Source organism: Bacterioplanoides sp. (genome assembly GCF_965219715.1).
GTDB lineage: Bacteria > Pseudomonadota > Gammaproteobacteria > Pseudomonadales > Oceanobacteraceae > Bacterioplanoides.
In genome coordinates this window covers 2161029-2391714 of the sequence record NZ_OZ244785.1, presented here as the reverse complement: position 1 = coordinate 2391714, position 230686 = coordinate 2161029, and the positions used below count along the sequence as shown (strand labels likewise).

Here is a 230686-nt window from a genome sequence, read left to right as displayed (position 1 = left end):
GGCTGGCCCGGCAATCAACACGAATGAGGTTGATACTCAGGTGCTTGTGGATAACGGTGAAACCGTTGTGTTAGGCGGCATCTTTCGTTCGGAGCAGGTTAATACCATCACCAAAACGCCATTCCTGGGTGACCTGCCGTTAATTGGAGCGCTGTTCCGTAATACCAATATCAGTGATACCAAAACAGAGTTGTTAGTCTTTATTACGCCTCGCCTGGTAAAGGATAGCCTGACAGCCCGCTAATTTATGAAACGTCATTCTGTCTTTCTTGTAGGGCCAATGGGAGCTGGTAAAAGCACCATTGGCCGTCTGCTTTCCTCTGAGCTACATACTGAATTCTTTGATTCCGATAAAGTGATTGAAGAGCGCTGCGGCGCTAATATTCCCTGGATCTTTGATATGGAAGGGGAAGCAGGATTTCGAGAGCGTGAAGAACATGCTATCGACGAACTGACTCAAATGGGTGGAATCGTGCTGGCAACCGGTGGTGGTGCTGTAATGCGCGATGTAAACCGACAGCACCTGGCAGCCAGAGGTACGGTGGTTTATCTATGTACTTCGGTTGAACAGCAGCTGGCACGCACGGCTAAAGATAAGAACCGGCCGCTATTACAACAGGAAAACCCTGAGCAGATTCTGCGAGATCTGTTTGCTGTGCGGGATCCTTTATATCGCGAAGTGGCTGATATCATCATCGAAACCGACCAACGCAACCCTAAATGGGTTGTCCATGAACTGAAGAAACGCCTGAAGTAATATGAATACATTGACTGTCGACCTGGGTGAGCGCAGCTACCCGATTTTTATTGGTACTGATCTGATTGCTGACGAGTCTTTGTATGCTCCTTATATCAAGGGTAGCCAGGTGCTCATCGTTACCAATGAAACGGTAGCGCCACTTTATCTGGATAAGGTTAAGAGTGCGTTAACTAACTTCAGGGTTGATGAGGTTATTCTGCCAGACGGTGAAGAGTACAAAAATCTTGAAATCCTGAATCGTATTTACGATGCACTGCTGGAAAAACAGCACAATCGCACTACCACGTTAATCGCTCTGGGTGGTGGAGTAATTGGTGATATGACGGGATTCGCCGCTGCGTCTTATCAGCGTGGTGTGAACTTTATTCAGGTGCCAACTACATTATTATCACAGGTTGATTCGTCGGTTGGTGGAAAAACCGCAGTAAATCATCCGTTGGGCAAAAACATGATTGGTGCATTTCACCAGCCGCAGTGTGTGATTGCCGATACCGCCACATTAAATACCTTGCCTGAGCGTGAGTTATCAGCTGGTATTGCAGAAGTAATCAAATATGGTCTGATTTGCGATTCCGAATTTTATAACTGGCTTGAACAAAATACCGCTGCTTTGATGGCGAAAGATGGTAACGCCTTGGCGTATGCGATCGAGCGGTCCTGTCAGGATAAAGCCGATGTTGTGGCTCAGGATGAAACTGAAGCCGGTATTCGGGCCATTCTCAATCTTGGACATACGTTCGGTCATGCGATTGAGGCTCACCAAGGATATGGCAATTGGTTGCACGGCGAAGCCGTTGGAACCGGCATGTTGATGGCCGCAGACCTGGGTTATCGCATGGGGGATATTTCCGCAGAACAAGTACGTGCTCTGAGGGAGTTGCTCATTGAAGCCGGCTTGCCAGTTGTTGGTCCAAAGGATATGTCAGTGGAAGATTACACCTCGCGTATGCAGGTGGATAAGAAAGTACTGGATGGTAGTATTCGTCTGGTATTGCTGAAGCGTATCGGAGAGGCTTATATTACTTCGGATATTGATAAAGGCCTGTTAACTGAAACGCTGGTTGCAGGAGAAAACTTAGGCTGCTGCTGAGTCAGCTTTGCTATTGGGGAAAGTTATGGAAACCGATCTGCATCTTGAGATGGATGAGGTAACCCTGAGTGGTTCAGCCTTAGGGCAAAACTTTTCCCAGCCTGTTGTGCAGTTATTACCAGAGCAGCAGGAAACACTGGAGTTATTATCCCATCTCGCTTCCTACAGTGAGCTATTGGTCGTTGTCTCCGGCTCTGCTGGTATTGGCAAAACCACACTTGCAACCGCATTGTCAGCGCAGCGTGAAGACCCGGAAGACACGCTTAGCCTGAATGCCGATCTGATGACAAGTCAGATGAGTATTCTCACTTCAATTGCAGCTCACTGGGACCTTCCCCAGCTGTCCGATAACCTTGCCGAGGCCAAAGATGCCATAAAGCAAGCGGCTGACCAACGTTACTCTGATGGTCGTTCCACTCTTGTCGTTATTGATCAGGCAGAGCAGCTCGATACAGAAACCCTGAATGATATTGCTCACCTGGCGCTGCTCTCTCCTCAGGCGTTATCGTTTGCCTTGTTTGGCACACGTGGTTTCGAGAATAACCTACGAGAATCACCAACTCTGGCACCGGTTCATGTCGTGAAGCCTGAGCCTCTCACCGAAGATGCCGCGAAACGTTTGTCTGCCCAGGTCTTTGGTGCGGATGCGCTTGCTGATGATCAGATCCGTTTTGCATTTCAGAATTCTGCTGGTCTGCCGCTGCTGTTTTTACGCGAGCTTGAGGATTTATTATTGGCCTCAGGTCAGGCTCAAGAGGTCGCGGCTGGCGACACTAAAACTCGCTTTCCGTTAACACATATTGTTGCCGTGTGTGGTGTTGCAGCAGCGTTACTGATGTCATTTCTTTATCAGGGTGATGTGGAGCCTGAGTTGTCACCGGAGGAAGCATTGCTGGCGACTCTTGAATCGCCAGAAGCTGAAGCGGAGCTTGTTTTCCCTGAGGAAGTCGTGGTTTCTGATGCGGCGGTTGCCGTGATTGATGGTGACGCCAGTAGGGAAAACGCACTGCCAGCAGTAGATCCCAATATCGCTGAAGTTGTCGTTGAGGATGAACCAGACTTTAATTATCAGCCGTCTCAGGATATTGCCACCGAGACAGCAGAGCCACAACCGTCTGACTCTGGTGCTGCGGAAGAGTCGCTAGCAGCGCAAGTACCTGCAAGTAAATCGGTAGAGTATTCTGCTAATGAGCAGGCACTGCTGAATGCCTCCGGTTTTGTGGCTCAGTTATCCGGTTTTTACAATATTGCCGGTGCCGAAAGCTTCATCGCTCGTTGGAGTGGGAAGACAGGATCTGATTTATTCCTGTATAAATCCCGGCACAAAGGCAAAGACTGGCATGTTGTTGTTGCCGGAATTTATCCGAATCGTGCTGCTGCTAAAAAAGCGGTTGCTGCGATGCCTGCCCAGTTACGCAGTCAAACACCCTGGATAAAAGATGTGCAGGCTGTTCAAAAACTACTGAAAGAGCGTAAGTAGTTCTACCTGATCAAACTCTGATCTATCCCCAGTCAAATTTGTGGCAAGGCGCTGAGATGTGTAGAATGAGCGTCCTTTTGTCTCGATGTTGCTCATTTTTTGAGCGCTTAGGCTTTGCAAGCCCTTGATTTAAATCGTTTTTTTACTGATGAGAGCTGTTCTATGAGAACTGGTCTGTATACTCCAGGCGACTTTAAGGACAACTGCGGATTCGGATTATTAGCCCATTTAGAAGGCCAACCGAGTCACGAGCTGCTAACCACAGCAATCGAATCCTTAACGTGCATGACACACCGTGGCGGCATCGCTGCTGACGGTAAAACCGGTGATGGTTGTGGCTTATTGCTGCAAAAACCGGATTCATTTCTGCGTGCTGTAACCCAGGAAGCGGGTATTACTCTGCCGCAACAATATGCCGTTGGTATGTTGTTTATGGACCTGGATCAGGCCATTTTTGAGAAACAGAAAGCAGCTGTAGAAGAAGCTATCAAAGGTCAGGGGCTGAATGTTCTGGGCTGGCGTACCGTGCCAACCAGCAATGATTGTCTGGGACCGATGGCGATCGACTGCCTGCCGCGTTTTGAGCAGATTTTTGTTGCTCCGGCAGAAGAGCTGAGCGAACAACAGCTGGCTGTTAAGCTGTTTTATGCGCGCCGCTTTGCTGAAAAAGCACTGGATGAATATCCTGATTTCTATATTGCCAGCCTGTCCGACAAAGTACTGTCGTACAAAGGTCTGACAATGCCGGTTGACCTGCCTAACTTCTATCTGGATTTAGGTGATAAGCGTCTGGAAACCGCAATTTGTGTATTCCACCAACGTTTCTCAACCAATACCATGCCACGCTGGCCTCTGGCTCAGCCATTCCGCATGCTGGCGCACAATGGTGAAATTAACACCATTAAAGGTAACCGCAACTGGGCTAACGCCCGTGCCAGCCAGTTCAACAGTGAGCTGCTGCCAAACCTGCAGGATCTGGCGCCGATCGTAAACACCACCGGTTCCGACTCGTCCTCAATGGATAACATGCTGGAGCTGTTGGCGACGGGTGGTATGAACCTGTTCCGTGCGGTTCGTATGATGATTCCACCTGCCTGGCAGAATGTGGAAACCATGGATGCTGATCTGCGTGCGTTCTACGAATACAACTCCATGCATATGGAGCCATGGGATGGTCCGGCCGGTCTGGTAATCACCGATGGCCGTTATGCGGTGTGTGGCCTGGACCGTAACGGTCTGCGTCCTTCGCGCTGGGTAATCACCAAGAACAACTTCATTACTGTTGCTTCTGAAATTGGTACCTACGACTACAAGCCGGAAGATGTGGTTGCTAAAGGCCGTGTTGGTCCCGGTCAGATGCTGGCCATCGACACCCAGGAAGGCAAGCTGCTGCATACCGATGATATCGATAATGCCCTGAAGCAGTCTCAGCCATACAAACAGTGGCTGAAAGAAAACGCTATTCGTATCGAAAGCCAGTTACAGCTGCAACACGCTGGCCTGGAAGATATGACCGGCGATGAGTTAAATACTCACCAGAAATTACACTTAATCACCAACGAAGAACGTGACCAGGTTCTGCGTCCAATGGCTGAAGGTGGCCAGGAAGCAACCGGTTCTATGGGTGATGACACGCCGATGGCGGTATTGTCGAGCCGTGTTCGCCACGTTGCTGATTATTTCCGTCAGCAATTTGCTCAGGTAACAAACCCGCCAATCGATCCGCTGCGTGAAGCGATCGTAATGTCGCTGGAAACCTGTATTGGTGGCGAGAAAAACGTATTCGACGAAACCGCTGAACACGCTAACCGTATCATCCTGACTTCGCCAGTGCTGTCGCCGCTGAAGTTTGTTGGTCTGATGAATACCGGCAAAGAAGCGTTCAAACACATCAAGCTGAGCATGGCGTTTGATCCGGCTGTTGGCCTGAAGCAAGCGATTGTTGACCTGGCTGATAAAGCGGAACAAGCGGTACGTGATGGCAGCGTTATTCTGATTCTGTCTGACCGCGAAGTAAGCGAAGATCAGATGCTGATCCCGGCGCCAATGGCGACTGGTGCGGTTCACCACCGCTTGGTACAAAAAGGTCTGCGTACCAACGGTAACATCGTGGTTGAAACCGGTGCTGCCCGTGATGCACATCACTTTGCTGTACTGCTGGGCTTCGGTGCAACGGCCGTATACCCATGGTTAGCTTACGACGTATTAACTGATCTGCACCGCACCAATGAGCTGCTGGGCGATCCGCTGAAGTCTCATCAGAACTTCCGTAAGGCAATCCGTAAGGGCCTGCTGAAGATCATGTCGAAGATGGGTATCTCCACCATTGCTTCTTACCGTGGCTCCCAGCTGTTTGAGGCGGTTGGTCTGAGCAAAGACGTAGTGGATCTGTGTTTCTGCGGTGTGACCAGCCGTATTGAAGGTGCTGACTTCTGTGACTTCGAAGACGATCTGGGCATCATCAAAAACGTTGCCTGGAAAAAGCGTAAGAAGCTGGAACAAGGTGGCCTGCTGAAATACGTACACGGTGGTGAATACCACGCGTACAACCCGGATGTGATCAAAAACATCCAGGAAGCGGTGCAAACTAACAGCCAAGCAGCGTATGACCGTTTTGCTGAGCTGGTTAATGAGCGTCCGACTGCAACCATTCGTGACCTGTTGTCTCTGCGTAAAGATGTGGATGCCATCGACATCTCTGAAGTTGAGCCGGCTGAGAAGATTTTCCCTCGTTTCGATACCGCCGCTATGTCGCTCGGTGCTCTGTCTCCGGAAGCACACGAAGCATTAGCCGAAGCGATGAACGAACTGGGTGGTCGCTCTAACTCCGGTGAAGGTGGTGAAGATCCGCTGCGTTACGGCACTTCCCGTAACTCTAAGATCAAGCAGATCGCCTCTGGCCGTTTTGGTGTAACTCCACATTATCTGTCCAGCGCTCAAGTGCTGCAGATTAAAGTGGCGCAGGGTGCCAAGCCAGGTGAAGGTGGTCAGCTGCCGGGTGGTAAGGTAAACGACCTGATCGCGACTCTGCGTTACTCGGTGCCGGGTGTGACTCTGATTTCACCACCACCGCACCACGATATTTATTCGATCGAAGATTTAGCCCAGCTGATCTACGATCTGAAGCAGGTAAACCCTCAGGCGCTGGTTTCTGTGAAACTGGTATCTGAGCCGGGTGTTGGCACCATCGCTGCTGGTGTTGCTAAAGCCTACGCTGACCTGATTACCATCTCTGGTTACGACGGTGGTACTGCGGCCTCTCCACTAACGTCTATTAAGTACGCTGGTTCTCCATGGGAACTGGGTCTGTCTGAAGCGCATCAGGCGCTGCGTGGTAATGATCTGCGTGGCAAGGTTCGTGTACAAACTGACGGTGGTCTGAAGTCTGGTCTGGACGTGGTTAAGGCTGCGATTCTGGGTGCTGAGTCCTTCGGTTTCGGAACCCTGCCAATGGTTGCGGTAGGTTGTAAATACCTGCGTATCTGCCACCTGAACAACTGTGCAACCGGTGTTGCAACTCAGAACGACAATCTGCGTGATAAGCACTATATCGGTACTGCCGATATGGTTAAGAACTATTTCCGTTTTGTTGCTGAAGAGATTCGTGGCTGGATGGCTTCTGTTGGTGTGCGCACTATGGAAGAGCTGGTTGGCCGTACCGACCTGCTAGAAATGCTGGAAGGTAACACGGCGAAGCAGCGTAACCTGGACCTGACGCCAATCATCAGCAACGATCTGATTCCGGCTGATAAGCCTCACACTTGTGAAGTTGAGCGCAACAAGCCATACGATGAAGGTCTGCTGGCTGAGCGTATGGTGGAAGAAACTCTGTCTGCGATTGAAAACAAAGCGGGCGGTGAATTCGAGTTCCATATCACCAACTGTGACCGTTCTGTTGGTGCTCGCCTGTCGGGTGAAATTGCTAAGCGCCACGGCAACCAGGGCATGGCTGACAAGCCTGTTCGCCTGAATCTGACCGGTATTGCTGGTCAGTCGTTTGGTGTTTGGAACGCCGGTGGTCTGGAAATGATCCTGGAAGGTGACGCCAACGACTACGTGGGTAAAGGCATGACTGGCGGTAAGCTGGTAATTCGTCCGCCACAGGGTTCTGAATTCAAGACCAACGATACTTCGATCGTAGGTAACACCTGTCTGTACGGTGCAACCGGCGGTAAGCTCCTGGCAGCTGGCCGTGCGGGTGAGCGTTTTGGTGTGCGTAACTCCGGTGCTCATGCGGTTGTTGAAGGTGCTGGTGACCACTGCTGTGAATACATGACCGGCGGTATGATCTGTGTGCTGGGTGATACCGGTTACAACTTCGGTGCGGGCATGACCGGTGGTTTTGCTTACGTGCTGGATCAGAACAACACCTTTGTTGATCAGTACAACCATGAACTGGTGGATATCCACCGTATCGCCAACGAAGAAATGGGTGGCCATCGCAACCATCTGCGCGGCGTGATTAAAGAGTTCGTGGCAGAGACCGGCAGCGCCTGGGGTCAGGAAATCCTTGATGATTTCGACGGCTTTATCGGCAAATTCTGGCTGGTTAAGCCAAAAGCCGCTGACTTACAACAATTACTGAACAGCACCCGTGCTCGTCCTGAGTAATTGGCTGGGACGAGAGAGAGAGGTTCAAGATGTCACAACGTCTGAATAATAATTTTCAGTTTGTAGAGGTGGGTCGCCAAGACCCATCTAAGAAATCCGTCACTACGCGTAAAGCAGAGTTTGTCGAGATTTACGAGCCGTTCCAGCAGGAGCAGGTAACCGATCAGGCGCACCGTTGTCTGGAATGTGGTAACCCATACTGCGAATGGAAATGCCCGGTTCACAACTTTATTCCTAACTGGCTGAAACTGGCCAGCGAAGGCAACATCATGGAAGCGGTTGAGCTGAGTCATCAGACCAACACGTTGCCAGAAGTCTGTGGTCGTGTTTGTCCACAGGATCGTCTGTGTGAAGGTTCATGTACCCTGAACGACGGTTTTGGCGCAGTAACCATTGGTAATGTTGAGAAATACATTACCGATACCGCTTTTGCTATGGGCTGGCGCCCGGATATGAGCAAGGTTGTGCCAACCGGTAAGCGTGTTGCCATTATTGGTGCAGGCCCAGCGGGTTTAGGTGCGGCGGATATTCTGGTGCGTAACGGCGTTACTCCAGTGGTATTTGATAAGTACCCGGAAATTGGTGGTCTGCTGACCTTCGGTATTCCTGAATTCAAGCTGGAGAAAAGCGTGATGGCTAACCGTCGCGAAGTTTTCGAAGGTATGGGTGTGGAATTCCGTCTGAACACCGAAGTGGGTAAAGACGTCGATTTCCAGAGCATTATCGATGAGTTCGATTCCGTGTTCCTGGGTATGGGTACCTACAACTATATGAAAGGTGGTTTCCCAGGCGAAGATTTGCCGGGTGTACACGATGCATTGGATTTCCTGATTGCTAATGTAAACCGGAATCTGGGCTTTGAAAAAGACGCTGCTGACTTTATCGATATGAAAGGTAAAAAAGTTGTGGTTCTGGGTGGTGGTGACACTGCGATGGACTGTAACCGTACCTCGATCCGTCAGGATGCCGATACTGTTACCTGTGCTTATCGTCGTGACGAAGCCAATATGCCGGGTTCTGTGCGTGAAGTTCAGAATGCCCGCGAAGAAGGTGTGCAGTTCCTGTTTAACCGCCAGCCGGTTGCTATTGTTGGCGAAAACAAGGTTGAAGGCGTTAAGGTTGTGACTACTGAAATGGGTGAACCGGACGAAAACGGCCGTCGTCGCCCACAAGTCGTAGAAGGTTCAGAAGAGATTCTGCCTGCGGATGCGGTACTGGTAGCCTTTGGTTTCCGCCCTAGCCCAGCGCCTTGGTTCAAGGATTTCGGCATTGAGCTGAATAGCTGGAATGGCGTGGTTGCACCAGAAGAGCAGGAATTTAAGTTCCAGACCACTAATCCGAAAGTTTTCGCCGGTGGTGACATGGTACGTGGTTCTGACCTGGTTGTTACGGCAATCTGGGAAGGCCGCCAAGCTGCAGAAGGCATTCTGGACTATTTAAATGTCTAATTAGCTGAGCTTTTAAGTACTAATACTTAAATAATCAGTAAATATGAAAAGCGCGTTGGTGTTTAGGCACTTACGCGCTTTTTTTGTTATGGCCTGTGAACTAGGTCCGATGCTATGCTTGCGGGTTATTAGATACTAGATGGGATAAACCTCAGATGGAGCGTACGTGTATGTTTAAGCCCACTGCTGTAGCGGTTCCGCTACTCACCTTATTTCTGGCCGCCTGTGGTGGTAGTGATGGCGGATCTTCTGTCACCGGTAATAGCAATACTGACAATAATACCGGAGGAACAGGTGGTAATACCGGTGGTAATACTGGTGGCACAGCAACACCTTCCCTGGCATTTGGTTCCGGTACCGGAGACAATTTCAAAAAAGGTGCGCTAGCTATTACTGAAGGCGGTAATGATGTCTCCAGTATTCTGGTAGGGAGCCCATTGGCTGTAAGTGTTAGTGTTGTCGATGAAAACAACTCTAATCAAGCATTGGCCAATCAGTATCAATATGCTTATACATCGACATGTACTGCTGCTGACCCCTCAACCGCTTCTTATTCTGCAAGCACTGTAAATAATGCCTCAGGTACAGCGCAGTCTACATATGTTGCGCAGTCTGGCTGTAATGGTAGTGATACTCTAAAAGTTAGTTTATTTGCCTTCGGTGCGGACACTGAAACTGCGACGCCTTTGGGCGAAGCTTCTACGACTCTTTCAGTATCTGTTCCTCAGATTGGTTTTGGGGATGGCGTAGATTATGTTGATGGCCTGATTGATGGCGACAAAACTCTGGTTGGTAAAACATCTACAGTTCTTACTGCAAATGTCGTTAACAGAGGTAGTCTGAACTCTAAAGTGACTTCATCAGAATATGTCGCTACCTGGGCAAGTAGTTGTGCAGATGGCCGTTTCAGTATTCAGAATCAGGGCTTGAACCTTGCCAGTGGCGATATTAAAACCCGGTATGACGGTAACTTTACCACTTGTTTAAATGATCAGACGATCACCCTGAATGTTGCTCTAAAGTCTAAACCTGCTGAAATCCTTGATAGTGTTACTACAATTGTAAATATTAAGCCGGGTAGCGGTGGTCAGGTTGTAATCACTCCTGCTCTTGGCGCCGGCACTGGTGCAGAGTTTGCTGAAAGCGATGTTCGCTTTTCCAAGCCTGCGACTGTTGTGGGTCTGCCGGTTGAATTGACGGTTAATGCGGTTGATAAAAATGATGGCAATGTAGCTTTAACAGAAGACTATCAATATAAATTCAGTTCACTATGTGCTGATGCTACGCCTGCAACCGCTGAGTTTTCTATTGGGTCAACAACCAGTGGAACAGGTCAGGTAACAGCTTCTTATACCAGTAATGGCTGCAGCGGTACCGATAGAATTACTGTTGGCTTGTACGATAAAGATGTTGATGTAAATGCTTCTGGGGTTACTCCTATAGCAACAGCAACTGCAACTCTGGAGATTGGAAACCCAAAGCTTGGTTTCGGTAGTGGGGCTGAGTATCGCGACAACTTTGTTGATGGTGATAAATCGCTGGTTGGAAAAGTCGAGACATTGTTAACAGCTAATGCTGTTAATCCGCTGGTATTGAATGAAAAAATTTCGTCAGCTAATTACCGAGTTACCTGGAGTTCTTCATGCGCAACTGGCTCGTTTAGCATTGAAAGTCAGGATTTATCAACGGGTGACATCAAAACACGTTACACCAGCGATGCTGCGAACTGCTCAGGAAATGGCAATAATGATATTACCCTCAGCCTTTACCGTCAGGGCGATTCTACCCCACTGGATACGTTGACGGTTGCTATCGATGTAAGTGCAGACGGCTCTAGCAGTGGCAATGAAGCGCCTCGTTTAGGTACCGGAACCGGACAGAACTTTGTTCAGAACGAGCTGAGTTTGAGTATTCCTGCAACAGTGGTTGGTCTTCCAGTCACCGTTTCTGTTAACGGGGTTGATGCACAGCGTGGCAACGCTCTTCTTGAAAATGAGTACCAATATGTCTTCAGCTCAGACTGTTCCGATTCGCCTTCTCCAACTGCTGCTTTCTCTACCAAAATTGTTTCAACTAGCAGTGGTGAAGCGGCTTCGACATATACGAGTACCGGCTGTTCAGGCACTGAAGAAATTACGGTTAAGTTATTCGACAAAGGGGCAAACACGACGGGCACACCTATTACTCAGGCCACTAAAAGTATCGAGATCGGCACACCAAAATTAGGTTTTGGTAGTGGGGCTGAGTATAGAGATAACGTGGTTGATGGTAGTAAGTCTCTTGTAGGTACTGCAGAAACCATTTTGACTACAAATGTAGTCAACCCTTTAGTTCTTAACCAAAAAATATCTTCTGATAACTATCGTGCGGAATGGAGCAGTTCCTGTGCTACCGGTGCTTTTAGTATTTCAGCACAGGATTTGTCATCAGGGGAAATTAAAACTCGTTATACGGCTGATTCGGATAACTGTGCTGGGCCTAATAATTTAACATTACGTCTGTTTCGACAAGGCAGTTCGACGGTGCTTGATACGTTAACCTTTGTGGTGACTGTTTCAGCTGGTGGAGTTGGTGCTGAGGGAGAGTCTCCAGTTCTGGGTAGCGGTATTGGAGCTAACTTCGTCTCTGGAGTAGTGTCGTTTGGAACAACTGCTGCTACAGTCGGTTTGCCTATTACGATTAATGTAAACGGTGTTGACAGTAAGGCTGGAAACGAGTTGCTGAAGAATAGCTATAAGTATGAATTCAGCTCTAGCTGTGCAACAGCTACTTTCTCTTCTAGCGTTATCACAACCAATAGTGGTACTGCTGGCACGAGTTACACCAGCATAGGTTGTTCAGGTAATGACACAATTACTGCCAAGTTGTTTGATAAGGATGCTAATGTAGCTTCTGATTCTGCAATAACTCAGATTACTGGTGTCATTCCTGTATCTATGCCAGCTCTTGGTTTTGGTGAGGGAGCGGAATACCGTGACGACTTCGTTGATGGCAATAAAAAACTTGTTGGAGAAGTGGAAACGATCCTGACTGCGAATATTGTCAACCCTCTACTGCTGAATGAAAAAATCAGCTCCTCATCATTCACAACTGTTTGGTCATCGTCTTGTAGCAACCATAGTTTCAGCGTAGCTAGCCAGAATGTGTCGGGTGGCGAGATTAAGACTCGTTACACAACTAACTTAAATGACTGTCCTGGAACTGCTAATAATAATTTGACATTGCGTTTGTATCGCTCGGCTGATTTAGGCACTGTTCTGGATACTATATCGTTCACCGTAGATGTTCTTCCTGGTAGCGGCGGGCAAACAGATAACACATCACCTGCTTTAGGCTCAGGTGTTGGTGCTGATTTTAATGATGGTGTTCTCGCTGTTAGCGTTGACCAGGTGCTTGTTGGTGGTGAAGTATTAATCACAGCTTCTGCTGTTGATGTGAATGCTTCTAATAGTGCACTCACTAAGACGTATCAATATACTTTTGAATCGACCTGCTCGGCTTCTTCTGATGCGAGTTTTTCTATAAGTAAGACTTTCGCTGCTGGTGAGGTTCAGAACACATATCGAAATATTGATTGTCGTTCTGGAGATACTATCACCGCTAAACTATTTGATGAAAATGCTGATACTACAACTGCGACTGCTATCGATACAGCTACCGTTTCTATCAGCACAGCTCTTCCTACTTTGGGTAACGGAAGCGGTGTTAATTACTCGGATGATAAAGTTGCAGGAACGCTTAATCTTCAGGGTGAAGTAGATACTGATTTGTCGGCTACTGCAGTCAATCCTCTGAAGGCTAATGAAAAAATTGTTGCTGATAATTATCGGGTGCGCTGGTCAAGCAGCTGCGCAGACGCATCATTTTCTGTGACAGAGCAAAGCCTTGCGGCTGATATTGCGACAAAATATCGAGCTAACGATACGACTTGCTTAGGTACGAATAATCTTATGTTGCAGTTGTTCGAGAAGAATAATCCGTCTGTGATACTCGACTCTATTAGTTTTGATATTGAAATAGCGCAGGGTATCGATGCAAAAATCGGGACTGGTAGCGAGGGAAGCTTTGTTAAAGGTGCTCTGAATATTTCAGACGCAACGATTTCTGCATTAGGCACAGCCTTGATTTCTATTAATATTGTTGACGGAAATTCTACTCCAACTGCAGATGCCATTGTTACCAACAGAAGTTACGGCCTGACTATTGAATCCAGTTGTGCAGCGCAAACCCCTCCTCAAGCTACTTTTAATAAGACTGAAATTATAACTGCCCAGGGCAATAACGTAGGTTTTACATACACCGCAGATGGTTGTGTGGGGGCAGATGCTCTGACTGTGGTCTTATACGAGGTTGATAATGGGAATATTAATCGTAACTCAGAGCTCGGCCGTGCTACAGGGTCAATCACAGTGGCATCGCCAGAAGTTGGTGCTATTTCCTATGAAGGTGCCGATCGCAATCTGATCGCGATAGACGGCGTTGGCTCAAGCAGTTTACCTACACAAGCTGCGGTCACGTTTAAGGTTGTTGATAAATCTCAAAATCCTATTGAAAGCCGTGTGGTTAATTTTGAATTGAGTAACACTACTGGCGGCGTTGAGCTTGCCTCAAGTTCGGATGTAACGGATGCAGATGGTCTCGTTAAAGCAATTATCAACTCGGGTTCAGCCCACACTCAGGTTGCCGTTAAAGCAACAGTTGTAAGGGTTGGTAGTGAGGCCGAAATATCGCCAACTAACTCGCAGCCAATTGCAGTCACAACGGGAATTGCAGATCAGGACAGTTTCCAAATCGTTGCTGATGTTCTGAATCCAAACTCGGCTAGCTTCTCTGGCACGAATGTTACGATTACTGCATTCGCTTCTGATCATTTCAATAACCGTGTACCTGATGGCACTGTTGTTAACTTTACTGCTGAATCAGGTCAAATCGAATCAAGTTGCCAGATTTCGGGGGGGCAGTGTTCTGTGAAGTGGACTGCATCAGGCGAGCGACCGGGATCAATTGGAGTTGGTGCTCTAGATCGGGTGAATGAAATTCGATCTGGTGAGGCTTCCTTCAATGGTTCTCATTATGGTATGACGACGATCATGGCATACATGGAAGGGGAAGCGGGTTTCACTGATGGGAATGCTAACGGATTGTTTGACGTAGGAGAGCCGAAGAGGGCATTACCTGAGCCTATTCGTAACGATGACTGGTGCAACAACTGTACTCAAATAACGGCTGCCCACGAAGCTCCAGATCAGGTGAGCAGCAATAATGTCGAGTTTTTCGCCGATTACAATAACAACAACAGTCATGACACTGCTCCTGCTTTATATCAGGGAGCGCTGTGCTCTACTGCTGCGAAAGGTGCTGGCAATTGTGGTGAGCTGGCATTTATCTCAAGTAGTCTGCGTTTGGTCCAAAGTGAAGGAACTGTACCGATGATCATCCGGGTTTATGCTATCGATGAAGTCGCGACAGCCAATAATATTGCAGCAACTGCAGTAATTAAAAAACTTTACGATACAACGGCCGCTGTCCAGAGAGTCAATGCTTTAGTTGATCCTGATAATGCTCATGCGAAATATAACGGCACTGGTAACTTGTATGTACTGGTTCAAGATGTAAACGGTAATATCCCTCCTGCGGGGACAACGCTGTCTATTTCTGGTGAAGGCTTTGAGATTGGTTCGGGCAGTACAACGGTGACTAACTCCATTAATGAGATTGATTCAACTAATAGTCCTCTAGTCATGGATGAGTATGATTTTGGCATGTTCCATCAAGCGACTTATACGTCTGATGGCCCAGAAGAATATATAACTATTTCGGTGACCTCTAATGGTATTACCAGGGAAATACGATTAACTAAATAAAGGTGTTAGCGTTTCCTTTACCAACCCCTGACTACAATTTAGTCAGGGGTTGAGTACAATAATGGAACAGTTAGTTATTGGAACTCAGTCTTGCTGCGTTTATTGGTTTGTTTAATTTTAGTTTGTGCATTTCCTGCTCTGGCTGAGCCGGGCGGTTCCCGTGCTGCCGAAATCATGCAGCAAATGCACAGGCAACAACCTCAAAACCATCCCGGCTGGCAACTTGAATGGAACAATCAGGCCCCGCAACAACGCCAGGCGCTTGATAATTTCTACCGCTCGTTACAAAACCTGCAAATGCAACAATCTATGGAGCGTTTGCAACGCGAGCAGAATATCGAGCAATTGCGGGATATGTCACCCCAGCAGCGATTACAGCGCTTTCAGGATTTTGTTCAACACCGTGGCATCGAGCCTTCCTACCGCTAATTTTCTCAGACAGTCCTTGTCAGTTCGGCCATAGACAACTTACTTACGCACGGTACAGTGCTCGTTTTGCTTGTTTAGATAGGCCATGCGATGAAAACCCGTATTACTGAATTATTAGGTATCAAGCACCCTCTGGTATTACCAGGTATGAGTTGGATATCTACGCCGGAGTTAGTTGCAGCAGTTTCTAATGCCGGAGGTTTGGGGATTCTCGCCAGTGGTCCTCTGACGCCAGATGAAACCCGCTCCTCGATTCGTAAAATTCGTGAGCTGACGGACAAGCCTTTTGGTATTGGTGTGACTCTGCTGATGCCTGGAGCTAAGGAAAACGCCGAAATCGCCTTGGAAGAGCAAGTGCCGGTGATTAATTTTTCCCTGGGCAAAGGGGACTGGTTAGTAAAGCGTGCTCATGAATATGGCGGTAAAGTTATTGCGACGGTTGTCAGTGAAAAACACGCACTGTCTGCCCAGTCTATTGGAGCTGATGCCCTGCTGGTTACCGGCCATGAAGCGGCAGCGCATGGTGGTGATGTCACCTCATTAGTCCTTGTTCCAGCGATTGCCTCAAAAGTTGATATCCCGGTGATTGCTACCGGCGGTTTTGCCGATGCTCGTGGATTGTTAGCGGCTCTTTCTCTGGGGGCTGATGCCATTGCGATGGGATCACGTTTTGCCACAACTCAGGACAGTCCGCTTAACCAGAAAACCAAAGATGCGGTTATTGCCAAATCAGAGCAGGAGACCATTTATAGTAAAAACTTCGATGGTATTCCTGCGCGAGTAATGCGTACACCTCGCTCGATAAAAGAAACCCGCCGTCCAATGAACTTTATTCTGGCTTCGATCGAAGCAATGAAAGCAGCAAAAATCGTCAAGCAGCCTATCTGGAAAATCATGATCGGTATGTTAGCAATGATGGATAAAGTAAAGTTGCTGGCTTACTTTGGCGCGAGCGTTCCTCGTCTGAAGGCTGCAACTATTGACGGCGACCTGGATAAAGGCGTTCAGTTTGTTGGTCAGACTCAGGGGTTGATTGAAGATATCCCTACAGTTCAGCAGGTTTTTGATCGTATTCTGCAGGAGGCTCAGGACATCCACCGCCAACAAGAAAATTTGTGGAATTAATTCGCAGATAATTTTCTGAACTCAGCTAGGCTTGGTACATGAGTATCAAAGCCTGCTGAGTTATGATCAAAAAACGTCTCAAGCGCTCACGCCTTAAAATCCTCTACGGACTACTCACCGCCATTACCTTATTAGGCCTGATGGCTGCTTTTGTTATGTCCTGGTTTTGGAACATCCAAAAGCTGGAAAGCCAATTTGTCGCGCAAAGTCATGTCATCAGCCAATATGTGCGCGAGAAGATGGCGCAAAATGAAACCTTATTAGTTGGTCTCTCTACCTACTTCAAAGGTAAAAAGCAGGTTGATCCTCAAGCGGTGCGAAATTACGCCACCATAATGAGTCAGCGATTTCCCCATATTTATATGTTTCAGGCCGCTAAATTTGTGCGCTCAGGTAACTGGGACAGATTTGCTGAATTGATGCAGAAGCAGAATAGTGAGGCATCTCTATTACGTTTTATTGGTGGCGAAGGTGTCATACAGCAGGGTATCAATGATGGTGATCATGCTTTGCCAGTCATTATGATTGAGCCTACCGTCGAAGCATCGAGGTTGGGGCTGGATTTACGTACCATCGACTTTATTAATAATCACATACCGCAGGAAATCAGTGAACGAATTGTATTAACCGAACCTTTTCAGATGCTGGATGAAGACAAGGTGATGGTTATGATGCAAACCGTGGTGAGTGACCAGTCACCGCAGTTTCTCAGTTTATTGGTAGTGAAGGTGAATGATTTACTACCGCCCACCATGGCGGGGCTGAACGCTATGGATGTTAGCCTCAATGTACAGAGTGTTGACGAAAAGTTTCAATTGGTTCGCACCGAATTCCGTGCAGAAGAAAAATCGAAGTGGAGTATTTTTCCAATATTCGAAGTCGTGAAGCCTGTTGATTTTATTGACTATCGGTTAGAGCTGACATTCAAACGACGTACTGGTTGGCAAGAAATTGAGTGGGGTTGGCTGGTTTTACTGACCATTGCTTTTGTCCTGTTGCCGACGCTCTACCGTCTGATGTTTGTGCTGCATAGCAGGCATGAAGCAGATGAGGAGTTGCAGCGGGAAGTACTGTATCGCCAGGCAAATTATGATTCTTTAAGTGGCTTACCAAATCGTTTTCACTTCGAAGAATATGCCCAACGGTTGCTGTCGACTGCGCAGCGCTCACACACTGATATGGCATTGTTTTATATCGATTTAAATGGCTTCAAAGCGGTTAACGATAATCTGGGCCACGAAGCCGGAGACGCGATATTGAGCCGTGTTGGTAACTCCCTCAGCAGTATGTTGCGACGTGGCGATATGGCTGCACGAATTGGTGGTGACGAGTTTGTTGTGATTGTTGATCCGGTGGCTGATATGGATCGTTTACTGCTGATTCTGGAAAAGCTACGTAATCTGATTCTGGCTGCCAATAGTGAAGACTTTTCACCTTATCATGTATCCGCCAGCCTGGGCTTTGCTTATACCCGTGTACACGGCTATGAGTTACAAGATCTTATGCGCATCGCTGATAGTGCTATGTATGAAGAGAAAAAAGCCCATCATCGCCAGAAAAATCACGCCAGCAATGACGGAAAACCGGCTCTGTTTGGCGTTAAATAGCCAGCAGGACTGACTCTGTCTGCGACCTTTCCAGAATATTACTCTCCTGGCGCTACACAACCTTTGACCTCTTACCTTATTGTCTAGACTGTCGACAAACCTGCAAAGACGGGTTGAACTGCCTTAAAAAAATAACAAACGAAGGATTCTGTATGTTGACGCGAGTATGCACTGCTTTTGCAGTATTAGTTTCATTAGTTGTATCTGGCCAGGTCATGGCCATGTCGAAGCCACCCAGCACGGGTTACACCGAAACCAAATACCCCATCGTACTGACGCATGGCCTGTACGGTTTTGATAGTTTATTAGGTGTTGATTACTGGCATAAGGTGCCTGAAACCTTACGCCAGGATGGTGCCGAAGTATTTCTGACAACGGTGTCTAATTCTAATTCGCCCGAAATTCGCGGTGAGCAGTTAATTCCGCAGGTTGAAAAAATCCTGGCGATGACCGGCGCAGAAAAAGTGAACCTGATAGGCCACAGTCATGGTGGTCCAACCACCCGCTACGTTGCCTCGGTTCGCCCTGATCTTATTGCTTCTGTAACAACGATTGCTGGTGTAAACCGCGGTACACCGGTTGCAGATACGTTGACGGAATGGAGTAATAATTCTTCTGCTTTTGAAGGTCTGCTTGCCACTTTCGGTAATCTGCTGGCAAAAGTTATTGATGGAATTTCCGGAGGCGGCCACCCGCAGGATATCATTGCATCGATGCGTTCTATGACCACGGCAGACACCATTGAGTTTAATAAAAAACACGGTGCTGGTATTCCAACAACTGAATGTGGCGAGGGTGCGTATGTGGAAAATGGCATTCGTTACTATTCCTGGAGTGGTGTGCAACCTGTTACGAATATTCTCGATCCACTGGATCTGTTAACAGGAACGACTCAGAACTTCTTCCCTGATGGTGTAGCCAACGACGGCTTAGTGGGTCGTTGTTCTTCCCACCTCGGTATGGTGATTCGTGATGATTTCAAAATGAATCATCTGGATGAAGTGAATATGCTGTTAGGCATTCATCATTTGACTGAGACGGATCCGCTGACGGTATTCCGTACTCATGCAAATCGTCTGAAACAGGCTGGCTTGTAATATGAAACCGCTGCATGGAGGTGTGTTATTCACCTTTCTAGGGCTTGGGATTTGGGGATATGGTTTCCTCAGTGACAATACGTCCTACGTCCAGGTCGAGACATTACCTCCCACTGCAGCGGGAATTGCTCCACCTCCCATTGTCGGGAATGCTGTTTCCGGCACAGACTTGCAAGGATTACGTACCTTCCGCGGAGCCAGCGTCGATGGCGCCTTGCGCGTTAATGCCGATGGTACATTGTTGGTCACTCTTGAATTGCGTCGCTGGATCGATTTTCACCTGGCTGCGCAGGGAGAATTGCCGCTGGCTGAGATCATTGAGTCGATGCAGCTGCAGATTGTTAAATTACCTGAACCTGCACGAAGCCAGGCAAATGAACTTTTGCAACACTATCTGGGTTATCTGGAAGCATTGCAGAGCTATGACCATGAACAGCAAAAGCGAGTCGCAGATGGTAGCTTTGATGAAGTGGTTGCTCGTACCCGCTGGCAGCAGCGATTAAGACAACAATGGTTTGCCCCGGCTGTTGTTGAAGCCTTCTTCCGTGGCGATGAACTGCTGGATAATCATACGATTGAGCGTATGACCGCCCAAAAGCGTGGTGCCAGCCAGCAGGAACTCGATCAGTTAGAGGCTGAATTACCTCCTGCGTTACAGGTGATGCGTCGTGAGACACGTAAGCTGATTGATCTCGAACAAAATGAACAGCAGCTGCGCCAGCAAGGGAGCAGTGATGCGGAAATTCAGCAATGGCGTGAGCAGCAATATGGGGTTGAAGCCGCACAACGGTTACAGCAGCTGGATGAACGTCAGTCTGCTTGGCGCCAGAAAGTTCAGGGCTACATCAATTATCAGAAGTCACCTAACCTGCAACGGCTTGATCGTGAAGATCAGGAAAAGCTGCTGTCGACCTATCGACAAAAACACTTTAGTGCAGCCGAACGTAAGCGCCTGAAAGCAGCTGTCCAGATTTATGCTGACAATTCCTGATCAGCATTCCTCAGTAACTGTTGTAATTCCGGGTATAAACCGCTGTTAGCGACCAGAATATTATTACCGTCAAGTTGTGGATTATCCGCTGGCGGATAGATATGTCCAAAGCTTGCGCCTGCTTCTGTGGCAATTAATTGTGCCGCTGCAAAATCCCAGGGCTTTACAGTTTCGTAATAGCCATCAAGACGTCCACATGCAACCCAGCAAATATCCAATGCCGCTGATCCGAGTCTGCGGATATCCGCACAGTGAGAGAGAATATGATGCAAGCGGTTGGTTAACTTGCTCAAATCATCCTTTTGGTAGGGAAAGCCAGTTGCGATGATTGCCCGGCGCAATTCATTTTTGCCGGCACACCGGATTGGCTTCGCATTCAGTTGTGCACCCTGGCCGCGAGTCGCGGAGAACATCTCATTATCAAAAGGGTTATAAACCGCAGCAGACTCAACTTGGCCCTGATAAAAATAGGCGATGGAAACCGCGACCTGACGGTGATCATGGGCATAATTTACCGTTCCGTCGATTGGATCGACTACCCATAAATGTTCAGCGTCAAATGACAGTTCCGGCGACAATTCTTCCGACAGAATCTGGTGATTCGGATAGTGCTGTAATATTTGCTCTGTGATGAACTGGTCTGCAGCGACATCGGCCTGAGTAACCAGTTCAGTAGCACCTTCTCCTTTAAACTGAATATCCAGTTGTTGGCGCTGAGACTGGATCAGGTCGCCGGCCTGCTGTGCGAGTTGAATCAAAAATGATGTAGCTGGTTTATCCATATCTTTTGGCTTTATTACTCAATTGATCGCCCTTTCGGGCATGGTCATACTTTTCTCTGGCTCGATATATTGAGTAAAAAAATCATCTTTGGGTAGAGGACGACTGAAATAAAACCCCTGGTAACTGTCACAATTGAGATCCTGCAGCAGTGACAACTGATCAATATTTTCAATTCCCTCAGCCACAATGCCCAGGTTCAGTGTCTTGGCCATAGCGATAATGGCACGGACTATAGCGGCATCGTCCTGATCATTATTGATTTCACGAATAAATTCCCGGTCGATTTTGAGTTTACTGATCGGGAATTGTTTAAGGTAGCTTAGCGAAGAATATCCGGTGCCAAAATCATCCATGGCGAAGTTGATTCCCTGGCGCTTGATACGCTCGAGCAGTTCGATATATCCCTTAACATTATTCATCAATAAGCTTTCGGTGATTTCCAGCTCCAGATTACTGGGATCAATTCGGGTTTTATTTAACGTGTCCTGAACCTGGGCAACGAACAAATCATCCAACTGCCTGACTGATACGTTCACCGCGATTTTTAAATCAAGCCCATAAGCTTTGTTCCAGCTTGAGAAGGTGCTACAGGCTTCCATTAACGCCCACTTACCGATTTCTTTTATCAGTCCGGTTTCTTCCGCAATAGGAACAAAATCCGCCGGGGATATTTGTCCCTGAGTTGGATGCCTCCAGCGAATCAGTGCTTCGGCTCCCAGCAACTGGTTGTCCCGGGTTGCGACCTGGGGCTGGTAATACAATTCGAATTCCTGATTCTGAATCGCTTTGCGTAAATCATTTTCCAGACTTAAACGGGCATTGGCCTGATGGTTCATTTCATCAGTAAAGAACTCGTAGCAGTTTCCCCCCTTGTCTTTAGCCTTATACATTGCAGTGTCGGCATGACGAATTAACTCATGTGGGTCACTGGAGTCCTGTGGAAACAAACTGATACCAATACTGCAGGAAGTATTCAGGCGGTTGTATTCCACCTGATATACCTGGTTGAGTGTTCTGATAATGTTGTCTGCTAATTCTGTAATTTCACGTTTGCTGTCCGGATCTTTCAGCATCACGATAAATTCATCACCGCCAAGCCGGGCGACCAGGTGGTTTTTGTCCTGAATTGTTTTAAGGCGATCTGCCGCTTGCTTCAGTAGTTTGTCACCTACCTGGTGGCCAAGTGAGTCGTTGATGGTTTTAAAGCGATCAAGATCAATAAATAACAGTGCAAAAGAGAGTTCCTGGACGTTATCGGAGTGAAGTTGCCTTATCAGTTCGTCGTTGAAGAAATAACGATTGGCCAATTCCGTTAACGGATCGCGGGTTGCCAGATATTCCACTTGTTGTTGGGACAGCTTGTGGTCAGTAACGTCGAGTAAAAGCCCTTCTATGGTTAACTGACGATCTTTCTCGACAACGATTTGTCCGCGGTTCATAACCCAGCGGAAGTCCTGATTATCGAGAACAATACGGTAAATCAGCTCAAAGCTGGTTTGTGATTGTACGTGGTATTCGATTTCTTTGAGGTACTTCTGACGCTCATCTGGATGAATATAGTCCAGCATGGTTTTCTTGTGATTAATTAACTCCTGGCTGTCTTCACCGAGAATATCTTTGCAACCGCTGGTCGTCAGCATAATCCGGTGATGAGGGTAGTTGATTTTATAGGCACAGCCGGGGATATTGTTCATCAGTAGGGCTGATCTTTGCTCAGCTTTGTTTAGAGCTTTTAAATACGTTTCCTCCCGGGTTTTGGTGCGGTGCAGGTGTTTTTTCATGTTGGCGAAGATCAAAACAACGGCAAGGGTTAGCAGTGCCCAGATAGCGATGTCGTACGCAGAACGCTGAATAAACGCGTTGGTGCGCAGTGTTTCCGGTAAAGAGACGACCATAAAGATGTTATCGCCCGGTAAGACTGAAACCCGCGCCAGTCGTGTCTGATCACTGGCGACATCCGGCAGTGCGATTACGGTTTTCGTGGATGCGTTGTTTTGAATCGGGCTTAACATTCTGAGGGGGATCTCTTCCCCTAATAAATGCTGTAGCCCGGGTTGTTCAGGATCAGCTCTGAGGAGCAGCCCGTCCGGGCTAACGAATAAAGCAATTGCGTCAGGCTCATTGGTCAGTGGCTGTTGTAACCAGGCTGCATTGTTGGCCGAATACAGAAAATGATCAAGGTACAGTTGGTGGGTGAAGTCCAGCCGTTGTTCGAACAGGCGCTGGTTGTTCTGCCATTGAAAGGCGAGGTTAGCAATTAATCCGAATGTCGCTATCAGCCACACAGCCAGCAAATAGCGTTGTGATGTTACTGATTGCTTCTTCTTTTTCGGCAAATCCTGAGAGTCAGGAGAAGAAGGAGATCTGGCGATCGCTGACATAGATACCCGGCACATAATTGCTGAAGCCAGGTATCAGTATAGGTAGCGATTTCAGGCTGGTGGAGTGTCCTTCAGCCAGCTTGTTACCGCAGGTAAAACAGATTGTAATAACAGCGGCTGAGCTTCGGCAGTTGGGTGAATTCCATCGGCCTGCATCAGCCCTTGTTTTTCCACAACTTTTTGCAGGATAAAGGGCACCAGCAGGGTGTTGTGTTGTTGTGCCAGTGTAGGAAATATCTCACGGAAAGACTGGGTATATTTGCGCCCGTAGTTGGGCGGAATCTGCATGCCAGCTAATAATATGTCGCTACCGGCCTCACGGGAAAGTTGTATTAAAGTCGTCAAATTGTGCTTAATCAGCTTAATTGGCGTACCGCGCAGGCCGTCGTTGCCACCCAGCTCAATGATCACCAGATCCGGTTGGTGTTTCGCTAACAGCCCTGGTAACCGGCTTACGCCCCCCTGAGTGGTGTCGCCACTGATGCTGGCGTTAATCACCTGAATTTTCGCGTCGTTTCGTTGCAATTCTTTACTGAGCAAAGCGACCCATCCCTGTTGCATCGGAATGCCAAATCCGGCACTAATGCTGTCTCCCAATACTAAGATAGTTTTAGCCTTGTTTTTTGCGGCCGGGTCAGCGCCGGAATCAGCGTCTTGAGCCATACTTTGCAAAGAAAAAAGACTGAACAGCACAGCCATTAATGGCAGCCAACACAGGTTACGAATCGATATGACAACAGCCACGGCAACAATCTCCAGCGATACAACAGTTTCGACAAATGCCGCCCTGAATATTCGCGCATTGGAAAAACGCGTACAGGCGGGCAGTCAGGAACTGGCCATCTTGCAGGGCGTCGATATTGAGATCAAGTCCGGCGAGAGTGTTGCCATTATTGGTGCTTCAGGAAGTGGTAAATCTACGTTACTGGGTTTGATGGCCGGACTGGATCAGCCAAGCTCGGGTGAAATCAGTTTATTAGGCCAGCGTATTGATCAATTAAACGAAGATCAGCGCGCTGCGGTACGTGCCAAAGGTGTGTCGTTTGTGTTTCAGAATTTCCAGTTATTACCTGGCCTGACCGCACTGGAAAATGTGATGTTGCCGCTGGAGATTCGTGGTGAAAAAAATGCCCGAAGTCAGGCGCAGGAGCTGATGGCTCAGGTGGGGCTGGCAGAGCGCGAAACGCATTACCCGGCGCAGCTCTCAGGTGGTGAGCAACAACGGGTGGCGATTGCCCGCGCCTTTGCTGGTTCTCCGGAGATTCTATTTGCCGATGAACCAACCGGTAACCTGGACCGTAATACTGGCCATCAGGTGGAAGAGCTGTTGTTTCAGATGAATAAGGACAAAGGCACCACTCTGGTTTTGGTGACCCATGATCCGGAACTGGCGGCCCGCTGTGGTCGTCAGGTGGAAATGATTGATGGCCAGTTACACACAAGGGGAGCTGGCCAATGAGTATCTTTCAGCAGTGGGCGTTATCGCTGCGGTTATTGATGCGCGAAGCCCGCAGTGGTGAATTGACCCTGATTCTGGTGGCGCTGTTGATTGCGGTAACGTCAACAACCGCCATTGCACTATTCAGCGCCCGTCTTGATCTGGCGATGCAGTCTCGCTCCAACGATTTGTTGGGTGCCGATCTGAGATTAAAGTCGACCAGCTTAATTAACGACGACTGGCGTCTTGAGGCGCAACAGGCCGGAATTGAAACCGCACGCACTTTAACCTTCCCCAGTGTGGTGCTAAAAGGCGATGAGATGTCGCTGGCGGCGATTAAAGCGGTGGATGATGGTTATCCGTTACGTGGCCGCTTATTGGTCTCTGATCAGGCCTATAACGACGAAGCGTCACAGCGACTGGTGCAGCGTGGACCACAACCGGGGGAGGTCTGGGTGGAGCCAAGGTTGCTGGCATTGCTGGGTGCAGAAGTGGGTGATCAGATTGAACTGGGAGATTCTGAATACCGCATTTCGGCTGTGATTCTGGAAGAAAGTGATCGCGGGGGGAATTTTTATACTCTGTCACCAAGGGTCATGATCCATTGGCAGGAAGTGGAAAACTCTTCTTTGTTAGGGCCGGGTAGCCGCCTGCAATATCGGTTGTTGCTAAAAGGTGATCAGCCAGCGTTGCAACAAATGCGCGATTCCTGGCAGCTGGAAGCCAATCAGAGTTTTGAATCCTTACAGGACAGCAATCAGGCGATGTCGAATGCGCTCGATCGCGCACGCCGTTACTTAGGCCTGGCGGCTTTACTGGCGGTGGTATTGGCCAGTATTGCTGTTGCCATTTGTGCCCAGCGTTATGCCCAACGTCATTTTGATATCAGTGCGCTGATGCGAACCTTTGGTTTGCAGCAATCTCAGGTGTATCGCATTTATGCATTTCAGCTGGTGATGCTGGCTGTGGTCGCCATCGTTATTGGTGGTGGTTTTGCGGCGTTATTGCAGCAAGCACTGATTGAATTATTGCAGGGTGTATTGCCTGAAAATTTACCTTCGGCGCCCATTTCTGCCTGGTTGTTAGGTGCCAGCAGCGGCGTATTAACCTTATTCGGTTTTGCCTTGCCGTATATTCTGCCGTTGTCCCGGGTGACGCCGTTACGAGTGTTGCGTCGTGATTTAACACCGGTGCCATTATCCGGTTGGTTAATCACCTTATTGGCACTGGCGGCATTAACTTTATTGTTATGGTTCTTCACTCAGGATCTGCCGTTAACGCTGGGTATGATGCTTGGTGGTGGTGCCGTAGTATTAATTCTGCTGAGTTTGTTACATCTGTTGATTGCCACGTTGCGTAAGCGATTGGGGCAGGTGGACTTACCATTAACCCTACGTTTTGCCTGGCAACATCTGAGTCGTAATAGTCGCCAGACCGCCGGACAAATTCTGGCATTTTCACTGACGCTGATGGTGATGGTTGTGATTGGTGTGGTACGTAACGATTTGCTGGCGGATTGGCAGGCGAGTTTGCCAGATGATGCGCCGAACGTATTTGCGATCAATATTCAGCCGTACGAAAAAGAAGAGTTTAATCAGCGTATTGAAGAGGCTGGTTATCGTGCAGAGCGGTTATACACCATGGTGCCGGGTCGGCTGTTAAAAATTAACGACCAGGATGTGCAGCAGCTGGATGTTGCTTCTGATCCGGCGATTAACCGTGATCTGGCGTTAACGTCGGATACCAAGCTGCCGGATTCTAACCGGATTATTGAAGGTGATTGGCAGGCGATATTAACCGAAAAAAATCAGGTTTCGATTGAACAGCGTCTGGCTGGTCGTTTGGGCGTTGGCTTGGGAGATACCTTATTCTTCCGTGCGGGGGGCGTGGATTTCCAGGCGACAATTTCCAGTATTCGTGAAGTGGACTGGGGCTCGTTATCGCCGAACTTCTATATGATGTTTTCGCCGGATGTTCTGGATCAGTTGCCGGGTAGTTTCTTAACCAGCTTTTATGTTCCGCCTGGCAAACAGGAGCAGCTAACCCAGTTAATTCGTGATTTTCCGAGTGTCACTCTGCTGGATATGCAGATTGTTCTTGGCCAGATTCAAACATTACTGGCACAGGTGAGCCTCGCGGTTGAGTTAATTCTGACCTTTGTACTGATTGCCGCAGCATTGGTAATGGTGGCCACGTTGATTGCCAGCTTAACGGAACGATTAAGGGAAGGGGCGATCTTACGGACACTGGGAGCGGGAAGTTCAGTGATTCGTCGCGCTCAGATAACTGAGTTCACCTTGTTAGGTTTGTTATCGGCGCTTTTAGCTCTGCTGGGCGGCGAAGCCATTGTGTTTGGTTTGTATCAGTTCCTGCTGAATATTCCTTATGACGGTGTATTTATGGGGCTGGGTTGGGCCTGGTTATGGCTGCCGCCATTAACGGCGGTTGTGTTAATTGTGTTAGGTTCTTATTTAATGCGGGCCGCGGTAAATGTTGCGCCATTAACCGTATTAAGAGAGCTGGACTGATTCAGCACCGATAAAGGTGGGAGGTATATTTTTTATAGCAGCGATAGGACATCGCGTTAGGATCGCCAGCACAGGGATGTGCTGTCCGATCCGGCGGACAAAAAAATATACCTTCCTCCTTTTCATCGGAGCGTACTTCATTACTTTTTCTCCTGCCGGATCAGTGGGCCATCCCTGGCCCTTGATCCTGCCGTAGCATCCTGCTACTCCATCGAAAAAGTAATAAAGCACCCTTCAATAAAAAGAGTATTTTCACATCTTGGAGAAAAGGCGAGTGATCCGAACCCATATTATTACCGGGTTTTTAGGGGTGGGAAAAACCACCGCCATCCTGAATTTATTAAAGCAAAAGCCAGAGTCCGAAAAGTGGGCTGTGCTGGTGAATGAATTTGGTGAAGTGGGAGTCGATGGTGCCATCCTCGAGTCACAAACCGGCGAATACGATAACGTCGTCACCAAAGAAATCCCGGGTGGCTGTTTGTGTTGTGTTTCCGGGCTGCCATTTCAAATGGGACTCAACCTGTTAATCGCCAAAGAAAAGCCGGACGTGTTGCTAATTGAACCAACCGGTTTAGGGCATCCTCGTAATATTCTGGAAACCCTGCGTAACGAGCACTATGACGGTGTATTAGAACTGGGCGCGAGTGTTTGCCTGATAGACCCTCGTCACCTGAAAGACAGACGTTACACCCAGCATGAAACCTTTGTTGATCAGATTCAGTTGGCCGACGTGCTGGTAGCGAATAAAACCGATCTGGCCAATGAAGACGATAAAACGAATTTCGAAAACCTGCTGAATAACTCGCAGCCGGTTAAAGCAGCCAATGCCTGGATCACTCAGGGTGAAGTTGATATCGCGTTATTGGCTTATTCGGCAGACAAACAGCGTTTGGCCGTTCATCCTCATGCGCACGACCATAACCATGGTAACGATAAAAAGGATTCAGGGTTAGATTCGCAAACGCCACTGCAGCAAGGCGAAGAAATTCGCACCCTGAGTAATCATGGCCAGGGACATTTCTCTCTGGGGTGGTTAATTGCGGGAGATAAAACCTTTTGTCTGGAAAAGCTACGTGACTGGTTGTCTGGATTAGATATTGAGCGTGCTAAAGGACTGATCAACACCCAGCAAGGCGCGTACGTATTTAATCTGCGTGAAGGTGTGTTATCCGAGATGCCAACCCGTTCGTTGGATGAAAGCCGTTTAGAGCTGATCAGTTCAGATTCACTGGATGAAGCTGAATTACAGCAGGCATTACTGGCGTGTTTAGCCGGATAACGTTTGTTTGGTTACTTCTGTCGCTGGTGGCTTCGGCTACTGCGATGGAATGTGGCGCTCCTTTTACTCCCATTTATAAGATTCAAAGTGATCAGCGCTTCAGTCCATTACAGGGGCAACAACTCGAAACCGAAGGTGTTGTTACTCGATTGGCAGACTTCGGTTTCTGGATTCAAACGCCGGACCATCAACAGGATAATAATCCAAAAACCTCGGAAGGCTTGTTTATTCACGCCTCTAAACTCCAGGCAAAACATTTGTCACCCGGAAAGCTGGTTCGTATTGCCGGTAGAGTAAAAGAAAAACGTCAGGTCACCCAGTTGAGTGATATCCACAACATCCTGAGCTGTGGTTCTGTAAAACTTCCCGCTCCTCAGAAAATTCAATTACCTCTGACTCCCAAAAAGAGCTGGGAAAAGTATGAAGGTATGCGGGTGGAGTTACTTGCTGGCAACTCTGATAATTTTGGGACGTCCGATAATTCTGTTGCTGTAGTGTCGGGTTTTAATGGTCGCGGCAAAGGTTATGTTCGGTATAGCGAGGTGGTGATTTCCAGTCAGCTGCATTACCAGCCAACACAAATTGCAGTGCCGGAATCTAACCAAGCCAAACGTTTGCACAGGAGCTGGTTACAGGATCAGTTGTTATTAGCAGGATTAGCGAACAATAAAGCCATGCGTATTGGTGATCAGTTTCAACGCTTAACCGGTGTGGTTCATGGTTATGCAAAAAAGGATAAAAAGGGGCGGGTCTGGCCAAGGTTATATATTGATGATCATCAGCTGATTGCATCCAAACGACCCACACCTTCGGTTTACGACGAGCAAACAGAGCTGGTGGTCGCCAGTTTTAATCTGAATAACTATTTTAATGGTGAACGCACATTATCAGGAACAAGCTTTAAAGGTTCCCGTGGTGCAAAAAATACAGCTGAGTTTGAACACCAAAGCCGCGGTATAGAGCAGGCCATTCTGGCGATAAACGCTGATATTCTGGTGTTGAACGAGATCGAAAACGATGGCTATGAAGCGGATAGTGCATTGCAGTTTCTTATCAGCCAGTTAAATCAACAACAAGACAAAAAGCTATTCTATCGTGCGGTTCACGCGGGCTATATGGGAACGGATTCAATTCGCAACGCCATAATCTATCGCTCCAATAAAGTGGCTACCGTCGGTAAAGCCAGTGTTCTGAATAAGAAAAACTCCGTCCTTGATGGCCAAGGTAAAGCTCTGTTTGACGATTATGGTAATCGCCCGGTTATTATTCAGAAGTTCCGTTATCAAAATACCAGTCTGGCTATTGCCACAGTGCACCTGAAATCTAAAGGGTCCAGCTGTAAAGAAACCAAAAAACAGCGCAATGGCAGTGGCAATTGCAATCTGAAGCGCAGCCGGGCTGCGATGGCAATTGCAGAAAAAATGCTCGATTTTCAGGGGAGTGATATTCAGTTGCTACTGGGAGATTTTAATGCCTATAAGCAGGAACAGCCGTTACAGGTCTTCCATCGTCAGGGCTGGCGAAATGCCGCAGATCTGAATACAGCTCCAGGCTTTTCATATCGCTTTCGGGGGCGCTTAGGCAGCCTGGATCATATTCTGTATCAAATAAGAGACCAGAGCAGTCAGGGACTTAAACCACGACAGTTCGTTAGCTGGCACATTAACTCTACAGAATCTGAAAAGACTGTTTCATTGGTTGAAGACAATAAAGCTGACACTGACCTTGCGCCGTATCTGAGATCATCTGATCATGATCCTCAGATTTTAACGCTTAGTTTTTAATCCTTAACCGTTAAACCTGAGCTTTTAACGTTTTATCTGACATTGAGGTTGATATGAAATTTTGCCCAAACTGCACCGCTGAGCTGGAAACAGCTGAACACGATGGCGAGCAGCGAATTCTCTGCAGTCAGCGTTGTGGTTTTGTTCATTGGGATAATCCGACTCCTGTGGTTGCTGTGGTGGTTGAAACCGACGAAGGCATTGTGCTGGCGCATAATAAAAACTGGCCTCCCAAAGCCTACAGCATTATCACGGGTTTTCTTGAGCGTGGTGAAACTCCGGAGCAATGTGCATTACGTGAAACCGAAGAAGAGCTGGGGCTGGTGGGTAAAACTGCTGAATTTATTGGCTTTGAGTTATTTAACGGTAAAGGCTATAGCGGTGAGGAGTTCAACCAGTTGATTATTGGTTTTTATGTACGTGCCTCGGGCACCATTGTGCTGGATGAAAAAGAGCTGGATGCAGCCAAAATCATCAGCCGCGATAAGCTGAAAGGCTGGGGCACTGCGACCGGTCAGATTGTGCAGCGCTGGTTGGATAACATCTCTGTCGAATAATCAGGTGCTATAACCTGTATGCATAATTCGCATGCTGTCTGGCCTGACTCTACCAGGCCAATCCCCCTGTGACTGGGTATACTCCGCCTATACCGGAGAGACCTGATGAAACAAGATCTTAACGCCTTACAAAGCCTGTTTTTATTGTATCGCGAGCGTAGTGTAACCCGCGCGGCAACCATTGCCGGAGTTACGCAGCCTTCCATGAGTCGTACGTTGCAGAAGCTGCGTGATCAGTATCAGGATCGTTTGTTCGTTCGCCAGAAAGATGAGTTGATCCCAACGCCAAAAACCGAGTTGCTGGTATCAAAACTGGCGCCGCTGTTCGAAGAAATTCACCAGACACTGGATGCGGTTGAACCGCTGGAGCCGCAACAGGCACGTGGCCGGTTTGCATTCTGTGCTCCCGATTTTGTTAGCAAGTTTGGAATGAGTAATTTACCCACTGGTATTTTGACCACGGCGCCAAATATGGAGTTCAGCTACAGCTATTGGTCTGATGATGTCGCAGCTAAGCTCAAAAGTGGCGATCTTGACCTGGCGTTTGGTTATCTGTCGGAATGTCCTAATCACGTAAAAGAATGTGTTCTGTCTGAAGACCAGTTGTATTTTTATTGTCGCCGCGGACATCCATTGGCAAGTAACTCTCTGGATGTCAGTGAATCTCAGCTACTGGAATTCCCCCATATTGTGATTAAAGGCTCCGGGCTTGACGATGATTGTGCTTATGACCGTCAGTTGGCTGCACGGGGTTTGCAGCGCAGCAGAATCGTCACCACACCGGATATTGATGCAGCATTCTCGCTGTTACAACGCAGCGATTATATTGTGTTAGCGCCAGCGCAGCTGGCCGGATATCTGGCCAACGATGTGGTACAGCTCAATACTTCCTGGTTCGACAGTCCGCTGAATTACAAACTGTACTGGGGAGCAATAAAAGACCAGGACAAATTGCACGGTTATATTCGTGAAATAATAACCCAAACGTTTCGCCAGCGATGGTTTTCACAACCGGCTCTGATTAATGATTAAAACATTCAGGGCATGGATAAATAACGATTAATAATATTCTGGTATTGCTGTTGATCGGAACGAATCTGATCAATGGCTTGTTGTAATGACTTCACACGTCGACGATCAATATCCTTACTGAATGTGTAGTAGAGTTCACTTTCTTTCAGCGTATAAACGGCTTTGAAATTGGCGTTATTCAGCCCTGCCGTTTTGATGTACCAGCGCGCCACATTCTCTTCATAGGCCCATAAATCAATCCGGCCTTTCGCCAGCATTTTGGCCAGAGAGGTCGCATTGGCAATATTTTTGATAGCTTCGGGTTTGACGCCCGCAGAGCGGATCAGCTGATCTCCGACATCGTCACGAATGGCGCCAATGGTATAACCGCGGATATCGGCAAGAGAGTTAATGGTTACCTGATCTGATGCTCGTGCCAGCAAGACAATACGGGTTGTAGTGATGGGTCCAACCCAATGGAACAGATCTTCGCGTTGCTGTGTGCGGGTGGTAGAGAACAAAACCGTATCAGGTCCTTCCAATGCCATTTTATACGCTCTGGGCCAGGGCAGCAGATGAATGTCGTTTGCCGTAACCGGCTTTTCGGTTTGGCGGCTGGCGCTGACTAACAAATCGACGGCAATACCTTGCAGTTTGCCGGATTCGACAAAGTTATAGGGCGGATAAGATTCGGTAACGAAGGTAAATGACTCGCTTTCGGCGGCTGTGTGAGCCGCAACCGGGCTTAATAGCACAAACAATAGCGTTTTAATCAGGTTCAGTGACTTGAAAAGCGGCCTCATATCAGCGCCTCATCAGCTCAGCAGATATCCCTTAGTCTAGCTGTCATCACAATCTCTGCTGATCCTTTGAATAGTCATTAATACTTCTGTTATTACCGGGCGTCTTTGCTGTAACACTGCTATTGCCCCGTTGAATACCTGTTTCGCATTTTGCAAATAACGGTTTGCTATTCGGTTTTGTTTTTCGCCACGGATAAGCTTGGAACCAACAATAAAAACGATGAGTAGCACCATGGGATTCTGGCTTGGTAAACAAACCGAACAGGGCTATCAGCCGCCCTGGATTTATCAGTTCCTGAAGCCGTCGGTTTCCGGCAACGAAATTAATGGTTTAGGAGAAGCGCAGTGGCGGCCACCCAGCCCGATATTGTGGCATCGGCTGAAATACATTCGTTATAAGTTTGTTCAGCTGTTGTTTCAGTCACGCTTCCGTCCACGGATGATTTTGCAGCACCGTGATATTGCCGGGCATTTTCTGCGTATGAAAAAACGTAAAAAACAGCTTAAGAAACGCCAACCCAATCCGGTGGTCACACCACTGACCGATAATCCGTTAGCTCAGGTTAAAGACAGGGCCATCACTCTGGGCGCGGACACTGTTGGTGTAACGCGCTTGCGTCCGGAATGGATTTTTGATGGCTACGAGTTACCAGCGTGGGCGCAGCAAGCGATGAATGACGATCGTTTAACCCTGATTGTGATGGCGGTACAACACGATAAAGAATGCTTTCAATCGGCTCCTGCCTGGGCTTTTTCTAAAGAGATCGCCAATCAATATAACCAGGGGTCGGATATCGCGGTACAGCTGGCGGAATGGATTCTCGATCAGGGTTATCACGCTTATGGTCATGGTGGGCCGGAAGCGGGTGAGTTTACGCTGACGCCCGCAGCAATCGAAGCGGGTATTGGTGAATTAGGCAAGCACGGATCGTTGATTAACCCTAAGCTGGGTGCCAACTTCCGTATCGCTTGTGTTTACACCACCTTGCAACTGGAGTGCGATGAGGCACCTGAATTTGGTGTGGATGATTTTTGTCTGAAGTGCCAGATATGCACGAAAGCTTGTCCGCCGGATGCTATTTCAGATGGCAAAAAAATGGTGCGCGGCAGTGAAAAATTCTACGTCGATTTCGACAAATGTATGCCTTATATGACGGATAATTATGGTTGTGGAATTTGTCTGAAAGTGTGTCCCTGGAGTAATGAAAAAATCGTCGAAAAATTATTCCGGAAACAGCAAAAGCGTATTTTTAAACGCGAGTTTGATACTGAAATCACGGCGATAGATCAGACGGTTTATAACGAGGGGGATGGTGGGAAAGCTCTGTTTTTCCAGCCTGGGAGTCAATAACCTATAAAAAAGGCCAGATTAAATCTGGCCTTTTTTATTTCTGATCATGAGGCAAGAGCAGAACTTACGCTGACAATGCCTGCAAGTTATCCAGTTCAACATGAATCTGTTTTAACCAGGTATCAATACGACCGTCAGATAACTCGAATTGCTGGTCTTCATCCAGGCCCAACCCAACAAAGTGCTCGCCGTCTTCAGTCAGTGCTTTCGACTCTTCAAAGTCGAAGCCTTCCGTTGAGAAGTGACCTATGATGGTTGCACCACGATCGCGTACCGCGTCATGCAGTAAGCCCATGGCATCCAGAAAATAGTTACCATAACCGAACTGATCTCCTAACCCGTATAGCGCTACGATTTTTCCTGCAAAGCTCATGTCTTCAAGAATCGGCCAGAAATCTTCCCAGTCAGCCTGAATACCGCCGAAGTCCCAGGTTGGAATACCCAGAATCAGTACCGGGTATTGCTGAATATCTTCCACGGCACAGGTAGCGATGTCATGCAGGTCAACAATTGCCCAGTCGATTTTTTCCTGCAGTTTATTAGCGACTTCTTCGGTGTTTCCGGTATCGGTACCAAAGATTAATCCGATTCTTTGCATGTCTTCCTCAAGAGTGCAAACGCACTGTATACGGTTGTTGTTTAGTTTGAGTAAATGGCATCCCTGCACCCCTCAATCCATCTGGTGTTGTTACGTTTTGGCGACTGATACGACTAAAAATCGCTAAACCACGTAACGTGTAATCATTGATAAATCTTTAAACAGCAAGCGGATTTTCAGCTTGCCGTTTGGTTGCTCCCGATAAAAATGCTGCAGTGCAAAAAATGGCTGGTATAAAAAATCCAGACACTGCTGCCGCCAGTTTTCATGGCAATCGAGATTAAATGCCGTATCGCGCAGGGTTCGGTAGATGCGCTTCAGCCAGCTTTCCTGCAACGGCTGAAAGTTACGTTGTCCTGCGTGTTCAGCCAGCTCCAGGCCAAGATCAATGTATTCATCAATCCATTCCGGATGCAGAATATCACCACCGTAGCGCTGTATACGGCTTTCCAGCATTTCCAGACGGCGGATGGCGTGATCCTGACCGCTCTGAAAGAGTTGTTGGCGGCTGACGCGTGTAGGTGGTGCAAACTTGCGAAAGCTGTGCAGAGCTACAACGTTGTTATCCTGAGCTGAAAGTGACATAGGCATCTCCTGCGATAATGTCACTTACTCTAATGATAATAATTCGCATTTGCAAGTTTCTGGAGTGAGGAATTCTGTAAATATCAGTCAGAAGCAGCAGACTACAGCCGCTTGGGGGAGCAGATTCCGTTATGTTAGATTAGTGTTTGATATATCAAGGATGATTGTTATGCGCTTTCTCATCATATGCTCGCTGTTTTTCTGCACTTCCACCTTTGCCGGAATTTATAAATGGACGGACGAAAAAGGTAAGGTTCATTTCTCGGATAAGCCACCCGCCAGCAAGCAGAAAAATCAGGTGAAGCAACTGAAAGCATCATCAGGTGCGGCGCGTAACAAGGTTGCTGCTGCAGCGAAACCACCGGTGACATCTCCCGGAACAGATTTCAACAGCACTAAGCTACAGTCAAAAAGCCAGATACTGCAGGTCAGAGCCATGTTGTATCGCGGTGATTATGTGCGCTTAAAGCAGCGCCTGACGTTGCTCAGCCAGTTGCGCCAGCAAAACCCGGAGGCAGAATCCGATGAAGTAAATGCGTATCGCAGTTTTGATGTTCCGACAGAGCAAATGGCCGAACATATTCGCCGCTGGCTGGCCTCGGCTCCGGCCAGTTATCAGCCTTATCTGGCGCGCGCTCAGTATCATTATGCCAAGGCCTGGCAGGCCCGTGGCAGTCGCTGGGCCAGCGAAACTGAGTATACACAGATAAAAGCCATGCAGAATTATCTGCAAAAAGCCCGTACCGATATCGACGTGGTGTTAAAACGCAGCACCAAAATTCCTTATGCATTTCGTCTGGCCTATTCCATTTATTTACTCAGTGACAACAAGCTGGTTGCACAACAAAAAATTGAGCAGGGTGTACGCCTACATCCGTACAGTTATTCACTCGGTAATATTCGGATGAACTTTGCCAAGCCGCGCTGGGGAGGTTCTTATCAGGATATGATTGCGATTGTTCAGGAATATGAACCGGCGATGCCAAAGCATCCGTCTCTGCTTTGCCTGGCTGCAATTCCGGTGGTAGACGTTGTCGATAGGGCCATACGTGAAAATCGTACATCGACGGCAATAAGCGTGGTGAATAAAGCACTGCAGGACCCACAACTGCAGGAGTGTCCGGAATTACATTACTCCCTGGGCAGGGCTTTGTATAAAAAGGAAAAATACCGCGAAGCCATTCCTTCGTTACTCAAAGCCATCAGCCTGAACGGCGAAGACGCGAAGTTTTACGACAAGCTGGCCTATAGCTATTTCAGGGTGAAGGATTATCCGAAGGCGGCAGATGCGATTGCGCTGGCGACAGCATTAAAGCCCGCTGATAAAACCATTACTCGACATAAGCAGGATATTGCCCAGCATCTGGCGTATGAAGCTGCTGGCGATAAAGACGCCAGCCAGCGTCAGAAAAATCTGCGTTTAATTGATCTGGCACGTGATATTGCCCCAGGCCATTACAACGTTTATTACCACCGTTCGGATTACTTTTTTAACCTTGGCGATTATGCCGCTGCCGAAAAAGAGTTACGTAAAGCGATTGAACTAAAGCCGAATGAATTTAAATTATATCAACGCATCGACTACGTCATTATTAAGAAAAATCAGGACTGGAATGCCATTACCAAACTATGGCTGCAATACCTTGAGCTGAAACCAAACGACAGTCAGGCGCTGCTGGAAATTGGCGGCTCATATTATCACTGGGGACGTATGAAAGATGCGCTGCGCTATCTGGATAAGTCAGCGCAGCTGGGTAATGTTGAGGCAAAAAATTTCGCGAACACACTGGCATCGTATCGGTAATATCAGGTGATCGTGCGGATATCAGTCGCCGGTGCGTTTATTCAGTAGCCATCTGTTCAGCAACCAGCCGGCGATTAAACCAATCGCAACACCGGCGCCATTGGCAGCCAGGTCCAGCCACTCACCATAGCGGTTAACATGGGGCTGGATTAATTCAATCGCACCGCTCCAGGCGAATACGGCCAAAGCAATCATCAACAAATACCTGGGTTTGGCCAGTGCCGCTGGGAATATCACTAAGGCGTAACTGATCAGGTGATGGGTTTTATCACTGCCCGGCACTTGTGGGAGCTGGTCGGCTGGATATAACGAAACTAAGGTGACCACTGCCAGCACCAAGGTGGTAAGCTGGGCCCAGTTGTTTTTAATCAGTTTCAGCATGGGTATCCGCGAATGATGCCTTTGTTCATATATGATGGCGGATCATAACACCCACAAACTTATTTATCGCGACGATAGCTCGCTTCCAGAGTGGTTGTTTTAATGCTGTGGGCACCAATCATATAACCAACCAGCGCGGCTGATGGGTTCTCCGGAAGTGGCAGCTTGTCGATAGATAAAGCGTGTAATGTGAAACGGTATCTGTGTGTACCGTGGCCCTGAGGAGGACAAGCGCCACCAAACCCGGCAATACCATAGTCATTGCGTATTTGTCGGCTACCTTCCGGGATGCCGCTATTATCTGCTGCGCCAGCGTTGGCTTTTAACCCGGTTTGCTCGGCCGGGATATCCACTAATTGCCAGTGCCACCAACCACTGCCGGTTGGAGCGTCCGGGTCATAAACCGTGAGCGCAAAGCTTTTGGTGTCCTGAGGGACATCTGACCAGCTGAGCTGCGGCGACCGATTGTCACCGTTACAGCCAAATCCCTGAAACTCCTGTTGCTTTGTCATCGGTTTGCCGTGCTGAATATCCTGACTGTTTAATGTTAATGCCGTAGCTGTTAAGGCATTAAATGTCAGACAGAAAAAAGTCGCGGCAGAAGCCAGTTTTATCGCCGAGAGTGATTGAATATTCACAATAATTCCTCAATTAAATTGGTTGAACCATGTTAATCAGAGGAAAAAAGCTCAGTCGCCGCAAAACGTCAGATTCTCGCTGGGAAACGTCAGTTTCAGGCGGACTGGGTTTTACGCAGTTGTGATGGTGTTAGCCGGAAACGTTGCTTAAAGCGCTCGGCAAAACGGCTGGCAGACAGATAGCCACAACGTTCCGCCACCAGGTTGATTGGTAGCTGAGTGGTTTGTAATAAATCCAGGCCAACACTCATACGAACACTTTCTAACAGTTCCCGAAAGCTGGTGTTTTCGGCTAACAAACGACGCCTCAGAGTCGCTTCACTGATAGCCAGTTGCTGACACAGATCGGCCTGGCTCCAGTTTTTCTGTGGTTGTTGCTGCAGCAGATGGGTGACCTTTGTGCTGAATAAATCATTACTGAATGCCTGTGATATCTGATGATAACCCTCGTCCAGTAATAGCTGCAGGATTTCCCGCCGGCGGATATACCATTGACTGTGATCGACCTGCACCGACCAGTCGGCCATTTGTTGCAGGCTGGTCAGTACGATATCCGGAATAACAGCAATAAAGTCATGACCAGACTGATCGGCTGAATAGCGGGTAACCGATTCCGTCACAAAGGTGGAGTTGATCTCTGATCGCGATGGTGGGGCGGCCAATTTATCCTGAGGCTGCAGTTCCAGTACCAGCGCCAGATATTGCTGTTGATCCGGAATATTACTCAGCATGACGTTTTTTCCGCCGTGCAGAAAAATAAAATCACCGGCATTGGCGGTCTGGCGATTATTCAGTTGTTTTTGGCCGCGCAGTACAAAAATAAATGTTGGTGACAGAATGGGAACCTGGTGCAGCTGCTGTGGTTGATAGCAGCGAAACACTGAAAACGGCAACGGTTGTTGTTGCTCAGTATAGTGACTGACACAATCAGCCAGTGATTGCAGAGTCGTCATAAATGTGACTGCTGATTGCGGCGGGATTTCCCCAGAATATACAACATCAGTGCAGCACCAACACCAGCCGCGCCAAGCACCATGGTCATAATCATAATCTGATAGCGCACGGCAATCAGCGGTGAAACTCCCGATAGAATCTGTCCTGTCATCATGCCGGGCAGGGCAACCAGACCAACAGCCAGCAGGCCATTAATTTGTGGAATCATCGCGGCATGAAATGCTGTCAGTCTGGCTTTTGGCTCTTCAACCTGAGCGTGTAATTCCGAGTGATAACGCTCGGCAGCGAGGCTGATGGAATTCATGCTGTTAGCGAAATACATCCCCGCTAATGGAATTAATAATCGTGGCTCAAACCAGCTGTCGGCCTTTAAAACCAGCGCCAGAGAAATTAACAAGTGGATACCAACCGACACCGATAACGCAATTAATGCCGGAATAAAATACCCTTTATGATGGCGTACCGGGCGAACAGAAATCCATGCAGCAACCACCATCATCAGGCTGACAATGCCCAGGCTGATCCAGGGGGATGGATTATTAAATATGCTGATTAATACATAACCGACGGCAATCAGTTGTACCGACATACGTGCAGCAGCAAACAGTATTTCGCTCGGTTTTCCTTGCCAGGAGATATAAATCGCACACACCAGCAACACCGGTATCAGACACCATGCCAGTTCGAACCAGGAAATGGTTGCCACGATGAATTCCTCCAATAATTACACGGCTGAGCGTGCTTGTGATTACTTCCAGATAAAGCTTTTTTCTTCGCCGCGAATCAGTTTTATCCAGCCCTGACCTGCCTGTTCATCGCCTTCCTCTTCTTCCCAGCCGGAATCGGAGCAACGCACTTCACAACCGAGAGCGGCATGTGCGGCACGGGCACAATCGAGGTCAGTTAACCAGGGAGTCTGATTTTGTTTAAACCATAAACTGGAGAAGTTTTTTTCCGCCTGCTCGGTAAAAAATACATCCATACCGGCAAATTGCCAGTGGCAGGTTGCACCGGATTTTATCTCGGTCAGTTCACCAAGAGCCGAATTAAGCCAGTTTTTTACTGCAGCGGCTTCTGCTTTCATCAGGTAAATTTCGATATCGGGAAAGCGTTCAGTCATGGTTTTTCTCATCTGTGCGAACTACACGAAAAATTCGCGAAAAGCTCAATAATATATATCCGGATAATGCCAGCAGGCCGCCCACAGCACTGAGGAACAAGCCACTACCGGCCAGTAATTCCTGGGTAATCGACGGCAGCAGGCGTTGATCGGCATACAACACGCCACCCAGACCAACAAAAAATGCGGCGGCGCCACTGACAAATAAACGTAAGTTGGCACGCTCGTTTTCGGCGCGCTGCTGCAGCCACAAACGCCAACCCGAAACCGCTGAGTCGGGCGTTAACGAAACGCTGTCCAGAGGTTCGTCTTTGTGAGGGGCGTTTGGGTGGAGGATATCGGCTTGATCTTTCGCCACTACGGCGGCTCCTGCTTGGCTTTGCAGCAGAATATCAGACCCGCAGAAGCAGTACAGCAGGTTTCTTAATTTTGTAAATCTAGTTGAGAATCATTTTTATCTATTGTATTTGTATAAATGCAAATGAATCTCGTTAAGTTTTAGATAAGATTATGAATAAGCATGTTGGTGTGCTGCAGATCGGGGGATTGCTCTCTCTGTTTGCCGCCTGGGATGTTTCGTTTGCTCAGGATGAGTCTGCAGATCTGCCGTTTAACCTGTCTGATGTTGTGGTTACAGCAGGGCGTATTGAACGTACATTGGCCGATACTCCGGTCAGAACACAATTGCTGGATAAAGCCACTATCGAAAAATTACACACGCGCGATCTGCGTGATGCATTACGCATCATGCCTGGTGTGCAATTGCGCGAGGTTCATGGCAAAACCGGTGAGCAGGTTTATTTACAAGGATTTGATGGAAACCGGGTTTTGATCCTGGTGGATGGCTTGCCGGTTACTGCAACAACGGGCTCAACGGTTGATGTGTCACAAGTGTCTTCACTTGATATCGAGCGCATCGAAATTGTCCCCGGCGCTGGCTCTTCACAGTATGGCAGTGCGGCCATGGGTGGGGTCATTAACGTGATTACCCGTAAAACCGACAATCGCTTCGGCGGGCGCGTGCGTGCCGATGTGGGCACCTTTGGCGAGCGTGAAGTTCAGGGTGACAATCACCCGGGTGAGCGACATCTAGCAGCCGATGTTTACAGCCAGTGGGCCGGGCTGAACTGGAAATTGGGCCTTGATCAGCGCCAGGCTGATGATTTTGACCTGAATAAAGACAATTACCGCAGCAACGGATTTGATGGCGAAAAAAGTAACTATCAGTTGGCGGTCAGTCACCAGGGGGAGTGGTCCGATCACCGGCTGACGTTAAAGCGTTTTGTTGAAGACACTGCTTATCGCACCGAAGCAAAAGGGAATTTTAACGCTAAAAAATTTGAACAATTAGATCGCGACCATATCAGCGTACACAATAACTGGTCGTTATCTGTAGCTCATACACTGGCGTTTTCCGGACTGTATGAAAGCCAGCGGGATAAATCCGATCAGTTGAAAAATGATCCGCAGATTACCTCGGGCAATCTGTATCGCGATGCCAAAACACACCAGAAAAAAGCCGCTTTGCAATGGAGTTGGTTGCCACAGCAATGGGGCGCAGGCTTGGCTTCTGTGGTCAGTGGTGTTGAATGGTATCAGGAAGACTTATCGCAGAATAAAGCCGAGGTAAAATTATCCGGGGTTCAGGAGCCTGGAGTAAAACGGGTTGATGATCTTGGTAATGGCACGTTTTTACATCACACCGAAGAAGTAAAACTGGAAACCCGCAGCACAACCGAAGCCTTTGTTCAGAGTACCGTGCCGCTGCTGGCTGACAGTGAGTTGTCTCTGGGGGCTCGTTGGCAAAACGACAGTCGTTTTGGAGATCACACGGCTCCCAGCCTGAACATTCGTCACGGCTTCTTGCTTGATGACTGGAGTATTCAGTTACGCGGTGGTGTGGCTGCTGGCTATCGGGCACCGAATCTGAAAGAAAGTTATTTCGAATTTGATCACAGCGTAAATGGATACAAAGTGCTGGGGTCGGAAGAACTGACGCCGGAGAAATCCCGCAGTGTTCAGGCATCGCTGAATATTACCGATAATAACGCCATCAATGTTGAGTTATCCGCCTTTCATAACCGCATCACAGATCTGATTGAAGCGGTGGATACCGGTCGTCGTGAAGACAATGGCAGAGTCGCCATTTATGAATCGACCAATTTCCCCAAGGCCATGACTCGCGGCTATGGCATGAGTGTTCAGCATTCACCTTTTTCCGGTTTCCAACAGCAGATTTCTTTTAATTATCTCGACGCCCGCGATCTGGAAAAACATCAGGCGCTGCCCAACCGTTCACGACGCAGCATCAAGTTATTGCTGCTTTGGGATATCAGCTATCGCTGGAATATAACGCTGTCGGGTGAATATCAGAGTGAGTTCTATACCGACGTGGCGAAACGAAATGTCAGTCCCGGATATCAGCGCTGGGATCTGAAGACGGATTTTAACCTGAATAAAACGCTCGGTTTTTACGGCGGTATTAACAACCTGAACGATGTTGTGCGGAATACCAGCGATGCATCTGACCGACGACCAAGTCGTGGACGATTCCCGTATATCGGCCTGTCTTATTCCTTTTAAAAAAATCTTAATTCAATTCATTAAATTAAATCAGTATTGGGGAGAATATTATGAAAAAAGTTCTGCTATCTACGGTTGTTCTGTCGGTGGTATTAACCGGCTGTGGTTCTGACTCCAGCAGCTCTTCTGGCAACTCTTCGGGTAATTCGGGCAACCAGGATAATGGCGAGAATGGCTCTCCTGCTGCCGATTTTTCCAGTTTAAAAGTTAACGCAGTCAGTCGTGAGAACTGGGCTTACGTCAATCTTGATCGCAAACAAACGGTGACTCTGACAGCAGAGCAGGCGGCTGATTCCAGCGATTGGCACCTGGCATTCCGCCGCAACACCGTTCGTTCAAATGGTGGTGCTTCCGGAAAAGGAAATGTACAGATCGCGGTGGCGGATGCTCAGGATGAATTCTATAGCAACGATAAGCCTGTTGATAACATCTTCCTGAATGCGGCTGCAGGACAATATGAGGCAGACCTGACAAAAGTTTATGATATTGCGGCATTAACCTTTGTTCAGGATGCCAATAAACCTGCAATTAAAGGCGCAGACTGGTACACCTATAATCGTGAGACCCATACCTTATCGGCCAACACCAATAATGCCTGGTTAGTACGCCATGCGGATGGCGCAACCTACTCAAAATTCTATTTCTCCAGTCTGACTCCTCAGCCAGATCGTACTTACAGTGTTGAATTAAAGTTAGAAACACAGGCTGCCAATACCAATCAGTTTGCCGGTGGCGAACAAACCCTGGCAGCAGCCATGAGTTCGGGTCAGTCGCTGTTATGTCTCGATCTGGATAGCAAAGCAAAAGTGGATTGTGACAGCGAATCGGCTAATTGGGATTTACGACTGGAGATTTCCCGTTCCGGAACTGGCCTGTGGACCAATGGCGGAGTGTTTGGTGATGGTAATGGTGCTGCATTTGGCCCACAAACCAAAGACGCTGCCAGCGCTCTGACCAGCGCCACAACCATTAATGGTCGTGATATTAAATCGCACTACAGTGCTGATCGTGCTGAAAGTGTGTTCGACAGCAGCAGCTGGTATGCCTATAACCTGTCGGGTCGCCATCAATTAAAACCGAATTACCGCACTTATCTGATTGATACCGATAAAACGTCAGATGCCTCGGAGAAATATACGCTGCAAATCATTAACTATTACGGTTTGGGTGAGTCCGGAACGCCGGAAATTCGTTTTAAAAAAGTTGCTGCACAATAAAAGGAAGTAGTTATGACGACTGAAAAACAACAAAGTCTGCTACAGCAGTGGCAGCAACTGCTTGCTAAAGAGCCTAAGTTACGCATTCGCAATGCTGCGGAAAAGCTTGGCGTAAGCGAAGCCGATTTATTGGCCCTGCAGCTGGGCGGTGAACAGGTAACTTTATTGGCGGGTGATTTCAAAAGGCTGCTGACCGAAGTAGAAGCGCTGGGCACCGTTATGGCGCTGACACGTAACGACGCCATGGTGCATGAAAAAACCGGCCAATATAAAGACTTGTCGATTCACGGCAATATGGGGCTGGCGTTAGGTGTGATTGATTTGCGATTGTTTTTCAGTCGGTTTGTACATGGCTTTTATGTTCAGGAAAAACTGGATCAGGGCATGCGCCGCAGCCTGCAGTTTTTTAATGCTCAGGGAGAAGCAGTTCATAAAATCTATGCCAAAGAGGGCACCGATATTCAAGAGTTTGAAGAACTGGTGGCGCGTTATCGGGCAGAACTTCAGCAAGCACCGGAGATAAAACCGGCTAGTGCCGCAGAGGATTTATTAACGGCGCCGGACGAACTTGATGCTGCTGCGTTACGCCAAGGCTGGGATGAACTGAAAGACGTCCATCACTTTCAGGCGTTACTGAAAAAACACAACCTATCGCGTGTTCCTGCGTACCAGACAATCGGAACGGATTACGCTTTACCGCTCGCACCTCTGGCGTTTGAAAAAGCACTGGAAAAAGCGGCTGAGCGACAGCAATCGATTATGGTCTTTGTTGGCAGTGATGGTGTGGTTCAGATTCACACGGGTGTGATTAATAAATTACTACGTACCGGCCCCTGGTTTAATATTCTTGATCCGGGATTTAACCTGCACGCTAATACCGAGATGATCAGCCAGTTGTGGCTGGTTCGTAAACCAACCTCTGACGGTATTATCACCTCGCTGGAAGCATTTGATGCGCATGGAAAGCAGTTAGTACTGTTATTCGGTGAACGTGAAAATGGCAAGCCGGAAATGGCAGGTTGGCGCGAGTTATTACAGGAGTTAATTGCACAATACCAACAGGAGTCTGGCCGTGTCAGCTGATCGTATTTTTTCTCGTGTAATTAAAGTCTGTACGGCTTTGACGGTTTTTTTCAGTGCGTTTATTTTTGCGAATACCGACGTTAGTACCAGTGTAAATACCATAGCCGAAAGCAGCAAACAGCCGCGCATTATCAGTATTGATGGTTCAATTACTGAAATAGTGTATGCGCTGGGTGCCGGTGATCAGCTGGTTGCTGTTGATACCACCAGTCGCTACCCAAAAGCTGCCAGTGAATTACCGGATGTAGGTTATATGCGACGCTTATCGACGGAAGGTATTTTATCCATGCAACCCGACGTGGTGATTGCCTCTCAGGATGCCGGGCCCGCCGATGTATTTACTCAACTGCAGCAGGCGGGAGTTAAAGTGGTACGTATTCAGAATGAATACAGCCTCGATGGAGTGTTGACTAAGGTTGGTCAGGTCGCACAGGCGTTAGGGAAGTCGCAACAAGGTGAACAATTACAGCAAAAAATTCGCCAGCAAACCGAACGGGCATTAGCCGAAATTCCGCAGGGTGTTGCCCCAAAATCCCTGTTTATTCTCGGAGCGGGTAATCGCGGTTTAATGGCTGCCGGAAAAAACACCCAGGCTCAGGCAATGCTGGATTTATTGTCGGCCAATAATGTGATGGATTATGAAGGTTATAAGCCGGTTTCTGCGGAAGGTGCATTACTGGCGAACCCGGAAGTTGTATTGGTGGCTTATACCGGTCCAGCTGACCCTGCTGCGTTGAAGACATCGCTGGCGATGACAGATGCCCAGAAAAATAACCGTATTCACGCGGTTAATACTTCGGTTGTACTGGGCTTTGGTCCACGTCTGGCTGAAGCGGTTGAACAGCTGGTTACTGTGTTGTATCCACAACCCGTTGCCGGTAGTAATTAATGCAGCTGGCCCGGAGGTTACTGACTTTTTCCGGCTCTGCTCCCGCTTATAGCTGGCAGGCCGGATTGCTGGTAATTACCTTTGTATTTTTGTTTTTACTGGCATTGTCGTCCGGACCAATTCCGATGGACTTTTCTCAGGTGCTGCAATCGCTGGTTAATGCCATCAGCGGCGCTGACATACAGGGGCAGGCCGATTGGGTGATTCGTGAATTACGATTGCCTCGTGCGGTGATGGCGATTCTTATCGGCGCTGGTTTGGCCGTAGCAGGGGTAATTACCCAGGGAATTTTCCGTAATCCACTGGCCGATCCCGGTTTAATTGGTGTGTCCAGTGGTGCCGCTTTGGCAGCGGTTGCGGTAATTGTACTGAGTAATAGCTTGCTGGCCTTCTGGGTGCAGCTGACCGGAGTTTTTGCACTCCCCCTGGCTGCTTTTATGGGAGCTATGCTGGTCAGCCTGATTATTTATCGGTTGGGTACCATTAATGGCCAGACACAAATTGCGATGTTATTACTCGCCGGGGTTGCCATTAATGTTATTACCGGGGCGTTAACCGGCATTCTGACGTATGTGGCTGATGATCAGCAATTACGTTCAATGACCTTTTGGTCGATGGGCAGTCTGGCATACGGTCGCTGGCCGGAGATTTCTGCGTTATTTCTGTGTGTATTGTTACCGTTATTGGTCTTGCCCGGATTTTCTCGTTTATTAAATGCGTTATTAATGGGCGAAGCCGTTGCGACTCATCTGGGGTTTCAGGTTCAGCGCGGTAAATTTATTTTATTAGCCGCAGCCGCCTTAATGGTGGGAGCTGGTGTCGCAGTCGCTGGCATGATTGGTTTTATTGGTCTGGTGGTGCCACATTTAATGCGGTTATTGCTCGGGCCTGATCATCGCCAGCTGGTGCCTGCCAGTATGATTTGTGGTGCCGCTTTATTATTGCTGGCAGATCTGATTGCCCGCACCTGGTTAGCCCCGGCAGATATTCCGGTGGGGCTGGTGATGGCGATTCTCGGTGGACCGGTATTTTTATTGCTGTTAACCCAACAAATTAAATCGGTTCGCAGCAGTTGATCAACCGGAAAACTCTATGATTGAAATAACCAATCTTGCTGTGAAACGCGGCGATAAAAATATTCTTGATGATATTCATTGCGTCATTTCTCCGGGAAAAAAGCTGGCGATACTAGGGCCAAATGGTGCGGGTAAATCGACTTTATTAAAATGCATCAGTCAGGAAATCGATGATTATCATGGCGAGATTGCGCTGGAAGGTCATGCTTTGCACCAGTGGCCGGCCTTACAACGGGCGCAGCATCTGGCGGTAATGCCACAGAAGGTTGAACTGACTTTTCCATTTCAGGCGTATCAGGTCGTGGCGATGGGAAGAACGCCTTATGGTGATGAAAATCAAAGCCACGAATTAATTCAGCAGGCGATGTCTTGTACCGATGTCTGGCATTTGCGGGATCGGTCTTATCCGTTGTTATCCGGTGGTGAGCAACAGCGGGTACAGCTGGCCCGGGTATTGTTACAAATCTGGCAGCCAAATCCGGATGCAAAGGAAGGAGAGCTTAAACAGCGTTATTTGTTGCTGGATGAATGCACCTCGGCGCTGGATCCAGCCCATCAGCATGCAATTATGGCGTTGGCCGATCAGTTTGCTCAACAGGGGGTGGCGGTGCTTGCGGTGATGCATGATGTGGCGTTAGCCGCCAGCTGGGCGGACGATATTCTGATTCTTAAAAATGGTGCTGAACTTGCGTCTGGTGGCCGACAGTTGCTGGGTGATGCGGATGTTTTGCAACAGGCGTACGATCTGGATCGCAATCTGGCGATGCAATATGCGCAACAGAATCAGCAATGGCTGGCGTTTCGTTAGCCGAGTATCCGAACTCAGATGCAGGGAGTCAGAAATACACTTCCTGAAAGTTTGGATTAGCAATTAACACCTCCAGCTTTGTCAGCTGATCGAGCACGATTTTGTGCAATCCACCGTCCGATTCTAGCTCAATACACTCCTGTTGCTGCTCATTACGACAGGTATCAATGGCGGTACCTTCAACGGTCTCGCCATTTTTCAAATGTAAGCGGGTCGGGTAACGATACATGCAGGCGATTTCAATGTAGTCGTATTGCTGGCAGGTGAGCATGGCTATCTCCATTTCAGGCTGATCGGCGATGGCTCGACGATAATGCCAGTATATCTTGTGGTCAGTTCAAACAAGGTAAACAAAGTCACAGTTCTCGTCGCTGCTTATCGGCCAGCGCTCTGGGATGTGTAAATACTATGCTGTATATTTGAACAGTGTTTCCTGATTGCTAATGGCATCTGATGGCTATCATCGATGATATTCTCAAACAGAGTGAGTGACTGTGCCAAGCCCTACTGAATGTTATGAACCCAACCAGGCCTGAATCTGCTATCAGCCGAAAAGTAATTCATATCGATTGCGACTGCTTTTTTGCGGCGGTGGAGATGCGTGAAAACCCGGCGTACCGCGATATTCCCATTGCGATTGGTGGTGACGCCAAACGTCGGGGAGTGATCTCAACCTGCAATTATCCCGCTCGTGAATTTGGTGTGCGTTCGGCCATGGCAACAGCCCATGCGTTGAAGCTGTGCCCACATTTAACCCTGGTCGGCGGACGGATGAACTTGTATCGCGATGTTTCTCGCCAGGTGATGGCTATTTTGCGGCAATATGCCTGGCGTCGGGATGGCGATTGTTTATTACAGCAGGTATCGGTAGACGAAGCGTATCTGGAAATAAATCCGGAATTAAATGCCAGTGATATTGCTGAACAGATTCGTCAGCGTGTGCGTGACGAAGTGGGTATTACTGTGTCGGCGGGGATTGCTCCGAATAAGTTTTTAGCAAAAGTAGCCAGCGACTGGAATAAGCCTGATGGTCAGTGTGTGGTGAAACCTCATCGGGTAGATGACTTTGTGCGTTTACTGGACGTTCGCAAGGTACCAGGCATTGGACCGGCGATGCAGAAAAAACTGGAACAGCAAGGAATCACCACCTGTGCGGATGCGCAAAGCTGGAGTCAGACGGATTTAGTTCGGCAATTTGGCCGTATGGGAGCGATGTTGTATCAACGCTGTCGTGGTGTTGATCGGCGCCAGCTGAGTATGGGCCGCGAACGTAAGTCGATTGGTGTTGAGCGGACGTTTGCTGAAGATTTATTGGGTGAGTCGGCCTGCCTGGAGCAACTCCCCAGATTGTGGCAGTTATGGCTTGAGCGTGTTGAGAAAACCGAATTTGAAGTTGAGCAGCTGGCGCCCTATGTGAAAGTGAAATTTGCCGATTTTACCCAGACCACATTGGCGGATGCTCATGAGGTAGCGAGTGAAGAAGGTTTTGCCCGACTGTTTAAACAAGCGATTAAACGTCAGGATCAGGGCGTCCGATTATTAGGCATCGGTGGGCGCTGCCCACAAATAAATGAGCAGCAGCTGAATTTATTCTGACCTGCTTTTTAAGCAAACATACCAGCCGGAAACAGTACTAATGAACTGACGCTGATCAGGCTACCCAGAGCGGCTCCGACCAGTACGTCGGTTGGATAGTGCATCCCCAGAATTACCCGCGACAGTGCAACCAGAATGGCAAAGGGAGCAACAATCCATAACAGCGCCGGGAAGAAAACGCTGAATAAAATCGCAAAATTAACCGCATTCATGGTGTGGCCCGACGGGAAACTGTACAGATCCAGTGGTGCTGTATGTGCGGTAATATCACGAAAAGAAATAAATGGTCGCTGACGTACCAGACGGTTTTTTAACTGGCTGTAAATCGCCACACACAACAGCGCGGTGAGTGTGATGTGGCCGAGCGCAAAAATGGCTTCGGCACCATAAAAAAACGGTAATGCCAGTGCCAGCGAATACCAGAACACACCATCGCCGAGACGGCTGATGGCTTTAAAAAATAACCGGATGGTACGGTAGTAGCCCATACGGTTCATTTGCTGACATAACGTCAGCTCAAGGCGATCTGCTTTATCAAACAGTAGCGCGGCTTTTGGTTGCATTGGTTTTGCTAAGGCCATGGTTATTTACCTCAGTTTGAGTACTGTTAAGGCGTGCAATAAATTCTTCCACGATACTGTTCCAGGAAATTTCCCGGGCAATATGACGTGCGTTATTCCGGATTTGATTCAACAGGTTCGGGCTGTCGAGCAAAGTGGCGGCTTGCTGAATAAAATTCTGATCATCGGCGAAATCGGCCAGCATGCCGTTATGGTTGTTGCGAATGTGTTCGTGGGCGGCGGCATAATCAAAACTGACAACGGCCAGGCCACTTGCCATGGCTTCGGTGACGACATTGCCGAAGGTGTCGGTTTTGCTCGGAAACAGAAAAATATCGCCGCTGGCGTAATGTTGCGCCAGGTCTTCTCCGCGTTGCATTCCGCAGCAGATGACCTGTGGATATTGTTCACGAATGGTCTCAAGTTCCGGACCATCACCCACAAGTACCAGCCGTACCCGCTCGTCAGCATTTAACAGTTGCTGATAGGTTTTCAGCGCCAGATCCATATTCTTTTCGCCCGCGATACGGCCAACATAAAGCAGCACCAGATCCTGGGGTTTTACTCCCCATTGACGGCGTAATGCGTCGCTGCGTTTGGCAGGTGAAAACAATTCACTGTCGACCCCACGGGATAATACCCGGACGTTATCAAAGCCGTGCTGTTCCAGTTCATCCCGCTGTTTACGGGTTGGCACCAATGTGCCCTGAGTCTGGTTATGAAAATAACGCAAATAGCGATACGCCAGACTTTCCAGCAGGCCGAGGTGATAGTGCTCGATGTATTGGTGGAAATTGGTGTGGAAACCGCTCAGTACTCCCAAACCAAGTTGCTGTGCGGCTTTAACCGCAGCCCAGCCCATTGGACCTTCTGTTGCAACATAAACCGCCTGGGGCTGGAACTGGCTGATGGCATCGAGGATCCGGCTTTTTATCGGTAAACCGAATTTCAGGTCGTTGTAACCGGGCAATGGCAGACCGGGTAAAGTGACCGTGGCTAAGCGGCCCTCCTGGCGGTTCTGGTCTTGCTTATTCTGACGTGGGCGAATCACCTGAACTTCAATGCCAGCGTCCAGCATACCGCGCACCAGATGGCCGAGCGTATTGGCCACACCGTTAATTTCCGGGGCAAAGGTTTCAGTAACCAGAGTGATGCGTGTCAGTGTCAGATCCATTCTCAGCCTTGCAGGGATATGCCATTTCAATCTTTTTTCTACTTTGCGATTGAAATGTGACACTTCTCTTGCAGTGCTGTGACAGTCCAGTGAAGCCGGGTAACAGATATTAAAAAGCCCCTGACTTTTTATTAGACAGAGGCTTTTTGCTGGTTCGCTAACTGAGTGTCAGACGTTTATTCGTTTTCTTCACGATAATAAGACGGCGCGTGGCTGGTCCAGCGACGGAACGCTTTGCGGAAGTTCGATGGATCGGAGTAACCCACTAAAGCGGCAATCTCTTCGATTGGCAGGGCTGAATTGCGCAGGTATTCGATCGCCATCTCTTTGCGCACTTCGTCAAGAATACGCTGATAGGAAGTGCCCACTTCCTGCAGGCTACGGCTCAGAGTTCGGGTGGATGTTGCCAGCTGGCTGGCAACCACATCCACCGGAGGAAACTGCCCCGGGTTGGATAACAGGATGCGGCGAACTTTTGCGGCAATACCTTCTTTTGGCCCCATACGGGCAAGAATTTCAGCACACTGGCTTTCTGCCATGGCGGCGGTTGCCTGGTCGGCCATAATCAGTGGCAAATCCAGATAGCCGGAATCAACAATCAACTCGGTACGCGGCTGATCAAACAGAATCGGGCAATCGAAATATTCTTTGTATACATCGATATAGTCCGGAGCCGGATGGTTCAGATGTACTTCCACCGGTTGCAGCGCATTGTTGCCGGTCAGGAAGCGGCCCAGCGTGGCAAAGTTCACCACAAATACATCACATAACATGCGATAGATATGATCGAGCGGGATGTGTGTTGTCAGGCGGATTGCGGTGGTTTGTTGTTGCTCCACCACTTCAAACGTGAAAGCCGGATCAATCAGCGAGTGATATTTCAGGCCCAGCTGTAACGCGCTGCGGATATCCGCACAGCTGAGAATGGCATAACCTAACATGCCATACTGATTAATGTTAACGGCAGCACCAAGGTCAATACCCAGAGTATTAGCAGGGTAATTGCGAATCAGGTTCTCTGTTAAGGACAGCAGCTGCTGATAGGTCAGGCGGGCAGTTGGATCTGCCAGCATCTCTTCTGTGATGCCGGTATTTTTTAACAAAATATCCTGTTGCAGGCCTTTCTCACGACCGACCCGAACCATTGTCGCCGGAACGTTCACTGGCACAAGTGGCTCAGTAAGACTCCAGGTACCTCTGATCATGCGCTTACCGTTTATTGTTTTATTTATAACGGCCTAAGCATGACAGGCTTTTCGGCTAAATCAAGCGCTAGAGGTCGTCTCGTGGCTGAAAATGTCGCATTGGATTATACAATCTGGCCGAAATTCACAGCCCTTACTGATTACGGAATGGATGGTGGTGGCGGTTCAGGTAACGCCCTAAATCGGTCACCTGTTGGCTGGAGCGATTGTTCTGCAGATTGAGCAATATGTTATTCAGCTTAGCCTGATTTTTTTCTGCACACAGCACCACCAGATCACTACGGCGCCATTCAAACTCGCACAGAATCACTTTAAACGGCGTTTGGTTGAGGAGCTCAAGCACGCGATAGGCATCGTCGCGGGTCATCAGCAGTAGCCAGAACTGGCTGCGTAACGCGTCGAGGGACGCCATATGCAGGCTTTCAACATTGATGTTGGCGGTGATGGTGGCATCACGCTGTTTTTGCTGAGCATGCAGCGAGGCGGCGGCAAAATGATCGGGCTCCTGTTTATTGACCCAGTAATAACGGCCATCCCATTCGCGATAGACCACCCGGAATGGCTTTTCGCTGTCGGGAAACGCGGCTTTTACATTGCGGTCAAAATCTTCTGCGGATTCCCACGGAAAGTCGCTGAGGTAGTGCTCGGCATAACTGGCGATGTTCGGCAGGTTGGCGTCGTGGCCAGAGTACTCGACTCCCTGAATCGCGCTGATCGACAGGGGGCGCTGATAATCCTGTTCAACAATCAGCTTTCCTAATAGTTGATGCAGCGTCTGCCATTCGCTGCCAGCATTTTCCAGCGAGCCCTGCATGGCTTGAACCACGCTGTGCAGGCTGAGCCAGCGATGGCATAAAAAATTGTTTGGGTTGAGAACTCCCATATCCGCCAGAGGCATTTCTTTTACTGCCTGGGCGGCATACCAGACCGGGAACATGCGTTGTACCAGAGAATTAAGGAAGGCTTCGATGTCAAAGGTTGATGGGCCCGTTGTCATAGGAATTTCCTGAGCGGAATTTTCTCAAAGTTAAGTTTGCTGTCTATGCTTAATTATCAGTAAAGCACTAATCATCTGATAAGCCTATGAGATGGTTATCGGCAGTAACAACTAATTACTTAGATGTGGTTATTTTTATGCCTCAGACTCCGAATATCCCAACGCCACTGGAGGTAATGGCGCAGATCGATTCTGCGTTGGCCGAATCAGGTTTAGGTCAGCCCAGTGTTGAGCGTGAGCCCGTTCCTTTGTTTGATACCCTGTTGGATGAATGGCTGGTATGCCAGGGGCTGGAACAGGGGACCTTATTACGTAATGAATGGCCGGTTGTTGTCGACGATTTGTTGCGCAGCATGTCTGCCTGCGAAGTGCGGGAATCGTTACGTATGATCGTCGAGGAAACGCTGCAGTTGTGTCGTGCCCATGGCAGCCTGACAATGTGGAATCAGCGTGAACTGGATAACAAAGTCCGCTTTATGAAAAAGTCTCTGGAAGCGGGCGATATGCAGCAACGAAAGACTTACTTGCCCTGAAATTTCTCCCTCTTACCATCTCTGTTGCGGTTATTTTCTCTGACGCGACGTCTTCCTATCTTCGGTGTTTGTAGTGTACCAGCGTTATTTTTTCCTGAATTATTTAAGCCGATCTTGGCTGCATCAGGCTGCGTGCTGACGCGAGGTTTTCAACCAGAGTGTGCATGCGATTAATCTGAACCCGTTGGCTGTAACCTACCTGGTCGGTATCGAAGCGCTGTTTGGCGATATTCAGTAACTGCAATGCATCGAGGTTTTCATCAGTTTGCAGCTGGCCACGGGCGTTATGTAGCAAGGCAAACCCACCCATATCATTGCCCTGTAGCAAGCCATATTGCTGTAATTTGAGCTGTAATTTTCCGACTTCATCGGTTTCCAGCTGCTGAACATCAAACTCACTGGCAACAGCACTGATCAGAATGGCCCGCTGAGATGGGTTATAAGCGCCTGCTTCGAGAGGCTGCTGATCTTCACCAACACCCGCCGCTGCCTGGCTTTCACTGGTGGCACCGGTTCCCAGTGGCTGATTCTGTAGATAATTGGAAAGTGCGCCTAACTGCATAATTTGTCTCCTGCTGAAGGTGCTTCAGCAGGAGTTATGCCAACCCCTCAGAGTACGTATTTCTGCGGCGCTGTGGGTATCAGAAGCGGTAGCTGGCGTGAAAAACCGGTCCAACAGCGGCAAACTGCCACCGCTGTGGCTCTGATATTGCCGTTAGTGAGTAATTCCCCTGGCGATATTGTTGCAGTGCTTTTTCTGCATTCTGAGGCGCAGTGTAAATTTTCAGTTCGCTGGCTACCACACCACTGATAAAGGTCGCGACACCTTTACCGGTGCGGTCACCTTCATTGGCAACAACTGCGCCGGCAATGCCGTTCACCAGACCGGACAACAGATGATTAACCCAGCTTTGTTCATACGCTTCACGCTTGGCAACCGCCTCCAGCCAACGTTCTGCCTGCTGGCGTTTGGCTGTTTGCTGAGCTTCGCTGTCGTCTGGCATCGCTGCCAGTTGCTCTGCGTATTTGTGAGTATTTAATGGGTTTAGCAGTAAATCCGCAGCGCCCAGAAAGCTGGTGGTAAAACCTACTGCCCGATCGGTCAGATTGGGCTCATTTTCAGTCTGGGTGTAGGCGATGCCCTGTAGGGTGGCGACGCCTGCAAACAAACCAAACCAGCCGTTTTGCCATAGCTCGGCGTGCTCTGATTCGCGGTCAAAATATTGCTGGATAAACTCAGTCTTTTGCTGATCCTGAGCAAATGCCATAGAAGGAATAAAGCAGCCGAGCAGGGCGGCTTTTTTAAGAGAATGAAGCATGTTTGTTGCCTGTATATTTATAATTATTAGTGCTCATCTAACCTTAAAACGGTACGTATGTACAGCTTTGTAAAGGGGCTGTGACGCCTCTGCGAAATTGGTGAGACTATCGTGCCTAAAAATTACATTTCAATATTTTGACCAGTTGGCATAATTGGACATCAAACTGAAGTATTCGGAGACACATATATGGCGCCAGATGGCACAGGTAATGGGAAGTCCTTAGCGTATCAGGGACGCAAAGCCAGCCGGGCAAAGAGTGAGCACCGGCGCCGTCTGATTCTTGAAGCCGCACTGAGAATTGTTGTGCGTGAAGGTGTGCGTGGTATCCGTCATCGTGCGGTAGCGAAAGAAGCGGATGTGCCGCTGGCTGCAACCACTTATTACTTCAAAGATATTCAGGAACTGATTGTTGATACCTTCACGCTTTACACTGAAAAAGCGTTGGGTGTGGTTAACCGTTTTGCTGATCAGTTTTATTTGCCGCTGAAAGAGATGTCGGTCAGTCACCTGAAGGCTCTGACTTCCGGTGAAAATGTCAGCGAAGAAGAGCTGGATAAAGTGCTCGATTATCTGGTTACCCAGCTGGCAAATTATGTCAAAGAACAGACCGGGAACGAGCGCGACATGCTGATTGCCGAGCAGGCGTTTCGTTATGAAGCGATTGTGAATGATCGTATTCGTGAGCTGGCGTTAATGCACCGCAAAGCGCTGTCAGACAAGATTGAAGAGTTTATGCAGTTGGTTTCATCGCCAACACCACGTGAAGATGCTGAGATGTTGATGGGGTTATTCCACTCAATAGAATATTCAGTATTGCTGGTGGGAAGCGACAATGCCGACTTCGATCATATTCGCCGTACGCTGAAACGCTACCTGGCACTGATCATTCCTGACTTATTACGTCAGCGTAAAAGCTGAGCAAGCGTATAACATGCGGTTGCTGGCCTCCAGATACCGGATCACGCAAAGTGAAATCCGGCATTCGCCAGCAACATACGGGTTAACTTTAATTCCGTATCGCTGAAGGTACGCACTTCATAGCAGTGCTCACATAAAATAGGGTGCTGCGCTTTCAGTTGTTGCAGGCTGACATCCGTCTCGCGGCGACAGTGGTCGCAGCAGATAGGCACCATCACCTGACCTGACAGGATAGTGCTGACGCCTGGATGTTCGTGCTGGTCTTTCGAGCGCAATGGCTGACTCATAACTCTCTCTTCGCTACATCAGAATGTTTAACAACTGTTCTTAGATTAGCAGCCCGGGATATCATGCTTGTGTCGTATCAGAGCCTTCTTGTGACTTTTTGTATAACAAGACGTGATGGTTCGTAGCCTGACAAATTACAGTGTAGTCGCATTGTAACTAATCTGTACAGACTCCCGGTTTCATTTAGAAAAATTGTTATAACCTACTGATTTTTATGCCTTCCTGATGCTTTTCCGGGCGTCATTTGTGGTTTAGTTGGAATCGGTCAGGTCGACGAAGTGGCCCATTGCGTGACCTTTTCAGCGATTGCCAGTGAGGCGGTTAGGCCGGGACTTTCGATGCCAAACAGGTGCATCATATGACGATTGTGACGGAACACGAAATCGGCTGTGCTTTGATGTTGTGAGTGCAGTTTCGGGCGAATACCAGCGTAGTCAGCGTGAAGTTTTTCACTGTCCATCTGTGGATAGTATTGGCGAATTGCGTTGCAGAATTTGTCCTTCAGGCGCTGTTCGTCAACGTCGTAGTTCAGAGGCGCATCTCCTAAGTATTCGGTATCCGGCCCGAATCGCAATTGATTCCCCAGATCAATGGTGGCGTGAATGCCTAGGCCAGTCAGGTTTGCTTCCGGCAGTGGGTATATCAGGTGATTAAAAGGGTTACTGCCGGAGTAGCTGAAATAATGTCCGCGACAGGGATACAGCTCAGGTGCGGGTTGATTGGAAACGGGCAGGTGTTTGCCAACCTGTTGCGCTGACAGACCCGCGCTGTTGATGAGCTTTTGAGTTGTGAATGAAAATGGCCCGTCCGCAGTCTGGATATCAACCGACCAGCCTTGCTGTTGTTGCTCCGCCCGGAGAAATTCACTCTGACACATAATCAAAGCGCCATGGCGTTGTGCCTGATGTGTAAGCGTTTGCATATACGCATGACTATCGATGATGCCAGTGGTGGGAGAAAACAACGCTGCCTGACCACGCACTTCGGGCTCTTTCTGTTGCAGCTGGGTTTGATTCAGGCGCTCAAGCGGAATATTCAGATGTCTGGCTTTGTGCTCAAGTTGCAGCAACTTAGCGTCATCAGAGTGCCGGGCCACAATCAATTTACCAATACGCTGGTGCGGAACCTGATACTGCTCACAGAACGCATACAGCAGATGTTTGCCGCGCAGGCAAAGCGATTCTTTCAGAGAGCCAGCAGGGTAATACAGTCCGGCGTGAATCACTTCGCTGTTCCGGCTGGATGTTTCTGAGCCTGTTATCGGGTGTCTTTCGAGCACAATCACGCTGCCATGCTGGCTCAGCTGGTAAGCGATAGCCAAACCAACAACGCCTGCTCCGATGACACAGAATTGAAAATCTGCCTGCATTTGGGTTTGTTCTGTCAGATGTTAAGGTGGAGAAAATTTTACCGGATTTTGAACCCTATGAATCAATCTGTTTTCTGGCAGCGGTTTTCAGCAGGCATCGAGCGTTGGGGAAATCGTTTGCCTGCGCCGGCGCTGCTGTTTGTTGTGTTATGGCTGTTGGTGGTCGTGTTGTCGTCACTGGCGAGCTGGACAGGCTGGCAAGCGCTGCACCCGGCAACTCAGGCCGAGGTGCTGCCCAATGCATTAATCAGTGAGCAAGGCATCGTCTGGATGTTGTCATCTGCAGTGAAGAACTTCACCGGTTTTGCGCCAGTGGGTCCGGTATTAGTGGTGATGTTGGGTCTGGGGCTGGCAGAGCGAAGTGGTTTGCTGGGGCAGTGGCTGCAGCAGCTGATGCGTCATCTGCCCGGAGTGGGTCTGACGCTGGGTGTGGTACTGGTGGGTATTTTATCCAGTCTGGCGTTTGATGCCGGGTACGTTGTGGTGATTCCACTCAGTGCGTTGTTGTTTCAGCTGGCTGGCAGGTCGCCACTGGCGGGAATTGCGGCCTCGTTTGCTGCGGTATCCGGTGGTTACAGCGCTAATTTAATGGTTGGCCCGGTGGATACTATCCTGTCGGGCATTTCGACAGAAAGTGCACGCCTGATTGATCCGGCGGCTTCGGTGTCGCTGGTGGCCAATTATTATTTTATGGCGGCGTCGACGATTTTTATGACGCTGGTGATTAGTTTTGTCTTACACCGCTGGGTTGAGCCTTTGCTGAGTAGCGAACAAACTCAGGAGCTCCCTGTCTTTGATGATCAGCATCGGGGAGCTGCACGAGTGTCGCTGTGGTTTTTTATAGCGCTGGCGGTGTTGCTGTTACTCGCCGGTACTGTGTCTGGTGCCTGGCTTGCCGGTGACGAGGGATTTCTGAAGTCTCCGTTTATGCGAAATCTGAGTGTCCTGATTGGTTTATTGTTTGGTCTTAGTGGTGCGTTATATGGACGAATGAGTGGGCGTTACGATAGCAGTCACAAGCTTGTTGCAGATCTGGAAGAGACGTTCCGGTTGTTGGCGCCGTATCTGGTATTGATGTTCTTTGCTGCCCAGTTTGTGGCGGCATTCAGCTGGAGCAATCTGGGGTTACTGGTGGCGATTCAGGGGGCCTCAGTATTACAGATGCTGGCGTTACCGGAAGCACTGACGCTGGTTGTTCTGATTATTCTGGTGGCTGTGATTAACCTGCTACTGGGCAGTGCGTCGGCGAAATGGACGCTGCTGGCACCAGTACTGGTACCTATGTTGATGTTGGTTGGGATCAATCCGGAGGTGACTCAGGTGGCGTACCGTATTGGTGATTCCAGTACCAATATCATTACCCCCTTGATGCCATATTTTCCCTTGGTGCTGGCGTTGGTGCAGAAGTATCGAAATGATGCAGGGGTTGGCACGGTACTGGCGATGATGATGCCATTTTCATTAATGATGTTGTTCAGCTGGAGTATTTTTCTGGCTCTGTGGCTGGCTCTGGCTATTCCTCTCGGGCCGCAATAATGATGTTTTACTGATACAAAAAAGCCTGCTGATGCAGGCTTTTTTGTATCTGACTTTTGTTCTGAAGAGTCTCGCTCAGCCTTCCTGACGCTCTGCACATTCATAATGTGAAGGGTTAGAACGACAACGCAGTTTGAACATCAGCTTCATCATGCGCTTGTCGTAAATCTTTTTGTTGCTCAGTTTCATACGAATCTGGCGCAACATTTCTTTGTAGTCCGTTTCTTTGTCGGCAGAAATATTCAGCCAGTATTTAGCAGGAATATCGGCTTCGGCTTTGCGAATATGTTCCAGCGCTTTATCGAAATGCTGATACGTGTATTCGCGGCTCTTCTGGCCAAAACCTTCCGGGAATTTATCGTGGCGGATAATCATCTGGAAATTCATTTGTGCCATGGAAAACTTATAGATACCACCTTTGTCACCCAGGCCTTTGTACATTTCAAATGGCTGATAAGCCACAGCCGGGGCATAAGCAATATCAACGTCACCGTTGTTAAATCGAGGCGCAAAGGTGGCGACAGTCGATGGCACCATGGTTGCGCCGACGTGTTCAACCACATTCACAGAGGCTTTGTCGTAATCCAGGGTTGCGATACGTTTACCGGCGGCGGCTTCAACTGAGTCGATTTGCTTGTCGCGTACAAAAATGTATACCGCACCACCTGGCAGAATGGCGGCTACTTCATAATCGCCCTGAACCATATAACGACTGGCCTTTGGCTTGGTCAGCATGCCCAGCAGTTGCTGCATTTCTTTGTAATCGTTAAGACCGCCCAGTGCTTCAATACTGGCGGTAAACGGGTTGTAAGGACGAACGCGGGTACCGGTAACGCCCATTGCATCACAGTGACCTGCCTGGAAATCAGCAACCACAACAGCCTCGTTGGTATAGGCTTTCAATTCCAGGTTGGCGCCCCATTCTAGGGCCTGAGTCTGATAATCGAGCATGGCGGAATATACCGGGCCACGGGCGCCAACGGGGTCGAAAATACAGAAAACCTGCTTGCCGGCTTCGTTAGCCAGAGTGGGAAGTGAGCTGATTAATGCCATGATGGCGATCAAGATGCGCATGCTGTCATCCTATTGGTGAGCTAAGGGTTATTATTTTGGCGCTATCATAACTGACACCTTATTGATTACCAAAGGTGAGGGAACGCCATCCTTGAGGTGTGTTATCATGCGCGCCGATTTAATCAGAGCAATACATCATGAATGCAGAGCAGTTTGAAACCTGGGCTTTACGCATCGGTCTGACCTTACTCATCGGCTTTATGGCTTTTATTATTTATGACCTGGGCAAGCGTTCGAATGCGGGTAAGTTCGGGCAGTTTGTATTGTTTCTCGGATTGTTTGTTGGCGTGCTTGGCTTTGTCATCAAGCTGGTGCTGGAAAACTTTATGAGCGACATGCTCTGATTCGGTAATTTACTGACTTTCTTAAAGTTTTTAGCGACTTTGTCGCTTTCGAAAGTCGCGTTGGTGAAAGTCTTTGACTATACCTTTAATGTCTGTCACGTTGGAGGTGCAAACATGAGTCAGAGTGCTGATTTGACGCCAGGTCAGGATCCGACCTGTATATGCTCTGCAGCTCCGGTGGTCAGGACGATCACTGATTTTGAAATACAACACAAGGAAAGGTTATGAGCGCTGTTAACCGGATACGAGCAGCTGAAGTATTTAACGCTTATGCGGTACCGGAGGCCCTGAGTGGCCGTCAATCACAGGTATTTCTCCATAATATTCCCGATAATCAGTCTGGCGCAGGTCTGATCGGTTATACCCCCCAACTCAGCGAACTGATTCAGGATGTTATGCTACTGGTCTGGCATCTGGCTGAGCGTCATGGTCTGGCGCAACGTTCGGTGCAACTGTTCTACGCCAATCCAAAAGAGAGTCTGGTCTACAACACCCAGCGCATGCTGAAGCTGATGCAGAGTCTGCGCAACACCAATCATATTCTGGTGCCAATCTCTTCAAGTCACAGCATGATCTTCCACACTTTGCGTCAGGTTGTTCCTTGCGCTCAGGAAATGCAGCTGGATGACGTCAGTCTGTTCTATATCGGTGATCTGGCAAATCGCAACTCGCTGCAGGCTATTAGTTCAACTTGTGATATGTCTTTCTATTTTCATGCCCAATACTGATTTAGGTTAGGAATCCACAGGCTGTAATTGCTAAGCTGAAGACTGACATCACAGGAGTATCAATATGCCTCAGGAAACGCTAAAGCAGCAGTTGCAGCAATTACACGACGCCTTACAACAGCACCCTCAGCTGGATGACGAGAGTCAGCAACTGCTGAAGACCATTGCTGACGACATTGCTGGACAGAGTGGTGCTGCTCAGCCTGATGAAGATCTTACTGAGCAGGTTCAGCAACAGGCGATCCGCTTTGAGCAGGAATATCCAACCTTATCCGGAATATTGCGCCAGATTGTTGATACCTTGGGACGCATTGGTGTTTAGTTAAGCGAACGGATTTTAAAATCAGAGCAGGAGACAGATATGCGTCATATGCCAACGGTCAGTGAGATCATGACGGCTTTCCCGGTTCATGTGGATGAAACCACATCGTTAGCTCAGGCTGCCGACCTGATGAAAGAACATGACTGCCACCACTTGCCGGTTATGGCAGGGCATAAAGTTATTGGTCTGTTGAACGCCGAAGACATCATGCTGGCGCGTCAGCCAGGGCACTCGGCTGCTGAAGTTACTGAATTGTGCGCTGGTGATATGTGCCAGCAGCAAATCAAGCAGGTGGATTTGCACACCCGTCTGGATGTGGTGCTCGATGGTATGGCGGAACAAAATGTGAATGCGGTGCTGGTGCTGAAACAGGATCGCCTTGCCGGAATTCTCACCAGCCAGGACGCCTGTCGTGGTTTCTCTAAATGGCTGAAAAAAGAATACCTGCCGGATGATGATCCCAGTATTGCCTGAATAAATTACCCGGCTGCACCGCCTTGGTTCATTGTTAAGGGCTGCATGCTTAAAAATGGCGCACGATCAGTGCGCCATTTTTTATGCCTGGGATTCAATGCTATTCGCCGCATTGTCAGTGTTGATGCGGCCCGCCACCGAATATTGCGGTACTTCCTGGTGTTGGTACGGAGTTTGCCAATTAGTACTTATGTCAGTTTAAGACCTAAGTCCGATTACCAAGGAGCAGTTTATGTACAAAGTTGCGGATATTCAGGATTATCGCCCTGTTAACCAAGTTGCGGTTTTTCAGCCGGATATGCTCGACTCCCTGACGTCTATTCTGCAGGAGCGTTATCAGGACGAAGACAGCATTCAGCGAATTCTGTCTTTAATCTGTGAAGTGTCAGGTCTGCAGAATGTTTCGGTTGCTGTGCCGGATTCCCCGAGCCGTTTTCGCGCTCAGTTCTGCTCTACGGGTGTGACCAATGGTGTTTACAGTTTTGCGGTACAGCATGCGCTGTGTCGTCAGTTTGAATCACGTGAGTGGCTGGTTATTAAAGAAGGCAGTGAATGTGCGGATGTATTTGTTCCGCAGCACAGTCAGCTAACAGGTCAGGATCGTTGTCTGCTAATGCCGTTGATGTTGCGTCAGTCGGTATTGGCTGTTCTGGTGCTGGATTTACGTAATGGCCCAGGTTCTGTTGAGCTGTCGACTGTGAGCTTCCTTGGGACTCAGATTGCTCAGATGCTTGCAACGCAGGTTGTTCCGAATTTCAAAACTCTGTACGCACGACCGTATCAGCGGGTACAGGCCGACGAGTTGTCTGATATTCATGCCGCTATCGAAAAATGTAATGGCAATAAAACCATGGCTGCAAAAGTGCTTGGTTTGACGCCGAGACAGCTGCGTTATCGCTTATCAAAATTGTCTGAAGAGTCTGCCTGAGGCCATACCGGTTTTTCTCAATAGCGGCTTTCATTAAATTGTCATCACTCAGGCGTCAAACTGATCAGATTATGGTCAGAGATCCTGAGTATGACACCCGTCCGAATCAGCATTGTTAGTGAAACCTACGTCCCCGATGTGAACGGTGTCGCTAATTCATTGCGCCATTTAATTCAGGCTTTCGATAATAATAAATACCGCATTCAGATCATTCGCACCCGGCCTAAATCGTCCTGGGTACCGGAGGTTGAAGAGGTCTGGGTGAAAGGCCTGACAATCCCTATGTACCCGGATCTGCAGATTGGTTTGCCTTCCACTAAACGTATAGCAGCCGTTTGGGATCAGTTTCAGCCTCAGCTGGTATTTATTGCCACCGAAGGTCCGCTAGGTAATTCTGCCTTAAAAGAAGCGCAGCGACGGGGACTTCCGGTTCTTAGTGCTTTTCACACTAATTTCCATCGATATTCCAGTTATTACGGTATGGGCTGGATTAAAACCCTGACGTTAAACTGGCTGCGTCGTTTTCATAATTCAACTCTGGGCACGTTGGTGCCCTCGGCAGAAAGCGCAGGATTTTTATGCAGCAACGGTTTTGAAAATGTGCATGTTTTACCGCACGGTGTGGACTGTGGATTATTTCATCCGCGACGACGGTCTGCCTATTTACGTAGTCAATGGCAGGTTAATGACAATCAGCCGGTTGCTTTGTATGTCGGTCGTGTTGCTGCTGAAAAAAATATTCCCCAAGTAGTGGCAAGTTATCGCAAGCTTTTACAAAACACACCTGACTTAAGGCTGGTGGTGGTGGGTGACGGACCACTGCGTTCGCAACTAGAGCAGCAACATCCGGATATTATTTTTGCTGGTGTACAAACCGGGGAAGCATTAGCAAGGTATTACGCTTCGGCGGATTTTTTTATGTTTGCCAGCCAGACAGAAACGTTTGGTTTGGTCACTCTGGAAGCCATGGCCAGCGGCTTACCAGTAGCCGCTTATGATTTGGCGGCAGCCGGGCAATTTATCCGCCAGGGAGTTGATGGGCAACTGGCTAAAGCGGATGACTCAGACGCATTCACCCAGGCGTGTCGGCAATTATTAAAAATGGATTTATCCATGGCTGGGAAACAAGCGCGCGAAAGTGCTGAACAAGCCAGCTGGGCAAAAGTGACTCTGCAATTTGATCAACACGTCGATGCCGCTATTCATCACTCACCTGAACAAAAGACAGAACAAATTCAAACCATGGTATGAGGTTTGCTCTTTGATTATTAGTTTAAAAATAATTGAGGGGCGAATGATGGAATTTAACCGTCAAAGCATTGCAACGCTGCAAAAAATTAAACGCCTGGCGAAAAATGAGCAAGGGTGTGTTATTCACTATGACTCGCCAACGCTGGAAAATGAGCTGCGAACGCTAGTGCAGAGTGGCGTAAGTCGTGAATTATTGCAGCTTATTGAGTCATTTTTGCCAACTCAGGAGCCAGTTCCTGCGTTTACCACTGAGCCTCGAGTATATCGTGGCGCGCAGCAGATTGTTGACGATGCTGAGCGCACGGCTAAACGCACACAACGGATTTATCGTGGACAGGTTGTGATGGCCTGATTACCGATTGCTATAAATGCGACACCTTGGTGCACCTGTGCTAGGGTTTGCCCAATCCAAGGACGTTTTTGAGGCAATACTATGCAGTGGAGTGGTATTCCACGTACACGGGTGTCCGCAATTCTCGGTGTGTTACTCACCGGCTATCTGATTTTAATGAGCCTGCAGCTGAATCAGAACTCTGGCCATTGGTTAAATCGACTGGACTATCTCTGGTACGACCTGCGATTTAACTGGTCATTACAATGGCAGCCTAAGCAGATTGGCGAACAACCTATCGCCATTATTGATATTGATGAACAGGCATTAGCAGAACAGGGGCGTTGGCCCTGGAGTCGCCATAAGCTGGCCGAACTGGTAACCACACTGAGTGAATATGGTGCGGTGGTTGTGGCATTTGATGTGGTGTTTTCTGAACCGGAGCGAAATCCGGTGGATGAAGTTCAACAGCGCATCGCCATTGATGGTGAAGTCTGGAAAGTGCCATCCGGTTGGTACCGTCAGGTAGATGGTGATAGCCAGCTGGCTCAGGAATTGCCGTCCACTGATGTGGTGCTTGGATTCTTCTTTCTTGATGAAGGTTCGGTCACGGTTGGTCAGCTGCCAGCACCGGCTTATCGTCTCAATAATTCGCAACGCCAAAGTCTGGTGATGATTACCAAACCGGGGTATGCCGCCAATTTACCCTTACTGCAACAGGCCGCACAAGGTGGCGGCTTTGTCACCACGTTTGCAGATGCTGATGGTGCGGTGCGTCGTTCACCACTCACCATTCGTTATGGCAATAATGTCTATCCATCGCTGTCGCTGGCAACGGTCATGACGTATTTATTCGATAATGAATTGATGCTGGAAACTGCCCGGGTGGGCCAGGTTGAAGTGCTACGCCGAATTGGCCTGGCAGAACAAATGGCTCGCACCGATGGTTCTGGTCGGGTGATTGTTCCTTACCGTGGTGGTAAAAAAACCTTCCCTTATTTTTCTGCGACGGATGTATTAAACGGCCGGATTGATAATGATGCACTGGAAGGTGCGATTGTGCTGATTGGAACTTCGGCCATTGGTTTGGCGGATTTAAGAACCACACCGGTAGGCACCCAATATCCGGGCGTTGAAGTGCATGCCAATATTATTGATGCCATGTTGAATGACGGCTTTCCTTATCGGCCAGAATGGGAAGCGGGAGCAACACTAACTCAACTGGTTTTAATCGGTGCTATTTTGTCGTTGTGGCTGCCGAGGCTAGGGCCCATTCTGGCAATTGTAGTCAGTGGCACCACCATGTTGTTAGCCGTTACCGGCAACTTTTATTTATGGAATAAATTGAATCTCGATCTGCCACTGGCTGCCATTATATTGCTGGTGGTGGTATTAACCATGTTGAACCTTGGTTATGGTTTTTTACGGGAAAATGCCAGTCGAAGGCTGTTAAAAGGCATGTTCGATCAATATGTGCCACCGGCACATATCGACCGAATGATGAGTGATCCCAGCGCCTACCAGTTTGAGGGCGAGCAAAAAGAACTCACAGTGCTGTTCAGCGATATCCGCAGCTTTACCAATATTTCAGAGACGTTATCTGCCGCAGAACTGAAAGCGTTTCTGAATAGCTATTTTACTCCTATTACTAAGATTATTTTTGATAATGAAGGCACCATCGACAAATATGTTGGTGATATGGTGATGGCATTTTGGGGGGCGCCGGTTGATGACGAGCGGCACGCATATCATGCCGTTTTAACCGCGTTAAAAATGCAGCAGATGACGCAGAAACTGCGTGATGAATTTTCTGAAAAAGGCTGGCCCGCGGTTGAAATCGGCGTTGGTCTGAATACCGGACCAATGAACGTCGGTGATATGGGATCTTCTTATCGTCGTGCTTATACCGTACTTGGCGACTCAGTAAATCTTGGCTCACGGCTGGAAAGTATTACTAAATTTTATGGCGCAAAAATATTAATTGGTGAGCATACCCAGGCTTTAGCGCCGGAATTTATTTATCGTTACATTGATCGTATTCAGGTGAAAGGGAAAAACGAGCCGGTACGGGTTTACGAGCCGCTATGTTTGCAAAAGGAGCTGACCGCAGAGCTTTCTGCTGAGCTGACTCAATATGAAGCGGCTCACCAGTTATATATGGAACAGCAGTGGGATGCTGCGGCCGCGGCGTTTGCTGAGTTAATTCATGGCTATCCACAGCAGAAGTTGTATCAGGTCTATAAAGACCGGATTGCGGACTTACGTCAGGAAAATTTACCGCAGGATTGGGACGGGGTTTTCCGCCATACGCAGAAATAAAAAAGCGCCGGCAGCAGATCTGCCGGCGCTTTTTTATTATTTATTCAGCCTGATTTACTGACCCAGGCCAGGCAATTAAGCCGGTTGCTGTATTGGGGCTTTCCGACATGTCTTTTAATTGGAAGCCGCCGGCCACACCGGGTGTACCGCCAGCTGAGGCCGGTGCTGTCAGGATACCGCCAATTTCGCTGTTATTTAGATCCAGGCTGATTTCACCGTGGTTACCACTGGTGATATCAAGGTCGAGAACCGGGGTGTTCTGAGTGGCGTTGTTCGGGCGAATATCCCCACTGAAGCTGGCATTCCATTGATCACCGTTAAAGTCTGCTTGCAGGTTACCATTGGTGACGGCACCGGAAGTCAGGTTCAGATCAAAGCTACCACTCACGGTGGTGTTTTCAACCAGAGCGCCGTTGAGTGTTCCCGGGGCTTGGCCGTTACCAGAGAATGAAATGGTACCGGACAGGCCGTTCAGATCCGTGCTGCGGATCGGTGTTGATTTTATCCACAGCGCCGGGCCCTGCAGATCGGTATGCTCCATACTTTGTGAATCGCGATACTGTTCGATGCTGCCTTCTGCGGCATCGTTCCAGACCCCCCAGCTGACATTAGCGATTGGCTGACTGCCATTACTGGTGCCGGTAAAGCGGGTAACATCCACCGCATTGGTGCCATCTTCTTTCAGCGAAACAAAGACAGTCTGGCCTTTGTCATCAACGAATGCGGTACCTGCGGTTGTTTTATTGGCCGTAATAAAGGCGCCGTAGTCATCGCTATCGAGGAATTTTGAGTATTCGCTGTTGCTCATACGCTTGTCCGGGGAGGTCAACGTTGGTGGCTCACCATTGCCATTATCCGGGTTGCCGTTGTCGCCGGAATCTCCGCCTTTATTTGTCGTATCATCGACAACTTGCTGAGTTAACTGTTCTTCACTGCCGGAGTCTTTTTCTTTATCCAGGCCGTTGGGTAATTCAGTTTGACGGATGCTTGGGTTTTCGGCGGATTGATCGGCTTCCGGAGCCTGTTCATCATCGATATCCGTTTCCGGAGTTTGCTGTTCGCTGTCTGAATCATCGGATTCAGATTCATCGTCGATGGGTTGTAGCGGTTGGTTCAGTTCGTCCGGTGGGGATAACAATCCCTGAATTCTCTGGTTATCGACCAGGGCAAAATCGAAGTCAGCCCCCATTCCCAGGTTCATTTGTCCCAGAGAGTTGTTGACTGTAATGCCTCCGGAAGAAACCCCCAGATACAATTGCTCAGGCGTAACCAGGGCTACGCGATAAACGGTGCCGCGAATACCAATACTGGCAACCGGCGTATCCACTTTGTAGGCTGCTTTATCGCCTTTACCAATACTGCCGGTCAGGGTGCGAAAGCCACCTTCAACCAGCTCCATTAACACTTCACCTTCATCACTGGCGTCAGCTGGCTGGCGATACGTTTTGATATTCAGCTTAGAGTTGGCTCGCAGAGCCAGCATGCCCTTATCAACAAAACGAATCTGTACCCGACTGTTGTCACCGGTGGAGATTACATCACTGGAATAAACCGTATCTCTGCGTTTCAGCTGGCGCACTTCGCCATCAATATTGGTTGCCTGGGCTTCACCCCGAACCATAATGACCCGTCCGGCAATATCTGCCGCCTGAGCCAGTGGCATCCAGATTGTCAGTGTGAAAACCAGCAAAAACTTCATTAAACCATTCATCGTTTTGCCTCCGTTAGAACGCCAAAGTCAGGCCGGCTTCGAGCAGCAGGCGATCGTATTGATACACATCGATATTGCTCGAGTTATCCATATAGCTGAGCTGGCCATAAGCCATCAGGTGAGCAATGATTTGTTGGTTGTAGCCGAGAATAAACTGAGTCAGGTTTTCACTGCGCTGCTTACCATTACTCAACAGGTCATTTGGGTTTTTCTTCTGAAATTCGTAATTACGCCAGGCGAGCATGCTGTATGCACTGGACTCATTGGATAACGCATATTGGGCAGCCAGATTAATGCCGAAGATATCTTTAGCCAGAGGACTGTTATCAGCAGAGTCGGTGCTGATCATGGCCGAGCTTTGCGCTGAAAATCTGCCGTTGGCGTATTCCGGCCCCGCGCTGATTTCCAGCTGCAGCGCATCAAGGTCATCGTTAATCTGGTTATCGTTATTGCGCAATTCGGCACGCGAATTAAAGCGCCAGGCTGGCGCCATGCGGTATTTCCAGTTCAGGTTGGCAGATAAAGTACTCTGCAGACTTTCATCCGACAGCCAGTATTGCTGATAGCCGCCGCCCACGCGCCAGTGATGGAAGCCGCGAATTAACTGCAGGCCGCCCTGAACAAATGCCGAGTTAAGGTCGTAGGTATCGGTTTTTGCGTTGGCTTTGCGCTGGCCGCCAATACGGATATCAAAGCCGCTGCGCTTGGTAATGGGAGCGCTGTAGCTGGCCTGGCCGCGTAATTTGTAGAAACCACTGGCGGTTTCTTTCTGGCTGTCGTTCAGCCGCACCCGTTGTTCCGTCCCTTCCAGAATCAGATCAATTTCATCGATATCGGTGGATGAATTGATATTGGAATCATAACCACCACCGTAGCTCGCTAACGCTGACCAGCTGGGGGTCAGTGCTTGACGTTGCTCTTCGATACGACGCAGGAATTTATCGATGGTCGCGCGAACTTTATTCGGTGGGTTCTGCGCCAGTACCAGACGGAATTCTGCTTCCGAGGCATCAAGCTGGCCCAGAAAATAATAGCTACGGGCTAATTCCAGGCGGTAACGCGGAACTTGTGGAAACTGATCACTGAGACGTTCAAATACGAACAGGGCTTCGTGATGGGCACCACTTTGGGCAGCGCTGAAGCCATAAAAAAAGTCGAACTGGCTGTCACCCTCAAAAGCATCGAGATGTTGCTCGGCTAACTCTTTCGCTTGCTGAAACTGTTGTTGGTCGATTAATTGTGTCAGTTGCTTGTTGATATCTTTAACACTTAAGGTCTGTGTTTCAGTCACGGTTTGAGGTACCGGTTCTGAGCCCTGAACGGTTTCAGCCTGACTCAGAGGAGTGAGCAGCAATCCCAGAATGGCAGGGGCTAAGCGCTTCATTGATTGTGGTCCCTGGAGCATAGTCATTCCATCCACTGTTTGTCGTGGGTTTGTGTTAAGTGTGCCTTGCTTGAGCAGAATTGCCAGTCTTAATGCTGATATTCATGAGTATGATTGAAAAGAATCTAGACTGGTTATAACAAGCTCACATTTTTCACGTCATTCGCGTCTTTCAGGTCACAAATATGCGTACAGCCAGTTCTCTCTCTCGCGCTCAGGTACAAATGGTATTGAGTAAGATTCCTTTTTTCCGGGAGTTTAACTGTGATGAGCGTGAACGGATTGCCGATGAGCAAAGCAGTTTTCATATTGCCCGGGAAGGCGAATTTATCATTCGTAAGGGCAGCCAGGAATATGCTTTTTATCTGTTGTTGTCAGGAAGTTGCGATGTATTGGAGGAAGAGCAGGGCGATGCTTTGTTGACGCTTGAGCCGGGAGCTGTTTTTGGTGAAATTGGTTTCTTATCAGAGCAGCCACGTACCACTCATGTTGTTGCGTGCCAGCCATCCATCCTGATGCGTATCGATCGTGCAACCATGAGCCGCTTTAAGCCGGAGATTCGTGAGAAGTTTAAAGATCAGTTAATTGCCAAGCTGGTTGAGCGGCTCATCCAGTCATAACAAAGTATAAGCGGCAAGTTATATACTATTTCCCTGTTAATATTATGGTTATTTGACCTGCGTCAACCTCTGATCAGCGCTGCTGATTCGCACGAATTTCTCTTGATATGCGTCAATTTGCCGCTGCCTGTCATTGCTAGAGTGAATCCATAGCAAACGAAATGGCCTGTTGGTCAGATTCTATTGATAACAAATGAGAGGTGAGCGCTATGTTTATGGATGAGGTGGTTTTTGCTGGTTTGGCAATTGTAGGCCTGACTTGTGCATTTTTTGTAGGTTTTTATCTCGCTGTTAAGAATGATATTAAGAAGCACGGCACAGGCGAATAAGCCGCCGGACTTCTGCCAGTTTCAACTTTGTTCGCGCAGTGACAAGGTTGTCAGATCGTTTCCGATTTCTGCGCTGAGTACCTTGCCTCCGGGCCTAACCCTAGTGGTTATGGCCCCTTTTTTATGCTTGCAGCATGATATCTACAGTTGGTGTTGTGCCAGTAACAGCGGCTGATCAAATTTCAGCTGCTTAAGCTGCAACAATAACTGATCCAGATCGTCACCTTCCTCGACCGGGCCAATCCGCACTTTATGCAGCGGCCGCTGACTGTCTTTAGCCGGTTTGTTGATGGCAACCGGCCATTTCCCCTGCAGTTTTTCGACCAGAGTTTGTTGTAGCCGCAAAGCGGCGCTAGGGTCTGATAAAGCACCAATCTGTACCCAACGCTCAGTCTTGGCCTTGGGAGGGTGGATGATATCAACCTTAACCTGTGCGGTACCTTGCTTATTGATGCCTAGCTTTACCGCTGCAGCATAAGACAGGTCAATAATCCGGCCTTCATGAAACGGTCCACGATCGTTTACCCGCACTACAACAGATTGCTGAGTATCCAGCCGTGTTACGCGCACATAGCTTGGTAGCGGTAAGGTTTTATGAGCTGCGGTGAATTGGTAAACATCATAAATCTCACCGTTTGAGGTGCGATGACCGTGGAATTTCATGCCATACCAGGAAGCGATGCCTTCTGCGCTGTAGTTGTCCGCATTTGGCATGACTTCATATTCTTTGCCTAATACGGTGTAACGAGGCGTATTGCCCATCACACTTTTGGCTTCGGCTTTGGCAACCGGTTCTTTTAAGGCCTGGATATCGGCAATCGGAGCGGGCGTGAAATCCTGGGAGTGTTTGTAGCGGGAGGGGGTACAGGCGCTGAGCGCGCCTGCTAATAACAAAAGGATGATCAGGTGCTGCATTACTTGGTCAGTTCTTCACTCAGTTGATGAACGGCCATGGCATACATACGGCTGTGGTTATAACGGGTAATCACGTAAAAGTTATATTCCCCCAGCCAGAATTCCGCGCCTTTTTCGCCTTGTAAGCGAATCAGAGCGGCGGGTTTGTCATCCTCGATTGGCTCGGTAGGCGTAACGCCTAATGCTTTTAACTCGGCAGCCGTCCATTTCGGTTTACGGCTGTCGTTCACCACATCCTGATACTTATCGCCAGCAACACGGACACGTTGTACCACCGGCTCACCATCGCGCCAGCCATGGCGTTTAAAGTAATTGGCAACACTGGCGATGGCATCGGCCGGGTTGGCCCATAAATCCCGCTTGCCGTCGCGATCGCCATCCACGGCGTAGCTCAGGTAGCTGGTCGGAATAAACTGACCATATCCCATCGCCCCGGCATAGGAACCTTTAATGGTTGCCGGATCCAGTTGTTCTTTTTCAGCCAGAGAGAAAAAGGCTTTTAATTCGCGCCAGAACAAAGGACGTTTAGGGTAATCAAAGGCCAGTGTCGCCAGTGAGTCTAGTACCCGGTAGCGACCCTGACGTTTGCCATAAAAAGTTTCGACACCAATGATGGCGGCGATCACTTCTTTGCGGACACCGTATTTTTTCTCTGCAGCCGCCAACAATTCCGCATGTTCTGCCATAAAGGCTTTACCGCCTTCAATACGTTTTTTGGTCAGAAAAATTTTACGGTAGTCGTACCACTCTTTGCTTTTTTCCGCTGGGCGGGCAATGGCTTCGAGAACTGAATTGAGTTTTTCGGCCTGAGACAACCAGGCTTTCGCTTCAGCAGGAGGGATTTTGTATTCTTTTTCCAGCTCTGCTGCGAACTGTTCGAAACGAGGATGTTGATCGTAGGCTGCCTGAGCCGGAGTGCTCAGAACCAGAGTTGTGCCGATTATTGCAGCAGTGCCAGCAATCAGGCCTTTGAAACGCATAATAGAATTCCTGTTTTCTGCGACGGCTTAAGTGAAAAAATAAATGAACCGTTCTATTTTTTGCTGTGAGTATTCATCGACATCAGAATGCCAAATGCAGCTAACAAACTCACAACCGAAGTACCACCATAACTCACTAACGGTAAGGGTACGCCGACCACAGGTAAGATGCCACTGACCATACCAATATTTACGAATACGTAGATAAAAAAGGTAACCGCTAAACTACCAGACAACAAACGCCCGAAAAGAGTTTCGCAACGAGCTGATAAATATAAGCAGCGCATAATAATCAGGAAGTATAGTGTTAACAGCGCCAGTACGCCGATTAATCCCAACTCTTCTGCCAGCACGGCAATAATAAAGTCGGTATGGCTCTCTGGCAGAAATTCCAGCTGCGACTGAGTGCCCTGCATAAAGCCTTTGCCTTCAATGCCACCGGAACCAATCGCGGTTTTTGACTGAATAATATTCCAGCCGGAACCAAGCGGATCACTTTCAGGATTGAGGAAGGTTAATACCCGCTGTTTCTGATATTCACGCATCACGAAAAACCACATCAGTGGTGCGCAGGCAGCGACCATGCCGATCATCGAGAAAATCAGCCACCAGGGCATACCGGCAAAAAATAAGACCAGCAGCCCAGAGGTACTGACCAGAATCGAGGTGCCCAGGTCTGGTTGTTTAAGAATCATCACGGTTGGAATGGCGATAATGGCCATCGCTTTCACCAGGTCAAAAAACTTTGGCGGCACCGGGCGTTTTGACATATACCAGGCAACCGTTAATGGCAGTGCCAGTTTAACCAGCTCGGAGGGCTGGAAGCGTGGTAGCCCGGGTAAATCAAGCCAACGTTGTGCGCCTTTAGCACCAACACCTGCCACCAGTACTCCGATTAATGCAATCAGACCGGCGCTATAGCCCCAGGGTGCCAGGCGTTGATAAATACGGGGCGGAATCTGAGCCGCAATAAATAACCCGGTAAAACCAATGGCATAGTGAATTGCCTGGCGCTTTACCATGCCCCAGTCCTGACCACTGGCACTGTAGAGCAACAGTAAACCGGCGCTGGTCAGGCCCAATAATAACAGCAGTAAAATCAGATCTACGTGAATACGGGCAAACCAGGCACGACTGCGATTGAAACCATGCTCTGAGCTGGCTTCGGACATGGTGCGGGAAAAATCAGTACCGGCCATTAACCCTCCGCGCCTCCGAGGTATTCGTTAATAATTGCCTGGGCAATTGGCCCGGCCGTTTTACCCGCTGACTCACCGTTTTCGACCACCACAGCAACTGCAATTGCCGGGTTCTCAATGGGGGCAAAGGCAATGAATAATGCGTGGTCACGCAGACGTTCTTTTAGCGCTTCGGAGTCGTACTCTTCATCCTGCTTGATACCCACCACCTGAGCGGTGCCGGTTTTTCCGGCAATCGGGTAATGCAGATTTTTCAGCAGTCGGCGTGCGGTGCCATGGGTTCCGGTGATGACCTTTTTCATGGCGGTAAACATCTTGTCCCAGTCAGCCGGATCTTTCAGTTCAATGTCTTCTATATCGGGGTGTGGAATAACATCCAGCTCGTCATTGTGTGCGTAGATCAGACGCGGTGTTACCCATTTTCCGCGATTAGCCAGCACTGCTGTGGCGGTCGCCAGCTGAATAGGGGTGGCCAGCATATAGCCCTGGCCAATACCCAGATTGACGGTATCACCGGCGTACCAGTGAGTTTTGGCTTTACGACGTTTCCAGTCGCGGCTGGGCAGTAGCCCGCGCAAGGCATTATTGATATCCAGCGTCATGTTGCGGCCAAAGCCGAATTGCCCCAGAAACGGCGAAATAGAATCTACGCCGGTACGCACGGCAACGTCATAAAAGTAGGTATCGCAGGATTCAACGATGGCATCTTCCATGTCCACCATGCCGTGACCAGTACGCTTCCAGTCACGATAAACCCGATCGTCGTTGGGCAGTTGATACCAGCCCTGGTCGTCTATTTCTTCTTCCCAGTTGGTTGTGCCGGCATTAATCATGGCCAGACCCAGAAATGGCTTCAGAGTTGACGCTGGTGGATATTGTCCACGACGGGTACGGTCGAATAACGGCAGATCCGGATTATCCCGCAATGCCGAATAATCTTTATGGGAAATACCGGTAACAAATAAATTGGGATCGTAACTGGGGTTGCTGTAGAGGCTGAGAATGCCGCCGCTGGCGACTTCAATTGCAACCAGGGCACCACGACGACCTTTTAATTGTTGTTCTGCCAGTTTCTGCAGGCGTGTGTCCAGGTGCAGGGTAATGTCGTCGCCCGGAACCGGGTCGGTTTGCTCAATCACCTGCAAAATACGGCCGCGGGCATTGGTCTCAACTTTTTGATAACCCACCTGGCCATGCAAGTCGGCTTCGTATTGTTTCTCGACCCCTAATTTACCGATAAAGCGTGTGGCGCTGTACTGACGTTTTTTATCCGGGTCTTGATCCAGTCGGTTTTGCTCTTTTTGGTTAATACGGGCGACGTAGCCCAGTACGTGGGCAAACGATTCGCCCTGTGGATAATGCCGCACCAGTTGCGCTTCAACATCGACACCGGGCAGGTAGGTGCGGTTTACCATCACCTTAGCGATTTCTTCTTCGCTGAGTTTATGGCGCAAGACAACAGGCTCAAACGGACGGCGACGATATTTGCGGCGTTTTTCGAACTGCTCTTTATTGCGCTCCGAGATACCAATCAGCTTGTCTAGATAGCTGATGGTCTGCTCCATGTCGTTAACCCGTTCCGGAACCAGTGTCAGGCTGTAAGAGGGCACGTTCTCCGCCAGCAGAACTCCGTTACGGTCATAGATCAGACCGCGGTTAGGTGCAATCGGTTTTAGCTGAATACGGTTGTTTTCGGACAGGTCACGGTACTTTTCGTGCAGATCGATCTGCAGATGCACCATGCGCCAGCCAAGGATGCACAACATCAGGAAGATGATGATTGCCAGTACAATCGCGCGGGAACGAAACAGCAGTTTTTCGGCTGATTTGTCCCTGAACGAGTGCTCCCACATGGCTGTTCCCTGACTTATTTGTGGTAGGGGTGACCCTGGAGAATACTCCAGGCACGGTACAGTTGTTCGGCCATCAGCACCCGTACCAGAGGATGGGGGAGAGTCAGGTTTGATAACGACCAGCGCTGTTTGGCCAGGGCCAGAACATCCGCCGTCATACCATCCGGGCCACCAATCAGCAGTGCCACATCACCGCCCTGCATGCGCCAGTCGCTGAGGTTGGTTGCCAGTTGTTCGGTGCTCCAGGGTTTACCTTTTACATCCAGTGCAACCACATGATCCTGAGGACGAATGGCTTTTTTCAGCGCTTCCGCCTCCTGTTGCATGGCTTTTTCTTTACTGGTGTTTTTGGCGCGATGTCCCGGGTTGATTTCGACCAGCTCCAGAGCGCAGTCGTTAGGCAGGCGTTTGGCGTACTCCTGATACCCTTGTTCAACCCAGGCTGGCATTTTAGTGCCAACCGCCAGCAAGCGAAGCTTCATAGAAAATCAGTCTTCGCTGTCTTCTGGTTCACCCCAGAGGCGCTCCAGATCGTAGAAGTGGCGCGACTGATCGGTCATTACGTGAACCACAACATCACCCAGATCGATTAACACCCAGTCGGCGGCCGCACGGCCTTCAGTGCCATTCGGGCGCAGGCCAGCATGTTTGGCCTTTTCCTCTACGTTGCCAGCAACGGCTGTGACGTGGCGGTTAGAGGTACCGGTGGCGATGATCATCCAGTCGGTAACCGAAGTACGGCCACGGACATCCAGTTCAGTGATATTTTGCGCTTTCATGTCGTCCAGCGCGTCGACCACCAGAGATTTAATTTGCTCAGTTTGCATTAAGTTCTATCGATAGAGTTGATGTTGGTTTAAGTATTCCAGTACCGCGTCCGGCACCAGAAAGCGGATATTGTCGCCTTGCTTGATAGCCTGACGCAAGTAAGAAGCCGAGATATCCAGTTCAGGCAGCGCTTTCAGGCAAATTCTGCCATTTTCAGCGGCCAGAAGTTGCGTTATGTCGCTTTGGCGCTGCGACAATTGCTGCTGTTGCCAGTCACTGGCATTGGATTGCTGGGCGGAATCCACCTCAGGACGACTAACAACCAGCAAATTGGCCAGCTGCAGCAATTCCAGCGGTTGATGCCAGAATTCGAAACCCTGCCAGGCATCGTCACCAATCACCCAGGTGAATTGCACCTCAGGGTGTTGCTGCTTCAGCGCACCGACGGTAACGGCGCTGTAGCTTAAGTCGTCACGTTGCAGCTCGATTGCACAGGGTTCAACGCCGGTTAACGATTCACAACCCAGGCTAACCATCTGCAGGCGTTGCTTGCCGCTTGCCTGGGGCTGTGGCCGATGTGGCGGTATACGATTGGGGATCAGCAATACTTTGCTGAAACCAAGATCGCGCAGCTGCGCAGCAATGCGTAAATGACCTATGTGGATAGGGTCAAAAGTCCCGCCGAGCAATGCCCAGCGGTTTTGTGGTTGTGACATAGCTCTGTTATTGACGGATTTCGCCATTGCCCAGCACCACGTATTTCTGTGATGTCAGACCTTCCAGACCTACCGGGCCACGGGCGTGGATTTTATCGGTTGAAATACCAATCTCGGCACCCAGGCCGTATTCAAAGCCATCAGCAAAGCGGGTTGATGCGTTGATCATCACAGAGCTGGAGTCGACTTCGGTCAGGAAGCGACGCGCCAGTGTGTAGTTTTCACTGATGATGCTGTCGGTGTGATGGGAGCCGTAGTGATTGATGTGTTCAATCGCCTGGTCCATATCGTCGACCAGTTTGATCGACAGAATCGGCGCCAGATATTCGGTATGCCAGTCCTCCTCGGTTGCCGGTATGGCATCGGCAAGGATTTCACGGGTGGCATCACAACCACGTAGTTCAACACCAATCTCACCATAGGCTTCGGCCAGTTCCGGCAGTACTTCAGCAGCAATGGCTTTGTGTACCAGCAGCGTTTCCATGGTGTTACAGGTGCCGTAGCGATGCGTTTTGGCATTAATCGCAATGTTCACGGCTTTGGTCTTATCAGCGAACTGGTCGATATAAACGTGACAGATGCCGTCCAGATGCTTAATAACGGTGACCTTGGCATCGCGGCTGATGCGTTCGATCAGGCCTTTGCCACCACGAGGAACAATCACGTCAACGTACTCTGGCATGGTGATCAGTTCACCTACTGCTGCACGGTCTGTGGTTTCAACGACTTGAACCGTTTCAGCCGGTAAACCGGCTTCAGCCAGACCTTTGGCGATGCATTCGGACAGCGCCTGGTTGGCCTCAATGGCTTCTGATCCACCACGCAGAATGGCTGCGTTACCGGATTTCAGACACAGGCTGGCAGCTTCGATGGTTACGTTTGGACGGCTCTCGTAGATAATGCCGATAACACCCAGAGGCACGCGCATTTTACCGATCTGAATACCGGTAGGACGGTATTTCAGGTCGGTGATTTCACCTACTGGATCAGGCAGCGCAGCAACCTGCTGCAGGCCTTCGATCATGGTGTCGATGGTGGAGTCGGTCAGCTGCAGGCGATCCAGCAGGGCAGCATCCAAACCATTTTCTTCACCGCGCTTCATATCGCGCTGGTTTGCCACTTTCAGTTGTTCGCGTTGTTCGCTGATGGCATCAGCAATTGCCAGTAATGCGGCATTTTTTTCCTGGCTGGAAGCGCGGGCAATAGCACGTGAGGCTTTGCGGGCATTCGCACCCAGGGTTTTCATATATTCGATAACGTCCATCGATTACACCGGTCTGTACGGGGTTGACGAGAAAGGGCGCTAGTATATACCAACTACGCCTTGTACTACACTTAGGCGAGTTGCGGCGGATAACAACAGCAAAGCCGGTCGTAGCCTTCATTCATCCCAATGACTGGATTGTTTCTACATGGAAAAAGCACAGTTCCACAGTTTGGTGGTTATTCAGGTAAAAGTGATTTATTGCCTGTTAGCGGCCGCCGGACTGAGTGTGATTGCCGTTCTCGACTTATTGGAAGATAAGAAAATGTTCGCCGCCGTTGCGGCCGGGTTTTCTCTGATGCTGGTGTTATACGCCGGTTACCTGTTACTACGCCGCAAAAAACGCTCTTCGCCTTACCCGGAATGGATACTGGTGGGTTTGTTATCCATCTTTACGCTGTTTGGTATGAATCAGAGTTCTCAGGTGGTGCACTGGGTGTATTTTGTGCCGATTTATACCTACTTCCTGTTCCCGTTTCGGGTGGCCAGTTACATCACCCTGGTATACAGCGTTGCGCTGGTATTGCTGGTGCTGAACAACTACGACAGCTACATGCGTCTGCAGCTGCTGTTCACTTATGCCGCTTGTTACACCTTTTCTGTGATGTACGCTCTGGTCAACGAACGCAACAATCAGGGGCTGACGGAAATTGTGAATACCGACCCGTTAACCCAGGTGTATAACCAGCATCAATTGGGTCTGGATCTGAATAAAGAGATGACCCGGGCGGATCGTCAACGCAGCCAGCTGGTGCTGCTGGCTGTTGCGACACCGGCCGCCTGGCATCAGCTTAAAGTTGAAGATTATGAACAACGTCTCAGCTATCTGGGCAAGAAGTTACGCAAAAGCCTGCGCAATTACGATGCCTGTTACCGGTTAAACACCGATGACTTTGTGATTCTGATGCCACACAGCGAACTGGCCGAAGCCGAAGAGTTAAAACAACAGATCCATCAGGCCATGCAAAGCAGCCGCTATCGTGAGTTGCAACAGCTGGCGATGCATGCCGAGGGCTATCGTCCGGATGATGATAGTGACAGCCTCACTGATCGGGTAATGGAGGCGTTACATGCTGCGTGATATCTCACAGGAACAATTACAACCACGTCTGCAGATTGTGGTGTATACCCTGGCGGCGGTAGCCGTCAGCATTCTGATGTACGATCAGTATCGCCAGGGGCTTTATCCTCTGGTTCTGAGTAATGCGATTGCAATTCCGGCATTTTTATTCAGTGCCATTTTTATTTTTATTAACCGTAATCGTGAGATCTTCACCTGGGTGAATTACCCATTGATTCTGTTACTGGTGGCGCTGGCGCTTTATCAGTTGCCGCATTACCCGCAGCTGATGATTCATTATTTATACGCGGTGCCACTGTTCAGCTATTTCTGTCTGCCGATTATGCAGGCAACGGTGTTTAATTTTCTGGTGGCCATCGCTGTGATTGCTATTGTCTGGTCGGAATCGGGAACCGCTTATGGTTTACGCACCGGTACCAACTATTTGTTATTGCTGGGTTCCGCCTGGTGTTTTGCGTATCTGACGTTGCTGAAGTCAGAATCGCTGAAACGACTGGCACTGACCGATGCCGAGAGTGGTGCTTATAACAGCCGTCATTTCTCGCATACACTGGAGCGGGAAATCGCCCGCAGTGAAAGCACCCGCCAATCGGTGTCTTTAATTGGCTTAGTGATCGAAGATTACAAGCAGCTGATGGATATCCATGGCAACCGTGTGGTGCAGCAACTGCTGCCGGCATTTGTGCGTCGTGCGCAGGATCAGATCCGGGCAGCAGATGAAGTATTCCGTCTGGATGAAGATAAGTTTGTACTGGTTCTGCCACACTGTCCGGAAGACGGTGCCATCGTGTTGATGGAGCGGGTGAAGCGTAATCTGCAGCAGCAAACCTGGAAGCCGGTAGCGGAGATGACGTTAGAAACTGCCGCGGTGACCTGGTTGCCAGGAGAAGACAGCAAAGACGTGGAAAAACGTCTGGAAATGAAGCTGAAGAAACAAAAACGCGCCAGCCTGCAACTGGCGGCATTTTCCGACGGCTGATGCCGCCGTTTGGTAATAAAAAGAACTCAGATGCTGGTGCGGATAATACGTACCAGTGTCTGGGTCTTCACTTCCGGCAGATTCAGCTTGCCATAGAATTCAGCGGGATCATGAACCGCCACTTCCTTAAATCCATCCTGTTGGAAACCGGCTTTAATCGCTTCGTCGCTGCGGTAATGTAAAGGCCACTGACCGCGGGTAAAAAAGCCCACCAGTTTTTGTGCAAACTGAACGTATTTATACGATGGGTGGTGAACAAAATCCGGGTATAAATCGGTTACATAATAACCTTCCGGGAATTGCTTCAGTCCTTCCGCCATTTGCGCCCAGACGGTTTTGATGGTTTCCAGATCGAAATAATTCACCAGGCCTTCGGTGACAATGACGGTTTTTTTGTTGGGATCGAGTTGTGACAACAAGGCTTTAATTGACTGGTCACCGCTTTTTTCCAGGATATTGCAGGGCAGTACGCTGTGGTTTGGCTGGCTGCCAATTTCATCCAGCAGGGCTTTTTTACGGGCTGCCATACCAGGCAAATCACCTTCGATGTAGTTCAGCTTTGGGTATTTTTGTTTCAACCGGTAGCCGCGAGGTGATAACCCTGAAGCCAGCTCCAGTACCTGCTCGACTCCCTGTTCCTGAATCAGGGCTTCAACCTGATGATCAATCACGGAATGGCGTTGCAGCAGAAAAATATCGATATCAGCACCTGCAACCAGGCGCAAAAATGCATTAATCGGAGTTAATGCCGCATTGGCAATCCGACCCATGCCGGTGGCAAAGCCAGGTGCTGACAAACCATGTTTGTACCAGACGTAGCCGGTGTAATGAGCGGAAATACTGATGCGTGAAGTGTCGGTGCTGGCAGTGCTGCTGGAATTGATCGCGGACGTCATGGAAAACCCGGGAGAATTGTCATTGTTATTAGTGGATCTGAGCATAACCGGAAAGCAGGCTCAGGGCCATGCCTTCCGCTGCCGGGAGTTGTACCAGAATGGCATTGCTCCGGAGGATATAAAAACGCGTTACTGGTTCTGATTACGGTAATAATTCAGATCTTTCTGCGCACTGCCTAACTGGTATTCCAGATCGGCTACTTTTTGTTGCAGTTCTTTGGTTTGTTCCACTTCACGCTGGTGCTGTTCAAGCACCTGTTGCATATCTTGTTTGGCGGTTTCGACTTCATTTTTCCAGCGCCGGCTGAGCTGAAAACCCACTACGCCGCCACCAATTACCATGCCTGCAATAATCGCAAATACCAGAGCCATCGCTTTTGTCCGTTATTTATCTGAATAACAACCGAGTTTAACAAAGCTAGCGGCGCCTGACTCTGGTAAAATATCGCGCTTTCAGATTCAGACATAAGGTAACCCCTGTGACTATTAGCCAGCTGGTTGAAGAAAGTGGTGCGCAAATGCGCATTTTTGATCTTGGCCGCCGTATCACCAAGATCTCAAAAAAAGACTTTGCTGATTTTGAGCAGCTTGGCAAAGCGTATCCAACACCTTATCTGAAACATGCCTGGGTTGCGGTATTGAGCTGGAACCCGAAAAAGGCGGGACAGCACAATATCTGGTTCCTGAAATTACCTCTGGATGAACAGAATATCCTGCAGCCAGGCCCGCGTGACGCCTTTCTGCAGCATTGGTTGCGTGTTGTCGCTGATCCTGACAAAGAGCACGGAGAGGCGCCATGCAGCTTTAAGCCCGACCAGAATCGTATGGCCTATTTCCACGCAGTTTCGCTGATGACGCTGGGCCAGCCAACCACTCAGTACTATGCAACAGCGCGCGCTTACTTGAGTGGCGATCTGGGCTGGGAAAACTGGCAGCAATTGGGATTGCAAGGGCTGGCCGAAGTGGTTGCCCGTATTTCTGAAGACAATAACGAAAAACTGCTGGCTCAGGCGATTGGTCAAATGCCGGCGGTGCCACGTAATGTGCTGCTGGGATATCTGGAAAACAGCCAACCGGGTCACGAGCTGACGGTCGCTATTAACGATTGTCTGTCGACTGTGGTGGCTGCTGGTCCACAAGCGGCTGATCTGGCGGCGTTTGCCCGGGCGTTATCCAACAGCGTTAACGAGCAGCAGCGCCAGTTGTTATTACAGGCGATTCTGGCGCATCCGGTGAGCAAGTCGGTGGAAGTTCTGGCGGCCATTGGCAGCCGTTGCTGGCACGATCTGGAAGGTGAGCTGTTAAAAGCTTATCTGGAATGTCTGGCAGTTAATGAACAGGGTGATAATGCCTTTATGGCGCTGGTGGCGGACCTGATGACGCTGGCAGGAATGCGCGAGCGCATTCTGACAGTATTCCGCAGCCCTGAACGCAGTGAAGCCTTATCCAGTGCAATCGGCAAGTTGATGAATCTGGTGTCCGCTAGCACCGGCTCGGTGCAATAGGAGCTAACGATGGAGCTGTCGTCCAGCTGTCCGTGTTGTTCAGGTCAATCCTATGGTGAATGCTGTTACAACTTTCATCGTGGCCAGGCAGCACCCACTCCGGAGGCGTTAATGCGTTCACGCTACAGCGCCTTTGCGGTTGAAGATGCTGATTATCTGTCTGCCACCTGGCACAGTCAGACCCGTCCACAAAATCTGACGCTGGAGCCGGATACTCACTGGCTTAAGCTGGAAATTGTCGACAGTTCGGAAAAGGGTGATGAAGGTAAGGTCAGTTTTGTCGCGACCTTTCGTGAGAAGCAGGAATGGTTGCGTCTCAATGAAACATCCAGCTTCATCCGTGAAAGTGGCTGTTGGTACTACCTTGATGGCAACGCCAGCTTTGAGACGTTTAAACCCGGACGTAATGACGCCTGCCCATGTGGCAGCGGTCAGAAATTCAAGAAGTGTTGCGGCTGAACACAAGTTTCAGCCGTCGGTTCATCAGTCCTGCTGTGAGCGGCTCATGCCCTTCAGCAACATTCCCCAGGTCATGGCTAAGGCGCCAATCGTCGATGCCAGCAGCATCAGATTCACGAATAAGGTGTTGCGCGCGTAATACGTCGACAACGGCGCTTCAACATCGGTGCATTCGCCATTGTCGAAGTTGTAGAAGCCACCTTGTTGAGTACATTCCGTCACCGCTGACAGCTCCAGGCCATACAACACGACCAGTAACAGGCCTGGTAAGGCAAAAAGCAGCGATCCATAACGCAGCAACATGGCGATTTCTCCGAAATTTTAATAGTAAAAGTGCGATCTAACTTGACATAAAGGGGCTAATGTTTTCAGCTTAGCGGTTAGACTACGCCTGAAAAATGATAATAACTGATGCCGCCTATTATGTTACGAGCTATGAAACGAGCGTTTATTGTACCAGCCTTGCTGCTGGCCTTCCAAAGCCAGGCTGCTACTGAAGACCTGGACTCCCTGTTAACTTCGATCAAATCTGATATTCAGAATCAGCGTCTTTCCAGCCCATCTGGCAACAATGCGCTGGAGCGAATCACAGCATTTCGTGAGCAAGCCCCGTTTGATTTCCGTGTTGTACCGCTGACGTATCAGTGGGGTGAGGCTTATGTGGCGCTGGCGAATAAAGCCATTGCCAAAGGGCAAGTGGATAAGGCTCAGGGCTACCTCGATAAAGTCTGGTACGTTGCATCACTGACTCCGGGTCTGGAGGAAGCACAGGCCAAGATTGATGCAGCGGGTAAGGGCAAGAAAACAGCGGCTAAAGCGGCACCTAAACAGGTTGCTAAGGCTGAGCCTAAAGCCAAAGCAAAACCAAAAGGTCCAAGCAAGGCAGAGCTGGCGCGTCAGAAGAAAGTTGCTGAAGCTGCAGCAAAAGAAAAAGCCCGTCTCGAAGCGGAACGTAAGCGCAAACTGGAGCAGGCCAAGCGCGAAGCTCTGGAAGAGAAGAAACGTTTACAGGCTGAGCTGAAGCGTAAGCAGGAACAGGAACGTCAGCGTCGTTTGGCTGCTGCTAAAGCAGAAAAAGAAGCGGCTGCAAAACGTGCGGCAGCGGCAAAAGCCCAGAAAGCCGGTAAGAAGGTAGTGGCTAAAGCAGCTCCGGCCCCGGTTGTTAAGAAAGCGACCGCATCTGAGCTGAAAGGTGCTCGCACCTTGTGGCAATCGGCTAAAGAAAACACCGCACCATTGGCCAGCTACCCGGTTGCTTCGGAGATGATTGCTAATCGTGATCGTTCGATTGCTGAAAATCTGGAGCCGGTGTGTAAAGCCATTCTGGATAACGATGCATCGGTGGTATTACACACTGCCGATAAAGCGGATTATCGCTGGCTGACGGTACGTCTGACTTTGTGTCTGCGTCGTCTTGATCGTTCTTTCCGTCTGCGTCACAGCCATCAGCTGGCATCCGGTGACGAGCCTTTCGTAACCCTGCACCCATCGCGTGGTGTGTCGCTGGTGCGTCAGGTTGAGCGTTAAGCTGGCTTTGAAGAACTGATAAAAAAACCGGCGTCAGCCGGTTTTTTTTATGTCTGTGATTAATCACGATCTTCCGAACCGGCGTTGTCTGAAGTGAGTGCATGGTGCATCACATGATAAACCCAGTGCTGCTCCATGGTGCCGCCAAACAGATGTGCCCATGGGCCTGCTGCATACAGAGCGACGTCTTCACCGCCGTGGGTTTCGCTTTCTAACGGTACCAATGCCTGCTGCAGATAATCCGCTTGCTGAGCACGTTCAGGGTCTACCGATGTGCGATCTCCCTGCTGCCAGTCGACGGCGCCAGGCCCATTGCGATAGTTGATCGAGGTGTAATAACCACCATCGTCCAGTTGTTTCGCTGAGGTTTTAGGTCTTCCCTGATCATCATTACCTTTCACCACCCCCAGCATGGGATTGCCGCGGGTGGCATAACCCGCCAGTGTCAGCGTATGGCTGTGGTCAGCCGTAACAACCAGTAAGGTATCTTTAAGGTCGATGTTATTGAGCAACCATTGCACTGTCTGATGCAATTCCTGCGTTTCATTCAGAGCTTTATAGCCACTGCCGGCGTGATGGCCATGATCGATTCGTCCAGCCTCAATCATCAGGGCGTAACCTTTGCCGTTGTTGTGCTTCAGTCGTGTCAGCGCAGCTTTGGTCATATCCAGCAGTCCTGGAGTGCTAGTGTCGCGCTGGTCGATGTACGGCAGGTGTGAGCTGGAGAACAGCCCCAACCAGCGGCCTGAGGTGAGGTCGGCTTGCTGCAGTTGTTGCAGGTTCGTAAGGACTTGTTGCTGCGGATTCTGTTGTTGCCAGCTGGTGAGCAGGTTTTGCTGGTCCTGACGTTTGCCACCTTCCTGTTCTGGCAGGAAGTGACGTTTACCGCCACCAAATACCACTTCCAGTGCCTGATCACTGTTGTTCTGATCAATCAGCTGTTGGGCGATGTCACGGCAGTTATCGGCTTTGGCTGCGGCACTGAGTTTGTTATCGCTTTCCCAGTTGCGCTCGACGCTATGGGCGTACAAGGCTGCTGGGGTCGCGTGGGTAAGCCGTGCTGTGGTGACGATGCCGGTGGTTTTTCCCTGCTGCTCTGCCAGATCAAACAAGGTTGCCAATTTATGCTGTTGGCCGGAAGCGCAATCACTGCGTTGTGCCTGATCCGATACCGACAGAATACCTGCCTTGGTTTTGTGTCCGGTAACCAGCGCCGTCATGGTGCCGGCGGAATCCGGGGTCTGCTGATCAGTATTGTAGGTCTTAATCAGAGCGGAGTAGGGCAGGGTTTCAAAGCTCAAACTGAACTCTTCTCCCAGCAGTCCTTGCTGCTGTCCGCTGTAAATACGCGCGGCGGTGTGGGTAGTGATGCCCATACCGTCACCAACAACCAGAATAATGTTTTTGGCTTTGCTGGTATTGGCTTGTGGCGCAGCGTTGTTGGCTGCCTGTTGGCCGGAAGCAAACCATTGTGGCGAGCTGGTGGAATCTTTTACCGGTAAAGCCGGTTCACAGCCTGCCAGCAGTAAAGATGCGGAGGTTAAAGCAATGGCTAACGCAGTGGGTTTCAGCAGCATATTATTTCTCCTCTGCATTATGGGTTGGAGCCGATGCTTTTAGGGCCGGTTTTGTTTGAGCTGAGGCTGTCTGAGCTGAGGCTGTCTGAGCTGAGGTTGGCAAACCCAACGCCCTGCGAATCAGATGATAAATGCTGTGTTGTTCCAGCAAGCCGTGAAACAGCTGGGCACCAGGCCCCTGGGCATGTAATGCCACATCGTCGCTGCCGTGGGTCTCATAAGACTTTTCCCCAAGTGCCGCCTGATAAAAATCCGGGTCCATCGGATTGATCGCTTTGGGTGGGTCATTGTGCTGGGCGTTGTGTCGAGAGCCGTGCCAATAGATGCGTCCTGCCTGACGGTGTGTATGATCAGCCGAGCTGCTGCCACCGGCGCCATTGGCGTAGCCCAGCGTTGTATAGGGTTGATTGTCCGCTGCCAGTGTCAGCCCGTGATTATGAGTGAAGCCCAGGATCGGATTGCCACGTTCCGGGTAGCCCGCCATCGACAGGGTATGGCTGTGATCGGCGGTGACGACCAACAGCGTATCGTCACCGGCCTGTTGTTCGGCGGCAGCAATGGCGGCAGAGAACTCAACCGTTTCATCCAGCGCACGATAGGCGTTGCCCAGATGGTGACCGTGATCGATACGAGCGCCTTCGACAATCAGGATATAGCCGCGCAGTTTTTCAGTTTTTACTTTGTGTTTCAGATACGCGACCGCCACCTCAGTCATCTGCTGCAGGCGAGGCTGGCTGTCAGGCGCGTCCTGGTGGTAGGCCAGATGGCTGTTGGCAAACAGGCCCAGAACCGGTGATGAATGGCTGGTGTCCAGATTTTTATGGAGAGCTGCCAGCTGTTGTTGGGTTTCAATATATTGGCCGTCAGGAAACTGTGTCTGCCAGTCAGCAATCAGGTTACCGTCATCGCGTTTACCTTTTTTGTGCTGCTCCGGGGTGATGAAATTCCGCTTGCCACCACCCATTGCCAGATCTAACCCTGCCGGAAAAGCCTGATGAATCAGCTGCCAGGCAATATCTTTGCAACCATGTTGCTCGGCTTCCGAGGTGATGTCACTGTCGGCTTCCCAGCCGCGTTCGGGTGAATGAGCGTAGGTGGCTGCCGGGGTCGCGTGGGTCAGGCGCGCCGTAGTAACAATACCGGTGGCAAAGTTATGTTGCTGGGCCCACTGCAATAAGGTTTGTTGTTTATGGTTTTGCCATCCAGCACAGATCGCCCGGTCTTGTTCCGGACCCAGCGCAATAACTCCGGCCCGGGTTTTTACACCGGTGGTGATAGCACTCATGGTGCCAGCGGAATCCGGTGTTTGCTGGTTGGTGTTATAGGTTTTAATTAATGCGCTGTAGGGAAAAGACTCAAAACTCAGATTGTTTTCTTCACCACTGTTGCCCTGACGCTGGCCTTGAAAAATTCGTGCTGCGGTTAAAGTGGTAATACTCATGCCATCGCCAAGAAACAGCATCAGGTTGTTGGCTTTGGAAGGGAATTGAGATTGCTGCTGACGCTGTTGCAATCGTTGCTGTAACCACTGTTGCCCCTGATGAAAATCCGGTGTGCCCGATAACGGTTCAGAAGCATTACTCAATGGCGTCAAAACAGCCCCAAAAAGCAGCAGAGAAGAGATAAAATGGCGGCGCATATGCAAAGTCCTGTAAACATCACGGGGGGCAGTCTATATCCGACATCAGGTTGACTGCAAAACGTGATCAGCGTGTTACAATGCGTGCACTTTTCTATTTGATTTTTATTGTTTAATTTTTATGCGTTTGTTTAATCGTCTGTTCAGCATTTTTGCTGTCTCTCTTTCTTTTTCTGTCAGCGCTGCTGTTATCGTGCCATCGGCACCACAACTGGATGCCACGGCTTATGTTCTGATGGATGCCGACAGCGGCAAAATTCTGGTGGAAAAAAATGCTGATAAGCAAATTCCACCGGCCAGCCTGACCAAAATGATGACCAGTTATGTAGCTGTGCACGAGCTGGAACTGGGTAATGTTGAAGAACAAACGGAAGTACCGATCAGTGTCAAAGCCTGGCGTAAAAAAGGCTCCCGTATGTTTGTCCGCGAAGGGACTCAGGTGCCGCTGATTGATTTATTACGCGGCATTATTGTGCAGTCTGGCAATGATGCATCGGTTGCTGTGGCGGAATACTTCTCCGGTTCTGAAGATGCTTATGCGGAATGGATGAATCAATACGCTGAGCGTTTTGGCATGACCAATACTCAGTTTAAAAACGCTACTGGCTGGCCGGCGAAGGGTCATTATTCTTCGGCTGGTGATATGGCCCGTCTGGCATTACGCATCATTAAAGACCACCCGAAATATTATCCGTTGTATGCCGAAAAGTATTTTGAGTACAACAATATTCGTCAGCCAAACCGCAATAAACTGTTGTGGCGTGACCCGAGTGTTGATGGCTTAAAAACCGGACACACCGACGAAGCCGGCTTTTGTTTAGCGGCTTCGGCCGTGAAAGACGGTACTCGTTTTATTGCCGTGGTGATGGGTACTCGCAGTGAAGAAGCACGTGCGCGTGAGACGCAGAAATTACTGGCTTATGGCTTCCGCTATTTTGAAACTCATAAGTTATACGACGCCGGACAAGAGCTGCAGACCAAGCCGGTCTGGCTGGGTGAAAAAGATCAGATTAAGTTAGGTGTGGCCGAAGAGCTGTACCTGACTCTGCCTCGCGGCGCTAAGGGCGAGCTGCAGATTGATATCTTATCCGACGAGTTTATTGAAGCACCGATTAAGCAAGGTCAGGCGATTGGTACGGTAACCGTACGTATGGGTGATGAGATCCAGGCAGAATTGCCACTGGTAGCACTGGAAGAAGTCGAAGAAGCCGGTTTCTTTGGTCGTCTGATTGGCAAAATCAAACTGTTCTTTGCCAAGCTGTTTGCCTGATCCGGGCGCTTAGTGATTGTCCGAATGGCTGCCATTGTGCAGCCATTTTTTGTTTTGAATCCCCCTGAATGTCAGCCGTTGATCAGCCCGGCAGTACAGGAATGCTATCCTGCATTTTGTAGTTCACGGCTAATGTCCAATAGCGCTTGAAATTGTTTCAGGTTACAACCATATAGGTCTGAGTTCAGAATATGAGTGATGACCAAGAGAGGCGAACTGTGAGTCAGCCAGAAGCTCCAAAGATTGAATTCCCCTGTGCTAATTACCCAATCAAGGTGGTTGGTAAAGGCGAAGATGATTACGACCGGGTAATTTTTGACATTATTGCGGTACATGCACCGGATTGTGATTTTGCCAGACTGACGGCGCGCGACAGCAAAAATGGCCGTTTCCGCGCAGTGACGGTTTATATTACGGCCACTGGCATCGATCAGCTGCAGCAGATTCACACCGACCTCAGCGCTCACGATTACGTACATATGGTGATTTAATGACTTCAGTGCGGGTACGAAAACTCGGCCTTCAGGATTACGAAACCGTTTATCAGCGCATGACGGAGTTTACCGCCACGCGCGACGAGCAGACTGAAGATGAGTTGTGGTTCCTGCAGCACCCTAAGGTTTTCACTCAGGGACAGGCAGGAAAGGCTGAGCATGTATTAATGCCCGGCGATATTCCGGTAGTTCAGAGTGACCGTGGTGGTCAGGTGACGTATCACGGACCCGGACAACTGGTGGTGTACCTGATGGTGGACATCAAACGTAAAAGCTTTGGCCCCCGCCAGCTGGTGTCGGCGATTGAAGATGCCATTGTGGCAACGCTGAAGCAGTGGCAAATTGAATCGGCACCAAAAGCAGATGCACCCGGGGTATACACTGGCGAGCGTAAAATTGCCTCCCTCGGTTTACGTATTAAACAAGGTCGTTCTTTTCATGGCCTGGCATTGAATATCGATATGGATCTGGAGCCGTTCCTGCGAATTAACCCTTGTGGTTACGCCGGTATGCAAATGACTCAGGTGGTGAATGAAACCGATTTGCCGGTAACCTTCGATGATATTGCCGCGGAACTGCAGCAACAGCTGGTGGCGTTACTGGATTATCAGCAAGCCGAGTTTATCGACGAAACTGTCTGACCATTAGTAATGGATGAATCGGTGCAGAAAGGGACAAGACAGCACCAATAAAATAAGACATATAAAAAAGCCGGTGTCGCTGTCAGCAACACCGGCTTTTTTGTTCTGGCTGGGCAGTGGGGTGTTAAACCGACTTCAGCGGAATCAGGTTCTCTGCGGAGTTGTCGCCCGGGATGGCGGGCAATTCGATGCCGAGATTGTTTTTCTCGAATACCTGATCGGCACGATAGCTGGAGCGCACCATCGGCCCGGAAGCCACTTCCATAAAGCCTTTCTCCAAACCAACGTCACGGAAGTGATTAAACTGCTCCGGAGTCACGTAGCGATCAACCGGCAGGTGGTTTTTAGTAGGGCGCAGGTACTGACCCAGGGTCAGGATATCAACACCAATGGCACGCAGTTCGTCCATGGTCTGGTAAATTTCTTCGTCGGTTTCACCAATACCAACCATCAGACTGGTTTTTACCAGTACATCCGGGTTGTGGCGTTTGGCGAATGCCAGTACGTCCAGCGTTTGTTTGTAGCCGGCGCGCGGGTCTCTGACTACGTGGGTCAGACGTTCAACGGTTTCAACGTTCTGGGCGAACACATCCAGGCCGGAATCGACCACCAGGGCGACATGTTCTTCTACGCCGTTGAAGTCAGGTGTCAGCGCTTCGACTTTCACTTCTGGTGTCCGTGCCTTGATGGAACTGACACAGGCGGCGTAGTGCGCAGCACCGCCGTCGTCGAGATCATCGCGGTCAACCGAGGTTAATACGATGTAGCGCAGCCCCATCAGTTCTACTGATTCAGCGGTGTTGGCCGGTTCGTCTTTATCCAGCCAGCCTTTCGGGTTGCCGGTATCAACCGCACAGAAACGGCAGGCGCGGGTACAAACTGAGCCCATCACCATGATGGTGGCGGTACCATTCGACCAGCACTCGCCCATGTTCGGACAATGAGATTCTTCACAAACGGTACTCAGCTTATGGCTGCGGACATTGGCTTTCACCGCTTCAAAACGCTGACCACCGGGAATCTGAGCACGCAGCCATTTGGGCTTGCGTTGAATCGGCGCATTTTCTGCGTGTCCGGAAGTCGCTTTGATGCCGTCTTTGATGGCAGCAATACCATGTTCACTGCGGAACTTCTCACCACTGCGTGTGGCTTTGGTTTTGACTTCGGAAGGGTTTGATTGGGACTCGTGGCTCATGTGATTCCTCTGGCAGGGCGATCGGCCCGGAATTACGGACTGCAAAGCAAAAGTGTAACACAGGAGAGCGACTTAGAGAGTTAGCAATAGGGCGTAGGGGGAATTTCCCATGGGTAGTTTTACCCGGTGAAAGCGTGGCAATGTGGTCGTTGTGAACAATTGAAGCCCTGAGCTGAGCAGTCGCACGACCACTCAGCTTCAGGCAAACGATCAGCCGGAATCAGGGATTCATGACGCCCTGCCAGCTTTCACTGGTGACTTTGGCCGGATAGCCGCTGTCAGCCTTATCGGCACTCAGGTCGTAGCGAATATAACGCTGGCCGCTGAGGAAGATGTAAGCGCGGTCATTATTCCATTTTACTGCGGCCTGAATGTCGTTGGCGTATTCGCCCAGACCTGGCCAGGTGTCGTTATTAATGGCTTTGGGATAGCCGCTGTCGACCTGGTCATCGTCCAGATCAAACCGTAAGTAGCGACCATCATTCAGGAAGAAATACACCTTATCGCCATTGCCACGTAATGCCGCCGTAATTTTATCGGCGTAATCACCTAAGCCAGGCCAGCTGCTGTTATTAACGGCTTTTGGGTAACCGCTATCTGCTTTATCCAATACATTGTTATAGCGAACGTATTGACCATTGGCGAAGAAGTAATAACTGCTGCCGAGTTGTTTTTCGAAGGCTGCAATGACGCTACCACCCTGATCGTTAAATCCGGGCCAGCTGCTGTTGCTGGTGGTTTTCGGATAGCCGGCATCGGTTTTATCCAGCACTTTGGCGAAACGAATATAGCGGCTGTCGTCACGGAAAAAATACGCACGTGTGGCGTCCCAGCTGAGTGCTGCGGTGATATTGGCTTTATTAAGACGTAACGCAGCCGGTGTATTATTTTTTATCAGGCTGTAATCAGCCAGACCGCTTAACTCAGCCGTGTCAGACCAGCCTGAGGTATTGGCGGCAACCTGGGTGACAAATTGCTGATTACGATAAATATCAATATTGCCGTTGCTCTCGGGTAACCAGGTTATGTCGTAATTACTGTTGCTGGCTGGCATGACTTTACGAACGCCACTGTCGCCCAGCAGCGGGATACCATCCAGTAACCAGTCTTTTTCAATACTAATGCCCAGATACCGTAGTGCGGTTGGTACCAGGCTGGTTTGTGCGGCATAACCGTAAATATTATCGAAATCCTGATTTTCCAGACCATTAGCAACGTTGCTGTGTTCCTGATTCAGGGTTTTATTACTGGCGATAAAAATCGTTTTTTCTTCTTTGGTCTGATTGCCGTGGTTGCGGCCGCTGACGGGTTGGCGCCCGTGGTCTGTGGTTACCAGTACCAGCCAGTCGTGTGGGCTCTGATCAACGGCATTTAACAGCTGACCGACCTGATGATCTGCAGTTTTAACTGATGCCGAGTACTGGCTGCCAAATCCGTGGCTGTGGCCGGCACCGTCTGGATCATCAATGTGGAGAAAAATAAAGTCGTATCCACTCTGAATTAATTCCACACCTTTATTGGTTACAGCGTCATCGCTTAAGCCGCTCAGTGTCAGATCGTTTGTTACAACATCGTTCGGGAAGTAACGGGTATTGGGTTGCGACCAGTTCACCACGCTGGCGATTTTTGCATCGGGTAATTCGAGGCGCAGACGTTTAAAAATGCTCGGAAACTGAGGGTTGGCCAAGCCTGACCCATTGGATGTTACGCCATGTTTGTTAGCCCAAACTCCGGTCAGAATGGTCGACCAGCCGGGGCCACTGGAAGTCCCTTGTTCGCTGGCTGTTCCCGTTATGCCACCGGTGTAGGCTTTTTTAACAATCAGACGATCCATATTGGGCGTGGCAATTTGCTGCATCTGTTCCAGTTGCACGCCGTCCAGGCCGATTAACAGGACTTTTTTCTCTCCGTTTTTTTCAACCGGAACGACGACATCTTTACCGATATCATCGGCGGGTGGCTTTGAAGCCGCGAGGCTGGTGAGAGGAATGATCAGTGCTGCTAAGCACGCACCTATGTTCAGCGAGGTTTTCATTATTTTCTCCTTATGGTCTAGTCCAGAAATCAATCTAAAAGAGAATCAATGAAAAAGGTATGACAGTGTGGTTCAACGTGCCAGATTGGCCCGATTCGCAGGATGGTATTAACGGATAAAAAAAGGGCGCCGCCCTGGCGCCCAAAAGGAAGAAACTTATTTCCAGAATTCGAGGCTGGTAAAGTTCTGGTACTCAGTGACCGCTCTGTCGTACTGAATTTTCATTGCATCGTAAGCCTGTTGGGTAATTTCAATCTTGCTGTTAGCAGTATCGGAACTGGCCTCAACCACTTCAATCAGATTGGCTGCACTGTTTACTAACTCGCTGTTCGTTGTGGCAATTTTCTGATTGTTGTCGCTGGTTAATTCACTCAGCGTTTCCTTTTCGTAACCTTCCGGTTCGGTATTACAGTCGCTCAGGCTACGGTTGTAGCCCTTAAAGCGAACAACCGGTTCGTTATTACGAATGCTGTAGATCATACATTCGTCCGGGCTCAGGCCATTAAGGTTGTTGGCATTATTAAAGTTATAAGCCAGCCAATCGGAACGACTTGCCGCACTGTAATTGTCTTTAACAAAGTTGTTTGCATCCTGAGTACTGACCTGGCGGCGCTCAACGTGTTGTGACAGATAAACCTGTTTGCCGGAACGCAGTGTGTGCCCGGTTACTGACTCTTTAATCGCCCAGTAATATGGCGTTGCCTTGTTATTTAATGACAACTGATCGCCGTAAAGGTAGGCAAAAGAATTAATAATTGCAGCAGAGTTTTCGCGAATGGGAGCTGGTGTCCACTGGAAAGAGCGGTAACCAATTTTGTCGCCTGCCGGTTTTCCGTAATCAGCGTAGTTTTCGATCAGGTATGAACCGGAGTTGTTGCGATCAACACGGGTAACGTCGCCAATCAGCTCATTGTTCTGACGTAATAAAAACGTGCTTTGAATAGCCAGGCTGCCATCGCTGTCTTTTTCCAGTTTCTCAATATAGTACTGGCTGCCTTCAGACTGGGCTTCACCGTACGCGCGGAAGAAGCTTAATACTTCATAGCGTGAAGAGCGACCAGGGCCCAGTGACATTGCTTTAAAAGACTGTTGCGGTAATGCGTCACAATTGCTGGCTTCATCATCGGCCAGATAAATAATTTTGGCTGAATCTTTTTCGACGATACAGGCTTTGCTTGCCTGCTCTGGATTCAGAGAATTATAAAGAGCAGTCATTTGCTGCTTTTGTTCATCGCTCACCGTCAGGCTTGCCAGCACGGTTTCAAGTGACGGCAAAGTAACTGGCGTATTGCTGGCTGCGGAATTCTTTAATGCATAATCCAGTACCACAAAATCAATTTTGTTTTGTTCCACTTTTTGCTGAGTGTACTTAATACTGGCTTTGCTTTTGTAATAACCCTGCAAGCTGCTGATGTCGTTCGCTGAAGCCTGCGCAGAAACGAGTAAACCTGCGGTAACCACCGCGGCGGATAATAATGATTGATTCATGGCAGTCACCTTAGTCAAACGTTTTAATGGCTGGAATAGAGCTGGAGTCCAGTGACTGGAACGTTACTTGTTGCAGATCGGACACCGGGAATTTATCCAGTGCTAAAGCATTCTTCTGCGGAATGGCATTGGTGCTGCTATTGCCAGAGGTTTGCGGTTTGCTGTCCGGCTTTGATGATGAGGATGAACCTGAACCGCCACAGGCAGCCAGGGACAGGGTGAGTACAACTAAAAAGATTCTCATTAAACACTCCTGATAACAAAAAACGAAAACTATCAGGGCGAAAGGCGACAATCATTGCCATACTGGCTCAATTGCTGACCGACTGGTCTATATTTATCCGGCTGGCATGATAGGTTGGCAGAAATGTGCGCTGGTGCTCAGTTACCGGTAATCAGTCGCTGGCGCTTTTTTGTTGGCGAAACTGCTTTGGCGTGCAACCTGTCCATCCCTTGAAGGCACGATGAAATGACGTACTGTCTTTGTATTGCAGCAGTTCGGCAATCTGCTCGATAGACAATTTATTCTGATAAATCAGACGCTTGGCTGTGGTTAATTTCACGCGTTTATCAATTTCACTGAAGCTGCTGTTCTCTTCCTGAATCTTACGTTTCAGCGTTGAAGCACTCATTTTCAGTTTGGCGGCAATATCCGGCAGTTTCAGAACCAATGATTGCTGCTGAGCTTGTTGCAGCATCTCTTCGACCTGTGAAGAAATACTGACATGTACCGTTTTCTGAATCAGCTCGTTGATGTTATCAAGCAGCATGTTTTTTACGCTGGGGTCTGGCGAATGAACTTTCAGTTCCAGAACATGTTTATCAACCAGCATTTCGTTACGGCTGGCATTAAAACTCACCGGACATTGAAACAGCTGCTGATACAAGGCTTCGTCAGCGTTAGGTGCATGAGTGAAGTAGACGTGTTTGACCCGCACTTTATCTGTGTTTTCAGGCGACACCAGCTGTTGTCCAACCCGCAGTACCGATAAGAAATCCAGCTCAACCAGTGCTGCGGTTAACCAACGGTTTGAGGCACGGGTATGGTTGCTGTATTGGTAGGTATCTTCACCACATAGCTTCAGTGTGCCGATCATTCCGGTGTGCATCAGCTTTTCATGAAAACGACTGCCATCAAAAGCTTCCAGCAGGTTTTCACAATTCATCCAGTAGTGCGCCATGATGCCGTAGTCCGGCAACACAATCGGGTCGGCACACAATAATCCCAATGCTTCCTGCTGGGTCAGCTCGCGGGCTTTTTGCCAGATGTATTCAATCTGAGAGACCGGCAAACGCATCACGTTGCCTTTCATAAACTCCAGCGGAATGTCGAGGCTTTTCAGAAACTCGGAGCGGCGGAAGCCACTGCGCTTGAGATGCTGCAGTACAACGTGGACATAGCGGACGGTGGCGGTTTGTTGTTCGTTCATGTGCTGGGACTTGCGTACTGCTTTTCGTTAGATAATGCTCGTTTCACGATTATTTATCAAACAAACTGGCTTGTTAAGTCGTAATTTGGCACTAAGTGTCATTTGATGGCGCTTTAAGGAAATTTGTACTTATGTTCCGAAACAGGCCAGTATTTTGGTCTAGGCCAAATTGTTATTCTTTGGACTTGATTGCTAGTTACCTCAGAAAAAAGGAGTGTTTGAATCCATTTTTTAAACAGTGCTTCCGGATAAATAACAATGAAAAGCAAGCTTTCTCGCCTGAACAGTCGGCTACTGGCTGCTGCTGTACTCGCTGGCTCATGTGGTTCTGCTGTTGCAGGCTGGAGTCAGGATGCTCTTAATCTGCAATACCAACTGCAGAAGCATACGCCAATCACCCAAAGCAACATTATTGGTACTCATAATTCCTACAGCTCAAACGCCTATGATATGGAGCTGTATGAGAATCAGAACCTGAGTATTACTCAACAACTGGAGCAAGGGTCTCGTTTTCTCGAACTGGATTTATGGCGCAATACCAAGGTTGAGTACGTTTCTGTCATTCTCTGCCACAACGGCGGTCGCTGTGATATTGAATCCAGTTTAATTACCGGTCTGCTGCCTGACGATTATATTTATCTCGACTCTGCGCTGGTGGAGATTGCCGATTGGGCCAAGAAGAATCGTGATCAGATTATCGTCATCAAACTCGAAGATCAGATGGCTGATGACGAATACCATTATTTCGAAGAAGCAATACAGCGTACGATTGGTGATATCGTTTATCGGCCGCAGCGCACTTCCGCTGACGAGGGCTGTAAATCTTTTCCTGCCGATCTGACTCCGGCCGAGATGCTCGACCAGGGCAAGCAAATTATTTTCAAAGGGTATTCCGGTGCTTCCTGCAATCCGATCGGCCGCTCCTGGGTGTTCCAGAGCACCAACCCGGAACGCGATAGCGAGGCTTATAAAAACTACGGCCATGAATATCGTGCCTGCAGTGTTCACGGTGGTGGCCGTTATGCGTTGTTTTACGATGATGCCGCAGAAGGCGATCCGGCAGCTGACGGCGTTATGCCGGATAGCGCGGTACGACCATTGATGAAGTGTGGTGGTACTGTCTTCGGTTTTGACTGGTTAAAAACAGATGACAACCGTATTGCCGAAGCGGTCTGGAGCTGGGCTCCGGATCAACCGGATAACAAAGCCGGTAACGGTTCAGCTGCTGCGGTAGATTGTGCAGTCAGTTACAACGGTCGTTTTTATGACGATAGCTGTGGATTAAATTTCGCTTACAGCTGCAGCGATGGTAATCGTTGGAAAATAACCTCGGCAGAAGGTGCATGGCAAAATGGCCAGGCAGTTTGTCGGGCAGAGTTTGGTAATGCGTTTGACTTTGATGTGCCACGGACATCTAAGCAAAACCAGGCACTGGAAAGTGCAAAAATTGCAGCGCAGAAAACCGCGGCCTGGCTGAATTACAGTGAGCAAAGTAATGGTGCTTGGTTAAGCGGAGCAGATCTGCAACACGCGGCTAACCTGAATGAAAACACGGGTTTAAAAGTACAAAGCTGGAATGACTACAAATGGGTTTATTCCGATGCTGGTACTGGCGGCGATAATAATCTTTCGGTATGGCGCGCCCAGAATCTTACCGATGGCTGGTATAGCCTCGGCGATGTTGCCGGTCTTGCGACCAGCGGTCCACGTGCTTATACCTACTCCCGTAAACCGGGTAGCTCACTGGTCGCTTTTGATGATGGCAGTGGGAAATTAGCCAAGCCTGTTAGTTACGATTGGCGCTGGAATGACTGGAAAACCGGTGGTGATACCGACGTGACTTTCTGGCAACCGGTAGCGCCGGTAGGCTACACCTGTTTAGGTTCTATTGCGGTTGCGTCGCAAAGTCGCACTCAGCCTGATACTAATCTGATGCGTTGTGTTCGTGATGATCAACTGATTGAGTCCAGCTCTTTGTGGGAATGGAGCGATGCCGGTTCCGGTGGCGCTTATGACGCAACGGCGTATCTGAATTCTTATTTTAATGGTGCTTCTGTGCCTGCCGGGGCGACAGCCAATACCGGTTTAAGCCCGAATACTTTTATTGTTAATCCAAAAAACTTTGATCGTTTCCGTGTTCTGGATTCACGCGTTGTTAATTGGCTTAACGGCCCTCTGAGTCTGCCTTCACAACGTGCGTCACACTTGTGTAATCAGAACAGCGACTGCGTTAGTAAAAATGAATATCGCGAGTTACGCGTTAATGGTAAATGCCTGGACTTTGAAGGTTCGGTTCCTGCCAACGGTAAAAAAGCAGTGATCTGGGATTGCAGTGGTGTTGCCTGGCAGAAATGGAAATACGATAGCCTGACAGGTTTATTACACAATAAAGCTGATCCTTCTTATTGTCTTGATCACGCTGGTTGGTCGAATAATGGCGCTCGTCCGCATATGTGGCAATGCGCTTCCTGGAGCAATAATCAGAAATGGAATTTCACCGGAAAACTGATTGCACCAAAACCAAATTCCAATCTGACTCTCGATGCTTTTGGCACTGAAAATGGCGCTGCTGTTGGTTTGTGGCAACGTCATGGCGGCGCGAATCAGCAATGGAGCTGGAATTAGTTTGATGCCCTTAAGTGAACGATAAAAAAATAATTATTTAATAAAAATAACAAATGCTTTTGTTCTCAGTAAATTAAACGAGGATCGATCATGAAAAAAAGAATAATAGCGACGGCCGTTGCTGGAGTGCTCGCTGCATTTCAGCCTGCCTTTGCACATAATGACGAGGCTTATAGCCACGACTATAAAGCGGTAGGAAATCAGCCGCAGTGGATGGCACGGGTTCCGGGGGAAAAGCGCGTCAGTGAGCTATCACTTCCAGGCACCCACGATACAATGTCAATTAAAGCCGGTGATATCTGGCAAAACCAAACGATGACACTGATGCAGCAGCTGAACTCAGGTCTTCGTGTATTTGACATGCGCGTGCGTCATGTAAACAACCGCTACCGCATGCACCACGGAATTATCGATCAGGATACCTATTTCGACGATGTGCTGCGTGATATCAATGAGTTTTTAACCGCTAACCCTTCTGAAACGGTTTTATTCCGTCTGAAGCGCACCGATGGTTCCGGTAATAGCCGCAGCTACAACGACACTCTGGATGAGTACCTGTTAAATCTCGGCGAGCGTCATTACACCGGTCACAGCGACAACCCAACGCTGGATGAAATTCGTGGCAAGTTTGTGATTATGCAGGAGTTCGGTGGTGCCGATTATGGTATTCCGTACAGTAACCTGGATATTCAGGACGACTATTCACTGACGACTAACTGGGATTTATACGATAAGTGGACCTCGGTTAAAAATCACATTAATAAAGCGACTAATGGAAATCGCGACACCATTTATATGAACTATTTAAGTGGTGCTAATGGCTCTTTCCCTTACTTTGTAGTGAGTGGTCATTCAAGTCCTGGTACTTCTGCACCGCGTCTGGCAACCGGCTTAACCACTCCGGGCTGGAAAAACTCGTATCCGGATTTTCCTCGCACAACCTGTTTTATTGGTATTTGTACCATTTCTTTTGAAGGTACCAACACTTTGACCGCCGATTATATTGAAAAAGGTGGTTTTACCGGGATGGTTATGACCGACTTCCCGGGCGAGCGTCTGATTAACAATATTATTAACCTGAATGACCTCTCCGATTACCATTTCGAAGAGTTCAGTTGGGGTCAGGCGACCGATGAAAGCGTTAACTTATGCGCCAGCGGTAAATGCCTGGTTGAAGGTGATAAGTTCGCAATCGATGAACCTGCACCGAAGAGCTCTTTATCGGTTGTGAGCTATAACGTCTTGCGACCTTCAGCTGAGCGTATTCAGAACCAGGTTAATTACCTGAAGCAAAAATTCGGTGAGCAAGGTCCGGACGTTATTCTGTTAAGCGAAACGGTGCGTGGTGATGGCTGTGGCAGCGGCCGCAATACTGCCCGTGAATATGCGAAGGCGTTTAATGGCTACTATGTAAACGCCAATGAAGACGGTGCCAGCTCAAGCTGTCAGACCGGTAATGCCATTGTTTCCCGTTACCCGATGGGCAATGTTTCAAAAGTACGGTTTAAGGCTCAGCACTCCAGTTTCCCAGGTACCGCTGAAACGGATACCGGCCGTTCTTTTGTTGTGGCTGATTTAAAAGTGGGCGACGATATTGTTCACGTTTACTCAACTCATTCTGCTTCTCCGTTTGGTATTCCCGGTGATAAAGCCCGTAAAGGCCAGCACGCTGAAATGGTTTACCATGCGAAAGGGAAGCCATTTACCCGGATTCTGGGTGGTGATTTAAATGCTGTGGGTCATATTTTTGCGGATCCGTTAGGTCTGCATGATATTTCGCTCAATCCGATTTTTGATGATAACTACACCGATGCGCATGATGGTCTGGCGACTCATAAGCGTATTACTTCAGAAGCTGGTCTGGTTGCCAATGACTGGACTTTGTTACTCGACTTTATTTTCGTTAAAGGCGGTAAAGTTTTAAGTGCCGATCTGTGTGGCTCTGAGTGTCGTGACAGCAGCGTATTATCCGATCATGTGCCTATCTGGGCGGATATTCAGTTTGAAGAAAGCAATCTGGCTTCCCTGAGCGGAGGTATCGATATTCCGGAAGATTATCGTCTGCAGGTTGAACATGCTTTAGGTTTCGACCGGGTATGGACTGATGCCGGTTCCGGTGCTGATGATGATGTTTCCATCTGGCGTCCAAACGGTGCTGATGGGTTCTATCGCCTGGGTGATTACGCTGTGGGTAGCCATAGCAAGCCAAGTAATCCATCTGCGCTGGTGGCAAAAGATGATGGCAGTGGTGCTTTGGCTAAACCTGCCGGTTATTCCCGCGTATGGAGCGATGCCGGCTCGGGTGCTGACCAGGATGTTTCGCTATGGAAACCAACCGCTCCAGCAGGCTATCAGTGCCTAGGTTTATTGGCGACCAGTGGTGCCAAGCCAAGTACCAATGATATGCGTTGCGTATGGCGTGGATTCCTGACGCAAGGCGGTAGTTTTGAAGTTTGGGATGATTCCGGCTCCGGTGCTGATGCTGATGTCGGTATTTATCAGGCATATTCCTACAGCAATGATAATGCTGTCGCAGCGGGTACTTTTAATGCGACGGGAAGCCATAGCAATGCCGGAGACTTCAAGCAATACCAGACGCTGAGTATGAATAAAATCCAGTTTACTGATTTCCGTGAATTGAAAGTGATGGGTAAATGTATGGACGTACCTGCTGGAAAATTAGCCAGCAGCGAAGTTCATGCAAATGCTTATGTTTGGGATTGCTGGAATCCGGCGGCATGGCAGAAATGGGGCTATGAAGAAGCGACGGGTTTTATTCGCAGCAAACATAACCGCAACATGTGCTTAGACAGTACTCACGGTAACTCTGCTGGTACGAATGTGGTGATGCATCCATGTGTCGACCATATTAATCTGAAGTGGGATTTTGTTGGCGATACCATTCGCCCGCGTAAAAATCACAACCTGGCACTGGACCTGTCACACTCAGATACCAGTAACGGCGCTAACTTGTTGTTATGGTACCCAACCGGTAACCCAAATCAGGATTTCACCTGGGGTAGTCGTTAAGACCATACGCAGGAAAACTGCTGTAAATACAAAGGGTGCCAAAAGGCACCCTTTTTTTGGTTACAGCAACAATGAAACAAGGATGAATAAACCGGGCGAATAATGGTTTATGCACAGGATGAGTTTGCAGGGCCGATACATCAGTCGGTTTAATAATGTTATTGAGCAATAAAAGAGTCATGTTATGTATCGCATAAGAGTAGAGAGAACAGTTTCACAGCCTGTTAGTGTGGTGTTTGAGGCGTTGTCTGATCATCAGAACTATGCAAAATTCCCAATGATTAACGAGTCGGTCTTATTGCAACCGGGAGAGCCGCAGGCAAATGGTAACGGTGCACTGCGTCTGATTCGCAGCGGAAACTTTGTTGTAAAAGAACGGATTTACGACGTATTGACGGATAGCCAGATCTGTTACCAGATTGAATACTCAAAGCCTATTCCTATGGGGCATCAGCTTGGCAAGATAAGCATGGAAGCGATTGATGCCACGCACACACGGGTTGTATGGATCTCTGAGGGGCACGTTTCCTGGCCAGTGATCGGCTGGTTGATGGATAAACAAATTGAAAAGAATGGTGTACGTGTATTTCATCGTATGTTGAAGCATATCGAGGAAAACGGAGGGCTTTAGTTTGACGTCAAAACTTGCAACGCAATGCTCATGTGGTGAATGTCAGATTCAGGTTCATGAGCCTTTGTTAGCGCGTTTCTATTGTCACTGCTCAATCTGTCAGGCGGTATATAAGGAAAAGTACTCTGATGTGACTGTTCAGTTGGCGGGGAAAGTTTCAATGGTTAAACGTTCCGAGATTACCTTTCGTCGTTACAAACGCTGGTTGTCGTTGAATCGTGGTGTTTGTAGTAACTGCGGTGATCCGGTAATAGCAACGTTATTCAGTATCTTTGCTTTTATCCCGTCTCGGAATTATATCGAGGGCGGTCGGCTTCCCGAATCACAAGCGAGAATATTCTGCCAGGACCCAGAAATCAAAAATACAAACCTGAGCGTTGCATCGGGATACTGGAAAAGCCAGTTATTAGTCTCACTTTTAATCATTAAGCGATTACTCCGCTTCGGCCGTTAATATTAGGCATTGTGAGATTCGGCCAGGTTTTGGTGTTTTAAGACCGGATAATATGTGCCAAATAATCGCTTTGGTCTTAAGCGAAAGGTATTGGGCTGTACTGGTATTAACGTGTATTTTTTTATCGGTATATTCGGCGGGTTTTAATTGGTTTAAGCGTTTTCCAGTTGAAAATAATCCGGGTTTTAAAAGTGGCGAAATAAAAATGCCATGAATAAAACCTAGAATTAAAAAATAACAAACAAAACACAAGGCTGAAATATGATTAAAAAAATAACCCAGGCTGTTACGACAGTCGCTCTCACCGCTGTTGTTAGTGCTCAGGCACTGGCAATTGATATTCTGGCTCACCGGGGTGCTTCTGGCGAATATCCTCAAAGTACCTGGTTGGCATTCCACATGGCACTGGAGCAAGGTGCTGATGTGTTGGAAATGGATGTTCATATCTCAAAAGATAAACGCATTATCGTTAACCATGATGAGGATCTGGTGCGCAATGTTGGTATCGAAGATGAGATCAAAGACCTGACGCTGGAACAGATTAAGCAGTTAGACGCAGGTCATGAATTTACGCTGGATGACGGTGCAACCTACCCATTCCGTGGTCAGGGTATCACGCTGTTGAGCTTACGTGAGTTATTCGACTACTTCCCTGGTCTGCGTTACAACATCGAAATGAAAGCCAATGACAAAGAACTGGCCGAAGAACTGTGGAATGTGATTTCAGAGTATGGTTACCAGGATCGTGTGGTTGTTGCTACTCAGAAATCCAAAGCGATGAAACACTTCCGTAAAGTAAGTGATGGTGAAGTAAAAACCAGCGCTACTATTGCCGAGCTGATTGGTGCAAGCCTGGCCTGGAGTTCTGGCTGGGGCTGGGCGTACAAGCCGAAGTTTGATGTTGCTCAGCTACCTTATGCGATCACGACCAAGCCTTACGTACGTTTTTTCCAGAAGAAAGGTGTAACGGTTGACCTGTGGACAGTAAACAAAGAAAGCCACATTGAACGCTCTATTGAAATGGGTGTTGATGGCATTATTGGTGACTATCCAGCACGTATCTATCAGGCACTTGAAGCAGCGGGCGACCGTTAATCTTCACCTGATATCAACTGCAGTAAGAAAGAAAAGCGACTGGCCTTCGGGTCAGGCGCTTTTTTTGTCTTCTTAATAAGCGAAGTCTGTTAAACCAGACTCTTTCGTTCTGCTTTGCTTAAGCCGGTGTTTGGCCAGGACTCTATTAATACGACTTATCAGAGTCAGGATTGTCCGTACCAAGGCTTGGTGATTAAGCATTGCAGCATCGACATAAGTATTCCTTGGTTTGCTGCCAAATTAATGGGGTATGTAAGCGGATGACTCTGGTGGTTAACGATGTAAAAAGGTTAATAGCAGCCAGCGATTTACTGCGAGCCTGGTCGGTTATAAGAGGAATTAATTGGGCTGTGTTTGGAGGAGGGGGAGAAGATGGAAATAGAGAATCAAATGATAAAAATAATATGCGGCTAAGCGCCGCATATTATCAGAACTTAAGAATTACTTAAGACGACCAACAAATTCGATCTGACCTGGAATCTTGTTAGTGATTAAGGTCCAGGTTTCCGTATTGGTTGCATTATAAACAGAGCTTGTCAGCTGGCTATCTATCTGAGCCATCCAGGTAATTTTACCAGCTTCATGGTGCTTGAAAGAGCCTGTCAGAATACGGCCCATGGTAGCACCTGCAACGGATGGAATACCTTTAGGTAACTGAGCATTTGGTGTCGCTTGAAGACCAGCAACTTTTGTTGCAACAGCGTTATCGTCTGTCAGATCCAGGCTGTGGAATTCCCATACAGGAGCGCTGCGTGCAGCTTTACCGGTTGCTTCATCGGTTACCATACCCTGGCCTAAGTCGCTCATGATCAGGTTATAGCCAATGTTGCCACCGTTGCCACTTACTGCACCCATTGCCATACGGCCGTTATTGGTTAAGTTCTGCATGTTCATTAAATATGAATCATCAAACTCATCAGTGCCCGTCAGAACACGAATCATACATGGAGTGTAAGCTCCTGGGACGCCCAGCTTGTGTCGGATAGCAGCGGTTGTATAAGAGGCAAAGTACATGTTGCCATTAGCATCTTTCGCTGCGCCAGATACTGCGCCACAGTTGTTTACGGAGTCTGTGGCCAGGCTGTTGTCTTTACTATCGACGATAACCAGCTTTGTCAGACCAGGGTCTGACTTGTCAGCCGGGTAAAAACCAACGGTACCAACAAAACGGTCGCCATCAGTTGTCGGGAAAACAGCCCAGCGCGTGCCATCATCACCTTCTTTTAATGCTTCCAAAGAAATGGTATCAACCTTATCGGTGCTAGGATCGATATCGATCAGAGTCATGGTCGTAGGGTTAAAGGCAATTACCTGCAGGCCTGCTGCATCCAAAGCGTAAGCTTTAGTTGCTGACATAAACTGAGTGGCTCGTAGCAGGTCACGGCCGATGGTGCCTGTAATACCAGATAAATCGAGCTCTTTATCCAGGGCAGGAGCTCCTTCATTATTAACTGTATAGCGCTTCAGGACACCTGAAGTTTTCATGCCAACATAGAAAGCGTTATCAGGGTTATCGCCGGAAGGCAGTGCAATGCCGGTGTACTCGTTAATAGCCAGCGCTTTTTTAGGATCGAATACTGTATTTTCATCAAGAGTGTCTGTGATGAAGTGCAGTGAGATACCTGCTTCTGTCGTCCATGCAGTACTTTTTACCAAGTATAGAGGTTTGGCCAATGGGTCGACTGGGTCCTTAGAATCTACCGGGTCTTTAGGATCGGTAGCCGGTGTTTCTGCAGGCTTGTCGGTAACCTTGTTATTGTTGTCATCGTCTGAGCCGCAGCCAACCAGTGAAAGGCCTGCTGCCATACAAAAAATAAGATTATTTAGTTTCATTGATCCATTCCAAAAATAAAAACTCCCCTCAACGAATTGATGCCCACGGCATTCGGATAGGGGAACGTATGAGTAAACTAACGTCCTGCAAGGCGAATTGAGATTGAATCTCAATCAAAAAAACGGCGCAAATGATAACCATTCCCAAAAAGTACAGCAAGTAAAGTCCACCGCTTTTACGTTTTTTACACTCGTGATCGGGATATCAGGAAGCGCTGTTTTTTACTTGCAGATGGCCTTTATCAGAACGTAAGATTACTCATTCTCATTATCAGCTAAGTCTGCTGCTGCCTCGTTAATATGAGGCTTTTTGACTTAAGTTGTTGATATCACTTGTTTATTTAATCGGCCTTACCGCTCTGGATAATGACGTTATGCTCCTGCGCCGCGCACCTCAGAAAACATGTCACTTCGCTAAATTGTTTGGTTTCCCCGGAAAACTGACTGCTACGGCAGCTTTAGTTTCTTTTCAGTCATTCGTGTGGGCCGCAACTGAGTCGGTCAATAATAAAGAGACCGCAGAGCTGGACGATGTTGTGTTAGTCGCAGAGGAAGCTGAGGAAGTTGTTCTCGAACAGTCGGCTGCAGCAGTTGATGTGATCAATCTTGTTACTGATCAGAAGCTGACAGCAGATTTGAGTGAAGTGCTTTCAAGAGAGCCGGGAATCAGTATTCGTCGAATGGGTGGGTTGGGGTCACGAGAACGTTTCTCTTTGAATGGTTTGCGGGATGAGCAAATTCGCTTTTTTATTGACGGTATTCCATTGGAAATGTCGGGTTACACATTTGGTGTTGGCACCATCCCGGTCAACCTGATTAGACGCGCTGATATCTATCACGGTGTCGTGCCTATCAAATTTGGCGCGGATGCGTTAGGTGGGGCGGTTAATCTGATTACGGAGAAAGGCCGTGATGGAACCGGTGGCTCAATCTCTCATTTGATGGGTGATTTTGGCACTAGCCGATCAACTGTCAATCTGAAGTATGTTGATGGTGATAGTGGTTTCTTTAGCCGTTTAAACGGCTTTTATGATTACAGTGATAACAATTACACAGTTGATGTAACAATCCCGAATCGTTTAGGGCAAATCGTGCCGTATAAAGCAAAGCGTTTTCACAATGCTTTTGAAGGTCAAGGTGCTAATGTCGATTTGGGGTACACAGGAAAAAAATGGGCAGACTTAATCCAATTAAGTCTATACACCAGCAAATACTATTCTGAGATTCAGCACAATGCCACCATGAGTAAAGTTTATGGTGAACCCACTATCGAACGTAATACTTACGGTGCTAACCTGCGCTATGAACAACAGTTTCTGGACGAGTTATCACTGGAAATCACCAGTGGCGTATCTGAGCTGAAGTCGGAATTTATTGATGTCGCAGATTATTCCTATTTATGGGATGGCAGAGAAGTTGTTACTGCTGCCCCGCACCCTGGTGAAATAGGTGACCCTTGTGACTGTACTACCTGGAAAACTAGCCAATTCAGTATCGTGCACGTGCAGTGGGATTTTGCGCGGGATCAATTACTGGAGTTCTCAACTGCACCTACATGGAACCAACAAACCGGAAGAAATCATCATATTAAGGATGCTGATGCTGACCCGATTAATTCGGATCGCGATATGTTCAGCTTGGTCTCTGGTGTAAATTACACACTGAATTCTTTTTCGGGAAAACTTCAGAACCAGATCTTCGTTAAACACTACAGCCAGGAGCGTGAAAGTGATCAGCAGGGAGCAAGCAACAAACTGAAGTCCAGTGTTGATCGTACCGGTTGGGGAAGTGCTATCAGATACAGAATTTATGACTGGTTATTTGCGAAAGCTTCGTATGAGCAAGCGACACGTTTACCTGGCTTTAATGAAGTATTTGGTGACTCAGAAACTATTATCCCGAATCTCGATCTGAACGAGGAATACACGAATAACTACAACCTTTCTCTAAAGGCTTCAGACCTGGTTACCGATTATGGTTCATGGAATGGTGAAGTTAATTTCTTCCTTCGTGATATTGAGGAAGCCATTATGTTGATGACTGTGAATGATGTTTCTCAATACGAGAATATTGGTGCTGTAGAGTCTGAAGGTGTTCAAACGTCAGTTTCCTGGTCGTCCCCGGAAGACTTTGTTAACGTGACTGCCAACTATACAAATTTTGAATTTATTAATACTGCTGATACAGGCTTGTTTGCTCGATTTAAAAACCAGCAAGTTCCCAATCGTCCTCATACCTTCTTTAATACAAAGATTAGCCTCAAGTGGTTAGGGGTCTTCTCAGGGTATGATGAATTTTCTCTAAGATGGAACTACAGATATGTTGATAAGTTCGAACTTATCTGGAAAGGCCAGGGGTTGGAAGAATTTAAACCATCAGTGGCTGCACAGGAAAGCCACACATTAGGTGCTACTTACAGCAAAGATTTTTTCCCATATGTGGCAAGCCTTACTGCCGAGGTTCAGAATCTTACCGACGAAAAACTGTTCGACTACTACGGTGTACAGCGTCCGGGACGGGCGTTCTTCGTGAAGGCGGTTTTAGAATTCTGACTTGATGGGTTGTGGCAATATACCTGCCTACACTTCTTATATTTGTGTTCGGATAAAATACCGGGGTTTGGATTAATCCAGAACCCGGAATTTTTTATTGTGAAGCGTGTTTTACTTACGTTTCTTACAATTAATCTTCTTCCGGACGAATACTTAATGAGCTTGCAACGGTTGCGATTGCATACGCGTCCATATCAGCACCGTCAGACTGTAGAGTAATTCGGCCATTTACCTGAATGGCTGCAACCGTTTTTCCACCGACGCTCAGGTAATAACCCAGAGGGTGATCGACCGGGATGAAGCTGCCTTCCATGTTATGTATGGATTCGATTTTTAGCTTTTTATTTCCGAGGGTCATGTCGCCTGCGACTTTTCCACTTGGACCAAAGTCTACTAACCCGGCACTTTTTTCAATGGTGATGCTACCAACTGTCTTATTTTCTGGTGTTTTAATGCTGCATTTGTAGGGAGAGTTTCCACCGAAGGAAAAGTTACCGACATTGACACTCGAGCCACCACCATAACAATTAAGCAGCCAGCGTTTTTGCGTCTTGTTGTTGGTGATCTCTGCGGCCATTGAACCTTCTGCGCTGGTGACAAAGTCACCGAAATAAGATGATTGTGAGGCATCCCGATCGTATTTCCCCTGATACAGACCACCCAGATCAAACGTGCCATCCATGCCGAGCCCCCAGAACTTTCCATCGGTGGTCAGTTTCACCGGAGGCTGAGATGTCAGATTTTCCGGAACTTTAATACTGGCTAATTTGGCAGAACAACCTGTCAGGGTCATTAAAACGGCAGGGATAATTATTGCTTGGTTCATAATCATTAATTCTCGTATTCAATCTCTTATGTTGCGATCGCGTTAAGTGTAGGTGATGAATGTTTTGAGGATGGTTTATTTCAGTAAATTATCTACAGATGTTGCTTTAAGTCGCAAAATGGCGAACTGACACAGTTCACAAAACAGCCGATTTGACCTTTAATGTTAGAGTTTTGGCTGTTTTGTTAGTTTTAGCGCTGGGGTTGTGTGAGATATTTCAGAAAAGAGTCGTATAAATAGGAAGGTTCCTGATGAAATATTTATTACCGGTTGTGGTGTTGTTAGCGGCAGGTTGCGGTGGGGCTTCGTCTGATTCCTCAGAGTCACCTGTGGCAAATAAATCCGGAACGGAAAATCCAAAGGTAGGTGAAAATAAGCAATCGGGAGATGTTGTACCATCGTCTGATGTTGTCGGTAGTATCGCGTCAATGACTCATATGTTGGCGAAGCATGAAGCGGTATCGGAGCAGAGTGTTACCGGTACCTGGGTTGCTTCCTGGACGATTCGCAGTGAGCGCAGTGATATCGTCGCGGCACCAAGAATTTCTCAGTACCCTGATCTGTTGGTTAAGCGTACCGAGTTTGTTGTTATTCGTCCGGCAAGTAACGGCAGTGGCGTTGAGATGGCCAGCTGTAATGGCAATGGCATTGAGACGGCTACTTTATCTGGCGAGACCTTGTCGACAAATAGCCGTAAGCTGGCCTTAGTTTCGAATAAAGAGATGGCAATTTCTGAAGTTGTGAAGCGCGATAAAGTTGTCGTGCCAAGGCTGAATAAAAACTTTGATTACGAACCGTCGTTTGCTGAAACCAAAACGTTGAATGCAAAGTATATTAAGGTCAGTGATTCTTACGGCTCGTTGGGTAGTTTTGTTCAGGATTGGCGACCAACGACGTTACAGCCAACGGATAAATCTCACGCAGAAATAGAAAAAGATATTTACTGTGTACAGCTTGACAATGTCACGAATGCCGGGCTTTATACCTTACGCTTGGGCAGTGATGATAAGATGAAATTGCACGTTACTGGTTCCGACTATAACCCTCTTGAGCCAATGGCTTATGTATCTGAGCCTACTTACAATGGTCCATTATCAGGTTTGATTGATACTGGTGTCGAAGCTTGTAAAGCCAATCTTGATCTGAACCACAGTGGTGAAGATGGACGTATTTCCGGCCGCTTCCTGATTCAGAAAAACGGTGGTGATCAAAACGCTGTGAGCGATCAGAGCCTGGATATTAATCTACGCTGATTCAGTAACGTTTTAATTTGGATTATATGTGAAGAAATTGCTGCTGGTTTTTGTTGCCATTTCAATGGTGATTTATCTGGGGGTAAAAGATGTGCTGAACCCTTACTTTCGTGAGGATATTCAGCACACTGTTTATACCATTGGTGATTCGGCTTACCAGCGATCTCTTTCTGAAGACAAGCGGGTTGTAAAATTTGGCCCTGCTTTCTGGGGTTTATATCCAGGGGGCTTGGCCTTTCCTACGAGCGAGAAGGCTGAAGCTTATTATCTACAAAATCGGGAGCAATTTGGTGCCGTTGGTAGTCGCTGGGTTGTTGCGGAATTATCCGGTGATCTGGAGTTGGATACTTACGCTGAAGAGCATCAGCGTTATCTGAATAAGTCTTTGTTTGTGACTCGTATCGTTAAGTCACTGTAACGGCATATTGGTGGAGTGCTAACAAAAAGCCCCGGATAACCGGGTTATCCAGGGCCAGATGCGGGGTGCTGTTTTATTATCGTATCAGGCTTCTGCGGTGGCCTGTTTTAACATGCCATACAACTCATCCTTCAGGTGCAGGCGACGTAATTTCAATTCTTCCAGGCGCTCGTCAGATGCTGCTTCGACTTGCTCCTCAATTTTGCGTACTTCGCGATCGATATCATGATACTCATCGAACAGGCGCGCAAAGTGGCGGTCTTTCATTTTCAGTTCACGGATTTGTTCGCCCATCTCTGGGAATTCGTGGTGAAGATCGTGGTGTTCAATCATTGTTTGCCTCCTCTAAGAACAACTTCAGAGTAACGCGACCGCTGGGTGTTATCTTGATACATGTCAGTTAGGCAGGTGCGTTACCGAATCTCTCTGCTATATTTGATGCAAGTCAAACACAAGCCCTATTAACAGGGAGGTTTCTGGGATGATCCGGGAAAATTGGTCTAAAGCGCAGGTTGCCTGCCTTGATGACGAAGATCATGCACTGCAGTTGGTTTCCCATGCCCTGAAGCAGTTTGATCTGCGCACCTTCAGTTGTTCCCAGAGCTTCCTCGATGGGGTGGGGCAGCAGACTGAGTGCATATTGCTTGATATACACATGCCAGCCTCAAAGCACTCGGGTTATGAGGTGTGTCGTCTGTTGCGACAAAACCCGGCCACGACTCATACCCCGATCATAATGGTGTCGGGCAATCATCAGTTAGATCAACGGCTGGAAGCGTACTCGGCCGGTGCTGATGACTTTATTTCTAAGCCATTTGATTTGCAGGAGTTGCAAGCCAAAGTCGAGCGGGCAGTGTTGCACCGCGCACATCATGTTGATTTGGAATGCCAGGCGGATGAGGCTCGTCAGACGGCTTTTGAAGCCATGACTCACTCCGCTGAACAGGGTGAAATTACCCGCTTCATCGAGCAGGCTGGTGCCAGCACCAGCCCAAAGCAGTTATTTGATCTCTTGATTGGGACGCTGAAGAACTTTGGACTTAATTCGGTTGTTGCAGGCTGGCAAAACAAAAAACACTTATTTGTGTCCCACCTGGCATCCGCTAAGCCATTAGAAACTGAGCTGTTAAAAAGCTGTCGTGGTGGTCGGCGGATCATTGAGCTCGATCGACGCATGATTATTAATTACGATCAGGTGTCCCTGTTAGTGAAGAACTCTCCCTGGCAGGAGGCTGCACGTTACGGGCGGATAAAAGATCATTTATGTGTCCTGATGAGTGCGATCAACGAGCGCCTGATCGCTTTAAAAACCGAGCAGCGGCTGCAGCATCAAACTCTGCTGCTTCAGGCGGTTGGCGACTTACGTGATACGCTGGAGAAAATTCAGCAGGAACGCGAAACCCGATTTGATGAGGCACAGCTGAAAGTTGCCGACCTCGAATTAGAACTGAAGGAAGAGGTATTGCTGCTCAATCTTGATCATGACCAGGAGGAACATCTGATTCAGCTGGTGCGTCAGCATGTGCAGCAGCTGGATAGCTGTTATCGCCGCAGCAGTGAATGCCAGCAAGAGTTACAGCCGATTCTGGAAGGCCTGGAGCAGGTTGTCCAGGCAACACAAACCTAGTTGTTAGCGAATCACTTTTAGCAGTGCCTGCTGAATCCATTGTTTCAGTTGTGGTGCAGGTAATGCACCAGCGAGGCGGTCTATTTCTTTGCCCTGATGAAATAAAATCAGAGTTGGAATGGAGCGAATACCATACTGACTGCTTACCTGTTGCGCCTGTTCTGTGTTCACTTTGGCGAAGCGGGCATTAAATCTCATGTCGCCAGCCACCTCTTTAAAGATGGGTGCCATCATCTGGCAAGGGCCACACCAGCTAGCCCAGAAATCAACCACCACTGGTAAATCATTTTTCTGCAAAAAGCGGGCAAAATCTGCATCGGTTACATCGACCGGATGACCATTAAATAAATCGTGTTTGCAGCGTCCACACTGGCCCTGCTCATTGGCGCGCTCAGGTGGAATGCGGTTAACCGCAGCACAGGAAGGGCAGGTGTAGTGCATTATTCACTCTCATTTATCACTCTTACTGTGTTCTATATAAGGCATCAGGAATAAACTTCAAGCCTTTTAATGCAATGAAGGCGTTTCTTCAGTGCTACTTTGGTTCAGCGTTTGGCGTAACCATTTAATAAACGTCTCTGGCGGTATTTGTGGTTGTTGTGCTTGATACAGAGCGGCGACGCGTTGAGTGTGCTGCAGTGAGCGTATGTGCTGCAGCACTTCCGGAAATTCCTTTGACGTTTTAATGGCGCTGGAAAACACCGTTTTTTTACGACTGATGCGGTTCAGGCTAAAGGCCGGTTTAACCCGTTTGTGGCAGCGGCAGGGATTTATTGATTCGATCAGGCCACAATTACTTTGCATAAAATCATTAACTGATTCACGCGCTCGTGACAGGCGCTTGCGGAAACTGGCGCTGGAAATGTGTTGCACCTGTGCTGCTTGTTGATGATCCAGTTCGAGAATTTCTCCGAGGATATAGCTCAGGCGTAACTCGGGTGTCAGACATTGCAGTAACGCCTGGGTGCAGCCGATACGTACTTCACTGATGAGTTGTTCTTCATAGGCGCTGGTATTTGCGTCCAGTTCCAGACCGTTTGCCAGATCTTCTGAGAATTCATCAAAAGTCATCATAACGACGTTGTTTGATTTCAGACTGTCCAGTAAATGATTGCTCGCCAGCCGATAGACCCAGGTTGAAAACTGACTGTCTCCATTAAACTGATTTAGCCGCGTGGTGACTTTCAGCAGAATTTCCTGTGTGCGATCTTCAGCATCCTGAGGATGCATCAGAAAGCGGAAAGCCAAAGCGTACACATTGGGCTGAATCGCCCGGATCAGAGATTCAAGCGCTAACTGTTGGCCCGCCCGGGCCTGGCTGATGAGTTGCTGAAGCTGATCCGGGCGAATCTTCATGGCTATTTCTCCAGAATTTTTTTCAGTTCTTTTAATTCTGACGCAAGAATTGCTGACTGTTGCTTCAGAGCGCCTTCGAGTTGTTCTAACGGTGCTGGCGGCGGTGTTAGTACAAAGCAGTAAACACTGTTGTTGTCGGGCAGAGGCGTGATCCTGGAATTGGCAATACCTTCGCTGCCATCCGGAAATGTCATCAGCCAGTCGACGGTGCCGGATTGCGCATCGCTGATTACCTTCAGACCAATTTCAACTTTGCCCTGAGGGGTCATTAGTACCGCCTTACCGTCATCAGAAACAGTAGCAAAGGCGTTGGTCCAGGCGGGTAGGTTTTTCGCTTCAGCAATGTATTGAAATGCCTTGTCAGCGCTAAGATTGAGGCCGATATGTTGGATGTCGTACAGCATGGAATAGTTCCTTAATGATTGGGTTGTAATAATTAGACGACCCGAAGCAAGAAGGTGTGACAAAAAAACAGAAATTTATTTTTAGCGAGGTTAAAAATGCATAAAAAAACCTCCGGTGTATAAACACGGGAGGTTTTTATTAAGCGGGTGCTGAAGTTTCGCCGAAATCAGGATTTCGGAAAATGACTACCAACTTTATCGATAAAAGGAGCTTTTTTAATTTCACCGATAATACGGGCGTCGACAACTTCTCTGCCGTCTTCAAAAAACAACAGTGAAGGTGGGCCAAATACCGCATGATCCTGCATAAAGGCAACGTGCTCTTCGCTGTTATCGGTTACATCCAGTTTTATCCAAGTCATATGACTGAACTGCTTTTGTACGTCGGCGTGAGAGAAGATCTCTGCATCCATCACTTTGCAGCTGATGCACCAGTCAGCGTACAAATCCAGCATGATAGGGCGCTGGCTGCTGCTGATCATTTCCTTCACTTTAGCGACGGAGTCGGTTTTAAAAAACGGACTGGTTTGTTTCGCTGCCGTTGGCGCTGAGGCCGTTGTCACCGATTGCACTGCTAATGGTTTTAACGGATCAGACTGGCCTTGCAAAACACCCACAAAGGCAACTGCGCCATACAGGAAGAATACCCAGGCGATGCCTTTGACGATGCTTTGTTTGCCAGAAGCAGCAGGTTCGAAAGCACCCAATACCACGCCGTATACCAGTGCCAGTAACGCCCATAACAACAGCGACACCTGAGCCGGCAGGAAGCGTGATAATAACCAGATGGCAACACCTAACAGCAGGATGCCGAAGAAGGCTTTGATCTGATCCATCCAGCCGCCAGCTTTTGGCAGTATCGATGCACCTGTGGTGCCCAGCACAATTAATGGTGCGCCCATACCCAAGCCAAGAGCCAATAGTGCGCTACCGCCCAACCAGGCGTCACCTGTGGTACTGAGGTAAACCAGAGCACCGGCCAATGGCGCCGATACGCAAGGAGAAACCACCAGTGCGGACAATACACCCATAATAAATACGCTGAACCACTGACCACCTTGTTGTTTCTGGTTCAGGTCGTTCAGGCGGTTACGTAAACCGGATGGCAATTGCAGTTCGTATAAACCAAACATCGCCAGTGCCAGCGCGACAAATAAGATCGAGAAAACAATTAGTACCCATGGGGTTTGCATCCAGGCCTGAATATTGGCCCCGGCGCCTAATAAACCCACGGTTAAACCGGCGGCGGCATAGGTCAGTGCCATACCCAGAACATAAATGGTCGACAGGGCAAAGCCTTTTGCCGGGGAGGTATTGTTCTGACCAAGAACAACAGAAGTCAGAATCGGCACCATAGGCAATACGCAAGGCGTAAATGTCAGGCCTAGCCCCAACAGGAAGAACAGGCCAACAACAGCGCCCCATGAGCGGTTGGCAAACCAGTCATCTTCGCTGGTGGCTGCCGCAGCAGTGCTTTCAGTTAAAGCTGGCGCAGGTGTCGCTGCATTGTCTGCGGCTGGCTGGGAGTTGGCTGAAGCGGGTTGATAGTCCAGTTTCAGCCGTTGTGGTGGATAACATAAACCTGCATCCGCACAACCCTGGTGGTTCAGTTTATAAGGGCCTGGTTGTAGCTTGGTTAAATCAAAACTGACGCTTAACTCGTGATAAAACGCGGTAACTAAACCAAACGCTTCGTCTTGTTTTTCTTTGCCCTGTTGGGAATAAAAATCCGGATAGTACTTTTCTTTACCCTGCTTCAGATACAAGCGGCTTTTATACAGGTAGTAGCCGTCGCTGGTATCAAAGCGCACATTCAGGCGATTGCCATCGACTTCCGTGGTAAACGGAAAAGCCTGGTCTACCGGCAGAAATTTGGGTTCGTCATTACCGACCACTTCATCCAGCAAGCTGGCGTGAGCAGACTGCCAGCTCAGAGCCAGCAGCAGTGAGAATAACAAAGAGAACAACAGGGGGCCGAAACCAGATCGTGGGCTATGGCTAGCTGCAGGTGAGCTGTACCAGCCTCGAATCACAGAGATCAAAATAAAACTTCCTCATGGTCATGTACTCGCGCCAGCGGATTTGCTGGCGATGTGGCTCATCAGGTGTTGCGTTTCACGGCTAACAGGGCGAGCGCTTTGAGCGCTTCTTTGGCATCTGAATCCGGTAAAAGTTCCAGTGCTTGCTGTGCTCTTGCGGCACAGTCATCGGCTTTCTGGCGCGTATAGTCCAGAGAACCATTGTCACGAACGATGCGTAATACGTCGTCCATATTGTCCAGGCCACCCTTACGGATTGCCTGGCGAATCAGTTTAGCGTCATCTTCCGGCGCATTGGCCATGGCGTGAATCAGCGGCAGTGTTGGCTTGCCTTCAGCCAGGTCGTCACCGACGTTTTTACCTAAGGCTTCTGCATCACCTTCGTAATCCAGCACGTCATCAACCAGCTGGAATGCCAGGCCTAATTCACGGCCATAAATCTTCAGGGCGTCCGATACATCCTGATCCAGTTCCATCAGGCGTGCCGCCCCGTAAGTTGATGCTTCGAACAACATAGCGGTTTTGCCATGGATCACATCCATATACTGCTGTTCGGTAGCATTCGGGTTTTTAACGTTGGTCAGCTGCAACACTTCGCCTTCGGCAATAACGCTGGTAGCATGGGATAAAATATCCATCACTTCCAGTGACTTCAGGTCAACCAGCATCTGAAATGAGCGGCTATATAAGAAGTCGCCCACCAGTACACTTGGCGCGTTACCCCACTTGGCATTGGCGGTTGGATTGCCGCGGCGCATATCCGAGGTATCCACCACATCATCGTGCAGCAGAGTGGCGGTGTGCAGGAATTCGATCACAGTCGCCAGTTTTACAATGTCGGCATCACAGCGATTAAATGCCTTACCTGTCATAAGTACCAGCAACGGACGGATACGTTTACCACCGCTGGAAACGATGTAATCTGCGATCTTTTCTACCAGAGGAACGCGTGACTCCAGCTGCTCGTGGATCAGGGAATCTACGGCCTGGAATTCGTCTTTGATTACGGCAAGGATGTCTTGAATCTGCATGATGAAAAGTCGGCGCGCGCTCTGATTAAATTAGGGAAAGGTAAAGCAGGCGCAAATGCTAGGGAGCATGGGCGAAACTGTCAAGAATTACGACACTGATTGGCTTGCTTTCGATTCCTGCCTGGGGTATAGTCTCGCGCCCCGAAATTCTGCTCTCTGCTGATATGGAAACCAGAGTGTTGCCAATAGATGTAGAAACTGACTGACAGGCAGTCTAAGTAAGAAGCGGTGTTTAAGCCGGGTATTTAAATAGCGCAAATTAGCGGAGATCGTACAATGTACGCAGTAGTGGTAACTGGCGGTAAGCAATACCGTGTTGAAGAAGGCCAGACTCTGAAAGTAGAGAAACTGGAAGTTGAAACTGGTTCAGCAGTTGAGCTGGAAAAAGTATTACTGATCGGCAACGGCGACGACGTAAAAATCGGTCAGCCAGTTGTTGAAGGCGCAAAAGTAACTGCAGAAGTAGTTGCTCACGGTCGTCACAAGAAAGTGAAGATCATGAAGTTCAAGCGTCGTAAGCACCACATGAAGCAGATGGGCCACCGTCAGTGGTTCACTGAACTGAAAATCACCAGCATCGCTGGCTAATATTTTTTTAAAATTTATTTCCGAGGCCCGGTGTCGGTGTGCCACATCGACCACTTCCGCAGAGTTGCAGCGGCTTCATTGAAGGAGAGATATTATGGCTCACAAAAAGGCTGGTGGTAGTACCCGTAACGGTCGCGATTCCGAAAGTAAACGCTTAGGCGTAAAACTGTTCGGTGGTCAGGCCGCTAAAGCAGGTAACATCTTAGTTCGTCAGCGTGGCACTAAATTCCACGCAGGTGAAAACGTTCGTATCGGTCGTGACCACACTCTGTTCGCAACTGCTGAAGGTTCAGTTAAGTTCGAAGTTAAAGGTCCTAAGAACCGTAAAACTGTTAGCGTTATTCCAGCTGCTTAATTAAGCACTCAACGCAAACAGAAAATTGCCCTGGCAACAGAATCTGGTGTCGGGGCATTTTTGTTTTTATCTTCACATTAGAGTTATTGGTTTGCAGGTGCATTATTTCTGCAGACGCGCGATAGAAAAAGGGTTGCCGATATGAAATTCGTCGATGAAGCACCGATTGTTGTCGAGGCAGGCAAAGGCGGTAATGGCTGTATGAGCTTTCGCCGGGAAAAGTACATCCCGAAAGGCGGCCCGGATGGCGGTGATGGTGGTGATGGTGGTTCCATCATTCTGGAAGCCGATGATGCGGTAAATACCCTCATCGATTACCGTTACACCCGTCGTTATCGTGCGCCGAATGGCGGTAACGGTACCAGTCGTAACTGTACCGGTGCTAAAGGTGAAGATCTGATTCTGAAAGTACCTGTAGGTACTACGGCAATCGATGTCGATACTGGCGAGACGCTGGGTGACTTAACCGAAGATGGCGAGCGCCTGATGGTAGCGCGTGGTGGTTACCACGGCTTAGGCAATACCCGTTATAAGTCGTCGACTAATCAGGCTCCACGCCAGACTAAACCGGGTCAGCCGGGTGAATCCCGTAACCTTAAGTTAGAGCTGAAAGTTCTGGCGGATGTTGGTTTGTTAGGTTTGCCAAATGCTGGTAAGTCTACCTTTATTCGTGCAGTGTCTGCGGCCAAGCCAAAAGTAGCCGACTATCCGTTCACTACTCTGGTGCCGAACCTGGGTGTGGTGAAAATTGAAGATCACCGTTCTTTTGTTGTTGCCGATGTTCCGGGCCTGATTGAAGGTGCATCAGAAGGTGCTGGTTTGGGTACGCGTTTCCTTAAGCATCTGGTGCGTACTCAGCTGTTATTACACATTGTTGATATGGCGCCGTTTGATGAGTCTGATCCGGCTGAGCGTGTAATGGCGATCAGTCAGGAGCTGGAGCAGTTCTCTCCGGGTCTGGCGCACCGTGATCGCTGGCTGGTGCTGAACAAGCTGGATATGGTTGATGCCGATGAGCGTCAGGCGCGTGTTGATGCCGTGCTGGAGAAACTGGATTGGCAAGGGCCGGTATTTGAAATTTCTGCGCTGCAGCGCGAAGGCACCTTTAAGCTCAGTTGCGCCATTATGGATTATATGGAAGAGCGTCGTCAGCGTGCTTTGGATGATGAAGAGTTTGCTGAGCAATTGCTGGCAGAGCGTGAGATGGTTGAGCAGGAAGCACGCGAGCATGTTGAAATGCTGGAAGAGCGTCGTCGTTTAGAGCGCATGGCCCGTAAGGCGGCTAAAGAAGACGACGATGATGACGACGATTACGATGTAGAAGTCGTCTATACCACGGAATAGGCTGGCTCACTGGCCCAGAACAAAGTAAGCCTCGACCCATAAAATAAGTCCGAAACAGATGAGTAACGAACTGATCGAACAACTTACCAATCACAGGAAAAAGTTAGCCCGGCAAAAGCGTTGGGTGATTAAAATTGGTAGTGCCTTGCTGACCAACGATGGTCAGGGCCTTAATCGTGACGGTATGGCCAGTTGGGTGGATCAGATTGCCCGCTTGCTGGAGCTGGGGCATGAGGTGGTTCTGGTTTCTTCCGGTTCGGTCGCCGAAGGCATGACGCGTCTGGGCTGGAAATCCCGCCCGGATAATGTTCATCAGTTGCAGGCAGCGGCGGCTGTGGGTCAGATGGGATTGGTTCAGGCGTATGAGTCATCCTTTGCGCGTTACCAGAAATCCACCGCACAAATCCTTCTTACTCATGATGATCTCAGCGATCGCACCCGTTACCTGAATGCTCGCAGCACGTTAAAAACGCTGCTTGAGCTCGGTGTGGTGCCGATTGTTAATGAGAACGACACGGTTGTTACCGACGAAATCTGTTTTGGTGATAACGACACCTTAGGTGCCTTGGTAGCCAATCTGGTTGAAGCGGATGTGTTAGTGATTCTGACCGATCAGGATGGCTTGTTCACTGCCGATCCGCGTTCTAATCCGGATGCTGAAATCATTCATCAGGGTCAGGCATCGGATGAGCGTTTTGCTGCGATGGCTGGCGGCGGCGGTGCGCTAGGTCGTGGCGGTATGGTGACTAAGGTACGGGCGGCAACATTAGCGGCGCGTTCAGGAGCTGATACTGTGATTGTGGGTGGTCGTATCGACAATGTGATTTCCCGTCTATACGATGGCGAGCTGCTGGGCACCTTGCTGCTGGCCGATAAAGAGCCGGTGGCGGCCCGTAAGCAGTGGATTGCCGGCCATTTGCAAACCCATGGTGAGCTGGTGTTGGATGCCGGTGCTATTAAGGCGTTACGCGATGGTGGCCGCAGTTTATTGCCGATTGGTGTGATTGCCGCAAACGGACGATTTGAGCGCGGTCAGGTGGTTGCCTGCAAAGATGAGCAGGGCAGGCTGGTTGCGAAAGGGCTGGTCAATTACAGTCGCTCAGAAGCATTAAAGATTTTAAGAACTCCGAGCTCAAAATTAGAAGAAGCTCTGGGGTTTGTGACAGAACCAGAAATGATTCACCGCGATAATCTGGTTGTTATTTAAGAATATTATTTCTCGGGAGAGTGGGATGATCGAGCAAGTAAACGTTGCTGGTATTGAAGTAAACAACGACAAGCCATTCGTACTGTTTGGCGGTATGAATGTGCTGGAAAGCCGCGATCTGGCCATGGCTATCTGTGAGCACTATGTAAAAGTGACCGAGAAGCTGAGCATTCCTTATGTATTTAAGGCGTCGTTCGACAAGGCGAACCGCTCCTCGATCAACTCCTACCGTGGCCCGGGTATGGAAGAAGGTTTGAAGATCTTTGAAGAGATCAAATCGACCTTTAACGTACCAATCATTACCGATGTTCACGAGCCATTCCAGGCCGCTCCGGTTGCTGAAGTGGTTGATGTGATTCAGCTGCCGGCTTTCCTGGCGCGTCAGACCGATCTGGTGGTTGCCATGGCTGAAACCGGTGCAGCGATTAACGTGAAGAAGCCTCAGTTCCTTGCGCCGCATGAAATGCGTCATATCATCAAAAAGTTCGCGGAAGCGGGCAATGAAAGAGTGATGTTGTGTGAGCGTGGTTCCAGCTTCGGTTATAACAACCTGGTGGTTGATATGCTGGGTATGGACGATATGAAGAAGCAGGCGCCGGTTATCTTTGATGCCACTCATGCGTTGCAGCGTCCGGGTGGTCGTGCCGATTCGGCTGATGGCCGTCGTGCTCAGGCATTTGAGCTGGCGCGTTCCGGTATGGCTTTGGGTATCGCAGGCTTGTTCCTGGAAGTGCATCCAAATCCGGCTGAAGCTAAGTGTGACGGTCCATGTGCGTTGCCGCTGGATAAACTGGAACCATATCTGGCACAGATGAAGGCGGTTGATGAGCTGGTTAAGTCATTTGAGCCAGTGATCATCGACTAATAAATTGTCATTAACTCTTAGTTGAGTATTAGATGCTCACTAAGAGTTGACACCCGAGGGTGATATCAGGATAATTCCGGCCCTCTTATATGGGGCACCTTGATAGCCCTTTGACTTGAACAACCAATTTTGAGGAGCCGACTGTGGCAAATTCCGCTGGTTCTCGTAAACGCGCCCGTCAGGCTATCAAACGTCGCGCGCGCACTGTTGCACTGCGTTCTATGGTTCGCACTTACATCAAAAAAGTTAACGCTGCTGTTGCTTCTGGCGACTACGAGCAGGCACAAGCTGCTTTCGTTAGCTCTCAGCCATACATCGACAAGATGGTTAACAAAGGTATCATGCACAAGAACACTGCTGCACGTACCAAGAGCCGTCTGAACGCTCGAGTATTCGCACTGAAAGGCTAATCGCTAATCAGTTCGACAAAAAACCCGCAGTTGCGGGTTTTTTTATGCCTGTTTGAAATTCATGGATGCTGCTCCTGATTCCGGTTATTTTTCAGTCGCCGGATCTGTGGGCCATCCCTGGCCCTAGATCCTATCGCAGAGTCCCTCTGCTGCTTTGAAAAACAACAGCAATCTGCATCAGTCGATCTGAGAAATTAAATACAGCGAACATAGAATGGAAAAAGAAGCGCCAAAACAAGGAACCGAAGAGAAAAGCAGCGGCAGTAGTTTGCTGAGGTCCTCCTCCATCGTCAGTGTAATGACGCTGCTCAGCCGTGTGCTGGGTTTAGTGCGCGATGTAATGGTGGCTCAATACTTTGGTGCCCGCGCAGATGCCTTCTTTGTTGCGTTTAAGATTCCTAACTTTTTCCGTCGCCTGTTTGCCGAAGGTGCCTTTTCCGTCGCCTTTGTACCGGTTCTGAGTGAATACAAAACCCAGCGTGGTTTGGTTGAAGTTAAGTTGCTGATTGCCCGGGTTTCCGGTGTGCTGGGGCTGGCGTTGTTGGGTGTAACAGCGTTAGCGCTGCTTGGAGCTGACTATTTGCCCTGGATATTCGCTCCGGGCTTCCGTGATGATCCGGAGAAGTTTGCTCTGACGGCTGAGCTGCTGCGTATCACCTTTCCGTATCTTGCCTTTATTTCCCTGACCGCATTCGCCAGTAGTGTACTGAATGCTTATGGTCGTTTTGCCGTGCCAGCCTTTACTCCGGTGTTGCTGAATCTATGCCTGATCTTCTCAGTTGTGGTGATGACCGACTGGTTCGTCGAGCCCTTGTTTGCGCTGGCCTGGGGTGTGTTTATGGCCGGTGCGGTGCAGTTGCTATTCCAGCTGCCGTTTATTGCCCAGCTTGGTTTGCTGGTTCGGCCTCAATATCAGCCGAAGGATGAAGGCGTTCGCCGTATTGGCAAGCTGATGATTCCGGCCCTGTTTGGTGTGTCTGTGAGTCAGATTAACCTATTGTTGGATACCTTGCTGGCGTCTTTCCTAGAGAGTGGCAGTGTCAGTTGGCTGTATTACTCAGACCGCTTAAATAACTTGCCATTGGGTATTTTTGCCATCGCCATTGGTGTGGTGATTCTGCCGGCTCTTTCTCAAAAGCATGCGTCGGAACAAGGTGAGGGTTTTGCCAAAACTCTGGATTGGGCGATTCGTATGGTGTTCCTGCTGGCTTTACCTGCGGCTCTGGCGCTGGTGACGTTAGCAACACCGCTGATGGCAACCATCTTCTACCACGGTGAAATCACCGCCTACGACGTGGGCAAAATGACCATGAGCTTGCAGGCGTATGGCTCGGGTCTGTTGGCCTTTATGATGATTAAGGTGTTGGCACCGGGTTATTACGCCCGCCAGGACACCAAGACGCCGGTGAAAATCGGTATTCAGGCGATGGTGGTGAATATGGTGCTGAATCTGGCGCTGGTATTCCCGCTGCAACACGTTGGCCTGGCGTTGGCGACCTCTCTGTCGGCTTATTTTAACGCTTATATGTTGTATCGCGGTTTGCGTAAGCAGGGCGTTTATACCGCTCAGCCGGGCTGGTTATCGTTTGTGCTTAAAGCTGTGATTGCCAATATGGCGCTGTTTGCTGTGATGTTCTGGCTGATGGGTAATCCACAGCAATGGCTGGAATGGAGCATGTTGGAACGCAGTGGCTGGATGGCGCTGATTGTGGCTGCTGGTGTGTTTGTTTATTTCACTATTTTGATTGCTGCAGGCCTTCGCCCTCGCCATCTGAAAGGTCAGTTATTCTAAAGCCAGGTAAGCGGTCGAATTGTATTTCATAGCAGCAACAGGATGTTGCGTTAGGATCGCCGGCACATGGATGTGCCGTCCGATCCGGCGGCTGAAATACTATCTGATTGCTTACCATGGTGTTATTTGTGATGGCGCTGGCCGTTAACCGTTCTTTTCCGCACTTCTTGACCAAAATCTGGCCATAAAACTGCTGTCACCCAAGCGGCTGGTTGGCTATAATCCGGCCTTTTCGTTTTTTCGCGGGTTTGCTCTGATGCGTGTTTTACGCGGCCTCCATACCATTACTGCTGATTTCCCCGGTTGTGTTGCCACAATCGGGAACTTTGATGGTGTGCATCTGGGTCATCAGGGCATCCTCAAGTCGTTAAAAGAAGTGGCTGCGCTGAAAGGTGTGCCGGCTCTGGTGATGATGTTTGAGCCGCAACCCAAAGAGTTTTTTGCTCCGGATGCCGCCCCCGCACGTTTAGCTAATGTGCGTGAGAAGTTTCAGGACCTGAGAGACCACGGCGTTGACTACGTGTTATGTCTGCCGTTTAACCAGAACCTGCGCTCTATGTCGGCGGATGCCTTCATCCAGCAAATTCTGGTCGATGCGCTGAAGGTTCAGCATCTGATTGTTGGCGATGATTTCCGCTTTGGTTGTGATCGCAGTGGCGATTATCAGCTGTTGCAAAAAGCAGGAGTCGAATCGGGCTTCAGTGTTCAGGATACTCCGACGCTGGAACTGGATGGCGAACGTGTCAGCAGTACCCGCGTGCGTTCTGAGCTGTCCAGCAACAACCTGTCTCGTGTCGCGCGATTGTTGGGTAAAAGTTATCGCATGAGTGGCCGCGTCGCTTTTGGCCGCCAGCTTGGCCGTACCATCGATACACCTACTGCGAACGTGATGGTTAAACGTCAGAAGCTGCCGTTAAACGGTGTCTACGCTGTGCGTGTTCTGCTGGATGATCAACAGGCCGAACGCGGTGCCAACGAATATTTTGCTGTGGCTAATGTGGGTGTGAAACCGACCATTTCCGGTACCCCTGAGCCATCGCTGGAAGTTCATCTGTTTGGTTTTAAAGGTGATTTGTATCATCAGCACCTGACTGTGGAGTTCCTGCATAAGATCCGCGATGAGCAAAAGTTTGATGGCCTGGATGCTTTGAAAGATGCCATCGAAAACGACAAACGCTCCGCTAAACAATATTTTGCTGCATTGCCGAACTCGTTCCGCAGTGCCTGAAACTTTAAAAGATTTTAAAAGTCCGCCTTATTCGGCGCATTAATTAAGTGACCTAGCTATGAACGACCGCTCCAAGAAAGATACGGTAGAAAGCCAATACAAGTCGACTCTGAACCTGCCTGACACGGATTTTCCGATGCGTGGCAACCTGGCGAAGCGTGAGCCTGAAATGCTGGCGCGTTGGGAAGAGATTGGCCTGTATCAGAAAATTCGTGAAGCACGTGCGGGTCGCGATAAGTTTATTCTGCATGATGGCCCTCCGTACGCGAACGGCAAGATTCATATTGGTCACGCGGTAAACAAGGTTCTGAAAGACGTCATCATCAAGTCTCAGACCTTAAGCGGTAAAGACGCGCCATACATCCCGGGCTGGGATTGCCATGGTTTGCCGATTGAACTGAAGGTGGAAGAGAAAGTCGGTAAGGTTGGCTCTGAGAACAGTGACGGACAGGTCGTAACCGCCAGCGAATTCCGTACTCATTGTCGTGAATATGCCGCAGAGCAGGTTGACGGTCAGCGTCAGGACTTCAAACGCCTGATGGTATTAGGTGATTGGGAAAACCCATACCTGACCATGGACTTCAAATTTGAAGCCAACATCATCCGTACTCTGGGCAAAATCATCGATAAAGGTCACCTGCACAAAGGCTTTAAGCCGGTTAACTGGTGTAGCGACTGTGGCTCTGCTTTGGCCGAAGCGGAAGTGGAATACGAAGATAAGCAATCCATCGCTATCGATGTGAAGTTCGCCTTCGCCGATAGTGCGGCGATTCTGTCTGCCTTTGGTGCTGATGTCGCTCATGTGGACAAAACCGTAAGCATCGTTATCTGGACCACCACACCATGGACCATTCCGGCAAACGAAGCTGTATCGGTTCACCCGACACTGGAATACTCGCTGGTTCTGCTGAAAGAAGCGAATGAGATTCTGGTGCTGGCTGCCGATCTGGTTGAAGACGCGATGCAGCGTTATGGCATTGAAGAATTTGAAGTACTGGCGACTGCTAAGGGTGCTGCTTTTGGTCAGTTACCTGAGCAAGGTGCTGCGCCATTCAGCGTTAAGCATCCATTCATGCCGGCCAAAGATGGTTCGGCCGACAAGTTTGTGCCAATCATCACCGGTGATCATGTAACCGCTGACTCTGGCACCGGTTCTGTTCACACCGCACCAATGCACGGTGTTGACGATTACAACGTATCCAATGTTTATGGTGTTGCCGCTGAGCAAATGCTGGTCGACAACAACGGTAACTTTATCGCCACACCAAGCCTGGAAGCGCTGGAGCTGACGGGTTTAAGCACGGCCGATAAAGGCAACTTCCGTGTATTAGGTTTGCTGGCGGAAAAAGGCGCGCTGCTGAAAAAAGCCAAGATCAAACACAGTTATCCACACTGCTGGCGTCACAAGTCGCCGATCATCTTCCGTGCGACTCCTCAGTGGTTTATCAGCATGAAACAAGCGGGTCTGCTGGATACCGCCATGCATGAAGTGGAAAACACGGTTGAATGGCGTCCAGGCTGGGGTAAAGCCCGTATTGAGGGCATGATGACCGATCGTCCGGACTGGTGTATTTCCCGTCAGCGTACCTGGGGTGTGCCAATTGCTTTGTTCGTGCATAAAGACACCAGCGAGTTACACCCGAACAGTGCTGAGCTGATCGAAAAAGTGGCGCTGAAGGTTGAAGAGAAGGGCATTGACGCCTGGTTTGACCTGGAAGCTGACGAGCTGTTAGGTGCTGATGCTGCAGACTACGTGAAAGTGACCGATACACTGGACGTTTGGTTCGACTCTGGTGTCACTCACACGGCTGTGTGTAAAGAACGCGATCAACTGCAATTCCCGGCAGATCTGTATCTGGAAGGTTCCGACCAACACCGTGGCTGGTTCCAGAGCTCGTTGCTGACCTCGGTTGCGGCTCATGGTCAGGCGCCATATAAAACGGTTCTGACTCATGGTTTCACCGTTGATGCTAATGGCCGCAAGATGTCCAAGTCTCTGGGCAACACCGTTGAGCCACAAGCGGTGATGAATAAGCTGGGCGGCGACATTCTGCGCTGGTGGGTAGCGGATACCGACTACAGCGGTGAGATGACGGTTTCTGATGAAATCCTGAAGCGTAACGCTGATGCTTACCGTCGTGTCCGTAACACCTGTCGTTTCCTGCTGGCGAACATCAACGGCTTTAACGCCTCGACCGATATGGTGGATGGCAAAGACCTGTTGCCGCTGGATGCCTGGATGGTGAACTACACCAAGGCGCTGCAGGAAAAAGTGATTGCTTACTATCACGATTACGACCTGAAAGGCCTGACTAAAGCACTGATGAACTTCTGTGTGACTGAGCTGGGTGGTTTCTATCTGGATGTGATCAAGGACCGTCAGTACACCTGTAAAGCGGATGGTCTGGCACGCCGTAGTGCTCAGACTGCTCTGTTTCACGTACTGGAAGCGATGGCTCGCTGGATTGCGCCAATTTTGTCGTTCACAGCAGAAGAAATCTGGGAATGCCTGGCGGCTGCCGGTTCTGAACGTGAAGAGTCTGTGATGCTGAGTGAGTGGTACACCAATTTCCCTAACATCACCACTGGCGAATTTGATGACGCGTTCTGGAAAGATATTCTGGCTGCCAAGGCAGCAGTGAACGGCGTACTGGAAAAAGCCCGAGGCGAGAAAGCGATCGGCGCTAGCTTAAGTGCTGAAGTTGAATTGTTCGCTTCCGAAAGCATCAAAGCACAACTGGATAAGCTGGGTAACGAGTTGCGCTTTGTGCTGATTACTTCGGGTGCCGTGGTTTCTGACTTTGCTGCTGACTCTGGCGAGGAAACTGAGCTTGAAGGCCTGCGAGTTGCTGTAAAAGCTTCAGAAAAAGAGAAGTGTGAGCGCTGCTGGCACCATAGCGATGATGTCGGCAACAACGAACAGCATCCAACGTTGTGCGGCCGTTGTGTTGAAAACGTAGAAGGTGACGGCGAAGTTCGTCACTACGCGTAATAGAGGCTACTGATGATGTCTAAACAAGGTTCAGCAATCATCTGGTTATGGTTGGCGGCTCTGGTATTTGTACTGGATATCGCCACCAAGCAAATTGCCGAGGCTTTCCTGAATTACGGTGAGCCTGTGTATTTGTTACCGGTTCTGGATTTCACCCTGTTGTATAACAAGGGTGCGGCATTCAGCTTCCTGGCGAATGAAGGTGGTTGGCAACGCTGGTTCTTCACCGCAATTTCACTGGTGGTCAGCATTGTGCTGATCGTTTGGTTGAAGAAGTTACCGCGTACTCAGTTGTGGCTGCCGATTGCTCTGGCACTGATTCTTGGCGGTGCGCTTGGTAATCTGTTTGATCGCGTTATGTTTGGCCATGTGATCGACTTTATTTCAGTACACTGGGATAAATCCTATTTTCCAGCCTTTAACATTGCCGATTCGGCTATCACGGTTGGTGCCATTATGATGGCCATCGATGTTGTATTAGAAGGTAAAAGGGAAGCTCAGCAAAAGGCTTCCTGAGATTTAAATTCAGAGAAGTGCATCATCGGTGTTTTTCAAAGCAGCAACAGGATGTTGCGTTAGGATCGCCGGCACATGGATGTGCCGTCCGATCCAGCGGCTGAAAAGTACCGTTGGTGTACGAATCGATATTTCTTAAGCAGTAACTCCACTGCTAATACTCAAAGGTACTAAAAACTATGTCTGTAGCGATTATTCAAAACGGCAGCAAAATCACCATGCACTTCGCGCTGAAACTGGCGGAAGATCAGGTGGTGGATTCCACCTTTGAGAATGAGCCTGCCACCTTTGAACTGGGTGATGGTAATCTGTTACCAGGCTTTGAAGAGTTCCTGATTGGGTTAGTAACCGGCGACCACAAAACTTTTGAAGTTCCGCCAGAGAAAGCCTTTGGTCAGCCAAATCCGCAGAATGTACAGGAAATCAAACGCAAGGACTTCCCGGTGGATATGCCGGTAGCTCCAGGTTTAATGGTGTCGTTCGCTGATGCTCAGGGGCAGGAACTGCCTGGTGTAATTGAAAAAGCAGAAGGTGATTGGGTAACGGTTGATTTTAACCACCCATTGGCGGGCAAAACCCTGATCTTCGAAGTACAGATTCTGGAGGTTTCGAATGCAGATTAAACTCGCTAACCCGCGTGGTTTTTGCGCCGGTGTTGATCGTGCGATTGATATCGTAAATCGCGCGTTGGATTTGTTCGAACCACCGATCTACGTACGCCATGAAGTGGTTCATAACAAGTTTGTGGTAAACGGCCTGCGTGATCGTGGCGCCATTTTTGTCGACGAGCTGGACGAAGTTCCTGACGACAATATCGTGATTTTTTCGGCACATGGTGTGTCCCAGGCTGTACGTCAAAACGCAGCTGACCGTGGTCTGAAGGTGTTTGATGCGACCTGTCCTCTTGTAACCAAAGTCCATCTTGAAGTTGCCCGTTATAGCGCTGATGGCAGTGAATGCATTCTGATTGGTCATAAAGGTCACCCAGAAGTCGAAGGCACCATGGGTCAGTATGACTACTCCAATGGCGGCAATATCTATCTGGTCGAAGACGAAGGTGATGTTGCAGCGTTAGAAGTCCAGAACCCGGAAAAACTCTACTTCGTTACTCAGACCACGTTGTCGATGGACGATACGGCAGTGGTCATTGATGCTTTGCGCGCTAAGTTCGAGCACATTCAAGGGCCGCGTAAAGATGATATCTGTTATGCGACTCAAAACCGTCAGGACGCAGTAAAACAGTTGGCTAACGATTGTGACTTGCTGCTGGTGGTTGGCTCCCCAAATAGCTCTAATTCCAACCGGTTACGCGAACTCGGTGAGCGTATGGGGGCTAAGGCCTACCTGATTGATAATGCCGATGAAATTCAGCCGGAATGGCTCGAAGGTGCAAAAGCAATTGGTATCACTGCTGGTGCATCTGCTCCAGAAGTTCTGGTTAAGCAGGTTGTGGATAAGTTGGTTCGCCTGGGCGGCGAAGCCCCACAAGAACTGCAAGGCAGGGAGGAGAACGTCGTGTTCTCATTGCCAAAGGAACTGAAGTTAGCAGCCATCGACTGATGGCTACTAACTTCATATATCAGAACCCCTCGTGAACAACAGTATTACCGTCAATGGTTTGAGTCCGGGTTTTTAAACCAAGCGTATTCACTCTGAGAATGCCATCAAAAGCCTGAACACTGCTTGGCATTGCAGTCGCTTCAACGCATTGAGCTATGGTCAGGTTATTCCCCGGATTTGCCGGATTGTCACAAAGTCCTAAAGTAATCGAATAGCGATCCTCTCTGGTATTAAAGCTTGCTCCTCCAGGAAAGCCCAGGCCGCCACTACCTATCGTTGTTGTGTAGGTGCGGTTCTCAGTATAAAACTGTGTTGAGGCTGACATCACCTTTTCTAGATCTGCAATCGCGTCCGCCCTGAAACCACGCTGTACGTAGTTCTGGTAGGATGGAATCGCGATTACAGCGAGGATACCGATGATGGCGATAACCATCATCAGCTCAACAAGAGTAAAACCTTTGCTATTACTTTTCTGAGTTTTCATCATCATCGTCATCTTCAGAGCCGTCAGTTTGTTTAGGTGCATTTGGCATTTCTCTCCAGTATCGCTTGATAACTACATCACACTTAGGAGCTTTGTCACTTTCGATTGAGACAAGGCCAACCAATGTCATAGTCCCAGACTTGGCACAAAAACCTTTAGGGTCGTGGCCATTGTCTCCTGGGTCGCTACCACTAGGCGGATCTATTTGATCCAGATCACCAATGAATGGTGGCGGAATACCAGGAATCTCCGGGTCTTCAATATTTGCTTCTCCCAAGCCATCAGTGTGCACGTCCAAAGAGTACAATTTTGAACTACCTACATCTGGCTGGCAACCAACAGCGTTTCCTACGCCTATAGCGTTTGTAGGTTTGTAGGCAGTAAATATGACTTTACCATTAACTGTAACAGAGTTGGTCAGAACTTTTTCAGCTGTTCGCGGTAGTTTATATCTCCAGCCTGAGTTCGATCGAGACCCCCAATCTTTTAGCTGATCAAACTCTGTTGTCTGATATTCAGCTGGTGTTGCCAGCGCGGAATGGTCTTTAATCAAGAAGAAATAGTCTTCATTCGTTCTGCTAAGAGGATGTGCACGATACCCGGAGCCGATACTGATCAAGATAAAATCATCTCCCTTATTCTGAAAGTATGAAATATCTGGTTGGTTATAGAAGCGTCTGTTTCCAGCACCGCTGCCATTATTTATGTCGGCGATTATGCCTCCTTTTGCGAATTCATAGGCAGTAGTACCGGAATTGCTAGGGTTGATATCAAATCTCCATAGGCGACCACCAATATCTGCTGCATAGAACATATCTACAAAGCCATCTGCGTCCCTGTCGATTAAAGAGAGATCTGCAGTAAATGCACTACGCATATTATGCCCGCTTTCCAGCGTTGCGTGCTTCTCTGCATCCCATAACAGATCACCCGTTTCTGCATCAATCATGTATATAGTCGTGCCAACAGAGTGGTTTAACCTGTTGTTTGGTCCTGCAAGTGTTGACCCATCTTCATCCGTGTCATAGCCAGCACCTGCGAATAGCACGACTTTGCGTTTTCCTTGCCATTTGATTTCGGCAGGAATCAGTTTTGACCATGATTGGCCGAGTTTATTAAAACCGCTTGTTATTGACGGTTTATTCTTCGCAGAATCTGAATATTTGCCATGAATTTTCCACAGCAGTTTTGGGGAGTTGGTTTTAGTCACATCCAGTGCATAATAGCTATTGCCACCTCGTCTCATGCCAACATACAAGATAACTTTATCTGATCCATCTACTTTGCCATTTAAGTTATGATCGTCATGCCAGTATGAAATAGGGCCATCCAAACCGTAAACTTTTGGTGAGCCTGCTGGTCTTGGTGACAGGTAGTGATCAGGGTTATGCAATAACTCTTTTGGTATAAATGCGAATAATTCTTTAGGCTCAGTTTTATCGATATCAAAGGCATGCAGATAACCGCTATTTGTACCAATAAAAGCGACAGATTCACCACCTGAATAGTTGATAATGGTTGGTTGGCTATGAAGTGGATCTTCTAATTCACGTCGAACTGTACCATCTGGATTTTTGCCAGCTATCCAGTTTTTCAACTTTTCAACATAAGAGCTCTGCGTACTGGATGGGTGTAGTAATGCCTGATTCAGGCTCTGGTCCACGCGAGTAAGCGAATTGCCAGAAAGGTTTGTATAAACGAAGCGTTCCAGCTCCAGTCTATTTGCCATGCCTCCGAGCTTAATATCATCACCGTCTGCCTCGGAAGACCAGATACTTCTTGCAGAGTATTTAAAGCGGCCAGTAGCCTGATCAACTGCAGGATTACCATCAGCATCCTCAATACCCTTCGATGACAAGGAATATCTCTTAAGGTTACCTAACCAATTGGATTCAGCAGAAGGCTGAAATAACGAGAGGTATACCTGATCACTTTTTTCCAGGCGATTGAATGAGTTAACCGCAATGCTCGGTGCATTGAATGACGTTGAAGTCTCTGAGACCGTCGTTAGTGCATTTACGATCGCGTCTTTGATTGTTTCGTAGTCGTCTGCCTTTGTGTAGGTTCCTGAACCAGCCTCTGCAATTTTAGTCATAAACCGATCGGCATCACTTAGGTTTTCACCTTGTACCGAAGTATCAAGGTAACCACCAATTACATGTGTAGTAATTGTTTGCTTACCATCAATATCGTTAAACTGATCGTTATTCGCAAGGTAGTAGGCTAGTTCGTCGATACATTGACCACTGCCACTGCAATTCTTGTTCATTCCTGATGGCAGATTTTTGTCTGCAATGATGTCGCGGATATCTCTATTACTCCCTGTATCTCCAGAAGGATATCCGTCGGTAAATAAAATGATACTCGATTTAGTACATTCTGAAACTTGAGGGCGTTCGTAGTTGTTACTGTTGCCAACATAGGATTCTGATACCGATGGTGTTGATATGTTATCCCCACCTAAATCAGAGAGAATGTAGCCAGGGTCAATGATTTTTGATCGGTCAGGAAGGCCGCCGCTTCTGCGTGAACGTGTCGATTTACCGTATTTGGATGTATTGCCGGTTAAATAAAGATAAGCTTCATGATAAGTTTCTTCGAGTGGCGTACCTCCCCAGGGAAAATAATTATTAACCTTATTTTCGAATATGGAATGTGCATTTTCTACAGGAGTCATATCCATATCAACAAAGCCACCGTTTCCGGTTGAATCAAAGCGCATCAAAGCAACATTCACTCCTGGCGCTTCTTTTAATGCATCCTTTGCTGCACGGCGAGCAATAACCATTCGAGAATAGTAGAATTTGTCAGTCAGGCTGTTTTTAGCTAGTTGGTAGTTTAAATAGTTACCTTTGAAAACTCGTGAGTAAGCATTTGTTGGAATTCCATAAAAACGTCGAAATATACTGTTGCTGTTCGTGAATGGCTCTGAGTAGCCTAAGCGGTAGTTATTATAAGTTGTTCCTTTATAAAGGTAGCGATCCTGATTCCTACATACAATAACATGGTCTGAGTTGTAGCCTGGTGTTAGTAGCAGAGGGACCCAGCCGTGCGGAAAGCCTGGCTTCCAATAATAAAGTCCACCAGAGTATACACCGGCGGTATTAAGAGCATTCCAAGCTTCTGGACAAATTAGTGAGTCAGGATGAATGCGCTGGCTACGAATTAATGCAATTTCCGTATCTGACAGGCCTAAACCCCGGGAAATTCGAGACACATAATAGCTCCCCGGATCATACCCATTGATTGGTTTTTCATACGTAATTGCAGGGTTGTAGGCACCAAGGTTGTCTTCTTCATATCGCGACATGCTACGAGAGGTATCCATTACCATCACGACGTTTGGTCGTGTCGATGCTTGGGCTCCCTGATAGATTTCTATATCGTCAGCAAAAGACGATGACGTTAAAAATAAAACCAGTAAAAATAGGAATCTCATCGTTTCAGCCTCCTATCCGAACGTTGTAAGTAATGCCTAATTCTTGCGCTGATTTTATTCCTGATGCAGGGTGTTCAACTTCCGAATTCAACTGGAAGCGATATTTCAGGGTTTTTCCTTTACTATTATCTCCTGCAAGAGAATGGTTTGTTGTTCCTGGGACGCTAACAAGTTTGATGCTCGTGCTAACATCCAAGTCAGGTTTGCCATAGTCGCTTTGAGGGCCAATCAGAACAGGTAGTGGTTGAGGTTGTCCATCATCGTTACGGACAACGACGCCATCCTTAAGGAGAACGCTGTTAATTGCGTCTAAAATAAGTTGATTATCAGAGTCTTTATTTGCTATTCCCTGAAAGTTCGCTTCGACTTCACTATACGAAATATCCTTTATCGTTTGCTCAAGCTGCAGATTGCTAACCATTCTTATTTGCATGGTTGAGCGCTGTAAGCCGACTAAAGCAAGCAAAGTCAGCGACGTAAGCAGCACAAGGCTAAATGCCAAGGCTGCACCTCTGGAGTTGGTGAGATTCATGTTTGCCCCTGTTATTGGTTATGTGGTGAGCAATTTATATTTATTATTTAACGTTATTTTTTATTAATTTGGCTCTAGGTTCGAGAAGTTCGCCCTCGTTACTGTTGTCGTAAATACTTCTCTGGAAAATTTATCTTTTAATATATATGGATCGGCATCGAGTAAAATAAATTTACGCTCTCTTTCTGAAATTGCACTATCTTCAAACGACTGCACAAGCGCTGCTATTTTTACGGCAAAAACTCTGTCCCAATCTGCCGTGGGGACTTCTTGTGCCGCGACGTATCGAGTCACATTGCGATTGCCTGTCCCTGAATATGCTGTGCTTAAACCATATAGTGCATGAATAGCAAGAACCCCTGATGCTATTGGTTGCTTTGTCCTATTGTCGTATGGTCTTTTGGTATCGAAGTCATAGGTCAGGCAATATAAATCTCCGGAATTATTGCCATCCTCTTCAACCCAAAAAGCGTCAACAACTGTAGCTTCTACACCAGCACCAAGATTAAAACTACTTCCTGCGCAATCGCGGTCATTATCTTCGGATATTTTACGCATGACAGTTATGCGATCACCAACACCATCGTCACGGTTAATTGTGCATGCATCCGGTGTATTTGGGTCTGCGCAAACTGTTGAATGTGGTGGGATACGGTCCATTATATTATCGCCGGAGTATCCAGCCACTGAAATCGCATCTGACAAAAAGCTTGCGACAAATCGCCCTGTCTCTTGCGCTTGAGATAAGCCATCAGATTGGGATGCAGTGCGGTTGGTAACGGTGAATATGTTGATGATCGCCATGGTAAGCAGAACGCCTAAAAAAGAGGCGATCATTAATTCAATCAGCGACATACCTTGTTGCTTATTTACCCTCATGGACGAAGCCTCTCAATTACATAGCTACCACGAGTCGATGAGACCGAAGTATCCTCTGTTGAATAGCGTGTTTGTCCAGAGTTATCTTCTCCGTAGGTCTGAACGTTCCAGCTTATTGTTAGGGATTTATCAAAGGCGTTTACATTAGAAATTTGCAACCTTGGCTCGGACAGAGAGAACGAGGAGCCAGTTCTGAATTGCACAACCCCATTTCCATCGACAATAGCGCCACACATGACTTCAAACATATCAAAGTTTGCCATATCCTGAGCGGAGCAATTTGTATCGGCTGCAACTCTTGCATTGCCATCATGGTATGCGCTGCACCTTTTTACGCCGGCCCTGAGTTGCGAGCAGTTTTCAGCACCATTTGTAACGTAGGAAGCCAGCCCATCTTCATTCGCTCTCATGCGATTGACTAGTTCATTTGCCATCCAAATTGCCTGAGAGCGACTGCCTGTGTCCTGAGTTGCGCGCATCGATTGCAACTGTAATGAGCTTAGTCCTAATAAGCCAATGGCAGAAATTGCTATTGTGATAGCAACTTCTATCAGACTGAATCCCTTTGAGTATTTTATTCTTTTCATAAGTCTATCCTAATAGAAACTCCCAAACTGAACCTCAATTTGTACAGGCTGAGGTAGTTGTTCGGGTTTGTCCCATTACATTTATTGCAATATCACGGTTACGATCTCCTGTACAGCCAGCAGTCCTTATTTGGAAGCTGCCAACAGCGCTTGCTCTACCTCTCTCGTCGAAAGTTAATCTTGAGCCATCCTGATTATTGTAACTATTGGATGTAATTACAGCCTGCTCCACTGGGCCGTGAATGCGCAGTGGCGCTCCCCCGACTTCATTTACGATCCAGCCCTGACTCCAGTCACCGCTTTGTGGAAATATCTCAACGTTCGTGCCTATGTCCCTGGCCGTATTACGCCCATATCGAATATCTTGTAACAAGGCCTTGTGAGCGCTGTCTGCCATTGTATTAACGTTATAAGTTCGAAGGTTTGGTGTAGCTACTGCCATCATGATGCCAATAATTGCTATGACAATCATTAACTCAACCAATGTAAAGGCCTTCAGGTTGCTAACTTGTATCATCAGCTTTATATCCTAATTCGATGCTGCTTGTTTCTGAGGAACTTTAACAATGGGCTTTGAATGTGTCCTTCTCACTGAAGCACAGATATCATTCAATACAGCGCCCGATTCATGAGCAACAAAAATATTGACCTTGTAATCCTTGCATGCTTCGTTGCTGGGAGGAGGGTCATCACCGCCATTACCGCCATTACCGCCATCACCATCACCGCTGGACCCATCAGGGTTAGCACCACTGGTATTTTTCAGCGGCTTACTTACCAAAATAATTGGCTCTGGTGGGATTCCCGGTAGCGCCAGATCTTTTTGTTGAAGCTGGCGATCTGGTGTAATGGTATACAATCGAGAGCTGCCAATATCGGCTTCGCAGCCCGACCTTGCGGTGCCATCGGTCGGGCGGAATGTTGTGAATAAGGTTGAATTATTCAACGTCACCGCACGAGCCATCACTTTTTCGCCATTTCCTGGCAAACGATAATACAAACCCCTTTTGATTTTATTGACCGGTTCGCTTCTAAATTTGGAATAATCGGCTAATTCAGATTCAGTAACTGCAATGTAGTCAGTCGGTGGGGCCTTAATGTCATAGTCATTAATGATGTAAAATGTGTCTGCTACCCTGGTGTTTAATGGGTGGGCCCGGAAGCCAGACCCAACGGATAGTTGAAGTCGAGAGCCTCCAACCGTAATGGTTTCTCCAGGATTAGAAGGATCGTCTACCTTGATGGCACTGCTTGTGGTGTAGGTTGCATCAATCTGATTGTAAAAACGGATATTGTCCGTTTCGTGACCGCCATTCAAATCGGCAATCATACCGCCCTGCGCAAACGAACTCGTGCTTGTAGCTTCATTGTTAAAATCGACGCGCCATATGCGGCCACCAGTATCTGCGACATATAAAATATCTGCCAGTTGATCTCCGTCCCAGTCCAGTAGCGTTAAGTCACCGGGAATACTGCTGCGCATATCTGACAAAGATAGGTCTTCGCCAGAGCGGCCAGCTGACCAAAGCAGCTTGCCACTCTTAGCATCCACCATAAATATGGCATTGCCCTGAGAGTGATTCGTCCTTGTTACGTTATTGTCTTCAGCCGGGTCATAGCCTCCTGCAAAGAAAATGACATCTTTTACTTCCCCACCGAACCTAACTTTGCTTTTGATTGGTCGTGACCATGATTGACCCAATTTAGCAAAATCGCCACTACCGCCGTTAATCTGCCACAAGAACTTAGGGCTCTGCAGGTTGGTTACATCCAGTGCATAGTAATTTTTGCCGCCACGACGCATTCCGACATAGAGGTATACTGTATCACTGCCATTGACTCTTCCATCATGGTTTAGATCGTTATGCCATGCGGTGATGCTGCCATCCAAGCCGTATACCTTCGATAATGGTGAGGCGCCTTTATAGTACTGGTACAGGTTGCCTAGAAGCTCTTTGGGGATAAAGGCAAAATGTTCGACCGGGTTTGCTTCATCTGTGCTAAACGCATGTAATAAGCCAGAGTTAGTTGCAACAAAGATGGTGCTTTGCTGATTACCACCATTTGAGTCAAAGTCATAAGTTACAAGAGCAGGGCGGCTATGAAGAGGGTCTTCCATATAGTGGCGAGCATCTGTTGTACTGCCGTCACCATCTTCATCTTTTACATCAACGCCTCTTGCCCATTTTAATACTGAAGTATATTCGCTGGCATCAACGCCGTAAGGCAATTGTAAAAGAGTACGATCAAGGGATGAGTTGGATTCGGTAATGCTGTTTTCGCTAGCCATTAGGCTTTTGCTACCAAGGTAGCTGACTATTTTTCTATCCAAAGTCAGGCGGCTTGCAGCTCCTCCTTTGATGATATTGTCACCATCAGGAGCTTCATCATCCAGAGTCCAGAAACTTCGCGCATTATTTGCAAAAAAACCTGTGCTTGGATCGACTGCAGGATCATCTTTTGCGTCTATGACTTGGTTGTCAGCAATGCGATAGCGCTTGATATTGCCGTACCATGTTGCACGATCACTTGGCTTGAATACAGAGTAATAAAGCTGGTCAAGATTTTCTAAGTTGTTATATGCGTTTACCGATACTGCCGGAGCGGTAAAGGATGCTGCTGATTTACTGATTTCATCAAAGATCTTTGTGAGTTCGACTTTCAGTGTGTCTGAATTTTCACCATAAGAGGCAATACCACCGCCGTGAGTCGCGATACTATTTAGCTTATCTCGAGTTCTGCTATCGAAGCCTCCAATCGTGTGTACATAAATGCGTTGATCTCCAGGAAGGTTTCTATTGGCATCCTTGTTGTGGGTATAAAATGCCAGCTCTTCTGCACAGCCACCATTGCCAGTACAATTATTTTGCATGATGGCCGGTTTATCCGGATCTGTGTAGCTTGAGATTAAATTCTGAATATAGTTGTTACTTGAAGTGTCTACAGACGCTTCACCATCAGTAAATAGAACAATATGATTTTTTTGGCACTCATCAACAATTGGTGAAATATAGTTGCCACTTCCGTCAACAATACTACGATCACCCAACTCAACATTGCCGCATTCCCAAACAGTCTGCCAATATCCATATCTACTGTTATACCTCTGAACTCTTTCACACCCGTTGGCATAATCTACCGGTTCACCCTTAAGATAACGGATTGCCTCATCCAGCGTCTCGGTAATCGGAGTACCACCACTGGTTGGGTAAGCGTCGATTTGAGAGTTGAATTCATCGCGGGCCGTGTCAATGTTTTGAAGCGGTAACGTGACATATCCGCCCTCGTTATTCCTGTCACTACCGGCAAAGCGCATCAAACCGATATTTATACCATTTGAATCTGCTACCACTTCTTTTGCAACCTTGCGGACCTGAGCCATACGGCTATCAGGATGATTGCCACCAAGGCTTCTGTTTCCAGCTGCATTCCATCCCATACTCCCTGATGTATCCATAATAAATATGACATTCGGGTTGATTCGATCGGCGGTGCCACGATAAATCTCGATATCATCTGCCCAGACAAGAGAAGGAATCAATAGGAAAAGTAGTTTTAAAATTCGCATCATAAAGCTCCTTCAATTGCTTCGGAATCAGAAACAGGCACTTCGCTTGGGTGTCCATAAAGAGTGGTGTAGATCAATTCTTTTGTATTTTTATTGATAAAAAAGAAATGCTCTGAGTCGGCTGGTGACTTCAAGTACTGTTCGAAATACGTTGCAAAAGGAACTTCATTACCTTGAACGGCCCAAATATTGTGCCTGTTTTTCAGTGTTACCCATTTGCAGCCTGGTTGTGAGCAATGGCGCAACTCTGTTGTCTGGCGGCTAACAGATCGGATGTCCGATTTTTTGATGTAATAACCGAACTCATTTGGTTCGTTCTCCGCCGAAGCACAGAAAGGAAAAATCAATGAGAAGGCCAAAATGGTTTTCATATAAGTCATATTGATGATCCTTAATTAGCTGCCAGTAAAAGCTCGATAAAAGAAACCAAGTACACGTTGGTCGGTCATGTTGCTATTACGCTGCGTAACTGTTGCGTCAATTTCAAAAAAAAACTCTTTTACCAAGCCGCCAGAGCTACCATTTGCTAGTGCTATCCCTTCTCCGTTTTTGTGCCCTTTCGAGGTGAAGGCGCATGTCATATTGAGGTAGCTAGGGGTTGATATTGCTTCAGATTCACTTGGATAAACAGGGATGGCTTGTTTGATTGGTTGGCCGTCGCTATCGAGTATCGGATCCCCGCTACTATTCAGTTGATTCGTTCTGGTCGCCTCGCCCAAGCGTTCAATACTGTTACGAAGAAACTTTAAACCACCTTCATTACAGCTTTGCGCGTAGCCAATCATGGTGTGTCTGTGTTCCATGTTGGCCACCATCTTCAGCTGGGTCGCTGATTGCTGCATAGCGTAGACCGCCGCTAGGGTTACGGATGTAAGAATCACCAGACTGATGGCTAATGTAGAACCGCGATTACTTTTCATCGTCACTAGACCTATTTTATACCTGTACTCATGGTATAGCAGCTGAATCCAGCTCTGTAGTGACGACGGATTAAAGGGCTGTTTCAGCTTCTTAGCGGTTCACACTGAATATCCCGGCCATTTCCCGTCTCTTCTATGCCATTTTTGTTTTTGTCTGTGCCAGGTCTTATCCGGCCAGAAGCGGCTATAACCCAGGCTTTGCTGTGGGGAACGGCGCTTTTGAAACAGTAGGTCAGAGATCCAGCAGAAGATGGCGAGCGGCCGCTGGGGCGGTAGGTCAAATGTGTGCGGTTGAACCTGAGTTCTTTAAAATCATTACCCATGTCTGGTAAGCGCTGAATCACAATATCGTTGGGGTCGATAATACGATTCTGATTGCTGTCCTCGAACAGCGTCAGGTTTTTGCCCCAGTTCTTAGAGCAGCGGCCAGCTTCAACGCCACACAATGTCGTGAATTTGCTCTTGTTGATGGCGTGAGAGCGCGCCACCTGTAAGGTCAGGTAGATTTTACTGATATCAGCTCTGGCTTCGATTTTGGCATTGAAGTTTCTGAAAGCCGGAACTCCAACGGCCGTAATCAATGCAAAAATGACGACGGTAATCATCAATTCGATCAGGTTGAAGCCAGACTGAGAGCGGAGTTGTAGTGTCATAACGAACCATCCTTGGTTGTGTCTGGCTACTTTATCCCAGCCAAACTGGCTGTCACTCGGATGTAGGTGTGAATTTTCCGTGTGTTAATCTATGGCAAGCTTCTTACACCGATAGCGTAATGCCCGAAAACTGATGCCTAACTTTTCCGCGGCAGCTGTTTTATTCCAGCGCGTGGCTTCCAGTGCCTGGGTTATCGCGGTGCGCTCGATGTTTTCCAGATAGGCCTCAAGATTGTTGGTTTCAATAATGTCTTCCTGGTTCTGGCTGTTGATAACTTCAGCAGCTGGTAAGCTCAGGTCTTCCAGGCTGATGTTGTCTCCTTCTGCCATGGTGAAGGCACGTTGCAGAATATTTTCCAGTTCCCGCACATTGCCGGGGAAGGCGTATTGCTCCAGAGCGTTAGCTGCTTTCGAGTCAAGGCGGACTTCCGGCATGCCCCATTCCTGCGCGTATTTCCGGATAAAGTGACCCGACAATAGCGGTATATCTTCCGGGCGCTCGGCCAGTCGAGGAACGGATACCTGAATAACATTGAGGCGGAAATACAAATCCTGGCGGAAAAGTTCCTGATCAACCAGTTGCTGCAGGTTTTTGTGGCTGGCTGAGACGATACGAACGTCGATGTTCTCTTCATGTTCTGAGCCGACGGCCCGAACAGCCTTTTCCTGAATTACCCTGAGCAGCTTGGCCTGCATATCCAGCGGCAGCTCAGCGACTTCATCGAGAAACAGGGTACCGCCATGTGCGGCTTTAAAGAATCCGGGTTTATCACTGCTGGCACCCGTAAACGAGCCTTTCAGATGGCCGAAGAACTCGCTTTCCATCAGGTCTTTAGGAATCGCACCGCAGTTAACGGCAATAAAGGGTTGTTCTGCGCGCACACTTTGGTGATGGATTAATTTGGCGACCAGCTCTTTACCGGTGCCGGATTCACCGTGAATAAATACTGGCGCCTGGGTGCGTGCAACTTTGCGGATCTTCTCTTTCAGATCCTGCATCGCCGCAGAATTACCCAGCAAGCCTTCACTTGATGGAATGGCGTCGATATTGGTTGGTACCTTTGTGAGCTTTAGTGCCGCCCGGGCCAGCTCGCGCAGACGCTCGATATCGATCGGTTTCGGTACCAGATCAAAAGCACCGGCTTTCAGAGCATTGACCGCTAATTCCATACTGCCGAAGGCGGTAATCATCGCGATTGGCATGTCTTTGTATTGAGCATTACACAGCTCAATGATTTCCAGGCCATTGCCGTCCGGCAGCTTCATGTCGGTGATGCAGAAATGGTAAGGGCGTTGTTTCAATAAGCTGAGTGCTTCGCTGACACTGCCCGCCTGATCACAGTGCAGGTCCATGCGCTCCAGGGTCAGAGCGATTAACTCACGGATATCCGGTTCGTCGTCAATAATCAGGGCCGCTAACTGGCTCATGCGTTATGCACCTTCTGCTGGTTTTTTGGTTGGATCGGATCACTTTCAATGATGAAACAGGTTTGCCGTTGCATGCGAATATACTGGATTGTCGCCTGGTTGGCTTCACACAGCTCACGGGAAAGATAGAGTCCGAGGCCAGTGCCATCATGTTCTGTGGTGTAAAACGGCTCAAATAAATGCTCTTGCTGATCATCGCTAACCCCAGGGCCATTATCCATGATGCGCAGTTGCAAGCGGTTGTTTGTATGGATTGCCTGGAGCTGTAAAGCGGTATCCGGCCCTTGTTGTTGCCACGCATGACGTAAGCCGTTTGAACACAGATTGTGAAGAATCTGTTGCAGGTGATCCGGGTCAAAATGAATCAGCAGCTCTTCGTCACATGCCAGTTCTAAGCGAAAGCTTTTATCCTGATGCAGGCTGGTGAAGTGTTCTTTGAAATGCTGTAACCAAGGCTTGAGCTTCAGTGTTTCACGACAAGCCTGGGTGCGGCGTGACAGCTGCAGAATGTCCTCAATCGTGCGATTAATCCGCATACAGTGCTGTTCAATAATATGGGTCAGTTTTTGCTCTGGCGCTTTCAGGTAATCCGTTTCTGCCAGCAATTGCGAGGCCTGGCGTAAGGCGCTGAGTGGATTGCGGATTTCGTGTGCAATGCTGGCCGTCAGGCGTCCAAGGGAAGCCAGCTTCAGCTGCTGTGCTTCGGCGTCAATACGAGCACTGTCTTCCAGGTAGAGTAAGTAGTCGCCGGGTTCGGATTGCTCAATTGGAACCCGGTTAAGAATCAGACGTGTCTGGCCAATGGTCAGCTTTGAGCCGGTTTTGGCTTGCTGGAGCAAACCGGGCAGGGGGGCCAACTCGAATAGCGTAAACCACTTCGCTGCCTGATGGTTATACAACAGTACCTGATGGTTCTTATCGCAGGCAATCACGCCGCTGGGCAAACCTTGTAAGGTCTTTTTGCTGAAATGCTGCAGGCGCCGGATTCGTGTTGCTTGCTGATCCGCGAGTGACAGGGTGCTTTGCAGGCGTTTCGATAGCCCCTGGGTAATGGTTGCCAGGGTGAAAAACAACAAACCTTTCAGTCCTGCATTGACGATTTCCGGTGTGGTGAACTTTCCAAGCCAAAACAGCTGAATATAAAACACCGCGATGCTGGTCCATGCCGCAACGCCCAGCCCCAGCACGCCGGGTGCCAGTAAGTTAGAGATCACCACAGGAATCAGAATCAGGCTGGAGAATCCCGAATCTGTGCCGCCGCTGGCGTACATCAGGGTGGCGAGAATGGCTATTTCGATAAAGACATAGCTGATGGCGGTTTGTGGATTCGGATTTCTGCTGGCAAATGTCACAAAGCCGGCTGCCACAATCACGTATAGGGAAACACATACCAGAAATATATTGGGAGCGGTGCCACCAATAATGATGTTGCTGCTGTCGAGGCTATCGACAATGGTCAGAAACAGGGCAAGGAATAATGAGTAATAACTGTAAAACCGCAGCAGTCGCTGGCCTTTAACCAGAAATTCGCTGGAAACTATGCGCATAAATTCTTCTTCTGTTTGCGTCGCTGGCGTAATTTCCAGACAATACGCGGCCTGTTTGTTTTTGGCTACCGGCTACACTGCCTTATCGATTTGATATCTGCGATAAAGCAGCCGGAATTTGTTAGCTGAATGTGTTTGCTGAATTTGTTGAAGGTACCTATGTCCGATTCCCTTCGTATTACTCTGAGCCAGCTGAATTATGTCGTCGGCGATATCGCTGGTAATGCTGCCAAAATGATCGCTGCTGCAAAAGAGGCTGCCGGGCAGGGCAGCGAATTAATTGTGTTCAGCGAACTGTCACTGACGGGCTATCCACCGGAAGATCTGTTGCTGCGCCCGAGTTTGCAATTGCGGGTGGAGGCGGAACTGGAAAAAATTGCTGAAGCCTCTCATCAGATCGCTATAGCGCTGGGTTTTCCTTGGCGTGAACAAGGCGAATTATTCAACTGCGCTGCGGTATATGCTGGCGGTAAAAGCCTCGGGCGCTATGCCAAGCAGTGTTTACCGAACTATCAGGTATTCGACGAGAAACGCTACTTCTCCGCTGGCGAAGCAGCTTGCATTGTCGAGTTAAACGGCCGCAAGCTGGGTTTAACCGTTTGTGAAGATATCTGGCACAAGGGGCCAGCAGAACAGGCCGTTGCCGCTGGGGCAGAAATGATACTCAACCTGAATGCTTCGCCGTATCACATGGGGAAACAGCAGCAGCGCGTAGAGTTAATCCAGCAACATGTGAAGGCGCTGAAGGTTCCTTTGTTGTACGTCAATCAGGTCGGTGGTCAGGACGAACTGGTGTTCGACGGTCGTTCGTTTGCGGTTGCTGCGGATGGTCAATTGGTGGCGCAATTGTCTGCTTACCAGGAACAATCTCAGCAGCTTTACTGGCAGCAAGAGTTAACGACTGAAGTCGCACTGCAATCCACAGAAACTGGTTTGGCTTCCTTGTACAAAGCCCTGGTTCAAGGGGTTCGGGACTACGTTGATAAAAACGGTTTTAAAGGCATTGTGCTGGGGTTATCTGGTGGTATTGATTCTGCTCTGACTCTGGCGATTGCCGCAGACGCTATTGGTGCTGATCGTGTGAAAGCGATCATGATGCCATTTACCTATACCTCAGGTATGAGTAAAGAAGATGCTGCTGAACAGGCTGAACGCATGGGTGTGCCTTACGAGTCGGTTTCTATCGAGCCTATGTACAACGCTTTTATGACGGCGTTAGCGCCCCAGTTTGAAGGCCTGGCACGTGATACCACGGAAGAAAATTTACAGGCGCGCTGTCGTGGTGTGCTGCTGATGGCTGTCTCTAATAAAACCGGCTATATGGTTCTTACCACCGGCAACAAGAGCGAAATGGCGGTGGGTTATGCAACGTTATATGGCGATATGGTTGGTGGCTACAGCGCCTTGAAAGACGTGTATAAAACCAAGGTATTTCAGTTAGCAGAGTATCGTAATGCTCTGGGGTATGTGATCCCGCAGCGGGTGGTTGATCGACCACCGTCGGCTGAGCTGGCACCGGATCAGAAAGACGAAGACAGCTTGCCGCCTTACGATGTTCTGGATGCGATTCTTGAACGTTACATTGAGCAGGATATGAGTGCCGACGCAATCATTGCTGATGGCTTTGCTCGCGAAGATGTAATGCGGGTACTAAGGCTGGTGGATGTGAATGAATATAAGCGCCGTCAGGCACCAATTGGTGTACGTATTACTCAACGTGGTTTTGGTCGTGATCGTCGTTATCCAGTGACTAACGGCTGGAAAGCGGGAATCTGATTTGAGTCGTCATTCACGGTAGTATTTTCAGCCACTCTCATTGCAATCGCTCCGTGGTTAATAAGAGGTGCTCCGGCGATGAGTCCGCAACATCCTGTTGCTGCTTGTGAAAACACTATCGTGAAAGACTTTACCTGATATCTGATGGTTTGATTACTACTTACCAGTCAGCCAGGTAGCCAGCTTCATTACCTTATCTTTCAGAGAAAACAGGGACACAAAAGCCACCGGCCAGGCAATTACATAGCTGGAGAGCCAGCGGCTGATAACGGCAGCATCGATTCCGGTATTAATCACAACAACAACGGCCGAGACAATTGCCGCCATGGTGCCAGACATCAGAAAAGCAAACAGAACAGGTGTGTGGTGTGGCTTCAGCATACATTCTCCAATATAGCCCTCCCAGGTAGATACCTGTGAGTTATATTCAGCGCTCGGCCACACAAGTTTAGCCGTGAAGGAATTTTTTGCGGGCGTTATTCTTTGTTATCCAGCAAGCCGAAGGAGATCACGTTTAACAGGGAGCGTCGATCAACCCAAATCAGGCCACTGCGTTTAAATTCACCGCTTTCGAGTTGTTTGTGCTCTGGAAAGTTCAGTTCTAATAACGCCAATGCCTGTTGTGATTCGGTTTCCAGTTCTAACAATTGGTATGCCTCAACCTGCAGCGCCAGAGCATCAGCAACCGATGAAGTTTTCTGGTAATTCAGCACAATTTTCTGAGCGCGATTGGCGGCAGCAACATAGGCGTGACGCTTCATGTAGTACTGAGCAACGCCAAGTTCATAAGACGCCATTCGATCATTCAGATACACCATACGAGCACGAGCATCGGCGTTATACGGGCTGTCCGGGAAGCGGGTCAGCAATTCAGAAAAGTAGTTGAAGGCATCCTGCAGCGGGCGCTGGTCACGACGTGACAATTCGTGCGGCAGGTAACGCTCTACAAATGAAAAGCCCAGATCGTAGGTCGCCAGGCCACGCATATAGTAAGCGTAATCAACCTGTGCGTGTAACGGATGTAAGCGGATAAAACGCTCACTGGAAGCCAGTACCGCGTCCATATCGCCGGTCTGATACTGAGCATAAATCAGCTCAAGTTGTGCTTGCTCGGCATACTGACCAAATGGGTAGCGGGATTCCAGCTCTCGCAAGCGCTCAACTGCTACCAGGTAGTTATTATTTTCCAGCGCTTCGCTGGCTTGCTCGTAGTACTCTTTCTCGGTCAGTTCCTGAGGTTTGGTTGGGTTATCGGAACAACCGGCCAACAACAGTGCAGCAAATAATGTGGGCAGGAGACAGCCGCGAAACCGGTTGCTGAAAAGAGACTTCATGGAGAGTGTTCCTAAATATCGATATACTGACGGCAAAATTAGCCCCGTATTAAACCACAGTCACTACACAGCCCCAATAAGTGCTTCCGCTTCCTGAGCGTAAAGAAGTGCGGCTGCAACGAAATAAGTGTTATGTCCGATCAGATCAATCAAGTTGTCGAAGTCCCCCACGAACTGGGTAATAAACGTCTCGATCAGGTGGCAGCTCAGCTGTTTCCGGATTTTTCCCGTTCGCGGTTACAGCAGTGGATTAAAGAGGGGCAGCTGACGGTTGATGGCGATACCTGGCGCGGTCGTGACAAGCTGGTGGGTGGCGAAACGTTAGCGCTGGTGACGACGCTGCAGGCTGAAGGTGACTGGCAGGCAGAAGATATCCCGCTGGATATTCTCTATGAAGATGAGCACATCATTGTTCTGAACAAGCAAGCTGGTTTGGTGGTGCATCCCGCCGCTGGTAACCACACCGGAACGCTGTTAAATGGTTTGTTGCATCATGCTCCGGAGCTGAAAAACATTCCCCGCGCCGGCATTGTGCATCGTCTGGATAAAGACACTACCGGGCTGATGGTTGTTGCTAAAACTCTGCAGGCTCAGGGCCACCTGGTTGCTCAACTGCAGGATCGCAGCATGGGGCGCGAGTACGAAGCTGTAGTTCAGGGAGTGATGACCGGTGGTGGCACAGTTGAAGAGCCGATCAGTCGTCACGGCACTCAGCGCACTAAGATGGCAGTGAACCCGCTAGGTAAAGACGCGGTGACTCATTATCGCGTGCTGCACAAATTCCCGACTCATACCTACATCCGTTGTAAGTTAGAAACCGGTCGGACTCACCAGATTCGTGTGCATATGTCACACATTGCTCACCCTCTGGTCGGTGATGCGACTTACGCGGGTCGTACCCGTCTGACTAAAGGCGTGACACCAGAGCTGCGCGAAGCACTGCAGAACTTCCCCCGTCAGGCATTACATGCCCGCCAGCTGGGGTTGATTCATCCGGCTACCGACGAGTACTGCGAGTGGCAGGTTGAGCTACCAGATGATTTTGAGCAGTTGTTGGAGGTGCTGGCATTTGATGAAGACGAGCGTGAGTCGTTCGAATGATCACGCCCCGCTGGGATTTGCCGCAAGGTGTAAGGGCGCTGATCACTACTTGTGACGGTGGCATTTCAGAAGCGCCTTATCAGTTCAATAACCTGGCACTTCATGTTGGCGATCAGCGCTCGGCTGTTCTTCAGAACCGGGCACAGTTGTTACGACGTCAGTCCGGAATCCGGGCCATTCAATGGTTAAACCAGACCCATTCTGATCGGGTTGTCCCTGCTTATTCCGGATCTGTTGTGCCTGACGCGGATGGCTGCTTTTCCTCAGAGCCTGGGTTAGCGTGTGCAGTATTAACCGCGGACTGTCTGCCGGTGTTGATTGCGGCTAAAGATGGTTCGCAAGTCGCTGCGGTTCATGCCGGTTGGCGTGGCCTGGCTGCGGGGATTATCGCCAATGCAATACGTCATTTTGATTCTGACGTTTCTGTTTTTCTGGGGCCTGCGATTGGTCCTGAGCATTTCGAAGTTGGACCAGAAGTACGCCAGGCTTTCTCCTGGGCATCCGACCAATGTTTTCGGGCAGGCAATGGCGATCGGTTGATGGCGAATATCTATCAGTTGGCTCGTGAGCAGCTGATAGCGTTGGGAGTGACAGACATTGCTGGTGGAGGGTTCTGTACCGTCGCAGATTCAGATCGGTTTTATTCTTACCGTCGTCAGCCTGTGACTGGCCGCATGGCCAGTCTGATCTGGATCGATAAGTAGCTAATTGTCCTGAGTAGCTACTTGCAGTAAGCGGCGATGGATTCGTTTGCTTGTTTCATCATATCGGCACGCTCTTTGTCCGTCAGAGGGCGTACTGAGCCATCTTTTTGCTTATAGCGACGATTAAAGTTTTCTGACAGCTTAACCTTGGCATCACGAGCCTGCTGGCAGTATTTCTTCGCTTCCTTCGGGTCGATTTCCGGCTGTTGTTCTGCTGCTTTGGCCTTTATTGCTGTTTTGTTGGTTTCAGCGCTGACATCAACGGGTTTAGGCGGAGGCGCATCTGCCGCTTTGTCGACACGAAATTTATACACATCTTCATTCAGGCCGCGCGGTGGCTGTGAACTGAAATGTACCTGGCCGTTTTCATCGGTCCAGCGATAGACTTTTTCGGCCTGTACCCATGCGGAAACGCCCAGTAAGGAAAAGATCAGTGGGATCAGCATCAGTCGCATGTTGGCCTCGGTGGAATCTGCTCAGAATTATCGTTTTTATGGCTCAGATGTATACCTTGGTATCAACGCTGAGTATTCACGCAACGTTATTAAAACCGTATGATTTGTCAAGGTTTTTTGCGGTTTTTACGGTGGACAAAACTGGCGGTAATGCTAGAATTACCGCGCTTTTGCCAGAGCCACGTTTACCAACACCCCGGAGAACGTGACGGGCAATGACAGCCTCTGGTGCGGTTATCCTCCGACCCAGTTCAGCCTCGACGTCCTCGACCAGGCAGCGAGACACTGATAAACAGTTAAAAGTTGTTTATCCAGCCTGAGCGAGCCTCAGTTGTTAAAGGCTCAATATCGCATAAATAATTTTTTTACCCATGCTCTGTTAAAGAGCTTGTGAATGAGGATAAGTACGGTGGAATTACTTTCCGGCGGAGATATGTTGGTTCGTGCATTGCACGAGTCAGGCGTTGAATATATTTATGGTTACCCGGGTGGCTCGCTGCTACACGTGTACGATGCAGTCTATAAGCAAAGCGCCGTCAAACATGTACTGGTCCGTCACGAGCAAGCCGCTGCTCATATGGCTGATGGTTATGCCCGTGCGACTGGCAAACCAGGTGTGGTGATGGTGACCTCTGGTCCCGGGGCTACCAACACAATTACCGGTATTGCGACAGCATTTACCGACTCGATCCCTATGGTTGTTATCTCTGGTCAGGTAATGAGCCATCTGGTCGGCGACGATGCCTTCCAGGAAACTGACATGTTGGGTATTTCCCGCCCGGTTGTTAAGCACAGCTTCGCCGTGCGTCGTCCGGAAGATATTCCGGATATGGTGGCTAAGGCATTCCATATTGCCAGCACAGGTCGTCCTGGTCCGGTTCTGATCGACATCCCGAAAGACATGACCATGCCGAATGAGCGTTATGAATACGTTTATCCGAAGAAAGTGAAGCTGCGTTCTTACACGCCACCACAGCGTGGTCATGCGGGTCAGATCAAAAAAGCGGTTGAGCTGCTGGTTAAAGCCAAACGTCCGGTTGTTTACTCCGGCGGTGGTGTGATCATCGATGGCAGCTCCGACAAATTACGCGCTCTGGTTGATCGTCTGAACTTCCCTTGTACCAATACGCTGATGGGCCTGGGTGCTTATCCGGGTACTGGTGAGCGTTTCCTGGGTATGTTGGGCATGCACGGTACTTACGAAGCCAATATGGCAATGCACCACGCAGATGTGATTCTGGCGATTGGCGCACGCTTCGACGACCGTGTAACGAACGCAACCAATAAGTTCTGCCCGGATGCGAAGATCATCCATATTGATATCGATCCATCTTCGATTTCAAAAACCATCAATGCTGATGTGCCGATTGTTGGTCCGGTAGGTACGGTTCTGGATGAAATGACTGCACTTCTTGATGAAAGCAGTGAAGCGCCTGATGAAGCGGCGATTGAGTCCTGGTGGAAACAGATTAACGACTGGCGTCCACGTCACGCGATGCGTTATGAGAAAAACGAAAGCGGTCTGATGAAGCCTCAGGAAGTTGTTGAAGCCATGTGGGAAGCCACTAAGGGTGATGCATACGTTACTTCCGACGTAGGTCAGCACCAGATGTTTGCTGCTCAGTACTACAAGTTTGATAAGCCGAATCGCTGGATCAACTCTGGTGGTCTGGGCACCATGGGCTTTGGTTTCCCGGCGGCGATGGGCATTAAACTGAACTTCCCGAAAGAAACCGTGGTTTGTGTTACCGGTGAAGGTTCGATCCAGATGAACATTCAGGAACTGTCGACCTGTTTGCAGTACGGCATTCCGGTGAAAATCCTGTGTCTGAACAATGGCTCTCTGGGCATGGTTCGCCAGTGGCAGGATATGAACTACGAAGGTCGTCACTCTCACTCTTACATGGAGTCGCTGCCTGACTTCGTGAAGCTGGTAGAAGCGTACGGTCACGTAGGTATTCAGGTAAAAGAGCGTGATGAGTTACCTCAGGCGCTGGAAGATACCTTTGGCAAATACAAAAACCGTCTTGTGTTCCTTGACGTTGCAGTAGACGAAACTGAACACGTGTATCCAATGCAGGTTCCGACCGGTTCCATGCGCGATATGTGGCTGAGCAAGACGGAGCGTACCTGATATGAGACACATTATTTCTATTTTGCTGGAAAATGAGCCAGGTGCTTTGGCGCGTGTGGTTGGTTTGTTTGCTCAGCGTGGTTACAACATCGAAACCTTAACCGTGGCACCAACGGAAGACGAAACTCTGTCTCGTCTGACCATGACCACAGTAGGGGATGACAGCAAGATCGAACAAATCACCAAGCAGCTGAACAAGCTGATTGAAGTGGTGAAACTGGTTGATCTGTCGGAAGGTGCTCATATCGAGCGTGAGCTGATGTTGATTAAGGTAAAAGCGGTAGGTGCTCAGCGTGCGGAAATTAAACGTACTGCGGACATCTTCCGTGGTCAGATTGTGGATGTAACAGCTAACGTTTATACCATCCAGCTGACAGGTACCAGCGATAAGCTGGAAGCCTTTATTGAAACCATGGGATCGGCTTCAGTACTTGAAACGGTACGTACCGGTGTATCCGGTATTTCCCGCGGTGAGAAGGTGTTAAGCCTCTAAGCTCGAAAACGATAACACAAAAGCCCGGTTACTTTTCAGCCGCCGCGTCGAAGCCACGTCCCTGTGATCGCGACGCTAACACAACATCCTGTTGTTGCTATGAAAAGTAACCGGGCTTTTTGTTTTCAAAACTGCGGAATGTAATTTGGAGTCAGCTACGCTCTAAAAACGCCAGTGATAAAAATCCACTAAAAGCACCAATCACAATCACAGCACTGGTGCTGCCACTGGCCAGCATCAAAAGTCCTGCCACTATCCAGCCACTTTTTACCTGCTCAAGACGTCTTTGGTAGGTTGTTGAACGTGTCCAGATAAACTCCGGATTGTTCTCCGGCAATTTATAGAAGCGGCGAATACGGTTAATAAGATCCAGTTTAATCACGGTATTACCTCCGTTGTTTCATCCATAAGCAGAAAACTGCCTGAATAAGCATAAGAAGTAATAAAACAGTTTGCTGCCTAAACGCTGAATTGGTCTATTCAACCTCTGGCTTATAGATGGGCGATCTGAACTGCTTTGGTGCAGTGTAGGGTGGGCAACGCCCACCACATCACTATACGCGGTACGTGGTCTTGGTCATCACCTTAGCCAAGCCACTCATGGCCAGTTTAACCGGGAATGGAAATTTATGACCGCCTGCATCAATAGCAGCGGTTGCATGTTTGGCTTCGTCTTCCAGCATTTGCAGCAAAACTGCTTTACTCTTTTCGTCCTGGACCGGCAGCTTGGTCATGTGTTCAGTCAGGTGTTTACACACCTGCTCTTCGGTTGCAGCAACAAAGCCTAAGCTGACTTTATCGCTGACTTTGCCAGCCGCAGCGCCAATGCCAAATGACAAACCATAGAATAATGGGTTCAGATAGCTGGTATGGCTGCCAAGGTCTTTGATGCGTTGCTCACACCAGACGAGGTGATCAACTTCTTCACGTGCCGCTTCTTCCATCGACTCGCGCACTTCCGGCAGCTTTGCGGTTAATGCCTGGCCCTGATACAGCGCTTGTGCACAAACCTCACCGGTATGGTTAATACGCATTAAACCTGCGGCGTGTTTTTTCTCTTCTTCGGTCATTTCAGCGAAGTCGCGCGTTTGTGCTGGCGAAGTGCGTTCCTCCTGAGCTGCTCCTGGCACCAGAGTGCGCAATGCCTGGTCGGCGTTGTGAATCAGCTTATCGAACAGAGAGTAGTGACGAGTGCTCATAGTGATAACTTCAGAAGAATAATTTCGGTTATTTTACGAAATTACTTTTTTTAATGCATTGGCTAATTCGCCTGCCCATGAAGGGAGGTGGATGTAGTGTGTTGCGAAAGGGCTGATCAGAGGATGTGGTCAACTCGCGTACAGGGATGTATTTACAGCGCCCTGAGAGCAGCACACTGCTTCTATCGGACTGAATTTCGCGTGATATAGTGTCAGACATCAAAATAAAAACCGGAAATCATAATGCAGGATTTACGAGATCTCGGGCTGATGCTCGACCGGCATGCCCCTTTGTTACTGGTTGAATCATATGAAGAAGCTCGCGTGCTGGAGCTGTTAACCCGGGTAGCGATTAAGCGTGGCTTAGCCTTGCAGCAGTGGACAGTGTCCGATGGTTTGCGTCGCCTTGGATTTGGGGAAGATGTGGCCAAGGAATCGGACAGTTCGCAGCCAGTTGAAGCTCTCAAACAGATCAAGGCTCGGGAGCAGGGTGGTTTGTTTGTATTCTGTGATTTACACCCTTATCTCGATGATCCTTTAGTTGTTCGACTGGTGAAAGACATTGCCCTGCAGCATGAACGTTTCGGTAAAACCCTGGTGCTGTTAAGTCATCGCATCGATGCTCCCGCAGAGTTACAGCGTTTGGCTATGAGCTTTGATTTACAACTGCCGGATGAAGGTCAGTTGATGTCGCTGGTGAAAGAGGAAGCCCAGCGTTACGCAAAAAACAGCGGCCGTAAGGTAAAAACCGACTCCGCAACCCTGCAGCAAATCGTCGCTAATTTGCGTGGTTTAACCTTCTCTGATGCCCGCCGTTTAGTCCGTGGTGTGATTGTCGATGATGGCGCGATTACTCAGGATGATGTGCCGGAAGTGAGCAAAGCTAAAATGGAATTGCTCGATATGGAAGGCGCCATGAGCTTCGAATATGACACCGCCCGCTTTGCTGATGTGGCCGGGCTGGAGAATATGAAAAGCTGGCTGGAACAACGTCGTCATGCCTTCCTCAAAGCCGGTGATGATTTGCGCCCACGGGGCATGATGCTGTTTGGTGTGCAGGGCAGTGGTAAAAGTCTGGCGGCTAAAGCGGTAGCCGGTTCGTGGGGCGTGCCGTTGTTACGGCTGGACTTTGGTTCTCTGTACAACAAATTTTTCGGTGAAACGGAGCGTAATTTACGTGAGTCGCTTAAGCTTGCCGAAACCATGTCGCCTTGTGTGGTGTGGATGGACGAAGTGGAGAAAGGCCTTGGCCAGGACAGTAACGATCAGGGCGTAAGTCAGCGCTTACTGGGGACATTGCTAACCTGGATGGCCGAACATGAATCTAAGGTGTTTGTTGTTGCAACAGCGAACAATATTCATGCGCTGCCACCTGAGCTGATGCGAAAGGGCAGGCTGGATGAGCTGTTCTTTGTTGATCTGCCAAAGCCAGACGTACGGGAAGCCATTATCAGGCTACATATGGAGAAACGTGGCTTGGCGGTAGAGCGATTTGATATTACTTTACTGGCCCAGGCCAGTGCCGGGTTCTCAGGTGCAGAGCTGGAGCAGGCCGTGGTTTCTGCCTGGCACTCGGTTCATAGCCTTGATAAGGACGGTGAGGGGATCACTACCGAAACTTTGCTGCGGGAAATTCAGCGTACTCAGCCACTGTCGGTGACCATGGCTGAGCAGCTACAAGGATTACGCGACTGGGCCGATGGTCGTGCTGTGACGGCCGACTAAGAGCGCTCTTTGGCGCGCGCAGCCAACAAACCTGAGATGGTCCGGCGTAACTGATCCGGATCAGCCGGTTTGGCTAATAACTGTTGAATTCCTGCATCCAGTGCTTCTTCACGAACATTGCTGATGTTCATGCCGGTTAACATCAGGCGTGCGGGTTTGTTGCTGATGTCGGGGTCGGACAATACCCGTTCCGACAACTGCAGTCCGTCCATCAGCGGCATGTCGTGGTCAATAATCAGGACTTCATAAGGCTCGCTGATTGAATTCTGATGGCGCATCATCGCCAGCGCTTCTTTACCACTGTAAGTGCTTTCGGCACGCATTCCCTGACGTCTTAATTGTTTTTCGATCACGTTTCGTACGGATGCGTTGTCATCCACGATCAACACCCGTAAACCAATCAGGCTGTCGTCATGAGACTGAAGCACCGGTTGCTGATCGCTTTCCAGCGGCAGGTAGAGTGTCAGAGACGCACCATGGAGATTGAAGTCTTCGATCTCTAATGTGGCTTTCATACGCTTCATCACTTTGCGCAGTACCAGCATGTTCCACTGTTTACTGAAATCGCCGATACGCTGCTGTGGCTTATGGTGTTGCAGAATCTGTAAAGCACTGCGCAGTTCATCCGGGCGTGCCAACTGGCTGTTTACCCGCAGTTGTAACATCAGTCCTGACGTCATCTGGCTGTTATAGGGCTGAGCTGCCAGAGTTAATACGCCGTGCTCACCGTAGGCCAGCAATTTCGCCAGAATCGAATGGATCAGTGACTGTAGGTGAGTACGGTCCACAATCACGCGATTGGCCACCTGATCATCAATATCGATCACCAGTTCCATTTGTTTACGTACACCACCTTGCTGGAAGTGTTGTACGGTCTGATTCAGCAGCTTGCGAATCTCAACAGGTTCGGGCTCCAGTTCCAGCTGATTGCTCTGCACTTTACCGAGGTCTGATACCTGATTAACAACATGCAGCAGGTCATGCCCGGCTTCGCTGATGGTGTTGAGGAAATCGCGTTGGTTGTTTCCTAATGGAGTGTCGTTAAGCAGCTGACTCATGCCAAGTACGCCATTAATCGGCGAGCGCAGTTCATGGCTGATGTGAGATAACATTGCTGCATTAATCTGCAGCTCATTGCCGGCGGCATTGTGTTTGCTGGTGCGTTTATCGGTAATTGCTGCGACAGTGGCAACCATGCTGAGAATCAGCGATGACGGCAGAATCAGAATGGCCCAGTCGTGCAGGAACTCGAGAGTCAGCAAGTTCTGGGTAGTCAGCAAGGTCAGAATCAGGCCGATGGTCAGCGCCAGTGCTCCATAAGTCAGCCAGCGTTGTGCAGGCAACTCTTTGCTTGGAACCAACATCAGGAAAATACTGGTCGCCAGGCCATACAGCAGTAAGCTCAAGGCGATAAAGAACTGCATCCCCGACTCAACCACAGCAACAATGATCAGGTTGGTGACTAAATATATAGCGCCAGCAATCATCAGTTTTTGTTCGATGTGGCGCTGGCGCCAGCCGAGGCTGTAAACCACAAAACCATGTGCGGAAGCTGACAGGCTGATCATGATATAGCCGAAGTAAGCCAGAGTTTCACCACTGATGGTGAACAGCATGCTGAGTAAACCCGTCCAGCTGGGCAGAAACATTAAGGCGCAGAGGCAGTAACTGGCGGCGGCGGCTGCGACCAATAAGCGCTGCTGTCGATAGAGGTTTAAGAAATACAGCAAGGTACCCAACACCCAGCCTAGTACCAACCCCTGGATAATAAAGTCCCACTGCTCGTTAAACAGGAAGTAATCCAGGCTGGCGAGACGAAGCTCGGTGTTAAGAATGGAATCTGAGGCAATACGAATCAGGAAACTTTCGGTGCTCTCAGCCGGAATATCAATCAGAAACGGGTAGGCCTGAATGTAGCCTCCAATGCGGCCACGGCTTTTACGGCTGTAGGTTTGTGGCTCCGGATTATTGATATTGTAGAGCGATACTTGTTTCAGATCCGGATTCGACAGGCTCAATACTGCCTGCTTTGGATCTTTATAAGGATTCGAGATGCTGATGCGTAACCAGTAGGCTGAAGTTGTTAAACCGAATTTCAGCTTTTCACTGTGGCTGGGGGTAAATCGCAGTTGCTGCTCTGGAGAGAGCATCTCACGAATGGTCAGCTGCTTTTGCTTGTCTTCATAAACCGACGCGTAGGGCGTCACGCCGTAATCAAACGATTGGTTGGGAATCAGAACCGGGTTAGTTGCCTGGCTGCTACTGCTGAAACACAGTAACGCCAGAACAACCAGTAACAATAGATAAAACTTGCCGGTAACCATGCGACTATCCTCATAGTTACTGAGCAAGTGTGTCATCCCTGAATCTCCGCGATTATCTGTTGTTATATTGAACCGTTAGCTTTGCTCGCGGGCTACAGCACGGTAACCAATGTCTTTACGGTAGAAGACATCTTTCCAGTCGATTTGTGCAGCCAGCTCGTAGGCTTGTTGCTGAGCTTCGCTCACGCTGTTACCTAAAGCCGTTGCACATAATACACGACCACCGGCGGTGACAACATCATCGCCATCCAGCTTAGTGCCTGCGTGGAATACTTTGCGGTCAGCGCCATCGTTATCCGGTAAGCTGATTGCGTCGCCTTTGTTGTAGGCTGCCGGGTAACCGCCTGCTGCCAGAACAACCCCCATGGAAGCACGAGGGTCCCACTGAGTGGTTTCCTGATCCAGCTTGCCTTCCAGCGCTGCTAAGCAGTGAGCCACCATATCCGACTGCATACGCATCATGATTGGCTGAGTTTCCGGATCACCGAAACGGCAATTGTATTCGATTACTTTTGGCGCGCCGGATTCGTTGATCATCAGACCCGCATACAGGAAACCTGTGTAGTCATTGCCTTCAGCCGCCATGCCTTCAACAGTTGGGCGAATCACTTCAGCCATAATGCGGTCGTGGATTTCAGGGGTCACAACCGGAGCTGGAGAGTAAGCACCCATACCGCCGGTGTTTGGACCAGTGTCACCATCGCCGACACGTTTGTGATCCTGGCTGGTGGCCATTGGCAGGATGTTTTTACCGTCAACCATTACGATGAAAGAGGCTTCTTCACCGGTCAGGAACTCTTCGATCACGACGCGACAACCGGCATCACCAAAAGCGTTACCAGACAGCATGTCTTTTACCGCTTCTTCAGCTTGCTCCAGAGTTTCGGCAACAATAACACCTTTACCCGCCGCCAGACCGTCAGCCTTAACAACGATTGGAGCACCTTTTTCACGCAGATAAGCCAGTGCTGGCTCAACTTCGGTGAAGTTCTGGTAGTCCGCGGTTGGGATGTTCTGGCGTGCCAGGAAGTCTTTAGTGAATGCTTTAGAACCTTCCAGTTGCGCCGCGCCTTTGCTTGGGCCAAAAGCTTTCAGGCCAGCAGCAGCGAATTGATCAACCAGACCGTCTACCAGTGGTGCTTCCGGACCAACAATGGTCAGGTCAACTTCGTTTTCTTTGGCGAAGGCTTCCAGCTCATCGAAAGCCATTACGTCGATGGCGACGTTTTCCATGTTTTCTTCGCGTGCGGTACCCGCGTTGCCTGGTGCTACGAATACTTTTTCAACCAGTGGAGATTGCAGTGCTTTCCACGCTAAGGCGTGTTCGCGACCGCCGGAGCCGATTACTAGAACTTTCATAATTTTCCTTACGTGGGTCTGAAATGCTCCTGAGCGGTGTTAAAAGCTTCATCAAAATGCTCACTTAGCGCACTAAGCTCCGCTTTTTCTTTAGCTTTTGCCTTGCTCAGAACCCTTTCATCTCCCACTCAAATCTGAGTGAAATTACGGTTTTAAGGTGGGAGAGGTTAGCATCAGAGTTATTCATAGCAACCTTGGGCAGCAGGGATGCTGCGCGAGAGCTTACAAGGATGTACTTGCAGCGTGTTGCGAGAATAACTGTGGTACTGACCTCTCAAATTACTTATAAAAAATCAGTGACGGAAGTGGCGCATCCCGGTAAACACCATAGCGATGCCAGCTTCGTCGGCTGCAGCAATCACTTCTTCATCACGAATCGAACCACCCGGCTGGATAATTGCTTTAATGCCAACCTTCGCGGCGTTATCAATACCGTCGCGGAATGGGAAGAAAGCGTCGGATGCCATTACTGCACCTTCAACCTGCAGACCAGCGTGTTCCGCTTTGATCGCTGCGATACGGGCTGAGTTTACGCGGCTCATCTGGCCAGCACCAACACCAACAGTTTGACGGTTCTTACCGTAAACAATGGCGTTAGATTTAACGAACTTAGCCACTTTCCAGCTGAAGATCAGATCGTGTAATTCGGCTTCGGTTGGCGCACGTTTAGTCACCACTTTCAGATCGTCAGTGTTGATCATGCCGTTGTCGCGGTCCTGAACCAGCAGGCCGCCATTAACGCGCTTGTAGTCGAACGCTTGTGGGCGCTCTGCCGGCCACTCGCCACATTCCAGCAGGCGTACATTCTTCTTCGCAGCAACAATCTCGATGGCTTCAGCACTTACTTTCGGTGCGATGATCACTTCAACAAACTGACGCTCAACAATCGCGCTGGCGGTTTCTGCATCCAGTTCACGGTTGAAAGCGATGATGCCACCAAAGGCAGATTCGGTATCGGTTTCGAAAGCCATATCGTAAGCCTTACGAATGCCACCTTCGTCTTCTGGTACAACCGCAACACCACATGGGTTAGCGTGCTTAACAATCACACAGGCTGGCTTAACGAATGACTTAACACATTCCAGAGCAGCGTCTGTGTCAGCCACGTTGTTGTAAGACAGCTCTTTACCCTGCAGCTGCTTTGCAGTCGCGATGGATGCTTCAGCTGGCTCGGCTTCAACATAAAAAGCAGCTTTCTGGTGCGGGTTTTCACCGTAACGCATGTCCTGCGCTTTGATGAACTGGCTGTTATAAGTCTGAGGGAAATCTTTGCGGTTATCAGTGCTTAAGGTTTCCGCGTCCTGATCGATGGTACCCAGGTAATTAGCAATCATGCCGTCGTAGCTGGAAGTATGCTCGAACGCTTTTAACGCCAGGTTAAAACGGGTTTTGTACTGCAGGCCGTTGTGAGTGCTCAGATCTTCCAGCACTTTGCTGTAGTCGGAGGTGTTAACCACGATACCAACGTAAGCATGGTTCTTAGCTGCAGAACGAACCATAGTCGGGCCGCCGATATCGATGTTTTCGATCGCCAGTGGCAGGTGGCAGTCGTCTTTTGCAACCGTTGCTGCAAACGGGTACAGGTTAACCACAACCAGATCGATCGGGTTAATGCCATGTTCTGTCATGACTTCATCATCCTGACCACGACGACCTAAAACACCGCCATGAATTTTCGGGTGCAGGGTTTTAACACGGCCATCCATCATTTCCGGGAAACCGGTGTAATCGGATACTTCTACTGCCGGGATCTGGTTGTCCAGCAGCAGTTTGTAGGTGCCACCGGTAGACAGAATTTCCACGCCCGCCGCATGCAGGGCCTGGGCAAATTCTACGATGCCGGTTTTGTCCGATACGCTGATCAGGGCGCGACGAACAGGAGTGATATCCGCAGGGATGTCGTTTGCAGGGATGAAGTTGCTCATATGGTCAGGTTTTCTAAGCTATTAAAAAAAGAAAAAGCGGCCTAGGCCGCTTAAGAAAGTAAAAATCGGATTACAGCATTCCGTACTGCTTTAACTTTTTACGCAAAGTACCGCGATTTAACCCCAGTACGATGGACGCTTTGGTCTGGTTGTCGCGGGTATATTTCATTACCGTTTCCAGTAATGGCGCTTCAACCTCGGACAGCACCATGTCGTATAAGTCGACGATTGGCTGACCATCGAGGTGATCAAAATAATTCTGCAGGGCCTTTTCTACACTGTCGCGCAGGGTTTGCGATGATTCTGATGGTGCGCTTAAGTTGTTTTGTAGATCAGATGAGTCGGTCACTGTTTCAACCTTCCTTAATAATGCTTCGGTGTTCATGCGGCTTGTCCCTCTCTGTCGTATTCCTTAAAAAACGTTTCAATCGCCTGGCGCTGTTCTGGAGCTGTTTCCAGGCGATTAAAAATTCGACGGAAATCGCTGCCATTGGCCTGGTGTTGCAGGTACCAGCCAACGTGTTTGCGAGCGATCCGTACTCCCAGATAGTCGCCATAAAACTCATGTAGGGCGTCTAAATGAGATAATAAAATCTGTTCAACTTCGTCAATTTCGGCTGTAGGCAGATGTTCGCCGGTTGCCAGGTAGTGACTTACCTCTCTGAAAATCCAGGGTTTGCCCTGCGCCGCGCGGCCAATTAATACGCCATCGGCACCGGTGTAGTTCATCACCTCGGCAGCTTTTTCGGCGCTGGTGATGTCGCCATTAGCAAACACCGGAATGTCGATGCTGCTTTTGATGTTACGGATGGTGTCGTATTCCACCGTATTCTTGTAGCCACAGGCGCGGGTGCGGCCATGAACGGCTAAAGACACAATGCCTGCATCCTGGGCAATCTGGGCGATGTTCACACCGTTACGCTGATCCGGGCTCCAGCCTGTACGTATTTTCAGGCTAACCGGCACATCAACGGCAGCCACTACCGCCTGTAATATCTCTTTCACCAGGCCTTCATCTTTCAGTAACGCGGAACCGGCAGCCTTGTTACAGACTTTTTTGGCCGGGCAGCCCATATTGATGTCGATGATCTGGGCGCCATTGGCGGCATTAAATTGCGCGCTGTCTGCCAGAATTTCCGGATCGCCACCAACGATCTGCACGGCAATGGGCTCCGGTTCGCCAGTGTGGTCCAGGCGCAACTGAGATTTGCGTGTATGACGCATATCCGGGTTGGCTGCCACCATCTCGCCCACAACCAGGCCGGCGCCAAGCTGGCGACAGAGCTGGCGAAACGGACGGTCGGTGACTCCCGCCATTGGTGCCAGAATCACTGGATTAGGTAGCGTATATGGGCCAATTGCAGGCATGAATAACCGATTAAAACTGATCAAAAAGTGTGCGACGAAAAAGTCGCGGTATGATACTCATAACCCCCTCGTGAATAAAGGGGGAAATGGTTGTCAGTGGGCAAAATTTTGTTAATTGAGTGTTTTCTTACTGGTTGCTTTGCAGGCGGATGGCATAACTGACCGCTTCCGGGCCCGGATCAGCAATTTCCAGGGCGATATGAACCGGTGTTCTGCTTGGAATCAGAGTCTGGCCAGCAAGCTCGCCGGACAAGTACTCTGATGGCAAAAACTGGCGGCTGGCAACCACATTATTGTTCAGATCGCTGAACACCAGTTCCAGATCGGGGAAGGGTTGCGGGTAATTGGCCAGGTTTTGCATCAAGGTGTCGACCATCAATGCTTTCTGCAATTTCGGGTGGCTTCGAACAACCAGGTGTTGGGTGCTCAGCTGTTTCATGTTTTGTACATTCGGCAATGTGCAACCGGCCAGATTACAGACCTGGGTATACAGCGGGCGCCATTGTGGCGTACGTGACCACTGATCAAATTTAAAGAACAGTGTCTGGCCACCGGCGATCAACAACATTAACAGCGACGCCAGGCTCCAGCCCCATGGGAAAGAAGAACCACTTTTGCGTTTTTGCAGCTCCAGCGGATCTTCCTGCAATCCGGCAACACTGTCGGCTGGCACCATAATTTCGGTGGCTTCGCTGTCCAGATCATCACTGCCCAGGTGCATATTGTCGTCGTCATCAACAAAGCCCTGGAAGTCATCGGCTTCAGCGCCGGCTTTGAACTGACTGAATTCCTCGTCATTACCCGAGTCATCGAAGTTGTACTGACTGGTTTCTGAAATTTCCAGACCACCCAGAGTGATTTCTTCTACGCCATCATCATCGTCGAGCAAGGCATCTGCCCAGGCTTCGTCCGGGTCTTTATCGCTGGTGAAATCGTGAACGGCGGAGTCCGGATCCATCAGATCCAGGGTATCGGTACTGGCGTTTTTCAGATCGAAGATTGAAGCGTCAATTTCCAGGTCGTTGCGTGGAGCCGGGCGATCTTCTTTCTCCGGAGCACGAATACCAAGGTCGACCATCGGGTCGTCACTGATACTCTCATGGGTATCCGGCTCATCGTCATCCATCATGTCGTCATGAATAAGGCCATCGTCGCCAATCAACACATCGTCGTCGATGTCATCATCCATATCATCATGAATCAGCAGCTCTTCTTCAGCTGGCTTCGACTCTGATGGCTTAGCAGCAGGCTGGTTGACCGGTTTTTCTTCGGCCTGTTTTTCAGCTTGCAGTTGTTCTTCATCAACAAAATGTTCGGCGGCTTTAAACACCTGCAGGCAGGAGCCACAGCGCACAGCACCGTTAGCTACTTTCAGGTGTTCATCGCGCACCCGGAATGTGGTGCGGCAATGTGGACATCGAGTCACGTGAGCTGCCATTGAGTATCCTTTACTCCATTTCCGATTGATGTTGAGTGTTAGTCTTCACGGCGGGTTCCGGTAAGCAGTACCCAGTCACCGAGCTGTTTTGCAGGGTTCATGTTATACCACTGACTGTAGCATTGAGACACTTCTTCCGCCTGCTCAGCCAGCAATCCGGATAGCGCCAGCTTGCCGCCACTGCGTGTCAGGCGAGCAATATCGGGTGCCAGTGCCTGTAATGGTCCGGCGAGAATATTCGCCACCATAATATCGGCTTTTACGTCAGGTGTTTTATCCGGCAGGAAGACATCGTACAAATCATCACTGATGTTGTTGCGGCCAGCGTTGTCACGTGTTGCTGTCAGTGCCTGCGGATCAATATCGACCCCTACCATTTTTTCTGAACCCAGCAACAGTGCCGCAATGCCCAGAATACCGCTACCACAGCCGTAGTCGACCACCAGTTCTTCGCCTTCAACTTCCTGATCGAGGAATTGCAGGCAAAGGTCGGTTGTTGGGTGGGTACCTGTACCAAACGCCAAGCCCGGATCGAGCATCAGGTTGACGGCATCCGGTTGTGGTGGCGTTTGCCAGCTTGGACAAACCCATAAACGCTGACCAAATTGCATCGGGTGGTAATCTTCCATCCAGGCGCGAATCCAGTCTTTGTCTTCGAGAATTTCGAGTTTGTGTTTTGGCAGCGACTGACCACTTAAGTTCTGGTAGAAGCCGTTGAGGTTTTTCAGTAACAGTTCGCTGTTCTGGTTCGCTTCAAACAGTCCGATAATCTGGGTTTCATCCCAGATTGGATTGGTACCCAGTTCCGGTTCAAGAATGGGCTGGTCGGCATCGTCCTGCAATGTCACGGACAACGCGCCCTGTGCCATCAGTGCATCTTCAATGGAATTAACTTGCGCACGTTGTGCGTGAATACGAATCTGAATCCAGGACATCTCAGGCCTTGTGGTTTTTCAATGAAGTGTTTTCCAGCTTTGCGATGGCTGCTTGCAATGCCAGGTCATAGCCCTGAACACCCAGGCCGCAAATAACGCCCACTGCAATATCCGACAGATAAGAATGATGACGGAAGGTTTCGCGGGCGTGTACGTTGGAAATATGAATTTCGATAAACGGAATGGCGACACCAGCTAAGGCATCGCGGATAGCAACGCTGGTGTGGGTAAATGCCGCCGGGTTGATGATAATAAATTCGGTACCATCAGTGTGTGCCTGATGAATCCGATCAATCAACACGTGTTCGGCATTGCTTTGCAGGTGATCAAGCTGATGGCCAGCGTGTTGTGCACTTGCTTGCAATTGCTGTTCGATATCTGCCAGTGTTGTAGCACCGTAAATTTCCGGTTCACGAGTGCCCAGCAGATTGAGATTTGGGCCTTGTAGTACCAGTATTTTTGCCATGGCTACGCTCGTTTTCCGGGGACAGTAATTTATGCGCGAGTTTGCCGCAAACTGCCCGTAGCGTCCAGTTTTAAGCGTCTGGTTTCAAGTGTCCGGTTTTAAACCTCATTGTCGGCAGCAAATACCTGATTACGGCCGTTGTGTTTGGCGCGGTAGAGTGCCTGATCGGCACGCTCAACCAATTCACTTAATGACTCGCCTCGCCATTGTGCCAGGCCACAAGAGAAAGTGACTTGCAGCGATTTATCGCTGGTATGAATCAGGTTGGCGAAGTTGGTACGCAGCTTTTCCATTACCATGGCGGCTTGTCCACTATTGGCGTCGCGCAGTATCACAGCAAACTCTTCTCCACCATAACGGCCAATCGGATCGGATTTCCTCAGACTTTGCTTTAAAAACAGAGACAGGTTTTTAATCACAATATCGCCAACCGGATGGCCATGCTGATCGTTGATGTTTTTGAAGTGGTCGATATCAATCATCACAAAGCTGACTGGCATATCGTTGTCTTGATTGAGGTTGTCCTGCAGAGATTCAAGAATATGGGTGTGGTTGAGCAGGCCGGTTAGACTGTCGCGAGCGATCAGGTGTTGCAATTGTCGGGCACGATGAACCCGGGTTTTTACGGTGGATAATAAATGTCGGGCACCAACGGGTTTGGTCAGAAAATCATCGCCGCCTTCGGCCATAGCATCCAGTTGGCGCTGTTTATCCTCTTCGCCCGATAAATAGATAATCGGCAGGTTAATATATTCCTTGTGTTGGCGAATCACCTTCGCCAGTTCCATGCCGTTGCAGTCTGGCATGTACATGTCCATCAGCACCAGATCTGGGTTGTATTTGCTGAGTACATCCAGCACCTGCAGCGGTTCATTAACGATTTCAGTCAGCATCCCGGCTTTATTCAGTACCTTGGCGCTGTACATAGCCTGTGATTTGGAGTCGTCCACAATCAGAATCCTAAACGGATCTTCCGGCGTGGTGTCCAGTAAGTCTTCCAGTGTGCCAATTAACGAATGGATTTCATCGCTGTTGTACAGGCCAATACCACCACTACGCATGGCACTCAGCTTTTGCTCAATGGTTGGCTGCTGTTGTTGGTAGGTAAATAAAATCGGCAGAGGTTGTTCACGTTCGGCCTGAATCTTTTCGGCCAGTACTAAACCGTGGCCGTCAGCAACAAAATTAATGTCGAGTACCAGCGCTGCCGGATGGCGCTCCTGCAGGGCCGTGAGAAATTCCTGCTCGTTTTGCTGGATAGCTCCACGCAAACCAAAGTATTCCATTTGTTGCGACAGGGTAGCGGCGGTTTCCTGATGATCAACCGCAATATAAATTGGTTTTTTACTGGGAATCAGATTGTCTGCACCGGCTTTGTCGCTATGCCGCAGTGCGGTTTCGCTTAGTTGGCGAACCTGTTTGTTTAATTGTTCCAGCTGCTCACTGGCCGGTGGTTGGCCGTGTTTTATCTCGGCGAGAATAGTTAACAGCTCCCGTGCCAGGGCAACGTGTTTTTCCGCCTCAAAACGGGTCGCAGAGCTTTCAAGCTTCTCCAGAGCGTTGGCAAAGTCCGACATTGCGGTAATCGACCAGTTGGTATCAGGCAGGCAGCGCCAGAGATCTAACACCTGACGAACCTGATTAATCACCCGGTTGGAAAATAATTGCCTGAGCTTTTCGGCTTTTGTTTGTGGTTGAGTCATTAACTTCACTACCCATCTGAGACTCTACAAGCGTAGCAGCTTCAGAAAGAGCCGTTGGCAATCACACAAGCGGCAATTGCTGGCTATAGTTAATGGCAGTTACCGTTTTGTTGATATCTCCCGTTCTATGGATCTGACCGTTCAATTGTCTGCAAGGATGTTGAAATCCTTATCCCGGCTGTTGCTGCTGTTGTTCTGCTCATCTTTGCCTGTGTGGCTGGTGGCGGACTGGGAGCGCTGGGTGCCATCGGACCTGATTGATAAAGCAAGGCAGCAGTATGGCGAGTCAGCCGCCGAACGTATTCAGGACTGGCAAACCGAATTACGTGATATCGCCAATGAATCCGAAGACGAAAAACTGCGTCGGGTAAACGACTTTTTTAATCGCTATATCCGCTTTGTGAACGACGATAAGCATTGGGGAAAAGTTGATTATTGGGCAACGCCCTACGAAGCGCTCGGGACTAACGGCGCCGACTGCGAAGATTATGTGATCGCAAAATATTACTCCCTGCGCAAACTAGGTGTTGATACCAAAAAACTGCGCATTACCTATGTGAAAGCCTTGCGTTATAACCAGGCGCATATGGTGTTAACCTATTTCCCCACACCGGATGCGGTGCCTTTTGTACTCGATAACCTGATTAAAAGTATTCGCCCGGCATCCGAACGTCGAGATCTGGCGCCGGTTTACAGTTTTAACGCCGAGGGTATGTGGCTGGAGCGAATGAAAGGTGAGGGGATTCGTATGGGCAATCCCAACAAACTCGATTTATGGACCGATCTTCGGATTCGTATGAATGAACTCGGCATGGATTTATAAGGAAGTCTGGCCATGACACTGAAGCAACAATTTTCAATTCTGACCGGCTTACTGGTTGTGACTCTGCTTGCCGGCAATTTGCTGGTGACTGTGATGAACGGTCGTGATTATTTTCAACAGCAGCTTAATGGTCGTGCTTATGATGCGGCGACGTCTCTGGCGTTGTCGATGACTCAGGTTGACGCCGGTGACGACGTACAGTTATCACGTTTAATTGACGTTTTATTTGATCGTGGTTTTTTTGCCGAAATTGAATTTACCCGGGTGGATGGTCAGCCTTTACATCGCCGTGCTCGCCAGGCTCTTGAACAGGCTCCCGCGCCTGGTTGGTTTATTAACTGGGTGGACCTCAATCTGATTGCGGCCGAGGCTGACGTAACCAGTGGCTGGCAGCGCCTTGGCAGCGTCAAGGTAACCAGTCACAGCGATTTTGCTTATCGTGATTTATGGGCCATGGTGCGGGCGGAACTGGTTTGGTTTGCCTGGGTGTTGGTTGTTAGCCTGGTGGCTTTGCAATTATTACTGGGTTGGTTATTCCGTCCCTTAAAACGGGTTGAGCAGCAGGCTCTGGCGATCTGTGAAAAAGACTGGCAAGAACAGCAGGATATTCCGCGTGCCAGAGAATTGCGCCGAATGGTACTGGCGATGAATAAGATGGTGCGTAAGTTGCGCAGCATTTTTGAAGAGCAGTCGGCAATGGCTGAACAGCTGCGGGAAGAATCTTTTCAGGATGCGGTTACCGGGCTGCCTAACCGCAGTGGTTTTGATCGCCGTATCGCTCACGTTCTGGAAGGTGAAGGTGAGCACTCCGGAATCCTGATGTTATTACAATTGCACAACTTTGCTGAATTTAACCAGAAGTACGGTCGCCAGGAAGGTGATGACCGTTTATGCACATTGGCGACGGCACTGTCTGAATGGCTAGAGCAACATCAGAATGCATTGATTGGGCGTCGCTCTGGTGCTGACTTTGCTCTGTATGTTCCCTGCAGTGATCGGCTGCAGGCGGAAGATATGTTGCAGCAGACCTTCTCCGAGTTGGCAGCGGGTGCGCTGTCACAACGCCAGGAAGCGTCCGGCGAACATCTGGTTTTTCATATTGGCGCGGTATTTTTGCAAGCTCAGCACGAAGAAATTCAACCCGCATTGATGAAAGCAGATGCCGCTTTGCGTCAGGCTCAGCGTCATCCGGAAGCCCGGGCGCAATTGTATGGTGAACAGGCTGGTAATCAGCAAGAATGGGCGGCTCACGAATGGCAATCGCTACTGGAAGCGGTGCTGGAGGAAAAAGCAATTGAGCTGCAGTTTATGCCGGTTGTCAGTAATCGCAGTGATGAGTTATTGCAGTTTGAAGTATTCAGCCGTATTCAGTGGCAGCAGCAAACATTGTCCGCCGCACGATTCTGGCCAATGGTTGAACAGCATCAAATGGCATCGGCATACGATTTATGTATTGTTGAAAAGGTGCTGACTGCCTTAGTTCAGACTGATCAGAATCTGCTGGAAAGTGGCAAATCTAAGCCCCGCTATTGTATTAACATCTCACCGGCATCGGTGATGGATGAGCACTTCCACCAAAAATTAACCGAGCTGTTGAGCCAATATCGTGATGTTGCTGCGATGATTGCTCTGGAAATTCCGGAGTTTGCGCTTGCGAATATGGAGTCTGCCCTGGCACGGCTCGCACTGTTGGTTAATGCGCATGGTGTAACCGTTGGTATTGATCAGGTGGGTACCGGCAGTATGGCTTTTGCCTATTTGCAGCGTTTACCTTTGGATTATGTGCGCATTGATGGCAGCTTTAATCGCGGTTTACACAAGGCTCAGGATCATAAGTTTTTTATTCAGTCGATGGTTCAGATTGCACACAACCTGGATTTGTTAGTGCTTGGTGAAGGCCTGGAAGAAAACTCGGATGTGGAAACGCTGCGTTCAACCGGTGTTGATGGTATGAGCGGCTATTTCTTTAGTAAGCCAATGGCTGATCTGGCGCAAGCGCAGAGTTGGAAGATGTCATAGAATTGAGCGCCTGTTGGAACGGTGATGGATGCGGCATTTCGTCACTGGTGCTCAGCGTTTAATTGGCGCTAATGTGTCTGAATAACCGTAGACCGTCGTATGCCTGATCCATATGGAGAATTAAAGATGAAATTTTTACGCACAGTTTTTGCTATTACACTGATGTTGTCGCCTGTGTTTGCCGTGGCTGATTCTCTGGAAATTGAAGATGCTTATGTCCGTGAACCCATTCCGGGCCGTTACATGAGTGCGGCTTTCCTTAAAATAGAAAATGAATCTGAAAAAAGCCGTACTTTGGTGAGTGCCAATGCAGATTGGGCGGGATTAATTGAAATCCACACGCACATTCACGATAACGGTGTCATGCGTATGCGACAGCTGCAGGAGTTAGAAATTCCAGCGGGTGAGATCGTCAAGCTGCAGCCAGGTGGCTTACACCTGATGTTGTTTAAGCTGAAGTTGCCATTGGCAAAAGAGTTAGCATTAGATTTGTGTTTTAAAAATGGCGAGTGCGAAACCGTTACCGCCAAATTACGTTCAATTAAATAAATTGATCCAGCTAAGAAACGCTGGCTCCACTACCAACACAAGTGAAAGCACAAATAAAAAAGGTGGCTGTTTATTAGCCACCTTTTTTCTTTTCGTTATGTCACTGTTAGTGCGTTATTTATAGAACCCTGGGCGAAAAAATCAGGCGCCTTCGGGAACTGCTGCAGAAACAGGTTCCTGATATTCTTTTAACAGCTTTAATACCTCATTGGCTTTGCGGCCCTGCATTGCACAAGTAGTCATTAATCCAGCCATAAGTGCGCCACCGACACCAGCAGTCATGACGTCTGCTCCGGTCATATACAGATTCTTAACCGGTGTTACCGGATGCAGGAATGGCTTCTTAAAGCGATCAACAAAATGGTCCAGACCATAAATTTCACCTTTACTGGCTTTCTGGAACCAATCGGTGGAAAGAGGCGTTGATAATTCGTAATAATCCAGCGCATCACGCAGTTGTGGCATTCGCTTGAACAGAACTTCCAGCAAACGTTGGCTGAATTTTTCTTTGATGGCTTCGTATTCCTCGCCCCGCTGGCCCCAGGTTTCATCTTTCCACTGTTCAAACCATTCATGCTTGGCCATGGTGACAATTTCTACCGTAGACTTGCCGGGATAGCGGTTGTTCCAATCAGGGTCTTTCGCTGACGGGAATGAAATGTACACAATTGGGAAATCCTGCTCTGGATCATCATGGAAGCGTTGCAGGTTTTCTTCGTGTTTACCGTCCGGGTAAATCCAGAGGTTGGTGGTATTGATACCCAGTTCCTCGGCGGTACCTTTAAAACCTGCATAGATACCAAAGTGAGAGCTGGATAACTGGACTTGTTCGTTCCATTTTTCCACGCCCAGCTTCTGTTTAACGTCGTTGGGTAATAGCCGTTGGGTAGTGTTATAGAAACCAGCGTTACTGACGATGCGGTCGGCATAAAGCTCGTGACCACCTGTCAGGCGCACTCCATAAGCTTTATTGCCTTTTACCAGAATTTCTTCCACGTCGGCATAAGTGAATACTTCTCCGCCGCTTTTTTGGATGGTTGGAATAATAGAGCGGGCGATGTCTGAAGATCCACCAACCGGATAAGCACCACCCGCGAGGTAGTGTTTTGCAATCAGAGCATGCATCAGGAAGGCAGCATCCGCGGGCGCCTGGCCATAGTCTCCCCACTGTCCGGTTAGTACGGAAATCAGCTGCTGATTATTGGTCATTCCCTCAAGAACTTCACGTGTGCTCTGGAAGAACTCCTTGGGAACCAACATAGGACGCACCAGGTTGTAGACTCTGGCTAACCAGGGTGGCATCGCCTGTCCGGCAAAAAACTTCGGCGTTTTACGGCTGATTTCTCGGATAAGCTCGATGTAATCATCGATGGCTTTTTCTTCACCGGGAAAGCGCTGTTTAAGCATATTGGCAAAGTTATCCCGGCCTGCAACAAAGCCATATTCTTCTTCGCCGAGGATAATACGATCGTATTCCGGCTCCATTTCGGCCCATTTCAGGCGGCTCTCGCTGATGACATCAAAGACTCTGCGCAATGTTGATGGTTTATGAACCTCGCCGATGTAGTGAACACCCACGTCCCATTCGTAGCCATTACGGTGATAAGCGTGGGTGAAACCCCCAGCGGTGTAGTGCTGCTCCAGCACTGCAACTTTATAGCCCAGCAGTGACAATAAGGCGGCATTCGCCAGGCCGCCCATGCCTGAGCCAACCACAATCACGTCGAATTGATTATCTTCTTTCTCCGGGCGTAAGCGTTTACCGGTGCGAACTTTGACCCTAGCCATCTGCTATCTCCTTATTATTCTTATGCAATAAGTTGCATATTGATTTTGTCAGGCTAACCCGAATTGAAATCTTATGCAATAAATTGCATAGGGTTGGCCTGGTTAAGGTAGAATTCTTCAGATTCGACTTAAAGTAAGAAATGAGAGATTCGTGTGTCGTTAAAACATGCCATTCTGGTGCTGCTTGATCAGCAGGCAGCCTCGGGTTATGACCTGCATAAACGCTTTCAGCAGCATATGGGCTTTTTCTGGCAGGCCAGTCACCAGCAAATTTATCAGCAGTTAAAAGGGCTGCTTAAGGATGACATGATTCGGGTTGAAGATGTCAGTCAGCAGGGAAAGCCAGATCGTAAGGAGTATCGGATTACTGATACCGGTCGTGAGGCGTTAATTGCCTGGATGCAGCAAAGCTGTAAGCCAATGAAGGTAAATGACAGTCTGCTATTGAAGTTGTACGGTGGCCACCTGGTCGATAAAGCGTATCTGTTGAAAGACCTGCAGCAGCAAAAAGAAACCCATGAAAAGACGTTATCGGTACTGCTGCAGATTGAGCAACAGTATCAGGCTCTCACTGAGCAGGAACGGCAACCTTACCAGTTGCCATATCTGGCCCTGCGCCGCGGTATTCACCATGTACGTGCCTGGTTGGCATGGGCTGAGGAAGCGCAACAGGTTATTGGTCAGCAATAACCACCTTACTGATCATGTCAGAGTTTGAAATCGTTCAGTTGCTCTGACATCAGCACTTCGTCCGCTGGTTTACCCGGGATTGCATGGCGCTCACTGGCCCATTCCCCGAGATCAATCAGTTTGCAGCGTTCACTGCAAAAAGGGCGGTATTTGCTTTCTGGTTGCCACACCACATCTTTCTGGCAGGTAGGGCATTGAACTTTCATACTCTTTTCTCGATCAGGCCTGAGCCAGTTTCAGATAAGTTTGATGCAGCGAATCCAGCTGTTGGTACAGATGGGGTAAATCGTTACTGTTATCGGCAATGTCGTTTGCTTTAGCGCGTTTTTCGTCGCGGCTCATTTGAGCAGCAATGATATTGCGGATCTGCTCTTCATTGTTACTGTCGCGCTTACAGGCGCGTTGTACCTGAAGTTCAACGGGGACGTCAATCAGCAAGGTATGCTGAGTCAGCTGGAACTGACCACTTTCAAACAATAGCGGTGATACCAGTACCGCGTAGGGGGATTCAGCTTGTCGTAGTTGATTGATGATGGAGTCTCGAATACGCGGATGAGTTTGTGACTCCAGCCACTGACGCTCCTTTGGCTCAGAAAAGACTTTCTGGCGAAGCCAGGGGCGATTTAGAGATTGGTCTGAAAGCAAGACGTCTTTACCATAACGATCTGCAATAGCCTGCCAGGCTGGTTGCTGAGGTTCTACAACCTCGCGGGCAACCACATCAGCATCGACAACTGCAATGCCTTTTTCAGCCAGATAATCGCTGGCAGCGGTTTTACCACTGCCAATGCCACCGGTTAAACCTAACACCCACATAACGACACCCTAAAAAATAACACTTTCAGCATAACAACAGGCTCAGGGAGCGATTATAAGGTGCCTAAGTACCAGTTAACGATCTGCTCACCCCATAATGCGGCGATCCAGCCAGCCATGGCCAGATAAGGGCCAAACGGAATTGGCAAATTCTTATCCCGGCCCATAATCAGGATTCCGGCAATGCCAACAACAGCACCGACAATTGACGATAACAGGATGATTAACGGCAGTGCTGTCATACCCAGCCATGCGCCAAGTGCTGCCAATAATTTAAAGTCACCATAGCCCATGCCGTCTTTACCGGTAGCCAGCTTAAACAGCCAAAATACCGACCAAAGTGAGCCATAACCAAAGGCAGCGCCTAACACGGCACTTTCCAGGTCAACAAATAATCCCTGGGTATTCACAAGTAAACCCAGCCACATCAAACCGAGAGTCATACCATCAGGCAGAATCTGATGATCGATGTCGATAACTGACATGCTGACTAACAACCAGGTAAACACCAGCATCGCCGCCAATTGCCATCCCCACGGGAATACAAGCAGTAACATGGCACTCATAATGGCTGTTACAAGCTCAACCGCAGGGTAGCGTAAGCCGATTTTGGTACCACAGCCAGCGCATTGGCCTTTAAGTAATAAATAACTGATTACTGGAACATTCTGCCAGGCTTTAACAGGTGCGTGGCACTTAGGGCAATGCGAATCGGGTTTAACCAGATTGTACGGCTTAGATAAATCGTCCAGTGCCGGATGCTTTGGAATATTTTCACTGAACTCGTCGCATTCCTGCTTCCAGCCACGAAACAGCATGATTGGGAAACGCAGAATAACAACGTTGAGGAAGCTGCCCACTAACAAAGAAAAGATAAAAACAAAAACCACCAGGGCAGCCAGGTGGTTTTGCAGATACATCAATAGGGTTTCCATTACATCGCGGATCCCATTTGGAAGATTGGCAAGTACATCGCCAGGATCAGGCCACCAATGACCACACCAAGGAAGGACATAATAAATGGCTCCATCAGAGCGGTCATACCTTCTACGGCGTCATCAACTTCCTGTTCGAAGTAGGTTGCGGCTTTATCAAGCATGGTATCCAGGGCACCAGATTCTTCGCCGATACTGGTCATCTGGATCACCATATTCGGGAATACGCCGGTGGCACGCATCGCAAAGTGCATCTGCTGGCCGGTGGCTACTTCATCACGGATACTGAGTACCGCATTACGGTAAACCACGTTGCCAACTGCACCGGAAACGGAATCCAGAGCTTCTACCAAGGGCACGCCTGCAGCAAAGGTCGTGGATAAAACTCGTGCATATCGAGCAACAGCGGCTTTTCGAATCATATCGCCAAAGATCGGAAACTTTAACGTCGCCCGTTCAAAGCTATCTTTAAAAGCCTGAGAGGTTTTCATCATATAGCTGAAGCCAAATATTGTTCCCGCTAATATGGCGAGAACAGGTATATAGTAGGCTTGAGCCATTTCCGACAACATCACAACAAACTGGGTAGGTGCTGGCAGCTCGGCACCAAAACTACTGAACATGTCTTCAAAAGTAGGAACCACTTTAATCAGCAATAACGCGGTAACGGCAAACGCAATAGTTAATGTCGCGATTGGGTAGGTCAGACCTTTTTTAATCTTGGCTTTTAGCTCTTCAGTCTTTTCTTTGTAGTTCGCGACTTTATCCAGCATGGTTTCCAGTGCACCGGCTTGTTCGCCAGCTTCAACCAGGTTGCAGGTCAGGTCATCAAATAGATCCGGACGTTGCTTCAGAGCCGAGGCAAAGTCGTTACCTGCTGAGACTGTATCACGCAGCTCAAAAATCAGCGCTTTCATGGTGGGGTTATCAACACCGTCGGCGACGATATCAAATGACTGAACCAGAGGAACACCCGCCTTAATCATGGTTGCCATTTGGCGCACAAAGAAGGTGATATCGGCAGATTTAACCTTTTTGCCCTTAGCGCCACCGCCACCCAAGCCAAATAAAGGCTGAGGGGCTTTCTTAACTTTCTGTGGGTTAACCCCCTGCTTACGCAGTTGGGCTTTAACCATGGCTGCATTCTGGCCAACGATTTCGCCTTTGACTGGCATACCTTTGCGGTTCGTGCCTTCCCAAACGAAATTGGCTGATTTTATTTTCTTCGCCATATCAAACTGAACCGTCTGTCTTTTTACATTAGTCCGTGGTTACACGGCTTGCCTCTTCCAGGCTGGTAACACCTGCAGCCACCTTCATCAGAGCTGAAGTACGTAAATCGTTAAAGCCTTCCGCCCGTGCCGCATCAGAAATCTGGATCGCGTTACCACCTTCCATAATGATACGGGAAATCGGATCGGTAATCTTAACAACTTCGTAAATACCGACCCGGCCTTTATAGCCTTCTTTACAGCTATCACAGCCTACTGCCTGGAAAAACTCACCCTCGGCTATCTGTTGTTCTGTCAGGCCTGCCTCCTTGAGTGTTTCTGCTGGTATATCCGCAGGTTTCTTGCAGGCTGAGCACAGTCGGCGGGCCAGACGCTGAGCAATAATCAGGCTGACTGAAGTAGCAATACTGAAGTTAGGTACCCCCATATTCGCTAAACGAGTCAGGGTTTCTGGCGCGCTGTTGGTGTGTAATGTTGACATTACCATATGGCCAGTTTGCGCCGCTTTAATCGCAATTGACGCAGTTTCGAGATCACGGATCTCACCAACCATCACAACATCCGGATCCTGTCGCAGGAATGAACGCAGTGCAGATGCGAAATCCAGCCCCACTTTAGCATTTACATTAACCTGGTTAATGCCTTCCAGGTTAATTTCAACCGGGTCTTCTGCGGTTGAAATATTGGTGCCTTCAACGTTGAGAATATTGAGTCCGGTATAAAGTGATACCGTTTTTCCTGAACCGGTTGGACCCGTCACCAGAATCATCCCCTGGGGTTTTCCCAGTGCCTCCATGTACAGCTCTTTTTGATCTGGCTCATAACCCAGCATGTCGATGCCTAGCTGAGCAGAAGAGGGGTCAAGAATTCGTAATACAATTTTTTCACCGAATAGGGTGGGTAATGTATTCACCCGGAAATCAATGGCCTTAGTCTTGGATATTTTCATTTTAATCCGGCCATCCTGAGGGATTCGGCGCTCGGAAATATCCATCTGTGACATCACTTTCAGACGGGCGGCAATTTTGCCGGTCAGGTTAACCGGAGGGCTGGCCACTTCGTGCAATACGCCATCGGTTCGATAGCGAATGCGGTAGCGTTTCTCGTAGGGCTCGAAATGTAGATCCGATGACCCCATCTTAATAGCATCGAGCAGCATTTTATTGATAAATTTTACGATGGGGGCGTCATCAGCGTTTTCTTGCTCAGCTTCGCGCTTCTTTTGCTCTTCTTCCGGGTCTTCAAGATCAACATCATCTAACTCACCATCAAGATCGCCAAATGAGTTGTCATTGTCGCTTAGAAATTTGTCGACTGCGCTTGCAAGCTTATCTTCCTCGACTAACACCGATTCAACATTCATACCGGTATTAAATTTAATCTCGTCGATCGCGAGCATTGCTGATGGGTCGCTTTGGGCGACAAACAGGCGTGTGCCACGGGAGAACAGAGGAAGGACACGATGCTTTTCTATCAGGTCTTTACTGACGAGATCTTGAGGTGCGAGCTCAAAGTCAAATGCAGAAAGATCTAACACTGGTAAGCCAAATTCTTCTGAAGCCAAGACTGCGATTGGCTTAGCTTTAATCTGTCCAGACTTAACAGCAGCGCTTACAAAGCTGACTTGCTCTTTCTTGGAATTCTCTAAAATTTGAATAGCTTGGTTGGAGTCGATTAAATTTTGTTCAACTAAGCGTTTGGGTAAACCAGAAATACCACTCATTATGTAAGCCTGATACTAATTGCAATTCCAAAAGAACATACCAGACAAAAGTTTGCGTAGCTAGATGCCTTTTAGTCAGGTTCCAAATGACAGAAGACATATACAAAAAAACCCAGTGCTACTAAGTAGTACTGGGTTTTCTATTCAAACCTTTAGGTTCAAATTAATTAATCAGTAATGTTTGGTTGGAACTGAGCAGGTACTGTTCCACCTACAACCCAAGATACGCTTTCTTTACCAGCTGTACCGTTAAATGGAACTACGGTTGGAGTTAAAGTGTAGGTGTCTGCGCCAGTTTGGTTAAGTGCACTCGCCGCGCCAGCCTGGAATGTTACGGTAACTACCCATGTAGTTTCGTCAGCCGCTACAGTCCACTTTGGATTTGTAGACATATCAGCTACAGGTGCAAAACCTGTGTAGCCAGTTAAAGCTGCAGTATTAGCAGCAAGTCTGCCGTAACGTCCAGCGTAATCTTCTACAGCCAGTACGATGCCGCGAGAATCGCCTAAGCTGGTTTGTACTTCAGAACGAGCAATATAGTTCTGGTACTGAGGGATAGCTACAGAAGCCAGAATACCGATAATCGCAATTACGATCATCAGTTCGATTAAGGTAAAACCTTTTTGCATAGTTTTCATACTATTCTCCACTCTCATTGTGAGATGTTGTTATTACGGGGCTGATCTTTTTCAATTAAGAGTCAAGCCAGCTCCCTGATAAGTTATTACGTTGAATAACATAGCCAAGAGTGTGCCAATGTTCTTTTTTTTCTGCAAGCCTGTGCAGGCCCCTGAATTAAGGGTTTTTACAATTGCTGATGATTCAGGGGGGAAGGAGTTTTAATGCAGTAGGTGACAAATTTTGTCACTTACTGTCGGCGGGTGTCTACGTTGATGTTTTTATGGTTGATTTCCAGCCGATTAATTCCCCGGTTGTTGATAAATTAACCTGATATGAGTGATTAAAACCCAGAGGTAAGGTATAGATATCTTCTGTTAGAAAATCTGCGCCATTTTTCTTTTGCATCCAATTGGCAAAGGTGTCCGATGGCAGCTCAGTTAGGTCTTCAGGTGTTAGCTTGGTGATATCGACACCAAATGGTGCTTTACCGGTATAGATATACAGTTTTGTGCCTGCAGCTTTTTGGCTTAGCGGGTTTTGCTGAATAAAGTCGGCCAGCTCTGGTGTGACTTTATCGTGGTAGAGAATTTCAAAACCTGCAGCAGGAAAAGATAAAGACAGTGCCAGCGGCCGGGTGTTATGCACGGTGTAAGAGCCATAAGCCAAAGCCGCAATCTGAAGAGCTGCAATAATGGATAAATCCATCTTTAAGCTTTTTTTCTCTGGGTTGAAGACAATCAATGTCAGGGCGGGGCCGAGCACCAGGTCAACGCCAGCAATCACTATCAGGATTTGTTGCCAGCTTGGATCTGCGACCCGCAAGATGCCGGGGAACCAGTAAAAAAAGATCAGCGCCGTCAGAATGGCAAAGACCACCAGGCTCGCCAGAAAGTGAATTCCGAATGCCTGATAGCGATTTAAATGTGTTAATCCCAACATAGCTGGCTCTCTTATTTCTTCTTATGACTTGTTGTTATTTAAAAGTTGGTAGGCTTTTAATCAGACCAAATCAGATCAGTCGCATCGACAGGTCAACTGCTTTGCAATCTTTAGTCAGTGCACCAATTGAAATGTAATCGACACCGGTTTCAGCGTAACTGCGCAGACTGGCGTTAGTGATACCACCGGAAGCTTCGAGTTTGACCCGGCCGTTGGTTTTATTGCGGGTATGCTCAACAGCTTGTGTCATTGCCATTGGTGAGAAGTTATCCAGCATAATAATGTCCGCACCGGCATCAATGGCCTGATCCAGTTGCTCAAACGTTTCGACTTCCACTTCTACCGGTTTACCCGGTGCGATGATATGTGCCTGGGCAACGGCTTGTTGAATGCCGCCACAGGCCATAATGTGGTTTTCTTTAATCAGGAAAGCATCATACAAGCCAATGCGATGGTTGAAGCATCCACCCACGGATACTGCGTATTTTTGTGCAATGCGCAGGCCCGGAATGGTTTTGCGGGTATCCAGCAACTTCACCTGGGTGCCTGCAACCATATCTGCGTAGAAACGGCACAATGTTGCTGTTCCTGACAGGCTTTGCAGGAAGTTTAATGCACAGCGCTCACCGGTCAGTAACGAACGGGCGGAACCTTTCAGTTCAAATAAGGTTTGATTCGGGCGTACCCATTGGCCTTCTGATACACGCCAGATAACAGCCACGGATGGATCAAGCTGACGAAACACTTCATTAACCCAGTCAATGCCGGCGATGATCGCGCGCTCGCGACAAATAATACGTGCATGAGCCAGATTTTCTGCCGGAATCAGTTGTGCAGTAATATCGCCAGTGCCAATGTCTTCGGATAAGGCGGTGGCCACGGCTTGGTGAATATCAGACGTGTGCAGGCTCAGGTCCATGTTGGAAACTCTTTCTTGAAACTAAAAATTGCGCGCATTCTAACCCGAAAGTCGGGCTACTGCATCGCACAGGAGAGGAAGATCGGAGAAAAGCAGGCAGAAGAGTTCTGCCTGCTGAAGAGGTCAGTCGTTCTTAGCGAAATGCTCGCGGGTTACTTTAAACACCATAGGTGCCAGTAACAGCAGACCAACCAGGTTCGGAATAGCCATCAGACCATTCAGGGTGTCTGAGAGGTTCCAGACGAAGTCGACTTTTACATTGGCAAACGCCAGGATCGCCAGTACAAAGATTGCACGATAGATGATCAGGGTTTTCTCGCTGAACAGGTACTGCCAGCAACGCTCACCGTAGTAAGACCAGCCAAGAATGGTCGTGAAAGCAAAGACCGCCAGAGCCACTGTTACCACATAATTGCCGCCGGCAATTGTGCTGGAGAAGGCTTCGGAAGTTAATACCGCCCCCGTCAGGCCTGCACCATCAGCACCTGTCGCCATCCAGGCTCCTGAAGTCAGAATTACCAGAGCAGTCATGGTGCAAACAATGATGGTATCAATAAAGGTACCCAGCATCGCGATGACACCTTGCTGTACCGGGTTATTGGTTTTTGCTGCTGCGTGTGCGATAGCGGCAGAACCCAGACCGGCTTCGTTAGAGAAAACACCACGAGCCACACCAAAACGGATGGCGGCTGCAACGGCTGCGCCGGCAAATCCACCTGCGGCTGCCACTGGTTCAAACGCGTATTTAAAGATCATGGCAAAGGCATTTGGAATTTCGCTGGCATTCATCAGCAGAATCACAATCGATGCACCAACGTACAGTACGATCATTGCCGGAACCAGTTTACCGGCCACATCACCAATACGCTTGATGCCGCCCAGTACAACAACACCAACCAGCACGGCAACGATGACACCGGTTACCCAGGTTGGAATACTGAAGCTGTCGTCCAATACCGCGGCCATGGAATTCACCTGAACCGCGTTGCCGATACCAAAGGCAGCAACCGCACCGAAGATCGCGAACAGCACCCCCAGCGTTTTACCCATTTCCGGAGCGAACTCGCCAACACCATTGCGCAGGTAATACATCGGACCACCAACGTGTTTGCCATTGGCATCCACTTCACGGTAGGTCACGGCACACACCGCTTCGGCGTATTTGGTTGCCATACCGAATAATGCAATCACCCACATATAGAAGATGGCACCCGGGCCACCCAGAGCAATTGCCGTGGCAACACCGGCGATGTTACCGGTACCGACAGTCGCTGACATGGCAGTCATTAATGCGTTAAATGGTTTAACGTCACCACGTTCGCTGTCATTCTGATCGGAGAATAACTGACGGAAGCCGTAACCCACTTTGCGCCAGGGCATAAACACCATACCAACGGTCAGCAGTACACCGGTTACGCCCAGCATCCCCAACATTGGGGGCCCCCAAACAAAAGCATTGATCTGACTGATCAGATTGTTGAGTGCTTCCATCCACAGCTCCTTTTTCATTTATTTTTAGTGATTCCACACTATATCCCTGCAATTCCGCTAAGCCAATGCGGGAAACTACTTTTTTGACCGTGCGGATAGATTCCTTTGCAGTGATGTAGAAAGCCTTGCTGTTGCTGTTTATGTCGGAGAAATTGACTTAGAGTATGGCCAGATAAAACTGGCTGAGTGTTATGAAAATTGAAAATGGATTGTTGCAGCAGGCTCAATGGCTGCCTTCACCCAATTATGGCGTCAGGCCTGAAAATGAAGTGTCTTTATTAGTTATTCATAACATCAGTTTGCCACCCGGTCAGTTTGGTGGTGGTTATGTTCAGCAGTTTTTTCAGAATCGCCTGACAGCCGATGATCACCCTTATTTCAGAGAAATTGCTGAACTGCAGGTATCCAGTCATTTATTGATTGAGCGCACCGGACATATTGTTCAGTTTGTTAATTTTGATGACAGAGCCTGGCATGCCGGAGTTTCGCGCTTTGCCGGACGTGATAACTGCAACGACTATTCTATTGGTATAGAGCTGGAGGGTTGTGATGATAAACCCTATAGTGCCGAGCAATATCTGGTACTTGCCGAAGTGACCCGCGCGTTGATGGCTTGTTACCCGGGCATTACCGCTGAGCGGATTACCGGGCATGAGCATATTGCTCCGGGACGAAAAACAGATCCGGGCCCGGCGTTTGACTGGCCAGCCTACCGGCGCAGTATCAGCGCTCCAGCCATTAACCGATAACCAGCAGACAGAGATCAAGAAGGAAGCCTGATGAAGTTTTTGATTGTGTTTATTGCCTTGTTTTTGCAGAACAACCTGACCCTGCCTCGGCGCAGTTCGCAAAGCCGCAGCTTTCGTGGCTGGTTGTCTTTCTGGTTAAAGCGCGGATTTTTTGGTCGCTTGCCCCGTCATCTGAAATACTTCTGGCTGGTTATTGTGCCAACGGTGGCTGGTGCTGCAGCGTTTTTCTTTCTTGAACAATTCAGCTGGGGTTTGTGGGCGGCGATTCTGGAAGTTGCGCTGTTACTGTATGTGTTATCCCACATCAGCTTTGAGCGTCACTTTGAGGCTTATGTAAAAGATCTGGAACGTGGAGATACGCAGGGCGCTTATCGTTGCGCCGAGCAATATCTGGCGGTGCCGGAAATTGATATCACAGACGACGTCAGCACGTTAAACGTTCAGGTCATTAAAGTGTTATTGCACCGCTGGTTCGAATATTTCTTTCTGATGGTGTTCTGGTACATGGTAGCTGACGTGGCTGGAGTGTTGCTAGCCTGGTTCAGTGTGCAATACGCTCGTGCCAGTGATTGTGATGCCAAAGCCTGGCGTTATTTGCATTTTCTCGAATGGATTCCGGCGCGGTTATTAGGACTGACGTTTGGCCTGGCCGGAAACTTTATGCGTGCGTTGCCAGTATGGCAGCGTTTCCTGTGGCAAACCCAGGCCAGCAGTGCCGAAGTGTTGTATCAGGTTGCCTGCAGCTCTTTAACCCACAACGGTGAAGAAAAAGAATGGCACCGGGTTGATGAAGATGCTGAATCCGCCGTGGCCGAGTTAAAGGAATGGCATTATCTGCATCTGCGCAGTATGTCGATCTGGATGGTGGTGATTGCGTTTGCCACTATCGGTGGCTGGCTGCTTTGACGATGATCTATTTCCCTCTGAACTGTGTTGCAGTGTGTTCATGAGAAAATATATTCATTATCCGCGTTATTTTACCGCAGCCCCCAGCCAGGCGGCGCCACGGACACCACTGGAGTCGCCGTATCTGGCTTTTAACAGTGGTGTTGTTACTGTGTCTGAGAAGACAAACTCCCCCCAGATCTTTGGTACCTGCTGATAAATCGAGTCGATATTCGACACCCCGCCACCCAGTACAATAGCGTGTGGATCGAGCGTATTGATTACGCCCGACAGCGCTTTTGCCAGGCGGCGATGGTAATTGTTCATCACTTGTTGTGCCTGGGAATCGCCTTGCTGTGCCTGTGTATACCATGCTTCAGCAGTTTGCAGGATGCCGGTTTCTTTCTCCGCTTGCTGACGCAATCCGGGGCCGGACAATAATGTTTCGATGCAGCCCGATTGGCCGCAATAACAGGCAATTTCTGAATCCTGCTCCTCTCGCCATAACAGTGGGTTGTGACCCCACTCACCGCTGATGGCATTCGGGCCACTGACCAGACCACCGTTGATGACCCAGCCTCCGCCACAGCCAGTGCCAATAATCACGGCAAATACGGAAGTTAAACCAGCGGCGGCTCCGTCGGTGGCTTCTGACAAGGCAAAACAATCCGCATCGTTGGCGATGATAACGGCATGTCCCAGCGCCCGTTCCAGATCTCCCTGTAAATCCTGGCCAATCAGACACACGGTGTTGGCGTTTTTTACCAAACCTGTTGCCGGACTGATGGCTCCGGGAATGCCAATTCCCAGAGTGTATTCGGCATTCACCTCTGTTGCTGCCTGGCGCACCATAGCGGCGATATTGCTGACGATTTTCTGGTAGCTATCGGCGGGTGTCGCCGTGCGGCGTCGCAGTAATGTATTTCCCTGTTGATCAAGGGCGATGATTTCAGTTTTGGTGCCTCCAAGATCAACACCAAACTGCAGTGGTGTGTGTTTAGTGGCGCTTATGCCGGAGGCGTGGGCGGAAGGTGTTGCGGGTGTCATTGAAAGGCCTGCTGCTGAATTCAACAGGCGCAGTGTAAGGCAGATTCAATCAGGCGGAAACGGTGTGATAGCCGATCAGCTGTGGCTGTAACTTTTCATCATGGTTTTCAGCATGTCGGTCGCGCCGCTGATGGTGCAGCCGTTGCCGTACAGGCTGGGAGTCAGCTTGTCGCTCCATACCACTTCGGCAACACAGTTACCGGTGCGGCGACCGTCAATATTGGGCGGAATATCAACCAGATCGAGCTCGAAGGTAGTGCCGGGAGGCAACGGCTCATAACTGGAAATCATAATGCCGGTTTCGGAGCAGTCGACCAGTAATCCCAGATATTCTTTACTGCCATGTTCGAACACACTGACCGTGCTTTTCAGCGTCCAGCGAGGATGCATGCGTTGCTCTTTGGTCGAAGGGGTTCGCTCTGTAGTCATCAATCCGCTCTCTTTTGTGGTTAAATCCATGTTTTAACTATAGATCAGTTATTTGCACATGAACGCGATTGAGTTGGTTTTGGGCGGCGCCCGTTCTGGCAAAAGCCGCTATGGCGAACAGCAGACAAGTCGTGCCGAGCAATTGGGCCATTCCCCTGTGGTCTATGTTGCAACGGCATTTGCCGGTGATGGTGAGATGTCCGATCGTATCAAGCGCCATCGTGATGATCGTCCGGCTCACTGGTTTACCCGGGAAGAGAGTATCGATCTGGCACAATGCCTGGCGGATATTCAGAGCAGTCATCCGGATGCTGTGGTTCTGGTGGACTGCCTGACCCTGTGGGTTACCAATTGTTTGCTGGCGGATGATGATCAATGCTGGCCGCAACAAAAACAGCAGTTATTGCAGCAGCTGAGCAGCATGAAACAACGGGTTATTCTGGTGAGTAACGAGGTGGGACAGGGAGTTGTCCCTATGGGCGAGTTGAGCCGTCGGTTTGTCGATGAATCCGGTTGGTTGCACCAGGATATCGCTGCTCTGGCTAATGATGTCACCCTGGTGGTTGCCGGATTACCCATGGCGCTGAAGCGTAATGGCAAGGCGCAGTCGAGTGCCGCCAGTCCACCATTACATCTGTTGTCTGATTAATGGCTGCCTGATAGTACGGCCGGCAAATTATTGCTGATAAAAACAACCGATAGAAAAGCCACATAAAAGAATTATTTATAAAAGACGTATCGCTATGACTACACAATCCTGGTGGCAGGCTGCCGCTGCTGATATCGACGAAACCAGTCTGGCACAGGCCTGGGAGCATCAGAATCAACTGACGAAACCACCCGGTGCATTGGGCCAGCTGGAACAACTGGCTACCCGTATGGCCGCTTACCAGCGTCAGCTTAATCCTGAAATCCGCAATCCACATTGTGTGGTGTTTGCCGCTGATCATGGTGTGGTGGCTCAGGGCGTCTCTGCGTTTCCACAAGCGGTAACAGTCGAAATGCTGAAAAACTTCGTTGCTGGTGGTGCCGCCATTTCGGTGTTATCGCGGGTCAATCAGTTTGAACTGTCGGTGGTTAATTGCGGTACAGCGACTCCCTGTGATCAGTTAGAAGGTGTGATTCACTCGCCGGTGGCGGCGGGCACTGCCGATTTTTCTCAGCAGCCTGCGATGTCACAACAACAGGCAGAGCAGGCACTAGCCATCGGCTCAGATCAGGTTGATCGGTTAAAACAATCTGGCTGCGATTTATTTATTGCCGGTGAAATGGGGATTGGTAACACCTCAGCCGCCAGTTGTGTTTCGGCATTGTTATTGTCGCAGAACGTTGCCGAGCTGGTGGGGCCGGGAACCGGTGTTCAGGGACAGGCGCTGGATCACAAAAGTGAAGTTCTGGTCGCCAGTGTTGCCCGAGCGCAGCAACAATACGCTGAACCACTCGATGCGCTGGTGCAACTCGGTGGCTTTGAGATTGGTGCGATCGCGGGTGCCTATATCCGCGCCGCACAATGTGGCATTCCGGTGTTGGTTGATGGCTTTATTGCCAGCAGTGCAGCGCTGCTGGCGGTGAAGTTAAACCCATCGGTGCGTGAATGGATGTTGTTCAGTCATGGTTCGGCAGAACCGGGCCATAAATCCTTGCTGGCTGGCCTGGGGGCCACGCCGTTACTGGATCTGGGGATGCGTTTGGGCGAAGGTTCCGGCGCCGGGGTGGCAATCAGCCTGATTCGCCAGGCGCTGGCATTACACAATCAAATGGCAACGTTTGCCCAGGCCAATGTCTCAGGGGCTGACAACTGATATGTCTGATGTAAAGGCAGTAGCAAGCAGCGATGTATCAACGACTTATATTGATCTGATTCGCCATGGCGAACCGGACGGCGGCAACGTATTTCGCGGTCGGGTGAATTTGCCGTTAACCGAAACCGGCAAACGTCAGTTTCAGGCGCGCGTAAAAAAACATCGGCACAACTGGCAACACATCATCACATCGCCATTACAGCGTTGTAGCGAAAGTGCGCATTGGCTGGCGAACGATCGGGCGTTGCCTTGTACTGAAGTGACTGACTGGCAGGAAATTGATTACGGCGACTGGGAAAATAAACCAGTCGATGAAGTGTTTAAACAGCACTCCCATCAGGCACAGAAAATGTGGCAACAGCCTCTGGAATTCTGTGCTCCGAATGGCGAACCTGTGCCGGAATTTCAGCAGCGGATTGTTGCTGCCTGGAAGCAGTTGCTGGAGGAGTATCAGGGACAACATGTGCTGCTGGTCAATCACGGTGGTGTGATGCGGGTGCTGACGCAATACCTGCTCAAGCTCGATCCCCAGGCAATGAACCGCCTAGCCATTCCCTATGCCGGGCTGATTCGTTTTAAAGTGGACCACACCAACGAGAATGGTAAAACCCGACACTGGGTATCGCTGCTGGCGATGGACGGTGAAGAGCTGAATGATGATCGTGTTCACGCCATTCTGGGGGATGCATAAGAATGGCAAGCTGGTATTGGGCTTTCTGGTATGCGCTGGTATTTCTTACCCGTATTCCGGCGCCTTATTTAAAACGTGTCGATGACGAAGTTGCGCAACGCTCGCTGGTGTTTTATCCGCTGGTGGGTGTGATTGTGGGTGTGTTATCAGCCGTGTTTGTGATCAGCTGCTGGTGGTACAACCCGGCCGTTTCTCCGCTCTTACTGGCTGCATTAACTGTAGCAATCTGGACATTAATAACCGGTGGTTTACACCTCGACGGTCTGGCCGATAGTGCCGATGCCTGGGTTGGTGGATTGGGAGATAAAGAAAAAACTCTGGAGATTATGAAAGATCCCCGGGTTGGCCCGATTGGCGCTTTAAGCATTGGCTTGTTATTGCTGATTCAATTCGCGGCGTTACAGATTCTGTTTTCGCCAGGGCTGCCGTCCTGGCAGGTTTTAACCACGTTATTACTGATTCCGGCGATGGCACGTGCCAGTGTGGTTGGCATGTTAGCCACCACACCCTATGTCAGAGCAAAAGGACTGGCCAGTTCGCTGGTAAAAGGCGCGACGCGGTTGAGAGTTTTTTCAATGCTGGGTTTGATCGCAATTGCTGCAGTGATTGTGTTTCAGCAAAAAGCGGTTTTATTACTGCTTTTGTGGCTGGTACTGAATGCGTTTTTCCGCCATGCGATGATAAAACGTATTGGTGGTTGTACCGGAGATACCATAGGCGCTTCGATTGCGTTGCAGGAAGCTTTGTTATTGGCTGCTTTTACCTTGTGAGTGTGGCAGCCAATATCCGATTGCAGGAAATAAAATAAGCTGATCAATAAGAAGTTTCAGAACGATGGTGCATTTTTGTGCGCGTGTTCTGAATCTTATTTATCGTACATGTCCTGAATCATTTCGATACTTGGACGCAGGGTATTGCGCCAGGTCAGTTCCAGCTCGGGGCTGAATTCCGGATCGTAACGGGAAATGGTTTCCAGTAACGCATCCAGCCACATACCGTAATACATCGGGTTGATGTTCATATTTTTCTTGCTGTGGCTTTCACCTAGTGCGCGGATTTTGGCATCAGACATTCCGCGTGCATGCATAATTAACCAAAGAACGCCGCTGCGTAATAAACCACGCTGCGCTTCCATATTGGTATTAACAAACATTGCCCGAATATCCGGTGATTTCCCCATAAATGTCGAATAAAAATCTTCGAAAAATGAAGGGGTGTTGCAAGCACGTCCGTAGCTTTGAAACACTAAATCTGCGTCACCCATGAGTTTTACCTTGTTTTACATCTGTTCAGCGGGCGCGCACTTTACTGATCTTATTGATTAAATGCAAAACTACTTTTGTCGAGTTATGTTTAAAAGCCTTACTTTTTCAAAGTCTATTTTGTTGGAATTGTTCCAGAGCTGACTGCAGTTTATCGAAGTCCAGTGCTTCTTCCGTACTGTGAGCGAGGCGTTCGATTTGTTGTTCGCGGATGGCATTAAAATCAGGCGTTTCCACACCACTGAGCCCGGCCCAGTGTAATAACTGTTCCAGCGCTTCGCGGGTATCAAATAATCCGTGCCAGTAAGTGCCCAGAATTTGCTGATCTTCAGATAAAAAACCACAAGGTAAATTATCGGACTTGATAACCGAATTTAATTCGGCGTTATCGCTGAAAGAGATACCAGCGTGAATTTCATAACCCTGAATTTTCACATCCGGTTGATCGGGTAATGATAATGTTCCGCTGACTTGCTTCAGTGTTTTTTCTGGCTGCAATTCGGTTGTTATTGGCAAATATCCCAGTGCGGTGGTATCGCCGGCCACTCCCTCAATTCCGTCAGGGTCTGAGACATCTTTGCCAAGCATCTGAAAACCACCACAAATACCGATTAACTTACCGCCGTAACGCAGGTGTTTATTTAAATATTGCTGCCAGTCGGCAGATTGATTCAACAACCAGGTGAGGTCGGCCCGGGTATTTTTTGATCCCGGTAAAATCACCAGATCACAAGGTGGTGGTGTCTGATCCGGGCCAATCAGTTTCAGATCGACCTGGGGGTGAACGCGCAGAGCATCAAAGTCGGTATGATTACTGATGCGTGGATAAACCGGCACAACAACCGTCAGCTTCTGTTGTGGGTCAATCTGTTTGTCGAGGTGTTGTTCCAGGTTAAGTGCGTCTTCGCCATCCAGATATAAACCGTGCAGATAGGGCAGTACCCCCAACACCGGTTTGCCGGTCTTTTGTTCAAGCCAGTCGAGACCCGATTCCAGCAGTTTGATATCACCGCGGAAGCGATTAATTACAAAGCCAATCACCCGCTCACGTTCCGATTCGGATAAACAATCGAGCGTGCCAACCAGGTGGGCAAACACGCCACCACGGTCGATATCCGCAACCAGAATCACCGGGCAATCCACGGCTTCGGCAAATCCCATATTGGCAATATCATTGGCGCGCAGGTTAACTTCAGCCGGGCTGCCTGCACCTTCAACAATTACGGCATCGTACGAATCCTTCAGACGTTGGAAGGATTGCAACACCGCCTGCATCGCGGTTTGCTTATAGTCGTGGTAGGCCACCGCTCCCAGGTTGCCAATGGCTTTGCCATGAATAATGACCTGACTGCCCATATCGGATGTTGGCTTTAACAACACCGGGTTCATATCCGTCGTTGGTTCGACGCTACAGGCCACAGCCTGCAGCGCCTGGGCACGACCGATTTCACCGCCATCGGCAGTGACCGCACTGTTGAGTGCCATGTTCTGGGGTTTAAAAGGAGCAACCCGTGCGCCACGCTTGGCATAGATCCGCCCCAGGGCGCACACCAGCGTACTTTTACCGGCATCAGAGGTGGTGCCTTGTATCATTAACTGCTGTGGTGCTGAGGTCATAAAGCGGGCCTTCTGGTAAACTCCGTGGCCTTTATCGCTGTGTTTGGCCCGGTATTTATGAATTTTGAGTATTTTACGGCATGACGCTACTTTTAAGTGCTTTTTTTGCCGCCCTGGCGTTGTTGCTGGATTATCGCCTAGCTGAGCCAAAACGCTTTCATCCTTTAGTCGGCTTTGGCAACTGGGCCAATGCTTTGCAGCAACGACTGAATCCCCAGGTATCGCCACTTTTTCCTGCAACGCTGCGCCGCTCTGTCACGCTGCAATTTGTCTTTGGTGTAATTGCACTGCTTATCGCTGTTGGACCACTGTTTTATTTTTTCTGGGCCGCTCTCCGGCTGTTACACGTTTATTCTCACTGGCTGGCCGCACTGGTCGAAATAATCCTGCTGTATTTGTGTATTGGCGGTCGCAGCCTGCAGCAGCATGTGTTGGCGGTAAAACAGGCGCTGGATGAAAACGATTTAGCGATGGCAAGACAAAAACTCAGCTGGATTGTCAGCCGCGAAACCACAAAACTGAGTGAACAACAGATTGCTCAGGCGAATATCGAGACCACGCTGGAAAACAGTTCGGATGCTATTTTTGCGTCATTGTTCTGGTTTGCGATGGGTGGTGCACCACTGGTGCTGCTTCACCGCTGGCTGAATACGCTGGACGCAATGTGGGGCTATAAAAATCCGCAGTTTTTATATTTTGGTCGAGCGGCCGCGCGTCTGGATGACGTGATGAATTATATTCCGGCGCGTTTAACTGCTATGTGTTTTTGTCTGTTAAGTCCGTGGTTATTGCTGGCGGATAAACGCCGTAATACAGCCTGGTACTGCTGGCGGACTCAGGCAGAACAATGTTCCAGTCCAAATGCCGGGCCGGTTATGACAGCCGGGGCCGGTGCCTTAAATTGTCGTTTAAGTGACGGTGCTTTTTACCACGGTGAGTGGCAACAAAAACCACCAATGGGATGTGGTGACGCCGCCGATGTTCAGGATATTCAACCGGCGCTTACTCTGGTGACCCGTGCCATCGTACTTTACATGAGCTTATGGCTACTGGCCGGATTGTTACTGGTTTTTATTGAGGGTGGCTATGTCTGAGGCGGATTTCTGCGGCCCCCAACACGGCGGTAATTTATCCCGTGCGCTGGCCGAATTTGGCGGACGCGCGGATCAGTGGCTGGACCTGTCAACGGGTATCAGCCCCTACAGTTGGCCGGTTGAAAATGTTTTAGCGCATGCGCCATCAAGCTGCTGGCAGCAATTACCCGATCAGGATTTATATCAGGCAACACAGTCTGCCGCGGCAGACTATTACGCCCCGTTGTTAAAGGCTGACCCTGAGCAATACGTATTGGCTTCAGGCACCCAGGCCATTATTCAACAGCTTCCGGCTTTCTTTTCCGGATGTGTGTATCACAAACCGGTTTCTGAACTTCGCGTTTGGTTAATGGCTGGCAGTTATGGTGAACACAGTTATCGCTGGCGCAAGGCCGGTGCTCAGGTCGTCGAAAAATCAGCAAAACAGCTGCGGGACAGTTTGCAGGATCCACATGTCGGGTTACCCGATATTTTATTGTTGGTGAATCCGGATAATCCCAGCGGCGAGAGCTGGACATATGACGAAATTCAGAACTGGCAGAAACGACTCAGTGACCATAATGGCTGGTTAATTCTCGATTGTGCCTTTGCTGATAGCAATGCCGAAAGGTTTTCCAACAATAAAGCCGAAGGGTTTTCTGACAATCAAAACGGCACAGAACATACTCTTCAATCGGAAAATAATTTGCTGTTATTAACCTCTATTGGGAAGTTTTATGGACTGGCCGGGTTACGCTTTGGTTGCTGTATTTTACCCAGACAATGGGCGAATAGCTTAACAACCCAACTAGGTCCCTGGCCGGTATCCGGATTAACTTTATGGCTGGCGCAACAAGCTTTTGCTGACCATACATGGCAGCAACAAAACCGCCAGGATATTCAGGATATTCAGCAGCAGCTGATTGAAGCCTGTAAAGGATTATCGGTTTATGGCACGACACCCTTGTTTGTCACCTTACACAGTCCGGATGTTGAACAGTGGCAGCAAAAACTGGCGCAGCAAAAAATCTGGAGTCGCTGTTTTAAGCAACAGAATTTATTACGTTTAGGTTTGCCGCAGCAAAATGATCTTGATCGGCTCAGGCGGGCTCTGACGTCATTAACAGCCGATAAAACAGAATAATGGGTCTGACCCTGAAAGGTTTGAAATGAATATCAAAAAATTACCGAGTGTTTATCGTTGGATTATAGGTGTATGTGCATCGCTGTGCCTGAGCCAGGTCAGTTATGCGGAATTTACGCTGACAGATGATGCGGGAGTGACTCACACCTTTGATAAACCGGTACAGCGTATTGTTAGCCTGATGCCTCATGGCACCGAGCTTTTATTTGAAGTTGGAGCGGGTGATCTGATTCTTGGTACGGTGAAATATTCCGATTATCCACAGGCCGCTACTGAAATACCGGTGGTGGGTGGTTACAGTGGTTTAAATATCGAAGCCATTGCCGCATTAAATCCGGATATTTTATTGTCCTGGCCGGAAGGCAATGCCAGCCGGGAATTACAGCGTCTGCAGCAGCTTGGATTCAAATTGTATGCATCCGATCCGATTACCTTTCGTGGTATCGCCGATAACCTGCGCAAGTTAGGGAAAATGACCGGTCGTGAACAGCAGGGTAACGCTGCTGCCGATCGTTTTATGAGTGAAGTGATCGATCTGGAAGAAACCTTCAGCCATCAGAAGCCGTTGTCGGTGTTTTATCAGGTGTGGCATGAGCCGCTGATGACACAAAATAAAGACACCTTTATTTCCAAAGCCATCGAGTTATGCGGCGGTGAAAATATTTTTGGCGATTTACGGATTCGCGCACCACAAGTCAGTCTGGAATCGGTATTAGCAACCGACCCTCAGGTGATTGTTGCCAGCGGTATGGGCGAATCCCGCCCGGAGTGGCTGGACCACTGGAAAGAATACTCCGGTTTACAAGCCGTAAAATCCGGCAGCCTGTTTCATATTCATCCGAGCTTCTTTCAGCGACCAACATCGCGCTTTTTAGTGGGAACACGTCAGCTGTGTGAAAAAATGGCGCAAACCCGTGTGCAATTGAATAATTCTAAAAAATAACAATAGTTCTATGTAGTAATGAGCTGTTTATCTTCTGGAGAATTTCACTGTTGTTGCTAGTCTGAAATCAACTTTGCAGGGATTTTTATTATGGAAGTTGAAGTACCAGCAGCGCTGAAAGGTAAGCGTATTCTGGTTGTGGATGATCAGGGCTCCATCCGGGCTGTGTTTCAGGCATTTTTACGTGACCTCGGATTCCGCAACGTATTAAGCGCTATTGATGGCGAAGACAGCGTTCATTTTCTTGAAAAACACGCGGTTGATCTGATTATCTGCGATTGGGCAATGCCAAAGCTTTCTGGTTTGGAAGTGTTGCATATCATCCGCGCCCATGAGCAAACCAAAGACCTGCCTTTTATGATGGTTACCTCATCATCTGAAATCGCCAAGGTGCAGCAGGCGGTGGAGTTGGGGGTATCGGATTATCTGATCAAACCTTTCCAGCCGGGTCAGCTGTGTCAGAAAGTAATTTCTCTGCTGCAGGCATCGGATTATAAGGCGCAGAAACTACCAATACAGGATTTGACGGCGCCGCGCAGTGCGGATGAAGACCTGACGCAGAAACAAGCCACCGAAGCATCTGCAGACGAACAGCCAGCCGAGCAATCAACGAATCAGGAACCCGCTGGCCAAGACCCGACCACTGAAAAACAAGACGAAGCGGCGGGCTGATTACAGAAGATTACAGCGGATGTAATCAAATTTGTCGCTTATTGACATTCTGCCTTGAGTTTCCCATGCTGGCTATGTCGTTTTTCGTATGAGCGTTGTGTATGCAGCAAACCCAAGTGCAACATGGAGAGTTCGAGCTATCGGTTTCCGGCAATATTCTGATCGCACATCTGATTGGTGGTTGGAATAAGGAAGCGGCTCTGGCGTTTGATCGCGAATTCCGTATTGCAGCCGAACCTCTGTTAGCTGACGACTGGGGCCATCTGGTGTTTCTGGATGACTGGAGCCTGGGGGTTCCGGAGATGATCCCCATTATCGAAGATCTGGTGCAATGGTGCGTTATTAACGGCCTCAAACGTGCGGCTCATGTATATTCCCCGTCAATGCTGAAGCAGATGCAGGCCAACGATATGGTGGCTGAGCAGCTCGGAGACTTTCAGCGTTGTGCGTTCCGCGATAAAGAATCGGCGTTAGCCTGGCTGGCACAACAGCAGTTCACACTGGGCCAGAGCTAAAGCTCTAACGATTACCTTCCTCAATTAATACCTGAATCAAACGGATTACATTATGACAACAGCAGTGAAGCGGTCAGTCAGCAGCCACCATCAACACGGAGAATTCGAGTTATCCATTCAGGGCAATGTCATCGTTGCCGATATTCACGGCAGCTGGAATGCGCAGGCTGCTAAAGCGTTTGATGTCGAGTTTCGTCAGCTGGTGCAGCAACTTTCACAGAAGAGCTGGGCACATCTGGCTTATCTGGATAACTGGGAGTTAGGCACCAGTGAAATGGTGGCGGTGATTGAAGAGTTGGGAGTCTGGTGTATCGAACAGGGTATGAAACGCGCGGCCCATGTTTATCAACCATCGCATTTTAAATCACTGCTGCTCGACGATATGGTGGTCGAGCAGCAAGGTGAGTTTCAGCGCCGCAGTTTTGCAGAAGCGGATCAGGCCATTGCATGGCTTGCTGCCGACGGTTACTTATTGAATGAAGGCTGAGCTGAAATCTGTAACACATTCATCAACTCGACAGCCCTTGGGTTGGAAAACAACGCTTCTTTGAAGTCATTGTGAACAACCTGGTTGATTTCTGCATTACTCAATAGACTGGCCTTATCATTCTGCTGTGCATCTATTCCGGCATTAATAAGCGCTTGTTTATAGGCATGATTTACGTACTGACTGTATTCTTGATGTTCTTGTTGGTGTCGTTGGTAAAACTCGTCAAGCCTGCGCCGATGCTGTGTGGCGTCCATGCTGTTTTCCTGATAACTGGCTAACGCTTGTTTATTCTTTTCTGAGCCTGCGTTGTTTGATGATAGCTGGTTAGCTAGCGCGACATATTGCTTCCCTTCACTAATGAGTGCATCGGAATCGCTCAAATTCGTGTATTCAGGTTGATACTGACTCATCCAGGCAGGGGCCTGTAAATGTGCTAATTCTGACGCGCGGTGAGCTGCAGAAGAAATCATTACAGTGTCATTATACTGAGCTGTGTTCGTATGAGCGCCAGCTGAACTCAGCCCAGGCCGGCGAACATCAGTGACTGGTTGCTGGCTATAAGAATGAAGCAACGATGAAACATTCATTGTAGCTGTCCTTGTGAATTGTGTTACCGCATCATCAGCAAAATTAATTCCATCTTTCAGGTTAATGATAAGTTATTGATATTTATAATATTTGATGAGGCCGACGGCCGAAGCTAATGGGTAGCAGCGGCAATATATTTCCGCTTAGCGGCAATTATCTTTTTGATTAACATCGCACGCTTCGCAACGTGCCTGGCCGGTCAATAAGCGTGAAATCGAATAACGATTACGGGCAAAAAATAAATACGCCTTGTCAGCAAACCAGCGAATCACCGGCCAACGCATCCAGCCGGTTCGCCAGCCTTTGCCGACCAGGCTCCAGGCTTTATGAGTGCTGTCTAACCCCCGGAGTAATTCACCGTTGGGCAGCTGGCTCAATAAAATTGAGCTGGCTTCTGCTTTATCAATCTGTGGGTAACGCTCACTGAAATCCGCTTGCTGAATATCTTCCAGACGCAGTTTCTGCTGTTGGTCGATTTTGCGCAGATGATCCATCTCTCGAACGCACAGTGGACAAAAGCCGTCGTAAAAAATGGTGAGTTCAGCCATAGGTATGAAATCCTGCCAAATAAGATTCACTTCTCAGACCTTTATTGTCGCCGTTTACCAACACCTTTGGCAATTCGATTCAGAACTGAAACAGACTGTACTTATTCCCGACATCAAAGCTCCATAAAAAACGATTTGAATCAATTACGCCAGCCAGGACACTGGCTAGGCTTATAACATCTCCAGGACAGGGTCAGGTCGGTAATATGGGTTCACAGCAAACGTCGTATCACTCGATAGAAGAAATTGTGGGTGACTTATTAAAGTTGCGCATTCCTGTGCCTGAAGCCGGAGCTGAACCGCTGGTGCGCCTGAACGACCTGGCGGTAGTGGAAGGTAGCGACAATCAATCCCGCCTGGCGCAGGTAATTGATATCAAAGCCGGGCTGGTTACCATGCAGGTGCTGGATGGTACCAAAGGCCTGGCCACCGATGCCAGTGTCAGCTTTCTTGGTCATCCGATGCAGGTGACTTTCTCCGACAACGTGTTGGGCCGTACCTTTAACGGCAAAGGCAAAGTAATCGATTCTGGCCCGCAGCTGACTTTCGATGCCAAAGTGGAAATTGCTGGGCCAACCGTTAACCCGATGCGCCGGGTGTTAGCCTCACAAATGATCCGCACTAAGGTGCCGATGATCGATGTATTTAACTGCCTGGTGGAAAGCCAGAAAATTCCGATTTTTTCCGTTTCCGGAGAACCCTATAACCGCTTTTTAGCGCGTATTGGTATTCAGGCCGATGCCGACATTATTGTGTTTGGTGGCATGGGGTTGGTATTCGACGATTTCTATTTTTTCCGCCAGTCGTTTGAAGATGCCGGGGTATTAGCCCGTACCGTGATGTTTGTGAATCAGGCGTCGGATTCGATTGTGGAACGTTTATTAGTACCGGATATGGCGTTAGCCGTGGCTGAACGTTTTGCCGTTGAAGAAGGCAAGCGGGTACTGGTGCTATTAACCGATATGACGGCCTATGCCGACGCGTTAAAAGAAGTCGGCATCGCCAATGAACGGGTACCGTCGAACCGCGGTTATATGGGCGATTTATATTCCCAGCTGGCGCGCCGTTACGAAAAAGCCTGTGATTACACCAAAGGTGGCTCGGTTACGATTTTGTCGGTAACCACCATGCCGGGTAACGAGGTCAGCCACCCGGTGCCGGATAACACGGGTTACATCACCGAGGGACAGTTCTATTTACACAACGGTGTGCTCGATCCGTTTGGTTCATTATCGCGGTTAAAACAACACGTAATTGGTAAACAAACCCGGGAAGATCACAGCCAGGTGATGAACACCATGATTCGTTTTTATTCCGGCGCGGTAGAGGCGGAACAAAAACAGGCGATGGCATTTGAATTATCCGATTACGATCGACAATTACTGAAGTTCGGAAAATTATTCCGCCAACACTTTATGGAATTAGAAGTGTCGATGGAATTAGAAGAAGCACTGGATCTGGCCTGGAAGATGATGGCCGACTGCTTCAGCGCTGAGCAGCTGTTAATGAAACAGGAACTGGTGAATAAATATTTCCCCCGCTCTGAGGCTAACGCCTGATGGCCCGGCTGTTATTATCCAAAGCCACGTTATCCGCCCAGCGTAAGCAGTTGGCGGCGTACCGGCGTTTTTTACCGTCGCTGGAAATGAAGCGGCAGCAATTAATGGTAACGGTAAAAAGTTGCGAACAGACACTCGCTGAACAACAGCAGGCTGTGTTGCGGTTGCAGCAAAAAGTTGCCGAGCAATATCCGATGCTGGCCAATGATCGTATCGATCTGGATCAGCTTGTGGTAATTAACGCGGTACATACTCAACGCACCAATATTGTGGGTGTCTGGATCGACGACATTGTTGATATCGAATTCGATTGTGCGCCGATCTCGATTCTGACCAAACCTCATTGGGTGGATGGGATTCAGCGTTTATTACAACAAGCGCTGGAATTAGAGATCCGCCAGTTACAGCAGCAGAAAATTCTTAAGCGCTTAAAAGACGAGCTGTTAAAAGTCACCCAGCGGGTCAACCTGTTCGATAAAGTGCTGATTCCCGAAGCGCTGGCGAATATCCGAAAAATTCAGATTTATCTCGATGATAAAGATCGTGAAGCGGTAATCACCTCAAAAATTGCCAAGAATAAACGTGCCGCCCAGGCTGACCGGCAAGGCGGTGTATTATGAGTATTGTCCGTCTGAAAAAAATCACCCTGGCCGGACGTGAGCAGGACAAACATCATATTGTCAGCTGCCTGCAGCAGTTTGGTGAATTGCATATTATCGACAAAGATAAACCGAATTCGGCCCACGAAATTGAATTATCACCCAAGGCACAAAAAGCCTATCATGCCATTCATTTTTTAGAAGGCACATTAAATCCACGCCGGGCGTTAAAACACGCGCGCCATTTTGATTTTGACCGGGTGGTGGATGAAGTACTGAGTCTGAAAGATCAGATTCGTGACGTTGGTGATCGCCTGGATGAATTAAATAACCGCATTCGTCTGATGCGTCCCTGGGGCGATTTCAGCTTTCCACCAGACAGCTATGTTGATCATTTTCGTTTCTGGTTTTATCGCCTGCCAGTGAAAAATCGTGCGGTATTAGATCAGCTGCAGCTTCCCTGGAAAGTGGTGGGTCGTTCCCATCAGGAACTGTATCTGGTGGTGATTTGTGCTGACGAACCGGATGCACAGTTATTACCGGTCGCCCGTGAACACCTTGGCAGCCTGCCACTAAACACCTTGCTGGAAAACCGTGAACACACTGAACTGCGGTTAGAAGAATTACAGGTACGGCGTCAGCAGCTGTGCCGTTATTTACCGCAATTACAACGCGACTTAGATAAGGCCAATAACCGCGCGTTATTTAACTATGTGTTAGCGCAAAGTGAAGATCTGGCGGAACAACAAACGGATAGCCACTCCAGTGTATTACGTCATCAGGTGTTTGTATTAAAAGCCTGGTTACCCGTCAGCCAGCTGAAACAACTGCAGCAACTCAGCAGCCAGCAGGGCTTTGCGTTTGTGGCGGAAGATCCGGCCGATCAGGAATGTCCTCCAACTTTATTAAAACCGGTTCCGGGATTTGGTGCGGGTGCCAACCTGGCGGCGGTGTATCAGTTACCGGACTATCGCAGCTGGGACCCATCGGTACATCTGTATTTATCCTTTGCGCTGTTTTTTTCGATGATTTTATCGGATGCCGGTTATGCCGCCTTATTGGCCGGTGGCCTGGCGCTGAAATGGCGCTCAATCGGAAAAGACCTGCGCGAAATGTTGCGCTTTATATTATCCGCCGCAGCCATTTGGGGTGTGATGGTTGGTAGTTATTTCGGCTATGAAGCCCCGCCCGGATCCTTGTTGGCGTCGCTTAAAGTAGTCGATCTGAATGATTACGACGCCATGATGACGTTGTCGGTCATGATTGGGGTTATCCATATTGTGATCGCCAATATCACCATGGGATGGAATTACCGCGATCAGAAACAAAAATGGATTCCGGCACTGGGCTGGATCGGAATCTGTATCAGCGGTTGTTTAATCTGGCTGCAGCCTGCCATTGTTCAGGGAAATTATCTGGCCCAATCCTTGGCCGGAATCAGTGCGCTAGCGTTACTCAGCTTCGCCAGTGATCGTCCGGTAACGGGTATTAAAAGCGCATTATTACGCTTAAGTGATGGGCTGTTAAAGCTGACTGGTTTAAGCAAATTATTTGGTGATGTTCTCAGCTATATGCGGTTGTTTGCACTGGGACTGGCCAGTGCATCATTAGCACTGACCTTTAATGGTCTGGCACAGGATGCTTACGCTTCTGACAGTGGTCTGGGGCTGGTTACCGGTACGTTAATTTTCCTGGCGGGTCATATCATCAATCTGGCACTGGGCATTATGAGTGGTGTGGTGCATGGCCTGCGTCTTAATTTTATCGAATTTTATAACTGGGGTGAGCCGGGAGAAGGTTACGCCTATTCCCGTTTTGCTTTAAGCGACCGTCTTAAGGAGACAGAAGATGAATGAGTTAGTCATTGCACTGGGCTGGTTGGGATTATTTGCCCCGGTGGCGTTAGGAGCGATTGGCAGTGTGATGGGTTGCGCCATCGCCGGGCAGGCAGCCATTGGTGCCATGTTAGAAACCGAATCCGGCTATGGTCGCTTTATTGGTTTATCGGTATTGCCATCGTCGTTTGTGATTTATGGCATCGTTTTAATGTTTACCCTGCAGCGGGAAATTACTGCGGTTAATGCAGGTGGCCTGATGGGGATAGGTTTATTAGCCGGTATTGCGCTGTTATTTACCGGCATCTGGCAGGGCCGCACCTGTGCTTCCGCCATTAACGCATCAAAAGAAAAGCCGGAGATTTTTGCACTATCCATCGCGCCTTCCGCCATTGTTGAAGGTTTTGGTGTGTTTGTGTTTATTTTCGCACTGGTGCTGTCGGGCAGCTTGCCTGAGGTTGGGGGTGTTTAATGGCCGCTGATAAACACGCAGAAAAGATCTCTTCCGGTATCGATGAACTGGTGGAGAAATTAAAAAACGATGGCATTCAGGCGGGTCAGCAGCAGGCGCTGGATATTATTGCCGAAGCCGAAAAGCGCGCCGACTTAATTGAGCGTCAGGCCCAGGAAAAAGCCGATGCCATGTTAAAAGAAAGCCATGAGCGTATTGAACGTGAAGAACAGGCCGCCAAAGATGCGTTGCAGCTGGCGTTTCGCGATATGGTGTTGGGTATGAAAAACGCCATGCTGGAGCGGTTATCGTCTGACTTTTCCCGGGAAGTAAAACAACAAGCGGCGGCGGTTCCTGTTCTGGAGAAAATGATTCTTGAAGCGGTACGCCAGATCAGTGCTGAAGTGCGGGTGCCAGAGCTGAACAATACGGATGGCTCCGCTGGAACAGAGGTTGAGGTATTAGTTCCGCAGCAGTTAATGCAACTGGACGATATTCGTGCCAACCCGGATAAAGCCAGTGACGGCCCGTTAGCGGATTTATCATCCCATTTAGCCGGGCAGATGTTCAGCCAGGGTATCCGTTTTGCTGCCGGTGATCAGGATGCCGGCATTCAGATGAAACTGCAGGATGGCGAAATGCTGGTGGATGTCAGTGATAAAGCCATTGCTGATTTATTGCTGAAATATCTGCAACCCAGATTCCGTGCCATATTAGAAGGTGTGATTCACTGATGGATAACAGCTTCGGGGCGCAAACAATCGACTTTCATAATCCGGACCAATACTTAACCCTGTTAAGTGGTTTACCGGCGAATATTTCGTTGTTTTCGGCGAAAAAAACACCGGTATCGCGATTAAAGCTGGAGCAGAAATTAGTAACGCTGGAGCCACAGCACCGGCAGTTGTTAACGGATATCGAAAGTGTGCTGCAGTGGGGATATTTATCACCACAAATGAAACACGACCAGAATAAAGCGGATGCATTACAACCGGTCGAGCGTATTAAAAAAGTCCTGGCGTCGGTAACCGATCGGCCATTAAACACACTGGTGCGCGATAAGTTAGATTTCCGCTCTTTGGTGGGGGCGTTACGTCACCGTCATGATGATCCAGCCAATGTGTTGTCGGGTAACTGGACCGTCAGTCGCTTTAAACAAAATATCGAAGCGAACTGGCAGGAACCGTATTTCCGGCTGGAGCATGCCTGCCCTTGGTTAGTGGAAGCAAAACAATACATTGATAAAGATGAACCGCTGTTATTAGAAAAGCTGCTGCTGCAAACAGCCTGGCAGCATTTATCACGGCCACCTTCTGGTTCATCTGATGTATCGGGTGGCCAGGAATTCAGTTTTTATGCGGTGGTGGTTTATGTGCTGAAGTGGAACATCGTTGAGCGCTGGACCCGTTATGACAGTGACGCCGCCAGCCAGCGGTTTCAGCAACTTATTCAGTCAGGTCTGAGCAGCCTGCCGCAGGATTTTCAGGGAGATTCCTTATGACGTTTAATTGCGATGCATCTTCCCCGGTGGCTGAGGCAATCAGTGCCCGCGTGATTGCTGTACAGGATGACTTAGTCACCATCGAAAGTGTGGCACGTGATGGTGAATATCAGCCGCTTGTTAAAAACGAAGTGATATATATTCTGCCGTCACGACTGGCCCAGGACTCAGGTGCAGATAAAGCGGCCGGAAAACAAGGCCGTCAGGAATGGCTAAAAGCCGAAGTATTACGGATTAACGGCAAACGCGCTGATGCTCAGGTATACGAAAGCACTTCTGGTGTTGGCGTGGGTGATGGCGTGGTGCAAAGCGGCGAAATGTTATCGGCGGAATTAGGCCCGGGTTTATTAGGAATGGTGTACGACGGATTGCAGAATCCGTTAGAAACCCTGGCCAATGATTTTGGTACTTTCCTGCCCCGTGGCGTTGACGTTAAAGCGCTGGATCAGGAACGTAAATGGTTATTTAAACCGTTGGCGCGTGGCGGTGATACGGTAGCGGCGGCGCAGGTGATTGGCACTGTGGCCGAAGGTCGTTTTACTCACAAAATTATGGCGCCGTTTGATTTAAACGGCGAATGGAAACTCGACTGGATTCAGCAGGGTAACGTGCATGTGCAGGATGTGGTGGCGCAGATTTCCAATGAAAAAGGTGTTGAGCGCAAAATATCACTGCAGCAACGCTGGCCAATTCGTAAACCGGTTTCCCGGGCGTTAATTGAACAGGGTCAGGCGCAACGTGAATATCCGCAGCAACCGTTATCCACAACCATGCGCTTGGTGGATACCTTTTTCCCGATTGCCAAAGGTGGCACCGGTTGTATTCCCGGACCGTTTGGTGCCGGTAAAACCGTATTGCAGGGATTAATTTCTCGTTATTCCGATGTAGATATTGTGATTGTGGTGGCCTGTGGTGAACGTGCCGGTGAGGTGGTGGAAACCATTCAGGAATTCCCCAATATGCCGGACCCGAAAACCGGCGGCACCTTAATGGATCGCACCATTATTATCTGTAATACCTCGTCGATGCCGGTGGCGGCGCGGGAAGCGTCGATTTATATGGGCATTACCCTGGCCGAGTATTACCAGGCGATGGGTTTTGATGTGTTATTAATTGCCGATTCGACGTCGCGCTGGGCTCAGGCGATGCGTGAAACATCGGGTCGGTTGGAAGAAATTCCCGGTGAGGAAGCCTTCCCGGCGTATCTCGACTCGTCGATTAAAAATGTTTATGAACGTGCCGGGGTATTGCAGCGCACAAGTAATGAAAAAACAGGTGATGAAAAATCTGGCAGTACTTTTATCGGAACACTGACCATGATTGGCACCGTATCACCGGCGGGTGGTAACTTCGAAGAACCGGTGACTCAGTCGACGTTAGGTACGGTAAAAACCTTTTTAGGCTTATCGGCAGATCGTGCTTATAAACGTTTTTATCCGGCAGTAGATCCATTATTAAGCTGGTCGCGTTATTTACAGCAGCTGAAGCCCTGGTTCGAGAAAAACCTGGAAATTGGCTGGACAGATCGGGTGATGCGTTTGCGCGAATTACTCGAACGCGGCGAAGAGATTAACCGCATGATGCAGGTTACTGGTGAAGAAGGGGTCAGTCGCGACGACTTTATCACCAGCCAGAAAGCCGTGTTAGTGGATATGGTGTATCTGCAGCAGGACGCGTTTGATGATGTGGATGTATCGATGCCGATGCCACGCCAGCAAGCGTTATTGCACCTGCTGGAGAAGGTGATTGCTCACCAACCAAAAGTAGAGAATAAAAGTGAGCTGCGCGATTTTTATACACAGCTGACGGGGCTGCTTAAGAACCTGAATTATGCGGTGGATAAAAGTCCGGAGTATCAGAGGCTATTGGCAGATATTGAAGGTAAGCTGATTTAGCGTGGCCATGCTAAATCAGCAGTTATCCTGCTGCCACGGCAACCATAGGTTGAATGTGATGTTTTGGTCGGTGTGCTGAAAGATCATGAGTAGACTGCAGGTTTAGCCAAAATTCTGGAGAAGTATTCAGCGCTTCTGATAATAGCCAGGCCGTATCGGGAGTAATGCCACGCTTGCCACGCACAATTTCATTGATACGTTGCACCGGAACGCCCAGATGTCCGGCAAGAGCTTTCTGAGTAATTTCCAGAGGCTCCAGATACTCTTTCAGTAAGATAACCCCAGGATGAGTCGCTGTTCTGTTAGAAGGAATCATAGTTCACCTCGTTTAGTGGTAATCAATAATCTGAACATCGTGGGCAGCATTTCCCTGCCAGCGGAAGATGATGCGCCACTGATTATTAATCCGAATGCTGTGAAAACCCTTCAGATCACCTTTGAGCGGCTCCAGGCGATTGCCCGGAGGCGACTTCAGGTCATCCAGTGTTTGTGCAGCATTGATAATATCCAGCTTGTATAAAGCCATTTCGTGGATCTGACTCGGCAGCTTGCGAGCTTTACGGCTTGCAAGGCCGTTGAACAGATCGGAAGTAGCTTTGTCTGCGAAAGAAACAATCATAGAGGTGATGTTAATGAATACACGGTATTCATGCAACGGAGATAGTGTCAGGAGGTTTACTGTGATGCCGCAAGGCCAGTCTTGGCAGTATTAATCCGAGAAACAGATCTTGTTTTTATCCAGATCCCGGACATAAGCGGAAAAGCGTGGACCACGCTGGTTGGGTTCACCTTCGCAGCTGCCACCCAGTGCCAGCGCTTTGTTGTATAACTCTTTTACCTTATCCACAGATCCCAGGCTAAAGCCCACCATGGTTCCGTTGCCGTTAGTTGCTGGCTGCTCATCGAATGGGATGGCTACGGCAAAGGCAAAGTCTTCAGCCAGCCAATACGTCATTCTGTCGGACGCGACGGCTTTGTGCAGACCTTCTGTTTCGAACAGCGCATCGTAAAACTGGGTCGCAGCTTCCATGTTGTTGGTACCAACAACGAAATAGTTCATCTTCATGGTGAGTCCTTCTCTGTGGATTAATTGGGTTTATTAACTGGGGAAGGACTATAGCGGTTGGCTCCTGACAGGCTGTGGCAGGAGCTATTTTTCGGTAGAGAATTGAGAGCAGAAGGGAAGGTGAAACGTTATTCGGCTTCAACCATGGCTTTGATTTTTACCGCTTTCTCAAAGTGATCCAGCTTGTGGATTTTAATCCACCACTCGGCGGCTTCCATCAGTAGCTCCGGGTCATCGTTTTTGTTTTTGAAGAAGGCGTAGAAGGAGATGCCGACGTTGTCACCTTTGCTGGCGATTTTCTTATCGCATACTTCGATGATTTTGGCTTTCAGGCTTGATCGCATGTTTTGTAATGTATTCGCTGTCTTCTGATCACAGGATTATTGCAGTGGCTACTGACAATCGCTGGCAGTAGTAGCTTTTTCACAGGCGAGATGTGCAAGATGGTGATGTGAGGCCAATTGACATAAGCATCTTACTCGAAAGACCGTTCCGCTATGTGTGTTAAGCATTGATTTTATACTTCTGTGTTCTTTGGCCTTTTACTCGAAATGCCTCTGCATTACTGAAAGGCTCAATCTTTATTGTCTTCGAATATTTAGATTTCATTGCTTCAGTTATTTCGATGAAGGGCTCGTTCGTATAATGAGGTAAAGGGTAAAAATCAATCAGATTTAATGCTTCATAGGATTCGAGCGATGGTGCAGCACTTTCATCATCCATGTCTCGAACATAGTCGATACTAGGAGAAAGAATCATGGAACCGGCTGATTCTCCTATGTAGGTTTTGCCAGATTGCACTTGTTTGATGATTTCTTTATCCGCACCGGTACGTTTTAGCTCCTGAAGCAGGAAGAAAGTGTTGCCGCCAGACACATATATAAAGTCGTTGCGTTCAAGAGAGGAAAAGATCGTATCCTTATCTTCTATGGAAACATCAATGACTTCTACAAGTAACCCCATCCCTTCTAAAGATTTCTTTGCATCCTCAACATAGAAATTAATCTCTTCATGAATGCTTGCTGTTGGGATGAATGTAACCGTCTTTCCTGGTGTCAGGTTCTCTTCGGTATCTTTGAAGATGCTTGCTACATCAGAGAAAGATGACGTGATAAATAGACTTTTCATACTATTTCCAATAAGTGTAATTTTGTTCTTTCAGTATCGAGTTGCAGCTGTCTGGTTATGGTAACTATTCATTCGACGATTTCCATCAGGAAATCCATGTAATCGATTTTTTGAAGAAGGCGTAGAAGGAGATGCCAACGTTGTCGCCTTTGCTGGTGACTTTCTTATCGCACACTTCGATGATTTTGGCTTCCAGGCTTGGTCGCATGTTTTTTACTGTATTCAGTTGCTATACTTTGGCATTGGACACCCCAATCTTAATTAGATTGAGGTGTTCGTTTTAACGGGGGAAGGCTAGGGAGATTCACATTTTCTTTTTAGACTGATTTTACGTTAACAAAATTGTATTCATTGCTTTCGTTAGATTTACTCAACAGAAATGGTTCAATCTCATGTAGCTTTGAAATATCTCTAGCGAATACGTTTTCTAGGTTATTTCTTTCATTGGCTATAGATTCATAATTGTCTTTCCCAAACTCTATCAAGTCTTCATCCGCATTTAGGTATATGTAATTAATCTGATTAATATGTTTAGTTATATCACTTGAAAGCCACATCCCTTGTTTCATAGCCGACTGAATTAATATTAGGTGATTTATAAACTCTTCATTTCCAAATGAAAATACTTGATGATAGGACAGACCATCTTGATCGACGATACTGCCTCTCAAGGAGGCAATTATGGACTCGACTGTTTCGTAAGCCATAATTCGCTTATCAAGTATATTCTTGTGGAAATCATATAGAAAATCATTTTTCTTTAGTTTCAATGAAAATAGACCACTAGCCAAAGATGTAACAGTTGCAGCTAGAAATGAACTAGACAATATTGTTACGATTAGCGTCTTAGTATCCATTTTCTCTTCCTTCAGCGATTGTTAGATAATACAGTGGAGGCCACGCTTATAGTGGCCGTTCGAATTTGAGTGGTTTGTGATGTATTTTGTTACCGACTGGCATTGGCTTCATTCAAACACCACTCAGTAATAGGTTTTAGAAGATTATCTAGTTTCTGAACTTCTTTCCCTGCCAGTTTACAGGCATCTAGATGATGCTGAACCTCCGCATCAAGACCTTTTGGTACTCTAAGCCATATTTTGTCACACTCTCCACCAAGCCTTTCCATTTCTGCATATTGATGAGTAGGATTTAGTGGTAAATCCGGAAAGTATAAATTCTTATATATTTCACATTCATATATTAGCTCTCTAGCGTCCTCTGCGAGCTTTCTATCTCTAACGACATCTTGATCCAGCCGTTTAATGCTCCAAAGGTATTTCTTCGCTGTTCGAGAATACTCGTGAACTTTGGAGAATAACTCTTCAATCTTTTTGAGTCTCAGCTCTTTCTTGGCTTTATTCTTGTCTCTCCACCCAGTCGCTATAAATATGATCACAGAAAGCAATGATGATATTGTCACTGAGAAAAATATTGCTGTAGATCCTGGTGTGGAGAAAACATACTCAACAAGACAAACCAGCCTTTCAATCATTTTAAAATCTCTTTAGATGCGTAACGCCTCTAGAAGAGACGCACACTTTTTGCGCGTCCTTCTTGCTTGATTCGTTACGTGCCTTTAATTCTTCCGTGAATGAATCCCATAGAGCTACACATTCTTTGGCTAACTCAAGTGCATCTAGGAGTTCTTCACCACTTAATATCGTATATTTGCACTTCATGACTTCACCGCCGCCACTACCTGTATACCAAGTTGATGTGTGCCTTTGCTTCCCGGTGATATGAAGTTGTCGGCTGGTACGTAAAGAGCGAGTGAGTTTGCAGTGCTTTGAACCGTTTGCTAAGTCTGCGCAGACCATTAATGCATGATGTTGATTAATATAGCTATCTATCTCCGCTGCTGTGACGCTAAGAACATTCAAATGAATAACCCAATCTCGGATATGATAGCAATGGATAAAAAACGATATGACATCATCGTCATAGGAATCCTTATCATGTCCCGAAGATGAGAAAACACCTTCATATATTGCCTCAATACGTGAAAGGTATCTTTTGGCTCTTTCAATTTGCTCCATTCTATGACTCCATGAGCACGTAACGCCGCATTCTGCGGCATTGTCCGCTGGAATGCTTTGTCAAATGCGCTCTATGGATACTATTGAACCTGGTACTTCACTACTGATCAAGTCATCTATTTCAAAGTGCACAGTATAATTCTCAGACATTGCAAGATTGTATATCGATTTTTTTTATCATCTCTAAGGTTACTCCACCAATCCAAATCAAAAAAAGCATTTTCTGCGTATGCAAAAACACACTTCGTTAACCACGACTTGACGAACTCAGAACCTTTCTCAAAAACTTCCTCCAAGTATTTTTCTATAACATTATGCTCTTTCAGGTAAGAAACCACATAAGCAGCACAACCATTAACAGTTACCGTAGACAAAGCAAAGTGTTGAAAGAGATACATAGGATCACCTAAGTTCTGAACCTTGACTCCACTGATATTGTAATATGGCGACATTGTGGCGCTTACAGAAAGGCAGAGAGGTTCATCCAACACAATCACATAGGAAGAGAGCAAATCATACTCACTTTGTACCTTTGCTCTCTCATATTTATTTTTAATTGATGAAATATCTTCAAATCCTTTGAATACATCTCTTTTTAGAAGGAATAATTTTTCCTGAAGAATCAATTGTTCACTCAAATCATAGCCTTTATCCAAGTTTTCTAATTGCCAGATAACTGCTTTTTTAGCAGCACTTTTCTGATAGTACTCATGGCAAACCGCACGATATGAGCTGGCCCAGCAATTCTCTGGTGTAGCAATGAATTCATTTAATTCTATGTTTTTAAATAGCTCTGTATCATGATATTCACAGAACCCATAGAATATTGACGCTTCCTTCTTGATGCCTGTTTTTATATCTCTTAGCTGTTCAAAACCATTTATATTCCGATAGAAGGTTCCTACGTGACCATCTTTTGCCATACTAGACAGCACTCTACCTCGTTGCACTGTATGTGCACCTTTTATTGGAAGCTTACAGTTTCTATCATCAAAAGAGGCTGAACAGTATTTTTTACTGTCAAAAATCTTTGATAGCTCTTTTCTCACTTCTCCTTCACTTATTTTTCGGTGCTTATCCCTTTCGAGATGACAGTCTTTATATACTTTTCCACCTTGACACCAACAAGCTTCATAGGGCCCAGTTTGTGAGGCTTGGATGATTGCATGACAAAATCGAGTTTTAGTTTCCTCATCGAAGCTCCGCATCATACTGCTCAATCTTTCCGATAAATCATCCATATGCTTCATTTTCCATTGAACATTTTAATTGTGCGCACGCGCATTTGCATGGAACACCCGAAATTCGGGCATTCTTATAACTCATTGAATTCTCGTTGGAGACTTCCATCTGCTGATCTTCTCACCCACCCAACAACGGCAGGTCTTTCACCTTCTTATAGGTCAGCGCGAGCTGCAAACAATGCTTCAGCTCTTTCTCTAGCAGTGGCTGAGACAAGGGCAATATCAGCTCACGATTACCCTCAAACTCCAGCAAGCCTGTGTATAACTCGCGAAACGTCGCAACCAGCTTGGTATTGCAGTTAAAGAAGATGCTGACTCGCTCTGGGTGTTTCTCTTTCCAGTCGAGTCGAATCGGGCTGCCGCTCTTAACGGAATAACTGGGTTCGCCCCATTTCAGGGTTTCTTCACAGCGGCCGAGTTCAAGTTCCGCCACTAATTCCAGAATCAGCGTACGAATCTGTAACAGCCGTTGTTTGGCATCAGCAGGGTAGTGATCAAACTTGTTTTGAACATCCGGGTTCATGGAGAAATCCAGTCAGCAGTAATGCCTCCAACTTTAATGTGTTTACTATCAGATTGGAATAATGAACGGAAGGCACTAGCAATGGCTCAACGGCTGGATAGGCACCCAAGGGTTGAGTCATTGATTGATGGGACGATAGCAAAGTCGTTAAGAACGATTGCCCCAGATCTTCGCCACGGCATTGTCTGAACCCAAAGTACCCACTACCAGAGCAACCAACGCCACGGCAAAAAACACTACGCCCGGAATCAGCCCACCGAGAACACCGCTGCTGATGGCGGCAATCAATGAAACAGACGACAGCAGTAAAAATAAAAAGCCAACAATATTCAGAATGATGCGGTGTGATGGCTTGTAATTAACCGCAGGTTGATCGGTCTCAAACAGATTAAGGATGGGCGAGAAGATTTTGGTAAAAAGCGCTTTCATAGTGTCTCGTAGGCAGATGTCTTAACAAAGGCTGTGGATAAGCTAAACGGCATTGTTACCTTTGCGCGCCAAGCATGCCATAAGATTGGTCGGCTTTGGCCATTTCTCTGCATCGATTGGCCCGGAATCAGCAAGCAAGTAACATAGCGCCCGGATTCTGAATGGCAGAGATTAGGGTTATGAGTAAAGAAGATTTCGAAAACGGTTTGCAGGTACGCCGTGAAGTGATGGGTGAAGAGTTTGTTAATAAAGCCATGGATAACACCAGCGCGTACATGGAACCGGCACAGCAATGGATTAACGAACACGCCTGGGGTTCGGTATGGCAGCGTGAGGGCCTGGACCGTAAGACCCGCTCGCTGGTGACTGTGGGTATGTTAGCGGCGTTAAAAGCGTCGACCGAGATTAAAGGTCATATTCAGGGCGCATTAAACAACGGCGCCACGCCAGAAGAAATCCGTGAGGTGTTATTACACTCGGCGGTGTATTGTGGTGCTCCGGCGGCTCAGGAAGCGTTACGGGCGGCAAAAGATTTATTAGAAGATAAGTTCTGAGATAACTATTCCAGGCATGAAAACAAACAGGGCTGCGACGATGACTCGCCGCAGCCCTGTTTGTTTAAACCTGCATTAACATCAGCGTTAACGCCGATTAAAGCTGACTAAGTGCTGATTAATAAGCCGCAGCAATCATGGCATCACAAGCATCGTGTGGATTACCGGTTTTGTCGTACACATCAACCCACTGACCGTAGTTATGCACCACCGGAATATCTTCCGGGTGGAAGTTCGGCTTAAAGTAGCGCAGCAGGTTCGGCGTAAACGACGATAAAATACCTTTGCGCGGTCCGTACATCCATGGAATGTTTTTCACAAACATCTTACGGCGCTGCCATTTTGAGAAGCCATCGGCTTTCAGCATTTCATCGGCAAAGTGGAACATAAAGTAAGAAATAATCCAGGTGGCACGAACCATGGCTTTAGCGCGAGTCCAGTAGCCCACTTTGGCAACGTCTTTCATCACATCAAAAGCAACCGATCTGTGTTCCATTTCTTCAATGGCATGCCAGGCAAATAACGCACGCATTTTCGGGTGCATACCGGCAGTGGTCTCTTTATTGGAGAAATAGGTATCGGCCAATAATGCGGTAAAGTGCTCAGCCGCTGCGGTAATCGCCAGGTTGTATTCCGGCGACCAGCGACGTTCGTCTTCTTTGGTTTTATTTTTATGCTCGGCTAACAGGCGTTTCATTGGCATGCCTTGTTTTTCCAGCAGGTCATTAAATACCGTGTGTGCAATACCGTGCTGTGCTTCCTGCATGGTGAATTCTTTTACTTCATGCTGCAGTTTCGGGTCGGTAATGCGATCACGAAATGCACGTACGCTGGAAATAAAATAACGCTCACCTTCCGGGAAGGTCGACTGTAATGCGTCGTGCAAGCGGGTTTTAAACGGGTCGTTGGAATGCCAGTACTTCGGCAGGTTTTCGTCCAAACCAAAGTCGATTCCTTTGCGTGCTTCAATTTCTGGCTGATTAGGGTTGCTCATGGCTGACTCCTTGTTGTTAGCGATCTGGCTGGATTGTTATTTGCTCTGACCGGCAAGAACGGCAAGTTGGTCGTAATGTTCCGGGTCTCTCATATCGCCCATTTCACGATAGAGAATTTTGTTGCGTAACTTCAGTGGTAACAGTCTTAAGAAATTCAGCAACGAAGACTGATAGCCAAATACCATACGCTGTTTACCGCTCTGGATACCTTTAATCACAATACGAACGGCATCCAGTGGATCGGTTTTCAGGTATTTCTCTTCAAACTCCGCACCGTTTTTCGAGTCTTTGGCGATATTGGTTTTAATGCCGCCGGGATGAACCAGGTGCACCGAAATGGGCGTTTCCGCCAGTTCAACCATCAGTGATTCACTAAAGCCGCGTACGGCAAATTTAGAGGCGCAATAATCACTGGTGCCTGGCGTGCCAATTAAACCAAACACACTGGAGACGTTAACGATGGCACCTTCCTGGTTGGCTAATAATTGCGGCAGGAAGGCGCGGGTCATATTTACCACGGCAAAGAAATTCACATTCATAGTGGTATGAATTTGCGATGATTCCTGTGCCCATAACGGCGCACCGCCACCACCAATACCGGCGTTGTTGATCACCACGTGGGCTTTGCCCAGTTTGGCTTCAACCGTTTTAGCAAAAGCTTCAACACCATCTTGTGACACGATATCCAGTACTTCGCTATGGCTGTACTTGTCGGTGATTTTCTGCAGCATGGCGTGGGTTTCTGCCAGCGCAGCTTCATTGACGTCGGTAATCGCTACCAGAGCGCCCAGACGGGCAAACTCCAATGCGTATTCACGGCCCATGCCCGAAGCGGCACCGGTGACTACCACAACCTTGTTATGAAAGTGCTTCATGCTTCCGCTCCGGTTTTACCTTTCTTTTTACGTGTTGTTTTGGCTGCGGGTTTTTCCGCTGCTTTTTCGACGCCATTTTTACTGGCTAATTGCTCGGCGGAGTAAAACTTCAGGCATTCGTTGGTTACTGAACCAAAGCGCAGGTTTTTGGCATCGGCTTTGTAGTCCATCGCAACATCCCAGGGTGGCTCCATACCACGACGAGGCAGGGTGTCGATCACACGCTGTACATAGCCGGCGCCAAAATCCAGCAGCGGGCGGGTAGGCATATTCGGATCTGGCAGTTCAGCCTGACACACCTGATGATCGTGCTCGGACATGTGCTGCATGATGCGGCACAGGTGCTCACAGATCAGACCAATTTTTAATGTCCAGGAGGAGTTGGTGTAACCAATGGCGTAAGCAAAGTTAGGCACACCACTTAACATCAGTGCTTTATAAGCAACGGAATTCGGATAATCGATTGGCTGGCCATCAACGCGATAATCAATGCCACCAAACAGCTGAACGTTCAGGCCCGTTGCGGTGATAATAATATCGGCGTCGAGTTTTTCGCCGGATTTTAATAACAGGCCATCTTCGGTAAAGGTATCAATATGGTCGGTAACAATCGATGCATCACCATTGCTGACGACGTTAAATAAATCGCCATCGGTGACTGCACATAAACGCTGATCCCATGGATCGTACGGTGGGTTAAAGTGCACATCAATTGGGTAGTTTTCCGGTAACAGCTTTTTGGTTCCGGCGCGGATTAATTTACGCGCAGCGTTCGGGAAACGCATGCAGAAACGCCACCACCAACGACTGAGGTTGATGTTTTTGCTGCGAATCATTTTGTACGCCATTTCTTCCGGAAAGATCTTTTTAATCACATTAGCGATTGGATCTTCGGTTGGCAGGCTGACCACATAAGTTGGTGTACGTTGTAGCATGGTCACGTGGGCGGCTTTATCGGTCATCGCCGGTACCAGGGTAACCGCAGTCGCACCACTGCCAATTACCACCACTTTTTTATTGCTGTAATCTAAATCTTCCGGCCAGTGCTGTGGATGAATAATCTGACCTTTAAAGTTTTCACGACCATTAAATTCTGGCGTGAAACCTTCTTCATAATTGTAATAACCGGCGGCGGAGAATAACCAGCGGGTGGTCATGGTTTCTGTTTTACCGCTGACGGTATCGGTAAATTCAACATGCCAGCAAGCATCGGTGCTGGACCAGTTAGCGGTTTTAACCCGGCTGTTAAAACGGATTTTGTCCTGAATCTGATTTTCGTCTACCGCTTCACGCAGGTAATCCATAATGGTGCCGGCATCGGCAATCGCCTTTGGACTTTTCCACGGCTTAAATTCATAACCAAAAGTGTATAAATCGGAATCGGAGCGGATGCCCGGATAACGGAATAAATCCCAGGTGCCACCAATATCAGCACGTGACTCAAGAATGGTGAAACGCTTATTCGGTTGATCACGTTGTAAATAATAAGCCAGGCCAATTCCGGAAACACCGGCGCCAATGATTAATACGTCTGTATCCGGGGTGGATCCCTGTGCGTGAGCATTCATAACATGCCTTTATTGTTACTGTTATTCGACGTTGTTCAGTTTATGAACTAAATATCCAGCAAACAATGTACAAAATACCACTCCGTGAGTACCATTTGGTGCAGATTGCACTGAAATGGATGCCTTTCAGCATGTTAAATATCGCCATCAATTCCCACCAAAACTGGCCCAGAGTGTCGCCACGGATCATCGAGCTGATGCGTCGTGGTGCGGAGATCGGTTTGGAGCTGGCCACCAGTCCGCTGTTTTTAGACGCATTGGAAGGGGTTAACTTCAAAGGTAACAGCACCGACGACCTGCATGATGACCCGGTGATTCAAGCCAAACACCGCCGGGCAATTCGTGCCAGTGTGCTGCATTGGTTAAACGCCATTATCGAAGCACCGGACCAGGCGGTGGCGCCGTATTCCGTCGATGAAGCGGTGGATAGTACCGCCGATATGTATCAGTCTCAGGCGGCGCAGATGCTGCAGAAAAACTCCCATTCAATTCAGAATATTGCCTGGCAATACTGGATGAAAATTGTTTTTCAGCTGACTAAAGAACCACTCGAATTACAACAATTGCTGGAGTTATCATCGATTTCAATCCGCAGCTTCAGTGAAGATTCCCTGCAGCTGGGCATGGAGCGGCTGGAGCAGATTGAAGCCAGTCGCAAACGCAGTGGTATTGAAGAACAGATTGATCTGGTGACCAGAATTATTGATGGTCAGGATATTGATATTACCCGCACCAGCCACTCGCTGAATTATTCCATTAAACAGCCACATCACAGCGCAATTGTCTGGAGTGAAGAAATTGATACGGAAATTTCCGCACTGGAAACGGTTGCGGCGGTGTTCCAGAAAGCGTGTCAGCAAACTGAATCGTTAAAAATTATCGTCAGTCCATCGGTGATCTGGGTGTGGGCTTCGGCAGAATTTTCAGTTAATGAACGACTGCTGGAAACGGTATTAAAACAACATGAGAATGTGCGCATCAGTTTTGGTTCCGGTAGCTCCGGTCTGGATGGTTTTCGCCGGGCGCATCTGGATGCCCAAGCGGCGCAACGGGTATTGGGCCGGTTAAAATCCAATATTCAGTTAGTGAGTTACGAACGGGTACGGTTGATGGCGTTTTTATCTAAAGACGCAAAGTCGATTCAGCATTATTCCGAACACGTATTAGGTGAACTGGCCCAGGCACCGGCGACGGTACGCCAATCGTTACACGCCTTTCTCGAATGTGGTTGTAATGCTACGGAAGCCGCAAAAAAACTGCATACCCATCGTAATACCCTGTTAAGGCGTTTGGCAAAGGCGGAAGAAATGCTGCCGCGGCCATTGGCAGAAAACCGCATCCAGGTTGCGGTTGCACTCGAAGCTTTGTACTGGATTCTGTAAAAAATCCGGGCAATAAAAAAGCGGCCATTGTGCCGCTTTTTCAGTCGTCGCCAGCGTTCGGTTTTACAGCAGGAATGTCGTGCTGTTTTTTAATCATGCCGAATAACTCATCTTTAAGATGTGCGCGTTCAGCTTTAAGGGTATTAAACGCCTGATCTTCCATTGGCTGGCCGCGTTCTTCCAGATTGCGGGTACGTTTATCCAGTTTGTGATACAGGTCGGATAAGTCGTGGAAATGTTTATCGGTTTCCAGCAACAGAAAAATATCTTCTTTGTACTCGGCAAAATCTTCCAGTAATGCGTGGCTCTCTCCTAACATAGGCTTAACCTCTTGGCAGGCAACTGCGACAGCCACAGTTTAATATTAAGCCACACATTAAATCGGCCAGATTTTGGTAAAAAATCTTTACGGCAACAACTATGCAATTGTTAACACAAGTTTCCCTGTGGTTTTACCAGACTCCAGCTGAGTGTGCGCTTCAGCGGCTTGTTCCAGCGGCAAGGTATTGATATTCGGGCGTAAAATGCCTTTCGCCAGCAGCTCATAAACACTTTCCATATCGGCGTGGAAGGTTTCTGGCTGATTGACAAAATAGGTGTAAATATCACTGACCCGCAGCGCAATGGATTTCTGGAAGTGTTTGGCCAGATCTTCGGCAAACGTGCCGACCGGTGCACCGGCTAAAAAGCCAAACAGAACCGTAGTGCCCAGTGGTGCTAACATTTCCAGGTCTTTGCTGACGCTATCGCCGGAGATTGGGTTTAAGGTGATATCAACACCACGGCCCGCAGTAATCTCATTCACCCGTGCTACCAGATCTTCGCTACGGTAATCAATCACATGATCGGCGCCCTGGGACTTGGCGTATTCCACTTTATCGGTGCTGACCGAAGCAATGGCGGTTAATCCCAGGTGTTTGGCGATATGCAACGCCATGGTGCCAACACCACCGGCAGCAGCGTGAATCAGCACGCTGTCACCAGCTTTGGCGCGGCCAAGGTTCACCAGCATATGCCAGGCGGTCAGGCTGTTAACCGGCAGAGAAGCGGCCAGGGCAAAATCGACGTCGTCGGCAATTTGAGTCACGTATGGTGCTGCAATGACGGAATGGCTTGAATAGCCCTGGGCGCCAATCGGGCCCATCCAGGCGACGCGGTCACCCACCTTCAGACCTTCAACGCCGTCACCCAGAGCCTCGATTATGCCTGCACCTTCAACGCCGGGAATATGGGGAAGTTCTGGCGCCATACCTTCCGGCATTTCGCCACGGCGGATAATGGTATCGATAAAGTTCACCGCCCCGGCATGGTTACGAATCAGCACCTCACCCGGGCCCGGCGCGGGTGTATCGAACCCGATACGTTGCAGCACGTCGGGCGTGCCAATGGCGCTGATGCTGATACCGAAAGATTGTTTAGCTGTCGCTGATTGAGTCATGGGGAGTACCTCGCTCTGATTGTGTGATCACCTGACTGTGATAATTAAGATAGAGGTTTTGCCCTGATGTGATAATGGGCTGAAATAGGATATATACTCACATAAATAGGATAATGACTTTGGCCTGAGGACGGATCATGATCTACAACGACCTGGCGCTGTTTACCACAGTGGCAAAACACCTGAGCTTCTCTGAAGCCGCCAAACAAACCGGCATTCCGCTCAGCCGGGTGAGTCGTCGGGTGCAGGAGCTGGAACAGCATCTGGGCGTCAAGCTACTGGAGCGTTCCACCCGGCGGGTGCGTTTAACGGAAGAGGGCAGGCGGTTGTTGGATCGTTGTCAGGATCCGGTGGAAGTGCTGCAGGAAATTGCCGGTTTTGCTGAAGATACCAAACATCAGACCATTCATATTACCGCCCCGGCGCTTGCGGCGCGTAAAACCATCGGGCCACATTTATTACATTATCTGAAGGATAATCCGAATATTTCCGTCAAGCTGACCACCAGTTACAGCAATCTGGATTTTTTCCGCGACAATATCGACTTTGCCTTTCGCGTTGGCCCGTTAGACGATTCGAATCTGGTGGCACGAAAACTATGGGACGTGGAATATTGCTTTTGTGCCAGTCAGGATTTTATTAAGGCTCATAAAATCAAAGGCAAAGTACCGCTGCCAACCTTTATTGAATTACCTGCCATTGTTTCCCGTCAGCCGTGGTTACTGCAGGGCAATGAAAACACAAAGCATGGCGAAAAATTAAAACTCAGCAATATTGTTCATGAAATTGATGAACCGGAATTAATCCGTGATGCAGCGGCTTTGGGCCTCGGGATCGCTATGTTGCCCAAAGATATGATGGCTGCAGAAGGTGGAAAACCTGCACTGGTGGAAATCAAATTAAAACAAGCGGAAGTGTTATCGCGGGAAATGTATGCGGTGTATCCGAGCAAACGATTATTGCCTGCCCGGGTAAGAAACCTGATCGAATTTATGGCAGGGAAAAATCCGCATGGTTAATCTGGCAAATAAATCCGCAGTTGTTCACGCATTTGCCCCGGAGTTTTATTAAAGCAACGTTTAAAGGTCGCAATAAAATGGCTGACGTTATTGTAACCCGCCTGATCCGCCACTTCTGCGACCGACATATCACCGGTTTTTAACGCTTCACAGGCTCGCTCCATCCGGTGCTCTGTCAGGGTTTGCAGTACGGTTTTATCAAACAGTACTTTAAATCCCTTCTTTAACTTGTCCTGGTTAATACCACATTGACGCGCCAGTTGCGGAATGGTCGGTGGGTTTTTCGGGTTCTCCAACAGAATACGTCGGGCGTACAGCAGAATCTCTTTTTCCTGCTGACTGATATGCGGAGTTATGCGCTGTTTGTCCTGGCTGAGACTCTCCAGTACCGACAATAACAATTGCTCGGAATGGCTGCGAAAAGCCATCTCTCCCAGCTTACCTTTAAACGAGTTATTTCGGATCTGCTGAAACAATTGCTGTTGTCGGGAATTGATATGAACTTCCCTGAGCATTCCACTGCCTTTATGGCTGCGGATGTTATCGGCAATATCTTCACGTTCCAGGTCGATAAAATAATCGGCTAATAATGCCCTTGGAAAGCAAAAAGAAAAGGCATGAACTTTTGCATGTTCGCCGACGTCGGCACGGAAATTATCCCCCTGGGCTGAACGGCCGAGATAAATTTTTCCCCGACTCTGGTTCATCGCCTGTTTGTCTTGCGACTGAAAGTGGATGTCGTCACCCAGATTCATACTGATAAAACACAGGTCGTTAAAAGCATGCTCCGCAATCTGGGTGTTGCGGTTAAAGCTGAAGTTTTGTTCGGAGATCAGCAGTTGTTCGTGTTGCCACAGGTTTATCGAACCCTGGCCTAGCTCGGGTGAGATGGAAATATGGCTGCTGGCACCTGCACTGGCTTGTTGTTCAATCTCAACAAATTGCCGGTGAAAGGTTTCTGACAGCTGGTCAATGGCCTGTTGAGACTGCTCAACAAGATCGTCGCTGGATAACTGGTAAGCCATGAAGTCCCCGGGGTACTACAGAGTACAAACTACAAATAACAAAGGCTGAACAACAGAACATCAATAATAAAATCCGACACACAGGCTTCGGATTCCGGTATTTATTCTTCCGATATTGTTACTGTATAACATTATCACCATGCTACCTTCTTGGCCAGAAATGATAGCGGTTCGTATTTGTAACGCGAACGCTCTGGTACTGGCGAAACTAATAGGTGTGTTGTGGTTCGATTGGCTGGTTCAACGCTTGGGGTGCTTTCTTTATGGGTTGCGCTTTCTCCTGCGGCGTATGCGGAGAAAGAAAGCGAAGTGGAAATGCAGGTCATGGAGGTGGTTGCAGAAGAAAGTGACATCCGCTTTGAAGACTCGCCTTTCCCGGTATCAGTGATTGATGCTGCACGCTTCCATGGCCGCAGTATCAGTCTTAACGATGTGTTGCGTCAGGCAGCCGGTGTCCGAGTTAATCAGGAAGGTGGGCTGGGCAGTCGCTCAACGGTTTCCATTCATGGCCTTGAAGGCAAACGGGTACGTATCTTTATCGACGGTGATCCGCTGAATTCTCCCGACGGTTCCTTTGGTATCAACGATATCCCGATTCAGCTGATCGAACGTATCGAGATCTACAAAGGCATTGTTCCGGTGCGCTTCGGCGGTGATGCTCTGGGCGGCGCAATTAATGTGGTTACGCGCAGTTTTGATGGCGACTGGGTCGACCTGGGGGCAACGGTCGGATCGTATAACACCCAGCGGTTAAGCGCTTTGGTTACCAAAGAGCTGGAAGAACAGAACATCGAAATAGGCGCGGGTGGTTTCTTTAACCATTCCGATAACAACTACCGTATGGATGTTCCGGGTCAGCGTGGCTTAACCGTTACCCGTGAAAACGATGCCTTCACTTCGTATGTGGTGGCGGTTTCGGCGAAGGCGAAAAAGCGTTACTTCGATGAAGTTGAGCTGGAATTAGTGACGTACCGGGCTGAAAAAGAAATTCAGGGAGTAGAGTACCGGATTAATAAAGCCCACACTGAAAGCGAGGCGCAGGTTGCTAACCTCAGCTTCGATAAAAGTAACTTCCTGCTTGATGGCCTGACACTGGATTATGGTATTGGCCACTTTACCATCAATAATTATTTTATTGATAAAGCCACCGAATGTTACGACTTTGCCAATAATTCCATTCGTTGTCCGGGCCAGGGTGGCCGTGGTGAGGTTGGAGATTATCCGCGGGATTCGGATGATGAACTCATCGAATTACGTCAGGATCTGGATTTACGTTATCAGTTTAATCGCGAGCATGTTGTTACACTGCACCTGAACCACAGAACGTCAGACTTCGAACCAACCGATAAGCTGGGTATTGAAACCAGTGCCTTACCATCGGAATTAATCACACAAGTGTTATCGCTGGGCTACGAAGCTGCCTTCTTTGATGATCGTCTGGTGACCGATGTGGGCGTCAAGCGCTATTCCTACAATTACAAAATTACCGGTACCGAGCGCAATATTGGTGGCGAACGTGAGCGTAATAAAAACTCAGAAGACTTTGATGGTCATTATCTTTCTCTGCGTTTTTCGCCGTTAAGCGGACTCTACTTTAAAACTGCTTACGAAAAAGCCTTTCGCTTACCAACTACGGAAGAAGCCTTTGGCAACGGTGTCAGTATTGTTGCCTCGCCGGATATTAAACCGGAGAAAGCCGATAATTATTACACCGGTGTGTATTTCGAGCGTAACGACTTTGCCGGTCTGAACTGGCTTAAGCTGGAAGCCAATCTGTTTGAACGCGACGTGCGCGATATGATGAAGTTGCAGAGTGCCGGTGTCAGTAAATCGGTATACGTTAACCTGGGCGAAATTAATGTGAAAGGCTTCGAGCTGGAGGCAAAGACTGACCTGAACAATCAATGGTATTTGTACGCTTCTTATACCCGGCAGGAGCAAAAAGACCAGCAACGTTATGCCACCGGAACCCTGTCGTCGCCTAACCCAACCTTCGGCAAAGATGTCCCTAATGTCGCTAAGCAATACGCCAGCGCCGGACTTGAATATAAATATTACGGCTTATGGCAACCAGATTCGGTATTAAAGCTGTTCTGGGAAACCAACTGGTTTGATGAATTTGCTCATAAGTGGGAGCTAACCCGCAATCAGAATCGCAAAGTAAAAGCACAAACAGAACATGCGACGGGCTTTTTATATTCCTTCCACAACGATCAGATGCATATCGGTTTTGATATTCGCAATCTGACCGACGAAAAATTAAACGATATTTATAACATGCCACTACCAGGTCGTAGTTATAACCTGACGGTACGCTACAGCTGGTTTGAATAACTCTGACACAATGTTTCGGGAGAAGACCTGTCGTGTTAAATAACAATAAGCGGCTATTATCGGCCGCACCTTATTTATTATTAACTTCAATGTTCCTGACGGGTTGCGGTAGCGACTCGGATAACAATTCCACTACCAATAACCCGGATAACACAGCGGCTAACCGTAACGTTAATGCCATGATGATTAATCGGGTCGATAATGAAACCGGGTTTCTGGTGGCGGTTGATACCAACAACGATAAGGACATCAGCAATACCAATGGTATTGAGTTGGCTGGGCCAGGCTCTGGCTTATTCAGCCATAACAAGAAGATTTATCTGACTGAAGGGCGTGACGGCGATAAGGTTTACCAGTATCGCTACGAAAATAATCAGTTTATAAAAGAAAATGAATTGTTTACCGGAGCCAATGTGCGCCCGGGATCGATGACGTTTGTAAATAACGATAAAGCTTATCTGACAACCTACCAGACCGGTGAGTTACTGGCTCTGAACCTGAAAGATCTGACGATTACCAAGCGTATTGATCTGAGCAGCTATGCATTAGGTGATAACGATAAAAACCCGGAACCTTCCGGTGGTGTTATGCGTGATGGCAAGTTGTATCTGGCGCTGTCGCAAATCGATAATTTTTCCAGCTACAACTGTCAGGGTGGAGCGTCACTGTTAATTATTGATGCCACAACCGATCAGGTTGAGCATCATTTACAGGATAACCGTACCTGTTCCAGCGGCATTCTGGAGCCGAATAAAGGACTGATTCTGCATAGTTCCGGCGATATTTATGTACCAAACCCGGCGGGCTATGGTTATTACGGCCATAAGTCTGGCTACCTGCGTATTAAAGCCGGTGCAACTGAGTTTGATCCGGATTATTTCTTTTCGATTTCAGACCTGACGATTGACGGTGTACCGGGAAAATCAGCCAGCTATCCTTACAAAAGCCTGTTCGACAGCAATAGTAACTTGTTGTACGTCAATCTGTTTATTCCGGGTTTAACCAGCAACCCACCGGATTACGTCAATGATAAAAACTACGTATTGTTTAAAGCGGATCTGGCCAATAAAACACTGACTAAAATCGACATCCCCAACACCGCAGGTTGGTCTGCCGATATGATTATGCAGGACGGTAAAATACTGGCAGGGCGACTGGCCACTTCAGGGCAGGGGCTATTCTGGTACGACCCGGGTTCCGGCACCAATGTTGCTGATCAGTCTCCGGCGATTACTAGTCAGGGCAGTCCGTTTGCAATCGTGAATTATTGACAAAAAAAAATACGGCTGCAGGATTAGCACCTCCAGCCGTGTTGCCACCGCTACGGTTTTATTTCAGATCAAACCGGTCTGCATTCATCACTTTGACCCAGGCTTTAACAAAGTCAGCAACAAACTTTTGTTGGTTGTCGTCTTGTGCATAAACCTCAGCGTAAGAACGCAAAATCGAATTAGAACCAAACACCAGATCGACCCGGGTGGCCGTCCATTTAGTCGCACCGGAATCACGCTCAACCATGTTGTAAGAATTACGGCCAGTCGGCTCCCAGCGATAGGACATATCGGTCAAGTTCACGAAGAAGTCATTGGTTAATACGCCAACCCGATCGGTAAACACGCCGTGTGTTGTGCCGCCGTGGTTGGTGCCCAGTACCCGCATACCGCCGATTAATGCCGTCATTTCTGGTGCCGACAATCCCAGTAACTGAGCGCGATCCAGCAACATTTCTTCCGGCATGACCGCGTAGTGCTCTTTTTGCCAGTTACGGAAACCATCATGAACCGGCTCCAGTGGCGCAAAGGATTCCGCATCAGTTTGTTCATCGCTGGCATCCCCACGGCCTGCTGCAAACGGCACTTCAATGTTCACTCCGGCGTCTTTTGCGGCTTTCTCGATGGCGGCGCTGCCAGCAAGCACAATTAAATCCGCCAGGCTGACGTCGATATTGCTGCTGACCCGAATGCCTTCCAATACCGCCAATACTTTTTGCAGGCGTTGTGGTTCATTACCGGCCCAGTCTTTTTGTGGTGCCAGGCGAATACGGGCGCCGTTAGCACCACCCCGGAAGTCGGAACCACGGAAGGTACGGGCACTGTCCCAGGCCGTTGAAACTAACTCGGCAACGGTTAAATCACTGGCGAGAATCTGAGCTTTTAATTCCGCAATATCACTGGCGGTTAAATTTTTATTACCCGCCGGAACCGGGTCTTGCCAGATTAATTCTTCAGCCGGTACGTCGGCACCCAAATAACGCGAAACCGGGCCCATATCGCGGTGAGTTAATTTAAACCAGGCACGGGCAAAGACGTCTTCGAAATAAGCCTGATCATCACGGAAGCGCTCGGAAATTTTGCGGTATTCCGGATCAATTTTTAACGCCATATCGGCGTCCGTCATCATTGGCATACAGCGAACGGATGGGTCTTCAACATCGACCGGCTTGTCTTCGTCGCTAATATTCACCGGTTGCCATTGATGTGATCCGGCCGGGCTTTTGGTCAGCTCCCAGTCGTATTTAAACAGCAACTCAAAATAACCGTTATCCCACTGAGTTGGATTACTGGTCCAGGCGCCTTCGATACCGCTGGTGACGGTGTCGCGACCAATCCCACGGGTTTTATGGTTTATCCAGCCGAAGCCCTGCTCGTGAATATCTGCACCTTCTGGTTCGGCACCGAGGTTCGCGGCATCACCATTACCGTGGGCTTTACCGACCGTGTGGCCGCCCGCGGTTAAGGCAACAGTTTCTTCATCGTTCATCGCCATACGTGCGAACGTGGTGCGCATATCCTGAGCGGTTTTCAGCGGGTCCGGGTTGCCATCAACACCTTCCGGGTTTACATAAATTAAACCCATCATGACCGCGGCTAATGGATTTTCTAAACCATTTTCACTGCGGTCTTCACCCGCGTAACGTGTGCCTTCTCCACCACTTTCCTGCAACCAGTTTTTCTCGGAACCCCAATAGGTGTCTTTTTCCGGATGCCAGATATCTTCCCGGCCACCGGCAAAACCAAAGGTTTTAAAGCCCATGGATTCGTACGCCATATTGCCGGCCAGAATCATCAGGTCGGCCCAGGAAATGGCGTTGCCGTATTTCTTTTTAATTGGCCATAACAGGCGACGGGCTTTATCCAGATTGCCGTTATCCGGCCAGCTGTTCAGCGGCGCAAAACGTTGGTTGCCGGTGTTGGCACCACCACGGCCATCGGCCACCCGATAAGAGCCGGCAGCGTGCCAGGCCATACGAATAAACAAACCACCATAATGACCCCAGTCGGCAGGCCACCAGTTCTGGCTGCTGGTCATCAGGTCTTTCAGGTCGGTTTTCAGGGCTTCGAGATAGAGCTTGCTGAAGGCCTCGGCGTAGTCAAAATCGTCGCCGAGCGGATTGGTCTTACGATCGTGCTGATGCAGGATGTCGAGGTTTAAGGCGTTGGGCCACCAGGCGGTGTTGCTGGCTGAAGTGGATGTGTTTGCGCCGTGCATTACTGGGCATTGTCCGCCGGAACTGTTTTGATGTGCCATAGTTTGGCTCCTCCAGAGCTGCCATGAATGATTACCTCTTTCATGCTAGCCCGATCGTTTGGAAAAGCTGTTTGATTCTATGGATGGGTCTGATAGTCAGCAGTTATTAGCCTTCAGCTTCTTCTGAATCGTCTGATGAAAACTGATGATGGTTTTGTTCCGAGCCTTCCGTTATCTGTGACAATTCAGGTTGTGATTTCTTCATTAATACCCAGCTATTATTAATGCCGGTTTCAGCATACCCGTGTTTAATAAAAAATTGTCTGGCGGGGTTAAATTCCAGAGTCATAAGTTCTGATTGAGTGTATCCATGCTGCTGAATCTGCTTCTCCAGTTTCAACAATAGCTGGTGTGCAACCTTCTGATTTCTGAACTCCGGAACTACATAAATACTGAATATATGTGGTAGCTGGTTCAGTATGCTCCAGTAGCCATAGCCGACCAGAGTATTACTGGTTTCAGCGATAAGCATATTCGCCAGGTTATCTTGTAGCAGGCTGAAGTTCTTATCTTTGGCCTGGGCCCATCTTTGATAATTCTCCGGCTCCAGTTCACGGATATAACTGGCTTCAAACTCATACACTTTATGAAGGTCAGTCTTGAGTGCTTTTCGGAACGAAATGTTAGGGTTAATGCCAGTCATCATCGGAGCCTAAATAGCTTGATTAAAACTAATAATCGCATCATCCAGGATCATTAACGCTCTGGATTCTACCTCGCAGGGCTTATCTGAATCGTCTGCAACCAGACCTTCTCCAACATAACCAAACTGAATATGCAGGTGATTTTCTTCTGCCACAATCAACTTATTTAACGCTTTAATATATTGTTCGCGGCTGGTGTTGTTCGACCAGGTTTTACCGAACTGATACCAGGGTTCACCTTCATAAGCGGCTTTTACAACCAGTGGGCTGCAGTTCTGCAGCTCAGAAATAATTTCGTTCTGTTTGTTTTCTAGTTTAATGGTGGCAGCTTCACCAATTACCTGAATAAAGGTAACTTCGGCCTGCCATGTTACGCCACCCGCTAACGACGGTAGGCAATACAGAGCCAGTAATAAAGCAGAGAATTTTTTAGTTATCATATTGATTCAACTTGTTGAGATAAATTTTTGCGAAACACACTGGGAGAAACGCCGTTACAGCGTTTAAACGCATGACTGAAATTAGCGGTATCGCTGTAGCCCAGCCGCTCTGCAACCTGCTCCAGCGAGAAGGGTTGTTTTAAATATTCTTCTGCCAATCCCATGCGCACTTCGTCCATTACCCGGCGCCAGCTGGAACCTTCGGCTTTTAATTGTCGGTGCAGAGTGCGGGAGGTGCGTGCCATCGCTGCTGCGACTTGTTCCATATTGGTGGTCAGACCGTGCTTGAGAATCTGATCGCGTACCTGTTGGGTAATAATTCCCTTTTTATGTGTAGGCTGCTGACCTGTTTGCTGCTGGTCTGGCTGTTGTTTCTGATCCAGTAATTGAGCGCATTGTTGTTCACACAGACGGGCGGTGATGGCGTTGGCTTTTGGCAGCGGTTGGTCGAGTAATTCGGCCAGCCCGGAAAAGGCGTAGCGTCCGGCATTAAAGCGGTATGCAACACCGGATTGTTGCAGCAGTTGTGCTTGGATGGAAGTGGCAAACCCCTCTGGCTCCGGCATATCCAGTTCAATTAATACCGGTTGTTCGGCAACTGGCATCTGTTGTGGAAACAGCTCACGCATAATCACCAGAATGGCCCAGGTGTCGCGGCAGGCGAGTAATTTTCCTGCCTCTCCGGGCACGGCACAGCGGACTTCGATTCCGGCAGTGCCACCGTGTTGTGGATCTTCGATTAAGACCACATCGGAAAAGATATAAGTCAGCGCCAGGTAACGCTGACCAAAGGTGATGGCTTTACGCAGGGTGCTGCTGGCCATCAGTGCATAACCAAACAGGCCGTAGCTGGTGAGTTGATAACACAGACCCAGCTCCATACCGGCGATATAAGGATCGTCGATATGCTGCAGCAGGTTGCTGATCACCTGCAGTTCCTGCTGCTCATCGATGTGCAGATCGGCTTCGCCCTGACCACCTTGTTGTACCTGTTCGCTGGTCAGGCCAGTCGCGCTCAGCAGAGCTTCCGGGTTGATACCCCGGGCGCTGGCGTAGTCGCAAATGATCTGCACGCTGGTGATTGAACGTTGTGGCATAGGCGCAATATCGATGTCTGAAAATCACAAAATTACGTCCGATTGCCTTATGGTGCAAGGGCTACTCAGGCCAGTATTCTGTAACCATTGATAAAACGAGAATAAGAAGCCTGAGGCTACAGGGTATAAATATGTTGGATACAACGACGTTAGATATCGACGCGATTAAGAAAAAACGTAACCCATCGGTGGTGATTATTGGTGCGGGTATGACCGGTATTCTGATGGTGATTAAGTTGCGTGAAGCCGGGATTACCAACATCACCATTCTGGAAAAGACCCATAATATTGGTGGCACATGGCGCGAGAATACTTATCCTGGCGTGGCCTGTGATGTGCCGTCGCACATGTACACCTATTCGTTTGAGCCAAACCCTGAGTGGTCTAACTTTTTCGCCAAAGGCCCGGAAATTCAGCAGTATTTTGAACGGGTCGCACGTAAATACGGTGTGATGGATATTGTCCGTTTTAACGAGGCAGTAACCGATGCCCGTTTTAAAGAGGGCAAATGGCAGGTTAAAACCAGCAAAGGTGCGGAACTGGAATCTGACTTTTTAATTGCTGCCACCGGTATTCTGCATCACCCGGCGTATCCGGATATTGAAGGGCTGGATTCGTTTAAAGGTGAGATGTTCCACACCGCACGCTGGAATCACGATGCCGATATTGCTCCGGGTAAAAAAGTCGGTGTAATTGGTACCGGCTCAACCGCCGCCCAGTTTATTCCTGAGTTGGTTAAAACCGGTGCCGATGTAAACGTCTTTATGCGTACACCTCAGTGGTTACTGCCCATTCCGGATTTCACCATCTCGGAAAAAACCAAACAACGAATGAAGAAGCGTCCGTGGCTGGCGCGTGCATCGCGCAGCTTAAGTATTGCCTTACTGGAGCACTTTTTTACCAAGGCGGTTACCGGCCATAAAATCCAGCGCTGGTTATTGGAAACGGCCTGTAAGCTGAATATTCGTTTCAGCATTAAAGATCCGGAACTGCGTAAAAAACTAACACCGGATTATAAGGTGGGCTGTAAACGCGTCATCATTAACAAAACCTTTTATAACGGCATTCAGCAGCCGAATGCGCATCTGATTACCGAAGGCATTGTACGTATTACTGAAAAAGGCATTGTTACCAAAGACGCGAATGGCAACGAGCAAGAACACGAACTGGATGTGTTGGTGTTATCCACCGGTTTTAATCCGTTTAACTTTATGCGGCCGATGAACATGATTGGGCGTGAAGAATTACATATCGACGACGCCTGGTCAGAGCGGATTAAAGCCTACCGCTCGTTGATGTTGCCGAATTATCCGAATTTCTTCCTGATGTTAGGACCGAATACTCCGATTGGCAATTTCTCCGTGATTGCCATGAGTGAGGTGCAAACTAACTGGGTGATTAAACTGATGGATCGTTGGCGGGATGGTGAATACGACGAAGTTGAAGCGCCCTGGGAATCGGTGAATAAGTTTAATGCCTACGTGAAAAAAGGTTTGGAAGGCACTGCCTGGGTCGGCGGCTGTCAGAGCTGGTATCTGGATGCCGATGGCGATCCGATTTTATGGCCTTACACCTGGCAGCGCTGGGTGGATGAAATGGAGCAGCCTAAAATGGAAGATTTAATTACGGCGAAGTTTAAGCCGCTGGCCAGCCGTAAAGAGAAAACAGCAGAAGCTGTGATTTGATAGCAGTTATTGATGGATAAAAATAAAGCCCGTTTATTATCATAAGCGGGCTTTATTGGTTTATGGCAGCAGGAAGTTAGTCCGACAGGTCGACCCAAACTGTTTTATATTCGACGTATTTATCCAGTGCATGAATGGATTTATCGCGGCCAAACCCGGATTGCTTAAAACCACCAACAGGAGAAGAAATATCGCCATGGTCATGGCAGTTCACCCAGATCACACCGGCTTTAACTTCTCGCGCTACCCGTTCCATTAATTTCATATTATTGGTCCACACGGCACTGCCTAAACCATAAATGGTGGAATTTGCCACGCTAATGGCCTGGTCAACATCGTCGACCGGAATTACCGATAACACCGGGCCAAAAATTTCTTCCCGTGCGATGCTCATTTCAGCATTCACCTGATCAAAAATAGTGGGCTGAACAAAGCAGCTGTCTGCCTGATGCTGGCCACCGGCCAATAACTGCGCGCCTTCTTTTTCGCCTTGTTCTATATATTGCACCACTCGCTGGCTGTGATTACGGTCAACCAGGCAAGCCATTTCTGTTGCCGGGTCCAGCGGATCTCCAACCACCAGTTTCCCGGTTAACGCCCGGACTTTTTCCATTAATGGCTGATGCACACTGCGCTCAACAATTAAACGCGAACCGGCATTACAGATTTGTCCGGAATTTCCGAAAGCACCCAGAACAACCGCAGCTGCAGCTTTATCCAGATCCGGGCAATCAGCCAGAACAATATTCGGCGTTTTACCACCACATTCGAGCGACACTCGTTTTAAATTCGATTGCCCGGCGTATTGCATATACAAACCGCCGACCCGGGTTGAACCGGTAAAGGCCAGGGCATCCACATCCATATGTAAGCCAAGCGCTTTACCTGCCTGCTCACCCAGGCCGGTTAAAACATTTAATACGCCAGCAGGGATACCCGCCTGATACGCCAG

At 48.7% G+C, this 230686-nt stretch carries 218 protein-coding genes (2 of these 218 only partly in view); 103 read left to right on the top strand and 115 right to left on the bottom strand.

What is annotated here, in order from left to right:
* The 12 genes from pilQ to ACOQOZ_RS11270 all read left to right on the top strand — a co-directional run.
* Positions 1-244: the 3' portion of a type IV pilus secretin PilQ gene (gene pilQ / locus ACOQOZ_RS11325; RefSeq protein ID WP_420592384.1), read on the top strand. The gene continues 1856 nt to the left of window position 1, outside the view; the window shows 244 of its 2100 coding nt (coding positions 1857-2100); the start codon falls outside the window, past its left edge; it ends in the stop codon at positions 242-244.
* A 3-nt stretch (positions 245-247) separates the two neighbouring features.
* Positions 248-757: a shikimate kinase AroK gene (gene aroK / locus ACOQOZ_RS11320; RefSeq protein WP_420592383.1), complete on the top strand. Its 510-nt coding sequence runs from the start codon at positions 248-250 to the stop codon at positions 755-757.
* A 1-nt stretch (position 758) separates the two neighbouring features.
* Entirely contained in the window at positions 759-1850 is a 1092-nt protein-coding gene (aroB, locus tag ACOQOZ_RS11315; RefSeq protein ID WP_420592382.1) for a 3-dehydroquinate synthase, read from the top strand.
* A 25-nt stretch (positions 1851-1875) separates the two neighbouring features.
* Positions 1876-3330, top strand: coding sequence for an SPOR domain-containing protein (locus ACOQOZ_RS11310; protein WP_420592381.1), 1455 nt, complete (start codon positions 1876-1878; stop codon positions 3328-3330).
* 162 nt (positions 3331-3492) lie between these two features.
* The gene (gene gltB / locus ACOQOZ_RS11305) at positions 3493-7941 is read left to right on the top strand and encodes a glutamate synthase large subunit (RefSeq protein ID WP_420592380.1); all 4449 of its coding nucleotides are present in this window, start codon (positions 3493-3495) and stop codon (positions 7939-7941) included.
* A gap of 29 nt (positions 7942-7970) precedes the next feature.
* On the top strand, positions 7971-9389 hold the full coding sequence (locus tag ACOQOZ_RS11300; RefSeq protein ID WP_420592379.1) for an FAD-dependent oxidoreductase: 1419 nt from the start codon (positions 7971-7973) through the stop codon (positions 9387-9389).
* 170 nt (positions 9390-9559) lie between these two features.
* Complete coding sequence (locus ACOQOZ_RS11295; protein ID WP_420592378.1) at positions 9560-15253, top strand: hypothetical protein; 5694 nt, start codon at positions 9560-9562, stop codon at positions 15251-15253.
* A 90-nt stretch (positions 15254-15343) separates the two neighbouring features.
* Complete coding sequence (locus ACOQOZ_RS11290) at positions 15344-15682, top strand: hypothetical protein (protein WP_420592377.1); 339 nt, start codon at positions 15344-15346, stop codon at positions 15680-15682.
* 90 nt (positions 15683-15772) lie between these two features.
* Positions 15773-16807, top strand: coding sequence for an NAD(P)H-dependent flavin oxidoreductase (locus tag ACOQOZ_RS11285; protein ID WP_420592376.1), 1035 nt, complete (start codon positions 15773-15775; stop codon positions 16805-16807).
* A gap of 62 nt (positions 16808-16869) precedes the next feature.
* Positions 16870-18414, top strand: a complete 1545-nt coding sequence (locus ACOQOZ_RS11280) for a GGDEF domain-containing protein (RefSeq protein ID WP_420592375.1) — start codon at positions 16870-16872, stop codon at positions 18412-18414.
* Between the two features lie 221 nt (positions 18415-18635).
* Positions 18636-19511: a lipase family alpha/beta hydrolase gene (locus tag ACOQOZ_RS11275; RefSeq protein WP_420592374.1), complete on the top strand. Its 876-nt coding sequence runs from the start codon at positions 18636-18638 to the stop codon at positions 19509-19511.
* A 1-nt stretch (position 19512) separates the two neighbouring features.
* Positions 19513-20502: a lipase secretion chaperone gene (locus ACOQOZ_RS11270; RefSeq protein ID WP_420592373.1), complete on the top strand. Its 990-nt coding sequence runs from the start codon at positions 19513-19515 to the stop codon at positions 20500-20502.
* Here the strand turns inward: ACOQOZ_RS11270 and ACOQOZ_RS11265 are convergent.
* Genes ACOQOZ_RS11265 through ACOQOZ_RS11255 form a run of 3 tightly spaced genes read right to left on the bottom strand, consistent with a single transcriptional unit; the run spans position 20484 to position 24410 of the window.
* Positions 20484-21284: an inositol monophosphatase family protein gene (locus ACOQOZ_RS11265; RefSeq protein WP_420592372.1), complete on the bottom strand. Its 801-nt coding sequence runs from the start codon at positions 21282-21284 to the stop codon at positions 20484-20486. The genes ACOQOZ_RS11270 and ACOQOZ_RS11265 overlap by 19 nt on opposite strands.
* Before the next feature lie 18 nt (positions 21285-21302).
* Entirely contained in the window at positions 21303-23666 is a 2364-nt protein-coding gene (locus ACOQOZ_RS11260; protein WP_420592371.1) for a putative bifunctional diguanylate cyclase/phosphodiesterase, read from the bottom strand.
* A gap of 51 nt (positions 23667-23717) precedes the next feature.
* The gene (locus ACOQOZ_RS11255) at positions 23718-24410 is read right to left on the bottom strand and encodes an arylesterase (RefSeq protein ID WP_420592370.1); all 693 of its coding nucleotides are present in this window, start codon (positions 24408-24410) and stop codon (positions 23718-23720) included.
* Here ACOQOZ_RS11255 and ACOQOZ_RS11250 point away from each other — a divergent pair.
* From ACOQOZ_RS11250 to ACOQOZ_RS11225, 6 genes are all read left to right on the top strand, one after another.
* Complete coding sequence (locus tag ACOQOZ_RS11250; RefSeq protein WP_420592369.1) at positions 24397-25125, top strand: ABC transporter ATP-binding protein; 729 nt, start codon at positions 24397-24399, stop codon at positions 25123-25125. The genes ACOQOZ_RS11255 and ACOQOZ_RS11250 overlap by 14 nt on opposite strands.
* Positions 25122-27632 carry an ABC transporter permease gene (locus tag ACOQOZ_RS11245; protein ID WP_420592368.1) on the top strand — a complete coding sequence of 837 codons (2511 nt, stop codon included), beginning with the start codon at positions 25122-25124 and terminating at the stop codon, positions 27630-27632. Before ACOQOZ_RS11250 ends, ACOQOZ_RS11245 begins: the two co-directional genes overlap by 4 nt.
* A gap of 274 nt (positions 27633-27906) precedes the next feature.
* The gene (locus tag ACOQOZ_RS11240; RefSeq protein WP_420592367.1) at positions 27907-28911 is read left to right on the top strand and encodes a CobW family GTP-binding protein; all 1005 of its coding nucleotides are present in this window, start codon (positions 27907-27909) and stop codon (positions 28909-28911) included.
* Positions 28896-30695, top strand: a complete 1800-nt coding sequence (locus tag ACOQOZ_RS11235) for an ExeM/NucH family extracellular endonuclease (protein WP_420592366.1) — start codon at positions 28896-28898, stop codon at positions 30693-30695. The genes ACOQOZ_RS11240 and ACOQOZ_RS11235 overlap by 16 nt, the downstream gene beginning before the upstream one ends.
* A 53-nt stretch (positions 30696-30748) precedes the next feature.
* On the top strand, positions 30749-31252 hold the full coding sequence (locus tag ACOQOZ_RS11230; RefSeq protein WP_420592365.1) for an NUDIX domain-containing protein: 504 nt from the start codon (positions 30749-30751) through the stop codon (positions 31250-31252).
* A gap of 105 nt (positions 31253-31357) precedes the next feature.
* Entirely contained in the window at positions 31358-32284 is a 927-nt protein-coding gene (locus ACOQOZ_RS11225; RefSeq protein WP_420592364.1) for a LysR family transcriptional regulator, read from the top strand.
* A 5-nt stretch (positions 32285-32289) separates the two neighbouring features.
* Here ACOQOZ_RS11225 and ACOQOZ_RS11220 read toward each other — a convergent pair whose 3' ends face one another.
* Complete coding sequence (locus ACOQOZ_RS11220; protein ID WP_420592363.1) at positions 32290-33066, bottom strand: substrate-binding periplasmic protein; 777 nt, start codon at positions 33064-33066, stop codon at positions 32290-32292.
* A 232-nt stretch (positions 33067-33298) separates the two neighbouring features.
* On the opposite strand from ACOQOZ_RS11220, the gene ACOQOZ_RS11215 reads away from it, so the two are divergent.
* Positions 33299-34417, top strand: a complete 1119-nt coding sequence (locus ACOQOZ_RS11215; RefSeq protein ID WP_420592362.1) for a 4Fe-4S dicluster domain-containing protein — start codon at positions 33299-33301, stop codon at positions 34415-34417.
* A gap of 64 nt (positions 34418-34481) precedes the next feature.
* Here the strand turns inward: ACOQOZ_RS11215 and fldB are convergent, their stop codons facing one another.
* Positions 34482-35015, bottom strand: a complete 534-nt coding sequence (gene fldB, locus ACOQOZ_RS11210) for a flavodoxin FldB (RefSeq protein ID WP_420592361.1) — start codon at positions 35013-35015, stop codon at positions 34482-34484.
* Positions 35016-35138: 123 nt separating this feature from the next.
* Positions 35139-35600 (bottom strand): hypothetical protein, encoded by a 462-nt coding sequence (locus ACOQOZ_RS11205; RefSeq protein WP_420592360.1) that lies wholly within the window; start codon positions 35598-35600, stop codon positions 35139-35141.
* 169 nt (positions 35601-35769) lie between these two features.
* Between ACOQOZ_RS11205 and ACOQOZ_RS11200 the strand changes: the two genes are divergently transcribed.
* The gene (locus ACOQOZ_RS11200; protein WP_420592359.1) at positions 35770-37404 is read left to right on the top strand and encodes a DUF4124 domain-containing protein; all 1635 of its coding nucleotides are present in this window, start codon (positions 35770-35772) and stop codon (positions 37402-37404) included.
* A gap of 21 nt (positions 37405-37425) precedes the next feature.
* Here the strand turns inward: ACOQOZ_RS11200 and ACOQOZ_RS11195 are convergent, their stop codons facing one another.
* The 6 genes from ACOQOZ_RS11195 to ACOQOZ_RS11170 all read right to left on the bottom strand — a co-directional run bounded on the left by ACOQOZ_RS11195 (position 37426) and on the right by ACOQOZ_RS11170 (position 40855).
* Positions 37426-37785, bottom strand: coding sequence for a hypothetical protein (locus ACOQOZ_RS11195; protein ID WP_420592358.1), 360 nt, complete (start codon positions 37783-37785; stop codon positions 37426-37428).
* Positions 37786-37844: 59 nt separating this feature from the next.
* Positions 37845-38423, bottom strand: a complete 579-nt coding sequence (locus tag ACOQOZ_RS11190) for a YbhB/YbcL family Raf kinase inhibitor-like protein (RefSeq protein ID WP_420592357.1) — start codon at positions 38421-38423, stop codon at positions 37845-37847.
* A 95-nt stretch (positions 38424-38518) separates the two neighbouring features.
* Positions 38519-39376: a helix-turn-helix transcriptional regulator gene (locus ACOQOZ_RS11185; RefSeq protein ID WP_420592356.1), complete on the bottom strand. Its 858-nt coding sequence runs from the start codon at positions 39374-39376 to the stop codon at positions 38519-38521.
* Positions 39373-40083 (bottom strand): ABC transporter permease, encoded by a 711-nt coding sequence (locus ACOQOZ_RS11180; protein ID WP_420592355.1) that lies wholly within the window; start codon positions 40081-40083, stop codon positions 39373-39375. The genes ACOQOZ_RS11185 and ACOQOZ_RS11180 overlap by 4 nt, the downstream gene beginning before the upstream one ends.
* Positions 40084-40125: 42 nt before the next feature.
* On the bottom strand, positions 40126-40497 hold the full coding sequence (locus ACOQOZ_RS11175) for a hypothetical protein (RefSeq protein ID WP_420592354.1): 372 nt from the start codon (positions 40495-40497) through the stop codon (positions 40126-40128).
* Positions 40490-40855: a hypothetical protein gene (locus tag ACOQOZ_RS11170; protein ID WP_420592353.1), complete on the bottom strand. Its 366-nt coding sequence runs from the start codon at positions 40853-40855 to the stop codon at positions 40490-40492. The genes ACOQOZ_RS11175 and ACOQOZ_RS11170 overlap by 8 nt, the downstream gene beginning before the upstream one ends.
* A gap of 152 nt (positions 40856-41007) precedes the next feature.
* On the opposite strand from ACOQOZ_RS11170, the gene ACOQOZ_RS11165 reads away from it, so the two are divergent.
* The 6 genes from ACOQOZ_RS11165 to ACOQOZ_RS11140 are packed head-to-tail and all read left to right on the top strand — an operon-like array spanning position 41008 to position 48153.
* The gene (locus ACOQOZ_RS11165; RefSeq protein ID WP_420592352.1) at positions 41008-43080 is read left to right on the top strand and encodes a TonB-dependent receptor plug domain-containing protein; all 2073 of its coding nucleotides are present in this window, start codon (positions 41008-41010) and stop codon (positions 43078-43080) included.
* A 50-nt stretch (positions 43081-43130) separates the two neighbouring features.
* A complete protein-coding gene (locus tag ACOQOZ_RS11160) occupies positions 43131-44297 on the top strand; it encodes an HmuY family protein (protein WP_420592351.1) in 1167 nt (388 codons plus the stop codon).
* A 12-nt stretch (positions 44298-44309) separates the two neighbouring features.
* Positions 44310-45380: a hemin-degrading factor gene (locus tag ACOQOZ_RS11155; RefSeq protein WP_420592350.1), complete on the top strand. Its 1071-nt coding sequence runs from the start codon at positions 44310-44312 to the stop codon at positions 45378-45380.
* The gene (locus ACOQOZ_RS11150; protein WP_420592349.1) at positions 45370-46269 is read left to right on the top strand and encodes a heme/hemin ABC transporter substrate-binding protein; all 900 of its coding nucleotides are present in this window, start codon (positions 45370-45372) and stop codon (positions 46267-46269) included. The genes ACOQOZ_RS11155 and ACOQOZ_RS11150 overlap by 11 nt, the downstream gene beginning before the upstream one ends.
* Positions 46269-47345 (top strand): FecCD family ABC transporter permease, encoded by a 1077-nt coding sequence (locus tag ACOQOZ_RS11145; RefSeq protein WP_420592348.1) that lies wholly within the window; start codon positions 46269-46271, stop codon positions 47343-47345. Before ACOQOZ_RS11150 ends, ACOQOZ_RS11145 begins: the two co-directional genes overlap by 1 nt.
* A gap of 16 nt (positions 47346-47361) precedes the next feature.
* Complete coding sequence (locus tag ACOQOZ_RS11140) at positions 47362-48153, top strand: heme ABC transporter ATP-binding protein (protein ID WP_420592347.1); 792 nt, start codon at positions 47362-47364, stop codon at positions 48151-48153.
* A 28-nt stretch (positions 48154-48181) separates the two neighbouring features.
* Here the strand turns inward: ACOQOZ_RS11140 and ACOQOZ_RS11135 are convergent, their stop codons facing one another.
* Positions 48182-48424, bottom strand: coding sequence for a Rho-binding antiterminator (locus tag ACOQOZ_RS11135; protein ID WP_420592346.1), 243 nt, complete (start codon positions 48422-48424; stop codon positions 48182-48184).
* 245 nt (positions 48425-48669) lie between these two features.
* Here ACOQOZ_RS11135 and dinB point away from each other — a divergent pair, with 245 nt between their 5' ends.
* Entirely contained in the window at positions 48670-49749 is a 1080-nt protein-coding gene (gene dinB / locus ACOQOZ_RS11130) for a DNA polymerase IV (protein ID WP_420592345.1), read from the top strand.
* Between the two features lie 8 nt (positions 49750-49757).
* Here the strand turns inward: dinB and ACOQOZ_RS11125 are convergent, their stop codons facing one another.
* The 4 genes from ACOQOZ_RS11125 to ACOQOZ_RS11110 all read right to left on the bottom strand — a co-directional run bounded on the left by ACOQOZ_RS11125 (position 49758) and on the right by ACOQOZ_RS11110 (position 53685).
* Positions 49758-50330 carry a phosphatase PAP2 family protein gene (locus tag ACOQOZ_RS11125; RefSeq protein WP_420592344.1) on the bottom strand — a complete coding sequence of 191 codons (573 nt, stop codon included), beginning with the start codon at positions 50328-50330 and terminating at the stop codon, positions 49758-49760.
* Positions 50284-51483: a glycosyltransferase family 4 protein gene (locus ACOQOZ_RS11120; RefSeq protein WP_420592343.1), complete on the bottom strand. Its 1200-nt coding sequence runs from the start codon at positions 51481-51483 to the stop codon at positions 50284-50286. The genes ACOQOZ_RS11125 and ACOQOZ_RS11120 overlap by 47 nt, the downstream gene beginning before the upstream one ends.
* A gap of 176 nt (positions 51484-51659) precedes the next feature.
* Entirely contained in the window at positions 51660-52688 is a 1029-nt protein-coding gene (locus ACOQOZ_RS11115) for an AraC family transcriptional regulator (protein WP_420592342.1), read from the bottom strand.
* A 133-nt stretch (positions 52689-52821) separates the two neighbouring features.
* Positions 52822-53685 (bottom strand): DUF6685 family protein, encoded by an 864-nt coding sequence (locus tag ACOQOZ_RS11110; RefSeq protein WP_420592341.1) that lies wholly within the window; start codon positions 53683-53685, stop codon positions 52822-52824.
* Between the two features lie 137 nt (positions 53686-53822).
* Between ACOQOZ_RS11110 and ACOQOZ_RS11105 the strand changes: the two genes are divergently transcribed.
* Positions 53823-54218 (top strand): hypothetical protein, encoded by a 396-nt coding sequence (locus ACOQOZ_RS11105; protein ID WP_420592340.1) that lies wholly within the window; start codon positions 53823-53825, stop codon positions 54216-54218.
* 103 nt (positions 54219-54321) lie between these two features.
* Here ACOQOZ_RS11105 and ACOQOZ_RS11100 read toward each other — a convergent pair whose 3' ends face one another.
* Both ACOQOZ_RS11100 and ACOQOZ_RS11095 read right to left on the bottom strand, forming a co-directional pair.
* A complete protein-coding gene (locus ACOQOZ_RS11100) occupies positions 54322-54780 on the bottom strand; it encodes a hypothetical protein (protein ID WP_420592339.1) in 459 nt (152 codons plus the stop codon).
* 79 nt (positions 54781-54859) lie between these two features.
* A complete protein-coding gene (locus ACOQOZ_RS11095) occupies positions 54860-55537 on the bottom strand; it encodes a hypothetical protein (RefSeq protein WP_420592338.1) in 678 nt (225 codons plus the stop codon).
* A 189-nt stretch (positions 55538-55726) separates the two neighbouring features.
* Here ACOQOZ_RS11095 and ACOQOZ_RS11090 point away from each other — a divergent pair, with 189 nt between their 5' ends.
* Positions 55727-56458 carry a TetR/AcrR family transcriptional regulator gene (locus ACOQOZ_RS11090; RefSeq protein WP_420592337.1) on the top strand — a complete coding sequence of 244 codons (732 nt, stop codon included), beginning with the start codon at positions 55727-55729 and terminating at the stop codon, positions 56456-56458.
* A gap of 41 nt (positions 56459-56499) precedes the next feature.
* Here the strand turns inward: ACOQOZ_RS11090 and ACOQOZ_RS11085 are convergent, their stop codons facing one another.
* The gene (locus ACOQOZ_RS11085; RefSeq protein ID WP_420592336.1) at positions 56500-56745 is read right to left on the bottom strand and encodes a hypothetical protein; all 246 of its coding nucleotides are present in this window, start codon (positions 56743-56745) and stop codon (positions 56500-56502) included.
* 266 nt (positions 56746-57011) lie between these two features.
* Positions 57012-58115, bottom strand: a complete 1104-nt coding sequence (locus tag ACOQOZ_RS11080) for an NAD(P)/FAD-dependent oxidoreductase (protein WP_420592335.1) — start codon at positions 58113-58115, stop codon at positions 57012-57014.
* 57 nt (positions 58116-58172) lie between these two features.
* On the opposite strand from ACOQOZ_RS11080, the gene ACOQOZ_RS11075 reads away from it, so the two are divergent.
* Positions 58173-59651 (top strand): AbgT family transporter, encoded by a 1479-nt coding sequence (locus tag ACOQOZ_RS11075; protein ID WP_420592334.1) that lies wholly within the window; start codon positions 58173-58175, stop codon positions 59649-59651.
* A gap of 75 nt (positions 59652-59726) precedes the next feature.
* On the opposite strand, the gene ACOQOZ_RS11070 is transcribed toward ACOQOZ_RS11075, so the two are convergent.
* On the bottom strand, positions 59727-60725 hold the full coding sequence (locus ACOQOZ_RS11070) for a putative solute-binding protein (protein WP_420592333.1): 999 nt from the start codon (positions 60723-60725) through the stop codon (positions 59727-59729).
* Between the two features lie 137 nt (positions 60726-60862).
* Here ACOQOZ_RS11070 and ACOQOZ_RS11065 point away from each other — a divergent pair, with 137 nt between their 5' ends.
* The 8 genes from ACOQOZ_RS11065 (at position 60863) to ACOQOZ_RS11030 (ending at position 67422) form a co-directional block, all read left to right on the top strand.
* Positions 60863-61069 carry a DUF2788 domain-containing protein gene (locus ACOQOZ_RS11065; protein ID WP_420592332.1) on the top strand — a complete coding sequence of 69 codons (207 nt, stop codon included), beginning with the start codon at positions 60863-60865 and terminating at the stop codon, positions 61067-61069.
* Between the two features lie 224 nt (positions 61070-61293).
* Positions 61294-61797, top strand: coding sequence for a hypothetical protein (locus tag ACOQOZ_RS11060; protein WP_420592331.1), 504 nt, complete (start codon positions 61294-61296; stop codon positions 61795-61797).
* A 64-nt stretch (positions 61798-61861) separates the two neighbouring features.
* Positions 61862-62119, top strand: a complete 258-nt coding sequence (locus tag ACOQOZ_RS11055) for a DUF4404 family protein (protein ID WP_420592330.1) — start codon at positions 61862-61864, stop codon at positions 62117-62119.
* Positions 62120-62158: 39 nt separating this feature from the next.
* Positions 62159-62593 (top strand): HPP family protein, encoded by a 435-nt coding sequence (locus tag ACOQOZ_RS11050; protein WP_420592329.1) that lies wholly within the window; start codon positions 62159-62161, stop codon positions 62591-62593.
* Between the two features lie 232 nt (positions 62594-62825).
* Positions 62826-63521 (top strand): helix-turn-helix domain-containing protein, encoded by a 696-nt coding sequence (locus tag ACOQOZ_RS11045; protein WP_420592328.1) that lies wholly within the window; start codon positions 62826-62828, stop codon positions 63519-63521.
* 90 nt (positions 63522-63611) lie between these two features.
* Positions 63612-64772 (top strand): glycosyltransferase family 4 protein, encoded by a 1161-nt coding sequence (locus ACOQOZ_RS11040; protein WP_420592327.1) that lies wholly within the window; start codon positions 63612-63614, stop codon positions 64770-64772.
* 43 nt (positions 64773-64815) lie between these two features.
* On the top strand, positions 64816-65124 hold the full coding sequence (locus tag ACOQOZ_RS11035) for a hypothetical protein (protein WP_420592326.1): 309 nt from the start codon (positions 64816-64818) through the stop codon (positions 65122-65124).
* 81 nt (positions 65125-65205) lie between these two features.
* Positions 65206-67422, top strand: a complete 2217-nt coding sequence (locus ACOQOZ_RS11030; RefSeq protein WP_420592325.1) for a CHASE2 domain-containing protein — start codon at positions 65206-65208, stop codon at positions 67420-67422.
* A 40-nt stretch (positions 67423-67462) separates the two neighbouring features.
* Here the strand turns inward: ACOQOZ_RS11030 and ACOQOZ_RS11025 are convergent, their stop codons facing one another.
* Together ACOQOZ_RS11025 and ACOQOZ_RS11020 are read right to left on the bottom strand one after the other, a co-directional pair.
* Positions 67463-69133 (bottom strand): FecR family protein, encoded by a 1671-nt coding sequence (locus tag ACOQOZ_RS11025; protein WP_420592324.1) that lies wholly within the window; start codon positions 69131-69133, stop codon positions 67463-67465.
* Positions 69134-69146: 13 nt separating this feature from the next.
* Entirely contained in the window at positions 69147-70517 is a 1371-nt protein-coding gene (locus ACOQOZ_RS11020) for a tetratricopeptide repeat protein (RefSeq protein WP_420592323.1), read from the bottom strand.
* A gap of 185 nt (positions 70518-70702) precedes the next feature.
* Here ACOQOZ_RS11020 and ACOQOZ_RS11015 point away from each other — a divergent pair, with 185 nt between their 5' ends.
* Positions 70703-71137 carry a cyclic nucleotide-binding domain-containing protein gene (locus ACOQOZ_RS11015; RefSeq protein WP_420592322.1) on the top strand — a complete coding sequence of 145 codons (435 nt, stop codon included), beginning with the start codon at positions 70703-70705 and terminating at the stop codon, positions 71135-71137.
* A 209-nt stretch (positions 71138-71346) separates the two neighbouring features.
* A complete protein-coding gene (gene ccoM, locus ACOQOZ_RS11010) occupies positions 71347-71466 on the top strand; it encodes a cytochrome c oxidase subunit CcoM (RefSeq protein ID WP_304941535.1) in 120 nt (39 codons plus the stop codon).
* A gap of 141 nt (positions 71467-71607) precedes the next feature.
* Here ccoM and ACOQOZ_RS11005 read toward each other — a convergent pair whose 3' ends face one another.
* Genes ACOQOZ_RS11005 through ACOQOZ_RS10970 form a run of 8 tightly spaced genes read right to left on the bottom strand, consistent with a single transcriptional unit; the run spans position 71608 to position 79161 of the window.
* Positions 71608-72381, bottom strand: a complete 774-nt coding sequence (locus ACOQOZ_RS11005; RefSeq protein ID WP_420592321.1) for a septal ring lytic transglycosylase RlpA family protein — start codon at positions 72379-72381, stop codon at positions 71608-71610.
* On the bottom strand, positions 72381-73361 hold the full coding sequence (gene mltB, locus ACOQOZ_RS11000; protein WP_420592320.1) for a lytic murein transglycosylase B: 981 nt from the start codon (positions 73359-73361) through the stop codon (positions 72381-72383). The genes ACOQOZ_RS11005 and mltB overlap by 1 nt, the downstream gene beginning before the upstream one ends.
* 53 nt (positions 73362-73414) lie before the next feature.
* Positions 73415-74560, bottom strand: coding sequence for a rod shape-determining protein RodA (gene rodA / locus ACOQOZ_RS10995; RefSeq protein ID WP_420592319.1), 1146 nt, complete (start codon positions 74558-74560; stop codon positions 73415-73417).
* Positions 74560-76413 carry a penicillin-binding protein 2 gene (mrdA, locus tag ACOQOZ_RS10990; protein ID WP_420592318.1) on the bottom strand — a complete coding sequence of 618 codons (1854 nt, stop codon included), beginning with the start codon at positions 76411-76413 and terminating at the stop codon, positions 74560-74562. The genes rodA and mrdA overlap by 1 nt, the downstream gene beginning before the upstream one ends.
* Before the next feature lie 14 nt (positions 76414-76427).
* Positions 76428-76895 (bottom strand): 23S rRNA (pseudouridine(1915)-N(3))-methyltransferase RlmH, encoded by a 468-nt coding sequence (gene rlmH, locus ACOQOZ_RS10985; protein ID WP_420592317.1) that lies wholly within the window; start codon positions 76893-76895, stop codon positions 76428-76430.
* A gap of 6 nt (positions 76896-76901) precedes the next feature.
* A complete protein-coding gene (gene rsfS / locus ACOQOZ_RS10980; RefSeq protein WP_068654876.1) occupies positions 76902-77240 on the bottom strand; it encodes a ribosome silencing factor in 339 nt (112 codons plus the stop codon).
* A 6-nt stretch (positions 77241-77246) separates the two neighbouring features.
* The gene (gene nadD / locus ACOQOZ_RS10975) at positions 77247-77924 is read right to left on the bottom strand and encodes a nicotinate-nucleotide adenylyltransferase (protein WP_420592316.1); all 678 of its coding nucleotides are present in this window, start codon (positions 77922-77924) and stop codon (positions 77247-77249) included.
* Positions 77905-79161: a glutamate-5-semialdehyde dehydrogenase gene (locus ACOQOZ_RS10970; protein ID WP_420592315.1), complete on the bottom strand. Its 1257-nt coding sequence runs from the start codon at positions 79159-79161 to the stop codon at positions 77905-77907. The genes nadD and ACOQOZ_RS10970 overlap by 20 nt, the downstream gene beginning before the upstream one ends.
* 148 nt (positions 79162-79309) lie before the next feature.
* Between ACOQOZ_RS10970 and ACOQOZ_RS10965 the strand changes: the two genes are divergently transcribed.
* Positions 79310-80242, top strand: coding sequence for a GGDEF domain-containing protein (locus ACOQOZ_RS10965; protein WP_420592314.1), 933 nt, complete (start codon positions 79310-79312; stop codon positions 80240-80242).
* Positions 80232-81221 (top strand): GGDEF domain-containing protein, encoded by a 990-nt coding sequence (locus tag ACOQOZ_RS10960; RefSeq protein WP_420592313.1) that lies wholly within the window; start codon positions 80232-80234, stop codon positions 81219-81221. Before ACOQOZ_RS10965 ends, ACOQOZ_RS10960 begins: the two co-directional genes overlap by 11 nt.
* A 26-nt stretch (positions 81222-81247) precedes the next feature.
* Here the strand turns inward: ACOQOZ_RS10960 and ACOQOZ_RS10955 are convergent, their stop codons facing one another.
* Together ACOQOZ_RS10955 and ACOQOZ_RS10950 are read right to left on the bottom strand one after the other, a co-directional pair.
* Positions 81248-82117, bottom strand: coding sequence for a class I SAM-dependent methyltransferase (locus ACOQOZ_RS10955; protein ID WP_420592312.1), 870 nt, complete (start codon positions 82115-82117; stop codon positions 81248-81250).
* A gap of 129 nt (positions 82118-82246) precedes the next feature.
* The gene (locus ACOQOZ_RS10950) at positions 82247-82489 is read right to left on the bottom strand and encodes a hypothetical protein (RefSeq protein WP_420592311.1); all 243 of its coding nucleotides are present in this window, start codon (positions 82487-82489) and stop codon (positions 82247-82249) included.
* A gap of 107 nt (positions 82490-82596) precedes the next feature.
* Between ACOQOZ_RS10950 and ACOQOZ_RS10945 the strand changes: the two genes are divergently transcribed.
* Both ACOQOZ_RS10945 and ACOQOZ_RS10940 read left to right on the top strand, forming a co-directional pair.
* Positions 82597-83622 carry a DUF3549 family protein gene (locus ACOQOZ_RS10945; RefSeq protein ID WP_420592310.1) on the top strand — a complete coding sequence of 342 codons (1026 nt, stop codon included), beginning with the start codon at positions 82597-82599 and terminating at the stop codon, positions 83620-83622.
* Positions 83623-83631: 9 nt separating this feature from the next.
* Positions 83632-84081 carry a YchJ family protein gene (locus tag ACOQOZ_RS10940; RefSeq protein ID WP_420592309.1) on the top strand — a complete coding sequence of 150 codons (450 nt, stop codon included), beginning with the start codon at positions 83632-83634 and terminating at the stop codon, positions 84079-84081.
* Between the two features lie 24 nt (positions 84082-84105).
* Here ACOQOZ_RS10940 and ACOQOZ_RS10935 read toward each other — a convergent pair whose 3' ends face one another.
* A complete protein-coding gene (locus ACOQOZ_RS10935; RefSeq protein ID WP_420592308.1) occupies positions 84106-84384 on the bottom strand; it encodes a hypothetical protein in 279 nt (92 codons plus the stop codon).
* Between the two features lie 132 nt (positions 84385-84516).
* Between ACOQOZ_RS10935 and ACOQOZ_RS10930 the strand changes: the two genes are divergently transcribed.
* Entirely contained in the window at positions 84517-85608 is a 1092-nt protein-coding gene (locus tag ACOQOZ_RS10930) for a hypothetical protein (RefSeq protein WP_420592307.1), read from the top strand.
* Between the two features lie 59 nt (positions 85609-85667).
* On the opposite strand, the gene ACOQOZ_RS10925 is transcribed toward ACOQOZ_RS10930, so the two are convergent.
* A complete protein-coding gene (locus ACOQOZ_RS10925) occupies positions 85668-87185 on the bottom strand; it encodes an alkaline phosphatase (protein WP_420592306.1) in 1518 nt (505 codons plus the stop codon).
* Position 87186: 1 nt separating this feature from the next.
* Complete coding sequence (locus ACOQOZ_RS10920; RefSeq protein WP_420592305.1) at positions 87187-88824, bottom strand: alkaline phosphatase; 1638 nt, start codon at positions 88822-88824, stop codon at positions 87187-87189.
* Between the two features lie 121 nt (positions 88825-88945).
* Between ACOQOZ_RS10920 and ACOQOZ_RS10915 the strand changes: the two genes are divergently transcribed.
* The 3 genes from ACOQOZ_RS10915 (at position 88946) to lipB (ending at position 91229) form a co-directional block, all read left to right on the top strand.
* On the top strand, positions 88946-90094 hold the full coding sequence (locus tag ACOQOZ_RS10915) for a D-alanyl-D-alanine carboxypeptidase family protein (RefSeq protein WP_420592304.1): 1149 nt from the start codon (positions 88946-88948) through the stop codon (positions 90092-90094).
* Between the two features lie 218 nt (positions 90095-90312).
* On the top strand, positions 90313-90585 hold the full coding sequence (locus ACOQOZ_RS10910) for a YbeD family protein (RefSeq protein ID WP_420592303.1): 273 nt from the start codon (positions 90313-90315) through the stop codon (positions 90583-90585).
* Positions 90585-91229: a lipoyl(octanoyl) transferase LipB gene (gene lipB, locus ACOQOZ_RS10905; protein WP_420592302.1), complete on the top strand. Its 645-nt coding sequence runs from the start codon at positions 90585-90587 to the stop codon at positions 91227-91229. Before ACOQOZ_RS10910 ends, lipB begins: the two co-directional genes overlap by 1 nt.
* A gap of 124 nt (positions 91230-91353) precedes the next feature.
* On the opposite strand, the gene lipA is transcribed toward lipB, so the two are convergent.
* The 5 genes from lipA to ACOQOZ_RS10880 all read right to left on the bottom strand — a co-directional run bounded on the left by lipA (position 91354) and on the right by ACOQOZ_RS10880 (position 97377).
* The gene (gene lipA / locus ACOQOZ_RS10900) at positions 91354-92424 is read right to left on the bottom strand and encodes a lipoyl synthase (RefSeq protein ID WP_420592301.1); all 1071 of its coding nucleotides are present in this window, start codon (positions 92422-92424) and stop codon (positions 91354-91356) included.
* 220 nt (positions 92425-92644) lie between these two features.
* Complete coding sequence (locus ACOQOZ_RS10895) at positions 92645-94459, bottom strand: hemopexin repeat-containing protein (RefSeq protein WP_420592300.1); 1815 nt, start codon at positions 94457-94459, stop codon at positions 92645-92647.
* Between the two features lie 156 nt (positions 94460-94615).
* A complete protein-coding gene (locus ACOQOZ_RS10890; protein WP_420592299.1) occupies positions 94616-95947 on the bottom strand; it encodes a hypothetical protein in 1332 nt (443 codons plus the stop codon).
* Between the two features lie 10 nt (positions 95948-95957).
* Entirely contained in the window at positions 95958-96191 is a 234-nt protein-coding gene (locus ACOQOZ_RS10885; RefSeq protein WP_420592298.1) for a hypothetical protein, read from the bottom strand.
* A gap of 151 nt (positions 96192-96342) precedes the next feature.
* Entirely contained in the window at positions 96343-97377 is a 1035-nt protein-coding gene (locus ACOQOZ_RS10880; RefSeq protein WP_420592297.1) for an AraC family transcriptional regulator ligand-binding domain-containing protein, read from the bottom strand.
* Positions 97378-97635: 258 nt separating this feature from the next.
* Here ACOQOZ_RS10880 and ACOQOZ_RS10875 point away from each other — a divergent pair, with 258 nt between their 5' ends.
* From ACOQOZ_RS10875 to ACOQOZ_RS10860, 4 genes are all read left to right on the top strand, one after another.
* Positions 97636-100002 (top strand): phosphatidylinositol-specific phospholipase C domain-containing protein, encoded by a 2367-nt coding sequence (locus ACOQOZ_RS10875; protein ID WP_420592296.1) that lies wholly within the window; start codon positions 97636-97638, stop codon positions 100000-100002.
* 90 nt (positions 100003-100092) lie between these two features.
* Positions 100093-103032 carry a phosphatidylinositol-specific phospholipase C domain-containing protein gene (locus ACOQOZ_RS10870; RefSeq protein ID WP_420592295.1) on the top strand — a complete coding sequence of 980 codons (2940 nt, stop codon included), beginning with the start codon at positions 100093-100095 and terminating at the stop codon, positions 103030-103032.
* Positions 103033-103216: 184 nt separating this feature from the next.
* A complete protein-coding gene (locus tag ACOQOZ_RS10865) occupies positions 103217-103663 on the top strand; it encodes an SRPBCC family protein (protein WP_420592294.1) in 447 nt (148 codons plus the stop codon).
* Positions 103664-104378: 715 nt separating this feature from the next.
* Complete coding sequence (locus tag ACOQOZ_RS10860; RefSeq protein ID WP_420592293.1) at positions 104379-105212, top strand: glycerophosphodiester phosphodiesterase; 834 nt, start codon at positions 104379-104381, stop codon at positions 105210-105212.
* Between the two features lie 441 nt (positions 105213-105653).
* Here the strand turns inward: ACOQOZ_RS10860 and ACOQOZ_RS10855 are convergent, their stop codons facing one another.
* The gene (locus tag ACOQOZ_RS10855) at positions 105654-107045 is read right to left on the bottom strand and encodes a hypothetical protein (RefSeq protein WP_420592292.1); all 1392 of its coding nucleotides are present in this window, start codon (positions 107043-107045) and stop codon (positions 105654-105656) included.
* 374 nt (positions 107046-107419) lie between these two features.
* Between ACOQOZ_RS10855 and ACOQOZ_RS10850 the strand changes: the two genes are divergently transcribed.
* On the top strand, positions 107420-109597 hold the full coding sequence (locus tag ACOQOZ_RS10850; RefSeq protein ID WP_420592291.1) for a TonB-dependent receptor plug domain-containing protein: 2178 nt from the start codon (positions 107420-107422) through the stop codon (positions 109595-109597).
* 130 nt (positions 109598-109727) lie between these two features.
* Here ACOQOZ_RS10850 and ACOQOZ_RS10845 read toward each other — a convergent pair whose 3' ends face one another.
* On the bottom strand, positions 109728-110423 hold the full coding sequence (locus ACOQOZ_RS10845; RefSeq protein WP_420592290.1) for a hypothetical protein: 696 nt from the start codon (positions 110421-110423) through the stop codon (positions 109728-109730).
* Between the two features lie 251 nt (positions 110424-110674).
* Here ACOQOZ_RS10845 and ACOQOZ_RS10840 point away from each other — a divergent pair, with 251 nt between their 5' ends.
* Both ACOQOZ_RS10840 and ACOQOZ_RS10835 read left to right on the top strand, forming a co-directional pair.
* Positions 110675-111676, top strand: coding sequence for a hypothetical protein (locus tag ACOQOZ_RS10840; RefSeq protein ID WP_420592289.1), 1002 nt, complete (start codon positions 110675-110677; stop codon positions 111674-111676).
* Positions 111677-111704: 28 nt separating this feature from the next.
* Positions 111705-112094, top strand: a complete 390-nt coding sequence (locus ACOQOZ_RS10835; protein ID WP_420592288.1) for a hypothetical protein — start codon at positions 111705-111707, stop codon at positions 112092-112094.
* Between the two features lie 84 nt (positions 112095-112178).
* On the opposite strand, the gene ACOQOZ_RS10830 is transcribed toward ACOQOZ_RS10835, so the two are convergent.
* Positions 112179-112427 (bottom strand): YdcH family protein, encoded by a 249-nt coding sequence (locus ACOQOZ_RS10830; RefSeq protein ID WP_420592287.1) that lies wholly within the window; start codon positions 112425-112427, stop codon positions 112179-112181.
* Positions 112428-112575: 148 nt separating this feature from the next.
* Here ACOQOZ_RS10830 and ACOQOZ_RS10825 point away from each other — a divergent pair, with 148 nt between their 5' ends.
* Entirely contained in the window at positions 112576-113721 is a 1146-nt protein-coding gene (locus ACOQOZ_RS10825; RefSeq protein WP_420592286.1) for a response regulator, read from the top strand.
* Positions 113722-113724: 3 nt separating this feature from the next.
* Here the strand turns inward: ACOQOZ_RS10825 and trxC are convergent, their stop codons facing one another.
* From trxC to ACOQOZ_RS10800, 5 genes are all read right to left on the bottom strand, one after another.
* Complete coding sequence (gene trxC, locus ACOQOZ_RS10820) at positions 113725-114162, bottom strand: thioredoxin TrxC (RefSeq protein ID WP_420592285.1); 438 nt, start codon at positions 114160-114162, stop codon at positions 113725-113727.
* A 66-nt stretch (positions 114163-114228) separates the two neighbouring features.
* Positions 114229-115077, bottom strand: coding sequence for an RNA polymerase sigma factor (locus ACOQOZ_RS10815; protein WP_420592284.1), 849 nt, complete (start codon positions 115075-115077; stop codon positions 114229-114231).
* 2 nt (positions 115078-115079) lie between these two features.
* The gene (locus ACOQOZ_RS10810; protein WP_420592283.1) at positions 115080-115481 is read right to left on the bottom strand and encodes a hypothetical protein; all 402 of its coding nucleotides are present in this window, start codon (positions 115479-115481) and stop codon (positions 115080-115082) included.
* A gap of 167 nt (positions 115482-115648) precedes the next feature.
* Positions 115649-117514 (bottom strand): protein-disulfide reductase DsbD, encoded by a 1866-nt coding sequence (dsbD, locus tag ACOQOZ_RS10805; protein WP_420592413.1) that lies wholly within the window; start codon positions 117512-117514, stop codon positions 115649-115651.
* Positions 117515-117582: 68 nt separating this feature from the next.
* Positions 117583-118551: a polyprenyl synthetase family protein gene (locus ACOQOZ_RS10800; protein WP_420592282.1), complete on the bottom strand. Its 969-nt coding sequence runs from the start codon at positions 118549-118551 to the stop codon at positions 117583-117585.
* Positions 118552-118827: 276 nt separating this feature from the next.
* Between ACOQOZ_RS10800 and rplU the strand changes: the two genes are divergently transcribed.
* From rplU to ispH, 12 genes are all read left to right on the top strand, one after another.
* Positions 118828-119139 carry a 50S ribosomal protein L21 gene (gene rplU, locus ACOQOZ_RS10795; RefSeq protein ID WP_068659635.1) on the top strand — a complete coding sequence of 104 codons (312 nt, stop codon included), beginning with the start codon at positions 118828-118830 and terminating at the stop codon, positions 119137-119139.
* A gap of 94 nt (positions 119140-119233) precedes the next feature.
* A complete protein-coding gene (gene rpmA / locus ACOQOZ_RS10790; RefSeq protein WP_420592281.1) occupies positions 119234-119494 on the top strand; it encodes a 50S ribosomal protein L27 in 261 nt (86 codons plus the stop codon).
* Between the two features lie 141 nt (positions 119495-119635).
* Entirely contained in the window at positions 119636-120838 is a 1203-nt protein-coding gene (gene cgtA, locus ACOQOZ_RS10785; RefSeq protein WP_420592280.1) for an Obg family GTPase CgtA, read from the top strand.
* Positions 120839-120896: 58 nt separating this feature from the next.
* Positions 120897-122045, top strand: a complete 1149-nt coding sequence (gene proB / locus ACOQOZ_RS10780) for a glutamate 5-kinase (RefSeq protein ID WP_420592279.1) — start codon at positions 120897-120899, stop codon at positions 122043-122045.
* Between the two features lie 25 nt (positions 122046-122070).
* Positions 122071-122910: a 3-deoxy-8-phosphooctulonate synthase gene (gene kdsA / locus ACOQOZ_RS10775; RefSeq protein ID WP_420592278.1), complete on the top strand. Its 840-nt coding sequence runs from the start codon at positions 122071-122073 to the stop codon at positions 122908-122910.
* A gap of 143 nt (positions 122911-123053) precedes the next feature.
* Positions 123054-123320, top strand: coding sequence for a 30S ribosomal protein S20 (gene rpsT, locus ACOQOZ_RS10770; protein ID WP_068659646.1), 267 nt, complete (start codon positions 123054-123056; stop codon positions 123318-123320).
* A 214-nt stretch (positions 123321-123534) separates the two neighbouring features.
* Positions 123535-125112, top strand: coding sequence for a murein biosynthesis integral membrane protein MurJ (murJ, locus tag ACOQOZ_RS10765; protein WP_420592277.1), 1578 nt, complete (start codon positions 123535-123537; stop codon positions 125110-125112).
* A 256-nt stretch (positions 125113-125368) separates the two neighbouring features.
* The gene (ribF, locus tag ACOQOZ_RS10760) at positions 125369-126340 is read left to right on the top strand and encodes a bifunctional riboflavin kinase/FAD synthetase (protein ID WP_420592276.1); all 972 of its coding nucleotides are present in this window, start codon (positions 125369-125371) and stop codon (positions 126338-126340) included.
* A 58-nt stretch (positions 126341-126398) separates the two neighbouring features.
* On the top strand, positions 126399-129332 hold the full coding sequence (gene ileS, locus ACOQOZ_RS10755; RefSeq protein ID WP_420592275.1) for an isoleucine--tRNA ligase: 2934 nt from the start codon (positions 126399-126401) through the stop codon (positions 129330-129332).
* Between the two features lie 15 nt (positions 129333-129347).
* Complete coding sequence (gene lspA / locus ACOQOZ_RS10750; protein ID WP_420592412.1) at positions 129348-129848, top strand: signal peptidase II; 501 nt, start codon at positions 129348-129350, stop codon at positions 129846-129848.
* Between the two features lie 179 nt (positions 129849-130027).
* Positions 130028-130471, top strand: a complete 444-nt coding sequence (gene fkpB / locus ACOQOZ_RS10745; protein WP_420592274.1) for an FKBP-type peptidyl-prolyl cis-trans isomerase — start codon at positions 130028-130030, stop codon at positions 130469-130471.
* Complete coding sequence (gene ispH / locus ACOQOZ_RS10740) at positions 130461-131408, top strand: 4-hydroxy-3-methylbut-2-enyl diphosphate reductase (RefSeq protein ID WP_420592273.1); 948 nt, start codon at positions 130461-130463, stop codon at positions 131406-131408. The genes fkpB and ispH overlap by 11 nt, the downstream gene beginning before the upstream one ends.
* A gap of 19 nt (positions 131409-131427) precedes the next feature.
* On the opposite strand, the gene ACOQOZ_RS10735 is transcribed toward ispH, so the two are convergent.
* The 12 genes from ACOQOZ_RS10735 to ACOQOZ_RS10680 form a co-directional block, all read right to left on the bottom strand.
* Complete coding sequence (locus ACOQOZ_RS10735; protein ID WP_420592272.1) at positions 131428-131898, bottom strand: type IV pilin protein; 471 nt, start codon at positions 131896-131898, stop codon at positions 131428-131430.
* The gene (locus ACOQOZ_RS10730) at positions 131873-135331 is read right to left on the bottom strand and encodes a pilus assembly protein (protein ID WP_420592271.1); all 3459 of its coding nucleotides are present in this window, start codon (positions 135329-135331) and stop codon (positions 131873-131875) included. The genes ACOQOZ_RS10735 and ACOQOZ_RS10730 overlap by 26 nt, the downstream gene beginning before the upstream one ends.
* Positions 135332-135335: 4 nt before the next feature.
* On the bottom strand, positions 135336-135863 hold the full coding sequence (locus tag ACOQOZ_RS10725) for a hypothetical protein (protein WP_420592270.1): 528 nt from the start codon (positions 135861-135863) through the stop codon (positions 135336-135338).
* Between the two features lie 63 nt (positions 135864-135926).
* Complete coding sequence (locus tag ACOQOZ_RS10720) at positions 135927-136742, bottom strand: PilW family protein (RefSeq protein ID WP_420592269.1); 816 nt, start codon at positions 136740-136742, stop codon at positions 135927-135929.
* Positions 136739-137329, bottom strand: coding sequence for a type IV pilus modification protein PilV (gene pilV / locus ACOQOZ_RS10715; RefSeq protein WP_420592268.1), 591 nt, complete (start codon positions 137327-137329; stop codon positions 136739-136741). Before pilV ends, ACOQOZ_RS10720 begins: the two co-directional genes overlap by 4 nt.
* 34 nt (positions 137330-137363) lie before the next feature.
* The gene (locus ACOQOZ_RS10710; RefSeq protein ID WP_420592267.1) at positions 137364-137846 is read right to left on the bottom strand and encodes a GspH/FimT family pseudopilin; all 483 of its coding nucleotides are present in this window, start codon (positions 137844-137846) and stop codon (positions 137364-137366) included.
* A 12-nt stretch (positions 137847-137858) separates the two neighbouring features.
* Entirely contained in the window at positions 137859-140900 is a 3042-nt protein-coding gene (locus tag ACOQOZ_RS10705) for a PilC/PilY family type IV pilus protein (RefSeq protein WP_420592266.1), read from the bottom strand.
* Positions 140897-141277, bottom strand: a complete 381-nt coding sequence (locus ACOQOZ_RS10700) for a hypothetical protein (protein WP_420592265.1) — start codon at positions 141275-141277, stop codon at positions 140897-140899. Before ACOQOZ_RS10700 ends, ACOQOZ_RS10705 begins: the two co-directional genes overlap by 4 nt.
* A gap of 15 nt (positions 141278-141292) precedes the next feature.
* Positions 141293-141817, bottom strand: coding sequence for a pilus assembly PilX family protein (locus tag ACOQOZ_RS10695; RefSeq protein ID WP_420592264.1), 525 nt, complete (start codon positions 141815-141817; stop codon positions 141293-141295).
* A gap of 83 nt (positions 141818-141900) precedes the next feature.
* Positions 141901-142470, bottom strand: a complete 570-nt coding sequence (locus ACOQOZ_RS10690; RefSeq protein WP_420592263.1) for a GspH/FimT family pseudopilin — start codon at positions 142468-142470, stop codon at positions 141901-141903.
* Between the two features lie 84 nt (positions 142471-142554).
* A complete protein-coding gene (locus ACOQOZ_RS10685; RefSeq protein WP_420592262.1) occupies positions 142555-143898 on the bottom strand; it encodes a sigma-54-dependent transcriptional regulator in 1344 nt (447 codons plus the stop codon).
* Complete coding sequence (locus tag ACOQOZ_RS10680) at positions 143895-145445, bottom strand: sensor histidine kinase (protein ID WP_420592261.1); 1551 nt, start codon at positions 145443-145445, stop codon at positions 143895-143897. Before ACOQOZ_RS10680 ends, ACOQOZ_RS10685 begins: the two co-directional genes overlap by 4 nt.
* Positions 145446-145604: 159 nt before the next feature.
* Between ACOQOZ_RS10680 and ACOQOZ_RS10675 the strand changes: the two genes are divergently transcribed.
* Positions 145605-147221 (top strand): NAD+ synthase, encoded by a 1617-nt coding sequence (locus ACOQOZ_RS10675; RefSeq protein ID WP_420592260.1) that lies wholly within the window; start codon positions 145605-145607, stop codon positions 147219-147221.
* A 156-nt stretch (positions 147222-147377) separates the two neighbouring features.
* On the opposite strand, the gene ACOQOZ_RS10670 is transcribed toward ACOQOZ_RS10675, so the two are convergent.
* Both ACOQOZ_RS10670 and ACOQOZ_RS10665 read right to left on the bottom strand, forming a co-directional pair.
* Positions 147378-147602, bottom strand: a complete 225-nt coding sequence (locus ACOQOZ_RS10670) for a DUF2798 domain-containing protein (RefSeq protein ID WP_420592259.1) — start codon at positions 147600-147602, stop codon at positions 147378-147380.
* A gap of 95 nt (positions 147603-147697) precedes the next feature.
* Positions 147698-148555 (bottom strand): outer membrane protein assembly factor BamD, encoded by an 858-nt coding sequence (locus tag ACOQOZ_RS10665; RefSeq protein ID WP_420592258.1) that lies wholly within the window; start codon positions 148553-148555, stop codon positions 147698-147700.
* 132 nt (positions 148556-148687) lie between these two features.
* Between ACOQOZ_RS10665 and rluD the strand changes: the two genes are divergently transcribed.
* Both rluD and pgeF read left to right on the top strand, forming a co-directional pair.
* Positions 148688-149656, top strand: a complete 969-nt coding sequence (rluD, locus tag ACOQOZ_RS10660; protein ID WP_420592257.1) for a 23S rRNA pseudouridine(1911/1915/1917) synthase RluD — start codon at positions 148688-148690, stop codon at positions 149654-149656.
* A complete protein-coding gene (pgeF, locus tag ACOQOZ_RS10655; protein ID WP_420592256.1) occupies positions 149653-150360 on the top strand; it encodes a peptidoglycan editing factor PgeF in 708 nt (235 codons plus the stop codon). The genes rluD and pgeF overlap by 4 nt, the downstream gene beginning before the upstream one ends.
* Positions 150361-150377: 17 nt before the next feature.
* Here pgeF and ACOQOZ_RS10650 read toward each other — a convergent pair whose 3' ends face one another.
* Positions 150378-150815, bottom strand: a complete 438-nt coding sequence (locus ACOQOZ_RS10650) for a DUF4124 domain-containing protein (RefSeq protein ID WP_420592255.1) — start codon at positions 150813-150815, stop codon at positions 150378-150380.
* Between the two features lie 409 nt (positions 150816-151224).
* Between ACOQOZ_RS10650 and ACOQOZ_RS10645 the strand changes: the two genes are divergently transcribed.
* A complete protein-coding gene (locus tag ACOQOZ_RS10645; protein WP_420592254.1) occupies positions 151225-152949 on the top strand; it encodes an acetolactate synthase 3 large subunit in 1725 nt (574 codons plus the stop codon).
* 1 nt (position 152950) lies between these two features.
* Positions 152951-153442, top strand: a complete 492-nt coding sequence (ilvN, locus tag ACOQOZ_RS10640) for an acetolactate synthase small subunit (RefSeq protein ID WP_420592253.1) — start codon at positions 152951-152953, stop codon at positions 153440-153442.
* A 151-nt stretch (positions 153443-153593) separates the two neighbouring features.
* On the opposite strand, the gene ACOQOZ_RS10635 is transcribed toward ilvN, so the two are convergent.
* Positions 153594-153824 (bottom strand): hypothetical protein, encoded by a 231-nt coding sequence (locus ACOQOZ_RS10635; RefSeq protein WP_420592252.1) that lies wholly within the window; start codon positions 153822-153824, stop codon positions 153594-153596.
* A 172-nt stretch (positions 153825-153996) separates the two neighbouring features.
* Positions 153997-154641 carry a 2-polyprenyl-3-methyl-6-methoxy-1,4-benzoquinone monooxygenase gene (gene coq7 / locus ACOQOZ_RS10630; RefSeq protein ID WP_420592251.1) on the bottom strand — a complete coding sequence of 215 codons (645 nt, stop codon included), beginning with the start codon at positions 154639-154641 and terminating at the stop codon, positions 153997-153999.
* Positions 154642-154884: 243 nt separating this feature from the next.
* Between coq7 and ACOQOZ_RS10625 the strand changes: the two genes are divergently transcribed.
* Positions 154885-156366, top strand: a complete 1482-nt coding sequence (locus ACOQOZ_RS10625; protein WP_420592250.1) for an AAA family ATPase — start codon at positions 154885-154887, stop codon at positions 156364-156366.
* On the opposite strand, the gene ACOQOZ_RS10620 is transcribed toward ACOQOZ_RS10625, so the two are convergent.
* The 9 genes from ACOQOZ_RS10620 to ACOQOZ_RS10580 form a co-directional block, all read right to left on the bottom strand.
* The gene (locus ACOQOZ_RS10620) at positions 156363-158726 is read right to left on the bottom strand and encodes a 7TM-DISM domain-containing protein (protein WP_420592249.1); all 2364 of its coding nucleotides are present in this window, start codon (positions 158724-158726) and stop codon (positions 156363-156365) included. The genes ACOQOZ_RS10625 and ACOQOZ_RS10620 overlap by 4 nt on opposite strands.
* 39 nt (positions 158727-158765) lie before the next feature.
* Positions 158766-160049, bottom strand: a complete 1284-nt coding sequence (gene purD / locus ACOQOZ_RS10615) for a phosphoribosylamine--glycine ligase (RefSeq protein WP_420592248.1) — start codon at positions 160047-160049, stop codon at positions 158766-158768.
* Positions 160050-160342: 293 nt separating this feature from the next.
* The gene (gene purH / locus ACOQOZ_RS10610) at positions 160343-161974 is read right to left on the bottom strand and encodes a bifunctional phosphoribosylaminoimidazolecarboxamide formyltransferase/IMP cyclohydrolase (protein WP_420592247.1); all 1632 of its coding nucleotides are present in this window, start codon (positions 161972-161974) and stop codon (positions 160343-160345) included.
* A gap of 70 nt (positions 161975-162044) precedes the next feature.
* Positions 162045-162359 carry a DNA-binding transcriptional regulator Fis gene (gene fis, locus ACOQOZ_RS10605; protein ID WP_068654335.1) on the bottom strand — a complete coding sequence of 105 codons (315 nt, stop codon included), beginning with the start codon at positions 162357-162359 and terminating at the stop codon, positions 162045-162047.
* A complete protein-coding gene (gene dusB / locus ACOQOZ_RS10600; RefSeq protein WP_420592246.1) occupies positions 162356-163342 on the bottom strand; it encodes a tRNA dihydrouridine synthase DusB in 987 nt (328 codons plus the stop codon). The genes fis and dusB overlap by 4 nt, the downstream gene beginning before the upstream one ends.
* A gap of 127 nt (positions 163343-163469) precedes the next feature.
* Positions 163470-164780 carry a DUF3426 domain-containing protein gene (locus tag ACOQOZ_RS10595; protein ID WP_420592245.1) on the bottom strand — a complete coding sequence of 437 codons (1311 nt, stop codon included), beginning with the start codon at positions 164778-164780 and terminating at the stop codon, positions 163470-163472.
* A gap of 38 nt (positions 164781-164818) precedes the next feature.
* Entirely contained in the window at positions 164819-165715 is an 897-nt protein-coding gene (gene prmA / locus ACOQOZ_RS10590) for a 50S ribosomal protein L11 methyltransferase (protein WP_420592244.1), read from the bottom strand.
* A 1-nt stretch (position 165716) separates the two neighbouring features.
* Positions 165717-166181: a type II 3-dehydroquinate dehydratase gene (gene aroQ / locus ACOQOZ_RS10585; protein WP_420592243.1), complete on the bottom strand. Its 465-nt coding sequence runs from the start codon at positions 166179-166181 to the stop codon at positions 165717-165719.
* 98 nt (positions 166182-166279) lie between these two features.
* Positions 166280-167884, bottom strand: a complete 1605-nt coding sequence (locus ACOQOZ_RS10580) for a diguanylate cyclase (protein ID WP_420592242.1) — start codon at positions 167882-167884, stop codon at positions 166280-166282.
* Positions 167885-167960: 76 nt separating this feature from the next.
* On the opposite strand from ACOQOZ_RS10580, the gene ACOQOZ_RS10575 reads away from it, so the two are divergent.
* The 3 genes from ACOQOZ_RS10575 to ACOQOZ_RS10565 all read left to right on the top strand — a co-directional run bounded on the left by ACOQOZ_RS10575 (position 167961) and on the right by ACOQOZ_RS10565 (position 171275).
* Positions 167961-168707, top strand: coding sequence for a transglutaminase-like cysteine peptidase (locus ACOQOZ_RS10575; RefSeq protein WP_420592241.1), 747 nt, complete (start codon positions 167961-167963; stop codon positions 168705-168707).
* A 12-nt stretch (positions 168708-168719) separates the two neighbouring features.
* A complete protein-coding gene (locus tag ACOQOZ_RS10570) occupies positions 168720-170726 on the top strand; it encodes a bifunctional diguanylate cyclase/phosphodiesterase (RefSeq protein WP_420592240.1) in 2007 nt (668 codons plus the stop codon).
* Between the two features lie 126 nt (positions 170727-170852).
* A complete protein-coding gene (locus ACOQOZ_RS10565; protein WP_420592239.1) occupies positions 170853-171275 on the top strand; it encodes a copper chaperone PCu(A)C in 423 nt (140 codons plus the stop codon).
* A 141-nt stretch (positions 171276-171416) separates the two neighbouring features.
* On the opposite strand, the gene ACOQOZ_RS10560 is transcribed toward ACOQOZ_RS10565, so the two are convergent.
* On the bottom strand, positions 171417-173063 hold the full coding sequence (locus tag ACOQOZ_RS10560; RefSeq protein WP_420592238.1) for a phytoene desaturase family protein: 1647 nt from the start codon (positions 173061-173063) through the stop codon (positions 171417-171419).
* 153 nt (positions 173064-173216) lie between these two features.
* On the opposite strand from ACOQOZ_RS10560, the gene ACOQOZ_RS10555 reads away from it, so the two are divergent.
* Positions 173217-173753, top strand: coding sequence for a PadR family transcriptional regulator (locus ACOQOZ_RS10555; protein WP_420592237.1), 537 nt, complete (start codon positions 173217-173219; stop codon positions 173751-173753).
* A 17-nt stretch (positions 173754-173770) separates the two neighbouring features.
* Here ACOQOZ_RS10555 and yacG read toward each other — a convergent pair whose 3' ends face one another.
* The 9 genes from yacG to ACOQOZ_RS10510 all read right to left on the bottom strand — a co-directional run bounded on the left by yacG (position 173771) and on the right by ACOQOZ_RS10510 (position 182429).
* The gene (gene yacG / locus ACOQOZ_RS10550) at positions 173771-173959 is read right to left on the bottom strand and encodes a DNA gyrase inhibitor YacG (RefSeq protein WP_420592236.1); all 189 of its coding nucleotides are present in this window, start codon (positions 173957-173959) and stop codon (positions 173771-173773) included.
* Between the two features lie 13 nt (positions 173960-173972).
* Complete coding sequence (gene coaE, locus ACOQOZ_RS10545; RefSeq protein WP_420592235.1) at positions 173973-174569, bottom strand: dephospho-CoA kinase; 597 nt, start codon at positions 174567-174569, stop codon at positions 173973-173975.
* A 53-nt stretch (positions 174570-174622) separates the two neighbouring features.
* The gene (locus tag ACOQOZ_RS10540; RefSeq protein WP_420592234.1) at positions 174623-175504 is read right to left on the bottom strand and encodes a prepilin peptidase; all 882 of its coding nucleotides are present in this window, start codon (positions 175502-175504) and stop codon (positions 174623-174625) included.
* Complete coding sequence (locus ACOQOZ_RS10535) at positions 175504-176736, bottom strand: type II secretion system F family protein (RefSeq protein WP_420592233.1); 1233 nt, start codon at positions 176734-176736, stop codon at positions 175504-175506. Before ACOQOZ_RS10535 ends, ACOQOZ_RS10540 begins: the two co-directional genes overlap by 1 nt.
* A gap of 28 nt (positions 176737-176764) precedes the next feature.
* The gene (gene pilB / locus ACOQOZ_RS10530; protein WP_420592232.1) at positions 176765-178459 is read right to left on the bottom strand and encodes a type IV-A pilus assembly ATPase PilB; all 1695 of its coding nucleotides are present in this window, start codon (positions 178457-178459) and stop codon (positions 176765-176767) included.
* A 167-nt stretch (positions 178460-178626) separates the two neighbouring features.
* Positions 178627-179097, bottom strand: a complete 471-nt coding sequence (locus tag ACOQOZ_RS10525; protein WP_420592231.1) for a pilin — start codon at positions 179095-179097, stop codon at positions 178627-178629.
* A gap of 247 nt (positions 179098-179344) precedes the next feature.
* Positions 179345-180019, bottom strand: a complete 675-nt coding sequence (locus ACOQOZ_RS10520) for a hypothetical protein (protein WP_420592230.1) — start codon at positions 180017-180019, stop codon at positions 179345-179347.
* Positions 180020-180089: 70 nt separating this feature from the next.
* A complete protein-coding gene (gene nadC, locus ACOQOZ_RS10515; protein WP_420592229.1) occupies positions 180090-180938 on the bottom strand; it encodes a carboxylating nicotinate-nucleotide diphosphorylase in 849 nt (282 codons plus the stop codon).
* Positions 180939-181061: 123 nt separating this feature from the next.
* Entirely contained in the window at positions 181062-182429 is a 1368-nt protein-coding gene (locus tag ACOQOZ_RS10510; protein WP_420592228.1) for an alanine/glycine:cation symporter family protein, read from the bottom strand.
* 191 nt (positions 182430-182620) lie between these two features.
* On the opposite strand from ACOQOZ_RS10510, the gene ampD reads away from it, so the two are divergent.
* Entirely contained in the window at positions 182621-183178 is a 558-nt protein-coding gene (ampD, locus tag ACOQOZ_RS10505; RefSeq protein WP_420592227.1) for a 1,6-anhydro-N-acetylmuramyl-L-alanine amidase AmpD, read from the top strand.
* 30 nt (positions 183179-183208) lie between these two features.
* Positions 183209-184084, top strand: coding sequence for a regulatory signaling modulator protein AmpE (gene ampE, locus ACOQOZ_RS10500; RefSeq protein ID WP_420592226.1), 876 nt, complete (start codon positions 183209-183211; stop codon positions 184082-184084).
* A 66-nt stretch (positions 184085-184150) separates the two neighbouring features.
* Here ampE and ACOQOZ_RS10495 read toward each other — a convergent pair whose 3' ends face one another.
* Together ACOQOZ_RS10495 and ACOQOZ_RS10490 are read right to left on the bottom strand one after the other, a co-directional pair.
* Positions 184151-185110: an ROK family protein gene (locus ACOQOZ_RS10495; RefSeq protein WP_420592225.1), complete on the bottom strand. Its 960-nt coding sequence runs from the start codon at positions 185108-185110 to the stop codon at positions 184151-184153.
* Positions 185111-185185: 75 nt separating this feature from the next.
* Positions 185186-185539: a PilZ domain-containing protein gene (locus ACOQOZ_RS10490; protein WP_420592224.1), complete on the bottom strand. Its 354-nt coding sequence runs from the start codon at positions 185537-185539 to the stop codon at positions 185186-185188.
* 58 nt (positions 185540-185597) lie between these two features.
* On the opposite strand from ACOQOZ_RS10490, the gene cobU reads away from it, so the two are divergent.
* The 4 genes from cobU (at position 185598) to cobS (ending at position 188802) form a co-directional block, all read left to right on the top strand.
* The gene (gene cobU, locus ACOQOZ_RS10485; RefSeq protein ID WP_420592223.1) at positions 185598-186188 is read left to right on the top strand and encodes a bifunctional adenosylcobinamide kinase/adenosylcobinamide-phosphate guanylyltransferase; all 591 of its coding nucleotides are present in this window, start codon (positions 185598-185600) and stop codon (positions 186186-186188) included.
* Between the two features lie 94 nt (positions 186189-186282).
* Complete coding sequence (gene cobT / locus ACOQOZ_RS10480; protein WP_420592222.1) at positions 186283-187341, top strand: nicotinate-nucleotide--dimethylbenzimidazole phosphoribosyltransferase; 1059 nt, start codon at positions 186283-186285, stop codon at positions 187339-187341.
* Position 187342: 1 nt separating this feature from the next.
* Positions 187343-188032, top strand: coding sequence for a histidine phosphatase family protein (locus tag ACOQOZ_RS10475; protein ID WP_420592221.1), 690 nt, complete (start codon positions 187343-187345; stop codon positions 188030-188032).
* 2 nt (positions 188033-188034) lie between these two features.
* Entirely contained in the window at positions 188035-188802 is a 768-nt protein-coding gene (cobS, locus tag ACOQOZ_RS10470) for an adenosylcobinamide-GDP ribazoletransferase (RefSeq protein ID WP_420592220.1), read from the top strand.
* A 95-nt stretch (positions 188803-188897) separates the two neighbouring features.
* On the opposite strand, the gene ACOQOZ_RS10465 is transcribed toward cobS, so the two are convergent.
* Positions 188898-189296, bottom strand: a complete 399-nt coding sequence (locus ACOQOZ_RS10465) for a globin (protein ID WP_420592219.1) — start codon at positions 189294-189296, stop codon at positions 188898-188900.
* Between the two features lie 106 nt (positions 189297-189402).
* Positions 189403-190911 carry a cobyric acid synthase gene (locus ACOQOZ_RS10460; protein WP_420592218.1) on the bottom strand — a complete coding sequence of 503 codons (1509 nt, stop codon included), beginning with the start codon at positions 190909-190911 and terminating at the stop codon, positions 189403-189405.
* Between the two features lie 80 nt (positions 190912-190991).
* On the opposite strand from ACOQOZ_RS10460, the gene cbiB reads away from it, so the two are divergent.
* The 6 genes from cbiB (at position 190992) to ACOQOZ_RS10430 (ending at position 195745) form a co-directional block, all read left to right on the top strand.
* Complete coding sequence (gene cbiB / locus ACOQOZ_RS10455) at positions 190992-192005, top strand: adenosylcobinamide-phosphate synthase CbiB (protein WP_420592217.1); 1014 nt, start codon at positions 190992-190994, stop codon at positions 192003-192005.
* Positions 191998-193128 carry an aminotransferase class I/II-fold pyridoxal phosphate-dependent enzyme gene (locus ACOQOZ_RS10450; RefSeq protein ID WP_420592216.1) on the top strand — a complete coding sequence of 377 codons (1131 nt, stop codon included), beginning with the start codon at positions 191998-192000 and terminating at the stop codon, positions 193126-193128. The genes cbiB and ACOQOZ_RS10450 overlap by 8 nt, the downstream gene beginning before the upstream one ends.
* Before the next feature lie 25 nt (positions 193129-193153).
* Complete coding sequence (locus tag ACOQOZ_RS10445; RefSeq protein ID WP_420592215.1) at positions 193154-194071, top strand: cobalamin-binding protein; 918 nt, start codon at positions 193154-193156, stop codon at positions 194069-194071.
* A gap of 90 nt (positions 194072-194161) precedes the next feature.
* Positions 194162-194743, top strand: coding sequence for a response regulator (locus ACOQOZ_RS10440; protein WP_420592214.1), 582 nt, complete (start codon positions 194162-194164; stop codon positions 194741-194743).
* Positions 194744-194844: 101 nt separating this feature from the next.
* On the top strand, positions 194845-195258 hold the full coding sequence (locus ACOQOZ_RS10435; protein ID WP_420592213.1) for a hypothetical protein: 414 nt from the start codon (positions 194845-194847) through the stop codon (positions 195256-195258).
* 52 nt (positions 195259-195310) lie between these two features.
* The gene (locus tag ACOQOZ_RS10430) at positions 195311-195745 is read left to right on the top strand and encodes a hypothetical protein (RefSeq protein ID WP_420592212.1); all 435 of its coding nucleotides are present in this window, start codon (positions 195311-195313) and stop codon (positions 195743-195745) included.
* Here the strand turns inward: ACOQOZ_RS10430 and ACOQOZ_RS10425 are convergent.
* Positions 195724-196335 (bottom strand): hypothetical protein, encoded by a 612-nt coding sequence (locus tag ACOQOZ_RS10425; protein ID WP_420592211.1) that lies wholly within the window; start codon positions 196333-196335, stop codon positions 195724-195726. The genes ACOQOZ_RS10430 and ACOQOZ_RS10425 overlap by 22 nt on opposite strands.
* A 144-nt stretch (positions 196336-196479) precedes the next feature.
* Positions 196480-196884 carry a thiol-disulfide oxidoreductase DCC family protein gene (locus tag ACOQOZ_RS10420; RefSeq protein ID WP_420592210.1) on the bottom strand — a complete coding sequence of 135 codons (405 nt, stop codon included), beginning with the start codon at positions 196882-196884 and terminating at the stop codon, positions 196480-196482.
* 206 nt (positions 196885-197090) lie between these two features.
* Here ACOQOZ_RS10420 and ACOQOZ_RS10415 point away from each other — a divergent pair, with 206 nt between their 5' ends.
* The 7 genes from ACOQOZ_RS10415 to ACOQOZ_RS10385 are packed head-to-tail and all read left to right on the top strand — an operon-like array spanning position 197091 to position 204724.
* On the top strand, positions 197091-198443 hold the full coding sequence (locus ACOQOZ_RS10415) for a V-type ATP synthase subunit B (RefSeq protein ID WP_420592209.1): 1353 nt from the start codon (positions 197091-197093) through the stop codon (positions 198441-198443).
* Positions 198443-199063, top strand: a complete 621-nt coding sequence (locus tag ACOQOZ_RS10410; protein ID WP_420592208.1) for a V-type ATP synthase subunit D — start codon at positions 198443-198445, stop codon at positions 199061-199063. The genes ACOQOZ_RS10415 and ACOQOZ_RS10410 overlap by 1 nt, the downstream gene beginning before the upstream one ends.
* Entirely contained in the window at positions 199060-200898 is a 1839-nt protein-coding gene (locus tag ACOQOZ_RS10405) for a V-type ATP synthase subunit I (protein ID WP_420592207.1), read from the top strand. Before ACOQOZ_RS10410 ends, ACOQOZ_RS10405 begins: the two co-directional genes overlap by 4 nt.
* A complete protein-coding gene (locus ACOQOZ_RS10400; protein ID WP_420592206.1) occupies positions 200891-201349 on the top strand; it encodes an ATP synthase subunit C in 459 nt (152 codons plus the stop codon). The genes ACOQOZ_RS10405 and ACOQOZ_RS10400 overlap by 8 nt, the downstream gene beginning before the upstream one ends.
* Positions 201349-202062 (top strand): hypothetical protein, encoded by a 714-nt coding sequence (locus tag ACOQOZ_RS10395; RefSeq protein WP_420592205.1) that lies wholly within the window; start codon positions 201349-201351, stop codon positions 202060-202062. Before ACOQOZ_RS10400 ends, ACOQOZ_RS10395 begins: the two co-directional genes overlap by 1 nt.
* A complete protein-coding gene (locus ACOQOZ_RS10390; protein ID WP_420592204.1) occupies positions 202062-202829 on the top strand; it encodes a hypothetical protein in 768 nt (255 codons plus the stop codon). Before ACOQOZ_RS10395 ends, ACOQOZ_RS10390 begins: the two co-directional genes overlap by 1 nt.
* Positions 202826-204724 carry a V-type ATP synthase subunit A gene (locus ACOQOZ_RS10385; protein ID WP_420592203.1) on the top strand — a complete coding sequence of 633 codons (1899 nt, stop codon included), beginning with the start codon at positions 202826-202828 and terminating at the stop codon, positions 204722-204724. The genes ACOQOZ_RS10390 and ACOQOZ_RS10385 overlap by 4 nt, the downstream gene beginning before the upstream one ends.
* 22 nt (positions 204725-204746) lie before the next feature.
* On the opposite strand, the gene ACOQOZ_RS10380 is transcribed toward ACOQOZ_RS10385, so the two are convergent.
* The 12 genes from ACOQOZ_RS10380 to ACOQOZ_RS10325 form a co-directional block, all read right to left on the bottom strand.
* Complete coding sequence (locus ACOQOZ_RS10380; RefSeq protein WP_420592202.1) at positions 204747-205040, bottom strand: HigA family addiction module antitoxin; 294 nt, start codon at positions 205038-205040, stop codon at positions 204747-204749.
* Between the two features lie 12 nt (positions 205041-205052).
* Positions 205053-205343: a type II toxin-antitoxin system RelE/ParE family toxin gene (locus ACOQOZ_RS10375; protein WP_420592201.1), complete on the bottom strand. Its 291-nt coding sequence runs from the start codon at positions 205341-205343 to the stop codon at positions 205053-205055.
* Positions 205344-205433: 90 nt separating this feature from the next.
* Positions 205434-205790 carry a VOC family protein gene (locus ACOQOZ_RS10370; RefSeq protein ID WP_420592200.1) on the bottom strand — a complete coding sequence of 119 codons (357 nt, stop codon included), beginning with the start codon at positions 205788-205790 and terminating at the stop codon, positions 205434-205436.
* 128 nt (positions 205791-205918) lie between these two features.
* A complete protein-coding gene (locus tag ACOQOZ_RS10365) occupies positions 205919-206134 on the bottom strand; it encodes a DUF6500 family protein (RefSeq protein WP_420592199.1) in 216 nt (71 codons plus the stop codon).
* Positions 206135-206294: 160 nt separating this feature from the next.
* Complete coding sequence (locus ACOQOZ_RS10360; RefSeq protein WP_420592198.1) at positions 206295-206918, bottom strand: Type 1 glutamine amidotransferase-like domain-containing protein; 624 nt, start codon at positions 206916-206918, stop codon at positions 206295-206297.
* Between the two features lie 85 nt (positions 206919-207003).
* Entirely contained in the window at positions 207004-207126 is a 123-nt protein-coding gene (locus ACOQOZ_RS10355) for a DUF6500 family protein (RefSeq protein ID WP_420592197.1), read from the bottom strand.
* Between the two features lie 109 nt (positions 207127-207235).
* Positions 207236-207775 (bottom strand): hypothetical protein, encoded by a 540-nt coding sequence (locus ACOQOZ_RS10350; protein ID WP_420592196.1) that lies wholly within the window; start codon positions 207773-207775, stop codon positions 207236-207238.
* Between the two features lie 89 nt (positions 207776-207864).
* A complete protein-coding gene (locus ACOQOZ_RS10345) occupies positions 207865-208410 on the bottom strand; it encodes a hypothetical protein (protein ID WP_420592195.1) in 546 nt (181 codons plus the stop codon).
* 1 nt (position 208411) lies between these two features.
* A complete protein-coding gene (locus ACOQOZ_RS10340; protein ID WP_420592194.1) occupies positions 208412-208954 on the bottom strand; it encodes a hypothetical protein in 543 nt (180 codons plus the stop codon).
* Between the two features lie 116 nt (positions 208955-209070).
* Positions 209071-210195 carry a hypothetical protein gene (locus tag ACOQOZ_RS10335; RefSeq protein WP_420592193.1) on the bottom strand — a complete coding sequence of 375 codons (1125 nt, stop codon included), beginning with the start codon at positions 210193-210195 and terminating at the stop codon, positions 209071-209073.
* A gap of 121 nt (positions 210196-210316) precedes the next feature.
* Positions 210317-210721, bottom strand: coding sequence for a DUF1801 domain-containing protein (locus ACOQOZ_RS10330; RefSeq protein WP_420592192.1), 405 nt, complete (start codon positions 210719-210721; stop codon positions 210317-210319).
* A gap of 147 nt (positions 210722-210868) precedes the next feature.
* Positions 210869-211150: a hypothetical protein gene (locus ACOQOZ_RS10325; RefSeq protein WP_420592191.1), complete on the bottom strand. Its 282-nt coding sequence runs from the start codon at positions 211148-211150 to the stop codon at positions 210869-210871.
* 179 nt (positions 211151-211329) lie between these two features.
* On the opposite strand from ACOQOZ_RS10325, the gene ACOQOZ_RS10320 reads away from it, so the two are divergent.
* A complete protein-coding gene (locus ACOQOZ_RS10320; RefSeq protein WP_420592190.1) occupies positions 211330-211704 on the top strand; it encodes a carboxymuconolactone decarboxylase family protein in 375 nt (124 codons plus the stop codon).
* A gap of 118 nt (positions 211705-211822) precedes the next feature.
* Here the strand turns inward: ACOQOZ_RS10320 and ACOQOZ_RS10315 are convergent, their stop codons facing one another.
* Genes ACOQOZ_RS10315 through ACOQOZ_RS10305 form a run of 3 tightly spaced genes read right to left on the bottom strand, consistent with a single transcriptional unit; the run spans position 211823 to position 215142 of the window.
* Positions 211823-212698, bottom strand: coding sequence for a metal-dependent hydrolase (locus ACOQOZ_RS10315; protein ID WP_420592189.1), 876 nt, complete (start codon positions 212696-212698; stop codon positions 211823-211825).
* 36 nt (positions 212699-212734) lie between these two features.
* Complete coding sequence (locus tag ACOQOZ_RS10310) at positions 212735-213574, bottom strand: SDR family NAD(P)-dependent oxidoreductase (protein WP_420592188.1); 840 nt, start codon at positions 213572-213574, stop codon at positions 212735-212737.
* Complete coding sequence (locus ACOQOZ_RS10305) at positions 213571-215142, bottom strand: flavin-containing monooxygenase (protein WP_420592187.1); 1572 nt, start codon at positions 215140-215142, stop codon at positions 213571-213573. Before ACOQOZ_RS10305 ends, ACOQOZ_RS10310 begins: the two co-directional genes overlap by 4 nt.
* Before the next feature lie 98 nt (positions 215143-215240).
* On the opposite strand from ACOQOZ_RS10305, the gene ACOQOZ_RS10300 reads away from it, so the two are divergent.
* Positions 215241-216524, top strand: coding sequence for a PucR family transcriptional regulator (locus tag ACOQOZ_RS10300; protein ID WP_420592186.1), 1284 nt, complete (start codon positions 215241-215243; stop codon positions 216522-216524).
* 40 nt (positions 216525-216564) lie between these two features.
* Here ACOQOZ_RS10300 and ACOQOZ_RS10295 read toward each other — a convergent pair whose 3' ends face one another.
* Both ACOQOZ_RS10295 and ACOQOZ_RS10290 read right to left on the bottom strand, forming a co-directional pair.
* Complete coding sequence (locus ACOQOZ_RS10295) at positions 216565-216843, bottom strand: YdcH family protein (RefSeq protein ID WP_420592185.1); 279 nt, start codon at positions 216841-216843, stop codon at positions 216565-216567.
* A 99-nt stretch (positions 216844-216942) separates the two neighbouring features.
* Positions 216943-217962 carry a quinone oxidoreductase family protein gene (locus ACOQOZ_RS10290; protein ID WP_420592184.1) on the bottom strand — a complete coding sequence of 340 codons (1020 nt, stop codon included), beginning with the start codon at positions 217960-217962 and terminating at the stop codon, positions 216943-216945.
* Positions 217963-218099: 137 nt separating this feature from the next.
* Here ACOQOZ_RS10290 and ACOQOZ_RS10285 point away from each other — a divergent pair, with 137 nt between their 5' ends.
* Positions 218100-218981, top strand: coding sequence for a LysR family transcriptional regulator (locus ACOQOZ_RS10285; protein ID WP_420592183.1), 882 nt, complete (start codon positions 218100-218102; stop codon positions 218979-218981).
* Here the strand turns inward: ACOQOZ_RS10285 and ACOQOZ_RS10280 are convergent.
* Positions 218978-220006, bottom strand: a complete 1029-nt coding sequence (locus ACOQOZ_RS10280) for a helix-turn-helix transcriptional regulator (RefSeq protein WP_420592182.1) — start codon at positions 220004-220006, stop codon at positions 218978-218980. The two genes, ACOQOZ_RS10285 and ACOQOZ_RS10280, sit on opposite strands and share 4 nt — an antisense overlap.
* 222 nt (positions 220007-220228) lie before the next feature.
* Between ACOQOZ_RS10280 and ACOQOZ_RS10275 the strand changes: the two genes are divergently transcribed.
* The gene (locus tag ACOQOZ_RS10275) at positions 220229-222340 is read left to right on the top strand and encodes a TonB-dependent receptor plug domain-containing protein (RefSeq protein WP_420592181.1); all 2112 of its coding nucleotides are present in this window, start codon (positions 220229-220231) and stop codon (positions 222338-222340) included.
* Between the two features lie 32 nt (positions 222341-222372).
* Positions 222373-223611 (top strand): hypothetical protein, encoded by a 1239-nt coding sequence (locus ACOQOZ_RS10270; protein ID WP_420592180.1) that lies wholly within the window; start codon positions 222373-222375, stop codon positions 223609-223611.
* Between the two features lie 58 nt (positions 223612-223669).
* Here ACOQOZ_RS10270 and katG read toward each other — a convergent pair whose 3' ends face one another.
* The 4 genes from katG to ACOQOZ_RS10250 form a co-directional block, all read right to left on the bottom strand.
* Positions 223670-225868, bottom strand: coding sequence for a catalase/peroxidase HPI (gene katG / locus ACOQOZ_RS10265; protein WP_420592179.1), 2199 nt, complete (start codon positions 225866-225868; stop codon positions 223670-223672).
* A 106-nt stretch (positions 225869-225974) separates the two neighbouring features.
* Positions 225975-226514, bottom strand: a complete 540-nt coding sequence (locus tag ACOQOZ_RS10260) for a GNAT family N-acetyltransferase (RefSeq protein ID WP_420592178.1) — start codon at positions 226512-226514, stop codon at positions 225975-225977.
* A 6-nt stretch (positions 226515-226520) separates the two neighbouring features.
* Complete coding sequence (locus ACOQOZ_RS10255; RefSeq protein ID WP_420592177.1) at positions 226521-226952, bottom strand: hypothetical protein; 432 nt, start codon at positions 226950-226952, stop codon at positions 226521-226523.
* On the bottom strand, positions 226949-228049 hold the full coding sequence (locus ACOQOZ_RS10250; protein WP_420592176.1) for an AraC family transcriptional regulator ligand-binding domain-containing protein: 1101 nt from the start codon (positions 228047-228049) through the stop codon (positions 226949-226951). Before ACOQOZ_RS10250 ends, ACOQOZ_RS10255 begins: the two co-directional genes overlap by 4 nt.
* Before the next feature lie 131 nt (positions 228050-228180).
* Between ACOQOZ_RS10250 and ACOQOZ_RS10245 the strand changes: the two genes are divergently transcribed.
* Positions 228181-229734 (top strand): flavin-containing monooxygenase, encoded by a 1554-nt coding sequence (locus ACOQOZ_RS10245; RefSeq protein ID WP_420592175.1) that lies wholly within the window; start codon positions 228181-228183, stop codon positions 229732-229734.
* Between the two features lie 76 nt (positions 229735-229810).
* Here the strand turns inward: ACOQOZ_RS10245 and ACOQOZ_RS10240 are convergent, their stop codons facing one another.
* On the bottom strand, positions 229811-230686 hold the 3' portion of the coding sequence (locus ACOQOZ_RS10240; protein ID WP_420592174.1) for an aldehyde dehydrogenase. Its footprint extends 618 nt past the window's final position; 876 of the gene's 1494 nt are visible here — the last part of the coding sequence; its start codon lies beyond the right edge, outside the window — the gene reads right to left on this strand; the stop codon is at positions 229811-229813.

Excerpts from the sequence above, each read along its gene's own strand:
- ACOQOZ_RS11045 (WP_420592328.1), top strand. The coding sequence starts at position 62,826 with ATGTACAAAGTTGCGGATATTCAGGATTATCGCCCTGTTAACCAAGTT.
- ACOQOZ_RS10415 (WP_420592209.1), top strand. The coding sequence starts at position 197,091 with ATGGGTTCACAGCAAACGTCGTATCACTCGATAGAAGAAATTGTGGGT.
- fis (WP_068654335.1), bottom strand. The coding sequence starts at position 162,359 with ATGAACACCGAAGCATTATTAAGGAAGGTTGAAACAGTGACCGACTCA.
- proB (WP_420592279.1), top strand. The coding sequence starts at position 120,897 with ATGAGTAACGAACTGATCGAACAACTTACCAATCACAGGAAAAAGTTA.
- ACOQOZ_RS10870 (WP_420592295.1), top strand. The coding sequence starts at position 100,093 with ATGAAAAAAAGAATAATAGCGACGGCCGTTGCTGGAGTGCTCGCTGCA.
- ampD (WP_420592227.1), top strand. The coding sequence starts at position 182,621 with ATGAAAATTGAAAATGGATTGTTGCAGCAGGCTCAATGGCTGCCTTCA.
- ACOQOZ_RS10445 (WP_420592215.1), top strand. The coding sequence starts at position 193,154 with ATGAATATCAAAAAATTACCGAGTGTTTATCGTTGGATTATAGGTGTA.
- ACOQOZ_RS10245 (WP_420592175.1), top strand. The coding sequence starts at position 228,181 with ATGTTGGATACAACGACGTTAGATATCGACGCGATTAAGAAAAAACGT.
- fkpB (WP_420592274.1), top strand. The coding sequence starts at position 130,028 with ATGTCTGTAGCGATTATTCAAAACGGCAGCAAAATCACCATGCACTTC.
- ACOQOZ_RS10965 (WP_420592314.1), top strand. The coding sequence starts at position 79,310 with ATGGAAAAAGCACAGTTCCACAGTTTGGTGGTTATTCAGGTAAAAGTG.
- ampE (WP_420592226.1), top strand. The coding sequence starts at position 183,209 with ATGAAGTTTTTGATTGTGTTTATTGCCTTGTTTTTGCAGAACAACCTG.
- ACOQOZ_RS10280 (WP_420592182.1), bottom strand. The coding sequence starts at position 220,006 with ATGGCTTACCAGTTATCCAGCGACGATCTTGTTGAGCAGTCTCAACAG.
- ACOQOZ_RS10950 (WP_420592311.1), bottom strand. The coding sequence starts at position 82,489 with ATGGCTCTGGTATTTGCGATTATTGCAGGCATGGTAATTGGTGGCGGC.
- ACOQOZ_RS10405 (WP_420592207.1), top strand. The coding sequence starts at position 199,060 with ATGAGTATTGTCCGTCTGAAAAAAATCACCCTGGCCGGACGTGAGCAG.
- ACOQOZ_RS10735 (WP_420592272.1), bottom strand. The coding sequence starts at position 131,898 with ATGATGATGAAAACTCAGAAAAGTAATAGCAAAGGTTTTACTCTTGTT.
- trxC (WP_420592285.1), bottom strand. The coding sequence starts at position 114,162 with ATGCACTACACCTGCCCTTCCTGTGCTGCGGTTAACCGCATTCCACCT.
- ACOQOZ_RS10830 (WP_420592287.1), bottom strand. The coding sequence starts at position 112,427 with ATGATTGAACACCACGATCTTCACCACGAATTCCCAGAGATGGGCGAA.
- ccoM (WP_304941535.1), top strand. The coding sequence starts at position 71,347 with ATGTTTATGGATGAGGTGGTTTTTGCTGGTTTGGCAATTGTAGGCCTG.
- rlmH (WP_420592317.1), bottom strand. The coding sequence starts at position 76,895 with ATGAAGCTTCGCTTGCTGGCGGTTGGCACTAAAATGCCAGCCTGGGTT.
- ACOQOZ_RS11285 (WP_420592376.1), top strand. The coding sequence starts at position 15,773 with ATGAAAACCCGTATTACTGAATTATTAGGTATCAAGCACCCTCTGGTA.
- ACOQOZ_RS11265 (WP_420592372.1), bottom strand. The coding sequence starts at position 21,284 with ATGGATAAACCAGCTACATCATTTTTGATTCAACTCGCACAGCAGGCC.
- ACOQOZ_RS11105 (WP_420592340.1), top strand. The coding sequence starts at position 53,823 with ATGCCTCAGACTCCGAATATCCCAACGCCACTGGAGGTAATGGCGCAG.
- ACOQOZ_RS10920 (WP_420592305.1), bottom strand. The coding sequence starts at position 88,824 with ATGCGCCGCCATTTTATCTCTTCTCTGCTGCTTTTTGGGGCTGTTTTG.
- ACOQOZ_RS11295 (WP_420592378.1), top strand. The coding sequence starts at position 9,560 with ATGTTTAAGCCCACTGCTGTAGCGGTTCCGCTACTCACCTTATTTCTG.
- cobU (WP_420592223.1), top strand. The coding sequence starts at position 185,598 with ATGAACGCGATTGAGTTGGTTTTGGGCGGCGCCCGTTCTGGCAAAAGC.
- ACOQOZ_RS10930 (WP_420592307.1), top strand. The coding sequence starts at position 84,517 with ATGAAACGAGCGTTTATTGTACCAGCCTTGCTGCTGGCCTTCCAAAGC.
- ACOQOZ_RS11050 (WP_420592329.1), top strand. The coding sequence starts at position 62,159 with ATGCGTCATATGCCAACGGTCAGTGAGATCATGACGGCTTTCCCGGTT.
- ACOQOZ_RS11090 (WP_420592337.1), top strand. The coding sequence starts at position 55,727 with ATGGCGCCAGATGGCACAGGTAATGGGAAGTCCTTAGCGTATCAGGGA.
- dinB (WP_420592345.1), top strand. The coding sequence starts at position 48,670 with ATGAACCCAACCAGGCCTGAATCTGCTATCAGCCGAAAAGTAATTCAT.
- ACOQOZ_RS10860 (WP_420592293.1), top strand. The coding sequence starts at position 104,379 with ATGATTAAAAAAATAACCCAGGCTGTTACGACAGTCGCTCTCACCGCT.
- ACOQOZ_RS11245 (WP_420592368.1), top strand. The coding sequence starts at position 25,122 with ATGAGTATCTTTCAGCAGTGGGCGTTATCGCTGCGGTTATTGATGCGC.
- ACOQOZ_RS10895 (WP_420592300.1), bottom strand. The coding sequence starts at position 94,459 with ATGAAAACCTCGCTGAACATAGGTGCGTGCTTAGCAGCACTGATCATT.
- ACOQOZ_RS10325 (WP_420592191.1), bottom strand. The coding sequence starts at position 211,150 with ATGAAAGCGCTTTTTACCAAAATCTTCTCGCCCATCCTTAATCTGTTT.
- ACOQOZ_RS11275 (WP_420592374.1), top strand. The coding sequence starts at position 18,636 with ATGTCGAAGCCACCCAGCACGGGTTACACCGAAACCAAATACCCCATC.
- dusB (WP_420592246.1), bottom strand. The coding sequence starts at position 163,342 with ATGCCTGCAATTGGCCCATATACGCTACCTAATCCAGTGATTCTGGCA.
- ACOQOZ_RS10385 (WP_420592203.1), top strand. The coding sequence starts at position 202,826 with ATGACGTTTAATTGCGATGCATCTTCCCCGGTGGCTGAGGCAATCAGT.
- ACOQOZ_RS10970 (WP_420592315.1), bottom strand. The coding sequence starts at position 79,161 with ATGGACGTTATCGAATATATGAAAACCCTGGGTGCGAATGCCCGCAAA.
- cobS (WP_420592220.1), top strand. The coding sequence starts at position 188,035 with ATGGCAAGCTGGTATTGGGCTTTCTGGTATGCGCTGGTATTTCTTACC.
- ACOQOZ_RS11115 (WP_420592342.1), bottom strand. The coding sequence starts at position 52,688 with ATGATCAGAGGTACCTGGAGTCTTACTGAGCCACTTGTGCCAGTGAAC.
- kdsA (WP_420592278.1), top strand. The coding sequence starts at position 122,071 with ATGATCGAGCAAGTAAACGTTGCTGGTATTGAAGTAAACAACGACAAG.
- ACOQOZ_RS10370 (WP_420592200.1), bottom strand. The coding sequence starts at position 205,790 with ATGAAGATGAACTATTTCGTTGTTGGTACCAACAACATGGAAGCTGCG.
- ACOQOZ_RS10435 (WP_420592213.1), top strand. The coding sequence starts at position 194,845 with ATGCAGCAAACCCAAGTGCAACATGGAGAGTTCGAGCTATCGGTTTCC.
- ACOQOZ_RS10700 (WP_420592265.1), bottom strand. The coding sequence starts at position 141,277 with ATGACTTATATGAAAACCATTTTGGCCTTCTCATTGATTTTTCCTTTC.
- ACOQOZ_RS10425 (WP_420592211.1), bottom strand. The coding sequence starts at position 196,335 with ATGAATGTTTCATCGTTGCTTCATTCTTATAGCCAGCAACCAGTCACT.
- pilV (WP_420592268.1), bottom strand. The coding sequence starts at position 137,329 with ATGAAAAGAATAAAATACTCAAAGGGATTCAGTCTGATAGAAGTTGCT.
- ACOQOZ_RS10825 (WP_420592286.1), top strand. The coding sequence starts at position 112,576 with ATGATCCGGGAAAATTGGTCTAAAGCGCAGGTTGCCTGCCTTGATGAC.
- ACOQOZ_RS10290 (WP_420592184.1), bottom strand. The coding sequence starts at position 217,962 with ATGACTCAATCAGCGACAGCTAAACAATCTTTCGGTATCAGCATCAGC.
- ACOQOZ_RS11075 (WP_420592334.1), top strand. The coding sequence starts at position 58,173 with ATGAATCAATCTGTTTTCTGGCAGCGGTTTTCAGCAGGCATCGAGCGT.
- ACOQOZ_RS10330 (WP_420592192.1), bottom strand. The coding sequence starts at position 210,721 with ATGAACCCGGATGTTCAAAACAAGTTTGATCACTACCCTGCTGATGCC.
- ACOQOZ_RS11160 (WP_420592351.1), top strand. The coding sequence starts at position 43,131 with ATGAAAAAAGTTCTGCTATCTACGGTTGTTCTGTCGGTGGTATTAACC.
- ACOQOZ_RS10925 (WP_420592306.1), bottom strand. The coding sequence starts at position 87,185 with ATGCTGCTGAAACCCACTGCGTTAGCCATTGCTTTAACCTCCGCATCT.
- ACOQOZ_RS10285 (WP_420592183.1), top strand. The coding sequence starts at position 218,100 with ATGATCTACAACGACCTGGCGCTGTTTACCACAGTGGCAAAACACCTG.
- ACOQOZ_RS10375 (WP_420592201.1), bottom strand. The coding sequence starts at position 205,343 with ATGATTGTTTCTTTCGCAGACAAAGCTACTTCCGATCTGTTCAACGGC.
- ACOQOZ_RS11085 (WP_420592336.1), bottom strand. The coding sequence starts at position 56,745 with ATGAGTCAGCCATTGCGCTCGAAAGACCAGCACGAACATCCAGGCGTC.
- mrdA (WP_420592318.1), bottom strand. The coding sequence starts at position 76,413 with ATGTGGGAGCACTCGTTCAGGGACAAATCAGCCGAAAAACTGCTGTTT.
- ACOQOZ_RS11155 (WP_420592350.1), top strand. The coding sequence starts at position 44,310 with ATGACGACTGAAAAACAACAAAGTCTGCTACAGCAGTGGCAGCAACTG.
- yacG (WP_420592236.1), bottom strand. The coding sequence starts at position 173,959 with ATGAAAGTTCAATGCCCTACCTGCCAGAAAGATGTGGTGTGGCAACCA.
- ACOQOZ_RS10335 (WP_420592193.1), bottom strand. The coding sequence starts at position 210,195 with ATGGATGATTTATCGGAAAGATTGAGCAGTATGATGCGGAGCTTCGAT.
- pilB (WP_420592232.1), bottom strand. The coding sequence starts at position 178,459 with ATGAGTGGTATTTCTGGTTTACCCAAACGCTTAGTTGAACAAAATTTA.
- ACOQOZ_RS10690 (WP_420592263.1), bottom strand. The coding sequence starts at position 142,470 with ATGACACTACAACTCCGCTCTCAGTCTGGCTTCAACCTGATCGAATTG.
- ACOQOZ_RS10880 (WP_420592297.1), bottom strand. The coding sequence starts at position 97,377 with ATGAACGAACAACAAACCGCCACCGTCCGCTATGTCCACGTTGTACTG.
- ACOQOZ_RS10490 (WP_420592224.1), bottom strand. The coding sequence starts at position 185,539 with ATGACTACAGAGCGAACCCCTTCGACCAAAGAGCAACGCATGCATCCT.
- rplU (WP_068659635.1), top strand. The coding sequence starts at position 118,828 with ATGTACGCAGTAGTGGTAACTGGCGGTAAGCAATACCGTGTTGAAGAA.
- ACOQOZ_RS11230 (WP_420592365.1), top strand. The coding sequence starts at position 30,749 with ATGAAATTTTGCCCAAACTGCACCGCTGAGCTGGAAACAGCTGAACAC.
- ACOQOZ_RS10315 (WP_420592189.1), bottom strand. The coding sequence starts at position 212,698 with ATGAGCAACCCTAATCAGCCAGAAATTGAAGCACGCAAAGGAATCGAC.
- ACOQOZ_RS10885 (WP_420592298.1), bottom strand. The coding sequence starts at position 96,191 with ATGAGAATCTTTTTAGTTGTACTCACCCTGTCCCTGGCTGCCTGTGGC.
- ACOQOZ_RS10595 (WP_420592245.1), bottom strand. The coding sequence starts at position 164,780 with ATGGCAGCTCACGTGACTCGATGTCCACATTGCCGCACCACATTCCGG.
- ileS (WP_420592275.1), top strand. The coding sequence starts at position 126,399 with ATGAACGACCGCTCCAAGAAAGATACGGTAGAAAGCCAATACAAGTCG.
- ACOQOZ_RS10855 (WP_420592292.1), bottom strand. The coding sequence starts at position 107,045 with ATGAAACTAAATAATCTTATTTTTTGTATGGCAGCAGGCCTTTCACTG.
- ACOQOZ_RS11225 (WP_420592364.1), top strand. The coding sequence starts at position 31,358 with ATGAAACAAGATCTTAACGCCTTACAAAGCCTGTTTTTATTGTATCGC.
- ACOQOZ_RS10720 (WP_420592269.1), bottom strand. The coding sequence starts at position 136,742 with ATGAGGGTAAATAAGCAACAAGGTATGTCGCTGATTGAATTAATGATC.
- ACOQOZ_RS10420 (WP_420592210.1), bottom strand. The coding sequence starts at position 196,884 with ATGGCTGAACTCACCATTTTTTACGACGGCTTTTGTCCACTGTGCGTT.
- ACOQOZ_RS10570 (WP_420592240.1), top strand. The coding sequence starts at position 168,720 with ATGACACTGAAGCAACAATTTTCAATTCTGACCGGCTTACTGGTTGTG.
- ACOQOZ_RS11135 (WP_420592346.1), bottom strand. The coding sequence starts at position 48,424 with ATGCTCACCTGCCAGCAATACGACTACATTGAAATCGCCTGCATGTAT.
- ACOQOZ_RS10935 (WP_420592308.1), bottom strand. The coding sequence starts at position 84,384 with ATGTTGCTGCGTTATGGATCGCTGCTTTTTGCCTTACCAGGCCTGTTA.
- ACOQOZ_RS10540 (WP_420592234.1), bottom strand. The coding sequence starts at position 175,504 with ATGGAAACCCTATTGATGTATCTGCAAAACCACCTGGCTGCCCTGGTG.
- ACOQOZ_RS10800 (WP_420592282.1), bottom strand. The coding sequence starts at position 118,551 with ATGCAGATTCAAGACATCCTTGCCGTAATCAAAGACGAATTCCAGGCC.
- coaE (WP_420592235.1), bottom strand. The coding sequence starts at position 174,569 with ATGTGGGTGTTAGGTTTAACCGGTGGCATTGGCAGTGGTAAAACCGCT.
- ACOQOZ_RS11140 (WP_420592347.1), top strand. The coding sequence starts at position 47,362 with ATGATTGAAATAACCAATCTTGCTGTGAAACGCGGCGATAAAAATATT.
- ispH (WP_420592273.1), top strand. The coding sequence starts at position 130,461 with ATGCAGATTAAACTCGCTAACCCGCGTGGTTTTTGCGCCGGTGTTGAT.
- ACOQOZ_RS10450 (WP_420592216.1), top strand. The coding sequence starts at position 191,998 with ATGTCTGAGGCGGATTTCTGCGGCCCCCAACACGGCGGTAATTTATCC.
- lspA (WP_420592412.1), top strand. The coding sequence starts at position 129,348 with ATGTCTAAACAAGGTTCAGCAATCATCTGGTTATGGTTGGCGGCTCTG.
- ACOQOZ_RS11110 (WP_420592341.1), bottom strand. The coding sequence starts at position 53,685 with ATGACAACGGGCCCATCAACCTTTGACATCGAAGCCTTCCTTAATTCT.
- ACOQOZ_RS10250 (WP_420592176.1), bottom strand. The coding sequence starts at position 228,049 with ATGCCACAACGTTCAATCACCAGCGTGCAGATCATTTGCGACTACGCC.
- ACOQOZ_RS10395 (WP_420592205.1), top strand. The coding sequence starts at position 201,349 with ATGGCCGCTGATAAACACGCAGAAAAGATCTCTTCCGGTATCGATGAA.
- ACOQOZ_RS11270 (WP_420592373.1), top strand. The coding sequence starts at position 19,513 with ATGAAACCGCTGCATGGAGGTGTGTTATTCACCTTTCTAGGGCTTGGG.
- ACOQOZ_RS11060 (WP_420592331.1), top strand. The coding sequence starts at position 61,294 with ATGAGCGCTGTTAACCGGATACGAGCAGCTGAAGTATTTAACGCTTAT.
- ACOQOZ_RS10400 (WP_420592206.1), top strand. The coding sequence starts at position 200,891 with ATGAATGAGTTAGTCATTGCACTGGGCTGGTTGGGATTATTTGCCCCG.
- ACOQOZ_RS10350 (WP_420592196.1), bottom strand. The coding sequence starts at position 207,775 with ATGGATACTAAGACGCTAATCGTAACAATATTGTCTAGTTCATTTCTA.
- ACOQOZ_RS11005 (WP_420592321.1), bottom strand. The coding sequence starts at position 72,381 with ATGCAGCACCTGATCATCCTTTTGTTATTAGCAGGCGCGCTCAGCGCC.
- ACOQOZ_RS10850 (WP_420592291.1), top strand. The coding sequence starts at position 107,420 with ATGCTCCTGCGCCGCGCACCTCAGAAAACATGTCACTTCGCTAAATTG.
- purD (WP_420592248.1), bottom strand. The coding sequence starts at position 160,049 with ATGAAAGTTCTAGTAATCGGCTCCGGCGGTCGCGAACACGCCTTAGCG.
- ACOQOZ_RS10525 (WP_420592231.1), bottom strand. The coding sequence starts at position 179,097 with ATGAAAACTATGCAAAAAGGTTTTACCTTAATCGAACTGATGATCGTA.
- ACOQOZ_RS11260 (WP_420592371.1), bottom strand. The coding sequence starts at position 23,666 with ATGTCAGCGATCGCCAGATCTCCTTCTTCTCCTGACTCTCAGGATTTG.
- ACOQOZ_RS10915 (WP_420592304.1), top strand. The coding sequence starts at position 88,946 with ATGCGTTTGTTTAATCGTCTGTTCAGCATTTTTGCTGTCTCTCTTTCT.
- ACOQOZ_RS10565 (WP_420592239.1), top strand. The coding sequence starts at position 170,853 with ATGAAATTTTTACGCACAGTTTTTGCTATTACACTGATGTTGTCGCCT.
- ACOQOZ_RS10390 (WP_420592204.1), top strand. The coding sequence starts at position 202,062 with ATGGATAACAGCTTCGGGGCGCAAACAATCGACTTTCATAATCCGGAC.
- pgeF (WP_420592256.1), top strand. The coding sequence starts at position 149,653 with ATGATCACGCCCCGCTGGGATTTGCCGCAAGGTGTAAGGGCGCTGATC.
- ACOQOZ_RS10650 (WP_420592255.1), bottom strand. The coding sequence starts at position 150,815 with ATGCGACTGATGCTGATCCCACTGATCTTTTCCTTACTGGGCGTTTCC.
- ACOQOZ_RS10305 (WP_420592187.1), bottom strand. The coding sequence starts at position 215,142 with ATGAATGCTCACGCACAGGGATCCACCCCGGATACAGACGTATTAATC.
- ACOQOZ_RS10665 (WP_420592258.1), bottom strand. The coding sequence starts at position 148,555 with ATGAAGTCTCTTTTCAGCAACCGGTTTCGCGGCTGTCTCCTGCCCACA.
- ACOQOZ_RS11200 (WP_420592359.1), top strand. The coding sequence starts at position 35,770 with ATGCGCTTTCTCATCATATGCTCGCTGTTTTTCTGCACTTCCACCTTT.
- ACOQOZ_RS11280 (WP_420592375.1), top strand. The coding sequence starts at position 16,870 with ATGATCAAAAAACGTCTCAAGCGCTCACGCCTTAAAATCCTCTACGGA.
- ACOQOZ_RS11030 (WP_420592325.1), top strand. The coding sequence starts at position 65,206 with ATGCAGTGGAGTGGTATTCCACGTACACGGGTGTCCGCAATTCTCGGT.
- ACOQOZ_RS10495 (WP_420592225.1), bottom strand. The coding sequence starts at position 185,110 with ATGACACCCGCAACACCTTCCGCCCACGCCTCCGGCATAAGCGCCACT.
- ACOQOZ_RS11015 (WP_420592322.1), top strand. The coding sequence starts at position 70,703 with ATGCGTACAGCCAGTTCTCTCTCTCGCGCTCAGGTACAAATGGTATTG.
- gltB (WP_420592380.1), top strand. The coding sequence starts at position 3,493 with ATGAGAACTGGTCTGTATACTCCAGGCGACTTTAAGGACAACTGCGGA.
- ACOQOZ_RS10345 (WP_420592195.1), bottom strand. The coding sequence starts at position 208,410 with ATGATTGAAAGGCTGGTTTGTCTTGTTGAGTATGTTTTCTCCACACCA.
- ACOQOZ_RS11195 (WP_420592358.1), bottom strand. The coding sequence starts at position 37,785 with ATGCTGAAACTGATTAAAAACAACTGGGCCCAGCTTACCACCTTGGTG.
- nadC (WP_420592229.1), bottom strand. The coding sequence starts at position 180,938 with ATGGACCTGAGCCTGCACACGTCTGATATTCACCAAGCCGTGGCCACC.
- ACOQOZ_RS10680 (WP_420592261.1), bottom strand. The coding sequence starts at position 145,445 with ATGCGCATAGTTTCCAGCGAATTTCTGGTTAAAGGCCAGCGACTGCTG.
- ACOQOZ_RS10940 (WP_420592309.1), top strand. The coding sequence starts at position 83,632 with ATGGAGCTGTCGTCCAGCTGTCCGTGTTGTTCAGGTCAATCCTATGGT.
- ACOQOZ_RS10840 (WP_420592289.1), top strand. The coding sequence starts at position 110,675 with ATGAAATATTTATTACCGGTTGTGGTGTTGTTAGCGGCAGGTTGCGGT.
- ACOQOZ_RS11175 (WP_420592354.1), bottom strand. The coding sequence starts at position 40,497 with ATGACTGAACGCTTTCCCGATATCGAAATTTACCTGATGAAAGCAGAA.
- ACOQOZ_RS10560 (WP_420592238.1), bottom strand. The coding sequence starts at position 173,063 with ATGGCTAGGGTCAAAGTTCGCACCGGTAAACGCTTACGCCCGGAGAAA.
- aroQ (WP_420592243.1), bottom strand. The coding sequence starts at position 166,181 with ATGGCAAAAATACTGGTACTACAAGGCCCAAATCTCAATCTGCTGGGC.
- ACOQOZ_RS10845 (WP_420592290.1), bottom strand. The coding sequence starts at position 110,423 with ATGAACCAAGCAATAATTATCCCTGCCGTTTTAATGACCCTGACAGGT.
- prmA (WP_420592244.1), bottom strand. The coding sequence starts at position 165,715 with ATGTCCTGGATTCAGATTCGTATTCACGCACAACGTGCGCAAGTTAAT.
- ACOQOZ_RS10310 (WP_420592188.1), bottom strand. The coding sequence starts at position 213,574 with ATGAAGCACTTTCATAACAAGGTTGTGGTAGTCACCGGTGCCGCTTCG.
- ACOQOZ_RS10685 (WP_420592262.1), bottom strand. The coding sequence starts at position 143,898 with ATGAGCCAGTTAGCGGCCCTGATTATTGACGACGAACCGGATATCCGT.
- ACOQOZ_RS10355 (WP_420592197.1), bottom strand. The coding sequence starts at position 207,126 with ATGCGACCAAGCCTGGAAGCCAAAATCATCGAAGTGTGCGATAAGAAA.
- ACOQOZ_RS10960 (WP_420592313.1), top strand. The coding sequence starts at position 80,232 with ATGCTGCGTGATATCTCACAGGAACAATTACAACCACGTCTGCAGATT.
- nadD (WP_420592316.1), bottom strand. The coding sequence starts at position 77,924 with ATGGCGAAATCCGTCAATAACAGAGCTATGTCACAACCACAAAACCGC.
- ACOQOZ_RS10810 (WP_420592283.1), bottom strand. The coding sequence starts at position 115,481 with ATGCTGTACGACATCCAACATATCGGCCTCAATCTTAGCGCTGACAAG.
- rluD (WP_420592257.1), top strand. The coding sequence starts at position 148,688 with ATGTCCGATCAGATCAATCAAGTTGTCGAAGTCCCCCACGAACTGGGT.
- ACOQOZ_RS10255 (WP_420592177.1), bottom strand. The coding sequence starts at position 226,952 with ATGATAACTAAAAAATTCTCTGCTTTATTACTGGCTCTGTATTGCCTA.
- ACOQOZ_RS11220 (WP_420592363.1), bottom strand. The coding sequence starts at position 33,066 with ATGAGGCCGCTTTTCAAGTCACTGAACCTGATTAAAACGCTATTGTTT.
- aroB (WP_420592382.1), top strand. The coding sequence starts at position 759 with ATGAATACATTGACTGTCGACCTGGGTGAGCGCAGCTACCCGATTTTT.
- ACOQOZ_RS10725 (WP_420592270.1), bottom strand. The coding sequence starts at position 135,863 with ATGAATCTCACCAACTCCAGAGGTGCAGCCTTGGCATTTAGCCTTGTG.
- ACOQOZ_RS10295 (WP_420592185.1), bottom strand. The coding sequence starts at position 216,843 with ATGTTAGGAGAGAGCCACGCATTACTGGAAGATTTTGCCGAGTACAAA.
- ACOQOZ_RS11025 (WP_420592324.1), bottom strand. The coding sequence starts at position 69,133 with ATGAATGGTTTAATGAAGTTTTTGCTGGTTTTCACACTGACAATCTGG.
- ACOQOZ_RS11205 (WP_420592360.1), bottom strand. The coding sequence starts at position 35,600 with ATGTCACTTTCAGCTCAGGATAACAACGTTGTAGCTCTGCACAGCTTT.
- ACOQOZ_RS11040 (WP_420592327.1), top strand. The coding sequence starts at position 63,612 with ATGACACCCGTCCGAATCAGCATTGTTAGTGAAACCTACGTCCCCGAT.
- cbiB (WP_420592217.1), top strand. The coding sequence starts at position 190,992 with ATGACGCTACTTTTAAGTGCTTTTTTTGCCGCCCTGGCGTTGTTGCTG.
- ilvN (WP_420592253.1), top strand. The coding sequence starts at position 152,951 with ATGAGACACATTATTTCTATTTTGCTGGAAAATGAGCCAGGTGCTTTG.
- ACOQOZ_RS10710 (WP_420592267.1), bottom strand. The coding sequence starts at position 137,846 with ATGATACAAGTTAGCAACCTGAAGGCCTTTACATTGGTTGAGTTAATG.
- ACOQOZ_RS11250 (WP_420592369.1), top strand. The coding sequence starts at position 24,397 with ATGACAACAGCCACGGCAACAATCTCCAGCGATACAACAGTTTCGACA.
- ACOQOZ_RS11070 (WP_420592333.1), bottom strand. The coding sequence starts at position 60,725 with ATGCGCATCTTGATCGCCATCATGGCATTAATCAGCTCACTTCCCACT.
- ACOQOZ_RS11310 (WP_420592381.1), top strand. The coding sequence starts at position 1,876 with ATGGAAACCGATCTGCATCTTGAGATGGATGAGGTAACCCTGAGTGGT.
- ACOQOZ_RS10380 (WP_420592202.1), bottom strand. The coding sequence starts at position 205,040 with ATGATTCCTTCTAACAGAACAGCGACTCATCCTGGGGTTATCTTACTG.
- ACOQOZ_RS11020 (WP_420592323.1), bottom strand. The coding sequence starts at position 70,517 with ATGAAGCGCTTAGCCCCTGCCATTCTGGGATTGCTGCTCACTCCTCTG.
- mltB (WP_420592320.1), bottom strand. The coding sequence starts at position 73,361 with ATGCGTTTCAAAGGCCTGATTGCTGGCACTGCTGCAATAATCGGCACA.
- lipA (WP_420592301.1), bottom strand. The coding sequence starts at position 92,424 with ATGAGCCACGAGTCCCAATCAAACCCTTCCGAAGTCAAAACCAAAGCC.
- ACOQOZ_RS10625 (WP_420592250.1), top strand. The coding sequence starts at position 154,885 with ATGCAGGATTTACGAGATCTCGGGCTGATGCTCGACCGGCATGCCCCT.
- ACOQOZ_RS10580 (WP_420592242.1), bottom strand. The coding sequence starts at position 167,884 with ATGACTCAACCACAAACAAAAGCCGAAAAGCTCAGGCAATTATTTTCC.
- ACOQOZ_RS11125 (WP_420592344.1), bottom strand. The coding sequence starts at position 50,330 with ATGGCCTTAGCAAAACCAATGCAACCAAAAGCCGCGCTACTGTTTGAT.
- ACOQOZ_RS11065 (WP_420592332.1), top strand. The coding sequence starts at position 60,863 with ATGAATGCAGAGCAGTTTGAAACCTGGGCTTTACGCATCGGTCTGACC.
- murJ (WP_420592277.1), top strand. The coding sequence starts at position 123,535 with ATGGAAAAAGAAGCGCCAAAACAAGGAACCGAAGAGAAAAGCAGCGGC.
- ACOQOZ_RS10535 (WP_420592233.1), bottom strand. The coding sequence starts at position 176,736 with ATGGCGAAGAAAATAAAATCAGCCAATTTCGTTTGGGAAGGCACGAAC.
- ACOQOZ_RS11185 (WP_420592356.1), bottom strand. The coding sequence starts at position 39,376 with ATGACGACTCTGCAATCACTGGCTGATTGTGTCAGTCACTATACTGAG.
- rodA (WP_420592319.1), bottom strand. The coding sequence starts at position 74,560 with ATGGCCGGTACTGATTTTTCCCGCACCATGTCCGAAGCCAGCTCAGAG.
- ACOQOZ_RS10675 (WP_420592260.1), top strand. The coding sequence starts at position 145,605 with ATGTCCGATTCCCTTCGTATTACTCTGAGCCAGCTGAATTATGTCGTC.
- ACOQOZ_RS11300 (WP_420592379.1), top strand. The coding sequence starts at position 7,971 with ATGTCACAACGTCTGAATAATAATTTTCAGTTTGTAGAGGTGGGTCGC.
- ACOQOZ_RS10955 (WP_420592312.1), bottom strand. The coding sequence starts at position 82,117 with ATGACGTCCGCGATCAATTCCAGCAGCACTGCCAGCACCGACACTTCA.
- ACOQOZ_RS10890 (WP_420592299.1), bottom strand. The coding sequence starts at position 95,947 with ATGAATCAATCATTATTATCCGCCGCGGTGGTTACCGCAGGTTTACTC.
- ACOQOZ_RS10695 (WP_420592264.1), bottom strand. The coding sequence starts at position 141,817 with ATGAAAAGTAATCGCGGTTCTACATTAGCCATCAGTCTGGTGATTCTT.
- fldB (WP_420592361.1), bottom strand. The coding sequence starts at position 35,015 with ATGCAAAGAATCGGATTAATCTTTGGTACCGATACCGGAAACACCGAA.
- ACOQOZ_RS10465 (WP_420592219.1), bottom strand. The coding sequence starts at position 189,296 with ATGGGTGACGCAGATTTAGTGTTTCAAAGCTACGGACGTGCTTGCAAC.
- ACOQOZ_RS11055 (WP_420592330.1), top strand. The coding sequence starts at position 61,862 with ATGCCTCAGGAAACGCTAAAGCAGCAGTTGCAGCAATTACACGACGCC.
- cgtA (WP_420592280.1), top strand. The coding sequence starts at position 119,636 with ATGAAATTCGTCGATGAAGCACCGATTGTTGTCGAGGCAGGCAAAGGC.
- ACOQOZ_RS10430 (WP_420592212.1), top strand. The coding sequence starts at position 195,311 with ATGACAACAGCAGTGAAGCGGTCAGTCAGCAGCCACCATCAACACGGA.
- ACOQOZ_RS10440 (WP_420592214.1), top strand. The coding sequence starts at position 194,162 with ATGGAAGTTGAAGTACCAGCAGCGCTGAAAGGTAAGCGTATTCTGGTT.
- ACOQOZ_RS11080 (WP_420592335.1), bottom strand. The coding sequence starts at position 58,115 with ATGCAGGCAGATTTTCAATTCTGTGTCATCGGAGCAGGCGTTGTTGGT.
- ACOQOZ_RS10360 (WP_420592198.1), bottom strand. The coding sequence starts at position 206,918 with ATGAAAAGTCTATTTATCACGTCATCTTTCTCTGATGTAGCAAGCATC.
- rpmA (WP_420592281.1), top strand. The coding sequence starts at position 119,234 with ATGGCTCACAAAAAGGCTGGTGGTAGTACCCGTAACGGTCGCGATTCC.
- ACOQOZ_RS10510 (WP_420592228.1), bottom strand. The coding sequence starts at position 182,429 with ATGGAAGCACTCAACAATCTGATCAGTCAGATCAATGCTTTTGTTTGG.
- ACOQOZ_RS11215 (WP_420592362.1), top strand. The coding sequence starts at position 33,299 with ATGGGATTCTGGCTTGGTAAACAAACCGAACAGGGCTATCAGCCGCCC.
- ACOQOZ_RS10730 (WP_420592271.1), bottom strand. The coding sequence starts at position 135,331 with ATGAGATTCCTATTTTTACTGGTTTTATTTTTAACGTCATCGTCTTTT.
- ACOQOZ_RS10620 (WP_420592249.1), bottom strand. The coding sequence starts at position 158,726 with ATGACACACTTGCTCAGTAACTATGAGGATAGTCGCATGGTTACCGGC.
- purH (WP_420592247.1), bottom strand. The coding sequence starts at position 161,974 with ATGAGCAACTTCATCCCTGCAAACGACATCCCTGCGGATATCACTCCT.
- ACOQOZ_RS11165 (WP_420592352.1), top strand. The coding sequence starts at position 41,008 with ATGAATAAGCATGTTGGTGTGCTGCAGATCGGGGGATTGCTCTCTCTG.
- rsfS (WP_068654876.1), bottom strand. The coding sequence starts at position 77,240 with ATGCAAACTGAGCAAATTAAATCTCTGGTGGTCGACGCGCTGGACGAC.
- ACOQOZ_RS10865 (WP_420592294.1), top strand. The coding sequence starts at position 103,217 with ATGTATCGCATAAGAGTAGAGAGAACAGTTTCACAGCCTGTTAGTGTG.
- katG (WP_420592179.1), bottom strand. The coding sequence starts at position 225,868 with ATGGCACATCAAAACAGTTCCGGCGGACAATGCCCAGTAATGCACGGC.
- cobT (WP_420592222.1), top strand. The coding sequence starts at position 186,283 with ATGACTACACAATCCTGGTGGCAGGCTGCCGCTGCTGATATCGACGAA.
- ACOQOZ_RS11095 (WP_420592338.1), bottom strand. The coding sequence starts at position 55,537 with ATGCTTCATTCTCTTAAAAAAGCCGCCCTGCTCGGCTGCTTTATTCCT.
- ACOQOZ_RS10260 (WP_420592178.1), bottom strand. The coding sequence starts at position 226,514 with ATGATGACTGGCATTAACCCTAACATTTCGTTCCGAAAAGCACTCAAG.
- ACOQOZ_RS10475 (WP_420592221.1), top strand. The coding sequence starts at position 187,343 with ATGTCTGATGTAAAGGCAGTAGCAAGCAGCGATGTATCAACGACTTAT.
- ACOQOZ_RS10365 (WP_420592199.1), bottom strand. The coding sequence starts at position 206,134 with ATGCGATCAAGCCTGAAAGCCAAAATCATCGAAGTATGCGATAAGAAA.
- lipB (WP_420592302.1), top strand. The coding sequence starts at position 90,585 with ATGACTTCAGTGCGGGTACGAAAACTCGGCCTTCAGGATTACGAAACC.
- ACOQOZ_RS10815 (WP_420592284.1), bottom strand. The coding sequence starts at position 115,077 with ATGAAGATTCGCCCGGATCAGCTTCAGCAACTCATCAGCCAGGCCCGG.
- ACOQOZ_RS10320 (WP_420592190.1), top strand. The coding sequence starts at position 211,330 with ATGAGTAAAGAAGATTTCGAAAACGGTTTGCAGGTACGCCGTGAAGTG.
- ACOQOZ_RS11145 (WP_420592348.1), top strand. The coding sequence starts at position 46,269 with ATGCAGCTGGCCCGGAGGTTACTGACTTTTTCCGGCTCTGCTCCCGCT.
- ACOQOZ_RS10670 (WP_420592259.1), bottom strand. The coding sequence starts at position 147,602 with ATGCTGAAGCCACACCACACACCTGTTCTGTTTGCTTTTCTGATGTCT.
- aroK (WP_420592383.1), top strand. The coding sequence starts at position 248 with ATGAAACGTCATTCTGTCTTTCTTGTAGGGCCAATGGGAGCTGGTAAA.
- ACOQOZ_RS10520 (WP_420592230.1), bottom strand. The coding sequence starts at position 180,019 with ATGTTGGGATTAACACATTTAAATCGCTATCAGGCATTCGGAATTCAC.
- ACOQOZ_RS11100 (WP_420592339.1), bottom strand. The coding sequence starts at position 54,780 with ATGCAGTTAGGCGCACTTTCCAATTATCTACAGAATCAGCCACTGGGA.
- ACOQOZ_RS10340 (WP_420592194.1), bottom strand. The coding sequence starts at position 208,954 with ATGGAGCAAATTGAAAGAGCCAAAAGATACCTTTCACGTATTGAGGCA.
- ACOQOZ_RS10410 (WP_420592208.1), top strand. The coding sequence starts at position 198,443 with ATGGCCCGGCTGTTATTATCCAAAGCCACGTTATCCGCCCAGCGTAAG.
- ACOQOZ_RS10705 (WP_420592266.1), bottom strand. The coding sequence starts at position 140,900 with ATGATGCGAATTTTAAAACTACTTTTCCTATTGATTCCTTCTCTTGTC.
- ACOQOZ_RS11120 (WP_420592343.1), bottom strand. The coding sequence starts at position 51,483 with ATGGATCTGACACTGACACGCATCACTCTGGTTACTGAAACCTTTGCC.
- ACOQOZ_RS11035 (WP_420592326.1), top strand. The coding sequence starts at position 64,816 with ATGATGGAATTTAACCGTCAAAGCATTGCAACGCTGCAAAAAATTAAA.
- ribF (WP_420592276.1), top strand. The coding sequence starts at position 125,369 with ATGCGTGTTTTACGCGGCCTCCATACCATTACTGCTGATTTCCCCGGT.
- ACOQOZ_RS10875 (WP_420592296.1), top strand. The coding sequence starts at position 97,636 with ATGAAAAGCAAGCTTTCTCGCCTGAACAGTCGGCTACTGGCTGCTGCT.
- coq7 (WP_420592251.1), bottom strand. The coding sequence starts at position 154,641 with ATGAGCACTCGTCACTACTCTCTGTTCGATAAGCTGATTCACAACGCC.
- ACOQOZ_RS10460 (WP_420592218.1), bottom strand. The coding sequence starts at position 190,911 with ATGACCTCAGCACCACAGCAGTTAATGATACAAGGCACCACCTCTGAT.